Here is a 228,201-nt window from a genome sequence, read left to right on the forward strand (position 1 = left end):
GCTCCTGGCCGTCCACCAGGACGTCGTCCTGCCCATACGGGTCGCGCGGGTCCATGCCGAACGGGTTGCTGGCCTGGATGAAGCGCACGTCGGCCGCGCCCAGCCTGCCGTCCCGGCCCGGCAGCCGGTAATGCCACTGCCATTGCTGCCCCATCACCTCGAAGCGCAGCGCGTCACGCGGCGGGTCGATCAGGCGCGCATACACCGTGAGCCCCGGCGCCAGCAGCCCGACGATGCCCAGCGACGTCAGCCCGATCAGCCACCACTCCAGCTTGCGGTTACCGTGTGCCGCCGAGGCCCGGTGCCCGGCGCGGTGGCGATAGCGCACGACCGTGTAGGCGATGAACAGATGCAGCACGACGAACGCCACGCCGGTGATGGCGAACGTGAGCATCAGTGCGTCGTCCATCGCATGCCAGTTCGACGCGATGGGCGTCAGCCACCAGGGACTGGCGACGTGGAAGGCCAGTGCGCCGATGGCGATCAGCACGAGCGATATTGCGACGGCGGTCGTCATGCGGAGCTCCGGGAAAGGTTGCATCTGCCCGCCGCCGACAAGCGCGGCGGCCGCGGACCTGTTGCCGCCTGCGCGCGCTATCCGGTCGGCCGTTCCAGCTGGCGATAGACGCCGGCGGTTACGATGCCGAACACGACATGGCCCAGCAACGTCGTCCAGCCGCGCAGTTCTTCGAACCAGGTCAGGACGCCGGCGATCACATGGAAATTAAACAGATACAGCACCGCACCGAACAAGGCGCCGGTCGCCAACACCAGCGCCAGGCTGGAATCCAGGTGGAACGGTGCGACCACGGCGGCCAGCACAAAGCCGAAGAAGATGCCGAGGATGTAGTGGACCACGAGCGCGGCAACGAGCACCGGCATGCTGTAGCCCGCTCCCTGCAGCACGGAGTCGCCCAGCAGCATGGCGGCGATCAGGCGCGGCGGCCGCCACGGGTCCAGCCCCATCGCCACGTCGAAGGCGAGCTCGAGCAGCATCAGGATGCCGCCGGCGCCGAAGCCGGCGATGGCGGCGACTGCCCAATCCGGTTCGCGCGCGACCCAGCGATGCGAATGCAGCAGCGGTTTCATGCGAAGTTCCATGCTTCCCCCTGCGAATGACGAATGACGAATGATGAATGACGAAGGACGAAGGACGAAGCCGAGTGACGACAGCGAGTGACGGCAAGCGTCCCATGCCCATGCAAGGCTGCGGCCATGTCGGCGCGACCCGCTGGCATGCACGGTCCTGTTGGAGTGTAGGCCGCTATCGGCTACGCGCAAGGAGGGAATTTTTTGAGAGTTCGGGAACTTTTTTGAGCTGAGATGCTCAGTCGTGCGCGCAACACGGACAATAAAAAAGCCGCTCACGGGCGGCTGATTTTCTGCGCGGCGCGGCGTGCGCCTTGGCGTCCCCACGGGGATTCGAACCCCGGTACTCACCGTGAAAGGGTGATGTCCTAGGCCTCTAGACGATGGGGACCTTGGAACTTCCGATTTACTACGTTGTCTGTACTTGGTGGAGGTAAGCGGGATCGAACCGCTGACCTCTTGCATGCCATGCAAGCGCTCTCCCAGCTGAGCTATACCCCCTCTGGTACAAACAATTTACGACTACCTACTACTACCAGCGCTTGGCATCGCTGGCGTCCCCACGGGGATTCGAACCCCGGTACTCACCGTGAAAGGGTGATGTCCTAGGCCTCTAGACGATGGGGACCTCGGAACTACCGTACTACATTTCATCCGCACCTTGGTGGAGGTAAGCGGGATCGAACCGCTGACCTCTTGCATGCCATGCAAGCGCTCTCCCAGCTGAGCTATACCCCCGCTGGCACAGACAAAATAAAAGCCGCTCAGCGCGACTTTTGTTACCACTTGCCGCCTGGCTAAGGCGACGAGTACAACAAAACATCAACTGCTCTACTACTTTACTGCCGGTACTGCTGGCGTCCCCACGGGGATTCGAACCCCGGTACTCACCGTGAAAGGGTGATGTCCTAGGCCTCTAGACGATGGGGACCCGGAACAACTACTACAACATTCTTCGCCAAACTGGTGGAGGTAAGCGGGATCGAACCGCTGACCTCTTGCATGCCATGCAAGCGCTCTCCCAGCTGAGCTATACCCCCGTTTGCGAAGAGACAGAAGTATAGCAGCCGTTACGGAAAACGCAAATACCCTCCTGAAATAATTTCAGTAAATCTTCACAGGTACTTCGCCAGGCGCGCAGCCACGGTCGCGCGACCGAACAACTGCAGCACCGCGTCGATGGCCGGCGTCTGCAGCTGGCCCGTGACGATCAGGCGCAGCGGCATCGCCATCTGCGGCATCTTCAGGCCGTTTGCGGCCAGCACTTCCTTCATCGCCGCGGCAATGGCTTCCTTGGTCCATTCGACCGTCTGGATGCGCTCGGCGAACTGAGCCAGGGCCGGCTTGACGGCGTCCGTGAAGTGCTGCGTCATCAGCGCCTCGTCCGGCTGCGGCTGGCGGTAGAACAGCATTGCCGCGTCGGCCAGTTCGTTGACGGTATTGGTGCGCTCCTTCAGCAGCCCCAGCACGGTCGCAAGGTCGGGGGCGTTGTCGAAATCGGCGCCCGCCGCCAGCATGCGCGGCTTGGCCAACTCGGCCAGGCGGCCGTTGTCGGCCTGCTTGATCCAGTAGTTGTTCAGCCAGGCCAGCTTCTCGTTGTTGAACTGGGCCGCCGACGCCGTCAGGTGCTCCAGGTTGAACCACTCGCAGAACTGCGCCATCGAGAACACCTCGTCGTCGCCGTGGCTCCAGCCCAGGCGCGCCAGGTAGTTCAGCATGGCCTCGGGCAGGAAGCCCTGGGCCGGGTATTCCATCACGCTGACGGCGCCGTGGCGCTTGGACAGCTTCTGCCCGTCCGAGCCCAGGATCATCGGCAGGTGGCCGTATTCCGGCAGCGGCGCGCCGATCGCGCGCAGGATGTTGATCTGGCGCGGCGTGTTGTTGACGTGGTCGTCGCCGCGCAGCACGTGGGTGATGCGCATGTCCCAATCGTCCACCGCCACGCAGAAGTTGTAGGTCGGCGTGCCGTCGGTACGCGCGATGATCAGGTCGTCCAGTTCCTTGTTGGAGATCGTGATCGTGCCCTTGACGACGTCGTGCCACGTGACGTCGCCATCGAGCGGGTTCTTGAAGCGCACCACGGGCTTGCGGCCTTCAGGAATGGCGGGCAGCGTCTTGCCCTCTTCCGGACGCCAGGTGCCGTCGTAGCGCGGCTTCTCGCCGGCGGCGCGGAAGCGCTCGCGCATCGCCTCGACTTCTTCCGGCGTCGAGTAGCAATGGTAGGCGGTGCCGGCGGCCAGCATCTGCCCGATCACCTCGCGGTAGCGGTCCATGCGCTGCATCTGGTAGAACGGACCTTCGTCGTGATCGAGGCCCAGCCACTGCATGCCGTCGATGATGGCCTGCACGGCTTCGGGCGTGGAGCGTTCCAGGTCGGTGTCCTCGATGCGCAGCACGAAGGTGCCGCCGAAGTGGCGCGCATAGGCCCAGGAATACAGCGCCGTGCGGGCGCCGCCCAGGTGGAGGAAGCCGGTCGGGCTGGGAGCGAACCGGGTGCGGACGGGGGTGGCTGGTGCAGTGGTCATTTCGGTACGAAGCGATAGGGATAAAGGGCTTATTTTACCCGCAACTCGCATATACTCGAATCGACAACTTTTAAGGAGCCACGCCTTGTTCCGACGCCTCGCCATCCCACTCTGCCTGCTTGCCGCGCCAGCCTTCGCCGCCGACGATCCTACCCTGGCCCAGCGTATCGCCGCCGTCGAAAACGGCCTGCTGCCCGCTGTCTCGATCGAGGGCGCGCCGCTCAAACCGCGCGCGCTGGCCGCCGAAATGGCACGCCTGCACGTGCCCGGCGTCAGCGTCGCCGTGATCCACGCGGGCGAGATCGAATGGGCGCGCGGCTATGGTGCCGTTACGCCGGGCGGCGCACCCGTCACGCCCACGACGCTGTTCCAGGCCGCATCCATCAGCAAGCCGGTGACGGCGATGGCGGCCCTGAAGATGGTGGAGCTGGGCCAACTGGCGCTGGACCGCGACGTCAACGGCTACACCACGCTGTGGAAGCTGCCGAAGGACATGGACAACTCGCCTGTCACGCTGCGCCAGCTGCTGTCGCACACGGCCGGCACCACGGTGCATGGCTTCGCCGGCTACCCTGCCGGCGCCGCCGTGCCGACCCTGGTGCAGCTGCTGAACGGCGCCAAGCCGGCGAACTCGCGCGGCGTGCACGTGTCGACACGGCCCGGCACCAAATGGCGCTACTCGGGCGGCGGCTATCAGGTGGTGCAGTATGTGATGACGGAACGCGCCAAGCGGCCCTTCCCGCAGCTGCTGCAGGAAACGGTGCTGCGGCCCCTGGGGATGACGGACAGCAGCTTCGCCCAGCCACTGCCGGCCGCGCAACTGGCACGCGCAGCGCTGCCGCACGACGCCAACGGCAAGCCGATCCCGGGCGGGCCGCACACCTACCCGGAACTGGCCGCGACGGGGCTGTGGACGACGCCTTCCGACCTGGCGAAATTCGCGATCGAGATCAAGCGTTCGGCGGCAGGCCAGTCGAACAAGGTGCTGTCGCAATCGATGACGCAGCTGATGCTGACGCCCGTCATGCAGAACTACGGCCTGGGCCTGGGCACCATGGGCGAGGGCCAGTCGCAGGACTTCGGCCATGGCGGGTCCAATGCGGGTTACCAGAGCCTGATGACGGCCTACACGGAACGGGGCGACGGTGTCGTCGTGATGACCAACGGCGACCGCGGCGGCGAGCTGGCGGACCTGATCGTGCGCGCCGTGGCCAACCAGTACGGCTGGCCGACGCATCGCGGCACCGTGCGCGCGGCGGTCGCACCATCGGCGGCCGCGCTGGCGGCGCTGCCGGGCAAGTACGCCCTGGACGGCCTGGGCGACTTCACGATCGCGCGCGCCGGCGAAGGGCTGACAGTGGCGCTGAAGGAAGGCGCGAGCGAACCGCTGTACGCGGCGGCGGACGGCAGCTGGTTCATCACGTCGCGCGAACTCGAGCTGCGTTTCGACGGCCCCAATGGTGGTGGCCGGCTGAAGGCGGGTTCGATGGACGTGCCGTTCAGCCGGGCGAAGTAGGCCAACAGCAACGGCTACGGCCGGGCTCGTGTCTCACAATGGTGACTGACCCCGGGGTGGGACACGAACCCGGCCGTAGCGCCCGCCGGACGCTTGTTTGCCCTCGTTTGCCCCTCACTTGACCGTGACGCTGATCGTCTTGCTGAGCGCCTCGCCGTAGGACTGGTGCGCGCCGTCGGCGAACTGCATCGTCAGCCTGTACTGGCCGGGCGGCAGGATGACGTGGGCCTCGGTCTGGCCTTTGCCGAAGTGCAGGTGCTTGTCGTCGAACGGGATCGGCTGGCCCTTGCCGATGCTGTCGCGATTGATCAGCAGGTGGTGATGGCCCGCGTTCGGCACCACGGCGCCGGCCGGCTGCACCTCCATGCCGACGATCGCGAACTTCACCCTGAACGGGCTGGTCACCGTGGCGCCATCCTTCGGCTCGACGAACGATACCGACGGGCCCTGGGCCATGGCAGGTCCCATCACCAATGCGGCCAGCAGCCCGGCCGCGACGCTACGCTGCAGATTGCGCATGCACGCCTCCCTGGTTCACCTGCTCAGTTTGGGGCCCGTGTACTTCATCAGGAGGCCCTTCGGCCCCACCGCCCAGCCGACCGTGGGCGACGCGAAGCCGACCGTGTTGACGGGCAGCTTGTCCAGCACCTTCCACGTGCGGCCCGCATCCAGGCTGTAGCCGGACCCGGTCAGGCCTGCCGCCACGAAGGAATCGGCGGCGCCCGGCACGGGCACCACCACCGACATGTAACCGGCCGGCAGCACCTGCGCCGGCGTCCAGGTGGCGCCGCCATCCTCGCTGCGGGCGCCGTTCAGGGTGCCCAGGTGGCGCTCGGAATAATCGCCGCCGACCGCGAGGCCGACGTCGGCATCGCGGAAGCCCACCGAGAACACGCCCTTGGCCGGCGCACCGGCCGGAATCGGCGTGACGGCCGCTTCCCAGCTGCGGCCACGGTCCGTCGAGCGGAACACGCGCGCCTGCGCCCCGCCGCCGGTGGCGAACCAGGCTTCGTTCTCGCTCGCGACAGAGAGGCAGGTGCCGCTGGCCGCGAACGCCGCCTCGTCCGGCAGCGCCTTCAGGCCGTTGGGATCGTCGGTCGGCAGCCAGGTGGCGCCGCCGTCGCTGGTCGTCAGCACCTGGTAGGCGCCATTCACCGGGTCGCCGAACACCAGGCCGTTGTCGCGGTCCCAGAACGCGATGCAGTCCCAGAAGCCGGCAGCATCCGGGTTGGTGATCTGCAGGTTCCAGGTGGCGCCGCCGTCGGTGGTGCGGTAGATGCGCGAAGAGTCGCCGGGCCCGATGCTGAGTACCGTGGCGGTATCGGCGTCGAATGCCTGGATGTCGCGCAGGTCCAGCGTTTCCGCACCCGGCACGATGAACTTCTTCCAGGTCTTGCCGTCCACGGTGCGCAACACGGTACCCTTGGCGCCGCTGGCCCACGCCACGGTGGGACTGACGACGGACAGCCCGCGCAGCTGCGACTCGGTGCCGCTGGCCTGGCGCTGCCAGGGCTTGACGGTCTTTTCGGGCTTGGTCGCGGCGGTGTCCTGCCACGCCCCCATACTGCAGAGCGGAACTGCCAGCAAGGCAGCCAACAAGGTACGTCTTTGCAATTTCAGGGCGCGCATGACACTCCTTTTGTTTAGTCGTTCTTGATCACGATCGAAGGGAATTTGCTGCTCATGTCCTTGGCCTTTTCCGCCACCTTGATCGCCACCTTGCGCGCGATTTCCTTGTACAGCGTGGCGACCTGGCCATCGGGGTCCGCCACCACGGTGGGCTTGCCGGAATCGGTCTGCTCGCGGATCGCCATCTTCAGGGGCAGCTTGCCCAGGAAGTCGACGCCGAAGTCCGCGCACATCTTCTCGCCGCCGCCGGCGCCGAAGATCTCCTCGGTATGGCCGCAGTTCGAGCAGATGTGGGTGCTCATGTTCTCCACCACGCCCAGGATCGGGATGCCGACCTTCTCGAACATCTTCAGGCCCTTGCGCGCGTCCAGCAGGGCGATGTCCTGCGGCGTCGTGACGATCACGGCGCCCGTCACGGGCACCTTCTGCGACAGGGTCAGCTGGATGTCGCCGGTACCGGGCGGCATGTCCACGACCAGGTAGTCGAGCTCGCGCCAGTTGGTCTGGTCCAGCAGCTGCTGCAGCGCCTGCGTGACCATCGGGCCGCGCCATACCATCGGTTCGTCCGGATCGATCAGGAAGCCGATCGACGAGACCTGGATGCCGTGGCCTTCCATCGGTTCCATGGTCTTGCCGTCGTTCGACATGGGCCGGCCCGACACGCCCAGCATCATCGGCTGCGACGGGCCGTAGATGTCCGCGTCCAGCACGCCGACTGTGGCGCCTTCGGCGGCCAGCGCCAGCGCCAGGTTGACGGCCGTGGTGGATTTGCCGACGCCGCCCTTGCCGGAGGCGACGGCGATGATGTTCTTCACGTTCGGCAGCGGCTTCAGGCCGCGCTGCACGGTGTGCGCGATGATCTTGCTGGTGACGTTCAGGGCGATGCCGAGGCCAAAAGGCTGCAGCGCGGCCAGCACGGCGGCGCGGATGCCCTCGACCTGGCTGCGCGCCGGGTAGCCCAGTTCGATGTCGACGGCGATGGCGCCGTTCTCCACTTTCAGGTTGCGGACCGACCGGGTCGTAACGAAGTCCTTGCCCGTGTTCGGATCGATGACCTGGGACAGGGCGGCCTTGACGTCTTCAACTGTGATGCTCATGTATTTCTCCGTTGGTGATGCCGCAGTCTAGCGCAAAATGGACAGATAGACACGGTGCGCGGCCGCACCGCTGCGCAGCGGCCCCGGGCGCTGTTAAAATGGCAGTTTTCCTTATCTTCTTCCGCGCCGACCATGACTCGCAAGCTGTTCGTCACCACCGCCCTGCCCTATGCCAACGCCGCGTTCCACATCGGCCACATGATGGAATACATCCAGGCCGACATCTGGGTCCGCTACCAGCGCATGCAGCAGGACCGCGAGGTGCACTTCGTCGGCGCCGACGACACCCACGGCACCCCGATCATGATCGCCGCCGAGAAGGAAGGCATTACGCCGCAGGAATTCGTCGCCAAGATCGCCGCCGGCCGCGCGCAATACCTGGACGGTTTTCATATCGCCTTTGACAACTGGTATTCGACCGATTCGCCGGAGAACGTCGAGCTGTCGCAGGGCATCTACCGCCGCCTGCGCGACGTCGGCCTGATCCAGACGAAAACCGTCGACCGCTTCTTCGACCCCGTCAAGGGCATGTTCCTGGCCGACCGCAACATCAAGGGCGAGTGCCCGAAATGCGGCGCCAAGGACCAGTACGGCGACAATTGCGAGGTCTGCGGCGCGGCCTACCAGCCGACCGACCTGGTCAACCCGTACTCCGTATTCACCAGCGCGACGCCGATCCTGAAGCCGTCCGAGCAGTATTTCTTCAAGCTGTCCGACCCGCGCTGCTTCGAGTTCCTGCGCGACTGGCTCAACACGCCGGGCCGCCTGCAGCCGGAAATGGTCAACAAGGTCTCGGAATGGCTGGGCGAGTCCGGCGAAAAGCTGGCCGACTGGGACATCTCGCGCGACGCGCCCTACTTCGGCATCCCGATCCCGGACGCGCCGGGCAAGTTCTTCTACGTCTGGCTGGACGCGCCGGTCGGCTACCTGGCCTCGCTGAAGAACTACTTCGGCAAGAAGGGCATCGACTTCGAGGCGTTCCTGAACGACCCGGCCGCCGAGCAGATCCACTTCATCGGCAAGGACATCGTCTCGTTCCACCTGCTGTTCTGGCCGGCGATGCTGAAGTTCGCCGACCACCCGGTGATCGACAAGCTGAAGGTCAACGTGCACGGCCACCTGACCGTCAACAATGAAAAAATGTCCAAGTCGCGCGGCACCGGCATCTCGCCGCTGCGCTACCTGAACCTGGGCATGAATCCGGAGTGGCTGCGCTACTACATCGCCTTCAAGCTGAACTCCAAGGTGGAAGACCTGGACTTCACGGGCGAGGACTTCGTCGCCCGCGTCAACTCGGACCTGATCGGCAAGTACGTCAACATCGCCAGCCGCTGCGCCGGCTTCATCGCCAAGAAGTTCGACGGCAAGCTGGCGGACGGCCTGTCGGAAACCTCGCTGGGCTGGATCCGCCGCGCGCTGACGAACGCCGAAGGCGCCGAGCGCCAGGTGACGATCGCGGACAGCTACGAGCAGCGCGAATTCGGCCGCGCGCTGCGCGAGATCATGGAAATCGCCGACGTGACGAACCAGTACGTCGACGAGAACAAGCCATGGGTGCTGGCCAAGGATGAAACGAAACTGGCCGAGCTGCATGAAGTCTGCACGACCGCCCTGATCCTGTTCCGCCAGCTGACGATCCTGCTGTCGCCCGTGCTGCCGGGTGTGGCCGCCAATGTGCGCACGTTCCTGAACGACGAGCGCCACAGCTGGGCCGACACGACCCTGGCCGCCGCCAGCACGTCGATGCTGGGCCGCACCATCGGCGCCTACAGCCACCTGATGACGCGGGTGGACGCGAAAATGATCGACGACCTGTTCGACGCGCCGAAGCCGGCAGCCGCCCCGGCACCTGCCGTGGCCGCTCCGACCGCGGCTGCCGCGGCGCCCGCGGCACCGGAAGGCATCGAGCCGCTGGCACCTGAAATCAAGATCGACGACTTCGCCAAGGTCGACCTGCGCATCGCCCGGATCGTCAACTGCGAGCACGTGGAAGGCTCGGACAAGCTGCTGCGCCTGACTCTGGACGTGGGCGAAGGCCGCCACCGCAATGTTTTCTCGGGCATCAAGTCGATGTATCAGCCGGAAGACCTGGTCGGTAAATTGACGGTGATGGTGGCGAATCTGGCGCCCCGTAAAATGAAATTCGGGATTTCCGAAGGCATGGTATTGGCCGCCTCCAGCGCGGACGAGAAAGCCAATCCGGGTATTTATATCCTGAACCCATGGCCGGGCGCGCAACCGGGCATGCGTATCCGCTGAGGATCCCGGAATACCGATGGGCAGTCCGATCGCAGTCCGCCCCGCGGACGATGAGGATGCGACCTTGATTGCCGGCCTCACGCGCAAGGCGTGGGCCGGCAAAGTCAGTGTCACCTCTTCCGGCCATCGTGAAACCGCCGTCCTGGTCGCAGAGCACCTGCGCCAGGGCGGCGGTTTTGTTTTATTGGATGGCGCCACGCCAATTGGCTCGGTACGCTGGCTGCCGCACGATACCGAACCCGGCGTGTGGGAGATATTAAGGATGGGCGTGCTGCCGGCATACCGGGGCCAAAACCTGTCCCAGCATTTGCTGGAGGCCGTGATTCACCACGGACTGGAATCGGGAATCGACGAGTTGAGGCTGGCGGTACGGCCGGACCAGCCGAAGCTGATCGACTTTTATTCCGCCTATGAATTCGAACTGGCGCCCGAGCTGGAATATTCGCATGCCAATCCGCTGGAGCCGGCGCCGCTGGTCATGCGCCGTGTGCTGCGCGACTAAAGTTGCAGAATAGCTTGGGGTCTGTCCCCGCAGGGGACTGACCCCGGTTTTATTTGTTGGCCCGTGCATATCGCCAACTGAAGGGTGAAGGCAGTGATAAAAACCGGGGTCAGTCCCAAAGGGACAGACCCCAAGCCCCGACGCGCCATGCCAACGCCCGGCTTAACCAAGCCAACCTCTGGCACAACTGCGAGAGTCAGCGCCCTGTGATCACCACCGGCTTCGGCGGCTTCGGCGGCGCCTTGTCGCAGCCGGCCAGCAGCAACGCGGCGGATGCGACGATCAGCATCAATATACGCATGAGCTATTCTCCCGACTGAATGACAATTCACGGTAGCAGAACCACGCCACCATCGGCGCACGCCTTCAGGCCGGCCGGCGCGACGACACGATGATTCCGCCGACGATCAGCAGGAACGCCAGCCCATGATAAAGATGCGGTAATTCGCCGAGAAACGCCGACGATAAAACGGCGGCAAACAGCGGCGTCAGGTTGCTGAAGAAAGCTGCGATGGCGGGGCCGGCGCGGCGTACCCCCTCACCCCAGCACCGGAATGCCACCACGGCCGGGCCGATGGCAACATAGGCCAGCACGGCAAATAAGGTCGGCGTCCAATGGACGGTCGCCTCCGATAATGCCCATTCGCCAGCGGCAAATAAACCGGACCAGACCACGCCAAATGCGACCTGGGCCAGCAGGAAACCCGCCCAATCGGCGCGCAGGCTGGCGGGTTCATGGGTACGCGTCAACAACCAGCTATACAGTGACCAGGCGATCGTCGCCAGGATCATGAATAAATCGCCGGCCACCAGGCGCAATGCCAGCAGTTGCTGCACATCGCCGCGCGCCAATACCAGCAATACCCCGGCTATCGATAATACGGCACCGGTGATTTGGCGGCGGCTGACGCGCACACCGAAAAACAGCCGGCCCGTGAGCATCATCCAGACCGGCATCCCGGCCGCCACCAAGGTCACGTTGATCGGCGTGCTGCTTTGCAGGGCCAGATATTGCAGCGCGTTATACAAACCGACGCCCAGCAATCCCAAGACGGCATAGCGGCGCCAGTGCGGCCATAATCCGCTGTCGCGCCGGAATACTGGACCGGCCAGCGGCAGCAGAATCAGCAGTGCCAGCGCCCAGCGCAACAGGTTCAGCAGAATGGGCGGTACCAGATCGTGCACGAGGCGACCGGCGATGGCGTTGCCGGCCCACAGCAGCGGGGGCAAGGTCAACAGGAAGACGGTATGGGGCGTCAGTCGGGTATTCATTGCTGTAGAGAATAACCGATTCGACAACTCGTCGCTGCGCTGCGACAGAATTCCCTGCGGCATGCCGCAGCGCGGTAGAATACGCGTTGGCTTTCACCAATGTCCTTTTTTCCAATCGAGCTATGAAATTCCTGTTCAAGCAACACCGCGGTTACGAATCCGACCACACCCAGTTCATCAAGAGCCTGAAGGAACAGAATCCGGCCATCGAGCAAGGCCAGCGCGAAGGTCGCGCCCTGCTGTGGGACAAGGCCCCGCTGTCGCTGGACGAGCGCGCCCGCCAGCGCGAATCCGCCATCAAGCAGCAAGCCTACGTCTACCAGAACAAGCTGTAAGCTGACGCGCTGACAGAGGACGGCACGCATGCTGCCCCACGACGCGGCGGACGACCCGGCGGACCAGGCGCAAGCCGCTGCCGGCATCGCCGTCGCGCCAGGCGACGTTCCGCCTCCCCCCGTTTCCGACGAGCCGGCTGGCGCCGCGGCCCAGGCCGACGGTGCCGCTTTTGCACGCCTGTACGGCGAGCCGCTGCTGCACCTGCCGACCGACCTGTACATTCCGCCCGACGCGCTGGAAATCTTCCTGGAAGCGTTCGAGGGCCCGCTCGACCTGCTGCTGTACCTGATCCGCCGGCAGAACTTCAACATCCTCGACATTCCGATGGCGCAGGTCACCCTGCAGTACCTGAAGTATGTCGACCAGATCCGGCTGTCCAATCTGGAGCTGGCGGCCGAGTACCTGCTGATGGCGGCGATGCTGATCGAGATCAAGTCGCGCATGCTGCTGCCGCAGCGCCAGCACGATATCGAAGTGGAACTGGACGATCCCCGTGCGGAACTGGTGCGCCGCCTGCTCGAATACGAGCAGATCAAGCTGGCCGCCGTCGACCTGAACGCCCTGCCCCAGCTGGACCGCGATTTCGTCCGCACCCAGATCTTCATCGAGCAAAGCCTCGTGCCGGTGTGGCCCGACGTCAGCGCGGAAGACCTGCAGGCGGCGTGGCGCGACCTGCTCAAGCGTGCCAAGCTCAAGCAGCATCACAAGATCACCCGGGAAGAGTTGTCGGTGCGCGAGCACATGACGATGATCCTGCGCCGGCTGCAGTCGCAGCGCTTCGTCGAGTTCGCCGACCTGTTCGACGTGGCCGGTGGCGTGCCCGTGCTGGTGGTGAACTTCGTCGCCATGCTGGAGCTGGCCAAGGAAACCCTGATTGAAATTACCCAGGCCGAACCGTTCGCGCCCATTTACGTGCGCCTCGCCTATTCGCCTGCCTGACCAACCGGCATCCATAATAAAGACATGAAAATCATCTCGTCCATCGAAGAGCTGCGCGACCAGTTGCGCGGCCAACTGCGTACCGCCTTCGTGCCCACCATGGGCAACCTGCACGAGGGCCACCTGTCGCTGATGCGCATCGCGCGCCGCCACGGCGACCCCGTCGTCGCGTCGATCTTCGTCAACCGCCTGCAGTTCGGCCCGAACGAAGACTTCGACAAATACCCGCGCACCTTCCAGGCGGACGTGGAAAAGCTGGAAAAGGAAGGCGTCTACGTGCTGTTCGCGCCGACCGAGAAGGACATGTATCCGGAGCCGCAGGAATACCGCGTCCAGCCGCCGGACGGCCTGGGCAACACGCTCGAGGGCGAGTTCCGCCCCGGCTTCTTCAATGGCGTGTGCACCGTCGTGACGAAGCTGTTCTCGTGCGTGCAGCCGCGCGTGGCCGTGTTCGGCAAGAAGGACTACCAGCAGCTGATGATCGTGCGCAACATGGCACGCCAGTTCGCGCTGCCGACGGAAATCATCGGCGCCGAGACCTACCGCGCCGAAGACGGCCTGGCGCTGTCGTCGCGCAATATGTACCTGTCGGAAGCCGAACGCGCCGAAGCGCCGGCGCTGTACCAGGCGCTCAACTTCGTCGCCAACGAAATGCGCGCCGGCCACCTGGACGTCTTCCAGCTGGAGCACAAGGCCATGGACGACCTCGCCAAACGAGGCTGGAAGCCCGACTACATCAGCATCCGCAAGCGCAGCGACCTGCAGCCGCCCAACGCCGGCGACCTGGCACAAGGCGCTCCGCTGGTCGTGCTGGCCGCGGCCAAGCTGGGCACGACGCGCCTGATCGACAACCTGGAGATCTGATCGCTACAGCCGGGCTCGTGTCCCACCCCGGGGTCAGTCACCGAAGTGGGACACGAGCTGATCTGTATGGGGGAAGGACTGTCCTCTGACAGTCGAGGTCGTGTCCCGTTTTGGTGACTGACCCCGCGGTGGGACACGGGCTGGGCCGTAGGCGGGGGTCAGGCCGTGACGTTCTGCGTCCACGCCAGCGCGGACAGGTGGGCCTTGTTGACGTCCGCCGGGCTGATCTTCAGCGTGGCGGCCAGCGACGACACCAAGGTCGAGTTCAGCTCGCACGCTTCCGCCAGCGCCAGGTAGGGGCCGTAGCGCCCGCCCCGCTCCAGCAGCGCCTTGACCACTTCGTCCGACAGCTGGATCGTTTCCAGCACATCCTTCATCGGCAGGCCCAGCAGACGGTCCAGCAGCGAGAACATGCCCGCGACGAAGACGTTTTCCGCCTCGGCGCGGCCCAGGGTTTCCAGGCTCAGCAGCTCGGCCAAGCGGCCGCGCACGACGGCCGTTTCCAGCAGCACGGGCGAGTAGCCGGTCGTGCTGGCCGTGGCCAGCAGCAGGGTGAGCCAGCGGTACAGGGGCTGGTAGCCCAGCAAGGTAATGGCCTGCTTCAGCGACTGGATCTCGCGCCCCGTGCCGAAGCCGGCCGAATTGATGTAGCGCAGCAGCTTGTAGGAGAGCGCGGCGTCCCGCTTCAACACGCTTTCCAGCTTCGCCACGTCCGCATTCGCGTTGACCATCTGCATCAGTTGCAGGATGACGGTCTGCGCCGGATTGAGGCCCTTGGCTTCCGAGCCGGGGCGCGGGGTCAGGTGCAGCTTGCCGACGAAGGCGTCGATGCCCAGCGCGGCGCAGGCGTCGAAATCGGCCCACGTCGTCACCGGGCGGCCCACCATCCGCACCGAGGACTGCTTCAGCGCGGCATAGGTGCGCGCCTGCGTGGCCACGTCCGTGCCGGAGAAGCGCACCTCGACATACGAGCAGATCGTCGGCAGGCGGTTGCCGGCGCGGGCGATGTCGCAGTTGCGCAGCAGGATGCCGACGTCGCCCGCGCGCAGCGCGCGCACGGCCGCCAGCGTGTCGGGATTGGTCAGCTCGCGCGTGGCAATGGACAGCACGGTGTGCTGCGGCGGCAGGTCGTACAGCGCGTCCGTCGACAGCATCGCCGGCACGGCTTCGAGAAACAGGGTCTTGTCGCGCAGCAGCCAGCCGCGCTCGGGATCGTTGACCTGGCTGGCGACGAAGCCGACCAGGTCTTCCAGGTCCGCCTGCGTCACGGCCAGGTCCGGATTGTGCTGCCACGTGAGTTCGTAGCCGACCACCCGTTGTTGCGGGTCCAGCAACGGCTCGCGCACGAGGAAATGGGTCTGGTGCATTGCGGGGTCGGTTGCGGGGGCGGCCCGGCGGGCCACCCGCCTTGGTCAGAAGCCCAGGCTGTCCAGCAGGTCGTCGACCTGCTCCTGGTCGGCCACGATGCCTTCGGCCGTCTTGTCGATCTGCGGACCGTTCAAGAGGCCCGTGTCGAGTTCCTTCTTTAGCTGTTCCGGCGCGAAATCGATCAGCGTCTGCACCAGCTGTTTTTCCAAGTTCTGGGCGATCGACGTGACACGCTTGATCACCTGGCCCGTCAGGTCCTGGAAATCCTGCGCCATCATGATGTCCATCAGGTGGCCCTTGGTGGCGGTGGTCGCTTCCGATGCGGAGCCCAGCGCGGCAATGGTGCGCTGCGCCAGTGCGCGCCAGTCGCCTTCGCCGCCCCCGCCGTCCAGCAAGGCCTGCCAGGATGCGGAGAGTTCCTTTGCATCCCTGGCGATGCCGTCCTGCAGCGGGCCGGCCTCGTCCGTGGCGTTCAGCACCTTCTGCGCCGCGTTTTCGCTCAGGCGTGCCACGTAGTCGAGGCGGTCGCGGGCATCGGGGATATCCTCCGCTGCCTTCTCGATCAGCTTGTCCAGTCCCAGGCCACGCAGGTTTTCATGCAGCGCACGGGTCATGTGACCGATGCGCGACAGGAATTCCTCGTTCGGATCCGTCATGGCGGCCGTACTGGTGACCGCTGCCGCTGCTTGCTCGCCCATGAAATCAGGCTCCGAGCTTTTCAAAGATCTTGTTCAGTTTTTCGTCCAGCGTCGCGGCCGTGAAAGGCTTGACGACGTAGCCGTTGGCGCCGGCCTGGGCCGCCGCGATGATGTTTTCCTTTTTCGCCTCGGCGGTCACCATCAGCACCGGCAGCTTGGCCAGCGCGGGATCGGCACGGATGTTCTGCAGCATGGTCAGGCCGTCCATGTTCGGCATGTTCCAGTCGGACACGACGAAGTCGAATTGTTCGGCACGCAGCTTGGCCAGCGCCATCACGCCGTCTTCCGCTTCGTCCACGTTGGCATAACCCAGTTCTTTCAACAGATTCCGGACGATGCGGCGCATCGTCGAGAAGTCGTCAACAACTAAAAATTTCATCTTTGGATCAGCCATGAATTACTCCGTTGATTCTTTATAACGCGGTTATTAAATTTAGCTCTGAACTACCAGCAAGTTGTAGGATAGCATTATCGTTACCCGTAGGGAACAGAACACCCTGTCACTGCCGGTAAAAAACCAGAATACCGTATCAAACGCGCACTGTAATTGTCTCGATCACGCGACGCTCTTCGTTCGAGCGCCGCGCTCCCCGCCGCGGCAAACCCGTTACACGCGCAGCGAGCGCATGCCGTGCTGTGCCAGGTAGCCGAGCACCATGCCCGGCAGCGCCTGCAGTGCGCCCACTTCGTGCGTGGCGCCGACGGCGATGGCCTCGCGCGGCATGCCGAACACGACGCAGCTGGCTTCATCCTGTGCAAAATTATACGCCCCGGCCGTCTTCATCTCCAGCATACCAGCAGCGCCGTCCTTGCCCATGCCCGTCAGGATCACCCCGACAGCATTCTTGCCGGCATGCTGGGCCGCCGAGCGAAACAGCACGTCCACCGACGGCCGGTGCCGATTGACGGGTTCACCCTGGTCCAGCCTGGTCATATAGTTCGCGCCCGAGCGGGTCAGCAGCAGGTGCGAATGGCCGGGCGCGATGTACGCATGACCCGGCAGCACCCGTTCGTTGCCCGCCGCTTCCTGCACCGAGATGCGGCACAGCGAGTCGAGGCGTTTCGCGAACGAGCGCGTGAAGCCTTCCGGCATGTGCTGCGTGATCAGGATGCCTGGGCAGTCGGACGGCATCTGCATCAGGAACTCGCGGATCGCTTCGGTACCACCCGTGGACGCGCCCACGATAATCAGTTTTTCGGACGACATCAGCGGATTGCGTAATTGTGGCAGGGGTACGCCGCCTTCGGCGCCCGCTTGCGGCAGCGTGCGGGCACGGATGCGCGCCTTCGACGCGGCGCGGATCTTGTCCGCGATCAGGTCGGTGTACTCGCGCATGCCGGTCTGGATCGAGATCTTCGGCTTGGTCACGAAGTCGACCGCGCCCAGCTCCAGCGCGCGCATCGTGATCTCGGAGCCGCGCTCGGTCAGCGACGACACCATCACGACGGGCATCGGCCGCAGGCGCATCAGTTTTTCCAGGAAATCCAGGCCGTCCATTTTCGGCATCTCGACGTCCAGGGTCAGCACGTCGGGATTGGTCTGCTTGATCAGCTCGCGCGCGACCAGCGGGTCGGGCGCCGTGCCGACCACCTTCATGTCGGCCTGGCTGTTGATAATTTCGGTCATGACGCTGCGAATCAGCGCGGAGTCGTCGACCACCAGTACTTTGATTGTCATCAGTGCCAGTCTCAGAACAGCTCGATTTCGCCAGCCACCGGCTGGACTTTCAGGCGGCTCGCATACTCGATCTCGCGTTTGGCCAGCGTATCGTTATGCGATTGCATCAGTTTCTTGACGAGCACCTTGCCCGTGCGCGGGAAGAAATACACCTTGCGCGGGTAGATGTCGTTCAGGTCTTCCGCGACGACGCGGATGCGTTCGTTGCGCAGGAAGGTCTGGACGAACGCGGCATTGCGTTCGCCCACGTTCATGGCCGTGAAGCCCTTCAGCACGGCGCCGCCGCCGAAGACCTTGGCCTCCAGGTTGTCGCGCCGGGCGCCGGACTTCAGCAGGCTGTTGATCAGGATCTCCATTGCGAAGGTGCCGTAGCGGGCCGACGCGGAAACGGGGCTGTTGCTGTCGGCGCCGCCGTCCGGCAGCATGAAGTGGTTCATGCCGCCCAGGCCCGACACGCGGTCGCGGATGCAGGCGGAGACGCACGAGCCGAGCACCGTCACGATCAGCATGTCCTTGCTGGTGTAGTAGTACTCGCCCGGCAGGATCTTGGCCGCCTGGGTATCGAACGTGCGGTCGTAATAGACGTTGGTGGCGAGGTGTTCGTTTTCCATGGTGTCTTCTTATGCTCGTTGCGGCATGGCCCGGACGGCGCTCGCGCCCGTATCCAGTTCATACACCGTTTTCCCGCGCAGTTTCAGCGCATCCGACACGTACAGGAAGTTTTCGGAATGGCCCGCGAACAGCAGGGCGTCCGGTTTCATCAGGGGCACGAAGCGCGACAGGATCTTGCGCTGGGTGGCCTTGTCGAAGTAGATCATCACGTTGCGGCAGAAGATCACGTCGAACGGGCCGCGGATGTCCCATTTCTCGTCCAGCAGGTTGAGCTGGCGGTAGGTGATCAGCTGGCGCAGCTCGGGGCGGGCCCGTACCAGGCCGGCCTTGTCGCCCTTCCCCTTCAGGAAGAACTTGCGCTGTTGCTCGGGCGTGAGCTTGTCGATGCGTTCGATCGGATAGACGCCGTTGGCGGCCGTGGCCAGCACATTGGTGTCGATGTCGGTGGCGATGATGTGCACCGGCGGGGTCAAGGTGCCGAACGCCTCGCACACGGTGATCGCGATCGAATAGGGTTCCTCGCCGGTGGAGCTGGCGGAACACCAGATATTGAGCTGCTCGCCGCGGTGCTTCTTCACGTGTTCGGCCAGCAGGGGGAAGTGGTGCGATTCGCGGAAGAACGACGTCAGGTTGGTCGTCAGCGCGTTGGTGAACGCTTCCCACTCGTTGCCCAGGCGGCCCGCTTCGAGGTCGTCCAGGTATTTCACGAAGGATGAGATGCCGGTGGCGCGCAGGCGCCGCGCGAGCCGGCTGTACACCATCTCCTGTTTGCTGTCGGCCAGCGCGATGCCGGCCCGTTTGTAGATCATGCCGCGTACGCGCTCGAAGTCGCGGGCATTGAAATCAAACTCCTTGACGGTGTCCTTGGACATTATCCTTATCCTTGCGTTACCGGGAGTTCAGAATACGCGGCCGCCTCCCGGAAGCGGCCGCGCCGTTACATCAGAACTCTTCCCAGTCGTCGCCGGCAGGAGCAGTCGCCTTCTTGGCCGGCGCCGGGGCGGCGGAAGCCGCGGCCTTCGGTGCCTGCGGGCGGACCGCTACCGCGCGAGCGGCTGGCTTGGCAGCCGGCTTGGCCAGCTGCGCCTTCGGCGCCACCGCGGCGCGCGCGACCGGTGCGTGTTCCGTGCCCAGCTTGAAGATGCTGACCGCTTCGGCCAGGCGCTGCGCCTGCTCCTGCATGCTCTCGGCGGCGGCGGCGGCTTCTTCCACCAGGGCGGCGTTACGCTGGGTCATTTCGTCCATCGTCGTGATGGCCTGGTTGACTTCCTCGATGCCGTTGCTCTGTTCCTGCGTGGCGGCGGTGATCTCGCCCATGATGTCGGCGACCTGCTTGATCGACGTGACGATCAGGCCCATGGTCTGGCCGGCTTCGTCCACCAGCTTGCCGCCGGCGTCGACCTTGGTCACGGAGTCGTCGATCAGCGCCTTGATTTCCTTGGCGGCGCTGGCCGAACGCTGGGCCAGGTTACGCACTTCGGAAGCCACCACCGCGAAGCCGCGGCCCTGTTCGCCGGCGCGGGCCGCTTCGACCGCCGCGTTCAGCGCCAGGATGTTGGTCTGGAACGCGATACCGTCGATGACGCCGATGATGTCGACGATCTTGCCCGACGATTCCTTGATCGAACCCATCGTGTCGACCACTTGCGACACCACGGTACCGCCTTTTTCCGCCACCGACGATGCCGTCACGGCCAGCTGGTTGGCCTGGCGCGCGTTGTCGGCATTCTGCTTGACGGTGGACGTCAGTTCTTCCATCGAGCTGGCGGTTTCCTCCAGCGAGCTGGCCTGCGCTTCGGTACGGGCCGACAGGTCGGCGTTGCCGGAAGCGATTTCCTGCGAAGCCTGGGTGATCGTCTCGGTACCGCTGCGGACCTGGCCGACGGTGCGCACCAGGCTGTCGTTCATGTCCTTCAAGGCCTGCAGCAGTTCGCTGGTCTCGTCCTTGCCTTCCACGCGCACTTGCGAGGTCAGCTCGCCGGCGGCGACACGCTGCGCCACTTCCACGGCGCCGGCCAGCGGCACGGTGATCGAACGGGTGGTGAACAGGGCGCAGACGACGCCCACGGCGACGCCGATGGCGCCCAGCACCAGGGTCAGCACCATGACGCGGTTGTCGGCCTGCAGCGAACGTTCCTGGAACGCCTGCGTGGCCTTGTGCTGCAGGTCCACCAGATGATTCAGCGCGGTCAGCGTGCGGGTGTTCAGCGGGTCGATGCGGCCGGCGATGATCTTGGTCGCGCCTTCGGCGTTGAAGGCCAGCACCTGCGCCATCGCGTCCTTGAACGCGGCGTCCACGTCCTTGTCCAGCGCGGCCAGTTCGCCCAGCACCTTCTTCTCGTCGGCATCCAGGCCGAGCGCTTCCAGCTTGCCGCGGGCGGCTTCGTAACGCTGGCGCTGCGCCTTGACCTTCTCTTCTTCCTTCTGCATCAGTTCCACGTCGGACTGCAGTCCGATGTTGCGCATCGCGATGCCCGATTCCAGCATGGCGCTTTTCATGGCGCCGGCCTGCAGGCTCTTGGCGCTGGTCAGTTCCAGGCCTTCCATCAACTGCGCCTTGTTGCGCATGTTGAGACTGTTGGACGACAGTACCAGCGCCACCAGGATCAGCAGGATGATGCCGAACCCGAAGCCTAGTCTTGTACCGATTTTGTAATTGCGAACACTCATTTGAGTCCCCTACCCTGTGATTGATGAAGCTACGGCTCGCCTTCTGCGAGGCGCATGCCCCTGTTAATACAAAAAAATTTGGTCTGCTGCACCGCGTTTTTTGGGCGGTAATCCCTGCAATGAGGCGCGTGCCCCCGGACTTGCCCGATCGGACAATTCCGGGACAGTCCCGGAGTCGTCCTCCGGTCAGGCCGCCATCTGTTCGATCAGGCCCATCTCCGGCGACGACATCAGCTTGTTGATGTCGACCAGGATCAGCATGCGTTCGTCGATCGTGCCCAGGCCGATCATGTATTCGGACGAGAACGCGGTGCCCATTTCCGGCGCCGGCTTGATCTGGTCCGGTTCCAGCGTGGTCACGTCGGACACGCTGTCCACCACCATGCCGACCACGCGGCCGTTGATGTTCAGGATGATGACGACGGTGAACTGGTCGTACACCGGCTCGCCCAGGCGGAACTTGATGCGCATGTCGACCACCGGGATGATGATGCCGCGCAGGTTGATCACGCCCTTGATGAATTCCGGCGCGTTGGCGATGCGGGTCACCGCTTCGTAGCCGCGGATCTCCTGCACTTTCAGGATGTCGATGCCGTATTCTTCCGAACCCAGTTTGAAGGCCAGGAACTCGTGGCCTGCGATGTCGGCATTGTTTGCGTCTGCCATGGTCTTTCCTTGTTTAGCTAAGCGTATTGGTAATGGGGTCGTCGGCCAGCTGGCGCGAGGACCGGATCAGCGCCGCGACGTCCAGGATCAGGGACACGCCGCCATCGCCCAGGATGGTGGCGCCGCTGATGCCTGCAACTTTTCTGTAATTCGATTCCAGGTTCTTCACGACCACCTGCTGCTGCCCCACCAGTTCGTCGACGAACAGGCAGGCCTTGCGCCCCTCGGTTTCCAGGATCACCAGGATGCCCTCGGACGGGTCGGTGTAGCGCGGCACGATGTCGAACATCTGGTACAGCGGGATCAGGGGCAGGTATTCGCCGCGTACCTTGACCACGCGGCCCTTGCCGGTGATTTCCTTGACGTCTTCCGGCGCCGGCTGCATCGATTCGATGACGAAGCCCAGCGGCAGGATGTAGACCTCCTCGCCAACCCGGATCGACATGCCGTCCAGGATCGCCAGGGTCAGCGGCAGCGAGATCGACATCGTCGTGCCGAAGCCCTTGGCCGAGCGGATGTCCACCGAGCCGCCCAGCGCCGTGATGTTGCGCTTGACCACGTCCATGCCGACGCCGCGGCCCGACACGTCCGTGACCTGCTCGGCCGTCGAGAAGCCCGGCGCGAAGATCAGCTGCCACACGTCGGCATCGGGCATGTTGTCCGATACCGGCAGGCCGTTCTGCTTGGCCTTGGCCAGGATCTTCTCGCGGTTCAGGCCCGCGCCATCGTCCGACACCTCGATGATGATGTTGCCGCCCTGGTGCGTGGCCGACAGGAACAGCCGGCCCGCATCGGTCTTGCCCGCCGCGCGGCGCGCTTCCGGCATCTCGATACCATGGTCGATGCTGTTGCGCACCAGGTGCGTCAGCGGATCGACGATGCGCTCGATCAGGCCCTTGTCCAGTTCCGTCGCGGCGCCGTTGGTGATGAAGTCGACCTTCTTGCCCAGCTTCGTGGCCAGGTCGCGCACCATGCGCGGGAAGCGCGAGAACACGAAGTCCATCGGCATCATGCGGATCGACATCACCGCTTCCTGTAGGTCGCGGGTGTTGCGGGTGAGCTGGCTGACCGAGGCCAGCAGGCGCTGGTGCACCATCGGGTCCAGCGTGTCGACGCGCTGCTCGATCATCGCCTGCGTGATCACCAGCTCGCCCACCAGGTTGATCAGCTGGTCGACCTTTTCGATCGACACGCGGATCGACGACGACTCGGCGCCGTGCGCCGGCGCTGCCGCGACCTTTTCATCCTTGCGGGCCGGCTTTTTTCTTCCTCGGCCTTCTCGGCCGGCGGCGCATCCTTGATGCCCGCGGCGGCGCGGATCTGCTCGACCGGCTGGAAGAAACCGTAGCCGCGCGCATCGTCCGCGCCGGATTGCGCCTGCGCGCGGATCTCGTCGAGCGGCTGGAAGAAGCCATAGCCCTGCCCTTCGGCGGTGGTGCCGGAGGTGCTGGCGGTCTTGCCCACTTCCGATTTCGGCAGCGGGTCGAAGAAGCCGTAGCCCAGGTCGTCCTCGACCTTGCTGCGTTCGGCCTGCTCCAGCGCCGCCTGCTCCGGCGTCAGCACGGGCAGTTCGGTCACCGTCATCTCTTCCGTGTTCAGCACGAACGAGCAGATGGCGATGATGTCGTCCAGGCTTTCGTGCGTGGTGACGACCATCGCGTTGCGCTCGTTGTCGAGCGGCGTGACGGTGACGTGCGCCAACAGGCCCAGTTCGGCGGCCAGCGCCGTGACCTCGCGGTGCGCCATCTTCGGCAGTTCGAGACGATAGCGGCGCCCGCCGCTGTGATCGACCGTCTCCTCTTCCACCGCCGCCGTCTGGAACGCCGGCGCCACGTGGGCGATCGCCGCCAGCGGCACGTCCTGCGCCAGGTGCTGCAGCATCATGCGCACGTCGCCCACGGCATCCTGGTCCACGGCCGTGCCGAGGCGGTGGCCGTCCAGCTGCATCTTGAGCGCGTCCTTGGCCGCCAGGAAGGCGTCCACGTGCTCGCCGGTGAGCGCCATCTCGCCCTTGCGGATGCGGTCCAGCAGCGTCTCGAGGATGTGCGTCACCTCCGTCATGTCGGACAGGCCGAACGTTCCCGCGCCCCCCTTGACGGAGTGCGCGGTGCGGAAGATCGCGTTCAGATCCTCCTCCGTGGGCGCGCTGACATCGACGGCGAGCAGCAGCCTTTCCATTTCAGCCAGCAGCTCCTCGGCCTCGTCGAAGAAGACCTGGAAGAACTGGCTTATGTCGATGGTCATGGCAAGACTCCGTCAAATAAGCTCGGGGAGCACATGATCAGCCGATCACCTTCTTGACGACTTCGATCAGGCGTTGCGGGTCGAACGGCTTGACCAGCCAGCCGTTGGCGCCGGCGGCGCGGCCCTTGGCCTTCATCTCGTCGGACGACTCGGTGGTCAGCATCAGGATCGGCGTCTTGGCGTAAGCCGGCAGTTCGCGCAGGTGCGCGATCAGCTGCAGGCCGTCCATCTTCGGCATGTTCTGGTCGGTCAGCACCAGGTCCACAGTCTGCAGCTTGGCCTTTTCCAGGCCATCCTGGCCGTCGACCGCTTCCACGACCTGGTAGCCGGCGGCCTTCAGGCTGAACGCCACCATCTGGCGCAGGGAGCTGGAATCGTCAACTGCAAGAATCGTTTTAGCCATTTTTTTTATCTCACTTAAAAGAGTTCGGGCACTCGTGGCCCACTGTGTTTGGTTGATTACGTGGCGGAGCTCAGAACCTGTCTCTTATACACAGCTCGATATCGCCGCTTTCCAGGTGCTTCTGGCTGACCGCCTTGCGCAGCACGCTGCGCAGCTCCAGGCTCTGGATCGCCAGCGCCATGCTGACCTTGCCGAGCAGGTCGACGATCGCGTCGTTGTCGCTTTCCGGGTCCATCTCGGCGCCATAGGTGCCGAGCGTGGCAAGGAATTCGCGCAGGCCCGTCACGCGCTTCAGGGTACGGTCGATCAGCTGGCTCGTCATGTCCTGGAACTGCATGCTGGTAATGGCCGCGTTGACGTAGGTGCTGACCTGTTCGTTCATCGCTTCCAGCTTGGCCTTGTCCTCGGCCGACGGCGTGCCGCCGTCCAGCAGCAGGCGGATCGTGGTCTGCTGCGCGTTCACGGCGTCGTGGATCGCCATGAAGTTGCGCGACAGCTTTTCGATCGCTTCCTCCAGCAGCAGGTTGGTCTGCAGCAGGTCGGTCTCCACCTCGCTCAGGTGCTTCTTGCCGTGATCCGACACGCCCGACAGCATGCGCTTGACGTGGGAGCCGAGGATTTTTTTTCTGTTCATAACCATCTCGTCTTGGGTGCTTTATTTCGCCGCGGCGCCGGCCGCCTGGGCGGCCGCTGCGCGCGTCGCTTCCGTATCCGTGCCGACTTCCAGCCTGCCGGCGTCGCGCATCAGGTTCTCTTCCGTCTTCTTGTTCATCACGATGATGCTGATGCGCCGGTTGATCGGATTGAACGGATCCTTGCGGTCCAGGTGCGCGGCCGAGGCCAGCCCCACCACCCGGATGATCTTGCTGTCCTGCATGCCGCCCTGCACCAGCGCGCGGCGCGAGGCGTTGGCGCGGTCGGCGGACAGTTCCCAGTTACTGTAGCCCGTCTCGCTGAAATATGGCGTCGAATCCGTGTGGCCGGTAAGACCGATGCGGTTCGGCACGTCGTTTAGCACCGGCGCGATCTCTTCCAGGATATCGCGCGTGTATTGCTGCAGCTCGGCTTTACCGGCCGGGAACATCGGCCGGTTCTGCTCGTCCACGATCTGGATGCGCAGGCCTTCGCTGGTGAAGTCCAGCAGCAGCTGGTCCTTGAATTTCTGCAGCGCGGCCGAGCTCTCGATCTTGCTCTGGATGCGTTCCTTCAACGTCTGCAGGCGCTGCGTCTCTTCCTTTTCCAGCGCGGCCTTCATGGCCGACAGGTTGAACGACTTCTTGGCCGTGTCCGTGCCGCCCGCGTTGACCTGGCCGTCCTGCCGGGACAGGTCCTTGCCGCCGCCCTTGATGATGGACGAGCTGTCGCCGCTGCCGGAACCGCCCTGCATCGCTACCTTCAGCGGCGTCTTGAAGAATTCGGAAATACCGTTCAGGTCGCCCTTGCTGGTCGAGCCCAGCAGCCACATCAGCAGGAAGAACGCCATCATCGCCGTCACGAAGTCGGCATAGGCGATCTTCCACGCGCCGCCATGGTGGCCGCCCGCGTACTTCTTGATGCGCTTGACGATAATCGGCTTGGCGCCGTCATCCATGATGCCGCCCCTTTGCCATTACTTCGACTTGGCCTTCTTGATGTGGTCTTCCAGCTCGGCGAACGTCGGGCGCTCGGTCGAGTACAGCACCTTGCGGCCGAATTCCACGGCCAGGGCCGGCGCGTAGCCGTTCAGGCTGGCCAACAGCGTCACCTTTACGCATTGGAACATCTTGCTCGATTCTTCCAGCTTCTGTTCCAGCAGGCTCGACAGAGGGCCGACGAAACCATAGGCCAGCAGGATGCCCAGGAACGTACCGACCAGCGCGTGCGCGATCAGCATGCCCAGCTCGGAGGGCGGCAGCCCCACCGATTCCATCGTGTGCACCACGCCCATCACCGCGGCGACGATACCGAACGCAGGCAGGCCGTCGCCCAGCTTGGCGATCACATGGGCCGGCACGGCGCCTTCATGGTGGTGGGTTTCCAGTTCGTTGTCCATCAGGTTCTCGATCTGGAACGCGTCCATATTGCCCGACACCATCAGGCGCAGGTAGTCGGTCATGAATTCGACGATGTGATGGTCTTCCAGCACGGTCGGATACTTCGAGAACAGCGGGCTCTCCGCCGGCGATTCGATATCGCCCTCGATCGACATCAGGCCTTCCTTGCGAACCTTGGAGAGGATGTCGAACAGCAGCGACAGCAGCTCCATGTACAGTTCCTTGGTGTAGCGCGAGCCTTTCAGCAGCGTCGGCAAGGCGGCCAGGGTCGCCTTGATGGCCTTGCCGTTATTGCCAACGAAGAACGCGCCCAGCGCGCCGCCGCCGATCATCAGCAGTTCCAGCGGCTGGAACAGCGCGGCCAGGTGCCCGCCGGCCAGCGCGAAGCCGCCGAAAACGCAGAGCGTCGTGACAACGTAACCGATAATGACTAACACGCATCACCCTTCAACAAAAAATGCCGTACCGAAATAAATTCCACAAGGAACTACAATAGCGTGAGATCGCCTGCCGGGCAAGTGAAACAGGCCTAAAAACGCCATACATACAGAGGAGGCGCGCCCTCTGTGGTGAATATGGTCTTGTCGGGAATATAAGGCGGTATGGCGAACTCATAACTTACTAACAGACTGCCAACTTTCATTTCACGGCGAGCCTTTGTATATAAGGCATTCATTACCGCTGGTGACAGGTAGGCGAATACCACGTCATAGTCGCCGAAGTGGAGCTTTTCATAATCGCCCCGGATAAAGCACGCGCGCGATCCGGTGAATCGGGCGCGCAGGAACGAATATAACCAGGGCAGCGGCGCCAGTTCGATGCCGGTGCACGCGATATCGGGCCGCAGCCGGGCCAGGTGCAAGGTCATGCCGCCCAGGCCGCTGCCGACGTCGATGACGCGCAGCCCCGGCTGCCGCGGCAGCTGCGCCGCCACGGCTTCCCATACGGGCTGGCTGGACGGGAAATACGGCACCTGGGTACGGAAGGTGGACCAGTACCAGCCCAGCAGCACGATGAAGACGAGCAGGTAGACGAGCGGCGGCAGGCCCAGCGCGCTGGTCACCATCAGCGCCAGCGGGAACAGCAACTGGATCAGGCGCCACCAGGGCGCCAGGCCCAGCTTCCACGTCAGCGCGCAGGCCAGCCCGCCCTGCAGCAGCACGGCCTGGAACAAGGTCAGGCCATGCCCCAGCGCCTCGGCCAGCAACGCCAGCAGCGCGCACGGCAGCAACGCCGCGACCTGGATGAGCAGCGCACGCACGGCCGGCGGGCGCAACGCGGCATGCATAAAAGACAAAAGCCGGGGCGGCGTCATCGGCCGGCCCGGCTTGCGTGATGGTATCGGGGTGCCAAGTTCAGGCGGCGGCTTCGTCTTTGGCCTTGCGGGTCTTGCCGGCGCGCGAAGGCATGTGGCACAGGCCGCACTGGTAATCGCCGTTCAGGTCCATGCCGTTGACGATGAACTTGCCCTGGCATTTGCTGCAGGACTTCAGTTCCAGCATATTGCTGGAGAAAAAGCGCACGAGGGTCCAGGCGCGCGTCAGCGACAGCAGCGGCTCTTCGCCCGGCGCGGGCGGCATTTGTTCCAGGTACAGCTTGTAGGCCTTCATGACGGCCTGGATGCCGGAAGCGCCCGCGTGCTCGACGAGGAAGTTGTGGATATTGATGAACAGCGAACTATGGATGTTCGGCTGCCACGTCAGGAACCAGTCGGTGGAAAACGGCAGCATGCCCTTCGGCGGCGACACACCCTTCAGCTCCTTGTACAGCTTCAGCAGGCGCTCGCGCGACAGCGACACTTCCGATTCCAGCAGTTGCAGGCGGGCACCCAGGTTGATCAGCTCGATGGCCAGCTGGATTTCCTGCGCTTCGCTCACGACACTTTTCTTGCTCATCATCGGCTCCCGGAGTCCAGAACGTGCGAATTACTATACCGCTTAAGCGATTTCCTCGACGCCCTGTCCGGCCATCAGGATCGCGGCGTGCGATTGCGCCAGCGAGCGCTCTTTCGTGTGGTTCGTCAGCATGCCCAGGATGGCGCTGTCGTCGAAGCGGAAGCGGGCCAGCATCATGTTGCCGCCTGCCAGCTTCAGGATCTGGGCGTTGCTCATGCCTTCGATCAGGTCGGCGATATCGGCCGAGATACCCAGACGGAAGATGGCGGTGACCTTGTCGGCGCGGATCATCTGTTGAGCCAGCATCAGGTAGCTCAGGTTGGCATCGCGGATTTCAGCCATCATGTCGTTTGCGGTCATGTGAATCTCCTCGGGTTAGTCTGTTTGAACGCGTTTGCGTTTCCGTTGAGACACATAGTGCCGCACGGCATGATGGCCGAGAAGAGGATGACTTCTGTATTTCGGGTAGGGGAACGGCAGGACGGCCCTGTCGGCGTTTGTCTGACAAACGCAGGGCGATCATAGGGCCGCGCCAGTGTTGGCGCGGCTTTGCGGGCGGTGTATCCCGACGGAAAATAGTGCCCGTCGGAACGATAAATTCTCGCGAATCCGTTGTTTCAGTGCGGCAAATTCGCCACATCTGAACAGGGTAACGACACGGCTGAGCAGAACTTTAGGGTTCTCAGCAAAAAATTTTAAGTTTTTTTCGCTGCGGTCTAAGCCCCGAACAGAAGACCCTTTCCCGCCCATCTGGAACTGGTAACGGCAGGGTCGCGGCGAACTTTAGGGTTTTTCGCAAAAATTTTTGAAAAAACTTCAAATTCTTCCGCAACCCAGCATCCATGCGGGTTTGCGGGGCACCGACAGCGGCGGCAGCCAGCGCTGGCATTGCCTGAGTAGCATCTTTCCCATGCTACACTCGCGCTTTCATTTGAAGCTTCAAGCTTTTTTACAGGGGTGATGCCATGACGACAACCCGCAACGACTGCCTGGCGCGCGACGCGCAGGACCCGCTGGCGCCGCTGCGCGCCCGCTTCGACCTGCCGCCAGGTGTAATTTATCTCGATGGCAACTCGCTGGGCGCCCGTCCCAAGGCGGCGCTGGCGCGCGCCAGCGCAGTCATTGCCCAGGAATGGGGCAATGACCTGATCAAGAGCTGGAACACGGCCGGCTGGTTCGACCTGCCGAAACGGCTGGGCGACCGGCTGGCACCGCTGATCGGCGCCGAGGCCGGCGAAGTGGTTGTGACCGATACCACGTCCGTCAACTTGTTCAAGGCCCTGGCCGCCGCGCTGCACCTGCAGCGCCCGCATGCCGGGCGCAAGGTCATCGTCACCGAGCGCAACAACTTCCCTACCGATATCTATATGGCCGAAGGCCTGGCAGGCTGGCTGGACCGCGGCTACGAAGTGCGGCTGGTGGACGACCCGGACGCGATCGACGCGGCCGTGGACGACGACACCGCCGTGCTGATGCTGACGCACGTGAATTACCGCACCGGCCGCCAGCACGACATGGGCGCTATTTCCGCCATGGCGCGCGCACGTGGCGCGCTGACGGTCTGGGACCTGGCCCACTCGGCCGGTGCGGTGCCGGTCGCGCTGCACCGCGACGGCGCCGACTTCGCCGTCGGCTGCACCTACAAGTACCTGAACGGCGGCCCGGGCGCGCCCGCCTTCATCTGGGTGCCGCGGCGCCACCAGCACCACTTCGTGCAGCCCCTGTCCGGCTGGTGGGGCCATGCGGCGCCGTTCGCGATGGCCAGCGCCTTCGCCCCGACCGAAGGCATCGGCCGCGCGCTGTGCGGCACCCAGCCGATCGTCTCGCTGGCACTGGTCGAGTGCGGGCTGGACGTGTTTGCCGAGACCGACATGGCGGCGCTGCGCGCCAAGTCGCTGGCGCTGACGGACCTGTTCATCGAGCTGGTCGAGTCGCGCTGCGGCAGGCATCCGCTCGGGCTGGTGACGCCGCGCGAGCACGCGCGCCGCGGCAGCCAGGTCAGCTTCACCCATCCGCACGGCTACGCTGTGATGCAGGCGCTGATCGAGCGCGGCGTGATCGGCGACTACCGCGAGCCGGAAATCATGCGTTTCGGCTTCACGCCCTTGTACACGAGCTTTACCGACGTGTGGGACGCGGTGACGATCCTGCAGCAGATCCTGGACGACCAGGCGTACGATGTGACAGCGGCCCGTGGCGCCGTGACCTGAAAGCCGACGATGACCGAAACGACCAAACCCGCCGAATGGCACGGCGCCCAGCTGGATTTTTCCAAATCCATGAGCTACGGCGACTACCTGGGCCTGGAGCAGATCCTGAATGCCCAGCATCCGCTGTCGCCGAACCACAACGAGATGCTGTTCATCGTCCAGCACCAGACCAGCGAGCTGTGGATGAAGCTGATGCTGCACGAGATGCATGCCGTGCAGGCGCACCTGCGAAGCGACGACCTGCCGCCCGCCTTCAAGATGCTGGCGCGGGTGGCCCGCATCATGGACCAGCTGGTGCACGCGTGGGACGTGCTGGCGACGCTGACGCCGCCGGAGTACACGGCCATCCGGCCCTACCTGGGCGCCTCCTCCGGCTTCCAGTCGCACCAGTACCGCGAGATCGAATTTGTGCTCGGCAACAAGAATGCCAACTTGCTGAAGGTGCACGAGACGCGGCCGGAAGCGCATGGAATCCTGCAGCGCGCGCTGCACGAACCATCCGTCTACGACGAGGCGATCCGCGTGCTGGCCCGGCACGGCCTGCCGGTCTCGCAGGCACGGCTGGACGTCGACCCGACCCTGCCGACGGTGGCCGACGACTCCGTCAAGCAAGCCTGGCTGGCGGTCTATCGCGAACCCGAGCGCTACTGGGCGCTGTACGAGCTGGCCGAAAAGCTGGTGGACCTGGAGACGGCGTTCCGCTTCTGGCGCTTCCGCCACGTCACGACCGTCGAGCGCGTGATCGGCTTCAAGACGGGCACCGGCGGCACGGCCGGCGTCAGCTACCTGAAGAAGATGCTGGACGTGGTGCTGTTCCCGGAGCTGTTCGCGTTACGGACGGCCTTGTAGGCACCGGGGTCACTTTATATATAATCACGGCACCCTTTCCGACAGGATGCCGACATGAATTTCACCCACAAGACCAGGACGCTGGTCCTGCTGCCCGCGCTGGCCGCCGCCCTGCTGTGCGGCAGCGCCGAGGCGCGCAGCCGCAAGGCCCAGGGCTCGGAGCCCGGCAAGTTCGACTATTACGCGCTGGCCCTGAGCTGGTCGCCGCAGTACTGCGCCGGCAACGGCGGGCGCGACCAGCAGCAATGCGCCACCGGCCGCCAGCTGGGCTTCGTGCTGCACGGCCTGTGGCCGCAATTCGAAAAAGGCTACCCGCAGAACTGCTCGGACGAGCCGCTGCCCGAAGCGGCCCGGGCGAAATACGAAAAGATCTACCCGTCGCCCAAGCTGATCGGCCATGAGTGGTCGAAGCACGGCACCTGCTCCGGCCTGCCGGCGGAAGACTACCTCGCCCTGTCGGCCCGGCTGAAGGACAGCCTGGCGATCCCGGCGCCCTACCGCAAGCCGGCCCAGCCGGTGCGCGTGACGGCCGCCGCGTTCAAGGAAGAGTTCCGCAAGGCCAATCCGGCGCTGGCCGACGAATCGGTGCTGCCGTTCTGCACCGGCGCCGGCCGCTTCCTGCGCGAGATCCGCGCCTGCTACGACAAGGACGGCCACTCCCGCACCTGCGCGCCGGACGAATCGAAACGCGCCGCGAAAAGCTGCGGCCAGGGCTCGTTCCTGGTGCAAAGCGTGCGCTGAACGCCACCCCCGGCCGCCACTCGGCCGCGTTTGCCGGTAGAATTCTGTCCATGACAAGTTCGACACCACAGGTCAACCCGACGTTCGACCTCTCCAGCTGCGAACAGGAACCGATCCGCACGCCAGGCAGCATCCAGCCGCACGGCTTCGTGCTGGCGCTGGACGCGACTGGTCGCGTCGTGCAGGCCAGCGACAACCTGGTGCAGCATCTGGGCAAGCCGCCCGCGGCGGTACTGGGCGGCACGCTGGCCGATGCCATCGGCGCACCCGCCGCGGCCGCCCTGCAGCCGGAGCTGCAGGACGAGCGCGTGCGCGAGCGCCCCAGCTTTGCCGCCACGATCCGTCTCAGCGAGAAGGACCACTGCTGCTTCGACGTGCTGGCGCACCGCTACGATACCCTGCTGATGCTGGAGTTCGAGGCGATGACGCGGGCCGGTGCGGCCGACTTCCGCCACCTGTACCCGCTGGTGGGTGACTTCCTGCAGCAACTGAACGACAGCGATACGATCGAGCAAATGAGCCGCACGGCCGCCGACGAGATCCGCACCGTCACCGGCTTCGGCCGGGTGCTGGTGTACAAGTTCGACGAGGAAGGCCATGGCCACGTGCTGGCCGAGAGCAACGACGGCTCGCTGCCGTCCTACCTGGGCCAGCGTTTCCCGGCCAGCGACATTCCGAAGCAGGCGCGCGAGCTGTACGCCGCCAACCGCATCCGCCTGATCAGCGACGCCAACTACACGCCGGCGCGGCTGGTCCCGCCGGTCAATCCGCTGACGGGGGCACCCAACGACCTCTCGTTCGCCGCGCTGCGCAGCGTCTCGCCGATCCACCTGCAATACATGCGCAATATGGGCACGCTGGCGTCGATGTCCGTCTCGCTGATGGTCAAGGGCCGGCTGTGGGGCCTGATCTCGTGCCACAACGCGGCGGCCTGCCACATCCCGTTCGACAAGCGCACCGCCTGCGAACAGCTGGGCCAGATCCTGGCGCTGCGCATCACCAGCCGCGAGGATGCCGACGAGCTGCAGTTCCGCCTGGAGGTGCGGCGCGTGATGGTGTCGGTGCTGGCCGGGCTGACCCAGGGCGCCGACTTCATCGAGAACATGGGCAGCGTGTTTCCCGAGCTGCTGCAGTTCGCCCGCGCCGGCGGTGCCGCCGTCGCGGTCGACGATCGCATCCTGCGCTATGGCGATACGCCCGATGAAAGCCAGGTGCGCGCGCTGATCGGCTGGCTGGACCAGCACACCCATGGCGACCTGTACCACACCGACCGCCTGGTCGAGCACTACCTGCCCGCCGGCGCCTTCCTGCACTGCGCCAGCGGCCTGCTGGCGATGCCGATCTCGCGCATCCACAAGCATTACCTGTTGTGGTTCCGGCCCGAGTTCGTGCACACGGTGGACTGGGCCGGCAACCCGCACGCCAAGGAAGCGCCGCCGGACGCGCCACGGCAGCTGTCGCCGCGCACCAGCTTCGCCACCTGGCGCGAGACGATCCACGGCCGCAGCGCCCCATGGCACCCGGGCGAGATCGAGATGGCGCTGGAGTTCCGCACGGCCCTGCTGGGCATTGCCCTGGAGCGCGCCGAGCAGATGGCGGAACTGGCCGAGGAGCTGGGCCGCGCCAACAAGGAACTGGAGGCGTTCTCGTACTCGGTGTCGCACGACCTGCGCGCGCCGCTGCGCCACATCGTCGGCTTCTCCGACCTGCTGCTGGAAGCGGCCGGCAACGACACGCTCGACAAGCGCCAGCGCTTCCTGAAGAACATCAAGGAATCGGCCCGGCTGGCCGGCAAGCTGGTGGACGACCTGCTCAGCTTCTCGCAGATGGGCCGGGCCTCGCTGCGGCCCGTGCGCGTCAATATGAACGAGCTGGTGCGGTCCTGCGTCGACAAGCTGACGCTCGACACGCAGGGCCGCCACGTGCAATGGCACGTGGGCGACCTGCCGGAGATTGTCGCTGACCCGACTTTCATCCAGCTAGCGTTGTATAATCTGCTGTCGAACGCCGTAAAATTCACCAGCCAGCGCGACCCTGCCATCATCCGCGTCGACGGCCGGCGCGATGGCACCGAAACCGTGTTCGATGTCAGCGACAACGGCGTCGGTTTCAACATGGACTATGTGCACAAGCTGTTCGGCGTGTTCCAGCGCCTGCACCGGATGGAGGATTTCCAGGGCACGGGCATCGGTCTGGCCAACGTGCGCCGCATCGTCGAACGCCATGGCGGCCGCGTGTCGGCCACCTCCAGTGGCGGCCACGGCGCGACATTCACCTTTACGATTCCGAATACCTTACCGTCCGCATAGCATGTTGAAGCCTATCCTCCTCGTCGAAGACAATCCTCACGACCTCGAACTGACCCTGATCGCGCTGGAGAAAAGCCAGCTTGCCAACGAGGTGATTGTCGTGCGCGACGGCGCCGAAGCGCTCGACTACCTGTACAGCCGCGGCGAGTACGCTACCCGGCAGAAGGGTAATCCAGCCGTCGTGCTGCTGGACCTGAAGCTGCCCAAGGTGGACGGCCTGGAAGTGCTGCGCGAAATCCGCGGCGCCGACGGGCTGCGCAGCCTGCCGGTCGTGATGCTGACGTCCTCGCGCGAGGAGCAGGACCTGATCCGCAGTTACGAGCTGAACGTCAACGCCTACGTCGTCAAGCCGGTCGACTTCAAGGAATTCGTGCGCGCCATTTCCGACCTGGGCATCTTCTGGGCCGTGCTGAACGAGCCGCCACCAGGGTCGCAGCGTTACGTACGCCCGCAGAATTAACGGCGCTTGGGGACTGTCCCTTTGGGACTGTCCCCGGTTTTATTCCGCGGCCTGGGCGGACCACGGTCATAAGCTTGCTCGGATAGTCAGCCGCGGATAAAAACCAGGGTCAGTCCCCTGCGGGGCGGTCCGGCGACCCGGCAGACCCTACCCCTGAAATATTGTTGGCTTGTCGGTGATTTTCGCAATTGCCGCCCCCTCCCCCATGCGCGACGATAGCGGCTCGCCACCTCATGGGGAACCGTCATGCCCAGCCGCACCCTGCTCGCCGCCTGCCTGCTGCTGGCGGCGAGCGCCCAAGCCGCGCCGCGCCAGATCGCCATCGATGCCGCGGCACCGACCACGCCGCGCGATCGCTACACCGACCTGTCGGTCGGCGCCGACTACCCCGGCACCCTGATCCGCGCCGACAGCCTGGCCCAGCTGAAACTCGCGCGCGACGAGCTGGGCTTTCGCTACCTGCGCTTCCACGCCATCTTCCACGACGTGCTGGGCACCTACCGCGAGGTGGACGGCCAACCCGTGTACGACTGGACGAAGATCGACTACCTGTACGACCGCATGCTGGCCATCGGCATCAAGCCCTTCGTCGAACTGGGCTTCACGCCGCTGGCGATGAAAAGCTCCGATGCGGCGATCTTCTACTGGAAGGGCAATACGTCGCATCCGGTGCCGGCCAAGTGGGCCGCCCTGGTGGACGCGTTCGTGCGCCACCTGCGCGAGCGCTATGGCGAAAGGGAAGTGCGCACCTGGTTCTTCGAGGTGTGGAACGAACCGAACCTGGATGGCTTCTGGGAGAAGGCCGACCAGCAGGCCTACTTCGACCTGTACACGCTGACGGCGCGCACCATCAAGGCGATCGACCCGGCGCTGCGCGTGGGCGGCCCGTCCACGGCCGGTGCCGCGTGGGTGCCGGAGTTCCTGCGCCATGCGGACGCCAGCAAGGCGGCGGTCGATTTCGTCACCACGCATACCTACGGCGTGGACGGCGGCTTCCTGGACGAACAAGGCAAGGAGGACACCAGGCTGTCGCCCTCCCCGGACGCCATCGTCGGCGACGTGCGCAAGGTGCGCGCCGAGATCGAGGCTTCCAGCCGTCCCGGCCTGCCGCTGTATTTCACGGAGTGGAGCACTAGCTACACGCCGCGCGACCCGGTGCACGACTCCTACGTCAGCGCGTCCTACATCCTGGCCAAGCTGAAGGCCAGCGCGGGCCTGGTGCAAGGCATGAGCTACTGGACCTACAGCGACCTGTTCGAGGAGCCCGGGCCACCGACGGCGCCGTTCGAGGGCGGCTTCGGCCTGATGAACCCGCAGGGCATCCGCAAGCCGGCCTGGTTTGCCTACAAATACCTGAACCAGCTGGGCGACGCGCAACTGCCTGCGACGGACGCGCAAAGCATCGTCACCCGCACCGGCGACGGCGTGCGCGTGCTGGCCTGGGACTTCCAGCAGCCGGTGCAGGTCAAGAGCAACCGCCCGACCTACACGGCGGTGCTGCCGGCGCGGGCCAGCGCGCCGCTCAGCCTCGAGCTGTCCGGCCTGAAGCCGGGCCGGTATACGGTCGCCGTCCACCGCACCGGCTTCAAGGCCAACGATGGCCATACGGCCTGGATCGAGATGGGTGGCCCGAAGACGCTGAACGGCGCCCAGTTGAAGCAGCTGCAGGCGGCGACGACGGATGCGCCAAAGCGCTCGGCGCTGCGCGTGCCCGCGTCCGGCAAGGCCATGGTGGCCGTGCCGATGCGGGCCAACGACGTGGTGCTGGTGAAAGTGGAGGCAGTGCGCTGAAAAAAAGCCGCCGCGTGTTCACGAGCGGCGGCTCGGGCAGGCTTACTCGGAGATCTGCACGTTGCGCTGGTCGAACACCAGCCAGGACTTGCCGCGCTGGACCAGCAGCTTGGTGTTGGTCAGGTACGTTACGTAGACTGGCACGTTGGTCGCGCAGTCCTCCGTCAGCACGGTCAGCGTGGCGATCTGATTGTGGCGGTCCGTCGTCTTGTACGCCGTGTGGAACTGCTGGTTCGGGTTGAAGTAGCCCGGATACAGCGTGGCCATGTCTTCCGGTTGCGTGTACGCGCCATTGAAGCCGTGGAAGTAGCTGCACACCTTGGCATCCGCCGCGACCACCTTCAGGCGACGCGGCTGGGCCGGATCGACCTCCGGCTTGGCGACCGTCTGGTAGTTGAACTGCCAGCGGCGCTTGATGTCGCTGCTGGCGAAGTCATAGATCAGCGCGACGCGATCGGCCCGGTTGTAAGCCACCGTGCGCACCGCATTCTTCAGGAGTGGCTTGAACGTGTGCGAACCCGGCGTGATTTCGCCCTGGTAGGCGCCAGTGGCGTCCCCGGTCGCGATGGACCAGTTGCTGGTCTCGGGTGCGTAAAAATTCACCAGCCTGGCGTTGGCCACCATGGAGAAGGCCGGGTTGCCTGCCACCGTCGGATCGGGTACCCGCTCGGCCTGGCCGATACCGCTGTCCGTGTAGCCTTCGCCGGCGTCGAACGTCAGCGCGTTCTTGAAGCGGGTGGCGCGGCGCAGCTGCTGCTCCGTGAGGTCGTCGAAGTTCTTGTACACGCCGCCGGAAACGAAGATGTCGCGGCCCTTCGACACGAACACGAAGCTGTTGTTGTCGGCGTGGCTGTGGTTGAGCGAACCCAGGCGGCTGGAGCGGAAATACAGGCTGGAGCGGAGCGGATCGGACGTATTCGTGTGCATCGCGACCTGGCCCGCATCCTCGAACAGGTAGCTGGACGGCAGTTGCGGATTCTCGGCCGGGGCCACGCGGGCTTTGCTGGCCGTCATCAGGTAATGGTAGATCCGCAGCGGCAGCGTGCGGGTGGCATCGATGCCGGCACGGTAGTACCACTCGTCCACCGGATTCTGCGACACGTGCGCGAACAGACCATACGACTGCCAGGCGTAGGAGTAGTAATAGCCGCCCTGCTCCGAGCCGTCACCGAACGGCGCGCGGGTGCCACCGAAAGGATTGCTTTCGCTGATCCGCGAGCGGATACGCGGTGTTGTCGCGTAGAAGTTGTCACCGAACTTGTCCAGCGCCTGGATGTGGCTGATGTCGACGCCTGCCGTCAGCTGGTAGTCGGCCAGCAGTTGCGCGTAGCTGTTCAGCGCCATCCAGGTGTAGCCGGTGCTGTTGCCGAAGGCGCTGTCGCTGCCGCCGCGCCACGTGCCGATGGTGGTGATCACCGTGTTCCAGGTCTTTGCCAGCAACTGGCCCTCCGTTCCCGCCGGCTCGTAGCGCTCGGCGCTGCCGACCGCCCCCGTTGTGTGCATCATCACTTCCACAGCGTAAAGTGCGGCGGTCAGCAGGTGCGAGTCGTAGGGAAGGCGGTACAGGCTGTCGAGCTTCGCCATCAGCGGGTCCATCCGCGCCTTGATGCACTTGATGATCACGTCGCGTTGCGCAGGGGTCATCCGCGTATACAGCATGTCCAGTCCCAGCGACAGGCTGCGCAGCACGTCGCGGTTCCACTGGTCCTGCTTCCATTCGGTGGTGGGCCCTTCCTTGTCGGTGCGCCAGGCTGCCACCTTCAGCAGGCTGTTGATCGCTTCCTGTTGATAGCCGGCGTTGTTCGCGATAAGGCCGGCCGTGGCCAGCGTCTCGATGCGCAGCAAGACGTTATGGATGGCGTTGTTGTCGGCCGGCTCGGGGATGTCGACCGGCGTCGCGAAGCCGGCCGCCTTCGCCATATAGGCCGCATAGGAATCCTTCTGGTCGCTGACCTTCAGGGCGGCATCGATCGCGCTCCACGTCATGATCTTGCCGCTGGCATCGCGCGGCAGGATGCGCGGCCAGGGCTTGGCGAGGACGTTCGCACGCACCTGCGCGCCGCTCGCCACGTTGGGCAGCTCGGCGCCATTGAAGTCGAACGTACGGTCCTGGCTCGTGCGCACGACGCCGGTGCTCGTTCGCTCCTGCACCTTCCATGTATAGCGCCCCGGCTCCACCAGCGGCTTGGGCAGCACCAGGCGTGGCTCCCTGGTGGTGACGCTGTACTCGTAGCCCCCAGGGCCCGTCAGCGTGAAGGTCATTTCGGCGAGCTGCGAGGTGAGCGCCAGCTGGGCCCAGGTGAACAGCGGCGTTGCCGTGCGCACCGTCGTGCAGTCGCGCGGCTCGATGCGCAGGTATTTGTGGGCGGCCATGTAGTCGGTATCGGCCTGTGGCACGCAGCCGGGGGCGTAGGCTTCCGGGATGTAACCCTTGTCCAGCACGGTGCCGCGGCTCAGCGCGATGGTACGCACGTCGGTCGTCTTGGCGTCGGCGTTCGTGGCTTCGAGGCGATAGTCGAGCTTTGCGCCGCTGGTGGCGAGCGGCGTGACGGTAATGCTGTTGCCGGTAACGACCTGGCCGTTCAGGCGCACGATCGTTGCGTCGGACACTGTCCAGCTCAGCTTGACGGGCTGGCCGTCGACGACCTTCAGGTTATCGGCATCGAAGCTGACGATGGTGGGAGTAGCGTGGGCGGCGCTCATGGCGAGCGACAGCAGCATGGCAATACGGGTCTTTTGCATGGGATGGCCTCAAGATACGTACGGGGACCGTCGCTCTCTGGCGCATCGTGCGCCCCAGCCGTCGCGACGGCATGACGGGCGGCACACGGATTTTATCGTGCAAATAATGCAACAAATCTATCGAATCCTCACACCCCTCCGAAGGTAGGGTATGGCGCTGTCAGGCCGCCTTGCGCCGCCGCAGCAGGTGCCGGATGCGCGCGCTCAGCACGTCGGCGTTGTAGGGCTTCTGCAGCAAGCTGACGGAAGGATCGAGCTTGCCCTCGTGCGCCAGCACGCCCTCGGCGTAGCCGGAAGTGAACAGGATCTGCACGTCCGGCTGGCGCCGGCGCAGCAGGTCGGCCAGCTCCAGGCTGCTCATCTTGCCGGGCATGATCACGTCCGTGAACAGCAGGTCGACATGGGCGCCGCCTTCGATCATGCGGGCGGCGTGGTCGGCGTCCGGTGCCTGCAGCACCTGGTAGCCGAGCGCGGACAGCAGGCCGACGGTGGCATCGCGCACCGCTTCCTCGTCTTCCACCACCAGGATCGTCTCGACGCCGCCGAACAGCGCCGTCACCGCCGCGTCGTCGTCATGCGCCGGCGCCTGGCTGCTGCGGCGCAGGAAGATGCGCACGCTGGTGCCCTCGCCCGGGCTGCTCTTCAAGAGGATCTCGCCGCCCGACTGCTTGACGAAACCGTACGCCATCGACAGGCCCAGGCCCGTACCCTGGCCGGTCGGCTTGGTCGTGAAGAACGGCTCGAACGCGCGTTGCAGCACTTCCGGCGGCATGCCTTTGCCGGTATCGGCCACTTCGATCATCACGTAGTCGACGTCGCCCACCTCGGCCAGCTGGGGCGAGCCCTGCGGCACGTTGCGGGCGCGCAGGGTCAGCGTGCCGCCGTTCGGCATGGCGTCGCGCGCGTTGATGGCCAGGTTGAGGATGACGTTGTGCAGCTGGCTCGGATCGACGGCCGTGCTCCACAGCCGCGGGCCGATATCGGTGACGATTTCCGCCTGCGGCCCCAGCACGCGGCGCAGCATGTCCTCCATTTCCGTGAGCGCGACGGAGGGATCGATGACGACCGCCTGCAGCGGCTGGCGGCGGGCGAACGCCAGCAGGTGGGCGGCCAGCCGTGCGCCGCGCTCGACGCCGGCCAGCGCCGTGTCGATGCGGGCACGGGCATTGTCGTTGACGCCGCCGATCAGCTTCAGCAGCTGCAGGTTGCCGCCGATGATCTGCAGCACGTTGTTGAAGTCGTGCGCCACGCCGCCGGTCAGCTGGCCGATCGCTTCCATTTTCTGCGCCTGGTGCAGCGCCGCCTGGCTGACGCGCAATTCCTCCTGGCTGCGCGCCAACGACGCGAACGCCTCGTCGCGCTGGCGCCGCGCCACGCAGGCACCGCTGTGGTAACGCACCCGCGCCACCAGCTCGCGCGGGTCGGGCCACTTGACCAGGTAGTCGTTGGCGCCGGCCGCAAAGGCCTGCACCTTGATCTCGGCGTCCTGCTCGGAGGACAGCAACACGATGGGCAGGTTCTCGGTACGGGGATCGGCACGCAGGCTGCGGATCACGGCAAAGCCGTCCGTGCCCGGCATGCGCAGGTCGACCAGCACAACTGTCGCCGCGACCTCCAGCGCCAGGGCGACCGCCTTGTCGGCGCAGTGGTCATAGCAAAGTGTGATGTCGGCGTGCGACTCCAGGCTGTGCAGCAGGTAGTCCCGCGCCAGCGCTTCGTCGTCAATCAGGAGGACGGAACAGGTGTGTTGCATGGCGCTTGGGTGGTTCTGTAGGCGTGGACACGAGACTATGAACAAAGAGCAAGATTGCATTCTATCTCATACGTTTCCAGGCCGGGGCGCACGTGTTCAACCGTGCGCGGGTCGGGCGCGCAGGTGTTGCAACGAGTCCGCTGGCGGGCCGCACTGTCGGGCGGTCTTACAGTTCCTTGCGGAAAACTCAGCAAGTACTTGATTTTCCTGCTGGCGCCAGCACTGGCGCGCCGCTTGCTTGCACCAGGATCTCTACCTTGCAAGGAGACTCCCATGCTGACTACCTTACCGAAAGCACTGACGGCGCTGGCCCTGGTGTCGACCGCCCTGACCGCCGGCGCAACCGTCCAGATCGCCCCGGCCCATGTCTACACGGCGCAACTGTCGGGCGCCAGCGAGGACCCGCCGAATGCGTCGACCGCCACCGGCAGCGCCAGGGTCGGCTTCGACATCGGCACCCATACGCTGACGATCGACGTGACGTTCTCCGGCCTCCTTGGCGACAGCACGAACGCCCACCTCCACTGCTGTACCGCGCTGCCCGGCGCAGGCACCGCCGGCCCCGCTACCAGCACACCGACCCTCAGCGGTTTCCCGTCGGGCGTCAGGAGTGGCACGTACCACCACGTGTTCGACACCTCCCTGGCCAGCACGTGGAACAACGGCTTCATCAACTCGCACGGCGGCATCGCCGGGGCGGAGCAGGCACTGCTGGCCGCCTTGGACAACGGCCAGGCCTACTTCAACATCCACAGTTCGTTCGCCCCGGGCGGCGAGATCCGCGGCTTCCTGCAGCCGGTGCCCGAGCCGGGCGAGCTGGCCATGCTGGCCGTGGGGCTGCCATTCGTGCTGGTGCTGGCGCGGCGGCGGCGCGGCTGAGGGCACGCCGTCTCGTCGTGGCGGCACATCCGGAGCGGCCACGCCCGGGCCTTGCCGCCACCGTCAGCGCCGCCACGCCTCCACCTCGTCCACTCGCGCGTCACAGTGCTCGTCCCAGCGGCGCTGCTCCGTGACGGCGACATCCATGCGCAGCACCCGCGCCATGTGCGCGGCCATTGCCTGCTTGCGTTCGGGGGTATTGTCGATCAGCGGGCGCAGGCGCCACAGCGCGTCGCCATAGGGCGCCAGTTCGGGCGCGATCGCACCCATGCAATCACCTGCGTGCACGAGCATGGCCTGGGCTGCCGCGGACTCGTCCGCGTCGCCGGCCAGGATGCCGTGCTGGGTGGCGATGACGGCATTGGCCACGGCGCGCAGCACTTTCTCGCTGTCGCCGAAATGCCGGGCGATGTGGCGTTCGAGGTCGTCGCGCACGCCGTTGGCGTTGCTGTCGATGCCGGCCAGGGTGGCGCGGCCGGCATCGCCCGGGTCGGGCGGCAGTTCGATGGCCGGCGCCGCGGCGCGCAGGCGCGCGGCCTGGGCCGGCACGAGGCCGTGCCAGCTGGCGGCAAGCAAACCCAGCGCCAGGCAGCCGGCGGCCAGCTGGCGGATGCGGACGGTAGTCATGGCGCTCCCCTGTGACGTAGGAAGGCCAGCATACCGCCCGGAAATAACGGCAAGATTACTACAGATCAATGCGCCGCCGAGCTCCGACCAAAACACAACGGCCCGGCCGCTTGCGCGACCGGGCCGTCATCAGGCTGCGGAAGAGCTCAATGCAGGATTACTTCAGCAGCATCTCGTTGACGCGCTTGACGAACGCCGCCGGGTCGGTCAGGGTGCCGCCTTCGGCCAGCAGGGCCTGGTCGAACAGGATGTGCGTCCAGTCGGCGAACTTGCCGTCTTCCGCGTTCTCGTATTTCAGGCGGGTGACCAGCGGGTGGTTCGGGTTGATCTCCAGGATGGGCTTCGATTCCGGTGCGTTCTGGCCGGCCGCCTTCAGCATGCGCAGCAGGTTGCCGGACAGTTCGTGCTCGTCCGCCACCAGGCAGGCCGGCGAGTCGGTCAGGCGGAACGTGACGCGCACGTCCTTGGCCTTCTCGCCCAGCGTTTCCTTCATCTTCGCCACGAGATCCTTGTACTGGTTCTCGGTTTCCTCGTGCTCCTTCTTCTCGGCCTCGTCTTCCAGCTTGCCCAGGTCCAGGCCGCCCTTGGCGACGGAGACCAGTTCCTTGCCGTCGAATTCGGTCAGGAACGACAGCATCCACTCGTCCACGCGGTCCGTCAGCAGCAGCACCTCGACGCCCTTCTTGCGGAAGATCTCCAGGTGCGGGCTGTTCTTGGCGGCCGTGTAGCTGTCGGCGGTCACGTAGTAGATCTTCTCCTGGCCTTCCTTCATGCGGCCCACGTAGTCGGCCAGCGCTACCGTCTGGTCGGCCGAGTCGGCGTTGGTCGAGGCGAAGCGCAGCAGCTTGGCCAGGCGGTCCTTGTTCGCCATGTCCTCGCCGATGCCTTCCTTCAGCACCTGGCCGAACTCGGTCCAGAACGTGGCGTACTTGTCCTTCTTGTCCTGCTCCTCGGCGTTGGCCAGTTCCTCCAGCATGCCGATGACGCGCTTGGTCGAGCCTTCGCGGATGGCCTTGACGTCACGCGACTCCTGCAGGATCTCGCGCGACACGTTCAGCGGCAGGTCGGCCGAGTCGATCACGCCCTTCACGAAGCGCAGGTAGGTCGGCATCAGCTGCTCGGCGTCGTCCATGATGAAGACGCGCTTGACGTACAGCTTCAGGCCGCCGCGCTTGTTGCGGTCCCACAGGTCGAACGGCGCCTTGGCCGGGACGTACAGCAGCTGCGTGTATTCGCTGCGGCCCTCGACGCGGTTGTGCGTGTAGGTCAGCGGCGCGGCGAAGTCGTGCGAGACGTGCTTGTAGAACTCCTCGTACTGTTCCGGCGTGATCTCGCTCTTCGCGCGCGCCCACAATGCGCTGGCCTGGTTGATGGTTTCCAGTTCCTCCTTGGTCACCATCTCCTTCTTCTCTTCGTCCCACTCCTCTTTCGCCATCTGGATCGGCAGCGAGATGTGGTCGGAATACTTGCGGATGATCGATTTCAGCTTCCAGGCCGACAACAGTTCGTCCTCGCCTTCGCGCAGGTGCAGGATGATGCTGGTGCCGCGGTCGGTCTTCTGGATGGCCTCGACGCTGTAGTCGCCCTCGCCGGTCGATTCCCAGCGCACGGCGTCCGCCGGCTGCAGGCCGGCCCGGCGCGTCTCGACGGTGATCTTGTCGGCCACGATGAAGCCGGAGTAGAAGCCCACACCGAACTGGCCGATCAGCGCGGCGTCCTTCTGCTGGTCGCCGGACAGCTTGCCGAAGAATTCCTTGGTGCCGGACTTGGCGATGGTGCCGAGGTGCGAGATGACCTCGTCGCGGCTCATGCCGATGCCGTTGTCCGAAATGGTGATGGTGCGGGCGGCCTTGTCGAAGCTGACCTTGATCTTCAGCTCGTGGTCGTTGCCGTACAGGGCGTCGTTGTTGATCGCCTCGAAGCGCAGCTTGTCGGCGGCGTCGGATGCGTTGGAGATCAGCTCGCGGAGAAAAATTTCCTTGTTCGAGTACAGCGAGTGGATCATCAGCTGCAGGAGTTGCTTCACTTCCGCCTGGAAGCCCAAAGTTTCTTTGTTATCGGCCATTTCTACCTCAAGTATATTGTTGAGCAGGGTTTCAGGGATTGCCGGAATATCGGGTTGTCATTCTATCTTTCAAGAGTGGTTCGGCAAAATTTCGTAGACCCGAGGGGTCAGCCCAGCTCCCGCTCGAGGAAGCGCCACACCGCCGCGTCCTGCATGGCCGCGATGTTCAGGCGCATGAAGCGCGACGGCAGCTGGCTGGGCGAGAACAGGCTGCCCGGCGCCAGCAGCAGGCCCGCCGCCATCGCGCGCTCGGCCAGCACATTGGTGTCGCGCCCCGCATCGGCCCAGACGAACATGCCGGCCGGCGGCGCCAGGTCGATCGCCAGGCCCAGGCGCTCGAGCTGGCGCACCGTGCGGGCGCGCAGCCCGTCCAGCCGCGCACGCATGCGCTCGGCGTGCTTGCGGTAGCTGCCCTCGCACAGGATGCGGTGCACCACCCGCTCGCCGATATCGGACGTGGTCAGCGTCTGCAGCATCTTGCGGTCGGCCAGCCGCCGCGCCACCTCCGGCGCCGCGGCGATGAAGCCCACGCGCAGATTGGCCGCCATCGTCTTCGAGAAGCCGGACAGGTAGATCACGTGCTTGAGCTGGTCCAACGCCGCCAGCCGCGTGGCCGGTTGCACGGCGGGGCCCGGGTGCAGGTCGCAGTAGATGTCGTCCTCGACCAGCGTGATGCCGTGCCGCTCGGCGATGCGCAGCACCTGGAACGCCTTGGCGGCGGACAGCGACGTCGACGTCGGGTTGTGCAGTACTGAATTGATCACGTACAGCCTGGGCTGGTGCAGCGCCGCCAGCTCCTCCAGGCGCGCCAGGTCGGGCCCGTCCGCCAGGCGCGGCACGCCGACCACGCGCGCGCCCAACGCCGCGAACGAGGCGAACATCAGGAACCAGGCCGGATCGTCGACCAGGATGGTGTCGCCGGGGCGGGTGAACTCGCGCGCCACCATGTCCAGCGCCTGCGTCACGCCGGCCGTCGTCACGATCTGCTCCGGCGCGGCGGCGATCTCCACTTCCGCCAGCTTGAGCTGCAACTGCTGGCGCAGCGGCAGGAAACCCTGCGGCACGCCGTAGTTCAGCAGGATGTCATCCTGGCGCCGCGTAACGTGGCGCAGCGCGCCCGCGACGGCGGCCGCGTCCAGCCACTCGGCCGGCAGCACGCCCGTGCCGGGCATCTGCTGGTGCGGCAGCTGGCGGAACATATTGCGCACCAGCCAGGCCACGTCCAGGCCCTGCTCGGCCGGCTCGACGGCAGCCGGCGCCGCGGCGGGCACCGTGCCGGGGCGGGTGCGAACGAAGAAGCCGGCGCCGCGGCGCGATTCCAGGTAGCCGCGCGCGACCAGCTTGTCGTAGGCGGCGACGACGGTAAAGGCGGATACGCCATGCGCCGCCGCGAATGCGCGGATCGACGGCATGCGCCCACCGGGCCGCAGCAGCCGCTCCTCGATGCGGGCGGCAACGGTGCGCACGATCTGGTCCGTCAGCGATTCGCCGGCGTCCCGGTCCAGCAGGCTGGCAGGGAGCGCAGGGACGGTGGGGAGCCGTGTATTGGTCATGCGTCCATTACAGTTATTGATGTGAGCAGGGCAAGTGTATAGGCACTGTACTGGCCAGAAGTTCTACGATACTCCTGTCCACACTCCAGCGCCAGTCCCATGCAAACCTTGTCCACCACATCGTCCCGCGTCAGCCCGGAAACCGCCGGCATGCTGCTCGGCCTGCTGGGCGTCGCCATCTTCAGCCTGACCTTGCCGTTCACGCGGCTGGCCGTGGCCGATCTCGACCCCACTTTCGCCGCGATGGCACGTGCGGTCGTGGCCGCGCTGCTTGCCGCAGGCTGGCTGCGCTGGCAGCGCGCCCCGCTGCCGCCACGGGCCGCGCTGCCGGGCCTGGCCGCCGTGGCGGCCGGCTGCGTGATCGGCTTTCCCCTGCTGACGTCCATGGCGATGCGTACCCTGCCCGCCGCGCACGGCGCCGTGCTGGTCGGCATCCTGCCGCTGGCGACCGCCCTGTTTGCCGCGCTGCGCGGCCATGAGCGACCGTCGCCGGCGTTCTGGGCCAGCGCGCTGCTGGGTTCCAGCCTGGTGGTCGGCTTCGCGCTGCGCCAGAGCGGCGGCAGCCTGCACGCGGCCGACCTGGCGCTGTTCGCCGCCGTGCTGGCCGCCGCTTTCGGTTACGCCGAGGGCGGCCGCCTGGCGCAGACGCTGGGCGGCCAGCAGGTGATCAGCTGGGCCCTGCTGCTGGCGCTGCCCGTCGCGCTGCCGCTGACCTTGTGGCAGGCATGGGACGCCGGCGCGGCACTGGCCGCCGCGCGGCTGCCGGCCTGGCTGGGCTTCGGCTACACCTGCGTATTTTCGATGTTCCTCGGCTTCTTCTTCTGGTATCGCGGCATGGCGCTGGGCGGCGTGGCGCGGGTCGGCCAGGTGCAGCTGGTGCAGCCGTTCCTGACCCTGCTGGGCGCCGCGCTGGTGCTGGGCGAACCGCTGCGGGCGGCGCATGTGGCGTTCGCCCTGGCGGTGATCGCGGTGGTAGCGGTCGGACGCCGTACCGCCGTGCGCCGGCGGCTGTCGTAGGCCCCTGTCGTAAGCCCGTTCACTGCCATTTTTTGCTGGCGCAACGCCGAAATCCCGCAGTTAATTCGGTGGCAAGATGTGGGCACCGCTGCCGCCAGGTCGTACAATATCGGTCTTTGAAACAGCAACTTACCTTGAGATCAGTCATGTCCGTCTACGAAAAACTGAAGTCGCTCGATATCACGCTGGCGCCGCCCGCCGCCCCCGTCGCCGCTTACGTGATGTGGGTCCGCACCGGCAACCTGGTGTTCATCTCCGGCCACATCGCCAAGAAGCCGGACGGCAGCATCTGGGCCGGCCAGCTGGGCAAGGACATCGAAACGACCGAGGGTCAGCAGGCCGCGCGCGCCATCGCGATCGACCTGATGGGCACCCTGCAGGAAGCGTGCGGCGGCGACCTGAACAACGTCAAACGCATCGTCAAGGTCATGAGCCTGGTCAATTCCACGCCCGACTACACCGACCAGCACCTGGTCACGAACGGCTGCTCGGAGCTGCTGGGCGAAGTGTTCGGCGAAGCCGGCAAGCATGCCCGCTCCGCCTTCGGCGTGGCCCAGATCCCACGCGGCGCCTGCGTCGAGATCGAACTGATCGCGGAAGTTGTTTAACCTGGTCGTTCAACCTGTTAGCGGTCGGTGCCTGACCCGGCGCCGCCCGACCCGAGGCCGCCGCGCCATGCGCCGCATCCGCCATGCCACGGCGGCCTCCCGATAGTCGCCACAAGCGCGCTCGTTCCAGCCGGGCCAGCCCCGCAAATTTCTCTGAGAGAGACGTATGAAAATCGAAAACCCCAACCCGATCCAGTGGCGCTTTTCCGAGCGTGCCGCCCAGCTGCAAAGCTCCTTCATCCGCGAGATCCTGAAGATCACGCAGCAGCCCGAGATCATCTCGTTCGCGGGTGGCCTGCCGTCGCCGGCGACCTTCCCGGTCGACGTGATGAAGGCCGCCTACGACAAGGTGCTGTCCACCACCGGCAAGACCGCGCTGCAGTACGGCCCGACCGACGGCTACATGCCGCTGCGCCAGTGGATCGCCGACTCGCTGTCGGTGAACGGCGCCAGGATCGTGCCGGAGCAGGTGCTGATGGTATCGGGCTCGCAGCAGGCGCTGGACCTCTTGGGCAAGGTACTGATCGACGAAGGCAGCCGCGTGCTGGTCGAGACGCCGAGCTACCTGGGCGCGCTGCAGGCGTTTTCCGTCTACCGTCCTGAATTCAAGTCGGTGCAGACCGACGAGCACGGCCTGGTGCCCTCGTCGCTGGCGCCGGTCGCCGAAGGCGCGCGCCTGCTGTACGCGCTGCCGAACTTCCAGAACCCGACCGGCCGCACCCTGTCGGTCGAACGCCGCCTGGAACTGGTCGAGACCTGCGCCCGCCTGGGCCTGCCGCTGATCGAGGACGATCCCTACGGCGCGCTGTCGTACAAGGGCGAGCCGCTGCCGAAGATGGTGGCGATGAACCCGGAAGGCGTGATCTACATGGGCTCCTTCTCGAAAGTGCTGACGCCGGGCATCCGCCTGGGCTACGTGGTCGCGCCGCTGCCGCTGGTGCGCCGCCTGGAGCTGGCCAAGCAGGCCGCCGACCTGCACACCGCGCAGCTGACGCAGATGGTGGTGCACGAAGTGGTCAAGGACGGCTTCCTGGACCAGCACATCCCGACCATCCGCGACCTGTACGGCAACCAGTGCCAGGTGATGCTGGACGCGATGGCCGAGCACTTCCCCGCCAGCGCCACCTGGACCAAGCCGGAAGGCGGCATGTTCATCTGGGTCACGCTGCCCAAGCACATCAACGCGATGGAGCTGCTGGACGAGGCGATCAAGGAAAAGGTCGCGTTCGTGCCGGGCGCGCCGTTCTACGCCAACGAGCCGGAAACCAACACGCTGCGCTTGTCCTTCGTGACGGTGCCGCCGGAGCGCATCCGCCAGGGCATCGCGATCCTGGGCAAGCTGATCGCCGCGCGCCTGTAATTTCGCGCTTCGCTTCGCTCGAACCCTCCCGGCCTGGCGGCCCGGAGGGTTTTTTCATTTTGGCGACGATGAAACCGATGTTACTTTGAAGTCAACGACATATACTCAACAGTCACATGAACCGTCTTATTTGCGCGAATCGGCCATGGTTTTCTCCAATTATTTGTTGCTTGAAGGTATTATCTGGACAGATAGATTACCTTGGATGAAAGCCCGATGACGCCAGGCAGCACCGGTCTCTCCGCGCGCCGCGATGCCGCGGTCCTGATTGTCGACGACGCCCCGGACAGCCTGTCCGCGCTGCGCACGCAGATGGTCGAGCAGGGTTACCAGACCTTTGTCGCCAGCTCGGGCGAGCGGGCGCTGGAGCTGGCGCGGCGCGTGCATCCCGACCTGATCCTGCTCGACATCGTCATGCCCGGCATGGACGGCTTCGAGACCTGCCGCCAGCTGAAAGCGCATCCGGTGACCCAGCGCATTCCCGTCATCTTCATGAGCGCGCGCACGGCGACGGACGACGTGGTGGCCGGCTTCGACCTGGGCGCGGTGGACTATATCGGCAAGCCGCTGCGCATGCCGGAAGTGTGCGCGCGGGTGCGCACGCAGCTGTCGATCCGCGCCAGCGCCGAGACCCAGCACGAACAGGCCGAGCGCCTGCGCACGATCGTCAACAACATGGCCGAAGGCCTGTTGATCATCGAGGCGAACGGCCGCATCCAGTTCACCAACCCGGCCTGCGACCAGTACCTGGGCTATGGGCCGGAGGAGCTGGCCGGCCGCTATATCTCCGACCTGCTCAATCCCCTGGTGGCGCACGAGTACCTGGAGTATTTCTCGCGCTACGCGGCCAATCCGGAGACGGCGCACAGCCACGGCACGCGCGAAGTCATCATCCGCCACAAGCTGGGCAAATCGGTCTGCATGGACCTGACCCTGACGCCGATGTTCCTGCGCCAGCCGCTGTTCATTGGGCTCTTGCACGACATCACGCACCACAAGCTTTCCGAGGATGCGCTGCAGCGCGCCGCCATGGTGGACCCGCTGACGAAGATCGCCAACCGCCGCCACTTCGACAGCTTCCTGGAAAAGGAGTGGCAGCGCGCCACCCGCACCGGCGCGCCGCTGTCGCTGGTGGTATTGGACGTCGACCACTTCAAGCTGTACAACGATACGCTGGGCCACGCCGCCGGCGACGTCTGCCTGCAACAGGTGGCGCAGGCCATCGCCGCGCATGCACTGCGCGGCACCGACCTGGCGGCACGCTACGGCGGCGAGGAATTCGTGCTGCTGTTCGCGGAGACCGACGCCAACGCGGCCGCCGCGCTGGCCGAATCCGTGCGCGCGCACATCGAGACGTTGCAGCTGCCGCACCCGCGCTCGCCGACCTCGCCCTGGATCACGGTCAGCATCGGCGTGGCGACGATGACGCCGCGGCAGAACGACCGCATCGAGTCGCTGTTCGTGGCGGCGGACCGGGCGATGTATGCGGCCAAGGAGGAAGGGCGCAACCGGGTGCGGATAAACGCTGGGCTGCCCAGCGGCGCATCAGGCTTGGGGTCTGTCCCTGCAAGGGACTGACCCCGGTTTTCATCGTAACGCATGCGCCGCCGATAGAAACCAGGGTCAGTCCCGAAGGGACAGACCCTAAACCTGATGAGGCAAGGGCTGCTCAAGCAAACTTCAGGGTCAGTTCACTAGCGCCGCGGATAGTCGGTGATCTCGGCGATCTGCTCGTACAACGGCCGCAGCTGCCGGTACATCTTCAAATACACGCGCCGGTACAGCTGGTCATAGACGCGCGCATTGGCCGCGATCGGCTGGAACTCGCGGCCCGGGCGCGTCATCGCCGCGATCGCCGTGGCGAAGTCCGGCTGCAAGCCGATCCCCACCGCCGCCGCGATGGCCGCGCCCAGGCCTGAGGTCTCGTACACGTGCGCGCGCGCGGCCGGCAAGCCGAAGATGTCGGCGGTCAGCTGCATCGCCGCGTCGCTCTGCGAGCCGCCGCCGGCCACGCGCAGCTGCGTGATCGGCGTGCCGCTGCGCCGCTCGATCCGTTCCCTGCCCTCGCGCAGCGCATACGCCAGCCCTTCCAGGATCGCCCGGTACATGTGCGCGCGCGTGTGCACGTCGCCGAAGCCGATCATCGCGCCCTTCGCTTCCGGTCCCGGGATGCGCACGCCCGGGCTCCAGTAGGGCTGCAGCATCAGCCCCATCGAGCCGGGCGGCACGGCGTTGACCAGGTCGTCGAACAGCACTTCCGGCGCTGTGCCGCTTTCCGTCGCCAGCGCCTGCTCGCGGTCGCCGAACTGCTCCTTGAACCAGTTGACCATCCAGAAACCGCGGAAGATCTGCACCTCGGTGCTGTAAGCGCCCGGGATCGCGGCCGGGTATGGCGGAATGAACGGCGTCACCTCGACGTACTTCGTCCCCGTCGTGTTGATGGTGGCCGTGGTGCCGTAGCTGAGGCAGCCGATGTGCGGCGCCAGACAGCCGGCGCCGATCACTTCGCAGGCCTTGTCCGCCGCCGCCGCGATCACCGGCAACCCGGCCGGAATGCCGGTCAGTTGCGCCGCAGCGCCGGTGATCACGCCGATCGGCGTGCCCGGCGCCACCAGCTCCGGCAGCATGTCCGGCCGCAGCGCCAGCGCCTGCCACTTCCAGTCGCGCGCGCCGGCCCAGCGGTGGCGCTTGTAGTCGAACGGCACGTAGGCCACCTGCGAACCAGTCGAATCGGCATATTTTCCCGTCAGGCAGAAGTTCAGGTAGCCGGACAGCAGCAGGAACTTGTGGGTCTTCTGCCAAACGTCCGGCTGGTGCGCGGCGATCCAGTTGATCTCCGCCTCGCGCTGGAAGTAGGTCAGCGTGTTGTCCACGCGCGCCAGCCGGAACGCGGTGCGCCACAGCGCGCCCACGCGCGGCACGCTGTCGGTGCGCCGCTGGTCCAGCCACGTGATGGCCGGCCGCAGCGGGCGGCCGTCGGCATCGACGTTGACGACGGTGCCGCGCTGGGTGGTCACGGCCACGGCCGCGATCTGGCTGCGCAGCGCCGGCTGCTCGGCCCACAGCCGCTGGCAGGCCGCGCACACGGCCTGCCAGTAGCCCTCGGCCTTGTGCTCGGCCCAGCCGGGGTGGTCGGAATAATAGGCCTGCAGGTGCACCTGGGCCTTGGCGACCAGGTTGCCGCGCAGGTCGAACACCAGCGCGCGCACGCTCTGGGTGCCGTTGTCGATCGACAGCAGAAGGGGAGACGAATGCGGTTCAAGCATAGGCGGCGGCATCCGTGGCGGCGGCCGGCAGGCCGTAGTGGCGTTCGCACAAGGCCAGGTAGGCGGCAACCTCCGCGTTCCAGCGGGCGTCCTTCCAGCCCAGCTCCGGCTGGCAGATGGCGCGTACGCGCTCGAGCAGGTGGCGCCCGCCGCCGCGCGTCAGGATGCCGATGCGGGTGCGCCGCAAGAGCAGGTCGTCCAGGCGCTGCACGGCCTCGTGGCGCGCGGCCCAGCGCAGCTCGGCCCAAGGGGTCTGCGTGCCCGGCACCAGCGTCAACTCGCCCTCCCGCGCCGCCTCGATCAGTGCCGCCGCGTCGCGGCCATGGCGCCCCGCCAGCCGGTGCGCCTGGCCGGGCGGCAGCCGGCGGTCGTAGGGCCGCGGCACTTCAGCCAGGATCGGCACCGGCTCCAGGCTGTCCTGCCAGCCGGGCAGCAGCGGCTGCACGGCGCGCAGCGCGTCCAGCGCGATCACGCGGAACGTCGTCAGCTTGCCGCCGGTGACCGTCAGCAGGCCGTCCTCCAGCCACAGCGCGTGGTCGCGTGCCTCCTTCGACGGGTCGGCCTGTCCCGAGTCGATGACGGGGCGCACGCCGGCGAACGTGGCGATGACGTCGTCCACGCCCAGCTCCAGCGCGGGGAACTGGCAGCGCAATGCGGCCAGCAGGTAGCCCAGCTCCTGCGGCGTGATGGCGGCCTCGCGCGCCAGGTCGTCGCCATGGTCGATGTCGGTGGTACCGACCAGGGTGGCGCCCTCCCACGGGAACGCGAACACCGGGCGGCCATCCTGCGGGTGCATCAGGCTGACCGCCTGCGCCAGCGGCAGGCGCCAGGCCGGCAGCACCAGGTGGCTGCCGCGCAGGGGACGCAGGCGCATGCCGCCGGCCGCCGCGCGCAGGCCGTCGGCCCACGCACCGGTGGCGCTGATCGTCACCCGCGCCGCCACCCGGTGCGTGGTGCCGTCCAGCGCATCGCGCAGCTGAGCGCCGGTGACGTGGCCGCCGGCGCGCAGCAAGCGCTCCACGCCCAGGTAGTTGACGGCCACGCCGCCATACGAGCGGGCTTCCTGCAGCACGCGCAGTACCAGGCGCGCGTCGTCGGTCTTGGCATCGGTATAGCACATGCCACCCTGCAGCCCGGCCGTGTCCGCATTCGGCACCAGCGCCAGGAATTCGTCGCGGCCGACGTAGTGGCGGGCGCGCTGGCCCGCCATGCGGTCGTAGATCGCAAGTCCCAGCAGGAACGCGTGGCGGCCCGGCTTGCGTCCCGCGTAATCGCCGAAGGCGAAGCTTTGCGGCTCCACCAGCCCGGCCGCGTCGCGCAGCAGGGCTTCGCGCTCGCGCACCGATTCGCGCGTCAGGGCGAAGCGGCCTTCCTTCAGGTAACGCAGGCCGCCATGCACCAGCTTCGAGGAACGACTCGACGTGCCCCAGGCGAAGTCGCGCTGCTCGACCAGCAAGGCCTTCAGGCCGCGCCGCGCCGCCTCCAGCAGGATGCCGGCGCCGCTGATGCCGCCGCCCACGACCAGCACGTCCCATGGCCGCGCCAGCAGCTGGGCCAGGCCGGCGCGGCCGCCCGGCTGCCAGTGGCTGGCGGCCGTCATGCCGGCTCCGTCACGAGCTTGCCGGGATTGAGCATGCCATCCGGGTCGAAATGGCGCAGCATGGCGCGAATCGCGGCCAGTCCCTCGGCACCCTTCTCGGCCGCCAGGTAGGGCGCATGGTCGGTGCCGACGCCGTGCTGGTGGCTGATGGTGCCGCCATTGGCGACGATCGCGGCGCTGACGGCGCCCTTCAATGCGCGCCAGCGCGCCATGTCGGTGTCGAAGTCGCCCGCCAGCCGGTAGACGAAGGTGCTGTACACGCTGGCTCCCTGGGCGTACAGGTGCGACAGGTGCGTGTAGGCGTGCACCGCCTCGCCGCAGCCGGCCAGCGCCTGCGCGGCCGCCGCTTCGACGGCCTGCATCGTCGCCGTCACGCGCGGCCAGTCCACCGCCGTTTCCACCGTATCGATGGCGTAGCCGTGCTGCCAGGCCGCGTTGCGCAGGTAGACGTTGCGAAAGCGCCCCTGGCGCCACTTGTCGCCCAGCATGCGGCCGACGTGGCGGCCACGCTGCCCGCGGCAGGTCGCCAGCGCCGCCGCCAACGCCGAACGAGCCTGCGCGCGGGTGCCGCTGACGCCGATCAGCAGCATGCACTTGCCATCGCCGCAGCCTCGCACGCGCAGCCAGCGTTCCAGCAAGCCGACCAGGCGGCGGTGCCCGGCCAGCGCCAGCATCGTCACGGTCTCGGTGGGATTGGACAGGCGCAGCAGCGACAGGCCGGCGCGGGCCTGCGCCAGCGCACGGGCGGCCGCGATGCCCTCCTCCCAGCCCGGAAAAAACACCGCGTGGAAGGCTTCGTATTGCGGCGCCGGCGAGACCCGCACGGTCGCTTCGGTCACGATGCCGAGCCGGCCCTCGGAACCCAGCACGATCTCGCGCAGGTCGGTGCCGGCGGCCGATGCCGGGAAGGCCGGGATCTGCAGCGTGCCGCGCGGGGTTTCGACGGTGCCGCCGGCGAACAGCTGCTCGATGCGGCCGTAGCGCAGCGACTGCTGGCCGGAGGAGCGCGTGGCGATCCAGCCGCCCAGCGTGGAATACTCGAACGACTGCGGATAATGACCCAGCACGCAGCCGTGCGCGCGCAGCTGCGCTTCCAGGTCGGGGCCGAACACGCCGGCGCCGAAGGTGGCCAGTTGCGCCTCGCGGTCCAGGTGGACAAGATGCGCCAGGCGCGCCAGCGAAACCGTCAGCACGGGGCGTGCGGCCGGCTGCGCCGTCACGTGGCCGGCCACGCTGGTGCCGCCGCCGTAGGCGATGACGGTGACGCGCTGGGCCCGCGCCCAGTCCAGCAGGGCACGCACGTCCGCCCCGCTCTCCGGGAAGGCGACGCCGTCCGGCGCCGTGCCGATGCAGCCGTAGCGCAGGCGCAGCCAGTCGGGCAGGCTCTGGCCCAGCGCGTGGCGCACCCGCGTGGGCGCGTCCGTGTGCAGCGCGACACCGGCGGGCGGTTGCAGGCCAGCCAGGCGCGATGGCGCGAGGCTCGCGCAGGCGGCGTCGAAGGGCGCGTCCGCGAAGGGCGTTCCCGCCCCGATCCGGTCCGCCAGGAAGGCCAGCGCCCCCTCGTGCAGCGGATATGCGACGCTTTCGTCGCCCCAGCCATTCCACCTGCGCATTTCGTCGTCTCCCTGTCACGTACGGGCGCTATACTCGGCAACGCCCCTGTTATTGTCGATCTGTCGGCGATCGCCAGTCCGATCGCCCAGGATCGCAGATTACGTCCACCGTCCTTGCCGGTCTTGCGCTTTCATGACAACTGCATTGCTCGATCATGCCATCGTTTCCCCGGTCCGTCCGGCCGGTGCCGGCCGGGTGGCCGGTTCCTACCTGCAGCCGCTGCTGGAGGCGGCCGCCGCGCGTGGCGTCGGCGCCACGGACCTGGCCCTTGCCGCCGGCCTGGCGGCGGACGCCCTCGATCCACTGCCCGCCCAGCTGTCCGCCAGCGAATACGTGCGCCTGCTCGACGTGGGCGCGATGCTGGCGGCCGACCCGCACTTCGGCCTGCACGTGGGCGAGCGGGTCAAGGTGGGCACGTTTTCCGCCTACGGCCTGATCCTGCTCAGTTGCCGCGATTTCGGCCAGGCGTTCGAGCAGACCATCCGCTACGAGGCGCTGGCGCACGACCTGGGCCGCTCCAGCCTGACGGTGCAGGGCAAGCTGGCCGCCTACAGCTGGCACAGCCGCTTCCCCAGCCGCCATCGCCACCTGGCCGACAGCGTGTTTGCCGGCGTGCGCGTGTTCGGCAACTGGCTCGCGGGCGCCAGCCTGCCGGCGCCGCAGCTGTCGCTGACCCACGATGGCGGCGACCCGGCCGGCCACGACGAATACCGCCGCGTGTTCGGCAGCCTGCCCCGCTTCGGCGCGCCGGCCAACGTGGCCCACTTCGATGCGGCGCTGCTGGCCTGCCCGGTGCCGAACGCGGATGTGACCTTGTACCCGGTCCTGCAACGGCACGTGGAGCAGCTCCTGCGCCAGCGCGGCGAGGAGCCGGACGTGGTGGCGCGCGTCTACGACACCATCGTCGCCGGCCTGCCGCACGGCCAGGCGCGCCTGGCCAGCGTGGCGTGCCAGCTGCAGCTGACGCCGCGCACCCTGCAACGCAAGCTGGCCGAAGCCGGCACCAGCTACCAGCGCCTGCTGGACGAAGCCCGCTTCGCCCTGGCGCGCGACTACCTCGCCCGCCCCGGCCTGTCGCTGCTGGACATCACCTTCCTGCTCGGCTACCAGGAGCAGAGCGCGTTCAACCACGCGTTCCGCGAATGGGCCGGCGTCAACCCGGGCGCCTGGCGCGAACGCTGCGGCGCGGACACTTCGGCGACGCCGCTCAGATCCAGTCGCCCGTGACGCGCACCAGCGGCCCGACGCAGGCGCGCCGGTCCGGCGCCTGGCACATCAGGAACTGGTTGCCGGACGGGTGGAACAGGATGAAGGTATTGATGGTATGGCCTGGCTTGGTGACCTGGCCCGTGCAATCGGGCTTGCCGTTGTCCTTGACGATGCGGTTGACGGTGCGATAGAAGCCGTTGGCGTCCGGCCGGGCGGCGATCTCGAAGGTGGTCTCGGCCACCTCGGCGGCACTGGTGACCAGCGCCGTGCCGTCGGTGCGGATGCGATAGGTTTCGGTGCAGGCCGTCTCGGGCACCTCCAGGCGCCAGATGCCGATGATGGGATGGTCGGCCGCCAGCGGGGCGGCCTGGGCGCCGGCGGCGGCCAGCGCGAGCAAGAACGGTATCGATGATTTCATGGCTTTCCTTCCGCCGCGGCCTTCAGCTGGCGCAGCCCCTGCTCGAAATCCGCGCCGATCATCTCGTCCATGCTGACGAACAGTCCGACCAGCTTCGTGATGAACGGCGCGGGGCCGGACATGGTCCAGACCACATGCGTGCTTGTGCCCTGCGGCGACAGCTCGAACACGGTGCGGTTGCGCGCGGCGAACGGCTTGACGAAGTCGAGCTGGATGACGATGCGCTCTGGCGACTGGTCCTCGACGATCTCCATGCGGCCCTCGCCCACGTCGTCGTTGCCGGCCCAGGCATACACGGCGCCCTGCCCGCGCGGCGGGCCGGAGAACGTGCGGCGCATCGCGGGGTCCAGGCGCTCCCACGGCGACCAGACGGTCCACTGATGGAAGTCGTTCAGGTAGCCGGCCACGCGCGCGGGCGGCGCGGCGATGTCGATCTCGCGGCGCACCTCAAACGAGTCCGGGCGCATCAGGGCCAGGGCGACGATCGTGGTGGCGATGACTACCAGGCCGAGCAGGATTTTTTTCAGCATGTGAGCTCCCCTAGGTTTCCAGGCTTGGGGTCTGTCCCTTCGGGACTGACCCCGGTTTTCATCCGCTGCGGAGGAAAACCGGGGACAGTCCCAGAGGGACAGTCCCCAAGCATTGAAAGTCAGCGTGACACCGGCAAACTTCCACCCCTGGGGACAGGCACCGATCTGCGGGTCGCCGACCCGCAGATCGGTGCCTGTCCCTGGTGGTTCTAGCGCCGCGGTTGCAACAGCACCGGCAACACGCTCGGCGTCATCGTAAACGTGAACCGCTCCTCCACCGGCGGCGCGTCCGGGTCCAGTACCGGCGTGAACTGGCGCGCCAGCATCGACACGGCGATCTTCATTTCCGCCATCGCCAGGTAGCGCCCCGGGCAGAAGCGCGCGCCGCCGCCGAACGGGAACATCTTGCGGCCAGGATCGTCCACACCGCTCTCCCCGCTCGCCAGCCAGCGCTCCGGGCGGAACAGCTCCGGCTGCACCAGCGAATTGTCGCGCTCGAAGCTGTGGCGCAGCAGGGTGAAGACCGGCGTGCCGGCCGGGATCAGCGTGTCGTCGATGACGATGTCGGCCACCGGCTCCAGGATCATGAACGGCGCCACCGGTTTCAGGCGCATGCCCTCGCGCAGGGCGGCGTCCAGGTACGGCAGGCTGTCCAGCAGGCGGTAGTCCTGCAGCACCTTGTCCGCGCCCAGCACCGCGTCCGCCTCGCGCGCCACGGCCGCGCTGCAGTCCGGGTGGCGCACCAGGAAGTCCAGCAGCCAGCCGATCGTGTTCGACGTGGTGTCCTCGCCGGCGAACACCATCGTGATCGCATTGCCGATCACCGCTTCGTCCGTGAAGCCGGAGCCGGGTTCGTCGCGTGCCACCACCAGCGCTTCCAGCATGTTCGACGGCCTGGCGCGCAGTGCCGGATCGGCGGCGATCCTGGCACGGGCGTTGGCGATGAAGCCGGCCACGGCGTCGCTGATGCGCTGCGCGGCGGCGTCCGATTCGCGGTCCACGGCCAGGCGGAACAGGCGCCAGTACGGCACCGGCGTCGTCACACGGCGCGCGATGCGCTCGAACACCGTCTCGATATCGCGCTGCAGCGGATTGTGCTCGTTCTGCAAGGTGTCGATGTCGTGGCCCATCGCCAGGCCGATCGTCACGTCCAGGGTCCAGGCCTTCAGGTCGCGCAGTACGTCGATCCTGCGGCCCGCCTCGGTCGCGGCCACCCAGCGCAGCCGCAGCCGCTCGGTCAGCATCACCAGCGTGGGGAAGAAGTTGTGCACCACTTCCGGCGTCAGCGCGCGCATGACCAGCTTGCGCTGCTGGCGCCAGTTCTCGCCCTCGGCGCTGAACACGCCCGGCGTGATGGTCTCCTCCATCATGTCGGAGGCGCGCGACTCGCGGCGGATCAGGTCCGGCCGCTCGCGCATCAAGGCCGTCAGCGCCGGCCGGCTGGAGGTCACCACCATCGTGCGGTTCAGCACCTTGAAGCGGTACATGGGGCCCAGTTCACGCGCCCAGTTTTCCAAAGTGCGATGGAAGCGCAGGCCGTCCAGCTGGCGCATATTGCCGATGACCGGTTCGCCCTTCGGCTTGGGCAGGTCGCCCAGCCGGCGCGTGGCCGGCGGCCCTTCCGCGGCGGGCCGTACGGCCGGGTGCATGGGCAGAGGCAGGGGCAGGTGGGCGCGGTCCATCATTTGGTCTCCGGGTTCATCACGACCTGGACGTAATTGCCGAAGTCGAAGTAGCGCCGCGCGGCGGCCTGCACGTCGGCGGCGCCGAGGGCCGCGACGCGTTTGTCGTAGTCGATCGCGGCCCAGGCCGGATCGGTGCCGTACAGCGTGGCGGCCTGCAACTGGCCCATCCACCAGCCGTTCTCGCTGAGCGCGCGGCGGTGGTTGTTCAGCCAGTTCTGGCGCACCTTGGCCAGGTCGGCGGCAGCCGGACCTTCCTGCTGCAGCTTGCGGATCTCGGCAAAGGCGGCGTCGATCACCTTGTCCACGTTCTCCGGGCCGCACGGCAGGTTCAGCGAGATGCTGTAGTTCGCATACGGCAGCCTGGTGATCGCGCCGGCGGCGCCGCCGCCGTAGATGAGGCCCAGCTTCTCGCGCAGCACTTCCGTCAGTTTCAGGTTGAGCACCTCGATGGCGGCGGCCAGGCGCATCTGCTCCGGCTGCGAATAGGTGGCGTCACCGGTGAAGACGACGGAGATCGCGCTCTTGGCTTCCTTGCCGCGGCGGACCTCACGCTTGATGACGCCGCGCGCCGGCCGGATGCCCAGGTCACGGTAGGCCAGCGGGATGTCCGGCGTCGGCAGGCTGGCCACGTAGGTGGCCAGCAGCGGCTTCAATTTCGCCGGGTCGAAGCTGCCGACGAAGTAGAAGGTCCAGCCCTTGCCGCTGCCGAAGCGCTCGCGGAAGATGCGCAGCGCGCGGTCCAGGTCGACCTTGTCGAAGTCCTGCGGCCGCGCCAGGCCCGCCACGCGCGGGTTGTCGCCATACAGCGCTTCCCGGATCGTGTTGGCGAACTGCGCTTCGGGGCGCGCCTGCTGGCTTTGCGCCAGGTCGCGCTGGCGGCCGATGAAGGACTTGAACAGCGTCTCGTCGCGGCGCGGATTGAGCAGGCGCGCATGCATCATCTGCAGCATCGTCTCGACGTCGCTGTTGACGGTGCCGCCGGCCACGTTCTCGGTCAGCTCGCCCAGCGCGACCGAGACGGCCACGCTGCGCCCCGCCAGGATCTTCTGCATGTCCAGCGGCGAGTAATCCAGCACGCCCATCTGCGCCGCCAGCGCGGCGGCGTAGCGGGCGTTCTGGATATCGTCGTCGCCGTACAGGAACTGGCCGCCGTGGCGCACGGCGCTCATCAGCACCTGGTCGTTGCGGAAGTCGGTGGGCTTGAGCACCACCTTGATGCCGTTCGACAGCGTCAGCTCGGTCGTGCCCAGCACCTTGTCCTGCGTTTCGGCGACGATGCTGCCGGCCAGCGGCGGCTTGTCCAGCAGGCTGGCGGCGTAGGTCTTCTCCTCGCGCGCGGTGACGGCGGTCTTGCGCGCCGCCTCCACCGCGGCCAGCAGCTCGGCCGGCTTGGGCTGTGGCGTGGCCTTCTCGCTGCCCATCAGGACGACCAGCTTCTTGTCGTCCGGTCCCGGCAGCGCGGCGCGCGCGGCGGCGTTGGCCTCGTCCAGCGTGATACCCGGCACGAAGCGGTGCGCGTACGCATATTCGTTCTCGATGCCCGGCAGCGCTTCCCCTTCGAGGAAGTTGCGCAGGTACTCGGCCACGAACACGGCCGAATCGGATTTTTCGCGCTCGTTGTACATGCGTTCGTAGTTGCTCAGCATGCCCTTCTTGGCACGCTCCAGCTCCGCCGCCGTGAAGCCATATTGACGCGCCCGTTCGCTTTCCTGCACCAGCGCGTTGATGGCGGGGACCGGGCCGCCCTTGCCCAGCAGCGCCGAGGCGCTGAACGAGCGGTGGCCGCGCACCACCTTGCCGCGACCGCTGCCGCCCTGGATGAACGGCGGGTCGGCCTGCTGCGTCAGCTCCATCATGCGCTGGCTCAGCATCATGCCGTACAGCTTCTCGACCAGGTCGGCGCGGTAGCCGGCCAGCGTCGTGGCCTCGGCGTGCTGCTCGATGGGGTAGCGGATGTACAGCACGTCGCCGGGCGCTTCCTTGTCCGTGACGACGACCGCCTCGTCCTGCGTGCGCTCGGGGATGACCGGATACACGCGCGGGCGCGCCAGCTCCGGATTTTTCAGCTTGCCGAAATGGGCCTTGATCAGCTTTTCCGCTTCGAGCGGATCGATGTCGCCGACCGCGATGACGGCCATCAGGTCGGGCCGGTACCAGTCGCGGTAGAAGCGCTTGATGGCGTCCGGCTTGAAGGTGCGCAGCACCTCGGCCTTGCCGATCGGCAGCCGGTCGGCGTAGCGCGAACCGTTGAAGAGCTTCGGATACAGCACCTTGTTCATGCGGTCGCTGGCGCCCTTGCCGAGGCGGAGCTCCTCCAGCACGATGCCACGCTCGCTGTCAATGTCCGCGTCGTTGAACTTCAGGCCGTGCGCCCAGTCTTCCAGCACCAGGAAGCCGCGCTCCACCACTTCCTTCCTGTCGGTGGGGATCGGCAGGATGTAGACCGTCTCGTCGAAGCTCGTGTAGGCGTTCAGGTCGCGGCCGAACTTGACGCCGTTCGACTGCAGGTAGTCGATCAGTTCGTGGCGCTTGAAATGCGTGCTGCCGTTGAAGGCCATGTGCTCGGTGAAGTGGGCCAGGCCAAGCTGGTCCTCGTCCTCCAGGATCGAGCCGGCCTTGACGACCAGGCGCAGCTCCAGCTTCTTGGCAGGCTTGGCGTTCTTCTGGATGTAGTAAGTCAGGCCGTTGGGCAGCTTGCCCACCTTGACCAGCGGCGACAGCGGCAGCGGATCGCTCAAAGCGGGCGCCTCGGCGCCGCGCGCCAGCAGCGCGCAGCTGAACAGGGCGACGACGGCCGTCAGGCGCAGGGAAAGGGATTTCATGTATCGCATCATAGATTGGGACAAGGCATGACGATACACCAGAAATTATCGTTTTTGTTACAATTGCCCGGTCCGCCGGCCGGCGGACGTCAATACGTCTTCGGGGCGGGGTGCGATTCCCCACCGGCGGTAGGGTCCGAGAGGACCGAGCCCGCGAGCGAGGATGGGGCAAGCGCCCTGTCCGAGCAGACATGGTCCGATGCCATGGCCGACGGTATAGTCCGGATGAAAGAAGATGTGCGCTGTACGTGCTCCCTGGAGCGGCTTGGCCGCGCCGGGCGCGCGCCCATACGCTTGCCCTGAAGCGTTTTTCGCCACTTATGCGAGGAGCGTTTCACAATGTCAGTCAACGAAGTTCTGGAAGTACCGACCCCCACCCTGCACAGCACCGACCTGCCGGGGCGCATCGCCGCCGCGCTGGACGCCATGCGCCAGGGTATTCCCGTCATCCTGCTGGACGATTTCGACCGCGAGAACGAGGCCGACCTGATCGTCGCCGTCGACCGCCTCAGCGTCGAGACCATGGCGCTCCTGATCCGCGAATGCAGCGGCATCGTCTGCCTGTGCCTGACGGCCGAGCGCGTGCGCGAGCTGGAGTTGCCGCCGATGGCGCCGGAGAATGGCAGCCGCTATGGCACACCGTTCACCGTTTCGATCGAGGCGCGCGAGGGCGTCACCACCGGCGTCTCGGCGCAGGACCGCGTGACCACCGTGCTGGCCGCCACCCGGCCCGGCGCGCAGCCCGAGGACATCGTGCGTCCCGGGCACGTGTTCCCGCTGCGCGCCACCCCGGGCGGCGTGCTGGCGCGCGCCGGCCACACGGAAGGCTCGGTCGACCTGGCCATCATGGCGGGCCTGCAGCCGGCCGCCGTGCTGTGCGAGCTGATGAACCCGGACGGCACCATGATGCGCGGCGCCGACATCGAGCGCTTCGCCGCCCTGCACGGCATGCCGATCCTGACGATCGCCGAGATGATCGCCTGGCGCCGCCAGCACGGCTGATCAATCGGCCAGCGCCGGCGCGGCCGGCGCACGGGCCGCCGCGCGCTGCACGTGCAGGAACACCAGCAGCCACGCCAGCGCGAAGCCGGCCGCCGTGATGCCGAACACCAGCGCCAGGCGCGCCGGCCACGCATCGGCCAGGTGCAGGACGGTGCCCGCCACGGCCACGCCCACCAGCGCACCCACCTGGCGGTTGGCATTGAGCGCCGCCGCCGCGCTGTTGGCATAGGCCCTGCCGCCGGCCTGCATCACGGTGGCCGTCATGGCCGGGATGGCCAGGCCCAGCGACAGCGTCACCAGCGTGCCGCCGGCCACCACCAGGTTCGGCGTGGCCGCGCCGGCCACTCCAGTCAACAGCAGGGCCGCGCCGGCGGCGCCACCCAGGCCGAGCAGCAGCGGCCAGCGCACGCCGCGCCGCGCGATCACCCTGCCCGCCAGCAGGTTCGTTACCCCCGTCACCGCCATCATCGGCAGCAATCGCACGCCCGTTTCCAGCGCGCCGATGCCGTGGCCCTGCTGCAGGAACAGGCTGATGACGAACAGCTGGGCAAAGAAACCGAAATTGACGAGGAAGCCCATCGCCACGGCGGCGCCGAAGCCGGCGTTGCCGTACAGCGCGCGCGGCAGCATCGATGTAGTGCCGACGCGCTCACGGCGTACGGCCCAGCCGCCCAGCACCAGCAGCGCCATCCCGGCGGCCAGCACGGCCGGTGCCGTCCAGCCTTGCGCGGGTCCCTCGATCAACACGTACGCCAGCGCGGCCAGCGCGACGGCGGCGATGGCATGGCTGGACAGGGCCAGCGGACGATCCGGATGCGCCGCGCCCGGCGGCACGACCGCGAACGTCAGCGCCAGGCCGGCCAGGCCGAGCGGCACGTTGAGCCAGAAGATGCTGCGCCAGCCGAAGGCATGCACCAGCAGGCCGCCGGCCAGCGGGCCGACAGTGGCGGCGGCGCTGACCAGCGCCGACCAGATGCCGAACATGCGGGCGCGCGCGCCCTCGTCGGCCGTCGATTGGGCCAAGAGGCTCAGTGAACTGGGCATGAACAGCGCCGCACCGGCGCCTTGCAGCAGGCGCGCGGCCACCAGCAGCGTGCCGCTGGGTGCCAGCGCGCACAGCACCGAGCCAGCCACGAACACCAGCAAGCCGGCCTGGTAGGCGCGGCGCGGGCCGACGCGGTCGGCCAGCGCGCCGCCGGCCAGCAGCAGCGCGGCAAACGTGAGGGTGTAGCCGTCCACCACCCACACCAGTCCGGCCAGCGGCACGTGCAGGTCCGTTGCGATATCGGACAGCGCCGTGTTCACGGCCGTCACGTCGATCCAGGCCATCACGAAGCCCAGCGCCAGGGTCAAGAGCAGCATCGTTCCCTCCTCCTTCAAAGCCGCCAGCTTAGGAGTCTTGCAACACGGCGTAAATATGCATACCATCAGCGCTCCGATGCAAAAATGCATCAGCGGAGAGAGCATGGATTGGGACAATGCGCGCGTCTTCCTGGCCATCCACCGCGCCGGCACCCTGCGCGGCGCGGCGGCCCAGCTGAACGTCGACCAGGCCACGGTGGGCCGGCGCCTGGCCGCGCTGGAGGCGTCGCTGGGCGCCACGCTGTTCCTGCGTACGCCGTCCGGCTATGTACCGACGCCGGCCGGCGAGGCGGCGGCGCGCCCGGCGGCACTGATGGAGGAAGCGGCACTACAGCTGCAGCGCGAGATGCAGGGCAGCGACCACCGCCTGGCGGGCACGGTGCGCGTCGCCACGACGGACACGCTGGCCGTGCACTTCGTCATGGCCGCGCTGGCGCGCCTGCACGAGGTGCATCCGGACATCGCCATCGAACTGGACGTCGACACGTCGATCGCCAGCCTGACGCGGCGCGAGGCCGACCTGGCGGTACGCACCTTGCGCCCGACCGAACCGGACCTGATCTCACGCCACCTGACACGCCGCGCCGGCGCCCTGTTCGCCAGCCGCGCCTACGTCGAGCGGCGCGGCGTGCCCGATATCGACGCCGGCCTGGCCGGCCACGACCTGGTGATCTTCCACCCCTCCGTGGCGCCGCGCCAGTCGCGCGAGCTGGGCGGCGCCAGCGTGGCCGGGGCGCGCATCGTCATGCAGGTCAACACGGGGATGATGCTGCAGCAGGCCGTGCGCGCGGGACTGGGCATCGCCGAGCTGCCGATCCATATGGCCGGCGGCGATCCGGGGCTGGTGCGGATCTGGCCGGAGCGCCAGCATTGGTATGACCTGTACCTGGTCATGCATGGGGATCTGGGGCGTAGTGCAAGGGTGCGGGCGGTGGCGGAGGCGATCGTGGCAGGGGTGCCCGATTAGGGCCGGGCGGTCCCGCCCACTCACACCACGGCGGCGCTGGACGACTCGGGCCGCCGCGCCAGCAGATGCGACAGGCGTTGCAGCCCTGCCTGCAAGTGCCCGCGTTGCTTGATGCTGCCCAGCGAGATCCGGATGGCGTTCGCCGCTGCACCGTCCGTGGCGAATGCCTGCGCCGGCGTGACGGCGATGCCCTCGCTGTCGGCTGCCAGCGCGAACTGCGCCGCGGTCCAATAAGCCGGCAGCTCCAGCCATACGTGCAGGCCGTCGCCAGCGCCGCTATAGCGGCCCGCCAGGATATCGCGCGCCAGCCGGTGGCGCAGGCGCGCCTCGCTGCGCACGCCTGCCAGCAATCCATCGGCCGAACCGTCCAGGATCCACTGGGTGGCCAGCGCGGCCGTCAACGGGGCCGCCATGAGGGCGAACGATCGCAGGGCGGCCATGAAACGCTCGCGCTCGCGCGGGTCGCGGATCAGCACGAAGGCGACCCGCAAACCCGGTGTCAGGCATTTCGACAGGGTCGAGATGTAGTAGACCTGTTGCGGCGCAAACGTGGCGACAGGCGGGGGCGCGGCATCGGCCAGCAGCCAGTAGGGATCGTCCTCGACGATGCGCACATGGCAGCGCTGCGCGATGGCGGCGAGCTCCCGGCGCCGCGTTTCCGGCATCGTGACGGCGGTCGGATTCTGCAATGTCGGATTGAGGTAGACCAGGCCAGGCTCGCGCTGTCGGCACGCCTGCTCGAGCAGTTCGGGCACCATCCCGTGCCGGTCCGCCGCCACCGCGACGAGGTGGCGGCCGAATTGATCCGCCGTGGCGCGCAAGCCAGGATAAGTCATCGGCTCAGCCAGGATCGTATCGCCAGGCTTCGTCAGCGCGAGCACCGACGCGGCGAGCGCCGCCTGCGCGCCCGGGCAGACGACAAGTTGCGCCGGGTCCAACGGGCCGAACATCGGTGCCAGCCACTGGACGCCAGCCCTGCGCTCGGCGTGCCCGCCCCCGCCCAAGTGGTAAGTCATCAGCAAGTCGTTGTCCGTCCTCATCAAAACTTGCGACAGCCCCTGTTTCAGCAGATCGTCGAAGTCCACGCCATGCGGCGGTGGCGGCGTGTTCATGCCCAGGTCGAGCACCGGGGCCAGTTCCACTTTCGGCGCCGCGACATAGGTGCCGCGCGCGCCGCGCCCCTCCAGCAGGTGGCGACGGCGCGCTTCGTCATAGGCGCGGGTGATCGTCGTCAGGTCGACGTCCAGCTGAGCCGCCAATTGGCGCTGCGGCGGCAGGCGGTCGCCCGGTTTCAGCGCGCCGTCCGCCACCGCGGCCTGCAGGGCATCGGCGATCTGCAGGAACCGTGGCCCACCGTGCGCCGTCAGGCGCGGCAGCCAGGGCGGCTGATCTTGTATGGCTTCTAACTGGGACATTTTGTCCTAATGTATGGAAATTGCTTCCAGTTAGTATGCCTCAGTCGTGCTGCATCAGCCGGAAACAGGCAAAAATCATGGATTGGATTCCGATAGTCTTCGTTACGTTCAAGGTCCTCGTGCTGGGGATCGGCATGTTCTTCGCCATCAAGTGGCATTACGATCAAGGGCAGAAGGACAAGGACAAGCAGAAGCAAGCGCGCGCCGTGCTGCGCGCGGCCGGCAAGGTGGCCGTGCTGTTCCTGTTGGCGCTCCTGGGCCTGGGCCTGCTCGCCTGGTTCCTCGTCAAGAAGACCGGTCTGGACATGAGCATGCCGTGACGGCAGAGGATCGCCGCCGATCAGGCCGCCCGTAGCGCCAGCGGCACCGCCCGCGCCCACCGGTTCGACGACAGCGAGAACGTCAACGCCCGCACCTGGTGATACCAGCCGGCCGGCACATACAGCATGTCGCCCGGCTGCACGATGCATTCGACGCATGCGGCCTGGCGCGCCAGCGGGTAGCGCTCGTAGTCGGGCGCTTCCGGATCGAACGGGGAGCCGAACAGGATGGCGTTGGCCTCCCTTGGATACAGGAACTCGTCGTGATGGGGCGGCGCCAGCGTGATGCGCTTCGTGCCCCACACCTGCGCGAAGACATTGTCGTCGTAGTCGCAGTGCAGCGGCGTCACCGTGCCGGCTGGGCCGAGCCAGAAACGCGGTGGGCCCATCTTGTCGAAATACGCAGGCCAGTGGCACAGGCGGTTCAACTCGCGCAGCTCCAGGTTGCCCAGGTACGGCGGCAGCCCGGGCGTGCCTGCCGCGACCAGGTCCAGGTAGGCCAGCAGCGACATGTCCGCCATTTCCCGGTCCGGCGCGAAAGCCGTGCCCACGTAGTCACCCACCCGCGCGCGCACAGCCAGGTGGCTGTAGTGCTGGCGCAGCGCCTGCACGTCCAGCGCGGCCAGCGGCCAGTGGCGCGCACCGCCTTCCATCAGGAACGGCAGGCCCTCCTTCGCGCGAGCGCGGAAGGACTTGGCATCGAGCGGAGCGCAACGCGCAATGGCGGTAAATGGCGGCAAGGCGCGCGCCGCGGCCTTGATGGCATCGCGCATCGCGGCGATCGACCCCACACCGCGCACGGCGGCGTCACGAAGTTCGCGCGCGGCCCGGTGGGCGGCGGCGTCCAGCGCCGCGGCTTCCGACTGCTGGCGCGTGGGCGGCAGGCGGGTAGAGTGGTTCAGTTCTGGCATGGCGGCATTGTAGCCGCCGCCCTCCCGGATCGCCACCGCGCGGCCCGGATGTTAAGATCGCAACATGATCACTCATGCATCACTCTATCCCCTGCTACGGCGCATGCAACGGGCCACCGTGGTGTGGCTGACGAGTTGGTGGCGCCTGCTGCAGTTCGCCGTGCTGATCCTGTCGCAGGGGTTTACGCCGGCCAGCTACCGCAAGGACAATCGCAACCGCCTGGCCTGCCAGCTGGTGCTGGCCACCGCGCCGAATCTCTTGTGGTTCTCGATCCTGGCGGCGCTGATCAGCCTTGTCATCATCCGCATCGTCGTCGTCACCGCCTTCAGCTACGGCCTGTCGCGCTATGCGCTGGAGATGGTCGTGCGCGTGCTGGTGCTGGAACTGATCCCGCTGACGGTGGCCCTGTTCGTGGCGCTGCGGACCACCTTGCCGGCCGGCGTGGAGTTCGCCCAGAAGCGCCTGGCGGCCGCCGCGTCCGCACCCGCCGGTTCGACGGGTGGCCGCACCGCCCCCGCCGAGGCGCTGCGCACGGAGTTCTTCCCGCGCGCGGCCGCCGGCATGTTCGCCGTCTGGATGCTGGGCGCCGTCAGCTGCGTGCTGACGCTGGTGCTGACCTACCTCGTGATCTACGGCTTCACGCCCTACGGCCTGCCCGGCTATACGCGCGTGGTGGGCCAGATCTTCAATCCTTCCGTCGCGCTGATCCTGGTGCTGAAGATCGCCTTCTTCAGCTTTGCCGTCGGCCTGATTCCGCTCGCATCGTCGTACTACGATGCCGCCGCCAACCCGTTCGTGCTGCGCTTTCGCGCCACGCACGGCCTGGCCGACATGGTACGCATGTTTTCCGTGATCCTGCTGATCGAGGTCGCATCGCTGATGGGTAACTACTACTGACTATGAACGAACCGATCCCTCCACAGTCCCCCGCCCCGGCCGAACCCGCGCCGGTGCGCAACGCCGAGTTCAAGGCCGCGCTGCTGCTGGTCCTGATGGTGGCCCTGCTGGCCGGCGCCGCCATCTACCTGCTGTATGCCCGCGGCGCGTTCGAACCGACCCAGCGCCTGGTACTGACCGCCGACGATTCCGAAGGTGTCACCGTCGGCATGGACGTGACGTTTGCCGGCTTCCCTATCGGCCGCGTGCAGCGCATCGAACTCTCTCCCGAGGGCAAGGCGCGCGTGCTGGTGGACGTGCCGAAGAAGGACGCCCACTGGCTGCGCACCAGCAGCATCTTCACCCTGGAAAAAGGCATCGTCGGCGGCGCCAAGCTGCGCGCCTTCACCGGCATTCCCACCGATCCGCCATTGCCGCCGGGCGCCGAGCGCGGCCTGCTGGTGGGCGACGCGGCGGCCGAGATTCCCAAGCTGCTGGCGGCCGCGCGCGACGTGCTGGCCAACGTGACGGCGCTGACGGCGGAGGACTCGGCGCTGGGCAGCAGCCTGAAGAATGTACAGGGCGTGACGGAAAAACTGAACGGCCCGGGCGGCGCGATGGGCCTGATCGCCGGCGAGGACAAGAAGGCGCGCGAGCTGCTGGCCAATGCGAACTCGCTGATCGTGCGCGCCGACCGCCTGGTAGGCAATGCCGACAGCAAGGTGTTCGGCAAGGACGGCGTCGCCACCGACGCGCAGGCCGCCATCGTCCAGCTGAACGGCCTGCTGGCGGATGCCCGCAACAGCCTGAAGAAAATGGATGCGGTGCTGGTGGAAGCCCAGGCCGTCGGCAAGAATGCCCGCGTGGCCACGGAAGACCTGGGTGCGCTGCGCGCCGATATCGACAGCAACCTGCGCCGCATCGAGCAGCTGGTCAACGAGATCAACCGCAAGTGGCCATTCAAGCGCGAGACGGAGATCAAGCTGCCATGAAGACCACCATCATTGTCGGCGCCCTGCTCGCGCTGGCCGGCTGCGGCAGCGCCCCGCCCGTGCCGGACTGGAAGATGAACGCGCAAAGCTCGCTGCAGCGCGCTACCGATGCATACCTGGAAGGCAAGGACGCCATCGAAAAAAACGAGTTTGCGCGCGCGCGCAGCGAGATCGGCGCCACCGGCAAGGTCGATCTCGTGATTCGCGCGGAGCTGATCCGCTGCGCGCTGCGCACGGCGGCGCTCACGTTCGAGCCTTGCGCCGGGTTCGAAGCACTGCGCACGGATGCGACACCGGCCGATATTGCCTATGCCGCCTACCTGGCGGGACAGGCGCGCCCTGGCGACGCGGCGCTGCTGCCGGAGCCGCAACGTGCGGTGCTGGCCGCGGGCTCGGACCAGGCCGCGGCCGCGGCGGCGCAGGCGATCGGCGACCCGTTGTCGCGGCTCGTCGCGGCCGGAGCGCTGTTCAAGGCGAATCGGGCCACGCCGGAACTGCTGGCAATGGCGGTGGAGACGGCGTCGAACCAGGGCTGGCGCCGCTCGCTGCTGGCGTGGCTGAACGTGCAGGCGCTGCGGGCCGAGCAGGCCGGCGCGGCGGACGAGGCGGCGCGGGTGCGGCGGCGGATGGCTTTGGTGGAGGGGAAGTAGAAGCAGCTGCCCCCAAAGGGGACTGACCCTGATGCGGCTAAGTTAAGGAAAATTATCAGCCAGCCGCCGAGGTCTTTGCACCCAAACGCGGAGAGCTGGGGTCAGACCCGGCGGGTCTGACCCCGGTTTTGGGCCTGGGGTTGAGGGATACGCCTGCGGCCCAGTGAGTCTTACATCCTTAACTTGGCGGCATCAGGGACTGACCCCGAGGTTCAGTGCAATACGAGCGAACTTCAGGGTCAGTCCCCGGTGGGGACAGACCCTTTGGCGGCTTCGCGCAACTTGTCCTTCTTGCTTTTGCGCTTGCCCTTGATGCCGCCGTTGACCGTGTCGGTCGCGGCGCTGACCGGTGCGGGCGCCGTTTCGACTGGCTCGAAACCGGCCAGCGTTTCACGCGGCACGCGCACGCCCTGGCGTTTCTCGATCAGGCGGAAATGCTGCTCCGTCTCCGCGCTGACGAAGCTGACGGCCGTGCCGCTGGCGCCGGCGCGGCCGGTGCGGCCGATGCGGTGCGTGTAGTCGGCCGGCGAGCGCGGCAAATCGAAATTGACCACCACCGGCAACTGGGCGATGTCGATACCGCGCGCGGCGACGTCGGTGGCGACCAGCACGTGCAGCCGCCCGGCGCGGAAGTCCGCCAGCACTTCGGTACGGGCGCCCTGGCTGAAGTCGCCGTGGAAGGCCTCGGCGGCGATGCCGTTGCGGCGCAGCTTGTCCGCCACGTGTTCGGACGCGTATTTCGTCGCGACGAACACCAGCACCTGGCGCCAGCCATGCTGCTTGATCAGGGTCTTCAGCAACTGCAGGCGGCGCAGCGGGTCGACCGCAAAGGCGCGCTGTGCGATGTCCGGCGTGGCGCCCGCATCGGCCTGCACGTCCACCCGCACCGGGTCACGCAGCAGGCCCGTTGCCAGCGCCTGCACGGCGGGCGGGAAGGTCGCGGAGAAGAACAGGTTCTGGCGCTTTGCCGGCAACAGCGCCAGGATGCGCGCAATCTCGTCGGCAAAGCCCATGTCCAGCAGCTTGTCCGCTTCGTCCAGCACCAGCGTGGACGTGTGATCGAGCTTGATCGCGTTGTGCTCCACCAGGTCGAGCAGGCGGCCCGGCGTGGCGACGAGGATGTCGGTGCCGCCGCGCAGCGCCATCATCTGCGGATTGATCGACACGCCGCCAAAGGCGATCGTCACCTTGATCGTGGACGGCAGGTGCTGTACCAGCGCGCGGATCGCCTCGCCCACCTGGGCCGCCAGCTCGCGCGTGGGCACCAGCACGAGGCCGTGCAGGCCGCGCCGCGTGCCCTGGCGCGCCAGCAGCGCCTGCAGCATCGGCAGCGCGAACGCCGCCGTCTTGCCGGAGCCGGTCTGCGCCGCGCCCAGCACGTCGCGGCCCGCCAGCGCGGCCGGCACGGCCGCTGCCTGCACCGGCGTGGGGGTCTGGTAGCCGATGGCGGCGATGGCGTCGAGGAGGGAAGGCGCGAGGCCCAGGGAACTGAATGACATGTCTTGCTCTTTGCGGTCGATCGATAGGGCCGCAGTATAAAGCACCGGGCGCACCCAGCCGTGAATAGGGCCGGATGCGCGGTGGCGGCTACCGTCAGGCCGCGCGCAGTTGCGCCATCAGCGCGGTGGCCGCATCCGCCGATGAAGCGGGATTCTGGCCCGTGATCAGCAGGCCGTCGCGCACCACGTAGGAGCCCCAGTCGGCGCCGCGGGTGAACTTGCCGCCCTTCGCTTTCAGCTCGTCTTCGACCAGGAATGGCACGATGTCCGTCAGCTGCACCGCCGCTTCCTCGCTGTTGGTGAAGCCCGTCACCTGCTTGCCTTCCACCAGCGGGCGGCCGTCGGCAGCGCGCACGTGGCGCAGCACGCCCGGCGCATGGCACACCAGCGCGACCGGCTTGTTGGCGGCGATGAAGGACTCGATCAGCGCGATCGAATGGCGGTCTTCCGCCAGGTCCCACAGCGGGCCGTGGCCGCCCGGGTAGAACACCGTGTCGAAGTCGGCCTGCGATACGCTGTCCAGGCGCACCGTGGCTGCCAATTGCGCCTGGGCGTCCGTGTCCGCCTTGAACCGGCGCGTGGCTTCCGTCTGCGCATCCGCCTCGTCGCTTTTCGGGTCCAGCGGTGGCTGGCCGCCCTTGGGCGACGCCAGCACGATCTGTGCGCCGGCATCCTTGAAGGCGTAATACGGTGCAGCCAGTTCCTCCAGCCAGAAGCCGGTCTTGCGGCCCGTGTCGCCCAGCTGGTCGTGCGAGGTCAGAACGATCAGTACTTTCATGGTGATTCTCCTTTGGTGGTTTGTCAGTTTCAGTAAAGCGCCCAGTAGACCGGTCGTCTAGTTCCAGGGCAAAAAAAACCGCATGCCTTCATGCGGCCAGATGCAATAACTGGCGGGTGGTCGCCAACGCCGTTTCGAACGGCTGCGTGCTGCGACCGATCTTGACCAGGATGCTGGCGCCCAGCCACAACTGGTACAGCGACTGCGCAAGCGCCGTGGCGTCGCCGTCGATCGCCAGTGAGCCCTCCTCCACCCCGGCGGCAATGGCCGCCGACAACCGCGCGACGATGCCATCGGTGCCGTCTCGCAGCACGGTGCGCATGGCTTCGGACAGGTCGGCCACCTCGGCGCCCAGCTTGACGGCCAGGCACTTGCCCTGGCAGTCCTGGAACGATTGCGCCGACTGCCAGGCCTCGAAATACGCCATCACCCGCTGCGCCATCGTCCGGCCAGGCGCCGCCATGGTGCGGTCGATTTCGGCCAGGTAGTCGTCGAAGTAAGCCTGCAGCATGGCTTCGCCGAACGCGTCCTTCGAGCCGAAGTAGTGATAGAAAGAGCCCTTCGGTACGCCGGCCGCCGTCAGGATCTCGGTCAGGCCGACCGCCGAATAGCCCTTCCCCGCCATGATGCGCTGGCCCGTGGCGAGAATGTGCGTGCGGACGTCGGAAGCGGTGGTGGCGGTGTTCATGGACCGGACTTTAGCGCAAATTAGACCGGTCGTCTAGAACAATTTTCACACCGCCAGTTCGCGCATCCGCTCGTACAGGTTGGCCTTGCCTTCGAAGCCGATGCCCGGCAGCTCCGGCATCGTGATGTAGCCGTGCTCCACCTGCACGCCGTCCGGGAAGCCGCCGAACGGCTGGAACAGGTCCGGGTAGCTCTCGTTGCCGCCCAGGCCCAGGCCCGCCGCGATATTGAGCGACATCTGGTGGCCACCGTGCGGAATGCAGCGGGTGCGCGACCAGCCGTGCTGCTCCAGCATGTCCAGGGTGCGCAGGTACTCCACCAGGCCGTAGCTCAGGGCGCAGTCGAACTGCAGCCAGTCGCGGTCCGGCCGCATGCCGCCGTAGCGGATCAGGTTGCGCGCATCCTGCATCGAGAACAGGTTCTCCCCCGTCGCCATCGGGTTGGTGTAATAGCTGCGCAAGGTGGCCTGCAGCTCGAAGTCGAGTGGGTCGCCCGCTTCCTCGTACCAGAACAGGTCGTATTGCGACAGCGCCTTGGCGTAGGCGATGGCGGTATCGAGGTCGAAGCGGCCGTTGGCGTCCACCGCCAGCTTCTGGCCGTCCTGCAGCACCGACAGCACGGCGTCGATGCGGCGCAGGTCCTCGTCCAGCGAGGCGCCGCCGATCTTCTTCTTCACCACCGTGTAGCCGCGGTCGATGTAGCTGCGCATCTCGTCCTTCAACGCGTCATGGCTCTGGCCCGGGTAGTAGTAGCCGCCGGCCGCGTAGACGAACACCTTGCGTTGCGGCGTGCCGCTGCCGTAACGCTCGGCCAGCAGCTGGTACAGCGGCTTGCCGGCGATTTTCGCGGTGGCGTCCCAGATCGCCATGTCGATGGTGCCGATCGCCACGGAGCGCTCGCCGTGGCCGCCCGGCTTCTCGTTGGTGTACATGCAGTCCCAGATGCGATGCGGATCGAGGTTGCTGCCGTCGTCCGTGACCAGCGTGGCCGGATCGGCGGCCAGGATGCGCGGGATGAAGCGCTCGCGCATCAGCATGCCCTGCCCATAGCGGCCGTTCGAGTTGAAACCGTAGCCGACCACCGGCTTGCCGTCGCGGACGACGTCCGTGACGACGGCCACGAGGCTCAAGGTCATCTTCGAGAAATCGATGTAGGCGTTGCGGATGGGGGAACTGATGGGGAACGTGCGTTCCCGGATGTCGACGATCTTCATGGCTTCTCCTGATGGGATGGCGCCAGTCTACCCTTGCGCCGCACCGCTATAATTCACTTCCACTCAATCCATTCTTCAGTAAAAGTGAAAAGCGACCTGGAGTTCTTCGCGCTGCTGGCCAAGCTGGGCAGCCTGTCGGCCGCCGCCCGCGAGATGGGCGTGACGCCGCCGGCCGCCACGCGCCGCCTGATGCAGATGGAAAGCCGGCTGGGCGTGCGCCTGGCCAACCGCAGCACGCGCCGCGTCAGCCTGACCAGCGAGGGTGAGCTGTACCTGGCGCAGGCCACGCAGATCCTGGCCGACATCCGCGCACTGGAGGAATCGGTCAGCAGCCGACGGGTCGAGCCGAAGGGGCTGTTGCGCGTCAACGCCACGCTGGGCTTCGGGCGCACGACGATCGCCCCGCTGGTGTCGCGCTTCGCCCGCACCTGGCCCGAGGTGGAGGTGCAATTGCAGCTGACCGACCGTCCCGTCAACCTGGTGGAGGACGCATACGACCTGGCGATCCGCTTCGGCGAGCTGCCCGATACGCGCCTGACGGCGCGGCGCATCATCAGCAACCGCCGCTTCCTGTGCGCGGCGCCCGCCTATCTGAAGAAGCACGGCGCGCCGGCCGTGCCGGCGGACCTGGCGCGGCACGTGTGCATCCTGCACCGGCAGAACGACGAGGCGTTCGCCACCTGGCGCCTGGCCAAGGGGCGCAAGGCGGAAACGGTGAAAGTGCGAGGGCGACTGTCGTCGAACGACGGCGACGTCGTGCTGGGCTGGGCGCTGGACGGCCATGGCATCCTGCCCCGCTCCGAATGGGACGCGGCAAAATACCTGGACAGCGGACGCCTGCAGGTGGTGCTGCCGGACTACGCGCTGCCGGCCGCCGACCTGTATGCCTACTACCCCAGCCGGGCGCACCAGAGCGCCAAGGTGCGCGCCTTCATCGACTTTCTCGTCGCCGAACTGGCGGCGCCGGCTACATCCCCACGTCGCCGTACGGCCCCGCGATGACGACGACGTAGCCTTCCGGGTCGCGCAGCCAGATTTCCCGGTGCTGCGCGTTGCGGTTCTCGTGCGGCTCCTCCAGCACGGTCGCTTCGATACTGGCGGCGCGCTCCACCGCGTCGTCGAAATCGTCGGTCCAGAACCACAGCAAGGCGCCGTTGCCGACCGGCTGGTCCGGCTTGCCCAGGTGGGCGTGGTGGTGCGCGTCCCAGCGGTGCAGTTGCAGGATCATGTGGCCCTCGAACATCAATTGCTCGTAATCGGGGCCGCCATGGCCGCTCTTGCAGCCAAGGACAGTCTGGTACCAGCGGCTCGACGCTTCGACGTCGCTGACGGCGATCAGGGGTTGCGCTTGCATGGGCTTTCCTCCGTGGTCAGTCTGGGAAGCGCCAGCATAGCACCGTGGCGCTCAGCCGCGGCGCAGCGGCAACCACTGGACGACGCCCCACAGCGCTTCCGGCACGATGAAGAGCCACAGCAGCGGCGTGTCCGCGGCGGCCAGCGCCCAGGCCATCCACGCGGCGCTGCGCGCGGCACTGGCGGCCAAGCTGGAAGAGATCGACCGCCGTATCGACGGCCTGGCGGCGCTGCGCGGTGAATTGGCGCGGCGGCTGCATGAGCTGCCGGCCGAGTGGCCGCTGGCGCCGGGCGATCAGGCGGCCAGCAGCTTGCGTCCTGCCGGTTGGCGCCCTTCGGTGTCCGCATGAACGTAGATCATGCGTGCCGGCACGGACCGGTGGTTCCGAGCGAGATCAGGCGCCGGCACGCGACGCCGACTCCGCTGCCGGGCTGGAACGCGCCACGATCCAGTCGCTTAGTTCCCGCCCGAACACCCGCAGGCGCGCCGTCTCGACCTGGCGGCGCTTGTAGGCCTCATGGCTGGAAGGCCCCGTCATGCTGCGCTGGTGGCTGTCCTTGTCCATCAGCTGCACTTCATAGTCGAAGAAGAAGCCCACGTCATAATGCTGGCCCGCCGTTTCGGGCACGCCTTGCTCGGCCTGCAGGTGGATCATCTTGCGCACCGTGACCTGGATGCTGCTGAAATCCTCGCCGCTGTGCGGATTGTCGGCGCGCGTCAGGCGCCTGGCGACGGCCTGCAGTTCCGCGTCCATCTTCTGCAGCAATTCGGCCGGATAATCGTGGCTGCGCTCCAGCATGGGACGGTATTTCACGAAGATCTCCTTGGCCGCCTCCAGGTCGAGCAAGGTGTTGCGGGTGCGGTTGGGCTCGATATTGGTGATGGACAGGATGTGCGCGCGCTGCAGGGTCTCCAGCGCCAGCAGGCATTCGAAGCGGGTGTTGAAGACGAGGCGCACGCCCAGGTGGTCGTAGATGTCCTGGGCCAGGTAGGCCGGCTTTTGCAGCAGCTTGAGCAGGATGCTGTTGCGGCCCTTGTTGCGCTTGCGTTCCAGGTGGTGCAGCGGCAGGCACAGTTCGCCGTCGGACAGGAAGAAATGCCCCTCGTCGTCCTCATGGATCACCTCGTCGAGCGTGGCGAATACCTGCTCGCGGATCGTATTGAAGTGGCGCAGCTCGAGGTTGTTGTCGATATAGAAAATCGCGTGCATTACCTTGAGGATGGCGCAGGACCACATGCGCAGCTCGCTGTTTTGCTGGCCGTGATGAGAGGCATGCACCAGCAGCTCGACCGGGTCGCCGGGCACGTGGACCTCGCGCGGGATCAGCCGTTCCTGGCCCGGCTGCAGGAAAGTGCCGACGATGAAATCGACCGCTTCGCGGTGGCAGGCGCGGATGATGTCGCGCGCGGCGGGCTGATCCAGGTCATAACCGTATTCGCGCACGAATTCGCGCGCGTCGTGCAGGTTGCGCAGGGCGAGCGCCCCCAGGTCGATCGCCGAGCGACCGCTGGCCATTGCCCCCAGATAGCCCCAGTTTAACGAGAACTTGCGCTTGCTCTCGAGCGTGGGCCGAAATTCGCTCATGTCTCCTGCCTGATAACTCCGTCCCGGTAAGTATCTGACTGTTCAGTATTGAGATCAATCAATATCTGATGCTCTTTGGAGAATATCCAACGGTCTCGTCGGGCAGGCAGCGCAGGTGTAGCAAATTCGGAACAGCCTCGCCATTGCCCATCATGCAATCGGAGGCTGTCCCCGATTTTCGATGTCTCGATGGGGGATCAGCGCGCCCAGATCAGACGCAGGCCCAGGCCGATGAACACGACGCCGGCGCCCCGGTCCAGCCACGGCCCCGCCTTCGGATGCCGCTGCAGCCAGGCGCCGATGGCGCCGGAGAACCAGCCCAGCAGGCCGAACAGCACGGCCGCCTGCAGGGTGAAGACAAGGCCAAGCTGCGCCAGCTGCAGCGCCGCGCTGCCATTGGCGGGCAGCACGAACTGCGGCAGGAACGACAGGAAGAACAGGATCACCTTCGGGTTGATGGCGTTGGCGAAGCAGCCTTTCAGGAACAGCCGCGCCAGCGACTGCTCCTCGTCGCCGGCCGTGCCGATGCGGGCGGCGCCCGAGCTGCGCACGGCGTGCCAGCCCAGCCAGACCAGGTACAGGCCCCCGCCCACTTGCAGCACCGTCAGCGCGACGGGCGACGCGGCCACCAGCGCGCTGACGCCGACGACCGCCAGCAGGGTATGGCTGAGGCAACCGAACGCGCAACCCAGCCCGAACGCAATGCCCTGGCGACGCCCGCGCGACATGCCCATGCCCAGTACCATCAGGTTGTCCGGGCCGGGCGAGGCGGTGATCAGGATGGCGGCCAGCAGGAAGGCGGCGAGTTGGGCAAGGGTCAACATGGTATGAACGCAAAGTGCGCAAGTATATAGGCGGGCGCCGGCTGCGCTACACTGCCGCCATGGTCACCGCCACCTTCCGCTTCGACACCACCCTGGACACCTTCCTGCCGCGCGAGCGGCGCGGCCACACGTTCGCCGTGCCGTGCGCCCGCGCCGCCACCGTCAAGCACATGGTGGAGGCGCTGGGCGTGCCGCACACGGAAGTCGGACCTGTCACGCTCGACGGCCGCCCCGCCCCGCTGGACGAGCTGCTGGCCGATGGCGCCAGCGTCCACGTGACGGCAGTCGCGCCGCTCGTGCTGGCAAGCGCCGACGCCCGCTTCGTCGCCGATGCCCACCTCGGCGGCCTGGCGCGCTTCCTGCGCATGGCCGGCTTCGACACAATCTACGACAATGCCATCGACGACGCGGCCGTGGAGGCGGGCGCGCGCGACGACGGCCGCGTCGCCCTGACGCGCGACCGCGAGCTGCTCAAGCGCCGCGGCGTGCTGCGCGGCGCCTACGTGCGCGCGCTCAAGCCCGAGCACCAGTTGCAGGAGGTATTCCTGCGCTTCGGCCTGGCCGCCAGCATGCGCCCGTTCACGCTGTGCCTGACCTGCAACGCGCCACTGCGCACCGTGGCGAAGGCCCAGGTCGAAGCGCAACTGCCGCCCTCGGTGCGCGCCAGCCACGCACACTTCCTCACCTGTGACGTTTGCCGGGGCGTGTTCTGGCAAGGCTCGCACTGGCGCCGCATGCGCGCGCTGCTGGACGGCGTGGCGGCGCCGACGCCGTCGGCGTGTTGACGCTATAATCTTCGGTTCCGACCCATGCTTACCGAATTGCCGACTGGTCCAACGTGAATCCACTTCTCGACAAGCTGCAACCCTACCCGTTCGAAAAACTGCGCCAGCTGTTTGCCGGCGTCACGCCCAATCCGGCGCTGCGTCCCATCAGCCTGGGCATCGGCGAACCGAAACACCCGACGCCGCAATTCATCCGCCAGGCCCTGGCCGACAACCTGTCCGGGCTGGCGAACTACCCCAGCACGGTCGGCTCGGAAGCGCTGCGCGGCACCATCGCCAATTGGCTGGAACGCCGCTACGACCTGCCGGCGCTGGACCCGGCCACGCAGGTACTGCCGGTGAACGGCTCGCGCGAGGCGCTGTTCGCGTTCGCCCAGGCCGTGATCGATCCCAGCGTGGCGCACACGCCGCTGGTAGTGTGCCCGAACCCGTTCTACCAGATCTACGAAGGCGCGGCCTACCTGGCCGGCGCCGAGCCCTACTTCGTCAATTCCGACCCGGCGCGCAACTTCGCGCCCGACTTCGACACGGTGCCGGACGAGGTCTGGAAAAAAGTCCAGCTGCTCTACATCTGCAGCCCGGGCAATCCGACCGGGGCCGTGCTGACGTTGACGGACTGGGAGCACCTGTTCGCGCTGTCCGAGCGCTACGGCTTCGTCATCGCGGCCGACGAGTGCTATTCCGAGATCTACCACGGCGACGAGCCGCCGCTGGGCGCCCTGCAGGCGGCGCATACGCTGGGCCTGTCCAGCGTCGAGCGGCCGTATGCGCGGCTGGTGGTGTTCTCCAGCCTGTCCAAGCGCTCCAACGTGCCCGGCATGCGCTCCGGTTTCGTCGCTGGCGACGCCGAAGTGCTGAAAAAATTCCTGCTGTACCGCACCTACCACGGCGGCGCCATGAGCCCTGCCGTGCAGGCAGCCTCGATCGCCGCATGGAACGACGAGGCCCATGTGGCGGACAACCGCACGCAGTACCGCGCCAAGTTCACCGTCGTCACGCCGCTGTTGCAGACGGTACTGGACGTGGCGCTGCCGGACGCCGGCTTCTACCTGTGGGCCGACGTCAGCCGCACCGGGCTGACGGACGAGGAGTTTGCCCGCAGGCTGTACGAGCAATACAATGTCACGGTCCTGCCGGGCAGCTACCTGGCGCGCGACGCCCACGGCAGCAACCCGGGCCGCAACCGTATCCGCATGGCGCTGGTGGCCGAGACGGCCGAAGGCCTCGAGGCCGCGCAGCGCATCGTCCAATTCTGCAACACCCTGACCTAAGCAAAGCACAATCATGACTCAACAACTGCAGCAAATCATCGAACAGGCCTGGGACAACCGCGCCGAGATCAACCCGGGCAACGGCAGCGCCGAACTGCGCGACGCCGTCTCGCACGTGCTCGCGGGCCTGGACAACGGCACCCTGCGCGTGGCCCAGAAGGACACCGGCACCTGGGTCGTCAACCAGTGGATCAAGAAGGCCGTGCTGCTGTCGTTCCGCCTGGAGAACAACGTGGTGCTGCCATCGGACGGCACGATGCAGTTCTACGACAAGGTGCCGACCAAGTTCGCCAACTACACCGCCGAAGACTTCGCCAAGGGCGGCTTCCGCGTGGTGCCGCCGGCCGTGGCACGCCGCGGCTCCTTCATCGGCAAGAACGTCGTGCTGATGCCGTCCTACGTCAACATCGGCGCCTACGTCGACGAAGGCGCGATGGTCGATACGTGGGCGACGGTCGGTTCGTGCGCGCAGATCGGCAAGAACGTGCACCTGTCCGGCGGCGTGGGCATCGGCGGGGTGCTGGAGCCGATGCAGGCCAACCCGACCATCATCGAGGACAACTGCTTCATCGGCGCCCGTTCCGAGATCGTCGAAGGCGTCATCGTCGAGGAAAACTCCGTCATCTCGATGGGCGTGTACATCGGCCAGTCGACCAAGATCTACGACCGCAGCACCGGCGAAGTGACGTACGGCCGCGTGCCTGCGGGCTCCGTCGTCGTTTCCGGCTCGCTGCCTTCCGAGGACGGCAAGTACAGCCTGTACTGCGCGGTGATCGTCAAGCGCGTCGATGCGAAAACACGCGCCAAGACCGGCGTCAACGAGCTGCTGCGCGGCGTCTGAGTTAGCGCCTGATGCATTGGGGACTGTCCCTTCAGGGACTGTCCCCGAAGTTCGCGGCGTTTCGACAGCACGAACAGCACTTCAGGGTCAGTCCCCATGCGGGGACAGACCCGGACTCCCGGTTTTCACCACTGACAAAAAACAACGCCCATGATCGACCGCCTGTTCCAGCTGATGAAGGAGAAGAACGCGTCGGACATGTTCTTCGCGGTGAATTCGCCCGTCCACATCAAGATCAACGGCAACCTGATCCCCATCAACCAGCACAAGCTGGAGCCCGAGAACATCACCGCCCTGCTGGCCGAAATCTGCTCGCCCGAGCAGATGGCGGAGCTGGAACGCAGCAATGAACTGAACATGGGCGTGTCGGTGCCGAACCTGGGGCGCTTCCGCCTGTCGGCCTTCCGCCAGCGCGGCAGTATCTCCGCCGTGTTCCGCTTCGTACCCGCCAATATCCCCGCGCTGGGCGAACTGGGCCTGCCGCCCGTGCTGGCGGAACTGATCATGGAAAAGCGCGGCCTGCTGCTGCTGGTGGGTTCCACCGGCTCGGGCAAGTCGACCACCATCGCGTCGATGCTGGACCACCGCAACGAACTGCGCTCCGGCCATATCCTGACCCTGGAAGACCCGATCGAGTACCTGTTCAAGAACCGCAAATCGATCGTCAACCAGCGCGAGATCGGCAGCGACGCCAAGGATTTCGAGACGGCGCTGCGCAACTCACTGCGCCAGGCCCCCGACTGCATCCTGATCGGCGAGATCCGCGACCGCGAAACGATGGCCGCCGCGCTGGCGTACGCGCAGTCCGGCCACCTGGTGCTGGCCACGCTGCACGCCAACAACAGCTACAACGCGCTCAATCGCATCATCAGCTTCTACCCCATCGAGAACCGTCCCGCGCTGCTGCAGGACCTGTCCTCGACGATCAAGGCGATCGTCTCGCAACGCCTGATCCGCTCCAGCGGCGGCGGCACGCGCACGCCGGCCGTCGAGGTGATGGTCAACACGCGCTACGTCTCGGACCTGATCGAGAAAGGCGACATCGGCCAGATCAAGGAAGCGCTGGAAAACAGCCTGTCGCCCGGCTCGCAGTCGTTCGAGCAGGCGTTGTACCGCCTGGTCCAGGAAGGCAAGATCACGCAGGACGAAGCGCTGGCGAATGCCGATTCGGCCACCAACCTGCTGTGGCTCCTGAATAACGGGCCGGATTCGAAGCAGGCGCAGGCCACGCCCCCGGCGCAGCCGGAGGCCAGCAGCAGCAACGGCACCAACACGCCAGGCGCGTCGTTTACCGAATTCACGCTGGACCAGTAGCGCGGCAGCGGCAGGCATGGGCCCGCAGCACGCTATAATTGCACCCCTTATTTTCCGAACACCCCCGGCGCCCGGCGGCGCGCCCTTCCGAACATCCATGATTACTCTCTACGGCCTGTCTCTTATCCCCAACTGCGACACCGTCAAGAAAGCCCGCACCTGGCTGGCGGACCGGCAGCAGGACTTCACCTTCCACGACTTCAAGAAGCAGGGCCTGGACGCCGCCACCGTGCAGGACTGGCTGGCGCACGTGGACTGGGAAGTGCTCGTCAATAAAAAGGGCACCACCTGGCGCGGCCTGCCGGACGAGCGCAAGGCCGCCGTCGTGGATGCCGCCAGCGCCAGCGCGCTGATGCTGGAATTCCCGTCCGTGATCAAGCGCCCGGTGCTGCGCACCCCGGACAGCTGCCAGGTCGGCTTCAAGCCGGAACAGTACCAACAGATCTTCAACCTCTAAGTTCGCCATGACCGACTCCCGTACCCTCGCGCTGACCGAAAAACTTCTCCAGCGTTCTTCCGTCACGCCGGAGGACAAAGGCTGCCAGCAGCAGCTGATCCATGCGCTGGAACCGCTGGGCTTCCAATGCGAGACCATCGTTTCCGGCGACGTGACGAACCTGTGGGCCCGCCGCGGCACCGAACAGCCCGTGCTGGTGTTCGCCGGCCACACCGACGTGGTGCCGACCGGCCCTGTCGAGCAGTGGGCCTCGGAGCCCTTCTTCCCGACCATCCGCGACGGCAAGCTGTATGGCCGCGGCGCAGCCGACATGAAGACCTCGATCGCGGCATTTGTCGTCGCCTGCGAGGAGTTCGTCGCCGCCCATCCCGACCACAAGGGCTCGATCGCCTTCCTGATCACCAGCGACGAGGAAGGCCCGGCCACCGACGGCACCGTGGTCGTCTGCAACAAGCTGAAAGAACGCGGCGAGCAGCTGGACTACTGCATCGTCGGCGAGCCGACGTCGGACAAGACTCTGGGCGACATCATCAAGAACGGCCGCCGCGGCTCGCTGTCCGGCTGCCTGACGATCAAGGGCGTGCAGGGCCATATCGCCTATCCACAGCTGGCGAAGAATCCGATCCACCTGGCCGCGCCGGCGCTGGCCGACCTGGTGGCCGAGGTGTGGGACGAAGGCAATGAATACTACCTGCCCACCTCCTGGCAGATGTCCAACGTGAAGGCCGGCACCGGCGCCAACAACGTGATCCCGGGCGAGATGGTCATCGACTTCAACTTCCGCTTCTCCACCGCCAGCACGGCCGACAGCCTGAAGCAGCGCGTGCACGCGATCCTGGACCGCCACGGCCTGACGTACGACCTGAAATGGACCTTGTCCGGCCTGCCCTTCCTGACCCCGCGCGGCACGCTGTCCACGGCGCTGTGCGAGGCGATCAAGGCGGAGACGGGCGTGGAGACGGAGCTGTCGACCACGGGCGGTACCTCGGACGGGCGCTTTATCGCGCAGATCTGCCCCCAGGTGATAGAATTCGGCCCGCCCAACGCCAGCATCCACAAGATCGACGAGCACATCGAAGTGCGCTTCATCGATCCGCTGAAGAACATCTACCGCCGCACGCTGGAAAACCTGCTGCTCGGCTGACGCCGCACCCTACGAGACCACCATGGATACGACCCTGTTTACCACGCCGCGCGACCTGCTACGCTACGCCACCACCCGCTTCAATACCGAACAGCTGTTCTTCGGCCACGGCAGCGCCGAGGCGTTCGACGAGGCGGCCTACCTGGTGCTGCACACCCTGAAGCTGCCGCTGGACAAGCTGGAGCCGTTCCTGGACGCGCGCCTGCTGCCGGAGGAAGTGCAGCGCGTGCTGGCCGTGATCGAGCGCCGCGCCACCGACCGCATCCCGGCCGCCTACATCACCAACGAAGCCTGGCTGGGTACCTACAGCTTCTACGTGGACGAGCGCACCATCGTGCCGCGCTCCTTCATCGCCGAGCTGATTCCCGAGTACTTCGCGCCGTGGGTGAACAACCCGGAAGGCATCGAGAACGTGCTGGAGCTGTGCACGGGCTCCGGCTGCCTGGCCATCATGATGGCGGACGCGTTCCCGGACGCGCAGGTCGACGCGGTGGACATCTCGGCCGATGCGCTGGCCGTCGCCCAGCGCAACGTGGACACCTACAAGCTGCAGGGCCGCGTCAACCTGATCCAGTCGGACCTGTACCAGAACGTGCCGGCGAAGAAATACGACCTGATCGTCACCAATCCGCCGTACGTGAATTCCGGTTCGATGGCGCGCCTGCCCAAGGAATACCTGCACGAGCCGCAGATTGCGCTGGACGGCGGTGCCGACGGCATGGACCTGGTGCGCAGGATCGTCGCCGGCGCGGCCGAGCGCCTGACCGACGATGGCCTGTTGATCGTGGAGATCGGCAACGAGAAGGAATTCGCGGAAGCGGCCTTCGGCCACCTGGGCCTGACCTGGCTGACCACCAGCCAGGGCGACGACATGGTGTTCCTGCTGACCGCCGACCAGCTCAAGCTGTAACGACCCACCTGCCCTGGCCGAGGCCAGGGCGACAGTATGGCTTTACTGCCGACAGACGACCAACTGAAGCTCTGAAATGATCCGTTTTAACCAAGTCAGCCTGATGCGCGGCGTGAAGCCGCTGCTGGAAAACGTCGACCTGACGCTGAACCCCGGCGACAAGATCGGCCTGATCGGCGCCAACGGCGCCGGCAAATCCAGCCTGTTCGCGATGCTGCGCAACGAGCTGCACCCGGACCAGGGCGATATCGACTTCCCCGCCAAGTGGCGCATGGCCTACGTGGCGCAGGAAACCCCGCCGCTGGAGCGTGCCGCGCTCGATTACGCGATCGACGGCGACGTCAATCTGCGCCGCCTGCAGGCCGAACTGGCGCGCCTGGAAGCGCTGCCGGAATCGGAGCAGAACTCCAACGAGAACGGCATCGCCATCGGCGAGGTGTACAGCGCGCTGGCCGATGCAGACGCCTACACGGTGCAGTCACGCGGCGAGCAGCTGCTGCTGGGCCTGGGCTTCACGCTGGACCAGATGCAGCAGCCGGTGGCCAGCTTCTCGGGCGGCTGGCGCATGCGCCTGAACCTGGCGCAGGCGCTGATGTGCCCTTCCGACCTCTTGCTGCTGGACGAACCGACCAACCACCTGGACCTGGACGCGATCATCTGGCTGGAAGACTGGCTGAAACGCTACACCGGCACCTTGATCATCATCTCGCACGACCGCGATTTCCTCGACGAGATCGTCAACGTGATCGTCCACATCGACGAGCGCAAGCTGAAACGCTACTCGGGCAACTACTCCAGCTTCGAGCGCCAGCGCGCCGCGCAGATGGTGCTGATGGCCGGCGCCGCCGAGAAGCAGGCGCGCAAGAAGGCGCACCTGGAGTCCTTCATCGAGCGCTTCAAGGCCAAGGCATCGAAAGCCCGCCAGGCCCAGAGCCGCATGAAGGCGCTGGCCAAGATGGAGGAACTGGCGCCGCTGCGCGCGGCCGCCGAGTTCTCGTTCGAGTTCCGCGAGCCCGTCAGCGCACCGAATCCGCTGCTGGTGATGGAAGACGTCGATTGCGGCTACCGCAGCGAAGACCCGGTCACGTACGCGACCAGCGTCAAGACGATCGTCCATGGCGTCAATTTCAGCCTGCAGACAGGCCAGCGTATCGGCCTCTTGGGCGTGAACGGCGCCGGCAAGTCGACGCTGATCAAGACCATCGCCGGCGACCTGACGCCGCTCGAAGGCACGGCCACCACCGGCAAGGGCCTGATCATCGGCTACTTCGCCCAGCACCAGGTGGAGATGCTGCGCCATGACGAGTCGCCCTTGTGGCACCTGCAGAAGATCGCGCCGACGGTGCGCGAACAGGAGCTGCGCAACTTCCTGGGCGGCTTCAACTTCCCGGGCACGATGGTCACCAGCCCGATCGCCCCGTTCTCGGGCGGCGAGAAGGCGCGTCTGGCGCTGGCCCTGATCGTGTGGCAGCGCCCGAATCTGCTGCTGCTGGACGAACCGACCAACCACCTGGACCTGGAAACGCGCGAGGCGCTGACGGAAGCGCTGGCCCAGTTCGAGGGCACGCTGGTTGTGGTCTCGCACGATCGGCACCTGCTGCGCGCCACGACGGATCAGTTCATCATCGTCGCCGACGGCAAGCTGCAGCCGTTCGACGGCGACCTGGACGACTACAAGGACTGGCTGTTCCAGACCAAGCTGGGCAAAGGCACGGACGTGCTGCCGGCGGCGGGCAAGGACAACAAGACCGCGTATCCGTCCACCTCGCCGGTGGCGCCGCCGCCGGCAGCGGCGAACGTCGAGAAACGCGACAAGCGGCTCGAGGCGGAAGCACGCCAGCGGCTGTCCGCGCAACGCAAGCCGATCGAAAACAAGATCAAGAAGCTCGAGGAGCAGATCGCCAAGCGCAACGCCCAGAAGGCGGACGTGGATGCGCAGCTGCTCGAGCCGAGCATCTATGACGCGGCCAACAAGCCGAAGCTGAAAACGCTGCTGGCGGACCAGGCGTTCTATACCAAGGATCTGGAACAGCTGGAAGGTGAATGGCTGGCGTTGCAGGAGCAGCTCGAAGCGTTGGTGGCTTGATGCCGTCGGGGTCTGGCCCTGCACAGGGACGACCCCGAAGTCTGCCAGCATCCCGCAAACCTGGCGCCAAACTTCAGGGTCAGTCCCCAAGGGGACGGACCCTAGCGGCAGACCCTATGCGGCATGCCGCGTCCCCTCTCCCACGCGCCGGATCGCCATCAGCTTGTCGATATCGACGACGATCAGCCGCCGGTCCCCTGTTTCTCCCAATCCCAGCAGGTAATCCACGTCTTGCGCGCCCGCGCGCAGGTACGGGAACGGCTTGATCTGGCCGGGCGCCAGGCTGACGATGTCCGTCACGCCGTCCGTCACCATGCCCATCACACATGTCGACAGTTGCAGGATGATGACGTCCGTGCCCGGATCGTGCCTGGGCGGCCGCGGGCCGAAGGCGATGCGCATGTCCACGATCGGCATGATCACGCCGCGCGACACGGCCACGCCCTGGACGATCTCGCCGTCCGCCGCGAAGCGCTCCAGCGCCGTCAAAGGCCGCAGCTCGCGCACGTTGGCGTAATCGAGCGCATATTCGAGGCCGCCCAGGCGGAAAGTCAGGTACTGCCGCGGTTCGGTATGCGGACCGCCACGGTGGGCGGGCAAGGTGGGGTTCGACAATGACACGATGTTCCTCCTTCAGGCAGGGTCCGGGCCTGGCAAGGACATCCTAACCGTCGGTGCCGCTTACACGTTGACCCTGCTCAAGCCGCGCGAGCGCGCAACCGGCTTTGACAGCGGCGCCACGCGGGGTTACTGTCGGGTGTCCAGTCCACCAGGAGTTTGTCCATGACGAACAGCGCTCCCCTTGCCGGCATCCGCGTACTCGACCTGACCCGCCTGTTGCCGGGCCCCGTGGCCACCTTGCGCCTGGCCGAGATGGGCGCGGACGTGCTGAAGATCGAGGACCCGGACGGCGGCGACTACGCGCGCGCGCTCGGGCCGGTGCGCAACGAGGTGTCGCAGCTGTTCGTCGCCGTCAACCGCGGCAAACATCTGCAGCGGCTGGACCTGAAGGACGAAGCCGGACGCGCCGCGCTGCTCGATCTCGTCGCCACGGCCGACGTGCTGGTCGAAAGCTTCCGGCCCGGCGTGATGGACCGCCTCGGCCTGGGCTGGCCGGTGCTGAAGGCGCGCAATCCACGCCTCGTCATGTGCGCCATCAGCGGTTATGGCGCGAGCGGGCCGTTCGCCGGGCGCGCCGGACATGACATCAACTACATCGGCTATGCCGGCATGCTGGCGCAGAACGCCACGCCGGACGGCCGCCCCGTGCTGCCGAACCTGCAGGTGGGCGACCTGCTGGGCGGCGCGCAGGCCGCGCTGCAGGGCATCCTGGCCGCGCTGGTGGCGGTGCAGCGCGGCGGCGCCGGCAGCTTCGTGGACGTGTCGATGACGGACGCGGTGTTCGCCCACAACATCATGCCGCTGGTCGCGCACAACGACGGCACGGCCGCCGCGCCGGGACGGGGCCTGCTGACGGGCGGGGTGCCCTGCTATAACGTCTACCGCACCCGCGACGGCCGCCACATGGCGGTGGGCGCGCTGGAGCTCAAATTCTGGCAGGCCTGCTGCGCCGTGCTGGAACGGCCGGACCTGGCCGCGCGGCACTGGCAGCTGGGACAGCAAGTGGGTGGCGCCGATGCGCTGGCGGTGCGGGCGGAACTGGATGCCTCGTTCGCCAGGCGCACGCAGGCCGAGTGGACGGCGCTGTTCGACCCGGTGGACTGCTGCGTGAGCCCCGTGCTGGAGACGGCCGAGGCGCTGGCCCATCCGCTGTTCCGGGCGCGCGGCATGGTGCGTCGCGAAGATCATCCGACCGAGGGGCCGTACGTGGCGGCGGGCGCGCCGTTGCGCTTCATTCCGTGACAGGCGCCCCGGCGAGCGTCTCGGGCGTCCAGTCGAGCGAGCCGGAACTGCCGCCGCCGACGGCCGCGCGCGCGTGCGCCTGCGCGCGCAGGCTGCTGCGCACGTCCTTGGCCGGCAGGTCGTAGGGCACGCCCCGGTCCGGATCGTAAGGCAGCGCGCGCACCACGGTGTCGCCCACCAGCAGCCTGACCTTGCAGCTGGCCGCGCCACCGAGAGCCTCCCTGTCGCGCGCGGCAGCCTGCGCCTGCTCGCGCATCGAGGCCTGCTGGGCGCTCGCCTGGCGCGCCGCCAGCGACAGCTGGGCGATCTCCTGCAGCACCGGCGCCACCGCCGCGGCAATGCGCCGGTAGGCCTGCAGCTGGGCGGCATTGAGCGCCACCTCGCGCCGCTGCAGGCGCGGCGCCAGCGCCAGGTAGGTGCGCACGTCGTGGCGCCGTGTCAGCTCGGCCACGGCCTCCAGGTGGCGCCGCGCCAGGCGGCCGAAGGCTTCGGCGCGCTCGTGGCGGTCGGCGATGAGGGCGTCCAGCCGCGCCGTGTCCGGCAGCAGCGCGAACAGTGTCATCTCGTTGTGCTGGCGCGGCCCGGCGCTGTCGATGACGATGCTGCGCGCGGCGATCGCGCAGCCGCTCGCACTGCCGATGACCACTTCATCGGCCATGATCTCGCAGTTGGTGGCCTGGCCGATGCGCACCTTGGTGCCGGTGATGATGCAGCTTTGCGCGCGCCCCACGCTCACCTCTCCCGCACGGGTCTGCAGCACGGCGTTCTCCGCCACGCCGCCGACCCTGATCGCGCCCTCGACGCTGCTCGCCGCACCGCCCATCAGGTTGCGGCGCAAGGTGATCGTGCCGCCGCGCGAGACGATCCGGCCGAACACGTCGCCATGGATCGTAATGCCGGCCCCTTCGACCAGGCGGTTTTCCTGCACCTCGCCGAACTCCTCGTACTCGCCGGCCAGCTGCAGGTTGCCCGTGGTGCGCACGCTGACGCCCTCGCGGCTGACGATCTTCGGCCCGATGGCGATACGGCCGCTCTTGCGGTCGACGTTGACGAAGCCCTGCACGGCGGCGACCAGCCAGTCGGTGCCGTCCAGGTGCTCGATGACGGTGCCGGTGCCGGCCACGCCGACCAGCTCCACGTCCTTCGGCACGGGCGGTTCGATCCAGGCGCCGGACAGCTCGACACCGCGCCGGCCCGGCGTGCGCGGTACCTTGCGCAGCAGCCGTGTGCGCGCGGCCACCTGCGGGAAACGGTTCTGGAACGTATGCAGGTCGAGTTTGCCGTTGGCGAGCTCGCGCGGCGCGTTCGAGCGGCGCAGCGCCGTGGTCGCCTCGACGATGGCGGCGTCCTGGCCCGGCACGGCATCGCGCCGCCGGGCCACCACGCAGCGCAGTGGCTTGCGGCTGGCGATCCCCGCGCGCACGACGGCGGCGTCAATGCCGCAGCGCACGCCCTTGTGCCACATGTCGGCGACGAATTCTTCGAACGTCAGCATGGCCGCTTGCGGCCCTTCGGGCGTGTCGACGAACACCGGTTCGAACACATAGGTGGCTTCGCCGTGGGCGATACGGATGGATTTATACAGGGCGCGGCGGCTGGACGGGAATGGCGCGATGCTGACGGCGAAACGGATGGGCGGATCGTCGGGCTGGCCCGGCTCGGCGTCGTACAGCTGGTGCTGGAGCTGCTCGTAGTCGAGGCCGGCGAAGCAGGCGCCGGACAGTGCCTGCGTGACCGCTGCCTGGCGCTCCAGGCTGGTGCTGGCGGGGTGGAAGGCGACGCCGTCGGGGGCGACGACAAGGGCGTTGGTGGCCGCTAACGCGTCGCAGGATTGCAGATGTCCCAAGATGTGCCTCCCGACTGATGGATTATTCCGTCAGGAAAGTTTAGGGTAGTTCGGGGTGCGTGGTTTTGCTCTAAGGCAAAGCATCAAGGCTTGGGGACTGTCCCTTCGGGACTGTCCCCGGTTTTTTTCGGCGGCGTTGAGGTATCGATAAAAACCGGGGTCAGTCCCCTGATACCACCGCCGACTGGGTTACGAGCCATCACTTACCGGGGACAGACCCCAAGCAATTACCGCCGCGGGGTCAGCGAGTAGACTTCCTGGCCCGCCTCGTTGATCTGGCGGCGCAGGTCGCGCCGCTCGTCGGCCGTCATCCGGCTCATGCGGCGGTTCATCTCGGCATTGTTGGCGTTTTCCTGCATGATGCGGCGCTGCTCTTCCGCGCGTGCTTCGAACGCGCGCTGGTCGGCCGCGTCGCCCCAGCGGCTGTCGCGGAAATCGCGCCGGCTCTGCTGGTTCTGCTGGCCGCGGTCGTCGCGCCGTGGCGGGCCGTCGCCGGGATTCGCGCTGGCCGGCAGCGCACAGGTGAGCAAAACCATGGCCGCCAGCCAACCGGCGGCATGCGTACGCGTTGCCGCGCCGTCAGCCTTGCTCCGATTGTGTGCCCGCTTGCTCATGCTGTGCCCTTTTCCCTTGGTCTGGTAAGCTGTACCCGATGGACAAAGTGTATGCCCCTTTCCCGGGCAGGGTAAGAGGGTTCGGGTAAAGAATGTAACACTTTGTAATGGGTGGTCGTCCCGGCGCCTCGTCGCGCATTATGACGTTACCATAGCGACATGGTTCTGACAATTCCGACAGCCTTATGACAACCACATCCACCGAATCCGGCAACACTCCCGCAACTGGCAATGGCCACCAGGCCAAGATCATGGTAGTGGACGACGACGTCCGCCTGCGCGACCTGCTGCGCCGCTACCTGACCGAACAAGGCTTCAACGTCTTCACCGCCGAAAACGCCACGGCGATGAACAAGCTGTGGCTGCGCGAGCGCTACGACCTGCTCGTGCTGGACCTGATGCTGCCCGGCGAGGACGGCCTGTCGATCTGCCGCCGCCTGCGCGGCGCCGGCGACCAGACCCCGATCATCATGCTGACCGCCAAGGGCGAGGACGTGGACCGCATCGTCGGCCTGGAAATGGGCGCGGACGACTACCTGCCCAAGCCGTTCAACCCGCGCGAGCTGGTGGCCCGCATCGGCGCCGTGCTGCGCCGCAAGGCGCCGGACGAGATCCCGGGCGCCCCATCGGAAACCCCGCAGACCTTCGAATTCGGCCAGTTCGTGCTCGACCTGGGCACGCGCACCCTGAAGAAGAACGGCGAGACGGTGCCGCTGACCACCGGCGAGTTCTCGGTACTGAAAGTATTCGCCCGCCATGCGCGCCAGCCGCTGTCGCGCGAGAAACTGATGGAACTGGCGCGCGGCCGCGAATACGAGGTATTCGACCGCAGCCTGGACGTGCAGATCTCGCGCCTGCGCAAGCTGATCGAACCCGATCCGTCCAGCCCGCTCTACATCCAGACCGTCTGGGGCCTGGGCTACGTCTTCATCCCGGAGGGACAGCCGCGCTGAGCCCCGCATGAAGCGTCCTTCGCTCAGCCGCCTGAGGAATGGCCTCAGGAGCGGTTTGTTCTGGCGTACTTTCCTGCTGCTGGGAGTGCTGACGACCCTGTCGATGGCCTCCTGGATCGGCATGATCAGCTTCGTCCAGCGCGAGCCGCAGGCCCAGCAGCTGGCGGCCCAGGTCATCTCGGTCGTCACCATCACCCGTGCCGCGCTGACGCACTCGGCGCCCGAGTTGCGCACGGAGCTGCTGTTCGAGCTGGTCTCGAATGAAGGCATCCGCGTGTTCCTGCTGGAAGAGGACGACGAAGTCGACCCGCCACCGGACAATGCGCTGATGCCGGACATCGAAAAGCTCGTCAAGGCCAAGCTCGGCAAGGACACGCGCTTCTCGGCCCGCGTCAACGGCATGCGCGGCTTCTGGGTCAGTTTCCGCATTGACGACGACTCGTACTGGCTGATGCTGGAACGCGAGCGCATCACGGGCCTGACGGGCATCCAGTGGCTGGGCTGGGCCGGCGTCGTCTCGCTGGTCTCGCTGATCGGTGCCGCCGTGCTGTCGAGCCTGATCAATGCGCCGCTGCGCCGCCTGACGGTCGCCACCCGCGCCATCGCCCAGGGCCGGCGGCCCGACCCGCTGCCGGAGAAGGGGCCGAAGGAAATCCGGCTGGCCAACCGCAGCTTCAACCAGATGGTGGACGACCTGCAGCAGGTCGAATCGGACCGCGCGGTGCTGCTGGCAGGCATCTCGCACGACCTGCGCACGCCCCTCACCCGGATGCAGCTGGAAGTGGAGATGGCCGACCTGAGCCCGGACGCGCGCGCCGGCATGCAGTCCGATATCGCCCAGATGGACGCGATCATCGCCCAGTTCCTCGACTTCGCCAAGCCGACCGAGACGGCCACCTTCGTCAACGTGGACGTCAGTGCCATGCTGCGCGAAGTGGCGCACGAGGTGGCCCGGCTGCCGGACGTGCGCGTGGCCACCGACATCGCGCCGGACGCCCACGTGCTGGGTAACGGTACCGACCTGAAGCGGGTGATCCACAACCTGATCGAGAACGCGCGGCGCTACGGCAAGACGCCGGGCACCGACGTGGCCGAGATCGACATCCGCTGCACTGCCCGCGGCACGCATGGGTCGAAGAAAGTCGTCCTCGACGTGCAGGATCATGGCGTGGGCGTGCCGGCCGAGCGCATCGGCGAACTGCTGAGGCCGTTCACGCGGCTCGACTCGGCCCGCGGCCAGGCCAATGGCGCCGGGCTGGGCCTGGCGATCGTCGAACGGGTGCTGCAGCGCCACCGTGCACAGTTCCAATTGAGCAACCGCGAGGGCGGCGGACTGCTGATTCATATCGAAATAGACGCCTTGTAGCGATAAAAATTTTTTTTCGTCCTGTCGATTTGCCATTGCGTCGTTCGTCGTCGAAGATGAGAGCTGCACCGCGGCTCTGTTCCCTCACCCAAAGGAGACTGATGATGAACGACAACAAAATGCCCAACGTCACCCATTCGCTGACCCCGCATCTGGTCTGCCGCAACGCGGCGGACGCGATCGAGTTCTACCGCAAGGCGTTCGGCGCCGAGGAACTGACGCGCATGCCGGCGCAGGACGGCAGCGGCAAGCTGATGCACGCGATGATCCGCATCGGCGATTCCAACGTCATGCTGTGCGACGAATTTCCGCAATGGGGCAGCCTGGGGCCGCAATCGCTGAACGGCACGCCTGTCACCCTGCACTACAACGTGCCGGACGTGGACGCCGCGTTCCAGCGCGCCCTCGACGCGGGCGCGAAGACCAAGATGCCCGTCACCGACATGTTCTGGGGCGACCGCTACGGCGTGCTGACCGATCCGTTCGGCCACGACTGGTCGCTGGCCACCCACATCCGCGACGTCAGCGTGGAGGAAGCCCTGGAGGCCTCCAAGCACCAGATGTGCGATCCCGCCGCCACCCAGCAATAAGGAGAGCGCCATGCGTTTCATGATCATCGTGAAGGCCAGCGCCGATTCGGAAGCAGGCAAGATGCCATCCACCGAACTGCTCGAGGCCATGGGCAAGTACAACGAGGAACTCGTCAACGCCGGCGTGCTGCTGGCCGGCGAAGGGCTGCACCCCTCCTCGCGCGGCGCGCGCGTGCGCTTCCACGGCGGCGAGCGCACCGTCATCGACGGGCCCTTCCAGGAAACGAAAGAGCTGATTGCGGGATTCTGGCTGATTCAGGTAAAGTCGATGGACGAAGCCATCGAATGGGTCAAGCGCGCGCCCATGCTGGACGGCGACGAGATCGAGATCCGCCGCGTGTTCGAGGCGGAGGATTTCGGCGCCGAGCTGACACCCGAACTGCGCGAACAGGAGGAGCGCCTGCGCGAGCGGGTCGCCGCGGCCTGATACGAGGCCGACAAACGACAGGAGGATGGGATGCGATTCATGGTGATACGGCGTGCCGGCGGGGGCTCGGAAACCGCCGGCTTTCCATCGCCCCAGCTGGCCGGTGCGGTACCGGCCGGCCGCTGGTTGCATCCCAGCGCACGCGGCTTCCGGCTGCACTGCCGCGGCGGTACCTGGTCGATCGAGGAAGGGCCTTTCCCCGAGGACGAGCTGGTGGCCGGCTTCGCGCTGATCGACATGCCGTCGCGCGAGGCGGCGCTGGACTGGGCACGCGCCTGGCCGCGCGCGGATGGCGAAGGCGACGTGGAGCTGGAAGTACGGCTGGCCGGCTGCCCCGGCGAATGCGCCGGCTTCGACACGGGCGCCGTGCCGCATCTGACACCATGGGTCGTGCTGCTCAAGTCGGACGCGGCCGCCGAGGCGGACTTCGCGCCGCCGCCGGCGGTAATCGACCGGATGAACGCGCACAACGCGGCGGCCGTGCAGGCCGGCGTGGCGCTGGCGGGCGAAGGCCTGCGCGCCACGGCGCAAGGTGCGCGGATGCGCTTCAGGAAGGGCGCCGCGCGCCCGGCCGTCATCGACGGTCCGTTCACCGAAATCAAGGAGCTGGTCGCCGGCTACTGGCTGATCCAGACCGCCACGCGGCAGCAAGCGATCGACTGGGTGCAGGCGTATCCGTTCCCCTGCCTGCCCGACCTGACCGTCGAGCTGCGCGAACTGGCCCTGCCCGCGCACGCATGAGCGACGCCGTCCGCCGCGCCGTCGAGGCGGTGTGGCGCATCGAATCGGCCCGCATCGTGGCGGTGCTGACGCGCATGCTGCGCGACGTCGGCCTGGCGGAGGAGATGGCGCAGGAAGCGCTGGTCAGCGCGCTGGAAACATGGCCCACGGCCGGCACGCCGGACAATCCGGCCGCGTGGCTGATGACGGCCGCCAAGCACCGCGCGCTCGACTGGCTGCGCCACCGCAAGCTGGAGCAGGAGCGCGAACCGGCGCTGACCTACGAGATCGAAGGTCTGCTGCAGGACGCGGCGCCCGACCTGGACCGGGCGGTGGAAGACAAGATCGGCGATGACCTGCTGCGCCTGGTCTTCATCGCCTGCCATCCGGTGCTGCCGACCGAGGGCCGGGTCGCGCTGACGCTGCGCCTGCTGGGCGGCCTGACGACCGACGAAATCGCCCGCGCCTTCCTGGTGCCCGAACCCACCGTGGCGCAGCGCATCGTGCGCGCCAAGCGCACGCTGGCCGAGGCGCGCGTGCCGTTCGAGGTGCCGGTCGGGCACGAACTGGTGCAGCGGCTGGCTTCCGTGCTGCAGGTCGTCTACCTGATCTACAACGAGGGTTACGCGGCCAGCGCGGGCGCCGACTGGATGCGCCCTGCCCTGTGCGACGAGGCGCTGCGGCTGGGCCGCATCCTGGCCGGTCTGGCGCCGCACGAGCCCGAGGTGCATGGCCTGGTGGCGCTGATGGAAATCCAGTCCTCGCGCGCGCGCGCCCGCACCGATGCGCAGGGTGCCCCGGTGCTGCTGCTCGAACAGGATCGCGCGCGCTGGGACCAGCTGCTGATCCGGCGCGGGCTGGCGGCCCTGGAGCGGGCCGACACACTGTGCCGCGAGCGCGGCCGCGCGCTCGGCCCGTACGCGCTGCAGGCCGCCATCGCCGCCTGCCACGCCCGCGCGCGCAAGGCGGCGGACACGGACTGGCCCCGCATCGCCGCGCTGTACGACGCACTGGCCCAGCTGGCGCCATCGCCCGTGGTCGAGCTCAACCGCGCGGTCGCGCTGGCGATGGCGTTCGGGCCGCAAGCGGGCCTGGAACTGGTGGACAGCCTGGTCGACGAACCCGCGCTGCGCCACTACCACCTGCTGCCCAGCGTGCGCGGCGACCTGCTGCACAAGCTGGGCCGGCTGGACGAGGCCAGGCTGGAATTCGAACGGGCCGCCGCGCTGACGCGCAATGAGCGCGAGCGCACCTTGCTGCTGGAGCGGGCGGGAGGCAGCTCCAGTAGATCGAGGTGACGCAGTTTTTGGCGGATGGTACCCGCAGCAGCCGCTCCGCTGGGGTCTGTCCCCGCTAAGCGATAGCCCGGATCAAAGTTGGCGGCGTGACCAGGGGACTGACCCCGGTTTTCATCGCAAACCATCCGGAGCCGACAGAAATGCGGCGGAGCGGCAGCCGCCGAATAAAACCGGGGTCAGTCCCTTGCAGGGACAGACCCCGAGCCCTGCAACGTCCCTTCCTTGCGCGTGCGCACATAGCGCGGCAAGGTATCGGCCAGCTTCAGCCAGCGCACGTGGCTCTGCATGAAGATGTGGTCGCCCGGCGGCACCAGCTCCGGATCGTCCAGGCTGGCGGTGGTGATGTCCAGCTCGTCGGGCCAGCGCTCGTCCTCGAACGCCAGCTGGGTGCCGCAGTCGGCGCAGAAGCGGCGCGAGATGCCGGGGCTGGAATGGTAGGTGGCCGGCTTGCCCATCGTGTAGCGCAGGCCGGCGCGCTTGACGGAGAACCAGGCCACGGCCGGGGCGCCGGTGGCGCGGCGGCACATCGAGCAATGGCACAGCGTGCTGTTGAACGGCGTTTCCGTCACCAGGTAGCGCACCGCGCCGCAGAAGCAGCCGCCCTGCATCATGTCAATGCTCCAGTAATTTGGTCAGCAGCAGCTCGGTCGAGCCGTAGCCGTACAACGAATCGCTTTCCAGCCCTTCCGTTTCGTACGGCACCGACACTTCCCGCTCGGGCTTGGCCGGATCGTCCGCGTAAGTGGCCTGCCAGGCGCGCTTCAAGGTGTCGGAACGGCGGATGAAGACCGGCACCGGCCAGTCGTTGCGGTCGAAGCGCTCGGCATCGCCCAGCACCGGCCAGCGGCCGTTGGCCAGCGCCATGTCGCCGGTGCGGATGGCCTTGAGCGCGTCGCGTGCCGTCAGCTGCTGCACTTCGGCCAGGGTCGGCATCGCCGGCCGCTTCGGGCCGAACAGGTAGGCCAGCATGATCTTGCCCTGCGGCGACATGCGGGCGACAAGCCCGGCCGCGTACCCGCCGTTCATCAGCGGTACGGCAAACCAGCTTCCTTCATGATAAGGCTGTAACTTCATATATCCCTTTATTGGTGGAGAACGCCCCTCGCGGCGACCTCCTTTCAACGTGCGTTATTGGTCTGTTCGCACTTGCTTGCTGCGTGCCGATGGTTCCGGCAATAAAGCCTTATTACTCTACATCCTCGCCATAGCGGTATTGCGCGGCGATCGGGCCGGCCTTGAACAGCGCGTCGCGCAACGCCTTGTCCAGCTTGCTGTCGCGGCGCCGCGCCCATTCCAGCAGCATGGCCACCTGCTTGCGGGCCATGTCGCGCTGGCTGGACAGCACCAGCTTCAGTTCCGGGTCGGTGCAGGCTTCGGCCCGCTGGTTCAGCACGTCCAGCTCGCCCAGCTTGTCGATCAGGGCGGTCAGGCCACGATGCATGTCCAGCACCTGGGCGTTCAGGTTGTCGCGCGGTTCGACGACGTGTTCCTGCGTCATGACGCTCTCCGGTCGGTTGATTGCATAACGCGCATTGTCGGCTCTCGGCATACTTTCCTCAAGTGTAATGGCACGCCCGGAAGCATGGCGCACGAATTTGCAGGCGAATATGTTAAGCTTCGCCCTCGCTAGGGGTCCTGGAACACGTGTTCCGGGTGAGAGATACCCTTCGTACCTGATCTGGATAATGCCAGCGAAGGAAAGCGCAAAGTCGTGTTCACCCCTCCTCTTTGAGTGCTCCGTTCGTTGGCCGACCAACCGAAGAGCACACAATGTACAAGACCAAGATCGCTTTATCCGCCGCCGCGCTCGCCGTTGCGCAGGCCTTCCCTGCCGCCGCGCTGGCGCAGACCGACGCCCCCGTCGCCGAAGTCGTCATCACGGGCGCCCGCGCCGACGCGCCGCACGCCGCCGTGGCCGGCTTCACCGACACGCCGCTGCAGCAGACGCCCGCCTCCGTCGGCGTCATCACGCGCGAGCAGATGCAGACGCTGAACATCCGCTCCACCACCGACGCGGCGCGCTACGACGCCGGCATCAGCGACGCCTACAACGCGGTCGGCTATGCCGAGCAGTTCTCGATCCGCGGCTTCAAGCTGGACAACGCGCGCAGCTACCGCAAGGACGGCCTGGCCATTTCCGGCGACACCCAGATCCCGCTGGAGAACAAGGAAAGCATCGAAGTGCTGAAGGGCCTGGCGGGCCTGCAGGCCGGCGTGGCCGCACCCGGCGGCATCGTCAACTACGTGACCAAACGCCCCACCAACCAGACCCTGCGCTCGGCCCTGGTGGAAGTGAGCGAGCGCGGTACCGTGCTGGGCACCATCGACCTGGGCGGCCGCCTGGCCGACCGCCGCTTCGGCTACCGCGTCAACCTGGCGACCGAACGCCTGCGCTCGTATATCGAGGGCGCCGACGGCCACCGCAACTTCGTCTCCGGCGCGTTCGACTGGCAGATCACGCCGCAGGCGCTGCTGCAGATCGACGCCGACTACCAGAACAAGGCGCAGGTCTCGGCACCGGGCTTCCAGCTGATCGATGGGGTGGCGCTGCCGAACGTGGCCGCCGACACGATGCTGAACAACCAGCCATGGAGCTTCCCCGTCCGCACCGAGACCAGCAACGTCGGCGTGCGCTTCCAATACGATTTCACGCCCGAGTGGCGCGCGCTCGTCAGCGCCAACCGGCATGACTTCAAGCGCGACGACTATACGGCCTTCCCGCTCGGTTGCGGCAACGTGGCAGGCTTCTGCGCCAACGGCGACTACGACGTGTACGACTACCGCAGCCTGGGCGAGAAGAAGAAGCCGCTGGCGGCGCAGGCCATGCTGCAGGGCCGCTTCGCCACCGGCGCGCTGCGCCATGAGCTGACGGCGGGCCTGTCCTGGTTCCAGAACAAGGAGAGCTGGGGCGATTACCTGTACAACCCGGTCGGTACCAGCAATATCTACCGCCCCGTGATCCTGGCACCGGACGGCGGCAGCAGCGGCCCGGTGTCGGAACGCCGCGTCGACCGCGAAAGCTCGCTGTTCGCCCAGGATATCGTGGCCCTGACGGAGCAGCTCAAGCTGCACGCGGGTGCGCGCTACACCAAAGTGCGCCGCAGCGAGGTCGGCCTGGACGCGCAGACCGACGCCAGCTTCTGGCTGCCCAATGTGGCGCTGGTATTCAGCCCGCGCGAGAACGTGTCCGGCTACGTGTCGTATGCGCAGGGCCTCGAGCACGGCGGCATCGCCCCGATCGGCACCACCTACCCGAACCGCGCCCTCGAACCCGGCAAGTCGAAGCAGGTCGAGCTGGGCGTGAAGGCCCAGGTGCGCGGCCTCAACCTGGCGGCATCCCTGTTCCAGATCGAGAAAGGCCTGGAATATACCGACGCCAGCAACACCTACGTGCGCAATGGCCAGGCCCGTCACCGTGGCCTGGAAATGAGCGCGTCGGGCAAGCCTGCCCGTGACCTGTCCATCGGCGCTTCGCTGGCCGCGCTGCACACCGAGCAGCAAGGCACGGGCCGGAACTACGACGGCAAGCGCGTCACCAATGTGCCGGCGCTGCGCTCCACCGTGTTCGCCGAATACGCGCTGGCGCAGGTGCCGGGCCTGAAGGTGAACGGCGACTGGCAGTTCGTCGGCAAGAAAGCCTTCGATGCGGAGAACCGGACGATGGTGCCGAAGTACCACGTGGTGAACCTGGGCGCATCGTATGCGACCAAGGTGGGCGGCATGCCGCTGGTGCTGCGCGCGCAGGTACGCAATGCGCTGGACAAGTTCTACTGGCGCGACGTCACGCCGGACCTGGGCGGCTACCTGTTCCCGGGTGCCGAACGGACGTACCGCTTGTCGGCCCAGCTGGACTTCTAAGCGTAAGACCGGGCCGCTGGTTCAGCGGCCCAGCACTTCTTCCACCTGGCGCAGCCGCTGTTCCAGCGGCCCGTGGATGCGCACGTGCGGAATCGCCCGTGCCGCCAGCTCCTCGGCCAGGATCGCATTCACGGCCGCGCTCTGGTCCTCCAGTTCGCGCACCAGCCCTTCGGGCACCCACGGGATGTCCGGCGCGCACAACAAGGTGACGTCGTAGCGGCGGCTGGCTGCCAGTTCGGCCAGTCCGGCGTCGATCCGGCCGAAGTAATGGCGGCTGTAGACGAGCGTCATCAGGGGCGTCGTGTCGCAGAACAGGAAACGCCCGGCGCGCGCCGCCGCCAGGTCCTCGCGCGCCAGTTGCGTCTGCGCGATGCGCAGCTGATCCGGTTCGGCCGGCACGCGCGCGCGCGTCTCGACGAACTCGCGCAGGTATTCCGGCACCCACGGTTCACCATACCGCTCGGCCAGCGCCTGCGCCAAGGTCGTCTTGCCGGACGAGGCGCTGCCGACGATCGCCACCCGCGTTACGCTCATTTCACGCTCATTTCAGCACCATCGCGGCGCTGGCCGCGCTGTCCTGTCCCATCGAGCGGCGCCAGGCCCGCAGGCCCGCCACCGCCATCAGCACGAACATCCCGTACAGCACGGCCGTCAGCACCAGGCCCTTGTGCAGGTACAGTCCCACGTACAGCACGTCAACGATGATCCACACGTGCCAGTTCTCCAGCCGCTTGCGCGACAGCAGTACCTGGCCGACCAGGCTGCCGGCCGTCAGGAAGCCGTCCGCGAATGGCACGTCGGTATCGGTATATGACCGCAGGAACCAGGCCAGCAGGCCGAAAGCGGCCAGCCAGGCCAGCGCCGCGGCCGCCCTGCCGCGCGCCGTCAGCTGCGTGACCGGCAGGCGTTCGTGCGTGTCGTCGCCGTGCAGCCACTGGTACCAGCCCCAGATGGAAACGGTGATGAAGACCAGCTGCAGGCCCATGTCGCCATACAGCTTGGCCTGGAAGAACACGGCGCCGTACAGTCCCGAGGACAGGATCGCGAACAGCCAGGCCCAGTGGTTCTGGCGGATGTTCAGCCAGACGGTAACGACGGACAGTGCGAAGGAGAGCAGCTCCAGGGGCGTGGTGGCGAGGCCGAAAAGGGTCAGGGATTCGTTCATGGGGAGCGCTGGTGAAGAGGCAGGATTATGCCACGCCGCCCGGTCCGGCGGCAGCCGCGCGCCGTCCGGCGCCACAATTGGCTAGACTGTTGCCCCTTGATGAGGGAGGCAGCGATGGACCACGACCTTGACCGTTTTATCTCCGCCCAGGCCAGCGTGTACGGCCAGGTGCTGCGCGAGCTGTGCGACGGCCGCAAGACGAGCCACTGGATGTGGTTCATCTTCCCCCAGCTGCGCGGGCTGGGCCGCTCCGAGAGGAGCGAATTCTACGGCATCGGCTCGCTGGCCGAGGCACGCGCCTACCTGGCTGACGTGGTGCTGGGCGAGCGCCTGTACGAGTGCACCGAACTCGTCAACAGCCATGCTGGCCGGCCGATCGAAACCATCCTGGGCGCCGTCGATGCGCAGAAATTCCACTCGTCGATGACGCTGTTTTCCCGTGCCACGCACGACAATGCGCCGTTCAAGCGCGCGCTCGAGCTGTTCTTCGGCGGGCGGCCGGACGAGGCGACGCTGGAACTGTTGCAGGCGACGGCCGGGGTCAGACCCGCCGGGTCTGCGTCCAGGGTTCCTCGAGCGCCGCCAGCGGCACGGTAGACACACGGCGCGATGCATCCGCCACCGTGGCTGCCGCAGCGGACTGCCGGGGTCAGACCCGCCGGGTCTGACCCCAGGGTTGCTCGAGCGCCGCCAGCGGCACGCTGAGGAAACCCAAGGGGACCGGCACTACTCTCAGGGCGTCCCCGCCCTGAGACCGGTGCCGGTCCCCGGTGCTTCTGGCTGTGCGGGCAGCGTCACCGTGAACACGCAGCCGGTTCCCGGCCCGTCGCTGCGCACCGCCACGCTGCCGCCGTGCATCGTGACGATGTGCCGCACCAATGCCAGCCCGATGCCCAGGCCGCCCTGGGTCCGGTCCGGCGAGCGCTCGGCCTGCGTGAACAGGTCGAACACCTGCGGCAGCAATTCCGCGTCCAGCCCGATGCCGTTGTCACGCACCTCGATCGTCACGCGAGCCGGCTGGCAAACCACCGCCAACGCGATGCGGCCGCCGCGCGGCGTGTATTTCGCCGCGTTGTTGAGCAGGTTGACCAGCACCTGCACCAGACGGTGACGGTCGCCCAGCACCCAGGCGCCGTCGGCGTCCCCGGTCACGGCCAGCGCATGCGCACGCGCCTCGATCAACGGACGGGCCTGTTCGACGGCTCCGGCGATCACGTCCGCCACGGCCACCGGCTCGTTGTCCAGCTGGATCAGGCCGCGCGTGACGCGCGCCACGTCCAGCAGGTCGTCCACCAGCGACGTCATGTGCCGCACCTGGCGGCCGATCACCTCGCTCGCGCGGCGCACCGCGGCAGGTTCGGCGACGCCCGAGCGCAGCATGTCCGCCGCCGCGGAAATGGGCGCCAGCGGATTGCGCAGCTCGTGCGCCAGCATCGCCAGGAACTCGTCCTTGCGACGGTGCTGCTCCTGCAGCTCCGCCTGGGCCAGCACGGTGTCGTGGATATCGGTGTTGGTACCGATCCATTCGCGCACGCCGCCGCCAGCGTCGACGATCGGCAGGCCTTTCACCGCGGTCCAGCGGTAGCTGCCGTCGGCGCGGCGCAGCCGGTAGCGCGTCTCGAACACGGTGCGGTTGGCCACGCAATCGCGCCACAGCGCCGCCGTGGACGCGCGGTCGTCCGGATGCAGCGCGTCGAGCCAGCCGAACTCGCGCCATTCCTCGTAGGTCTGGCCCGTGAAGGCGCGCCAGGACGGCGAATCCTCCAGCACCCGCCCGTCCGGCGTATTGGTCCAGACGATTTGCGAGGTGGCCATCACCAGCGAACGAAAGCGCTCTTCGCGCAGCCGCAGCGCCGTCTCGGCGGCCACCTGTTCCGTGATGTCTTCGTGCATCAGCATCACTTCCACCACGCGGCCGGCGGCGTCCTTGATCGGATGCGCGCGCGCCGTGACCCAGCGCGTGGGTCCGTTGCCGCCCAGCGCCGCCACGTCGTAGCAGACGGCGGGGATGGCTACCGATTCGCCGGCGAAGGCACGCCGCAAGTATGGTGTGATGCCGCCGGCCAGCAGTTGCGGGTCCGTCAGGACGTTGTAGTCGGCGCTGAACACATGCGCCATCAACGCGCTGCCCGCGCGAATCTGCCACAGTTCCTCCCACGCCCGGTTGACCCGCAGCGTGCGGCCGTCCGCCGCCAGGATCTGGATGCTGACGGGCGCCTGCTCGAACAGCACCCCGTAGCGTGTTTCGGAACTGGCATCGTGGCTGGCTGTGGCGGGGAAATCGGAAGGCATGGACGGCGCTGGATGGTTGGAGGCGGCTATCATGGCACAGAACGCGCGCGCCCATGGTGCCAGGACGAAAAAAAACCGCCGGCCTTGCGGGCGGCGGTTTTGTCCGAGCGTTGCGCTTACTTCTTCGGATAGCGGATCGTCATTTCCTGCAGCAGGTTGTCGGCATGGTCGACTTCCTTCATCACCCACAGCATGTAGCGGGCGTCCAGGTGGATCGCGCGCGTGATGTCACGGTCGAAGTACCAGTCCTTCGTGATCGACTCGTAGGTCGAATCGAAGTTCAGGCCAATCAGCTCACCGCGCTTGTTGACGATGGCCGAGCCGGAGTTGCCGCCGGTCGTGTCCGCGCTGGACAGGAAGTTGACCGGCACGGTGCCCAGTACCGGGTCCTTGAACTGGCCGTAGCGCTTGGCCTTGATCGCTTCGAGCAGCTTGGCCGGCGCGTTGAACGGGTCCTTGCCGGTATGCTTCTCGGCGATGCCTTCGACCGTCGTGAACGGGCCCTTGCTGATGCCGTCACGCGGCGAGTACGGCGCCACCGTGCCGTAGGTCACGCGCAGCGTCGAGTTGGCGTCCGGGTAGACCGGCTTGCCCTGCGACTTCTTCCACGCGATCACGGCGCTCATGTACTGCGGGATCACCTTTTCCAGGTTGCCTTCGACTTCCTTGGCACGGTTTTCCAGCGCGCGGTCGATGTCGTTCAGCTTCAGCGCCAGGCGGATGAAGGCGTCGTCCGACTTGGCCAGGGTGGCCGCATCCTGCTCCAGCAGCGCCAGGCGGGTGGCCGTCTCGCCCAACTTCGTGTTGGCGTACAGCGCCGGCACGTCCGTCACCTTCGGCAGCAGCGCGTCCAGGCCCTGCGGGTGGTTGCCCAGCTTGGCGTAGCGCTGCAGGCCGGCCACGAAGCGGGCCTGGTCGACGCTGCCGACGTAGGATTGTTCCAGGCGCGTCAGGCGGGCCTTGATGAACGTCAGGTCACGGTCCTGGTAGCCCGCTTCGCGCTCGGCGTTCGGCTTCTGGCGCTCCTGGGCCAGGCGCACCAGCGTGCGCGCGCTCTTGAACAGGTCGCTGTTGGTGGCCACGTTCCAGGCGAACTGCTCCTGCTCCAGCGCCATGTCGGCGGCGATCGCCGCGTCCAGCTCGGCCAGCATGGTGCCGGACACGCCCTGCTGCTTGCCGTACCAGGCGCGGAACTCGGCATCCTGCACGTCCTTGATGGCGGCAATGTCCTTGCGCGCGAAGCCGTCCAGCAGGCCCTGCGTCTTCTTCATGCGGTTGTTGATCGACTTGACCACCGACGCGTAGCGCACCTCGTCGTTCGGCTTGCCCTTGGTGGCGGCGGCGATGGTGTCCAGGTCGGCCTGGTATTCCGCCACCTGCGCGGGATAGCTGGTCTTTTGCGCATGGCGCACTTCCGACGGCAGCTTGTAGCGGCTGGTGCGGCCTGGATAACCGGCCAGCAGGATCGGATCGCCCGCCTTCAGGCCCTCGGCCGAGACGACCAGGAAGTCCTTGGACTTGTAGGGCACGTTGTCCGGCGACGGTTCGGCCGGGCGGCCGTCCTTGCCCACGTAGGCGCGCAGGAACGAGTAGTCGCCCGTGTGGCGCGGCCATTCGTAGTTGTCGACGTCGCCGCCGTAGTTGCCGATCATGTCGGCCGGTGCATAGACCAGGCGCACGTCGCGGATCATCATCTGGCGGATGCGGTAGTACTCCAGGCCGCGGTGGAAGGCGGGCACCGAGCAGCGGTACATCTTGTCGGTCTCGCACTCGGCGATCAGGTCCTTGATGCGGCGCTCGATCTTCTCATGGCGCTCGCGGCCACCGACATTGTCCAGGCCCTGCAGCACCTTGGCACTGACGTCTTCCACCTTATCGGTGACGTAGACCAGCGTGTTCGGGCCGCCCGGCAGTTCCTCGGCACGCGTCTTGGCCAGGAAGCCGTCGACGATGTAGTTCTTCTGGGCGGTCGAGTTGCGCTGGATGGCGCCGTAGGCGCAATGATGGTTGGTGACGACGAGGCCGTCCGGCGACACGAACGATGCGGAGCAGCCGCCCAGAGAGACGATGGCGCTCATCGGGTGTTTCGACAGGTCGGCGACACGTTCGGCCGGAATCTGCATGCCGATGCGTTTCAATTCCGCCTTCAGTTGCGGCATCTGGTGTGGCTGCCACTGGCCTTCGTCCGCCACGGTGGTACCGCAGGCGGCCAGCAGCGCGGCTGGCAGTACGAGTTTTTTGAACGACAAGATGGGTCCCCTGAATGTTAAGGCCCCGGCAGTATACGTGAACCGAAGGGGACGCGGACAGTAAACCCGTGGTGACAGGCACCGAAATTGAGGTCGAAGACCTCAATTTCGGTGCCTGTCACCTGGGGTCACGGAATTACTCCGAGGCGTGCCAGCCGCCGCCCAGCGCCTGGATCAGCGCCACGGCCGTCGTCTGCCGGTCCGCCTGCACCTGCACCAGCGCGCGCCGCGCGGACAGCGCCGTGACCTGGGCATTGACGACCTCCGTGTAGCTGACCTGCCCTGCACGGTAGCGGTTGATCATCTGCTGCTCGACCTGGTCGGCCGCTTCGGAGGCGGCACGGCGCAGGTCCTGCTGCTGCGCCAGCGCGCGCGTGGCGGCCAGCTGGTCCTCGACGTCGGCAAACGCGTTCAGCACTGTTTGCCGGTACTGGGCGATGGCGACGTCGCGCGCGGCGCGGGTCTGCTCGACCCGCGCCGAGATCGCACCGGCGTTGAAAATGGCCTGCGCCGCCGAGACGCCCAGCGACCACAGGTTGTTCGACGCATTGAACAGCCCCGCCGTCTGGCTGGCGCCGTAGCCGTACGAGGCGGACAGGCTGAGCGACGGAAAGTAGGCGGCGCGGGCGATGCCGATCTGCTCGTTGGCGATGGCCACGCGGCGCTCGGCCGCGGCAACGTCGGGCCGGCGCTGCAGCAGCGCGGACGGCACGCCGACCGGCACTTCCGGTATCGCCAGCGTCCATGGCGCGGCCGGCAGCGTGAATTCGGCCGGGGCTTTTCCCAGCAGGATGGCGATGGCGTGCTCGTACAGCGCGCGCTGGCGCACCAGGGTCAGCTGCTCGGCCTGGGTATTGGCCAGTTGCGTCTGCGCCTGCAGCAGGTCGGAGCGGGCCGCGATGCCGGCGTCGAAGCGGTTCTGCGTGATCTGCAGCACGCGCTGGTAGCCCTCCACCGTCGTCTTCAGCAGCGCCAGTTGCGCGTCCGTCTGGCGCAGGCCGATGTAGTTGGCCACCAGCTCGCCCTGGGCCGAGAGCCGCGCCGACGCCAGTTCCGCGGCGCTGGCCTGGGCGCTGGCCTGCGCGCCCGTCACGCCAGCGCGCAGCCGGCCCCAGATATCCGGCTCCCAGCTGCCGCCGATATTGACGCGGTAGTTGTTGGTCGTGCGCGTCTCGCCGCCGCCCGAGCGCGTGCCGGAGGCGCCCAGGCTGACGACCGGGAACAGCGCGGCGCGCTGCTCGGCCACCACGGCGCGTGCCTGCGCGTATGACGCGACGGCGGCGGCCACGTTCTGGTTGTTGACGTCGATGCGCGCGGCCAGCTCATTCAGCGTGGCGTCGCCGAACAGGGTCCACCAGGGTCCGCGCTGGAGCGCATCGGCCGGCGCTGCCGGCACCCAGCCCTCGGCTTCCTTGAATTGCGCGGGATTGGCGGCGACGGGCGTTTCGTACTTCGGGCCGACGGCGCACCCGGTCAGGGCAATGCCGGCGGCAAGGGCGGTCAGGCGAAAAATGGTCTTCATGGGTTCACGGGCGCGGCAGCGGCACCGTCGTGCGGACGGGCCAGCTGGTGTTCGTCGGGGCTGCGCCGGCGCAGCCGGTCGAGCAGGATGTAGACGACGGGGGTCGTCAGGAGCGTCAGCAGCTGGCTGGCCACCAGGCCGCCGATGATGGCGATGCCCAGCGGCTGGCGCAGCTCGGAGCCTTCGCCGAAGCCGATCGCCAGGGGCAGCGCGCCCAGCGCGGCGGCCAGGGTCGTCATCAGGATGGGCCGGAAGCGCAGCAGGCAGGCTTCGCGCACGGCATCCACCGCGGTGAGGCCGCGGGCGCGCTCGGCGTCGAGCGCGAAGTCGATGATCAGGATGGCGTTCTTCTTGACGATGCCGATCAGCAGGAACACGCCGATCAGCGCGATGATGGAGAACTCCATGCGGAACAGCAGCAGCGCCAGCACGGCGCCGACGCCGGCCGACGGCAACGTCGACAGCACCGTCACCGGGTGTACCAGGCTTTCGTACAGGATGCCCAGCACGATGTAGATGACGACGATGGCCGCCAGGATCAGCAGGGGCTGCTGCTGGTTCGATTCCTCCGCCTGCTTGGCCTGGCCCTGGAAACTGCCGCGCACGTTGTTCGGCATGCCGATGTCGGCCTCGGCCTGCCTGACCGCATCCTGGGCGTCGCCCAGCGTATAGCCTTCGGCGAGGTTGAACGAGATCGTCGTCGCCAGTTCGCCATCCTGGTGGTTGACGGAGGTCGGCGTGGCGCTTTCGGCGAAGCCGGCGATGCCCGTCAACGGCACCATCGGGGTGGCGGCGGTGCTGAGCGCCGCGCCAGTGGAGATGTCGCGCTGGCCCTGGGCGTTGTTGGCGCCGCTGTTGGCGTTGGTCGTGGCAGCGGCTTTCGACGGCACGTACACGTCCTTCAGCGCCTCCGGGCTTTGCGCATATTCCGGTGCCACTTCCATGACCACCTTGTACTGGTTCAGCTCATCGTAGATCGTCGCCACCTGGCGCTGGCCGAAGGCGTTGTACAGGGCGTTGTCGATGTCCTTCACGGACATGCCCAGGCGCGCCGCCGTCTCCTTGTCGATCGTCACGAAGGTCTCGACGCCGTTGTCCTGCTGGTCGGTGTCGATGTCCGTCAGCGCGCCCTGTCGCTTCATCGCATCGGCCAGTTTCGTCGCCCACGCCTGCAGGTCGGCGCGGTTGTCGCTTTTCAGGGTGTATTGATATGTGGAGTTCGACGAGCGTCCGCCCATGCGCAGGTCCTGTACGGGATTGAGGAACAGCGACACCCCCGTGACCTTGGCCAGTTGCGGGCGCAGCCGGGCGATCACGGCCTGGCCGGACTCGCTGCGTTCCGACGCCGGCTTCAGGTTGACGAACATGAAGCCGCCGCCGGCGCGCGAGCCGCCCGTGAAGCCGACCACCGTGGCCACGGCCGGGTCCTTGCGGATGATGTCGACCAGCTGGCGCAACTTGCCCTGCATGGCCTGGAACGAGATGCTCTGGTCGGCGCGCAGGCCGCCGTTCAGCTGGCCCGTGTCCTGCTGCGGGAAGAAGCCCTTCGGCGCGGCGGCGAACAGATAGACGTTCAGGCCGACGACGAACGCCAGGATCAGCATGACGAGGCCAAGGCTGTGCAGCGCCCAGTCCAGCGCATGCTCGTAGACCCGTTGCAGAAACAGAAAGCCACGCTCGAAGGCGCGCGCGACGCGACCCGGCGCCTTGCGCTCGTGCTCCGCCTTCAAGAGCCACGCGCACATCATTGGCGTGGTGGTGAGCGAAATCAGCAGCGAGATCAGCACCGCGGCCGACAAGGTGACGGCGAACTCGCGGAACAGCCGGCCCACCTGGCCGCCCATGAACAGCAGCGGGATGAACACGGCCACCAGCGACAGGCTGATCGACAGCACGGTAAAGCCCACCTCGCGCGCGCCCAGCAGCGCCGCCTTGAAGCGGTCCATGCCCGCCTCGACGTGGCGCGCCGTGTTCTCCAGCACGACGATGGCGTCGTCGACGACAAAGCCGGTCGCCACCGTCAGCGCCATCAGCGACAGGTTGTTCAGCGAGAAACCCAGCACGTACATCACGCCGAAGGTGCCCAGCAGCGACACGATCGTGGCAATCGCGGGAATCACCGTCGCCCGCACATTGCGCAGGAAGGCGCTGACCACCAGTACCACCAGCACGATCGAGATGACGAGGGTCAGTTCGATCTCGCGCAGCGACGAGCGGATCGAATTGGTGCTGTCCGACGCCACCGCCAGGCGGATGTCCTGCGGCAGCTGCGCCTGCAGTTGCGGCAGCAGCGCGCGCACGCTGTCCACCGTCTCGATGACGTTGGCGTCCGGCTGGCGCCGCAGCAGCACGATCACGGCCGGGGAGCCGTTGTACAGGCCTAGCGTGTTCTTGTTCTCGGCGCCGTCCTCCACCGTCGCCACGTCGCGCAGCCGGATCGCCGCGCCGCCGCGCCAGGCGACGACGAGGTCGCGGTAGTCCGCGGCCGCCGGGCGGCCGGCCTGCGCGCCCGAGCCGGAGGCTGGCGCCGAATAGATCTGCAGGCGGCGCTCGTCGCCTTCCAGCGCGCCCTTGGGCCGGTTGGCGTTGGTGGCCTGGATGGCCGCGCGCACGTCCTCCATCGACACGCCGTAGCGGTTCAGCGCATACGGCAGCAGCTCGACCCGCACGGCCGGCAGCGAGCCGCCGCCGATTTCCACGTCGCCCACGCCCTGCACCTGCGCCAGCTTCTGCTGCACGATGTTCGACACCGCCTCGTAGATCTGGCCCGGCGTGCGCGTGGGCGACGTCAGCGCCAGGATCATCACGGGCGCGTCGGACGGATTGGCCTTGCGGTAGGTCGGATTGCTGCGCAACGTGGCCGGCAAGTCGGCGCGCGCCGCGTTGATGGCGGCCTGCACCTCGCGCGCGGCCGAGTCGATCTTGCGGTTCAGGTCGAACTGCAGGTTGATCCGGGTCGAGCCGCTGGAAGAGCTGGAGGTCATCTCGTTCACGCCGGCGATCACGCCCAGCCGTCTTTCCAGCGGCGTGGCGACGCTGCTCGCCATCGTGTCCGGACTCGCACCCGGCAGACTGGCCGAGACGGAAATGGCCGGGAAATCGACCTGCGGCAGCGGCGCCACGGGCAGCACGAAAAACGCGCCGATGCCGGCCAGCGCCAGGCCGATGGTCAAGAGCACGGTGGCGATGGGCCGCCGGACGAACGGTTCGGACAGGTTCACGCCGGCACCCCGTCACGCCGGCGGCCGAAGCGGCGGCCCAGCCGGTCGAACGCCAGGTAGATCACCGGCGTGGTGTACAGGGTCAGCACCTGGCTGACGATCAGGCCACCGAAGATGGCGAGACCGAGCGGCCGGCGCAGCTCGGCGCCCTCGCCCCAGCCCAGCATCAGCGGCACGGCGGCGAACAGCGCGGCCAGGGTCGTCATCAGGATCGGCCGGAAGCGCAGCAGTGCGGCCTGGTGGATCGCCTCACGCGGCGGGCGGCCTGCCTCGCGCTCGGCCTCGATGGCGAAGTCGATCATCATGATGGCGTTCTTTTTCACGATGCCGATCAGCAGGATGATGCCGATGATGCCGATCACGCCCAGGTCCTGGCCCGTGATCATCAGCGCCAGCAGCGCGCCGACGCCGGCCGACGGCAAGGTCGAGAGGATCGTCAGCGGGTGGATATAGCTTTCGTACAGCACGCCCAGCACGATGTAGACGCAGACGACAGCGGCCAGGATCAGCCACAGCTGGTTGCTCAACGAAGCCTGGTAGGCGCCGGCGGCGCCCAGGAACGTCAGCGTAACGGAACCGGGCAGCCCGATCTCCTCGGCGGCGGCGCGGATCTCGTCCACGGCGCGGCCCAGCGAGACGCCCGGCGCCGTGTCGAAGCCCAGGGTGGTGGCGGGATATTGCGCCACGTGCGTGATCTGCAGCGGCGCCGGCTTCTCGACGATCGTCGCCACGGCGGACAGCGGCGTCGGCTTGCCGCTGCCGGTACGGATCTGCAAGTCGCCCAGCGACTCGGGCGTGGCGAGGCTGCCCGGCGCCGCCTCCAGGATCACGCGGTACTGGTTGGTCTCCGTGAAGATGGTCGAGACGATGCGCTGGCCGAAGGCGCTGTACAGCGCGTCGTCGATGGCGGCCGCCGTGACGGACAGGCGCGACGCCGTATCGCGGTCGATCTCGACATAGGCCGCCGCGCCGGTGGCGCCGGCATCGGACGTGACGTTGCGCAGCTGCGCCTTGCGCGCCATCGCGGCCGTCAGCTTGCCGGCCCATTCGGTCACCGTGGCCGTGTCGGCGCCTTCCAGCGAGACACGGTACTGGGTTGGCCCCGTCTCCGCGTCGATGGTCAGGTCCTGGGTGGGCTGCAGGTAGATCGTCACGCCCGCCACGGCGGCCACGCGCCGGCGCAGGCGCTCCATGGTTTCAGCCTGGTCGCCGCGCTCGCGCTTCAAATTGATCAGCATGCGGCCCGTGTGCAGCATGGTGTTGTTGGCGGCGTCCACGCCGGCGAAGGAGCTGATCGACTCGACGGCCGGATCGGCCAGGATGGCCTCGGCGGCCTGCAGCTGCAGGTCGGCCATGCGGCCGTACGAGACCGCTTGCGCCGTCTCGATGCGGGCCTGCAGCTGGCCGGTGTCCTGCGTGGGAAACAGCCCTTTCGGGATCAGCAGGTACAGCAGCACCGTCAGCAGCAGCGTGCCCAGCGCCACCAGCAGGGTCAGGCCCTGGCGCGCCAGCACCCATTGCAGCGAGCGGTCGTAATGGCCGATCACGTTCTCGAAAAAACGCTGCACGCGTGCGCCGAAGCTGTTCGGGTCGTCGTTCTTGTGGCTGGTCAGCCAGCGCCCGGCCATCATCGGCACCAGGGTCAGCGAGACGACGGCGGAGATCAGGATCGTGATCGACAAGGTGATGGCGAACTCGCGGAACAGGCGACCCACCACGTCGCCCATGAACAGCAGCGGAATCAATACCGCGATCAGAGAGACGGTCAGGGAGATGATGGTGAAGCCGATCTGCCTGGCGCCTTTCAGCGCGGCCGCCATCGGCGTCTCGCCTTCCTCGATGTAGCGGGCGATGTTCTCGATCATGACGATGGCGTCGTCCACCACGAAGCCGGTGGCGATGGTCAGCGCCATCAGCGACAGGTTGTTCAGGCTGTAGCCTAGCAGGTACATCACGCCGCAGGTGCCGATCAGCGAGATCGGCACGGCCAGGCTGGCGATCACGGTGGCGCGCACGCTGTGCAGGAACAGGAAGATGACGAGCACCACCAGCACGACGGCCAGCAGCAGCTCGATCTCGACGTGTTCGACCGAGGCGCGGATGCCGGTGGTGCGGTCGCTCAGCACGTCGAGGCGCATCGCCTCCGGCAGGCCGGCCTGGAGTTCCGGCAGGCGCGCCTTGATCGCGTCGACGGTGGCGATGACGTTGGCGCCCGGCTGGCGCTGCACGTTCAGGATGATGGCCGGCTTCAGGTTGGCCCAGGCGCCCAGGCGCACGTTCTCGGCGCTATCCACCACGTTGGCCACCTCGTTCAAGCGCACCGGCGCGCCATTGCGGTAGGCGACGATCAGGTTCTTGTAGTCGTTGGCGGTCAGCAGCTGGTCGTTGGCGTTGATCGTGAACGAGCGGGTGGGACCGTCGAACGAGCCCTTGGCGCTGTTGGCGTTGGCGTTCGAGATCGCCGTGCGCAGCGTATCCAGCCCGAGGCCTTGGCTGGCCAGCGCCAGCGTATCGGCCTGGATGCGCACGGCCGGGCGCTGGCCGCCGGACAAGGTGACCAGGCCCACGCCCGTCACCTGGCTGATCTTCAGCGCCAGGCGGGTGTTGACGATGTTCTGCACTTCCGTCAGCGGCATCGTGTCGGAGGTGATGGCCAGGGTCAACACGGGCGCGTCGGCCGGGTTGACCTTGGCGTACACGGGCGGCGCCGGCAGGTCGGTCGGCAGCAGCGAGCCGCCCGCGTTGATCGCCGCCTGCACCTCCTGCTCGGCCACGTCCAGGGTCTGGCCCAGGCCGAACTGCAGGGTGATGACGGAAACGCCGGCCGCACTAGTGGAACTCATGCGCGTAAGGCCCGACATCTGGCCGAACTGGCGTTCCAGCGGCGCCGTCACGGTCTGGCCCATCACCTCGGGGCTGGCGCCGGGATACAGGGTCTGCACCTGGATCGTCGGGAAATCCACCTGCGGCAGCGCCGACAGCGGCAGGAACTTGAAGCCCACCAGGCCGGCCAGCACGATGGCCAGCATCAGGAGCGCCGTCGCGACCGGACGGCGGATGAACGGTGCCGAGGGACTCATCGCGGATGGCCCGTGCCTTGCGGGACGCCGCGCGCCGTGTTGGCGGCATCGGCAGCACTGCCCTGGCCGCTGCGGCCGCCCTCTTCGGGCATGGCGCGTTCACGCTGGCCCGCCGCCTCCCCGGTGCGGTGCGGCCGCATCTTGGCGGCGTCGCGCGCGACCGGGCCCGGCGCCACGTCCGGCGTGCCGGCCGGCGCCGTGCCGGCTTGCTCGCGCTTGCCCGACTTGCCTTCGCCGCGCCGGCCAGCGCTGGGTTTATCGCCCGGCAAGGTCACCTTGGCGCCGTCCTTCAAGCGGTCGGCACCTTCCGTGATGACCTGCTCGCCCGCCTTCAGGCCGGACACGATCCGCACCTTTTCCACCGTCGCCTGGCCGCGCTTGACGGGGCGCAGCGAGACGGTGCGGTCGCCATTCAACACGTAGACGTAGTCGCCGGTGCTGCCGTGGCGCAGCGCGGTGACGGGCACCATGACGGCGTCGCGGATCCTGCGCATCTCCAGGCGCACGTTCACGAACTGCATCGGGAACAGGGTCATCTTGCTGTTGTCGAAGCGCGCCTTGGCCATGACGGTGCCGGTCTGCGTGTCGACCTGGTTGTCCAGCGCCGAGAAGCGGCCTTCGTCCAGCACCTCGGTGCGGGTGCGGTCGTAGGCCACCGCGGGCAGCACGGCGCCCGTGTTGGCCCGGCTCATGATGTCCGGCACGCTGTCCTGCGGGATCGCGAACTCCACGTCGATGGGCGACTGCTGCGTGATGACGGCGATGCCGGTGGCGTCGCCCGAATTGACCAGGTTGCCCACGTCCACCACGCGCAGGCCGACCCGGCCCGTGATCGGCGCCACCACTTTCGTGTACCCCAGGTTCAGCCGCGCCGTGCCCTCGGCCGCGCGGTCCGTCATGACGGTGCCCTGCAGCTGCTTGACGAGGGCCGCTTGGGTATCGACTTCCTGGCGCGCGATCGAGTCCTGCGCCAGCAGCGTGCGGTAGCGCTCCAGGGTCAGGCGGGCGTTTTCCAGCTGCGCCTCGTCGCGCTGGCGCTGGCCGGTGGCCTGCAGCAGCGCCATCTCGAACTGGCGCGGATCGATCTGCGCCAGCACCTGGCCCGCCTTGACCAGCTGGCCTTCCTTGAACAGCACCTTTTGCAGGATGCCGGACACCTGCGGCCGCACCGTCGTGGTGGCGGCGGCCGTGACGGTGCCCAGCGCGTCCAGCGTGACGGGCAGGTCGGCCAGTTCCGCCGTGGCCACGCCGACCGTGGTCGCGGGGCCGCCGCGCCGGCCACCCGGTCCACCCGGTCCACCCGGTCCACCCGGCCCACCCGGCCCACCCGGCCCACCCGGCCCACCCGGGCCGCCTGGACCGGCCATCGCGCCAGGGCCCTGGGCGGGCGGGCGGTGGGTCAGGTGCCAGGCCAGCCAGCCGAGGCCTATCATCGCCAGCACGGCGATGACGGTGCCGACAAGGCGGGCGCGGTGGCTGCGGCGGGGTTGGGTGGGCGGCGTCGAGGGCGCTGCTGGCGTCATCGTGGAGGTCCTTGTCTTTACTGTGAACAACGGTATGCGAATGGTCGAATCGACTCTATCACAGCAGATTCGGCGCTTTGGGCGGCTTTGCTTACATTTACAGCTTGGAAACAGTACGTTACCGGGAGATCGCTGCCGATGGGCCCGCCGCGCGCCAGTAGCGGCGCGGTCGGGCGCGTGCTGCACAGCCGTTGCGGCTGTCAAAGTACGTTACAAAGCCGCTACAAAAATCCGGCGCACGATTGCGCATCCGGACGAGTCCGGCATTATCGGATTGACCATGGAATCGGGATTTTTCTTGTGGTCTACAGTGCAACGCTTTTTTTGCGTGCGTGCTAATCTGACCACATCCTGCTGCCCAGTTCCCCCCCGGTCGTAAGCTGGGAAGCGCCCTATTAATCCGTTCCACAAAACTACAAAAGAGCAAACGAGATGAGCAAGCAAATCGCAATTATCGGCGCCGGTTTCTCGGGTGCGGTCATCGCGCACCAACTCGCCAAGGCAGGCTACCAGGTCGAAGTGTTCGAATCGCGGTCTCACGTCGCCGGCAATTGCCATTCCCAGCGCGACGCGGAAACAAACGTGATGGTGCACGTGTATGGCCCGCATATCTTCCACACCGATAACGAGCGCGTGTGGCAGTTCATCAATGGCTTTGCCGAATTCAAGCCGTTCACCAACCGCGTGAAGGCCATTACCAACAATCGCGTCTACACGCTGCCGATCAACCTGCTGACGATCAACCAGTTCTTCGGCAAGACCTTCCGTCCCGCCGAGGCGCAGCAATTCCTGGCGTCGCTGGGCGACAAGTCGATCGAGAACCCCGTCACGTTCGAGGACCAGGCGCTGCGCTTCGTCGGCCGCGAGCTGTACGAGGCATTCTTCAAAACTTATACGGTCAAGCAATGGGGCATGCAGCCCAGCGAACTGCCGGCCAGCATCCTGAAACGCCTGCCGGTGCGCTTCAATTACGACGACAATTATTTCAGCCACAAATACCAGGGCATGCCGGCCAATGGCTACACGGAAATCGTGGAGAAAATGCTGGCGGGCGACGGTATTACCGTGCACCTGAATACGGCTTTCGATCCGGCCATGAAGGGCGATTATGCGCACGTGTTCTACAGCGGCCCGATCGACAAATGGTTCGGCCATCAGGAAGGTCGCCTGCCGTACCGCACGCTCGATTTCGAGGTGCTGCGCGAACAAGGCGATTACCAGGGTAATGCCGTCATCAATTACTGCGACAATTCCCAGCGCTATACCCGCATCACGGAGCACAAGCATTTCTCGCCGTGGGAACAGCACGACGGCACGGTTTGCTATTTCGAATACAGCCGCCAGTGCGAGCCGGACGATACGCCGTATTACCCGATCCGGATGGCGCGCGACAAGCAGCAGCTGGAAAAATACCTGAACATCGCGCAGAACGAAACCAACGTCACCTTCGTCGGCCGCCTCGGCACCTACCGCTACCTCGACATGGACGTGACGATCGACGAGGCGTTGAAGACCGCCGACAAGTTCCTCGAGTGCGCCAGCAACAAGACGGCGATGCCGGCGTTCGTTGTCAACCCGCTGGGCTGATCCAGGTCAGCGCTTCCTCGGCATACCCTCCCCCCGGCGCCGGCCGGGGTGCGAGAAACGTTTCCGGCTGACGCGGCAGCGTTACCGTGAACGTCGTGCCCTCCTGGGCGTCCGACACCACCTCGATGCGTCCGTCGTGGGCCTGCACGATCTGGCGGGCGATGAACAATCCCAACCCCAGGCTCGTGCGCTCGACCAGCGTGTCGGCCAGCGTGTCGGGTCCATCGCTGGCCATCCTGACCATCGGATCGAACAACGCGGGAACCCGGTCGGCCGGCACGGCGGGACCCTGGTTGTTGACGGCGACCGTCACGTAATCCTCGTCCGCGACCATGCGCACCGTGACCGGCGCGCCATGGGTGCCGTACTGGATCGCATTGCCCACGAGGTTGGACAAGACCTGTGCGACACGCTCCTCGTCGAAGATCGCGTCGAGATGCTCCGGTGCCGCCAGGGTGACGATCTGTTCCGGGTGGCTGGTGCGCAATTCGTCGACCACCGTGCGGCACACGCGCGCGAGGTTGGCCTGGCGCACCTTGACGGGAATGCCCGGACCCAGGTGCGTGCGGGTGAAGTCGATCAGGTCGGCGATCAGGCGGCTCATGCGCTGGCTGCTGTTGAAGATGCGATTGGCCGCCAGCACGTACTTCGGCGGGATGTCCACCGCCTGCATGATGAAGCTGGAACCGCTGACGACAGTCCCCAACGGATTACGCAGGTCGTGCCCGAGGATCGCCAGGAACATGTTCTGCGACTGCTTCACCATCTGTTCGTAGCGCGCCACCGATTCCGCCACGGCCTGGTCGACGGCCTCGTTGAAGCGAGTGACGTCCGTCATGTCGGTCGCCACGCCGGTCCGCACGGCCGACCACAACGTCAATACGCTGCTGCGCAGCGCGCGGTACTCGGAAACCAGCTGCACCACCGTGTAGCCCGACTGCAGGCGCGCTTCGGCGTGCGTCTCCGCAGCAGTGTCGCGATGGCCGCGCGCGGCCAAGCCCTTCGATTTCTCGGCCTGCTGCAGCGCCGTTTGCGCTGTCGCCAGGTCGCTGGCGAAGGCGTGCAGCATCTGGCGGGCATGGTCGCGCAGCGCCGCGTCGTCCATCGTCAGCGCCGGCGGCTCGATAGTGCGGGCGAAATCCTCCCACGCCTGCAATATCTGCTCCATATTCTCTTCGATAAAATCCGCCAGGCGTATCGGTGGGTGGTCGAGCATTGTGGCCTTTTGTCGATATCCGTTCAGCGAGGCTCGCGTCGATGGATGCATGCAGCATACGCCGATCGGGCCGCGCGGACCCGGCGGCAAAAAATAAAAACAGATATCGTTAGGCGAACCACCGATACCCGTGTATATTGAGTTCTGCACTTCGAGCGAAGTACGTAATTGTTGGCCTCTCTCCCGTCTTGCCCCTGCGGCAATTCCTGTCTGATCCCCTCGGTTTGTATGGTTTGTCTGGCGTGCGCTTTCGGGCAATGCCCATCATTTATTTATCGAGGATTTCACATGACAGTTCAAACCGGCACCGTAAAATGGTTCAACGATTCCAAAGGCTTCGGCTTCATCACGCCTGACAGCGGTGGCGCCGACCTGTTCGCCCACTTCCAGGACGTGCAGGCCGAAGGCTTCAAGAGCCTGTCGGAAAACCAGCGCGTTTCGTTCGAGCGCAGCTCGGGCCCGAAAGGCGAAAAAGCCAGCAATATCCGCCCGGTCTAAGCGACCCCGGCACATCGAAGCCCGCCTCTGGCGGGCTTTTTTTACGTCCGCAGCTTGCCGCTGGTGACCTGCCGCGCACGTTTCATCCTGTCGAGCATCGGTCGAGTCAACGCGATAATATTTATCGTAACTATTGGTTTCTTTTGGGACAGACCAACCGCGGCTCGCCGGGTGAGCCGCCCTGCCGGTCACGGTCCCGGCAAGGACTCGGGATGAATCTTCAGGAGTTAATACAGCTCAGGAGTGGTTTGTCGGAGGCGAACCGCCCCATCCGTTTGCGCCTGTCGCCGGAAGGAAACGTGCTCGACGATGCGCTGATGGTACAACGGGTCAGCGGCAACGAAACACTGTGCGGCGGCCTCGAATACCGCCTGTTGTGTGTCGCCACGCGCGCCGACCTGCCCCTCAAGCAGTTCATCGCGCTGCCGGTCGAACTGCAGTTCGTGACCGACACGGGCGAGCTGCGCGCCGTCTGCGGCATCGTGGCGCAGGCTGCCGCGGGCCAGAGCGACGGCGGGCTGGCTACCTACCAGCTGGTGATCCGCGACGCGCTGGCGCTGATGGAGCAGCGCACCAATACGCGCGTGTTCCGCAACCGTAACGAGCTGGAGATCAGCGAAGTCATCCTGGACGAGTGGCGCCACAACAATCCCATCCTGGCCAAGGTTTTCGACGCCGACTGGTCGTACGTGACGGGCCAGTATCCGCCACGCGAATTCACGATGCAGCACAACGAATCCGATGCCGCCTTCCTGCGCCGGCTGTGGAAGCGGCGCGGCATCGCCTGGCATTTCCGCCCCGGCCGGGCCAGCGCGCCAGGCAGCGACGAGACGCCGGCACACACGCTGGTGCTGTGCGACGATGGTTTCAGGTTGCCACGCAACGTCGCCGGCACGGTGCGTTACCACCGCGACAGCGGCACCGAGCAGCGCGACGTCATTAGCGCCTGGAGTCCGGTGCGCACTTGAAGCCCGGCAGCGTGACGCGGCAAAGCCGGGATTACATGCCCGCCCAGGGCCTGACGAGCCAGGCCTCCACGCGCATGGACCAGGGCGCACTGGGCAACCAGTTCGCCGTCAGCCTGGACGACTATCTGCTCGACATGCCGCACGCGGGCGCGGACGGCGACGATTACCGCGCGCTGGGCGAGCTGCGCATGAAGCGCCACGAATACGCATCGAAGTGCTTCCATGGCGAAGGCAGCGTGCGCAGCCTGTGCGTGGGCGAGTGGTTCGCGTTGTCCGGCCATGCCGAGATCGACACGCATCCGCAACAGGAGCGCGAGTTCCTCGTCACGCAGCTGGACGTGGCGGCCGAGAACAACCTGCCGAAGGCGCTCGACGAGCGTATCCGGCGCCTGTTCGCGCTCGACCGCTGGGACGACGTGGCCCGCGCCGACACGCTGCGGCAGGCCAGCGAGGAGCGCGGCATGCGCTACACCAACCGCTTTGCCTGCGTGCGCCGCACGATACCCATCGTGCCGGCGTTCGATCCGCGCACCGACCTGCCCCGCCCGCGGCTGCAAAGCGCGATCGTGGTCGGGCCTGCCGGCGAGGAAGTGCATTGCGACGCATACGGACGCGTCAAACTGCGTTTTCCCGGCACCCGGCCGGAAGACCATGCGCATGCGCAGGAAGCCGGCGCCAGCGACAGCGAGCGCGACTCGGCCTGGGTGCGCGTCGCCAGCACGTGGGCCAGCAACCAGTGGGGCACGCTGACGCTGCCACGCGTGGGCGACGAAGTCATCGTCGATTTCCTTGGCGGCGATCCCGACAAGCCGATCGTCGTCGGCCAGGTGTACGGCGGCAAGGCGCCGCCGCCCACCTTCAGCCACGCCGGCGCCCTGCCCGGCAACCGCTACCTGGCCGGCATGAAGAGCAAGGAGATACAGGGCCAACGTTACAACCAGCTGCGCCTGGACGACACGCCCGGCGAGATCAGCGCGCAACTATCGTCGCAGCACGGGCATAGCGAGCTGAACCTGGGGTGGCTGACGCATCCGCGCAGCGACGGCAAGGCCGAGGCCCGGGGCGAAGGCGCGGAACTGCGCAGCGACGGGGCCGTTGCCGTGCGCGGTGGCCAGGGCGTGCTGATCAGCGCCGACGCACGCCGGCAGGCGAGCGGCAAGCAGCTCGACCGCGCCGAACTGGTCGGCCTGATGGAAGCGCTGCAGGGCGTGCAGGCCCAACTGTCCGAACTGTCGGCAAAGCACGACGCGGACGACACGGACGACGCCGAACTGAAGCAGTTGATCGGCTACCTGAAGCAATGGGACGCCGGCAGCAACACCAACCGCGGCGCATCGGGCGGCGGCCAGCCCGTGGTGGCGCTGTCGGGGCCGGCGGGCATCGGCATCACGAGCCCGCACAACGTCGCCATCGGCGCGCAGACGAACGTCGATGTCGTCAGCGCCGGCAATACCCAGTTTTCCGTCGGCAAGAAACTGCGGGCGCGGGTGGCGGAAGGCATCAGCCTGTTCGCGCACAAGCTCGGCATCAAGCTGATCGCGGCCAGCGGCAAGCTCGACCTGCAGACCCACGGCGACGACATCGAACTGACGTCCGCCAAGCGTCTCGTCCTCAACGCGGCCGACGAGATCGTGTTGCAAGCACCCAAGGTCCGCTTCGTGGCCCAAGGAGCGCAGGTCAATCTTGGCGGCGGCGCCATCACCCAGCAAAGCAGCGGCGCGCACACGATCAAGTCGTCCCGCTTCGACCACCTGGGTCCGGGCGGCGGCAGTCCACCCGGCCTGGACCTGCCGCAGAGCGACGTCCAGACGGACGAGAGATTCGTGCTGGCCCGGCGCGGCAGCGGCCGTCCGCATGCCAACCAGCGCTACCGGATCGAGCTGGACGACGGCCGCACGATCGAAGGCGTGACCGACCAGCAGGGCCGCACCGCATTGGCACAGGACATGGCGCTGAAGATCGCGCGCCTGACGCTGTTGAAAGATTGAGAGCATGAGCGATACCGTTACTTCTCCCACGGCGGAAGCCACGCGCTTGGTCGGCACGGGCTGGGACGCGGACGGCAACGACACCGCGCAGTCGGTGCTGACCGGCACCAGCCAGAAAGTGCGGGCCTTGTGCCTGACCTCGCCCGACCTGGTGGTACCGATCCTGTTTGTGCCCGGCATCATGGGGACGCGCTTGAAAGTGAAGAACCGCGACAAGGGCTCGGCCTGGTTCCCGCCTGAAAACAAATGGGACGCTATCGTCCTGCTGTTGAAACACCTGAACAAGTCGGCCGCCGAGCGGCAGAAGCTGCTGGACCCGAACAACACCGAGGTGGACGACAACGGTCCGGCCCATCCCGACGAGTCCAGCAAGGCCCTGCTGGCAATCGCGGAAGGCAATACCGATGCCGAGCGTGCCAAGTGGCGCGGCTGGGGCCAGTTGTATGGGCTCAGCTATGGGGAAATCCTGTCCTTGCTGGAAAACACGCTCGCGCTGATCTTCGACCCGGCCAGCCAGGGCCAGCAACTGACGGCCACGTGGCGCAGCCTCGTCATGGAACGGCAGGACGCGGACAAGCTGGGAGCGCAAAAAGCGTTCGTGCCGCTGCAGGAGAACAACCTGCGCGACGCTGCGGATGTGCTTTACCCCTGTCTCTTATACACATGTGCATGGCGTGGGCTACAACTGGCTGCAGAGCAACCGCAGCTCTGGCCAACACCTGGCGCAGGAGATCGAACGCATCACCGCGCATTACCGCGGCAAGGGCAAGATCTGCGAGAAGGTCATCGTCGTTACGCACAGCATGGGCGGCCTGGTGGCGCGCGCCTGCGCGCAGGAACCGGGCATGGCCGAGCGCATCCTCGGCATCGTCCATGGCGTCATGCCGGCCATCGGTGCACCGGCCACCTACAAGCGCATCCGCGCCGGTTTCGAGGGCGCCGAGCAGGTCATCCTTGGGCGCAACGCGGCCGAATGCACGGCGGTCATGGCCAACGCGCCGGGCCCGCTGGAATTGCTGCCTACCGCCCAGTACAAAACCAAGACGCCGCAAGGCACGCGGCACTGGCTGCGCGCCAGCCATACCGTGTTGAATGGCCAGGGGCAGCAGGAGGAACAGGATGTGTTCCTTGGCGATGGCGATCCGTATGCCGATATCTATCTGAACAATGGGGCGAGCTGGTGGAAGCTGGTGAAGGAGGAGTTGATTGATCCGGCTGGGCGGAAGGAGCGGGAGAAGGCAGAGAAGCAAGGAAAAGAAGTGGTTGAGGAAAACGAAGGCATCAGCGAATTTTCGAAGTTTGCGAAAAACATGCAGCGGGCTAAGCAACTGCAGGACGACCTGCAAGATAGCTACCATCCCAATTCATTCGCGTATTACGCAGCCGACCCGAAACAGCCAGCGTGGAGCGAAGTGCATTGGAAGGGCAACAAATCGGTCGATGGAGACCTGAAAGCAGCATTATTGGATAGGGACGACTTCAACGGGACGATCGATCTGGCATTTGATTTGAACGAAAATCGCGCCGACCTGAACCGCCGTGCGCCGTCAAGCGAAAGCGAGATGCCGTCCGCGGCGTCGGCCGTCAATACCGTCGAGGTAAGGGGCAAATCCGAAATCGCGCAGACGACAAAGAACAAGTATCGGTTCAGCCTTCATAAGGCAGCTGGACCTGGGGATGGGACAGTGCCGGAGGAATCGGGCGCCGCCCCCACACCCCATGTCGTCCAGATCTTCCGACACGAAGGAAAAAGCAAAGGTCACGAAAGTTACGACCATCAAAATTCTTATAAGGCAAAGCTCGCGCAAGCGGTAACGCTTTATTCAGTCGTCAAGATTGTTTCAGAGTCTGATTGGATCCAACAGAATCTACCAAAATCATGAAATCACATCAGCGGCTTGCCATCATTCTCCCCGCAGCCTTATCGCTCATCGCATGTGCCGTTACGGCTGCGCCAAACAGGAGTGGAACCACAACCATGACTAATGAAAGTAGCACCTTTTGTGTCGGACGTTTCTTGATCGATGCCCCTGCCGGCTCCAAGCTCAGCGGAGGCAATTTCAAGTACGACTTTCTCAGGATTGAACCGGCGAAAGAGATGAGCTCCGACCAGTTTACGCAAGAAGTCGCGGCGAGAGAAGCAAAGCTGCGATCAGCAAAGCACAAGGTTGAGCCAAGCTTGTTGCGAACAGCCGCCCGGCCAAATGAGTATTCGAGGATTTTTGCGTTTTGGGAGGAGAGCTTCATCACTGCGGTGATCAATATCGACGGCTACCGCTGGGTCAACGATCGACGTTTTCTACTAAAAGACGAAGTCTCGAACGACAAGCAGGAGTTCGGGCTCAACCGGATGCAGGACGCACTGTCGAGATTACGGGTGCGCGCGGACGCAGAAATTCCGGCCGAACCGGGCTATTGCTTCAATGGCGGCTTTATCGCCAATCCGAAATGGCGCAATGAAGAAGCAGCCATCGACATCGACATCGCCGGCCACCCCGACGCCTTCGTCTCCGTCTGGATCTACCCGCTCGCCAGCCACAAGAAAGACAGGCCGCTGCTCGAACGCATGGGTGGCATCACGCAGGCACTCGGCAACCTGGCGACGGCGGTGCGCGTGCTGCGCAAGGGCGACCGGCAGATCGGGCCGTACAAGGGCCAGGAACACCTGGCATCGGCACCCAACAGCGGCGGCATGCGCGGCCATGCCTTTGTCTGGGAAACGCAGGGCGAAGGCACGCTCGATATGCCGGCGATCAAGATCGAGCTGACGACGGGACACCAGGACAGCAACGGCAATCCGCAGAAGACGACGCTGACGGACCAGCAGGCCATCAAGCTGTGGGACGATATCCTGAATTCGTTCCGCCTGCGCCCCACCGGCGGACAGGTCAAGACCGGTGCCGCCGACGGCGTGCCGCAACCTCCCCTGCCGCTCGGCGAACTCGTCGCGACAGGTAAGGCGTGCCCTCAAACGGGCTGGTGGCAGACCAGCGAACCGGGCGAAGTGGAAGGTGGCAGGCGCCAGCGTTTCGTCGCGGGGGAAGCGATGCCGGAGGCGACGCTGCTCGGCCAATCGTCCATCTGGCACCGGCTCAAGGGCGACCGTCCCAGCTACCGCAAGGCGACCGTGTGGAAGCTGGTCGGCTACGACGAACCGTCCAGCGCCGCCACCGCGCCAACCTCGCCCACGCCGCCCGCCGAAGGGCCGCGGCAGGCGTAATGTCGGACCGACAGGAAGCGCAATATGCCCAATGTGATCCGTCTCGGCGATCCGACGTCCCACGGCGGCAAGGTCGTGAGCGTCTCCGTCACGCATGTCACTGTCGATGGGATAGCGGTAGCACGGGTGGGCGACCTCTGCGTGTGCCCGATCAAGGGCCACGAGGTGTGCACCATCGCGGAAGGCAGCGCCACGCATGCCATCGACGGTGTGCCCGTCGCGTACGAGGGCCACAAGACCAGCTGCGGTGCGACGCTGATCGCCACTGCCGGCAATTTTAACGAGTCATGACGCGCAGCGCCGCTCCAGCCAGGAGACCACGAGCGGCACTCGCAGCGGCCGCGGCCCGCCAGGCGGCAGCCGGGCCGTGACGCGTAACGCCGACGGCGCGTCACGGCGAGCTGGCGTCAAATCCCGATCACGCCACCATCCTCGCGCGTGATGACGACGGTGGCCGAGCGCACGATGCCGCCGTCGGCCACCGCGATCTTGTCCGGCCACGTCATCGCCTCGATGGCGAGGTCGCGCGGCTGCTCGGTGCCGGGGTGCTGGATGTTGACGAACAGCGCGCGGCCGTCCGCCGTCAGCTGGGCGCCGCATACCTCGGCGCCGTCCGGCGCCAGCAGGAAGCGCTTGACCTGGCCCGTGCGCGTGTCCATCGCCAGCAGCATGTCGCCGCCCAGGCCCGACCAGTCGGTGCCCTTGCCGCTCCAGTCGGACGCCTTCAGGGCGTCGGCCGCGTCGGTGCCGATCCACAGGCGTTGCCAGCCGTCGAACATCACGCTGTCGGGCGAACTGAAGGCATCGCCGTTGATCGTGCCGCGGTTGTCGGGATTCGGCGTATCGGCCGTGCCCGTCCCCGCCAGCACCACCATCTCCCACGCGAAACGGGTGCCGGTCACGTCGCCGCCGGTATCGCGCATGCGGATGATATGGCCGTGCAGGTTCTTGTCGCGCGGGTTGGTCGGGCCCTTGGGCTGCGCCGCGCGCGGTGCCGCCGTGGTGCCGCCGGGCGCGGTGGCGCTGCCCCGCCCCGTGTTGTTCGACAGCGTGGCGTAGACCCAGCCGGTGGCCGGATCGGACGCGAGCCATTCGGGCCGGTCCATTTGCGTGGCGCCCAGCTTGTCCGCCGCCAGGCGCGCCCAGATCAGCACCGAGGCCTGGTCGGGGAAGCCGTTGGCAGCCGTCAGGCCGTTCTGCCCATGCACCAGCGGCAGCCACTCGCCGCTGCCGTCGGCGTTGTACTTCGCCACGTACAGCGTGCCTTCGTCCAGCAGGCCCCGGTTGGCCTTGCGATCATCCGGGTTCATCGCCTTGGCGGTGACGAACTTGTAGATGTAGTCGAAGCCCTGGTCATCGCCCATGTAGAAGGCCACGCGGCGGTCGGCGCCCACGACATGCGCCACGTTCTCGTGGGCGAAGCGGCCCAGCGCCGTGCGCTTGACCGGCTGCCAGTCCGGATCGTAGGGATCGATCTCGACGACCCAGCCGAAGCGGTTGGTCTCGTTCGGCTCCACGGCCAGGTCGAAGCGCTGGTCCAGGAAGTGCCAGGTGTAGTCGCGCGCGTAACCGGCCACGATGTTGTAGCGCGCCCAGCGCGGGTCCTCGAAGCGCGGGTCCTTCGGGTCCATCTCGCGCGTGGCGAAGTAGTTCTTGTGGCTGTCCTCCTCGCAGGTCAGGTAGGTGCCCCAGGGCGTGGCGCCGCTGCCGCAGTTGCCCAGGGTGCCGCGGGCCAGCACGCCAGTCGGGTCGGCGCTGGTCTTCATCGCCGCATGGCCGCGTGCCGGGCCGCCGATGGCGATCGGCGTGTCCGCATGGACCTTGCGCGCATAGGCCGAATCGCGCTGCACCTGCCACTGGCCGGACGCGTCGCGGTACACCTCCGCCACCGACACGCCGTGATACGCCTTCTGCTTGCGCACCACCTCCGGATTCATCGCCGTCTCGCCGGCCGGATCGAGCTTGGCCGGGTCGGTACTGGCCGTGACGCCACTGAAGCGGAAGCCGCTGATGACGTTGGCGCGCGCCGCCTCGTGGTTAATCGCCAGCAGGCCACGCTCGCTGCTCATCGAACCGAACGGCAGCGGGAAGAACGCCATGCCGTCGTGGTTGTCGCCGAACTGCAGTTCCGCTTCCGCGGCCGTCGTGTCGAAGCGGCGCGCGGCCGTCGAGCGGAATGCCGGCGCACCCAGCTTGCTGCCGATCGGGTCGCCCTGTTTCGTCAATGCACTCCAGCGGTAGCCCGGCGGGACGACCAGCTCGTTCCCCGCGATCATCGGGCTGCGCTGCACGCTGGCGAAGTTCAGCGTGTTCGCTGGCAGCGTCGGTTCGGCCGGCGGCGTCGGTGTGACCGGTGCCGTGGTGGCGGGCGCACTGTCGCCGTCACCGCCGCAGCCGAACAGTGATAGCGCTACCGTCGCCAACCCGCCAGTCAGGATCGCGCGGCGTTTGGCCTGGACGATGTCGCCAAAATAGGGGTTGCCGGAACGGTTGGTGCCGAAGTCTTCGGGTTCGAGCGGACGGGAGATCTTGCTCATGCGCGGTGGGCCTTTCCTCTGTTTGGGTAAAGGCCCGCAGTCTATTGACCTGTCATGACACGCCGATGACAGGCCCCCGGTCGCCGCGCCGCTAGCGCGACGCCTGTACCGGCGCCAGCTTGGCCACGCGCGTCGCCGCGTTGACGTTGCTCGGGTCGAGCGCCAGCGAGCGCCGGTAGCTCGTCACCGCCGCGGCCGTGTCGCCGACGTATTCCTGCGCTTCGCCCAGGCTGTCGTACAGGTTGGCGTTGTCCGGATACAGCGTGGTGCCGAACGTGAACATGGCGATGGCGTCCTGTACGTTGCCGGCCTGGCGCAGCAGCGCATAGCCCCAGTTGTTGATCTCGTAGTCCGTCAGCACGAAGGCCTTGTTCCGGCCGTGCAGCTCGGCATACAGCTCGGCCGCCTTGCCGAAGCCGCGCTGCGCCAGCGCCGCCGCGAAGCCCTCGCGGTTGGGCACCGGCCCCGGACGCGCCGGCGCGTGCTGGATCGACGCCATGTGACGCGGCACGCCGTTCTCGATCGGCGCGCGAGCCAGGAACGCACGCCCGGCGGCGTCGTTCTTCAGGGTCGCGTTGAGGAACTCCAGCACGTAGCGCGCCGTCCAGTGGTAGGCCTGCTCCACTTCCGCGCGGCTGTATTCCTGGAAGTAGCCCGGCTGCGCCAGGCGCAGCGCGGCAGAGGAGAAGTCGCCGTGCCGCATCGGGTACATGACCATCTGGCGGACGTCGGCATAGGCCACTTCATTGAGCAGGCTGAACGATGTTTCGACGCCCGCCTTGCTCAGTTCCGACACCGTCGATGGGCGGCGCTGGATGTACAGCCACGGCACGGTAATCCGGTGCGGGTCGATGCGGCGCGTCTGCTCCGGCTCGCGGGTGCCGTCCAGGCTGACGAGCGCGCGGATGCGGCTGTCGCGCTCCGCCGCGAACACGTTCGTCATGCCGCCCCAGCTCCAGCCCGCGACGGCCACCTGCGTCATGTCCGCCTGCGGCAAGCTGCGCGCATAGGACAGCAGGAACTGGATGTCGCGCATCTGCGTGTCGACGCCTTCGCTATCGGGCACCAGCATGCGCGTGCGCGCGCCCAGGTTGCGGCTGGCGATGACGATGTAGCCGTGACTCGCCAGGTACTCGCCCAGGTCGGCCGGTTCGTGGCCCGGGCCGCCCACCCCAGGCGCATAGATGACGACCGGGTACTTGCCCGCCGCCGGCGCGGCATCGCGCACGGCCCACATGCGCTGCGCCAGCATGGCCGCCGCCGGGGCGGCGCCGAGGCGGGCCTCGATTTCCTTGCGGGCCGTCGCCGCCTGGGCCGCGACCTGCGCCGGGGTGAGCTCGAACGCCTCATCGGTGGCTTCGGTGCGCACGTAGTCGCCGTAGCGTACCGGTTCCCCGCCCTTGCGTGCCGGGTACCAGACCAGGGTCTGGATCGGCCGTGAGCGTTCGCCTTGCACCGCTTTTCCCGTTACCGCATCGATCGTGCCGCGGTAGGTGCGGCTGGCGTCATATTGCTGGACGGTTTTCCAGCCGACCGCCAGGGGGCCTGGCTGCAGGTTGGCGAAGCCGGGGTCGGCGTGGGCGGTGGCGGTGAAGGCGACGAGCAGCGTGGCGGAGAGCAGGAGGCGCATGGTCGGTTCCGGAGTTGGGGATCCGGGCAGCATAACAGCTCTGCTGGTGCGGAAATCTCTCCAATTATCGCGCCGTGACGGCTCGTCCTAACTTCGGGGTCAGTCCCTAATGCCGCTGATATGTATTGGACCTGTCAACGCTTTTCGTAAAAAATCCTTTTAGCACAGCGTGCTGGTAGCAGAACGGGCGGCATTCCGACGGTTGATCAGTCTGATATGCGCGGGTTGGGTACCGCATGACAACCGATTCGTCGGGGAGCTGCCTCGCTCTAAGTTGGAGGATCAGTCCATTGCTGGCTGCCTCATAGCGGCACCGAGGGTTCTCACACCGTTGCCCATTCTGCTACCACCACGCTGTACGTTCACGATCGGCTCCGTTACGTCGTTGGCATGACGCGCGGCGTCACTTGGCCGATGGCCCAGATGAAGCCTGCCAGCTCGCGCGCCACCGCCGTGCATGCCTGTACTTTGAGTTTGCCCCTCTCGCCCATCGCGCGATAGCGCGCACAGAGCCGCTTTTGGGCGTTCCAGGCGATCTCCTGGACCTCGTCTGACGTCTTCTCGGCACGGCGCTGCAAGTGAGCTGTCTTACGGGCTGGGTACCGGTAGGTCCATGCCGACTCGATGAGCACCTTACGTACGTGCCCGTTCCCGGTCTTGGTGATGCTGCCTCGCGATTTGCTTGCCCCACTTGAGTGCTCGCTCGGCACCAGTCCCAAATAGGCCATAAATTGCGGTGCGGTGGCAAAGCGATGCAGGTCGCCGATTTCCGCCATCACGGTGGCGGCGGTGAGCAGATTGACACCCCGTAGCGCCATCAACGCTTCGATCATTGGCCAGAGTGCCGATGCCGTGGCTTCTGCTTCCAGTTGCTGATCTAGTCCGTCAACGCGCTTAGTCAGCGCCTTGACCGTATCGACGTATTCCTGGAAGACGATTTGCTGCGTCCGACTCGCAAACTTCATTTGCTCCAGCCAGCGGAAATGCGCCTGCGTCCAGTTGCTCTTGCCATCGTAGCTTTTCCCATGACGCAACAGGAAAGCGGATAACCGCTGCTTAGCCTTCAACTGCAGCGCCTTCATATCCTCGCGTGCCCGTGTCAAGTCGCGTAATCCCTCCTGCGCATCATCGGGTACCCACACTGGAGTGAGTTCACCGGCACGAAGCAGGCGAGCCAACATCATGCTGTCACGGCGATCGGTCTTGACGCGGTCACCAGCTTTCTTCGGAATCAGTGACGGTGCCACCACCAAGCACTCCAGACCCAGTCCCCTAAGCTGGCGGAAAATCCCATAGCCACAAGGGCCAGCTTCGTAACAGAACACCAGTTTCGCGCCATCCTTGCCGAGCTGCTTTACCAGCTTAGCAATCGCCTCGGATGTGTTCGGGATTTCACCCATGTAACGCAGCTCGCCTTCTGAATCGGCAACCGAAACGGCGATCGTCGCCTTGTGGGTATCGAGTCCGACATTCTTGATAAACTGTTCCATGACCTGCCTCCTCAATTTCGGCTCTGCGCCCATGGTTCTTCGGAACCTAAAGCTTAACCCGCGTTGTTTGAGGTCGGCAGGTCCAATACATGATGTCTAAGTTAAGGAAAATTATCAGCCAGCCGCAGACGTCTTTCCACCCAAAAGCGGAGAGCTGGGGTCAGACCCGGCGGGTCTGACCCCGGTTTTGGACCTGGGGTTGAGGGATACGCCTGCGGGCTAGTGAGTCTTACATCCTTAACTTAGCGGCATTAGGGTCAGTCCCTGTGCAGGGACAGACCCCAACCCAAGGGGTGCTAATCGCGGTCGGGGGCGCCCAGCGGGAAGTAGGAGCGGAACGGGCGGGCTTCCTCCACCGCGCGGGCGAACGACGGCCGCGCCAGCAGGCGGGCGCGGTAGGCCCGCAGGCACGGATACTGTTCGGCGATCGGGTGCGTCCAGTCGGCGTAAAACAGCGATGGCGCGGCCGCGCAGTCGGCCAGGGTGAAATCCTCCCCAGCCGCCCAGGTGCGCTCGGCCAGGTGCGTTTCCAGCCAGGCGTAGGCGCGCTCCAGCTTCGGCGTCGCCAAGTCCAGCGCGTCCCGCGCCTTGGCCGGATCGCGCGTCAGGGCGCCGTCCACGGCCTGCTGCATCGGCGCCATCACGTGCAGGTCGAAGAAGCGGTCCAGGAAGCGCACGTCCAGCGCCGCCAGCGGGTCGGCCGGCAGCAGGGTAACGGGGCGCGGGTGCGCCAGCTGCAGGTACTCGACGATGACGCTGGTCTCGGCCACGGTGCGCTCGCCATCGACCAGGATCGGGAATTTGCGCAGCGGCCAGCGTTGCAGCCACTCGCTGCCGTGGTCGTTGCCGTCCGGCGCGTCCGGCCCGATCCAGCGGAACGCGAACGGCTGCCCGGTTTCATACAGGGCCACCAGGGCCTTCTGCGTATACGACGAAAACGGGTGGCCGAACAGCTGCAGCATGGGTGTCTGCTCCGGGGAAGTCATTGCGGCGACGTGCACAGGCAGTGCGTCAGGGTCATGAACGGCTTCTTATGCGCCGTCATCTCGTTCAGCCAGGTCAGCTCGCGCGCGGCGTTGGTCGCCACGCCCAGCGGCATGCCGGCCGGGACCAGCGCCACGCCGGCTTCGCGCGTCAGCGCCTTTGCCACCGCCTGCGCGGCCGAGCCGCCGAAGAACTCCACCAGCTTGTCCAGCTTCGAGCCTTCCCGTTCGATGTAGACGATGCGGGTGTCGCCCGTCAGCTTGGCGCGCCGCGCGGCGGATTTGAGTGCGTCGCCAAAGCTGCCCAGTGTGTCCACCAGCCCGCGCTCTTTCGCCTGCGCGCCGGTCCAGATGCGGCCCTGCGCGACGGCGTCGATCTTCTCGACCGGCATCTTGCGCGCCTGCGCGACGCGGCGCGTGAAGTCGCCGTAGACGTGGCCGACGGCGGCCTGCAGCACCTGGCCGAAGCGCGGGTCCAGCGGCCGGGTGGGGTTGGCGGCGTCGCCCAGCCACGTGGTCGGCTGGCCGGCGCTGTGGATGCCGACCTTGTCCATCACCTTATCCACCGTCGGGAACAGCGCGAACACGCCGATCGAGCCCGTGATGGTGGTGGGATCGGCGATGACCTCGTCGGCCGCCATCGAAATCCAGTAGCCGCCGGAGGCGGCCACGTTGCCCATCGAGACGACGACGGGCTTGCCGGCCGCGCGCGTCAATTCCAGCTCGCGCCGGATCAGTTCCGAGCCGAACGCGCTGCCGCCGGGCGAATCGACCCGCAGCACGATGGCCTTGATGCTCTTGTCCTCGCGCGCCAGGCGGATCAGGTTCGACGTGGACAGGCCGCCGATCGAACCCGGCGCGGCGATGCCGTCGCCGATCTCGCCCACCGCCATGACGACCCCGATCGCGTCCCCCGTCATCGGCTGGCGCAGGCGCGCCAGGTATTCGTCGAAGCCGACCTGGCGGAACGACTTGCCTTCCGCGTCCGGCATGCCGCGCTGCAGCACCATCTCGCGGATCTGGTCGCGCGTTTTCAGGCCGTCGACCAGCCTGGCCTGCTGGGCCAGTTTGGCCAGGTCGCCGCCGACGGCTTGCAGCCCCTCCGGCAAGGTGTCGATGGCGCGCATGATCGCGCCCTTCGGCAGCTTGCGCGCCGCTTCCACTTCCTGCGTGTAGCGCGCCCACAGGTCGTTGTTCAGGTAGGCGTCGGCCTCGCGCGCCGCCTCCGACGGGCCGTTGCCGATGTAAGGCTCGGCGGAACTCTTGAAGGTGCCGACCTTGATCAGGTTGACGGTGATGCCCAGCTTGTCCAGCGCGTCGCGATAGTAGTTGCGGTACTGGCCGAAACCGTCCAGCATGACGGCGCCCATCGGGTGCAGGTACACCTCGCTGGCGTGCGCCGCCACCTGGTACTGGCGCTGGTTGTAGCTGGAACCCCACGCCACCACTTTCTTGCCGCTGGCCTGGAAGCGATCGATGCCGGCCGCGATCTCGCGCAGCATGGCCTGGCCGCCGCCCTCCATCTCGTCCATGACGAGCACGGCGCCGGCGATCTGCGGATCGCGCGCCGCCGCATCCAGTACCCGCAGCACGTCGCGCAGCTGGACGAAGCGGCGGCCATCCTCCTCGCCGAGATTGGCCAGGGCGGCCAGCTTGGCGCCGCCCGGCGTCTGCTCGACCAGCTGGCCATTCAGGTTCAGCACCAGCATGGTCTTGTTCCCCAGCGGCTTGACGCCGCCGCCGAAGATTGCCACCAGCAGCGCGATGACGATGGCCAGGAAAATCAGGTTCAGCACGGCGCGGCGGCTGGCATCGATGAAGCGCCAGACGCGGGACACGCCGCCGCGCAAATAGGATGCTACGGATCGGGACATCGAAACTCCTGCGGTAAAGATGGTATTGAACAGGACTTTAACAGGCCATGGTCGAAAATCCTATCGTGCCGCCACGGCGCCCGTGTCGCGTGGCGCCGGCGTCGAGATCAGCCACAGCCCGGCCATGACGAACAGGCCGTTGATGAGCAGTAGTTCGAGCCCCAGCCGGTAACTGCCGAACAGCGCTCCCTGCTGCCACTCCAGCAGCGCGCACAGCGCCGGCCCGGCCAGCACGACGGCCGGCACCCAGCGCTCGCGCACGGCGCGCCGCGTCAACAGGCCGAAGCCGAACAATCCCAGCAGCGGTCCATACGTGTAGCCGGCCAGTTTCAGGATCACGCCGATCATGCTGGCGCTGTCGATCCATTTGAACACCATCACCAGCACCAGGAACAGCGCGCAGAAACCCAGGTGCACGCGGTGGCGCCAGCGCTTGCGGCTCGCTTCCGGCAAGTCGCCCCTGCGCTGGATGCCCAGCAGGTCGATGCAGAACGACGACGTCAGCGCCGTGATGGCGCCGTCCGCGCTGGGGAACAGCGCGCTGACCAGCCCGACGAAGAAGATCAGCTGGACCGCGGCTGGCAGGTGCTGCATGACGATGGCCGGGAACAGCCGGTCGCCCGTCGCCGTCACGCCCGCCTCTGCCGCGTACAGGTGCAGCAGCCCGCCCAGGAACAGGAACAGGGCCAGCACGCACACGAGGATGAAGGTCAGCAGCAGCATGTTCTTCTGCGCCCCGGCCAGCGTGCGCACGGAGATATTCTTCTGCATCATCTCCTGGTCCATGCCGGTCATCGCGATGGTGATGAAGGCGCCTGCCACCACCTGCTTCCAGAAGTAGCCGGGACTGTCCACGTTCCAGTCGAACACCCGCGCCAGCCCGGCATCCTGCAGGCGCGCGAGGCTGGACGACACGTCCAGTTGCAGCGCCTGCAGCATGAACCAGGTGCAGGTCAGAAGGCCAGCCAGCATGCCGGCCGTCTGCAGCGTATCGGTCCAGACGATCGTGCGCACGCCGCCCTCGTAGGTGTACAGCAGGATCATCAGCAGGATCACCAGGTTGGTGGCCCAGAACGGCACGCCCAGGCGATCCAGGATCGTCGCCTGCAGGATGTTGACGACCAGGTACAGCCGCGCCGTCGCGCCCAGGGTGCGCGAGACGATGAAGAAGGCGGCACCGCTCTGGTAGGCCCGGCGGCCCAGGCGCACGTCCAGGTAGTGGTAGATCGACGTCAGGCGCAGGCGGTAGTACAGCGGCAGCAGCACGGCGGCGATCATGAGGTAGCCCAGCACGTAGCCCAGCGTGATCTGCAGGTAGCCGAAGCCGTCGCGGCCCACGGCCCCGGGCACGCTGATGAAGGTAACGCCGGACAAGGTGGTGCCCACCATGCCGAAAGCGACCAGGGCCCAGTGCGAGCGCTTGTTACCGATGAAGAAGCTGTCGTTGTCGGCGTTGCGCGAAGTGCGCCAGGCCACCGCCAGCAGCAGGGCGAAATAGGCGAAGATGACGAAAAACAGGAAAACGGGCGACATGTGCATCCATGGCTGGTTCGATCGGCCAGCAATATACACCCAGCCCACGCTGGTCTAGAATCGCGGGGTTCACGAACCGGAGCCGCCATGTACGACCGAGACACCAAAGCCTATGCCCGCGAGCAGGAGCAGCGCATCCTGCCCCTCGAGTACCGCGTCCATGCGCAGACCGACGGCCGCGCCGAGGGCCGCGAGGAATGCATGCGCGACTATGCCCGCGTGCTGTACTCGGCCTCGTTCCGCCGGCTGCAGGGCAAGATGCAGCTGCTGGGCGTCGATGCCAACAATTTCAACCGCAACCGCCTGACGCACAGCCTGGAAGTGGCGCAGATCGCGCGCTCGATCGCCGCCGACCTGGGGCTGGAGCGCAGCGTGGTGGCGGAGACCTGCGCCCTGGCGCACGACATCGGCAACCCGCCGTTCGGCCACTACGGCGAGCGCATCCTGAACGAACTGGGCGCCGGCTGCGGCGGTTTCGAAGGCAATGCGCAGGCGTTCCGCATCCTGCGCACGCTGGAGAAGAAGCACCATGCCTACGCGGGCCTGAACCTGACGGTGCGTTCGCTGGCCGGCATCACCAAGTATTTTTATACGCGCAGCGAAAACCCGCGCAAGTTCCTGTACGACGACGACCATGCCTTCCTGTCCGGCGCGCTGGCGCGCCACGGCCTGGCGATTCGCAAGAGCATCGACGCGCAGATCATGGACCTCTCCGACGAGATCGCATACGCCGCGCACGACCTGGAGGATGCGCTCAGCTTCGGCATCATCACCTGGGGCGAGATCCTGCACGAATTCAAGATCAGCAAGGATTACGCGGCCGCCTTCGAGCCGTTCTCGCGCATCGCCCACGGCGCCCACGAGGAGGCGCTGAAATCGGAGGCGCAGGCCAGTTCCGAGGAATACTCGATCGTGCTGCGCAAGGAGATGACGTCGCAGATCGTGCACGAGCTGTGCCGCGACATCGCCGTGGTCGAGGGCGAGCACGGGCCGGAGCTGGGCTACCGGCAGATGGGCGCGCTGGCGACCGGCCTGAAAAGCCTGCTGTGGCGGGCGATTTTGCGCAAGAAGGACGTGCAGCTGTACGAGAAACGGGGCGAGAAGATCATTCGCGGCCTGTTCGAGGTGCTGACCGATACCGCCTACAACAAGGACAACGTGCTGCTGCCGCCCGAGCTGCGCTGCCTGAAGGACAGCCGCGAGCGCCTGGTGATCGACTATATCGCCGGCATGATGGATTCCTCCGCCGCGCAGGAATACGAGAAATACTTCGGCAAGGGCAGCCTGGACGAGATCTACTGGAAGGCCCGATGAGTTTCGGAATCGCCACGGACGAGTGCCGCGCCGCCGACGCCGCCGGCTGGCTGACGCCCGCGCAGCAGGCCCTGATCCACCAACGCGACTGGCTGCGCATGCTGGCACCGCGCGCCTGCGGCGGCGCCGAACTGGCCCTGCCCGAGCTCGTGCGACTGGAGGAAACCATCGCGCAGCAGGACGGCAGCATGGGCTGGGTCGTCACTTTGTGCGCCGGCGCCGGCTGGTTCGCCGGCTTCCTGGCCCCAGGGCTGGCCCGCGCCATCCTGGCCACGCCGAACGTCTGCCTGGCCGGCAGCGGCGCGCCGACCGGCTACGCCGACCGCGACGGCGATGGCTGGCGCCTCGTGGGACGCTGGGACATCGCCAGCGGCGCGCCGATGGCCACCCATTTCACCTTGAACGCCGTGCTGCGCGAGCACGGGACGGTGCTGGCGGACGATGCGGGCAAGCCGCGCATCCGTGCCTTCGTCGTGCCGGCGCGTCACGTCACCGTCGAGCCCACCTGGCGCAGCATCGGCTTGCGCGCTTCCGCCTCGCACGCCTACCGCATCGACGGCGCCTGGGTGCCGGCCGATCATGCCTTTACGATCGATCCCGCTTGCGCCACAGCGCCGGGGCCGCTGTACCGCTTCCCGTTCATGCCGCTGGCCTACGTGACCCTGGCCGCCAACCTGCTGGGCATGGCGCGGCATTTCCTGGCGCTGGCGCGTGCGCTGCTGGCCACGCGGCGCCATCCCAGCGGCGTGGCGATGCTGGAAGCGCCGTCCGCGGCGGCACGACTGGCAGCGGCCGACGCGGCGGTCGATGCCGTGCGCACGCGCTTTTATGCGCGGCTGGACGAGGCATGGGCGGCGGCACTGGCGCACAGCGCCGTCGATGGCGCCGCGCTGCAGGCCGTGGCGCTGGCACTGGTCGAGACATGCCGCACGGCCGTGGACACGCTCTACCCCTTCTGCGGCCTGCAGGCGGCCCATGGCGACAGCGCCATCAACCGCGTCTGGCGCGACTTCCACACGGCCACCCAGCACGCGCTGCTGCTGCCTGAGGACTGACCCGCAAGCATGCGCACGCGGCGGCACGACGCGGCTATACTGGCCGGCTGAAAGGAGGCCAACCATGAAACAACACCGCTACCGCGTCACCCTGGAACACCTGACGGATGCCGCAGGCGCCCGCTCCACCCACGAGCCCTTGCAGTTCGAGGTGGGCAACCACGACGACATCATCGCCATCGTGCGGCGCATGCGCAGCCGCGGCGACTTCGACGAGCAGTCGGCCACCGCGTTTGCCGTCGGCCTGAAGCTGTTCAGCGAAGTCATGCTGGAGCAGAAGGAGCATCCGCTGTTTGCCGGCTTCCGGCCGCAGTTCCAGCAGTTCATGAAGGAGCTGAAAAAGGGGCCTGCCTTGCCGGCCGAGCCGAAGCAGCTGTAGTCAGTGAGCCGCGACGGAGCGTGTGGGGCGTGCTGCCGTCGCACGCGGATCGCGCCGGTCCAGCCGGCCCGACCAAGCCGTCAGGCCGTAGGCGCCCAGCACGACCAGGGCGCCGATCCAGCCCGTGTGCACCAGTCCCAGCTGCTCGACAATGTGCCCGCCGCCCCAGGCGCCGCCGGCGATGCCCAGGTTGAACGCGGCAATGTTCAGGCCGGAAGCGACGTCGACGGCGCGCGGTGCGTAGTGCTCGGCCTGCTGTACGACGTAGACCTGTAGTCCCGCCACGTTGCCGAACGCCACCGCGCCCCACAGCAGCACCGTCAGCACCACCAGCCAGGGGTGCGGCGCGGTGAAGGTCAGCGCCAGCAGCACCGCCGCCAGGCCCAGGAAGATGATCTTCAGCGCGCCCACCGGGCCGCGCCGGTCGGCCAGCTTGCCGCCCCAGATATTGCCCACCGCGACCGACACGCCATACACCAGCATCACCAGGCCGACCGCGCTCTCGCCGAAGCCGGCCACGCGCTGCAGGATCGGCGCCAGGTAGGTAAAGGCGATGAACGACCCGCCGTAACCGACGGCCGTCATCGCGTACACCAGCAGCAGGCGCGGCTCGCCCAGCACGCGCACCTGCTGCAGCAGCGACGCGGGAGGTGTATGACGGATGGTGGACGGCACGAACAGCAAGCTGCCGAGGAAGGCAATCACGCCCAGCGCGGACACGGCCAGGAACGTCTCGCGCCAGCCGAAATGCTGGCCGATGAAGGTACCGAGCGGCACGCCCGTCACCAGCGCGACCGTGAGGCCGGTAAACATGATGGCGATGGCGCTGGCCGCCTTCTCCTTCGGCACCAGCGACGTGGCAATGGTCGAGCCGATCGAGAAGAACACGCCGTGGGCCAGCCCGGTCAGGATGCGGGCGGCGACCAGCGACGCATAGCCCGGCGCCTGCCAGGCCAGCAGGTTGCCGACGGTGAACAGCAGCATCAGGCTCAACAACAATATCTTGCGCGGCAGCTTGCCCGTCAGGGCGGTCAGGAGGGGCGCGCCGATGGCGACGCCCAGCGCGTACAGGCTGACGAGCAGCCCGGCGGAAGGCAGGGTAACGCCGAGGTCGGCGGCGATGGTCGGCAGCAGGCCAACGATGACGAACTCCGTCGTCCCGATGGCAAAGGCACTGATCGTCAGCGCCAGCAAGGCAATAGGCATGGCAACTCCTGTTAAAGTCGAGGCCATGCAGTATCCACAGTTTCATCCTTGCGAAACAGGCCGGATGAGGCACAACATATTTGAATCTGACGCAACAATGATGAATCCGGAAGCGCTGTCCCTCCTGCTGACACGTGACATGCCCTACGGTAAGTACAAGGGTACGAAGCTGGCCGACCTGCCCGGCAACTACCTGGGCTGGCTGGCGCGCGAGGGCTTCCCGCGTGGCGAGCTGGGCGCGCTACTGGCGCTGATGTACGAGCTGGACCACAACAACCTGCGCAGCCTGCTCGACCCGCTCAGGCACCCTGCCGGTGCGCGCGGATGACCAGCTCGGGATAGCCCGTCGCCGCGTCGTGCTGGCGCCGGAACGCATGGTCCGGCAACACGGCGAGCAACAGCTCGGCGGTCGTGCGGACGATGCAGCCAGGCGCCACGTGGCCACCGCTGACGCGGCCTTCCGCATCGGCGACGCTCATGTGCAGGTGCGCGCCGTCGGGCCCGACGGACCCTGCCAGGGTCAGGATTTCCAGGTCGCCCAGCAACGCGCTTGGCCGTGGCGAGCCGGCAAACCGCAGCTGCGCGATCGACAGGCTGCCGATCCCTTGCAGCACGAACGCCGCCTGCACGGCCTGGTCGCGCAGCAGCTGTTCGATGGCGTGCCGCAGGTCGGCGCCGGGGGCGAGTCGAAGGGGCTGTACTTGCATGAATGTCCTGGATTGTCGCGCCACAAGGGGCCATAAGAATGTGAAATATTGCTACTGCTGTGTTACTTTTAGGTTGGCATTTGTCCTACAAAACACCCTCCTCGGCTCTTATAAAAAGGACCAGCCTCCGGGCCTAAGATGAGCGCTCCTTTACACGACTTGCACCAGAACGGCGCAACAGCAACGAGGCCCCGGGGCCCCGGCAGGTCGGGTAAAGGATGTGCAATGTTCATATCATACAAGGAGAGAACCATGGCATCATCCAACCAAGGCGGCAACAACCAAGGCGGCAATAAAGGAAACAACCAGAGTGGCGACACCAGCAACCGTGGTTTCGCTTCGATGGATCCGCAGCGTCAACGTGAAATCGCCAGCGAAGGTGGCCGTGCCGCACACGCCTCCGGCAACGCTCACGAGTTCACCTCCGAAGAAGCCCGCAAGGCTGGCAGCATGAGCCACAAGAACGACGGCAACCGTCAGAGCGGCTCGCAAGGCTCCGGCGGTGGCGGTGGCGGCGGCAACAATGCCGGCAGCGGCGGCGGCACCCGCGGCGGCACGCCTGAGCAGCATGCCCAGGCCGGCCGTCAAAGTCACAAAAACGACGACAAGCGCTAAGCGCGACGTCACCCCGCGCCCAGGCGCACCCGTTCCGTCAGGGAACACCGAAAGCCGCCCTCGAGGGCGGCTTTTGCCATGGCGCTCAAGCCTTCACGGGCGCCCCGCGCACCGCATACACATCCTCGACGTCCGCATACGCCCGCCGTGTCGCCGGCCGCCCGGCGATCGCCTCGAACCAGCGCCGCACATGGGGAAACGCCGCCAGGTCCTGCTGATGCGCGGCGTGCGGTACGATCCACGGATAGCACGCGATGTCAGCGATCGAATACTCGCCGGCGATCCAGTCGCGTCCGGCCAGATGCCGGTCCAGCACGCCATACAGCCGCGCCAGCTCGCGCGTATAGCGCTCGATGGCGAACGGCACCTGCTCTGGCGCGTACACGCAAAAATAACCCGCCTGCCCCGCCATCGGCCCGAGGCCAGCCATTTGCCAGAACAGCCACTGGACAGCTTCGTTGCGGGCGCGTTCACTGTTCGGCAGGCCGAATCCGCTCTTCTCGGCCAGGTACAGCAGCATGGCCCCGGATTCGAACATCGGCAGCGGCGCCCCGCCATCCGCCGGCGCGTGATCGAGCAAGGCCGGAATCTTGTTGTTGGGCGCGATGCGCAGGAAGGCCGGGTCGAACTGCTCGCCTTTGCTGAGACTGACAGGCACCAGGCGGTACGGCAAACCGGCTTCCTCCAGATACAGACGCAGCTTCTGGCCGTTCGGCGTGGGCGCGTAATACAGGTCCAGCATGGCAATCCTTTCGTGGTCGAAAGGATATTCTGGCGCGTGCGTCCGCGCCAGCCAAGAGCCAGCGCCGGGCGGCGCCGTGGAGCCAGGTCAGCGGCCCGTGAACGCCAGCCGCTTGCCCTCGCGCAGCATGCGCTCGAAGTCCGGCGCCGGCACCGGCTGGCTGAACAGGTAGCCCTGCAGCTGGTCGCAGCCCAGCTCGCGCAGGAAATTCATCTGGTCCAGCGTCTCGACGCCTTCCGCCACGATCTCCTGCCGCAGCTGCTGGGCCATCGTGACAATGGCGCGCGCGATGGCGCAGTCGTTTTCCTCGTGCGGCAGGCCGACCACGAAGGCGCGGTCGATCTTCAGGGTGCTGATGGGGAACTTCTTCAGGTAGGCCAGGCTGGAATAGCCGGTGCCGAAGTCGTCCAGCGCCAGCGCCAGGCCCATCGCGACCAGCTCGTTCATGATGGCGATGACGGTATCCGCGCCGCGCACCAGCAGGCTTTCCGTGATCTCCAGCATCAGCTGCTCGGGGTGCACCTGGTAACGCTCCAGCACGGCAGCCATCCGTTGCGGCAGGCCGCGGTCGAACTGGCGCGCCGACAGGTTCACGGCCACCGGCGGCATGATCACGTTGGCGTCGCGCCACTGGCGGATCTGGCGGCAGGCTTCGTTGACGACCCAGTTGCCCAGCTCCGTGATCAGGCCCGTTTCCTCGGCCACCGGAATGAACACGCCCGGCGACACCAGGCCGCGCACCGGATGGCGCCAGCGCAGCAGCGCCTCGGCGCCGACGATGCGGCCGCTGCGCAGGCTGACCTTGGGCTGGTAGTACAGCATCAGCTCGTTGTTGGCCAGCGCGTCGCGCAGTTCGCTCTCGATGCGCAGGTGCTCCTTGGCGCGCTGGTTCATCTCCTCGCTGAAGAACAGCAGCGCCGGCTCGACGCTGTGGCCGGCGCGGGCGGCAGCCACGTCGGCGCCGCGCAGCAGCGCGTCGGCATCGGCCGCGTCTTCCGGGTAGACGGCGATGCCCACGTGCGCGCCGACCTGCAGCGAGTGCGTGCCGACTGCGATCGGCGCCGTCAATGCCTCCACCAGCTTCTTCGCCACCAGCGCCGCGTGCTCGCGCTTCTCGATGTGCAGCAGGCCGATGGCGAACTTGCCGCCGTCCAGCCGGGCCAGCAGGTCGCCCTCGCGCAGGCGCGCGCGCAGCAACCGGGCGATCTCGATCAACAGCGCGTTGCCCACCTCGTGGCCCAGCGTGTCGGTGATGGCGCCCAGCCGGGCCACCTCGACGACCAGCAGCGCACCATGTTCGCGTGCGCGCCGTGCTTCCGCCATGGCCTGGGCCAGCAGTTGCAGCAGCAGGCCCTTGTTCGGCAGCCCTGTCAGCGCGTCGTAGTTGGCCATGCGCTGCATGCGCGCTTCCGCATCCTTGTGCGAGCTGATGTCGGAGAACAGCGAGAACGTGTGGCTGATGCGGCCGGCCGCGTCGCGCACGGCGCTGATCGTCACCGATTGCGGGAACAGCTCGCCGTTCTTGCGCTTGCCGACGATCTCGCCGCGCCAGGCACCCGCGCCCTGCATCGCCGCGCGCACCTGGGCGCGCAGGTCGGCGTCGTGTACGCCCGAGCGCAGCAGGTCGGGCGTCTGGCCCAGTGCCTCTTCCGCCGTATAGCCGGTGATGCGGGTGAAGGCGCCGTTGACGGAGACGATGCGCTCGTGCGCGTCCGTGATCAGCACGCCCTGGTCGCTGTCCTCGAGGATGCGCGCGTGCAGATTGCTCTGTTCCGGCGGCGGCGCGGCGCTGCCGGCCTGCGCCAGCCGCACGTGCACGCCGGCGGCCTCGCCGGCCGCGTCCCGTGCCACCGCCGCCATCAGCCGCACGTTGATCACGTCACCGGAACGGGTGCGGCGCCGCACGGTTTGCCCGGCGCCGCCCGGTTCCGGGAACAGCTCGGCGATATTGCCGGCCTCGTCGTCGTCCGCATACAGGAACAGCACGTGCTGCCCGATCGCCTCGGCGGCCGGGTAGCCGAACAGGCGCTCGGCGCCCGCGTCCCACGCCGTCACGTAGCCGGCCAGGTCCAGTTGCAACGACGCTTCCGGCGCGCCCAGCGCGCCCAGCGCCGCCTCCAGCTCGGCCAGCGTGCCGGCCAGGGTAGCGCCCTGCTGGGTGCGCGCGCTGCGCACCAGCGCCAGGCAGCGGTCGATGGCCGGCTCACGCATTGTCGGTGCCCGTCCTCTGCAAGGCCGCATCCTCGATCACGCTCAGCATCCACAGGTAGGCTTCCGCCGCCAGCGCATTGAAGTCGGCGGCGCTCACTTGCAGTGCGCCCAGTGCGCCGGCCAGCTCGTCGCCGGCGTCCCGTTCGGCCGCCTGCACCAGCGCCAGCAGCGTGCCCAGCTCGCCGGCGCCGTCCAGCAGAGCATCCTGCACGGCCGAGCCGAGCGCGAGCGGCGCCAGCACGTCGCGCAGCGGGCTGCCGAACAGCACGCCCAGCAGCGAGAACATGCCGGTCATGAAGGCCTGCTCCTGATGGTGCCGGTCCAGGCCCGCCGCCCGCGCCAGCAGTTCCATCAGGCGCGCCCGCACCGAGACGCGCGCCAGCAGCATTGCCGAGCGCATGTCGCCCTCACGCGCGGCGAACAGCATCAGGTTGAGCCAGCGCCGCAGCTGCTGGCGTCCCAGGATCAGGATGGCCTGGGCAAAGCTCGTCACCTTGCGCGTGCCGCCCGTCGTGCCGAGCGAATTGACCAGGCGCAGCAGGTGATAGGACAGCGTGGGATCGCGCCGCAGCAGTCCCTCGATCTCATGGGTATCGGCGTCGCGGTTGACCAATTGGACCAGCTGCAGTGCCAGCGCGCGCGAGGCGGCCTGTTGCCCTGGTGGTCGCGTGGGCGGTGCCAGCGGCCAGTCGCCCTCGACATAGCGCACGCCAGGCGGCAGCGTGCCGTCGAACGGCACGTCGGTTTGCAGCACGTGGATATCGGCCAAGGGCTGCCAGCCGGCCTGGGCCAACGCCTCGGCCGCAGCCGCCGGCGCGCCGGCCCGCAACAGGCACGGCAGCCGTGCCGGCAGTTCCGCCAGCGCCGGCGGCAACACGTCTATCGGCAGGCCGTCCGGCGCCCGCCGCACGAGCGCCGCCGGCCTGCCGCCGCGATCGGCTAGAAGGTGGAGAAACACGAAATCAGTATTCATGAGCAGGACCGCTAGGGATAAGGCGCGTTGGCCGACGATCGGGAATGGATCTGTATAGTACTCCGAAACAGTTGGCACTAGTCAACAGATTCCCTGCTCAGCCGTGCTACGCATCGGCCCTGCCTTGACCTGCCGCAAGCCGCGGCAGATGGCGGCACAACTGTTCGAACAGGCCGGGGCGGCGCATCCTTTCCAGCCACCAGTTCAGCGCCGCGCCGCCCTCGCCCGTGCGCCAGGCCAGGTGGAAGGTTTCGTCCGGCTTCGGTTCCGCTACCGCCTTTTCCACCAGCAGGCCGGCCGCGATGGCGGCGCGCGCGCACGGCTCGGGCAGGAAGCCGAAGCCCAGGCCGGCCAGCTGGTACTGGAACTTGGCGGTCATGTCCGGCACCGTCAGCGTGTCCTGCCCCAGCAGCAATCCGACGGTGCGAGGGGCCAGCCGGCGCGCCGAGTCGGCCATGACGATGGCCCGGTGCGACTGCAGTTCCTCGCGCCCCAGCGCTTGCGGCAGCGCCGCCAGCGGATGATCGGGCGCGACCGCGAATACCCAGCGCAGGGTGCCGATCGGCTGCGAGACGTAACCGCCGCCGGCGGGACCGTCGCCCGGCGCGCCGACGACCAGGTCCACGCGCCGGTCCAGCAGCGCTTCCCACGTGCCCGACAACGCTTCCTGCACCACGCGCAGGCGGGTCTGCTGTGCCACGTCGTAAAAGGCGCGGATGTCGGCGTCCAGGGCCACGCTGGCAAACATCGAGTCGTGACCCACGGCCAGTTCGGTCTCCCAGCCGGAGGCCACCCGGCGCACCCGGTGCTCCAGGTCCTGCGCCGCCTTCAACAGGTAGCGCCCTTCCTTCAACAGCTCGCGGCCGGCGCGGGTCAGCTCCACGCGCGGGCCGTTGCGCTCGAACACCTGCACGCCCAGGTCGTCTTCAAGCTTGCCGACGGTGTACGAGATCGTCGACGGTACCCGGTGCAGCTCCTTGCCGGCGGCGGAAAACGAGCCGCGCCGGTCGATGGCGTCGACGATCTGCAGGGCTTCCAGGCTCAATCGCAGCATATTCGAATTTTTCGATAACAGGTCTATAAATTTTCCGTTTTTTACCACGGACCGGACGGCCTATACTGCTTTCCATCGAGGCGACAAACAGAAAGCGAAGCCTTCGAAATTGTCGCATAAACCCAATCAAAAGGAGCACACCATGCTGCAAGTACGCAAATCCGACGAACGCGGTCTCGCCAACCACGGCTGGCTCAAGTCCCGTCACACCTTCTCGTTCGGCAGTTACTACGACGAGGAACACGTCGGCTTCGGGCCCCTGCTCGTCATCAACGAAGACCGCGTCGCGCCCGGTCAGGGCTTTGGCACCCACGGCCACCGCGACATGGAGATCATCTCCTACGTGCTGGACGGCGCACTGGAGCACAAGGACAGCATGGGCAACGGCTCGGTGCTGCATTACGGCGACGTGCAGCGCATGAGCGCAGGCACCGGCGTGCGCCACAGCGAGTTCAATCACTCGAAGACTGAGGGCGTGCACTTCCTGCAGATCTGGATCCAGCCGGGGCAGACCGGCATCGAACCCGGCTACGAGGAAAAGCACTTCACGCCGGACAGCAAAACGGGCCAGTTGCGCCTGATCGCCTCCAGCGACGGCCGCGACGGCTCCGTGCTGATCCACCAGGACGCCGCCATCTACGCGACGATCCTGAACGGGGCGGACGCCGTGACACATGCGCTGGCAGCGGGCCGCACCGCCTACGTGCACGTGATCCGCGGCAGCGTGACCGTCAACGGCACCGCGCTGGCCGGCGGCGACGCGCTCAAGCTGACCAACGAGAGCGCCGTCACGCTGGGTCAGGCCGAGGCGGCCGAGGTGCTGTTGTTCGACCTGCCATATTAATATCGCCGGCCCGGGCGTGCGCGGGAACGCCCGGGCCGATTTGACAATATTTGTTATGATGACGGATGCGGTTCGCCGCACTCCGTCGATTTTGTTTTTACCGAAAAGAGCACACCATGCAGCCCGTCGCCCCCGCCGCCCCTACCGCCGACCTGGATTACGTCACGTCCTGCGCGCTGCCGACGCCGTGGGCGCAGTTCACGCTGCACGCCTTCGTCGAGCACTCGACCGGCAAGGAGCACCTGGCGATGGTACTGGGCGATATCGGCGACGGCGCCCCCGTGCTGGCACGGGTGCACAGCGAATGCCTGACGGGCGACGTGCTGTTCTCGCAGCGCTGCGACTGCGGCGCCCAGCTGGAAGGCGCGCTGCAGCGCATCGCCGCCGAGGGCCGTGGCGTGCTGCTGTACCTGCGCCAGGAAGGCCGCGGCATCGGCCTGATCAACAAGATGCGCGCCTACCGCCTGCAAGAAGCGGGCGCCGACACGGTCCAGGCCAACGAGCAACTGGGCTTCAAGCCGGACCAGCGCAGCTACGAACTGGTCGCGCCGATGCTGCAACAGTTCGGCGTGCAAAGCCTGCGCCTGATGACGAACAACCCGCGCAAGATCGCCGCGATGGAAAAGCTGGGCGTGCCGGTGGCCGAACGGGTGCCGCTGCTGGTCAACCGCAATACGTTCAACCAGCATTACCTGAACACGAAGGCGCTCAAGCTGGGTCATATGATGACGCCGGTGGTGGCCACCGCGAACACGGACGGCGAACAGTAAGCCCACAGGTTTCTCGCTTAAAGTTGCCTTAAGCCCAAGGCCTTTACCCTGCTTTGCATGCTTGCCCTGCCGCTTGGCAAGTTTCATAAGGTACACTGTCCCGGATTCACACGAAGGGACCGCATGAAACTGCACCGGCTTGCTTCCACCTTGACGTTCCCGCTGGCGATGGCGGCCGGCGCCGCGCTGGCCGCGCCAACGCCGACGCGCGCCCCTGCCCCGGCCGCCCCCGCGCCCGCGCGCCCCGCTGCGGCACCTGCCAACGCCCCGTTGCCGCCGCCGTCTTCCGCCGCGCAGAAGCTGTATTCCGCCGCCAAGGCCGACCTGCTGCAGGTGCGCTCGCTGCTGCGCAGCGGCCGCACCCAGTCGTCGGTGGGTTCGGGCTTCCTGGTGGGCACGTCCAACCTGGTGCTGACCAACTACCACGTGGTATCGCAGTTCGCGCTCGACCCGGAAACCTATACCGGCGAGTGGGTCGACACGGCCGGGCAGCGCGGCAATATCGAGCTGCTGGCCGTCGACGTGCTGCACGACCTGGCCGTGGTGCGGGTCAACCGCTACGGCACCGGCGTGTTCAAGCTGCCGGAGGGACCGCTGAAACTGACGCAGGGCCAGTACCTGTACTCGCTGGGCAATCCGCTCGACCTGGGCTTCGCCATTTCCGAAGGCGCCTACAACGGCGTGATCGCGCGCAGCTTCTACGACCAGCTGATGTTCACCGGTCCGATCAATTCCGGCATGAGCGGCGGCCCGGCCGTCACGGCCGACGGCGAGGTGGCCGGCATCAACGTATCGAAGCGGCTGGACGGCGACCTGGTCAGCTTCCTCGTGCCGGTACGTTATGCCCAGGAGCTGCTGCGCCGCGTCGATCCGGCCGCCAAGCCGCCGCCGGACTTCACGGCCATCGTCACCCAGCAGCTGCTGGCGCATCAGAAGGCGATGGTGGACCAGCTGCTGTCCGGCCCCCTGACCTTGAAGGCCATGGGCCCATACCAGGTGCCGGTGCGCGAGTCCGAGCAGATGCGCTGCTGGGGCCAGTCGAACGCCGAGGCCGACGCGCGCGGCGAGAAGCCCTACGCCGTCGACAACACCAGCTGCTCGATGGAGTCGGCCCTGTTCGTCAGCGGCACCCTGCAGACGGGCCAGGTCGGCATCCGCCACCAGTACATGCGCAGCAAGGGGCTGGACCGCATCCGCTTCGCGCAACTGTCGTCGGCATCGTTCAAGAACGAAGCGCTGGGCAACCACAACGACAGCCGCCTGACCGGGCCCGAGTGCACCGAACAGTTCATCCGCAACAAATCGCTGCCGATGCGCGCCGTGATGTGCGTGCGCGCCTACCGCAAGTTCGCCGGCCTGTACGACTTCACGGTGCTGACGGCCAGCACGGACGACGCCCTGATGAACCTGCAGAGCCGGCTGGACGTGCGTGGCGTCTCGTACGACAACGGCCTGCGCAGCGCCAAGGCGTTCCTGCAGGCGCTGGGGCGCGAGGAAGCCCGATGACGGCGCCCTACTTCGTCGAAGTCCTGGCGCGCAACGGCGACGTGCTGTCGCGCCAGCGCTGCGACGCGCTGCCCGTGACGATCGGGCGCGGCTACGACAACGACGTCATCCTCGACGACGCGCACACGGCCCCGCACCACGCCGTGCTGGAAGCGCAGGACGACGGCGCCATCGTGCTGCGCGACCTGGGCAGCCGCAACGGCATCGTGCTGCACGGCCGGCGCCAGCAGCACGTGGCACTGGACGGCAGCACCGTCGTGCGGCTGGGCCACACGCGGCTGCGCGTGCGCGACGCCCATTTCCCGGTCCAGCAGGAAGTGACCGACACCACCATGCATGCCTGGGAAGGCGGCGTCCCGGCCGTCGCCGGCCTGGCCCTGATCGCCCTGTTCGTCGGCGTGGAACAGGCGCTGACGGAGGTCGAGTCGTTCCAGGCCATCAAATACCTGCAGACGATCGTCTCCGGCCTGGCCCTGGGGCTGGTGTGGAGCGGCGTCTGGGCGCTGGTGAACCGGCTATTCGCCGGCCATGCCCGCCTCGGACGCCACCTGTTCATCCTGGGGGGCGGCCTGATCGCGGTGGGCGCGTGGAAGGCCATGTCGGCCGTGCTGGCCTTCGCCTGGTCGGCCGAGATCTTCACCCGCTACGGCAATCTCGTCACGAACCTCATCGGTTGCGGCATGGTGTATTTCCATCTCCGCACGATCCGGCCGCAGAGCTCGCCGCGGCGCCTGCTGACCGCGTGCGCCCTGCTGCTGGGGCTGGGTTCGGGCCTGGTGCTGATGAGCAACCTCGAGTCGAGCGGCCACCTGGCCGACGAGCCCTACATGTCGGTGCTGCTGCCGCCCGAAATCCGCCAGAGTCCGGACCACGGCGTCGACGAGTTCCTGGGCGGGGCGGCGCGCCTGCGCGAAGCCGCCGACGCGGCGCGCCGGCAGCGAGTCCCGGAAAGCAACGACGAGGACAGCGACGACGACTAAAGAACGATGCCGTCCGGCAGTGGGCTGTACAATGGCACGATGACGATGGAACCTCCCGACATACTCGCCGCCCTGCGCGAGACCACCGCCAGCCGCCACGCCGTACTCGACCAGGGTATGCCGCTGGCGGCGCACGAGCCCACCCTGCGCCACTATCGCGCGCACCTGACCTTGCTGCGCCACTGGCTGGCGCCGATCGAGGCCTGGCAAGCCGGCTTTGCGGACGGGCCGCAGGACCCGGCCCTGCTGCCGCCCGCGCCCCATCTGCCGCTGCTGGACGCCGACCTGGGCGATCCGGCGCTGGTGGACACGCTGGCGGACGCCGTGCCGCTACCGGCCGCGCCATGGTTTGCCGACGACAGCGCCGCCTACCGCTGGGGCGTGGCCTACGTGCTGGAAGGCTCGCGCCTGGGTGGCGCGGTACTGTACCGGGGCCTTGACGCCCGCCTGGCCCCCCATCCGCTGCGCTACCTGCACGGCGACGGCAGCCCGCCGGGGCCGCGCTGGCAGCGTTTCCTGCGCGTGCTGCGCGAGCAGGTGCGCACGCCGGCGGCAATCGCCGCCGCCTGTGCCGGCGCGCGCGATGCCTTCGACAGCCTGATCGCCCTGCAATCGCAATTTTCGCTGACGCCGGAGGTCCCGGCACGCCAGGTGGCCGCATGACCGGCATCGGCGCGCCGCCCGGCACTGGCATCGACCTGGACAACTGCGCCGACGAACCGATCCACATTCCCGGCCAGATCCAGCCGCATGGCGCGCTGCTGGCGTTCGACCACGGCGGCGCGCTGCGTTCGTGGAGCGCCAATGCCGCCGAGCTGCTGGGCTTCGCGCCCGTGCTGAATCAGCACGTGACCCGCCTGCCGTTGGAAGGACCCGTGCTGGTCCAGCTGCGTGAATGCATCGATGAAAGCGGCGCCGACGGCTGCACCCGCACCGCCATCGAGACCACGATGGCGGGCCAGGTCTTCGACTGCATCGTGCACAGCGACGCCTTTCGCGTCATCGCCGAATTCGAGCAGCGCGACATCCGCAGCGATACCGTGGCCACCTTCGCACTGAAGGCGCACACGGCGATCGAGCGGCTGAAGCGTCAGAAAACCATCGGCGCGCTGCTGCAGCTGGCGGTGGAACAGGTGCGCGCCATCACGGGCTTCGACCGCGTGATGGCCTACCGCTTCCGCCACGACGACAGCGGCGACGTGATCGGCGAAGCGCTCGCCCCGTCGCTCAAGCCCTTCCTCGGCATGCGCTATCCTGCCAGCGACATCCCGGCGCAGGCCCGGCGCCTGTACACCATCAACACCCTGCGCCTGATCGCCGACATCGGCTACACGCCGGTGGCCCTGGTGGGCGCGCCGGGCGATCCGCCGCTGGACCTGAGCCATGCCGTGCTGCGCAGCGTCTCGCCGATCCACGTCGAGTACCTGCAGAACATGGGCGTGGCCGCGTCGATGAGCGTGTCGATCGTCGTCAACGGCCGGCTGTGGGGCCTGATCGCCTGCCACCACCAGACGCCGCTGCGGGTGCCGTATTCGATCCGCATGGCCTGCGACGTGATGGCCCAGGTGCTGGCCGCCACCGTGCAGAGCCTGGACGCGCGTGAACGCGCCGCGCTGGTCGAGCAGGCCGCCGACGTGCGCACGCACCTGATCGAGACGCTGCTGCAGGAGGACGACGTGCTGGCGGCACTGGAACGCCACGCGGCCGACCTGGCCGCGACCCTGGGCGCGGACGCCCTCGTGTTTGCCCAGCAGGGCCGCGTGCTGGTGCACGGCGGCTTGTCGCACGAGGCGGCGACGGCCATCGTGGCCTCGCTGCCGGCCGACGGCGAGGAAGTGCTGCAACGCCGCAGCCTGTCCGAATGGCCGGCGGCCGCGCATGGCGCGGTCGGCCCCTGGGTCGGCCTGCTGGGCCTGCACTTCGATCCCGCCACCGGCGGCTGGCTGCTGGCGCTGCGGCGCGAGCAGGTCGAGACGATCCGCTGGGGCGGCAAGCCGGAAAAGCTGCTGCGCACCGGACCGCTGGGGCACCGGCTGACGCCGCGCGGCTCGTTCGACGAATGGGTCGAATCCGTCACCGACAAGGCCGAGCCGTGGGATGCCGGCCGCCTGCTGGTGGCCGAGCAGCTGCTGGCCGAGATGCATCGCGCCAGCATGACGCGCCATGCCGACATGGAGCGCGCCCGCATGCAGCTGCTGGCGATGCTGGGCCACGACCTGCGCGACCCGCTGCAATCGATCACGATGGCGGCCACGGTGCTGCAGCACGGCGCCCAGCCGCAGCAACTGGGCCAGCGCATCCAGCGTTCCAGCGGTCGCATGCAGCGCCTGATCAGCCAGGTACTCGACATGAGCCGGCTCGACAGCGGCCTGGGGCTGGCGCTGCGCAAGGAAGCCACGGACCTCAGCCGCATGGTGGAAGACCTGGTCGACGAAGCCCGCCTGGCCCATCCCGGCACCTTGTACGAGACCGCGGTCACGCCGGGCGTCACGGCCCGGGTGGACGCCGACCGGATGGCGCAGGTCATCAGCAATCTGCTGAGCAATGCGCGCCATCATGGCACCGGCGGTCACCCGGTGCTGGTGGCGCTGCGCGAAGAAGCGGGCACGATCGTGATCGAGGTGCGCAATCATGGCGCGGCCATCGCCCCGGAACTGGAAGCACAGCTGTTCAATCCGTTCAAGCGGATGGCGCTGCAGAACCGCGCCAACCGCACCGGCATGGGCCTGGGCCTGTACATCGCGTTCAATATCGTGCAGGGGCACGGCGGCACGCTGAGCTACCGGCACGAGGCGCCGCACGTCGTGTTTACCGTGCGTTTCCCGGCCGCCGACGGCGCCGCATGAAGGCTGCGCCGGAAGTGCTCGCGCGCACGCTGCGCGCCACCGATGTGGCGGCGCTGCTGGCGTTCGAACTGGCCAACCGCGCCTGGTTCGAACGCCATATCGAACCGCGCGCGCCGGCTTTCTATACGCCGGCAGGGGTGGCCGCGCACGTCGACGAGTACCTCACGGGCCTGGCGAACGGCACCTGGCATCCGTTCGTGCTGGTCGACGGGGACGGCGCCATCGTCGGCCGCGCCAACCTGAAGGATATCGACCAGGCGGCCCGCTCGGCCGAGGTGGGCTACCGCGTGGCGCAGCATGCCTGCGGCCGCGGGCTGGCGACGCTGGCGTTGCGCCACCTCGTGCGCGCGGCCGCCACGCGCTGGCGCCTGGAGCGGCTGGACGCCTTCGTCTATCCCGCCAACGTCGGCTCGCACCGTGTGCTGGCGCGCTGCGGCTTCGTCGCCCTGCCGCTGGATGCCGGTGCCACCGAGCGGCGCTTCACGCTGGCCCTCACGACCACCTGAGCGGCCATTCGTCCCCCAGTTCGACCACTTCGGTGCGACCGCCGGCGCGCAGGGCGCTGAACGGCGACGTGGCGCGCCCGCCGCTGCGCGAAGTATCCAGCGCGACGCCGAAGCCGCCGAAAGCGCGGATGGCGTCTTCATCGCGCGGTGCCGTGCGCTCGCGCGGCGGGACCGGGCGTGCTTCCAGCTGCGCCAGGCGCGCCGTCAGTGTGGCGACCTGGACCTGCAGTTCGGCCAGCTCGCGGTCCTTGTGGCGCAGCGCCTCTTCATAATGTTCGCGCAGCGCGTCCGGTCCGCCCGCATGCAGCAGGTCGGCAATGCGCTCGACCAGCGCATGCAGCTGGCGCGTGGTAGCGGCGCGCGCCGCGCCCGCGCCCGCCTCTTCCTGCGCCAGCTCCTTCAGGCAGCGGTGGATCGTCGATTTCGACCCCGTGTCGCCCAGCGCCTTGCGCACCGCGTCCGCCGAAGGGTGGCGGCCCTCGGCCAGCAGGCGCTCGCGGCAGGCGCGGATGTCGGCCTTGCTCAGTCCCGTGCGTGCCATCGGGGCCGCCGTCAGGAACTGGCCTGGCCGACCAGGCCGGTATGCCGCACGCGGTGCAGCTTGGGATGCACGACGGGCACCGTCAGCATCGTGCTGCCGACGGCCATCAGCAGCAGCGCCGTGAACGTCTCGCTGGTGATGATCTGCTTGTCCAGCAGGATGTTGGCGAAGATGATCTCGATCAGGCCTTTCGACTGCAGCAGCCAGCCGATCACGGAGGCCTCGCCGCTCTTCCAGCCCAGCATGCGTCCGGCCAGGTGCGCCCCGGCCAGCTTGCCGCCGACGGAGGCCACCAGCAGCAGCGCGGCGCCAGCGAACACCGCATAGGTGCCCATGCCGCCGCCGAGGTCCCAGCGGGTGCGCAAGCCGGTGCTGAGGAAGAACACCGGCATCAGCACCAGCAGCACGTTGCGGAACAGCGCATCGAGCTGCTCCTGGCCGAACCAGTCGGCGTCCATCACGACGCCGGCCAGGAAGGCGCCGACCATGAAATGCAGCCCGGCCCAGTCGGCGCCGAATGCGCAGGCGATCAGCCATGCCAGCGCGACGTACCAGCGGTCGTCGCGGCGCAGGCGGGCCATGACGCGGCGGAACAGCACCGTCAGCACGGCGAACGCCAGGATAAAGCCCAGCTGGCGGCCAATGCGTTCCCAGTCCAGCATGATCAACGCCAGCACGCCCCAGATGGCGACGTCGTCCAGGCTGGCGTAGCGCAGGATGCGCTGGCCCATCGGCTGGCGCAGGATGTCCAGCTTTTCCAGCAGCAGCACCAATACGGGCAGCGCCGTGACGGCGCATGCCATGCCGGTGCCGAGCGTGAACTGCCAGGTGGCCGCGCTGGCGCCCATCCAGCCCGGATAGCTCATCAGCACGAGCGCGGCCGCGCAGCCGCACAGCAACGGCAGGCCCAGCGACAGCCCGGCCGTGACGGCGCTTTCGCGGCGGTACTGCCAGACTTTTTTCAGGTCGAGCTCGACGCCAGCGAGCATCACGAACAGCATCACGCCCCACTGGGCGATGCCGTTCAACGTCTTGACCACATCCGGATTGAAGACAAAGCGGTGATACTCCGGGAACGCCGCGCCCAGCACCCCCGGTCCCAGCACGATGCCCATGATGATCTGGACGATCACGAGCGGCGCGAAATACTCGGTGCGGCCCAGCCGCCACACCAGAAACGGCACCACGAAAATCAACAGCATAGCCAGCAGAAAAATCTCGGTCGTGCTCATGGGTCTCCTCGGCGGTCGTTTTTGTCATTATGTAATTACGTACCGACTGATGGTACGGCGGAACCCGACCGGATGAAAAGCTTTTCATAGCCGTTGTGGTATCGTTTCCACAGCGGCGGAGGCCATATGGAGATCTCTCGACAGCACTAACGGACGAGTTCGTGTCCAGGTTTGGTGTCTGACCCCGAGGCGAGGTGGAAATCTCTCGACAGTACTGACGGATGAGTTCGTGTCCCGGTTCGGTGCCTGACCCCGAGACGAGACACGGCCTCGGCCTTTCGAGCGGATGAGCCTGCGTCAATGGCGGGGTGTGCCCCAAGGTGGACAGGGGGCTCGGCGGTGGTGTCAGGGGTTCTTCTGCGGTTCGATGCGGTTTTGCCGGTACGCGCGCTTGACGACCGCGGTCCCGGTACGCAGCGTTTCCATGTGTTGGCATCCCGCTGTTGCGTTACGCCATCTCTTGCAGCTCGCGCGCCTTGCGATCGATGATGGCGGCGCGCTCGGCCTCGCTGGCGTTCTTGTCCAAGACGAACTGCACCTTACGGCCGGAGCTGTCGCTGAGAAAGTACACGCTTTGCGTGCCGACGAACGCCTTGATGAGCGCACGAATGCACAGCATCACGGCCGGCAACACGCCCGCGACAATGGCGAGCGACTGGAAATCCATCCTATGCGCTCCTTTCGTTCATCCAGGGCAAAGGCAATCGCGTAAAGTCTAACGCCAATCCAGAACTTCTGATCGATATCCTGTGCCGGCCAGCCCGGCGGCCAGCGGCCGCCGATGCTGAGGTAAACGGTGACCAGCCACAGCAGCGTGCCGCCGAACAGTGTGGCGGTAGCCCAGCGCCGCACGGCTTCGTCGCTCTGGCTGACGAGCATGGTGCCCGCCGGAATGGTGACCGATGCGGCAGCCGCGACCGGCTTCGGCGCCAGCACCGGGATGACCAGCCCGAGCGCCGCGGCGGCCAGGCTGGACGGGAAGAAATCGTCGGCCTCCGGATTTTTCATGATGGTGCGCATGAAGTACTCCGCCAGCCACATGGGGACGGGCAGGATATAGGTCCAGATCCGGTACCAGACGGTCATCGCGCGCACCTGACATGCCAAGACTGCCAGCCTGCGCCGCCGCCAGCCACGCCGCAACCGGTTTGCTCAATACGGCGGGCCCTTCAGCTCCACCGTGTTGCCTTCCGGGTCCTCGAGGTAGATGGATGGGCCCTCCCCTTCGGCGCCGTAGCGTGACTCGGTCGGTCCCGCCGCCACGTCGAACGACGCCAGGTGGGTGCGGATCGCCGCCTCGTCGAACGGCTCGACACGGAAGCAGAAGTGATCGACATTGCGCCCTTCCCGCCCCGGCGCCGCGCCGCCCATGCGCCCCAGCTTCTGGTCCACCGGCACCAGGTCCACCAGCGCGCTGCCGGCGCGCAGCTGCACCAGGCCGATCTCGTCCTGGCGCCGCTCGATGCCGCAGCCCAGCACCTGCGTGTAGAAGTGCAGCATGCGCTCGAGGTTCACCACGCGCAGCACGATATGGTCGATCTCGCGTATCCGGATCATCGTCTCCTCCTCAGATGCGGCCCCGGCGGAACTCCGCCAGGAATTTGCGGGCCTGTACGTCGCTCAGCACGACGATGGGATCGCCATGGTAGACATACAGGTAAGGTTCGCCGCCGAGCCGGTCGGTCAGCTTGGCATGCACGAGAAAGCGCGTGCCGACGGGATGGCCGGCTGTCATCGCACGCGGGCCCTGGACCTTCAGCCACGGGTGGTAGGCCTGCCCCACCATCGGCCGCAGGCGCACCACGCCGCCGGCGTCGAACGACTCCAGCGCCACTTCGCGGTAGGCCGACAGGTCGCGCATCGTCAATCGGGGCGCCGCACCAGCAGCGCGACCGCCTCGGCGTTGATGCCCTCCTCGCGCCCCAGGTAGCCCATCTTCTCGTTGGTCTTGGCCTTGACGTTGACCTGCCCAGGCGCCACGCCCAGGTCGGCCGCGATATGGGCCACCATCGTGGCGATGTGCGGCGCCATCTTCGGGCGCTGGGCGATGATGGTCGCATCGACGTTGCCGATGTCGTAGCCGGTTTCCCTTACGCGGCGCGCCGCCTCGCGCAGCAGCACGCGCGAATCGGCGCCGGCGAATTCGGCGGCGGTGTCGGGGAAGTGGCGGCCGATGTCGCCCAGCGCGGCGGCGCCCAGGATGGCGTCGGTGACGGCGTGCAGCAGCGCGTCCGCGTCGGAGTGGCCCAAGAGGCCCTTGTCGTGCGCGATCTCGACGCCGCCGAGGATCAGCTTGCGGCCTTCGACCAGGCGGTGGCTGTCGTAGCCCTGGCCGATACGAAATGGTAGTACGGGTTGGTTCATATGTGCTCGTGGGTCAGGTACAAGGTGGCGATGCCGACGTCGGCCGGCAAGGTCACCTTCAGGTTGCGGGGATGGCCCTCGACCAGCTGGGGCGACAAGCCCAGCATCTCGACGGCCGAGGCGTCGTCCGTGATCGCCTCGGGATCGGGCGCCTGCTCCAGCGCGCGCCGCAGCAGTTCGTACGGGAACATCTGCGGCGTCTGCGCCAGCCACAGGCCGTCACGCGGGGTCGTCTCGACGCGGCCGCTGCGGGTGCTCTTGACAGTGTCGACGACTCGCAAGGCCAGCAGGCCGCCGGCCGGGTTGGCCCCGGCCGCGTCGATCAATTTCTCGATCAGCGCCGGCGTCAGCCCGGGCCGGGCCGCGTCGTGCACCAGGATACGGTCGTCGTCGCGCGCATCCAGCGCGTGCAGGCCGTTGCGGATCGATTCCATGCGCGTGGCGCCGCCGCAGCGCAGCACCGTCACGCGCGCGCCGCAATCGGCAACGACATCGTCGATGTAACCGTCGCCCGCGCTGACGACGACGTACACGTGCGCGATCGCCGCGCAGTCGAGGAAGGCCTGCAGCGTGTGGCGCAGCATCGGCTTGCCGGCCAGCGGCAGGTATTGTTTCGGGCCGGCCGCGCCCATGCGGGCGCCGACGCCGGCGGCGGGAATCAATGCGAAGTAGCGCACGACCTCGCGCTGCGGTACGGCTGTCATTATCGGAGTGCTCTTGTCTTGATCAATATCTTCTGGATCTCGCCGCCGCACGCCTTACTCAGGCGCGCGTATTCGGCCGGCGAGTCGATCTGCGCCTGCACCGCCTCCACCTTGGCCATCTCGGCCTTGATGTAGGGCAGCCAGCCGCTGTCGATCTCGAACGCCAGTGCCGAGCGCGCCGTGCCGGCCGGCGCATACAGCGGCTTGCCCTCGAAGCGCCTGGCCAGCGCGGCGGAGACCACTTTTTCCACTTTCGGCAGGTGCGCCATGTACGCCTGCATGTGGCGCATCTCGTGCGCCAGGATCTCCTGGTAGCCGCAGGTCCCGACCGGGAATTCGCTGCCCACGTAGATCTTCACCGGTTCGTACGTCAGCTGCACCTTGATCTGCGGCGCCACGCATTCGTAGCCACTGGCCGGGTCCTGCAGCATCTGGCCGGCCAGGCCGACCTGCACACGCGATTCGGTACGCGTCAGGCCCAGCACGAACTGGTTGCGCGACGCCACGCCCTTCATCGCCGTCAGCATCTTGTACGACAGCTGGGTGTTGATCGTGTAGCCGTTCTGCTTGGACGACAGCACCGAGATCGTCTTGCTGATGGTGTCCTCGCAGCGGATCTGGAACGGTGTGCGGGCCGCGTGGGCGCTGCCGGCGCAAAGTGCCAGCAAGGCGGCCAGCGCGGCCCGCCGCGCCGTCATTTTGCCGGCGGCGTCCACTGCCCCGAGCGCAGCTTGTCGAGCCAGAACGTGCCGATGATCGTCTTCACGTCCGTGATTTCTCCGCTGCGCACCCATGCCAGCATCTCGTCCAGGGTGGCCGTGAAGCACTCGACGAATTCGCCGTCGTCCAGCTCGGCCTCGCCTGCCACCAGGCCCTTGGCCAGGTACAGCTCCAGGTGCTCGTCCGAGTAGGCGATGGCATTGTGGATCGTCGCCACGAACTGCCATTCGCGCGCCGTGTAGCCCGTCTCCTCCTTCAGCTCGCGCTTGGCGCATTCCAGGTGGTCCTCGCCCGGATCGATCTTCCCGGCCGGGAACTCGATGAAGACGCGGTCGTTCGGGTAGCGGTATTGGCGCTCCAGCAGGATACGGCCGTCGTCCAGCACGGGCAGGATCGTCACGGCGCCGGAATGGCGGATGTATTCGCGGTGCGTGGTGGCGCCGTTGGGCAAGGTCACGCGGTCTTTGTGTACTTTGAGGAAGCCGCCGTCGTAGGCCAGGCCGCCGTCCACTTTGGTTTCCTTCAGGTGCGTATCGCTCATGCACGCTCCAATCAAAAAAACAACAGTGTAGCAGCGAAAAACCCGGGACAGTCCCCTGTTTCAAGGCAAGCTTGCCTCGAAACAGGGGATTGTCCCGGGTTTTGGTGTTTCAGTGGCGCTTGCGCAGGTAGCGGACGACGAAGCCGGGGAAGGCCAGCACGACGAACAGGCAGGCGCCGATGGCGTAGAACTCCCACGTCTGCGGGAACACCGTGCCGATGCGCCCTTCCAGCAGGCGGCCGACGGACCCGACGACGAAGAACAGCACGACGAGTTCGAGCAGGCGCACGAGGAAGGGTTTGCGTGCCGCGCTGGTGCCGCCTTTCAGCGGCACCACGGCAAACAGGCGGTCATTGATGAACGGCAGGTTGGCGGCCAGCAGTGCCAGCAGGATCACCAACCAAGCCGCCGCGCCGACGTCCATGATCAGGAGATCAGCGTGGCTTTCATCGTGCGCAGGCAGGCGTCCAGCAGCGGGCCGGGCACGACGCCCAGGGCCACCACCAGCAGGGCGTTCAGGCCCAGCACGATGTTTTTATCAAGCGCGACGCTGATGCGCGCCGTGTCGGTCGGTTCGTCGAACCACATCGTCTTGACGACGCGCAGGTAGTAGAACGCGGCGACCAGCGACGCCATCACGGCGAAGATCGTCAGGCCCAGCTGACCGGTTTGCAGCACGGTCTGCAGCACCGCCAGCTTGGCGGCAAAGCCCATCATCGGCGGTACGCCGGCCAGCGAGAACATCAAGAGGGTCATGACCAGGGCGAACCACGGCGAACGCTTCGACAGGCCCTTGAAGTCGGCCAGTTCTTCCGCTTCATGACCGGCACGTGCCAGCACCATGATCAGGCCGAAGGTGCCCAGCGTGGTCAGCACGTACGTGATCGAGTAGTACATCGCGGCGCTGTAGGCGGCCGACGCGTTGCTCTGGTCCTGGCCCGTGACACCCGCCATCAGGCCCAGCAGCACGAAGCCCATCTGCGCGATCGTCGAGTAGGCCAGCATGCGCTTCAGGTTCGTCTGCGCGATGGCGGTCAGGTTGCCGATGGCCAGCGACAGCACGGCCAGGATCATCAGCATCTGCTGCCAGTCCAGTGCCAGCGGCAGCAGACCTTCCACCAGCAGGCGAATGCAGATCGCGAACGTGGCCAGCTTCGGCGCGGCGCCCAGCAGCAGGGTGACGCCGGTCGGCGAGCCCTGGTAGACGTCCGGTACCCACATGTGGAACGGCACGGCGCCCAGCTTGAAGGCCAGGCCGGCCACGACGAACACCAGGCCGAACACCAGGATCGTCGGCGTCACGGTACCGCTGGCGATCTTGGCGGCCATCGCCGACAGGTCCAGCGTGCCGGTGGCACCGTACAGCATCGACATGCCGTACAGCAGGAAGCCCGACGCCAGCGCGCCCAGCACGAAGTACTTCATCGCCGCTTCGGTCGACATCGTGTGGTCGCGGCGCAGCGCCACCAGGGCGTAGGTGGCCAGCGACATCAGTTCCAGGCCCAGGTAGATGGACAGGAAGTTGTTCGCGGCGATCATGACCATCTGGCCCAGCATCGAGAACAGCGCGAGGACGTAGAACTCGCCGCCCAGCGAACCGCCCAGCATGCCGCGGTCGGTGGTGTACTGGCGCGAGTAGACGAACGTGATGCCCACGGTCAGGTAGGTGAACAGCTTGAGCAGGTTGCCCATCGGGTCGGACACGACCATGTTGTAGAACGTGTACGTCGTGGTGCCGGCCTGGAAGTCGACGAACGTGAACCAGGCGCAGCCCACCAGTGCCAGCAGCGACAGCGCATAGGTGATGCCGCGCTTCGACTCGGACAGGAACATGTCGATCAGCAGGATCGCCGAGGTGGCGACCACCAGGAAGATCTCTGCGTAGATCGGGATCAGGTTGGGTGTATTCATGAAACTTTGGTCCTATCTGCAATCAAGGTGCGGTCAGTGCCAGCTTGCTCTGCGCGGCATGCTTCAGCAGGTCCGCCACGGAAGTCTGCATCGTGTCGGTGAACGGCGCCGGATACAGGCCCATTGCCAGCACGGCGATCGCCAGGACGCCCAGCATGAAGAACTCGCGGCCGTTGATGTCGGTCAGCTCGGCCACGTGGTGGTTCGTCACCTTGCCGAAGATGACGCGCTTGGCCATCCACAGCGAGTAGGCGGCGCCCAGGATCAGCGCGGTCGCGGCCAGGATGCCCGTGACGAAGTTGAACTGCACGGCGCCCAGGATCACCATGAACTCGCCGACGAAGCCGGAGGTCGCCGGCAGGCCGCAGTTGGCCATCGAGAACAGGATGAAGAACGCGGCGAACTTCGGCATCTTGTTGACGACGCCACCGTAGTCGGCGATCTGGCGCGAGTGGGCGCGGTCGTACAGCACGCCGATGCACAGGAACATCGCGCCGGACACGAAGCCGTGCGAGATCATCTGCATGATGGCGCCTTGCGTGCCCATGTCGTTGAACATGAAGAAGCCCAGGGTGACGAAGCCCATGTGCGCGATCGACGAGTAGGCGACCAGCTTTTTCATGTCCTTCTGGACCAGGGCCACCAGGCCCACGTAGATCACGGCGATCAGCGACAGCACGATGACGACGGGCGCCAGGTAGTGCGACGCGTCAGGCACGATCGGCAGCGAAAAACGCAGGAAACCGTAGGCGCCCAGCTTCAGCATGATCGCGGCCAGCACGGCGGAACCGCCGGTCGGCGCTTCCACGTGCACGTCCGGCAGCCAGGTGTGCACCGGGAACATCGGCACCTTGACGGCGAAGGCCATGAAGAAGGCGACGAAGATCGCGATCTGCTCCGGCATCGACAGCGGCAGCTTGTGCCACTCCAGGATGTCCCACGTGCCCGACTTGTTGTACAGGTAGATCAGGGCCACCAGGGTCAGCAGCGAGCCGAGGAAGGTGTACAGGAAGAACTTGAACGCCGCGTACACGCGGTTCGCACCGCCCCACACGCCGATGATGATGTACATCGGGATCAGGGTCGCTTCGAAGAAGAAGTAGAACAGCAGGCCGTCCAGCGCGGCGAACACGCCGATCATGAGGCCGGACAGGATCAGGAATGCGCCCATGTACTGGGCGACGCGTTCCTGGATCACTTCCCAGGCCGAGATCACGACGATGACCGTGATGAAGGCCGTCAGCGGCACGAACCACAGCGACAGGCCGTCGATGCCCAGCGAATAGAAGATGTTGAAGCGTTCGATCCACGCCGACTTCTCGACGAACTGCACGCCATGGGCGGCATTGTCGAACTGCGTGAACAGCGGGATCGTCGGCAGCAGCGAAACGATGGAACCGATCAGTGCCAGCACGCGCACCAGGCCGGCGCGCGAGTCGCGGCCGATCGCCAGGATGACGAGGCCGAACAGCACCGGCAACCAGATCGACAGGCTCAGGTAAGGAATTTGTGACTGCATCTTTTATCTCTTTTGCGTGTCGGTGTTAAGCGTGCCAGAACGGCAGGAAGTACACCAGGAAGCCCAGGATGCCGATGATCATGACGAACGCGTAGTGATAGATGTAACCGGTCTGCGCCAGTCGCGTCAGGGACGAGAACCAGCCCACCACTTTCGCGCTGCCGTTGACCAGCAGGCCATCGATCAGGGCACGGTCGCCCACCTGCCACAGGCCGTTGCCCAGCACGCGTGCGCCCTTGGCGAACACGGCCTGGTTGAAGGCGTCCATGTAGTACTTGTTGTCCAGCAGCGTGTGCAGGAACTTGAACTTGCTGTAGAACCAGGCAGGGACACGCGGGTTGATCATGTAGCAGTAGTAGGCTGCCGCGACGCCGGCCAGCGCGAGCCAGAACGGTGCCGTCATCAGGCCGTGGATCGCCATGGCCAGCGGGCCGTGGAATTCCTCGGACAGTTCGTGCATCGCCGCGTGCTTGGCGTGATCGACGAAGATGACGTTGTCGAAGAACGTACCGTGCAGCATCGGGCCGATCGCCAGGAAGCCGATGATCACCGAAGGAATCGCCAGCATCACCAGCGGGAACCAGACGACGAACGGCGACTCGTGCGGTTTCTCGCCCGGGGCCAGGCCGTGGTGGCCGTGATCGTCCTCGTCCTCTTCATGGTGCGCGTCCGAGTCGTGCGCGCCCTTCGCCAGGTCGGCGGCGTGGTCGTGATGGTCGTGGTGCGCGTGGGCCTGGCCGAAGCGCTCCTTGCCGTGGAAGACCAGGAAGTACATGCGGAACGAGTAGAACGCCGTGACGAACACGCCGGCCAGTACCGCGAAGTTGGCGAAGCCGGCACCCGCGATGTGGGTGGCGTGCACCGCCTCGATGATCGAGTCCTTCGAGTAGAAGCCGGAGAACAGCGGCGTGCCGATCAGGGCCAGGGAACCCAGCAGCGACGTGATCCACGTGATCGGCATGTACTTGCGCAGGCCGCCCATGTTGCGGATGTCCTGGTCGTGGTGCATGCCGATGATGACCGAGCCGGCACCCAGGAACAGCAGCGCCTTGAAGAACGCGTGCGTCATCAGGTGGAACACGGCGACCGAGTAGGCCGAGGCGCCCAGCGCGACGGTCATGTAGCCCAGCTGCGACAGCGTCGAGTAAGCGACGACGCGCTTGATGTCGTTCTGGATGATGCCCAAAAAGCCCATGAACAGCGCGGTGATCGAGCCGATCACCAGCACGAAGGACAGCGCGGTGTCGGACAGCTCGAACAGCGGCGACATGCGCGACACCATGAAGATGCCGGCGGTCACCATCGTCGCGGCGTGGATCAGTGCCGAGATCGGGGTCGGGCCTTCCATCGAGTCCGGCAGCCACACGTGCAGCGGGAACTGGGCCGATTTACCCATCGCGCCGATGAACAGGCAGATGCAGGCCACCGTCAGCAGCATCCAGTCCGTACCCGGCAGGGTCAGCTGGGCCAGTTGCTCGCGCTTGGCGAACACTTCCTGGTAGTCCATCGTGCCGGCATACGCCAGCAGCAGGCCGATACCGAGGATGAAGCCGAAGTCGCCCACGCGGTTGACCAGGAACGCCTTCATGTTGGCGAAGATCGCCGTCGGGCGCTTGTACCAGAAGCCGATCAGCAGGTACGACACCAGGCCCACCGCTTCCCAGCCGAAGAACAGCTGCAGGAAGTTATTGGACATCACCAGCATCAGCATCGAGAAGGTGAACAGCGAAATATACGAGAAGAAGCGGTTGTAACCTTCGTCTTCAGCCATATATCCGATGGTGTAGATGTGCACCATCAGCGAGACGAACGTGACGACGCACATCATCATCGCCGTCAGCGAGTCGATCTGGAAGCCGACGACCAGCTTGACGCCGGCCACCGTCATCCAGCGGTAGACGGTGTCGTTGAACGTGGCGCCGTCCAGCACCTGCAGCAGGGTCTGGAACGAGATCAGGAACGCGACCAGCACGCCCAGGATGGTGGCGGCCGTCGATACCTTGCGGCCGGCCACGTTGCCGAAGAACTTGGTGCCCAGCAGGCCCGCGATCGCGGAACCCGCCAGCGGCGCCAGCGGAACCGCAAGAAGAAGGTTAGGGTTAAGCCCCGTCATGATGAACCTTGTCTGTTTATTATTCGAGGGTTAAAAACTAGCCTTTGAGGCTGTCCAGGTCTTCGACGTTGATGGTGTCCAGGTTACGGAACATGACCACCAGGATCGCCAGGCCGATCGCCGATTCGGCGGCCGCGACGGTCAGGATGAAGAAGACGAAGATCTGCCCGGCCGCATCGCCCAGGTAATGGGAGAACGCGATGAAGTTCATGTTCACCGCGAGCAGCATCAGCTCGATGGCCATCAGCAGCACGATGACGTTCTTGCGGTTCAGGAAAATACCGACGATCGAGATCGCGAACAGGATCGCGCCCAGGACCAGGTAGTGTGCCAGCGATAAAGTCATGGGGCCTCCTTCGTTGCGGCGGCGACGTCGTTGCGCGTCGAGACCGCATCCATCTTGACGATCTTCAGGCGGTCGTTGCGCTTGACGCGTACGGCCTCGCCCGGATCGAAGTACTTGATGTCCTTGCGCTTGCGCAGGGTCAGCGCCACGGCGGCGATGATCGCCACCAGCAGGATCACTGCCGCGATTTCGAACGCATAGATGTACTGGGTGTAGATCAGCTTGCCCAGTTCCTTCGTGTTGCCGATGGTGCCGGCGGCGGCAGGTGCCTGCGGACCGGCCACGCCCCAGCTGCGCCACAGTACCGACGCCATCTCCAGCACGATGATGCCGCCGATGATGGAGGCGACGGGCAGGTAGTTCCAGAACCCTTCGCGCAGCTTGGTGTTGTCGATGTCGATCATCATGACGACGAACAGGAACAGCACCATCACGGCGCCCACGTACACCAGCACGAGGACGATCGCCAGGAATTCGGCCTTGAGCAGCATCCAGATGCCGCCCGCCTGGAAGAACGCCAGCACCAGGAACAGTGCCGCCGTCACGGGATTGCGCGCAGTGATGACGCGCGCCGCGGCCACGACCATGATGGTCGAGAACACGTAGAACAATACGGTTATGAAGTCCATGTAAATCCTGATCAGGTTGGTTTCGATCAGCGGTACGCCGCGTCCGCCGCCCGGTTGGCGGCGATGTCCGCTTCATAGCGGTCGCCGACAGCCAGCAGCATCTCTTTGGTGTAGTACAGATCGCCGCGCTTCTCGCCGTGGTACTCCAGCACGTGGGTTTCCACGATCGAGTCGACCGGGCAGGATTCCTCGCAGAAGCCGCAGAAGATGCACTTGGTCAGGTCGATGTCGTAGCGCGTGGTGCGGCGGGTGCCGTCGTCGCGCTGGTCCGATTCGATCGTGATCGCCATGGCCGGGCACACCGCCTCGCACAGCTTGCAGGCGATGCAGCGCTCTTCCCCGTTCGGGTAGCGGCGCAGCGCGTGCAGGCCGCGGAAGCGCGGCGACATCGGCGTCTTCTCTTCCGGGTACTGCACGGTGATCTTGCGCGAGAACATGTACTTGCCCGTCAGCGCCATCCCTTTGATCAGTTCGGACAGCAGCAGGCTGCCGAAAAAGTCTTTTACTCGTTCCATTTTGCGCTTCCCTTACTTCCAAATATTCCAGGACGTCTGCATCCAGCAGGCCACCAGCACCAGCCAGAACAGGGTCAGCGGAATGAATACCTTCCAGCCCAGACGCATGATCTGGTCGTAACGGTAACGCGGGAAGGTACCACGCACCCAGATGAATACCGAGACCAGCAGGAACGTCTTCACGAACAGCCAGAAGAAGCCGCCGAAACCGCCCCAGAATTCGAGGAACTTGAACGGTGCTTGCCAGCCGCCCAGGAACATGATCGAGGCCAGCGCGCCGATCAGGATCAGGTTGGCGTACTCGGCCAGCATGAACATCGCGTACGACATGCCCGAGTACTCGACCATGTGGCCGGCCACGATTTCCGACTCGCCCTCGACCACGTCGAACGGGTGACGGTTGCTCTCGGCCAGGCCGCAGGTCAGGTAGACCACGAACAGCGGCAGCAGCGGCAGCCAGTTCCAGGACATGAAGGACACGCCCATGTCGGCGAAGTAGCCGCGGCCCTGGCTGTTGACGATGTCGATGAAGTTCAGCGAACCGGACACCATCAGCACCACCACGAGCGCGAAGCCCATCGGGATTTCATACGAGATCATCTGCGCCGATGCACGCATCGCGCCCATGAACGAGTACTTCGAGTTGGACGACCAGCCGGCGATGATGATGCCGTAGACTTCCATAGACGTGATCGCCAGCAGCAAGAGCAGGCCGGCGTTGACGTTGGCCAGCACGGCTTCCGGACCGAACGGCACGACCGACCAGGCGGCCAGCGCCGGCATGATCGTCATGATCGGGCCGATCACGAACAGGCCGCGCACGGCCTTGGTCGGGATGACGATTTCCTTGAACAGCAGCTTCAGGGCGTCGGCGATCGGCTGCAAGAGGCCCATCGGACCCACGCGGTTCGGGCCGATACGGATCTGGATCCAGCCGATCAGCTTGCGTTCCCACAGCGTTGCGTAGGCCACCAGGCCCATCAGCGGCAGCAGCACGCACAACAGCTTGATCATCGTCCAGACGAGCGGCCACACGGGGCCCAGCAGGGCCTCGCCGTTGGTGGTGATGGTGTTGACGAATTCCAGCGCCATTTACTTGCCCTCCCCTGCTTTGGCAACGGAGATCGGGCCGAACATGTCGCCCAGCGTTGCCGTCGATGCGTGTGCCGCCGGCACGCGCACCACGTTGGCCGGCAGCGACGCGTCCACGCGCGCGGCCAGGATCGCGGAGCCGGTGCCTTGCAGCACTTGCACCATGTCGCCGTCCTTGACGCCGATCTGCTCGGCCAGCGCCTTGGAGATGTGCGCCTTCGGCGGGGCCGCGTCGGGCGTGGCCTGCAGCGGTGCCGAGCGGCGCACCAGCGCGTCGGCGAAGTGGATCGGCACGTCGGCGATACGTTCGAGCTTGTCGCCGGCGCCGAACGCCGCGGCTTTCACCGCCAGCTTGGTCGTATTCGACAGCTTGGCCGACAGGTCGGTCACGCCCTTGCCCAGCACTTCGTCGCGGATGCTTTCCGAGGTTTCGTAGTCGAAGCCCGGCAGGCCCAGGATGTTGCCCAGCACGCGCAGCACCTTCCAGGCCGGACGCGCCTCGCCCAGCGGCTTGACGGTGCCGTTGAAGCTCTGTGCCCGGCCTTCGCAGTTGACGAAGGTGCCGGACGTTTCGGCGAACGGCGCGATCGGCAGCAGCACGTCGGCGTAGTCGGCGCCGTGCTTGAAGGCGGACATGACGACGACCATCTCGGCCGCGTTCAGCGCGGCCACGGCCGCTTGCGGGTTGGCCGCATCCAGTTCCGGTTCCGCGTTCAGCAGCAGGTAGGCCTTTTTCGGCACGGAGAACGCCGGCGCGGCCTTGGCGGCGGTGGCGCCGACCAGGTAACCGCCGACGGTGTTGGCGGCTTCGGTCAGCACGCCCAGCTTGGCGCCGGTCGCGCTGGCGATCCACTGCGCGGCCGCGTGGATCGCGGAGGCTTGCGGGTGCTGCACGGCGGCGTTGCCCAGGAAGACTGCCTGATGACGAGTAGATGCGTCACCAGCGAGCAGCGCGGCGGCGATGGCCTTGGCGGCATCGTTCGCTTCGACGTTCTCGAAGCCAGCCGGTGCGCCCTCGCCTTTCGCTTGCGCGACGGCGGACACGATACCGGACAGCACGGCCAGCCAGTCCGACGGCGCGGCAACGATATTCGTCGCGACCTTGATCAGGCTGTCGTCACCGGTGGCGTTGACCAGCGCGATCTTGGCGCCGTTCTTGGCAGCCGAACGCAGGCGCGTGGCCAGCAGCGGGTGATCCTTGCGCAGGAACGAACCGATGACCAGTGCGCCCTGCAGGGTCGACACGTCGGCGATCGGCATGCCCAGCCATGGCGTGACTTCGCCGTCCAGGGCGAAATCGGTCTGGCGCAGGCGGAAGTCGACGTTCTCGAAGCCGACGCCGGAGGCCAGCTTCTTCAAGAGGGCCAGTTCCTCGACGGTCGAGTGGGCGGTCGCGTAGGCGGCGATCGCGTCGGCGCCGTGTTCGTGCTTGATGTTCTTCAGGCCGTGCGCCACGTATTCCAGCGCCGTCTGCCAATCCACTTCCTTCCACTGGCCGCCTTGCTTGAGCATCGGCTGCGTCAGGCGCTCGCTTGAGTCCAGCGCTTCGTACGAGAAGCGGTCCTTGTCGGAAATCCAGCACTCGTTGATGGCTTCGTTTTCCAGCGGCAGCACGCGCTTCACCTTGCCCTGCTTGACCTGGACGATCAGGTTGGCACCCAGGCCGTCGTGCGGCGATACGGATTTGCGGCGCGACAGTTCCCAGGTACGGGCGCTGTAGCGGAACGGCTTCGACGTCAGCGCGCCCACCGGGCACAGGTCGATCATATTGCCCGACATCTCGGAGCTGACCGCCTCGCCGACGAACGTCGTGATCTCGGAATGCTCGCCGCGGCCCAGCATGCCCAGTTCCATGACGCCGGCCACTTCCTGGCCGAAACGCACGCAACGGGTGCACTGGATGCAGCGGCTCATTTCCTGCATGTTCACCAGCGGGCCGGCATCCTTCGGCACCACCACGCGCTTGTCTTCCTCGTAGCGCGAGGTGTTGTTGCCGTAGCCCACGGCCAGATCCTGCAGCTGGCACTCGCCGCCCTGGTCGCAGATGGGGCAATCCAGCGGGTGGTTAATCAGCAGGAATTCCATGACGCTCTTCTGCGCCTGGACGGCCTTCTCGCTGTGCGAGCGCACGATCATGCCGGCCGAGACCGGGGTGGCGCAGGCGGGCAGCGGCTTCGGCGCTTTTTCCACTTCGACCAGGCACATACGGCAGTTCGCCGCGATCGACAATTTCTTGTGATAGCAGAAGTGCGGGATGTAGGTGCCCAGTTTGTTGGCAGCGTCCATCACCATCGAACCCGGTGGGACTTCTACCTTTTTGCCGTCAATTTCGATTTCAACCATGATTAGACGCTTAGTAGGCCGAGACAGGCACCAGGCAGTGCTTGTGCTCGACGTGATATTCGAATTCCTCGCGGAACTGCTTGATGAACGCCCGGACCGGCATCGCGGCCGCGTCGCCCAGCGCGCAGATCGTGCGGCCCTGGATGTTGTCGGCGATCGAGTTCAGCATGTCCAGGTCGCTCTGGCGGCCCTGGCCGTTCTCGATGCGATGGATCATCCGGTACATCCAGCCCGTGCCTTCGCGGCACGGCGTGCACTGGCCGCACGATTCCTCGTAGTAGAAGTAGGACAGGCGTTCCAGCGCCTTGACCATGCAGCGCGTCTCGTCCATGACGATGACGGCGCCCGAGCCCAGCATCGAGCCGGCCTTGGCGATCGAGTCGTAGTCCAGGTCGGTCTGCATCATGATCTCGCCGCGGATCACCGGTGCGGACGAACCGCCGGGAATCACGGCCTTGATCTTCTTGCCGCCGCGCATGCCACCGGCCAGCTCCATCAGCTTGGCGAACGGGGTGCCCAGCGGGACTTCGTAGTTGCCCGGACGCTCGACGTCGCCCGAGATCGAGAAGATCTTGGTGCCGCCGTTGTTCGGCTTGCCCAGGCCCAGGTAGTTCTCGGCGCCGATGTTCAGGATGAACGGCACGGCCGCGAAGGTTTCCGTGTTGTTGATCGTGGTCGGCTTGCCGTACAGGCCGAACGAGGCCGGGAACGGCGGCTTGAAGCGCGGCTGGCCTTTCTTGCCTTCCAGCGACTCCAGCAGCGCGGTTTCCTCGCCGCAGATGTAGGCGCCGTAGCCGTGGTGCGCGTGCAGCTGGAAGTTGAACTCGCTGCCCAGGATCTTGTCGCCCAGGTAGCCGGCCGCGCGCGCTTCTTCCAGCGCTTCCTCGAAGCGCAGGTAATCCTGGAAGATCTCGCCGTGGATGTAGTTGTAGCCCACGGTGATGCCCATCGCATAAGCGCCGATGGCCATGCCTTCGATCAGCGCATGGGGGTTGTAGCGGATGATGTCGCGGTCCTTGAACGTGCCCGGCTCGCCTTCGTCGGTATTGCAGACGAGGTATTTCTGGCCCGGGAACTGGCGCGGCATGAAGCTCCACTTCAGGCCGGTCGGGAAACCGGCGCCGCCGCGGCCGCGCAGGCCGGACGTCTTCAGGTCGGCGATGATGGTTTCCGGCGCGATCTTCTGTTCCAGGATCTTGCGCAGGGCGGAGTAACCGCCGCGCTTGACGTAGTCTTCCAGGTGCCAGTTGTCGCCGTTCAGATCCTTCAGGATCAGCGGGTTGATGTGACGGTCGTGCAGCGAGGTCATTTCTTCAGTTCCTCCACGAGGGCGTCGATCTTCTCGGTGCTCATGAACGAGCACATGCGGTGGTTATTCACCAGCATCACGGGGGCGTCGCCGCAGGCGCCCATGCACTCGCCTTCCATCAGCGTGAATTCGCCGTCTTCGGTGGTGCCGCGGTAGTCGATGCCCAGCTTCTGCTTCAGGTGCTCGCCGGCCTTCACGCCGCCCGACAGGGCGCATGGCAGGTTGGTGCACACGGTGATCTTGTGCTTGCCGACAGGCTTGAGGTTGTACATGTTGTAGAAGGTCGCGACCTCTTGCACGGCAATGGCCGGCATGCCGATGTAGTCGGCGATTTCCTTCATCGTTTCAGGCGACAGCCAACCCAGTTCCACCTGGGCGTGGGCCAGCGAGGCCATCACGGCCGACTGGCGCTGGTCGGCCGGGTACTTGGCCAACTCGCGGTCGATTTTCTTGTAGCACTGCTCGGATAACATAATTCTTTCGCCTTCTTATCGGTCGATACTGCCGAAAACGATGTCTTGCGTACCAATGATGGTCACGGCGTCGGCGATCATGTGGCCGCGCGCCATTTCATCCAGGCTCTGCAGGTGAGCGTAGTCCGGGGTACGGAACTTCAGCCGGTACGGCTTGTTGGCGCCATCGGAGACGATGTAGACGCCGAATTCGCCCTTCGGATGCTCGACGGCGGAGTACGCCTCGCCCGGCGGCACGTGGAAGCCTTCCTGGAACAGCTTGAAGTGGTGGATCAGCGATTCCATGTTCGACTTCATGTCCACGCGCGACGGCGGCGCGACCTTGCGGTTGGCCGTGATGACGGGACCCGGGTTGTTGCGCAGCCACTCGATGCACTGCTTGATGATGCGGTTCGACTGGCGCAGCTCTTCCACGCGCACCAGGTAACGGTCATAGCAGTCGCCGTTGGTGCCGATCGGGATGTCGAAGTCCATCAGGTCGTACACTTCGTACGGCTGGTTCTTGCGCAAGTCCCACTTGACGCCCGAGCCACGCAGCATCGCGCCGGTGAAGCCCATCGCCAGCGCATCTTCCGGCGACACCACGCCGATGCCGACCGTCCGCTGTTTCCAGATGCGGTTATCCGTCAGCAGCGTCTCGTATTCGTCCACGTAGCCCGGGAAGCGGGTCGTGAAGGCTTCCAGGAAGTCCAGCAGGGAACCCTGGCGGTGTTCGTTCAGCTTGTCGATTTCCTTCTTGCTGCGAATCGTCGACGGACGGTGCTGCGGCATCGCATCCGGCAGGTCGCGGTAGACGCCGCCCGGGCGGTAGTAGGCCGCGTGCATGCGCGCGCCCGACACCGCCTCGTAGCAGTCGAACAGGTCTTCGCGGTCGCGGAAGCAGTACAGGAACGGCCCCATTGCGCCGACGTCCAGCGCGTGCGCGCCCAGCCACATCAGGTGGTTCAGGATGCGGGTGATCTCGTCGAACATCACGCGGATGTACTGTGCGCGCAGCGGCACTTCCAGGCCCAGCAGCTTCTCGATGGCCAGCACGTAGCCGTGCTCGTTGCACATCATCGACACGTAGTCCAGGCGGTCCGTGTACGGCACCGACTGCAGGTAGGTCTTCTGTTCGGCCAGCTTCTCGGTGGCGCGGTGCAGCAGGCCGATGTGGGGGTCGGCACGCTGGATGACTTCGCCGTCCAGCTCAAGCACCAAACGCAGCACGCCGTGCGCTGCCGGGTGCTGCGGACCAAAGTTCAGGGTGTAATTCTTAATCTCAGCCATTTAATTCATCCCGTATTTTTCTTCGCGGATCACGCGCGGCACGTTCTCGCGCGGCTCGATCGTCACCGGCTGGTAGATTACGCGCTTCTGCTCGGCGTCGTAGCGCATCTCGACGTAGCCGGACACGGGGAAGTCCTTGCGGAATGGATGGCCGATGAAGCCGTAGTCGGTCAGGATGCGGCGCAGGTCGCTGTGACCTTCGAACAGGATGCCGTACAGGTCGAACGCCTCGCGCTCGTACCAGTTGGCGGCGCGCCAGATGTCGGTGACGCTCTGCACCAGCGGCATGTCGTCGTCCGGGCAGAACACGCGCACGCGCACGCGCCAGTTGTGCTTCACCGACAGCAGGTGCGTGACGGCCGCGAAGCGCGGGCCTTCCCACGTGCCTTCGCCGTAGGTGGAATAGTCGACGCCGCACAGGTCGATCAGCGTATCGAACCCCAGTGCGGCGTTGTCGCGCAGCGTCTGCATGACGGCGTGATAGTCGTCGGCCTTGACGACGAGGGTGATTTCACCCAGCGCGACCGTCGTAGCGACGCGCTCCCCCAGGGCGCTGGCCAGTGCGCCCTGCAATGCTTCCAGATGTGTAGTCATATTGTTGCGCGCCCCGTTTATCGTGCGATCGTGTTGGTGCGCTTGATCTTGTTTTGCAGCTGCAGGATGCCGTACAGCAGAGCCTCGGCGGTGGGAGGACAGCCCGGCACGTAGATATCGACGGGCACGATGCGGTCGCAACCGCGCACGACGGAGTACGAGTAGTGATAGTAGCCGCCGCCGTTGGCGCAGGTGCCCATCGAGATGACCCAGCGCGGCTCGGACATCTGGTCGTAGACCTTGCGCAGTGCCGGCGCCATCTTGTTGCACAGCGTGCCGGCAACGATCATCACGTCGGACTGGCGTGGCGACGGGCGGAACACGACGCCGAAGCGGTCCATGTCGTAACGGGCCGCGCCCACGTGCATCATTTCGACCGCACAGCAGGCCAGACCGAACGTCATCGGGAACATCGACCCGGTACGCGCCCAGTTGATCAGCTTGTCGGCCGAGGTGGTGATGAAACCTTCGTTTAATACGCCTTCAATAGCCATGGCTTATTCCCAATCAAGGGCACCTTTCTTCCAGATATACCAAAAACCGACAACGAATTCGGCGATGAATACCATCATCGTGACGAAGCCCTGCCAGCCCAGTTCGCGCATGGAGACGCCCCACGGGAAGAAGAATGCGGTTTCCAGGTCGAACAAAATAAACAGGATTGCGACGAGGTAGTAACGCACGTCGAATTTCATGCGCGCGTCTTCGAAGGCTTCGAAGCCGCACTCGTAGGGGGACAATTTCGCCGCGTCGGGCTTGTGCGGGCCGAGCAGGCGGCCGAGCACCTGGGGCACTACGCCGACACCGATGCCGACGAGCAGGAACAGAAGTACGGGGAAGTAATTTTCGAGGTTCACGGTAGGATCACAGCTGTTGTTGAACGATCGGCCAGGACAGTGCTGCACCAAGGTGGGTACAGCCAACGCTCGACCCCAATCAACGCTGAGACCAGGATCAAACGACACATCCTCGTAAAAAAACCAGCTGAAGGCATGAGGGCAACTCAGGCGCCTTGTGCTGGCTTCTTCTCAAATCTTTGGTGCCGACGACGAGACTCGAACTCGTACAGCTTGCGCCACTACCCCCTCAAGATAGCGTGTCTACCAATTTCACCACGTCGGCATTAAGGCCGCTATTCTACTCTTCTTTACGCACTTTGTTAATGAACTTTGTCGTAAATCAAAGCAAAAAAGCGGGATAAATCGAAGAATGCTTAGTTTTACTTCGGAATCTGGTTTGCTGGCGCGCCATTGGCGGCGCCGGCGGCCGGTGCGGCAGGTGCCGGCGCGACCGGCGCCTGCGCTGCAGGGGCTGCCGGGGCGGTCGCGTTCGGTGCCGGCGCTGCCGGCGCGGTGGCGCCAGGGATCGCGGCCGAGCCGGAGACCGGTGCCGTGATGTTCGACAGTACGCCGGTATTGCCCGTGGTGCGCTGCGTGGCCAGGGCCGACAGGCCCAGCGTGGCGGCGAAGAAGATCGCCGCCGCCACGGCCGTCGACTTCGACATGAAGTTCGACGAACCGGTGGCGCCGAACAGGCTGCCGGAAGCGCCGGAGCCGAAGGCGGCGCCCATGTCGGCGCCCTTGCCGTGTTGCAGCAGCACGAGGCCGATGATGGCCAGGGCCGACAGGACTTGTACTACGACGACCAGATTGAACAAGGTGTTCATGCTATTCCAATTCTCTCTATTGCTTGGGTGATTACTGCTGTTGAAAACTTAACCTGCCGCGTGGACGATGGCGAGGAAATCCGCCACCTTCAGCGACGCGCCGCCGATCAGGCCACCGTCGATGTCCGCCTGCGCCAGCAGATCCTTGGCATTCTCCGGCTTCATGCTGCCGCCGTACAGGATCGGCATGTTCGCCGCCGCCACCGGGTTGCGCTCGGCGACCTGCTTGCGCAGCATGCCGTGCACTTCTTGCGCCAGCGCCGGCGTGGCCGTCTTGCCGGTGCCGATGGCCCAGACGGGCTCGTACGCCAGCACGATCTTCTCGACGGCGGAGGCTTCCAGCACGTCCAGCACCGCCTGCAGTTGCGCGCATACCACAACATTGGTGCGGCCGGCCTCGCGTTCCTCCAGCGTTTCGCCCACGCAGACGACCGGCGTCAGGCCGGCGTTCAGTGCCGCCAGTACTTTCTGCGCGACGACTTCGTTGGTTTCATGATGGTACGCGCGGCGCTCGGAGTGCCCGCACAGCACGTAGCGGCAACCGAATTCCTGCAGCATCGATGCCGCCACCTCGCCCGTGTAGGCGCCGGCCGCATAGGCCGACACATCCTGCGCGCCCCAGGCGACGGGCGTGCCCGTCAGCTCGGACTGGCATTGTGCCAGATAAGGCGCCGGTGCGCAGACGCCGCAATCGGCATTCCGGGCGGCGTAGCCGGCCACGATCCCGCGTAATAATACCGAATTGGCGGCAAGGCTGCCGTTCATTTTCCAGTTGCCGATGACCAGTTTGCGTCGCATAGTACTCCGGGCGGGTTGATAAACAATAAACCCGCAATTGTAGCTTGGGCCATAAAGCCGGGTCAAACGGATGAGATGGCGACGCGCCTGTCACCTGCTGGTTTGGGGTCTGTCCCGACGGGACTGACCCCGAAGTTTGGCCGCCCAGTCTAAGGCTTGATCACCTGCAGCATGATCTTGCCGACATGCGTGGAAGACTCCATCAACGCATGCGCCGCGGCCGCCTGCTCCAGCGGGAAGCTCTCATAGATGACAGGCTTGATGCGCCCCTGCTCGAACAGCGGCCACACCTTCTCCCGCAGTTGCCGGGCAATGGCGCCCTTGAACGCCACGGAACGGGGCCGCAGGGTGGAGCCGGTGATGGTCAGCCGGCGGCGCAGCACCTGGCCCATGTCCAGCGTGCCCTTGGCGCCGCCCAGCAGCGCGATGATGGCGATGCGGCCGTCGTCGGCCAGGCAGTTGATCTCGCGCGGCAGGTAGTCGCCGCCCACCATGTCGAGGATGACATCGACGCCATTGTCGCCGGTCAGCTGCTTGACGACGGCGGCGAAGTCCTCGTGGCGGTAGTTGATGCCGCGCTCGGCGCCCAGCTGCTCGCAGGCGCGCGCCTTGTCCTCGCTGCCGGCGGTGGCGAACACGCGGTTGCCCAGCGCGCTGGCCAGCTGGATCGCCGTGACGCCGATGCCGGAGGTGCCGCCCTGCACCAGCAGCGACTCGCCCGGCCCCAGCCGGGCGCGATCGAACACATTGCTCCAGACGGTAAAGTAGTTCTCCGGCAGCGACGCGGCCTCGAGCGGCGACAGGCCATGCGGCACCGGCAGGCACTGCTCGATGGGCGCGGTCACCACCTCGGCATAGCCGCCGCCCTGCACCAGCGCGCACACCATGTCGCCGGCCTTGAAGGGCGAGTTGGCCAGGTCGCCGTCGATGATCTCGCCGGCCACTTCCAGGCCCGGCAGGTCGGAAGCGCCGGGCGGCGGCGCGTAGTTGCCCTGGCGCTGGAACACGTCGGGCCGGTTGATGCCGGCGGCATGCACGCGGATGCGCACCTCCCCGGCCTTCGGTTCCGGCATCGGCCGCTGGCACAGCTGCAAAACCTCGGGTCCGCCCGGCTTGGTGATCTCGATCGCGCGCATGGTTGTCCTTTCGATAAAGGACAAATTCTAGCGCAGGGGCGACGGTGGCGTCAGTCCGAGCGGAACTTTGGCGCGCTCGCCAGCAGCGTCGCGCCGCAGCTGGTCTTGTGGCCCTCGTAGGCGACCGCCACGCCGCCGATCTTGTGCCGCGGATTGCCTTCGGCGATGGTGCACCCGTCGTGGCCCTTGATGGGGCAAGTGCATTTGTCGCCCACGCGCGCGACGGCGATGCCGCCGACCTTGAAGTGGGTGGCGGATACGCTGACGACCTTGCCGCCGTGGGAGGTGCTGTCGCCGAGGCGGATCACGTTGGGCATGGTCAGTCCTCGTAGGCGACCAGTTGCCAGACCACGGCCACCTGGTGCCGCGGCTGCTCGCCCTTCAGTTTGTCCCAGAGCGTCGGCTTGCCGGCGACGACCGCCATCGGCATCGTCGCCCCGGCCTCGATGCGCCGGCGCGGCAGAGTGTGCGCCGCCTCCGGTTCAGCCGCCTGCCACCAGCCGGTCTGCGAGCAGGTGCGTCCCGATACCAGGCGCTCGCCCAAGGGCTTGCGCGGCGCTTGCTGTGCGCTGGCTTTCGCGGTCGTGGGCCTGACGCGGATTGTGCTGGTGATCGCGTCCCATACCGCGATGGCTTCTTCGTCGGTCAGGCTGGGTTTGACGGCGCCGGCGAGGTTGTCGGCTACGCCGGTTTGCATGCGGATGTCGGCGTAAGGCTTATAGGAGTCGCCTACTACTCCCTTGAAGTCCATGACGAAATCGTGAATGCTGCGCATGTCAGGTTGCTCGGGCGAGCGGGACAATGCTTCGTAGCCGTTCAGCCAATCGTGGATCTGGCGAGGGCCGCGGCGGAAATACACGGTCTTCAGGAGCGGATGGTTGGGGTCCTCCGCTCGCTGCTCCCGTTCCACGCGGCCTAGCTGGTATTCAAGCGTATTGGATGGATTATGGTGTACATCTGGCGGACCCACAAATATTGAAATGTGCGTATCCGGGAATTCCTTGAGGCGGAAACCAATGCGAAGGTGTTCGACTGGCTGCTCCATGCTGTTAACAGATTCGTCGACAAGAAAAGCGTGCGCCAGACAATTTCCCGGCTCCGGAGGTATCACGTGCTCTGCTCTCGGCTGCAAGCGGCGAGCAATGCTCTTAATTGTGGCCATTGCACGGTTTCGCCCATCCTCAAGGGGACGGGCATCGATGATGAATCCGTCATCGCCCCAGTGGAAGTAGCCATGCATCTCCAAGTCTCCCAGCGTGTCAAACCCATCATAGCCGACCACGATCTTCCCAGCAGGGGCCGTTAATTCTTCCTCGAAAAGAAAAAGCGGCACCCGGTTGAGGTGAATGGCCTGTGTCTTCTGAAGTTCGGTTTTGAACTTCACCGCCTCCTCGTCAACCTGTTTCGCTGCTCCAGGATAGACACTTATCCCGAGATCAACAGACCCGCTGCCCCACGCCACCGTGGCCGTAATGGGAATGTCGATCAGAAACCGTCCGAAACACACCGTCCTCGTGTTCGAAAATACAGGTTGCAGCCTGCTGCTTAGCGTTGACATTTTTGGTACCCTCTCATCGATCGCAATTTGAGTGCAACTGCTTAGCACGACAGTGCAAAATAGAACCCACATCACCGCCAACTGTTTAACAAAGATCATCATTGCTCTCCTTTGCAACGCCACTTAGCCTGCTGAGCAATCCGGACGATGCTGTAAAGAGTCGATGCGATTGCGTGCGGATGCCGGTAACTGGACTGATGCTCGTAGCCGCGCTGGCGGAAGACACCTCGCATTTTTCCGCTCTCCAGTTGCTTGTCAGCGGACCTTACCGGGACGGTCTGATCGCCGGCCGACGTCGGTGGCATCAACGTCGCGTAGATCGAATTCGGCCTAGCTGTCCCGATTCGAGGTGCGAACTGTTGATTGGGTTGATCTGGCTCCCATCTGGCAACCTCCAAAACACCTTGTCGAGAATCGCTCACAATCGGCCAGTTCTGCCACCCGGAAGGATCAGCACAATGCTTGCTGATTTCCCAGATGACCTCACCGTAACTAGTTCGATCGGTACCGACACCGTAATGAGCGAAACTGTTCGGATGGAATGTGTTGGCGATTTCTTGATGAAATATTCGCGCTTTGTCCAGGTATCGGCACGTACGTCCGAAGTTACCTCCCCCTTGGTCTGTTTGCAGTCCTGACGGGTTAATCCAACTTTCCCGGAGCAACGCAAACCACTTTCCCTTCAACTTATATATCTCAGCATATGGGTTACCGTCCTTCGGCCACGCCTCAAGCAATTGATTTCGATATATCACCTGCAACCAGCCATTACCATAGTCGTCGCTCGGCAATAGCTCCAAGGCACCGGGCGAGTTCGCCAGCACGGCTGTAACCTCGTCACCAACGTTGCCAGCAACCTTGGCGCCTATACTGCCGAACAAGTTGTTTTTCATACCCGGATCTTCGAAGCCTGCCCTCATCCGTTTATAGCCAGCAGGCGCGCCTATTGCAGGCATAACCCCGTGAACCATGCCCAGGACATCGCCCAGCGCATTGCCATAGTTGGGATGAATCAGGGCACGCCCGACAAGTCCTCCCATCGAATGGGTGACCACGATAACCTGATTGCATTCATATCCTAAATCACACAATCCTGTTATTACGTTCCTGATGCGCGCGGCAATGAATTTGGCACTGGTGCCATTTGACTGCAACCAGTTATACCCGAACGCATAGACGGGAAACCAGCAGCCATCGGCGACCTGCTTCAGCTCTTCTTCCTTGAGTGCTTGCAACGCTGGCTTCGGCGCAGCTTGCCACCGGGTTGGATCAACATCGACGACGTCGCGCCACTCAAGGCGTAGCTTCCCTTCCCGAAAAATGTTATTCAAGCGAGATTCGAGATACTGCAGTAATTCGCCATAACTGCCGAAATAGACCTCTCCCCACCCACGAGCACGCGCCTTCTGGACTGCGGTTCTTCCGTCCGACGCAGTGGCTGGGTCATCGACCAGAAGTGGCGAGCCGAGTTCTTTGCTAAGTTTGACGTTGGCGTTCCGCTCATCGCCAGACACGTCGTCTTCCCCGGATGGGTTATATATATCTACCGACGTGTGACCAGGGTCCAACGCCAACTGCCGCTCGTAAGGACTTAGGTTTGCAGCGCCGGTTGCGCTTGCAGCACCCAGATGATCCGGCCTCCATGCGATATTGTCCTTCCTCTTCAACATCGCCTGCCGCTCCGGACTCAACTTCAAATTCGACCCCATAATCCCAGGCAAAAACACAATCGGCAGCACCCGCTTCGGCAGGAACCGTGCACACTGTGGCTTCTTGTCTTCCTTGGGCGTTGCAAACCCTTCGGCCTTGCGCGCAGCCTTGACGTGCGGCTGCGCAGGCAGCGGGTGTTCGGCGGTTGTCATGTGACGGCTCCTCCGTAGAAGTTAATCGTCCAGCATTAATCGTCCAGCGCCTCGACGGTATAGCGGCCGAACGGGATCGCGCTGTCGAACCGCTCTGTCTTGCCCTGATCATCCGTGCGGCCTTCGATCGTGCGCCCATCCTCCGTCGTGATCCGATAGCGCTGGTTCTTCATCGGCTCATCGGTACCGATCCAGCGAAGCACTGCCTGCTGGTCGTGCGCGCTCTCGCTGGTAGGTGGTGGCACTTCCGGCGCCGCGCCGTCGCCCGGCCCGACGTGGGCGAACTCGGAGGACTTGATGGTGTGCACCCCGCTGCTTTGCTGGGTGATGACGCCGCCACCCAGCTCCACCTGCGCGCCCTGCGCGACGAAGCGGATCCTCGGTGCCTGCAGCACGATTTCGTCGCTTGCGGTCAGGACGATGCGTTTCGACGACGTGGCCTCGATGTCGTCCGCATGCGTCTGCAGTTCCAGCTTGCCGCTGGCGGAGATCAGCTGGATGCCGAGCCGGTGGGCGAACAGGCTGATGTTCTCGACTACCCGCGCCAGCAGCTTCTTGCCGGCCGAAAGCTGGGTGCTGCCGATGCTGACGATGTCCACGTCCGTCTGCGCGCCGAGCACGACGTTGTCGCTGGCGGTGACCGCCACACCGGCCGGGCCCGAAACGGCGACGACCGGTGCGCCGCCGTCGCCGCCCTCTCCGGTATTACTGCCGGCTGCCCATTGCCTGAGGTGCTCGCTCAACTGCCGCAAACGCTTGCCGTCCGTGTCGCCGGCATGGTGCGTGGACGACAGCCGTGCCAGCTCCCGCTGCACCACGGTCATGGCGTCCAGCAAGCCGGTCGCCTCGGCGCGGTCCAGCTGTGCGCCGCCCGCTGCCGGACTGCCGGCGGCACTGATCAGCACTCCGGCGCCGCCCCGGATCGCCACGGCGCCGTCGCTGCGTAACTCCGCGCCCTCGCCGCGCGGCTCGCCCTTGCCTGCGCTGCGGGGATGGGCCAGCCAGCCCAGGTTCAGCTGGCTGTGCCGGTGCTCGCACGCCAGCTGCGCGCTGATCTGGCCGGACGTATCGTCCAGCCGCAACTGGTTGCAGCGGCTGCCTTGCACTTCCTTGCTGACGATGCCAGCCACATTACGGTTGGCCGGCAGCGTGCCGATGTGGCTGAACGCGGCCGGCGGCATGTGGCCGTTGTAGACCTGGCCGACGACGATCGGCTTGTCCGGATCGCCGCCCAGGAAATCGACGAGCACCTCCGTACCGACGCGTGGCAGCAGCAGCGCGCCCCAGCGTTCGCCCGCCCAGCTGGACGCGACGCGGATCCAGGCCGAGTCGCGCTCGCTGTCGCTGGCGCCCGCGCCCTGGGCGTGCGCGTGATGTTCGGCGCGCGTGCCGGGAAAACGCACCTTGATCCTTCCCAGTTCGTCGCAATGGATCTCCTCACCCGGCGGCCCGACCACGAGCGCGCTTTGCAGCCGTGGCGCCGGCAGGTCCGCACGCGGGTCGAACGCGGGCACGATCGGCGTGCCGCGCCGTACGCAGCGAAAGCGATTGGCGTAGCGCGTGGCGCGCAGCACCGATGCCTCGGGCCATGGGCCGCGCGCGAACAGCCGGCGTACCCGCTCGTCGAGCTGTTTCGGCAGATTGTTCTCGGCTTCGATCGCCAGTTCCGCGACGATGAACTCGCGCTGGGCCGGCGGGTGCGTGTCGATCTCGGGATGGTCGGCCAGGGCAAACCACTCGCCCACGCGCAGAGTGCGCACGCTGCCCTCGCCCTGGAAGCATTTCGACTGGTATTCGTGGCGCTGCATGCGCAGCTCGCCCAGCGCGCGGTAATCGCCGCCGTCGCGGCCCGCGTGCGGCGCCTCCACCAGGTAGTCGTCCAGGCCGGCCGCCAGCTCGTTGCCCATCGGGCCCTGGTCGATGCAGGAGACGGCGCCGGCGTCTTGCATACGCGCCTGCTTGTAGTCCCAGCTCTGGCGCGTCACCGCGCCAGGCCTGAGCGTGCGCACGGCGCTCCAGGCCGTGATGGCGTCGCGCTGCTCGGTGCCGTCGTCGCGATGGAAGCGCACGGTGCCGGCGACATTCTCCGGCAGCGTGCCGGCGTCGTCGAACAGCACCAGCGTATGGGTCGGCGTGCTGTCGCTGCCTGGCGTGCTGGCCAGCCCGGGCCGGATGAACCAGGCGATACCGCGCCGCTTCCACAGCCGGCGCAGGAAGTCGGCGTCCGACTCGTTATGCTGCATCGTGAATTCGCGCTCGGGATAGGTGCCGGTCACGTGCGACCAGTCGACGTCGAAACACCGCGCCAGCACCGGATTGTCACGGCGCCATTCGTCCAGGATCACGCTGGCGATATCGAGTTCGCTGCGGTGGCGGAACACGCGTGTGTTGGTGCGCCAGGCCAGCAACGCCAGCGCGTCGCGCAGCACCAGCTGATACGTGGCCAGGCCGCCGTCGCTGGGGCCTGCGGTCGCCTGCGCGACGATGCCGCAGATCGCACGCAGCTCGCCGCGGTCGGTGACGAACTGCACCTCGGCCGGCAACGCGACCAGCTCCTTCAGCGGCAGGTCGGCGCGGGTGGCCACGCACAGCAGGCGGTAATCGATGCCGCCGCAGATCGTCTCGCCGCCGCAGATGCGCTGCACCAGGAGCACGTCGTCCAGTACCCCACCCTGCTGCGCCAGCCGCAGCCGGATGGGACGGTTCGCTTCCGACAGGCCGGCAATCGTCGCGGTCAGGTCGTTCAGGTTCATGCGGCATCTCCGGCGCTCGTGTCAGACCGGGCAAGTGCACGGCCGAACGATCATTATCCGAATTGATGCCAGGAAAGTTCTTGATGCGGGTCAGCGCCCGCGCCGCGCCGTGGGATCGGCGCGACAGCGTTACACGTCCAGCGGCCGCTCCACCGGCAAGCGTGCCGCCGCCTCTTCCAGCCGGCCCTGCCCGACGAGCGCATGGATCTCATGCGCCAGCGGCGTGACGTCCGTGATCCGTTCGATCCACTCGTCCACGTACAACCGTACTGCCTCGCCGGACAAGCCAATCTGGATGGCCCGGTGTGGCAATGGCTGCAACAGCAGGTCGCGCTCGGGGTCCCACTGGATGCGCACGGGCGAAGTCCGCTTCCTCTCTTGCCACTGCGCCTGGCTCATGCCCTCCTCGGGATGACTGAGGCAGGCGTGCTGCAACGCCCACGCCAAGCCGGCGCGCGTGATGTCGATGGCCAGGATGCGCTGCTGGCCGGGGTCCTTGAAACCCCAGCCGGCGCGGTACATCATCCACAGGAAGGATGGCTTGATCCACGTCATCCGCTCCAGCTTGAACGGCGGTGACACGAAGGTACCGTGCGCCAGCGCGGCGTCCGCGATCTCGTTCGAATAGGCCTGGTAGACGCGCATGGTGCTGTCGTCGTACTGCGCGCGAATCTGCCGCGCCGGCGGCGCCGTCATGCGCCGCCTCCCGTGCGCGAGCTGCGCGGCAGCGGCTTGCCCGGCTTCCACGCGGCCGACAGCGCCTGCCCTTCCTCGATCTGCTCCTCCGTCATGTGCTTGATGACGGCGGCGCGCTGCTCGGCCGCGTTGACGTTGCCGCTCGCCGCCGCCAGGTTCCACAGCATGTAGGCGATCACGTTATCCTGCGGCATGCCACCGATGCGATAGCGGTACATCAGGCCCAGCACCTGCTGCGCCTGGGCGTGGCCCTGCTCGGCAGCCAGGCGGAACCACTGCACGGCCTGGCGGTGGTCCTGGATTACCGCGTTGCCGGTGTAGTACATGGCGCCGACGACGTACTGCGCGTCCGCCTTGCCCTGCAGGCCGGCCTTGCGGTGCCAGGCCAGTGCCTGCTTGTAGTCCTGCTTGACGCCGCGGCCCATGTAGTACATCAGGCCCAGCAGGTGCTGCGCGTCCGCGTTGCCAGCCTTGGCCAGCGGCAGGATCTCCTTGTACGCGACAGCGTAGTTGCGGTTGTTGTAGGCGGTAGCGCCTTCGACGAAGCCAGCGATGGCGCTGCCATGCAGCGTCAGTGCCATGGCCATCGCCACGATCATGGTTCCCAGTTTTTTCATGTGCGAGATATTCGAATTCGTTCTTGTTCTCGATGGCGTGTCCCACGCCGGGCGCGTCGCTATTTCCAGCTGACCCGGCCCAGCCCGTCCACACTCACTTTGCGATTGAGCGGCTTGCCGTACACGGTGACGGAACCCAGGCCGGACAGGTCCAGGTTCAGGTTGGTGCGCGCGTTGACGGTGGCGTTGCCCAGGCCGGACAGGTCGATGTCGACGGAGTCCGCGTCGAACTGCTGCGCATTCAGCCCGCCCAGGCCGCCCAGCGAGGCCCGCAGCAGGCGGCTGCGCCCGCCGATCGTCACGTAGCCGGCGCCGCGCAGGTCCAGGTCGACCTCGTCGCCGTCCTTGACCCATACGTTCATGCTGCCGACTCCACCCAGGTTGGCCCGCAGTCGTCGATACCCGGCGACCAGCTTCATGCTGCCGGCGCCGTCCAGGGTCACGTCCAGGTCGTCGCCCGTGAAGCCGGAAATCTCGGAAGCTCCCAACCCCTCCGACACCAGTTCGCGCAGCCGCGGCAGTACCAGGTCGGCGCGCAGCGACGGCCGGCCCAGCCGGGCGCCCTGGATGTCCGTGTCCAGCTCCAGCGTGTCGCCCGACTGCACGCACGTTACCTTGTCGAGGTAGCGCCGGTCGCCGCTGATCTTCAGCGAAGCCACGTTGCCCTGGCGGATGCGCAGGTCGATCACGCCGTCCAGCTTGACGCGCTCGACCCGGGCGTCGACGGGACGGGTTTCGGTGCCCTCCTCGGCCCGGCCCAGTCCTGGAAACAGGCACAACAGGCTGAGGAACAGCGTGTGAATCAGCGCGACGGGGTGGATGGAATGGTTCATGGCAGCTCCTTGGGTCCGGCACAGATTATTCGATGGTCGCATCATATCCAAGCCGCTGCGTGGTGCCACGAAATTTGCGACGAACTGCAAAAAACGCGGTTCGGACGACGCCGGTGCGCGCCAGGCGGCCGTTGTCGCGCAACTCCGACCGCGCCGCGCGGGCAGCGGCTTTGCCGCGTGCGTTCGGCACCGAAACGCCGGCGCCAAAGCGTGTTTAGTAAAACTGGTTAAACTGCGACGCGATTCGGCGAATCGCTTGCCCTCGTGTTTTTCGGAATGCAATACTGCCCCGGCTGACAGAGGGGCCCGCCAGCGGCCCACATTCCAAACGAGGAGACGACATGCATCCCACCAAGAGAACCTTGATGAGCCTGGCCGTGGCCAGCGCCTGCGCCCTGGCCGCGCTGCCCGCCCATGCTCAAGTTCCAACCCAGGCCGAACCTGCAGGCGACAGCAACGTGACGGCCGGCGCCTCCGGCGCGCCCGGCAGCACCGTATCGAGCGCCGACCAGATCCCGGAAGTGAAGGTCACCGCGACGCGCTATTCGACGTCGTTGCTGAAAACCCCGCTGGCGGTGTCCGCCTTCAGCCAGGACCAGCTGACGCGCAAGGGCGCCACCAGCCTGAAGGACCTGGCCGGCGAGATCCCCAACGTCGTCATCCAGAACACGGGCCTCGACTCGGCCGTGCAGATCACCATCCGCGGCATCACGTCCACCAATTTCACGGAGACGGGCGACCCGGCGGTGGGCTTCCACGTCGACGGCATGTACTCGCCACGGCCGCAAGGCGCGCAGGCGCTGATGTTCGACGTCGACCAGGTCGAGGTGCTGCGCGGTCCGCAGGGCACGCTGTTCGGCCGCAACTCCACCGGCGGCAGCGTCAACGTGATCGCCGCCAAGCCTGACTTCTCGGGCAACTACGGCAAGGCCGACATCGACATCGGCAACTACCGCAAGAAGCAGGTCTCGCTGGTGCAGAACGTCAAGGTCAACGACAAGCTGGCCCTGCGCGGCACCTTCATGAAAGTCACGCGCGACGGCTACGCCAACCAGATGCGTGACCTGTCGGAAGCGAACGCGCCGCAACTGGGCTGGGTCCCGGACGGCAAGCCGGACGTCGACCAGCGCTTCAACAAGGTGATCGGCAAGGACAAGTACTACACCAACCAGGACCAATGGGCCGCGCGGCTGTCCGCGCTGTACAAGATCAGCGACGACCTGACCTTCAAGGCCGCCTACGAGCACTTCCAGGACAACGGCGCCGGCGGCGCGCCGTTCCGCGACTGCGACGCCTCGGCCGGCACGCGCTACGCCTGCGCCCCCGGCACCGGCAAGTGGGACCTGCTGGTCAACGTGCCGGGCGAGGTGGACATGCAGATCCGCACCTTGCGCACCGGCCTGTCGTGGACCGTCAATCCGACCACCACGTTCGACTACACGTTCCAGGTGGCGGACCAGAAGCGTTCCGAGATCACCGACGACGACATGGGCATGCAGCACGCGGCACCGTTCCAGATCAACGGCGCCTACCCCAACACGCCGGACGGCAACTGGGGTACCTGGCCGCTGACGGACTCGTTCCACCGCACGCTGTCGTCGCGCTACCTGTCCACCGTGCACGAGGCGCAGCTGAAGCAAACGCTGGGCAATGTGCAGTACGTCGCCGGCCTGTTCTGGATGCACGAACGTAACCGCATCGACTACGAGATGACCAACACGATCCAGAAGCCGTACGGCGACGTCGGCTCGGTGCTGTACCACCAGCCCAACCGCCAGGTCGATGCCAAGGCCGCGTTCGCGCAGGCCGACTGGAAGTTCATGCCCACCTGGACCGGCACCCTGGGCGCCCGCTACAGCATCGACAGCAAGGAGGACAAGGGCGGCGAAGTGTACGGCGCCAACTGGAAGGGCGACCCGGCCTACTACAATGGCCTGTACAGCCAGGGCACGCCCGGCACGCCCGGCTTCCATGTCCATAACGGCACCGACCTAACGGATGCGATGGGCGGCAGCGTCGCCGCCTACCGCCTGTACGGTGCGCCGACCTCGAACGACCACAAGGAAACCTGGCGCAAGGTGACGTGGCGCGTGGGCCTGCAGAAGCAGATGACGCCGAACCAGATGGCCTATGCCTCCGTCTCGACGGGCTACAAGGCCGGCGGCTTCGCCGACAAGACCGACAGCTGCAACTACCACAAGTGCGCCGACGGCAAGCCGGGCGTGGTGACGTTCCTGCCGTACGGTCCGGAACAGGTGACGAACTTCGAACTGGGCTACAAGGGCAAGTTCCTCGACAACCGCCTGTCGCTGTCGGCCACGGCGTTCTGGATGAAGTACAAGGACATGCAGCTGACCGGCACCTACTTCATCAACCAGATCATCCCGGACAATGGCCTGCCCTGCCCGAGCGACCAGCCCAAGTGCGACGTGTACGAAGCCTGGCGCACCATCAACGTGGGCAAGGTGGACATCCCGGGCCTGGAACTGGAATGGGACTACCGGCCATGGCGCGGCGCCCGCTTCGGCGGCGGCTTCGCGTACATCAACACCGACGTGCATGACTTCCGCGAATTCTCCGACGACTACCAGTGCGACATCCGGGTGGAACTGGGCCAGACGCCCTGCCCGCCGGCCTACACGGGCCCGGACAAGGCACTGCAGGGCCGCCGCCTGTACAACATCGACGGCAACCACCTGCCGAACACGCCGAAGTACCAGGTCAACCTGTCGTTCTCGCAGGAGTTCGCGCTGGACAACGGCTACCGCATCACGCCGTACGTGAAGGTGAACTGGCGCGACAAGGCCTACTTCGACCTGCGCAACTCGGAGTTCGACGTGGTCGGCCGCTACCAGAAAGCGTACGCCCTGACGGATGCCTCGGTGCGGCTCGACACCCCGAACGACAAGTGGCACGCCGAGCTGTACGTGCGCAACCTGGCGGACAAGCACGCCGCGCAGGCGCGGGAATCCGTGTTCGGCGGCTTCATGAAGGCGTATTACGTGGAGCCGCGCATGTTCGGGTTCCGGGTGGGCGCCGAGTACTGAACGTTGACACCGGGGACGGGCACCGGACCGCGGGCGAAGGCCCGCCGTCCGGTGCCCGTCCCCTTGGGTTTCAGCACGCATGGAAAGACCCGCGCTACCACCCCATTGCCGCCCGCAACTGCGGTACCAGGTCCGCCGCCATCGCCGCGTGCTGCGCCCGGGTCGGGTGGGCGTCCACGGCATCGCCGGGATAGTGGCGCGAGACGGCGCTGCTTACCCGCGCGTCGCCGACCCGGCGGATGGTCTCGTCGATATAAGCGCGCAAGGCCGTCTTCTTCTCGCCGTCCAGGATCGCGCCTTCCGTCAGCACGATGCGCGCGCGCGGATGGTCGCGCAACAGCGTGCGCACCAGCGCCACGTACTCGCCAACGTAAGCCGCTCGTTCCGGAATGCCCTGATTGAAGTCGTTGGTGCCGATCGCGCTGACGATCAGGTCCGGCGCATAGCGGCGCTGGTCCCAGGGCTCCGGCCGGGCCGGATCGGCGAGCGCCAGCTCGTACAGGCGCGCCAGGTTGAACTCGTCGGTGCGGCCGTTCCAGCTGCGCACCAGGCCCCGGCCGCCGTGGCAAACCAGGTGCACCTGCGCTCGCAGCGCGGCGCCCGCCAGCATGCCGTACGACAGGCGCGGATTCCACCAGACGGGCTGTTTCGGCCCGGGCGGCGAGCGCTCCAGCGCTTCGCCGCAGGTGACCGAGTCGCCCAGGAACATCAGGCGTCGCGCGGGCAATGACGGCGCCGGCGCGAACCGGCCGTCCGTCGTGAAGCCGCGCAGCGTCACCGTGCCGTGCCACGTCTCCGAGCGGTGCAGGACCTGTACCGTGTGCAGTCCGGGTTGCGCCGCATCGACCAGCACGTGGCGAGCGCCTTCAGGCGCCACGTGCAGCGTGCGTACGGTGCCGTCGACGATCACGTCCAGCCAGCTTTTCTCGCCCGTGCTGGCCGCGTCCAGCGCCAGCGTCCTGCCCTCGAAGCGCAGGAACAAGCTGACGCCCGGATAGGCGAAACGCACGGCCCCATCGGCGGTGTCGGCCATGCGGCCCATGCGCGCCACGCGAGCGTCGCCGGCGGGCACCGTCTCGGTCGCGGTCGCGGCGTCCAGGCAGGCGCCCAGACAAAAAAACGCGGCCAGGGCCGCGTTCAGTCGATGCGGTATCGGGCGCATCGCCTTCCCTTATTTGAGCAGCCGGGCGATATCGGGCCGCAGCGCGTTCCCCCAGATCCGGTAGCCCTGTTCGGACAGGTGCAGGTAGTCCGGCATGATGGCCGGCGAAATCGTGCCGTCCGCCTGCACGAACAGGGGGCCGTAGTCGCGGAACAACACGTCCTTGCCGTCGTCCAGCCGGGCCACGTCGCGATTGAGCTTCGCCACGTTCGAGCGGCGCGGATGGTCCGGCTTCGACTCCACCGGCAGCACCGCGTTCAGCAGGATCTTCGCATCGGGATAGAGCTGGCGCAGCGACGCGACGACGGAGCTGATGCCATGGAAGACCTGCTCGGGCGCCTCGCCGCACAGGCCGAAGTTGTTGGTGCCGATTAGCAGCACGACCACTTTCGGGCGCAGCTTGTCCATGCCGCCGTTCTGCAGGCGCCACAGCACGTTGCCCGTGTGATCGCCGCCGATGCCGAAGTTGGCCGCGCGGTACGAGCCGAAGTGGCTGTCCCACTCGGCTTTCGGCCACCCTTCCGTGATCGAATCGCCCAGGAACAGCACGTCCACATTGCCCTTGGCCGCCAGCGCCGTCTTGTCCCGGTTGAGCTGGTGCCAGCGCTCGATGGACATCCACGGATACTCCACACTGCGCGGCTCCACCACGTTGGCGCACTGGCGCACCTGGCCCGCTGCCGTATCGGCCCATGCCATCCCGGCGGCGCACAAGGTCACCGCCGCCAACGCCCATCCCTTCATCCGCATGCCTGTCTCCCGTTTTCTGAAAACGTTATCATAACGCGCCGCGCGGCGTCAGGCGCAGCATCGTCACACTGTGCGGCGCCAGCTTCAGGGTGAGCGGCCGGGCGGTGTCGCCCGTGTTCCGCTGCCACAGGTCTGTCCAGCGGTACGCGGCTTTTTTGAGGTCCGCCGAACGCTTCGACAGGTCGTCGGACAGCGGCTGCTTGTGCCAGTCGTAGCTGCGCTCGAGCGCCTGTTCGCCGCGGTTCAGGAACAGCACGGCCCAGTCGTCGCCGGCCAGGGGCTTGATCCACACTTCCAGCGGTCCGTCGGTGAGCATGCGCAGCGCCTGCACGCCCAACTTGTCCTGGTTGACGGCGATGACGTCCTTGTTGGTCAGCACCTTGCGCACCGCCTCGGGCATCTTGCGCAGATCGTTGCCGGAAATGAGCGGCGACGCCAGCATGGCCCACAGCGAGAAGTGCGAGCGGTCTTCCTCCGGGGTCAGGCCGTTGCCCACCTCCAGCATGTCGAGGTCGTTCCAGTGGCCGGGGCCCGCGTACTTGCGCAGCGCCAGCGACTTGTCGACGATCTTCATCACGCCGAACGTGGACCAGGAGCCCAGCGACACCTCGCAGTCCCAGCATGCGTAGATGTCGCCGGTCGTGCGCCAGGAATGCCCGACGTCGCGCGCCCAGTCCCACGGCTTGTTGTCGCCCCACTCGCAGATCGACAGCAGGATCGGCCGGCCCGCCGCGCGCAGGGCGTCGCGCATCGTCGTGTACGCGCCCTCCGCGTTCAGCCCCTTGGTGTCGCACCAGTCGTACTTGACGTAGTCGACGCCCCAGGCCGCGTAGGTACGGGCATCCTGGTACTCGTGGCCGCGGCTGCCGGGCCGGCCGCCGCAGGTGGTGGCGCCGGCATCGGAGTACAGGCCCAGTTTCAGGCCGCGCGCATGCACGTAGTCCGCCAGCGCCTTGATCCCGGATGGGAAGCGCGCCGGGTCGGCCTGGATCGTGCCGTCCTTGTCGCGCTGGCCGTGCCAGCAGTCGTCGATGTTGATGTACCGGTAGCCGGCTTCCTTCATACCCAGGGCCACCATCGCATCGGCCGTCTCGCGGATCAGCTGTTCGTTGATCTCGCAGCCGAACTTGTTCCAGCTGTTCCAGCCCATCTGGGGCGTGTCGGCCAGGCCCTCGAATTTCTGCGCGTGGGCAGCGCCGGCCGCCAGCAGCAGCGCCGTCGCCGTCAGGACCTTCGTCATTTGCGCTCCAGGCGTTTGAGCTTCGTGGCCGTTTCGCGGATCAGCGCGATGGTGCTGGCGTCGCTGTCGAACACGGAGTACAGGCCCTGCTCTTCCTGCGGCGGATCGCCCATCAGGTCGTTGCCTTCCTTCCACCAGTAGTCGGGATTGGCCGCGCGCCCGGCGCCGCCCCAGGCCCAGAAGTTGAAGCCGGCGATCGGGTCGCCCTTGGCGGCGCGCGTGGTCACCACGTCGAAGACCTCACGGTAGAAGCGGTCGCGCACGGTGGTGGCTGCCTTGATGTCGAACGAGGCGCCATCGCGGTCCATGCCGAATTCCTCCAGCACGATCGGCTTGCCGACCTTCTGCGCGTAGTCGATGTGCACGTTCAGGTAATGCCGGCTCTTTTCCAGGGCGCCGTCCCACGTGGCGGCCACGTTCTTCGAGTCGATCCAGCCCCAGTTCTTCGGCCACAGGTGATAGGTCAGGTAGTCGATGTGTTTGGTGCGGTGCGCCTGCATGAACAGGTCGCCGTCCTGCGCCGAACCGGCCAGCCCTTCGCTACCGCTGCTGACGAGGTGATTGGCATCCAGGCCGTGGATGTAGGCGGCGGTGCCCGCGATCCAGTCGATATAGACCTGTTTTTCTTCCGGCGTCGCCTTGGCATTGCCCGGACGCGGCTCGTTGGCCAGCTGCCAGGCCATCACGGTGGCGTCGTCCACATAGCGCTTGCCGGTGATCGTGTTGACGCGCTGGACGATCTTGCGGATCACGTTGCGGTATTCCTGCTGCGCCTTGTCGTTGCGGTAGAAGCGCACCGTCTTGGCCATGAAGTCCTCGTAGTCCTTGGTGACGTTCGGGTCGAGCGCCTGGCTGCCTTCGAACCAGTTCAGGTACTGCGTCATGCCGCCCGACCATTGCCAGAAGTTGTTCAGGTAGATCACCGCCGTCATGTCGCGCTTCGCCAGTTCGGCCAGCAGGTAGTCCAGGCCCGCCAGCAGGTCCTCGTCGTACTGTCCCGGCGCCGCCGTGGTAGCCGGCCGCACCGCGCTCGGCATGTCGGTTTTCTCGGACACGGCCAGCACCCTCACATTGTTGATGCCGACGGCCTTCATCGTGTCGAGCTCCTTGACGAGGCGCGCGCGGTCGCCCACCTTGCCGGCCGCGCCCAGGTAGGCGCCGTACCAGAAGTTGGCGCCGGCGATGTAGTAGCGCTGGCCGCCACGGACGAAGTGCGTCTTGTCGACCTTGACGAAGGCCGGCTTGCCGGCAGCGGCGGCTTGCGGCGGCAGTGCGTGCATCAGGAAGAGGCTGGCCGCCAGCGTGATCATTCGTTTCATGGTTGTCCCTTGTTGGTTGTTAGAGGTTGGCCGGCCAGGTCAAGCACCGTGGCTGGCAGGTTGATCGTGACGGTTTGCGGCCGCGGGTCGCCGGCATGGCGGGCCAGCAGCACCTTGTAGGCGCCGCCCGCTATTTTCCAGGTCTTGGCGTTGCCGCGGATGGTGCCGAACAGGCGCGGGTCGATCGTCAGCTCGACGTCGCGCGTGGCGCCGGGTGCCAGGTCCACCTTGTCCCAGCCGGCCAGCCGCTTCGGTGCTTCCCAGCGGGCGCGGACCGGGGCGACATACAGCTGCGGCACGTCCTTGCCCGCCAGCTGGCCCGTGTTCGCGACCTGGAAGCGCACGCGCACCTTGCCGTCGACCACGCGCGCGGCCAGGCCGCTGTAGCCGAAGCTCGTGTACGACAGGCCGTAGCCGAACGGGAACAGCGGCTGGTGACCCTTCAGGTCGAACCACTTGTAGCCCACCGCCGCACCCTCGTGGTAGTCGACCGCGAAGCGCCGGTCGGGCTGGGCGGGGTCGCCGTCCAGGCGGGGCCGCGGCAGCTGCTGTTCCGACTGCGGGAAGGTAGCGGGCAGGCGGCCGGACGGATTGACCTCGCCGAACAGCACGCGGGCGATGGCCTCGCCGCCGCGCGTGCCGGGGTACCAGGCCTCGACGACGCCGGCCACGCGGTCCAGCCACGGCATCAGCACCGGGCCGCTGTTTTCCAGCACGACGGCGGTGCGCGGATTGGCCGCGGCGACCGCGGCGATCAGTTCGTCCTGCCGGTCCGGCAGCGCCAGCGAGTTGGCATCGAGGGCCTCGCCCACCCACTGCGTGGCGAACACCAGCACCACGTCCGCGTTCGCCGCCACGCTTGCGGCACGGGCGGGTTCGGTGCCGTCGTCGTACGTCACCGAGCCGGTGCCGGCGCGCGCCTGCATCGCCTTCAGCGGCGAAGACGGGTAGTACATGACGGGACCGGGCCAGGTGGCCGGCAGCAGGCCGGGCACGGCGTTGCCACCGATCGGGTAGACCAGCGACGAGCCGCCGCCGGCCAGCACGCCCCTGTCGGCATGACCGCCGACGATGGCGATCTTCATGCCGGGCCGCAGCGGCAGCAGCCGGTCGGCGTTTTTCAGGAGCACGATGCCCTCTTCCGCATCGGCCTGGGTGACGCGGGCGTGCGCATCGAAATCGATGGCACCGCCTTCCTTGACCGGATGGTCGACGACACCCTTGGCGAACATGGTGCGCAGCACGCGCAGCGCCAGGTCGTCCAGGCGGCGCGCCGGCACATGGCCGTTCTCCACCGCTTCCGCCAGCGCGGCACCGAAGTAGTTGGACTTGTCGAATTCGCCCCCGGACTGCTGGTCCAGGCCCGCGTTGGCGGCCGGCACCGTGCTGTGGGTAGCGCCCCAGTCGGACATCACGTAGCCCTTGAAGCCCCAGTCGCGCTTGAGCACTTCGTCCAGCAGCCAGGGGCTCTCGCAGGCGTATGGCCCGTTGACGCGGTTGTAGGCGCACATGAACGAACCGGCATCGGAGTGCTCCAGCGCGATCTGGAACGCCAGCAGGTCGGACATGCGGGCGGCAGCCGGATCGATGCGGGCGTCCAGCTGGAAGCGGCCCGTCTCCTGCGCGTTCAGGGCGAAGTGCTTCAGGGTCGCGATGACATGGTTCGACTCGATGCCCTTGACCTGCGCGGCCACCATCAGCCCCGCGTGCAGCGGGTCTTCGCCGGCGTATTCGAAGTTGCGGCCGTTGCGCGGCTCGCGCAGCAGGTTGACGCCGCCCGCCAGCATCACGTTGAAGCCGGAAGCGCGCGCCTCGGCGCCGATCATGCGCCCGCCCTCGTAGGCCAGCTGGCGGTTCCACGTGGCGGCCGTCGCGATCCCGGCCGGCAGCGCGGTGCGCTCGCGCGGCGTCGTCGTGTACTGCGTCGCCACGCCGATGCCGGCATCCGTTTCGAACAGGGCCGGCAGGCCCAGGCGCGCGATGCCGGGAATGTAGCCTGCCGAGAACGGCAGCGCCGCCGCGATCTTCCTGCTCTTGCTGGCCGCGTGGTCGGCACCGAAGTAGCCGTAGGCCCAGTTCAGCTTTTCCTGTTGCGTCATGGCCTGCAGCGCCAGCGCCGCACGCCGGTCCGGATCGAGTGAACGGTCCAGCCACGGCCGCTGGGCGGGGGCGCCGCCGGCGTCGGCCACGGCAGCCAGCGCCGGCCAGGCCGCCAGCGCCAGCAGGGCGATGCGCGCCGTCGATTTCAACGGCGTCCTCATACCGCCTTGATCTCGTCGATGTACATGCCGGCATAGCGCACGCCGAAGTACAGGATGAACAGGTAGCAGGCGGCCGGCACCAGGAACGACAGCTGCAGGCCGATGGCATCGGCCAGGAAGCCCTGCACGAACGGCACGATGGCACCGCCGACGATGGCCATGCACAGGATGCCGGAGCCCTGCCCCGTCTGCGCGCCCAGCTTGTGCAGCGCCATGCTGAAGATGGTGGGGAACATGATGGAGTTGAACAGGCCGACGGCGATCAGCGCCCACATCGCGAGCGTGCCCTGCCCGAATACCGCCAGCAGCACCAGCACGATCGTGGCCGTGGCGTTGAACGCCAGCGCCTTGCCCGGGCTGACGTGGCGCATGACGGCGAAACCGACGAAGCGGCCCACCATGGCGCCACCCCAGTACCAGCTGACGTAGTTGGCGGCGGCCGCGTGCGACAGCCCGGCGATGCGGTCCTCGCCCAGGAAATTGATCAGGAAGCTGCCGATGCTCACCTCCGCGCCGACGTACAGGAAGATGCCGATGGCGCCCAGCAGCAGATGGCGCTGCTTCAGCACCGAAGTGCGGGCCTGGCCCGGCAGTTCCGGCAGGCCGTCGTCATGCGTGATCGAGGGCAGGCGCACGACGGCGAACAGCACGGCCAGCAGCAACAGCGCGCCGGCCAGCGCCAGGTAGGGTCCCTGCACGGCGGCCGCCTCGTTGGCACGGCTGGCGACGGCACCCGGCACCTGCGCCAGGATCAGCATGCCGCCCAGCGCCGGCGCGATCGTCGTGCCGAGCGAGTTGAAGGCCTGTGTCAGGGTCAGGCGGCTCGACGCCTGGGCCGGCGGCCCCAGTACCGTCACGAACGGGTTGGCTGCCACCTGCAGCACGGTGATGCCGGAAGCGAGCACGAAGAACGCGAACAGGAACAGGCCGTAGCCGCTGTTCGCCGCCGGGTAGAACAGCGCGCAGCCGGCGGCGGCGACGACCAGGCCCGTGACGGCGCCGCGCTTGTAGCCGATGCGGCGGATCAGCATCCCGGCCGGCAGCGAGACGATGAAGTAGGCACCGAAGAAGCAGAACTGCACCAGCATCGCCTGCACGTAGTTGAGCGTATAGATGCCCTTCAGGTGCGGGATCAGCACGTCGTTCAGGGAGGTCAGCAGGCCCCACATGAAGAACAGGATCGTGATGACGATCAGCGGGACCGTATGCGACTGATTTAGAGAAGGCTGCAGGGCGGCACGCGCCGGGGCCGGCGGCTGGTGCAGCCGCGCGGGGGTGGAATGATCCATGTTCGTCTCCTTGGTGGTCCGCGGGAATGCGGACCTTGTTGTGCGACGATTCTGCATGGGCGCCGCCGGGCGGGTCAAACCCTGCCGCTTTTTTAGGCGCGAGTTTAGCTTCGTTCACTAAACAAGCCGTCACTGGCCGGCGCCCGCCCATGCGGTGCCGCGCGCTGCCTCCCCGCCCATGTTTAGTAAATCGGACTAAACTTTTCGGGAAACGGCGCCGGGGGTTTGACCATGGCGCGGGCGCCATGCCAGACTGTGGGCACAATATTGGCGGCCGCCACGTCGTGGCCGACCATAACAAGATGCTGTTCGGACAACAACGGAGGAGATCCATGTGCAAGCTTCACGCAGGGGTGCGTCCATGACGGCGGCCAGCGGCGCGGTGACGATCCGCGACATCGCCCGGGTCGCGGGCGTCTCGGCCGGCACCATCTCGCGCGCCCTGAAGAACGAGCCCGGATTGACGGAGTCGACGCGCCAGATGGTGCTGAACACGGCGCGCGACCTGGGCTACGATTTCTGCAAGCTGCGCCCGAAGCGGCTGCGCCGCCTGACGTTCCTGCTGCATCGCCAGCACAACACCGCCGCCAGCAGCCCGTTCTACTCGCCCGTGCTGCATGGCGCGGAGGAAGCCTGCCGCAAGCAGGGCATCGTGCTGTCGTTCATGGCCGTCGGTCCGGCCGACGGGCTGGCCGACCAGCTGCGCATCCACGCGCCGGACGGCATCGTCTGCGCCGGCTTCTTCGAGCCCGAGCTGCTGACCGCGCTGCGCGGCACGGGCAAGCCGATCGTGTTGATCGACATGAAGCTGCGCGGCTACAGCTCCGTCAATCCGGACAATATGATGGGCGGCTACCTGGCCGCGAAACACCTGATCGAACGGGGCCGCGAACGGGTGGGCCTGATCTGCGGCTCGCTCAGCCACTACAGCATCCGCGAACGCGCGCGCGGCTACCGGCAGGCGCTGTTCGACGCGGGCATCCTGGCCGACCCGCGCCTGGAGGCGATCATGCCGGACGGCGTGGACCTGGAAACGGGCGCGTGGGAAGCGACGGAAAGCCTGCTCGCGCTGCCGAAGCCGCCGGACGCGCTGTTCTGCTACAACGACAGCGCCGCGCTGGTGGCAATGCGCTGCTGCCTGGCCAAGGGCCTGAAGGTGCCGCACGATATTTCCATCGTGGGCTTCGACGACATCTCGACAGCCGTGCTGGGGCACCGGCCGCTGACGACGCTGCGGATCAACAAGAAGGAGTTGGGAGCGATGGGCGTCGAGCTGCTGCTGAACGGCCGCCATGGCGCGATCGAAGAGCAGGTCTCGCCGGTGGAGCTGGTGGTACGCGCCAGCACCGTGTGCTAGGAGGCCCGGCACGACGATCACGACTACCGCTTTTCAATGCAGGGAACTCGATGCGACACGCGACTCGGAAGCGTGCCGCACAGGGACCGCTTACGCCTGGAAGCAGGCCATCACGTGGCGCCTGCCAGCGTCACTCATCTCTCAAACGGAAAATTCATGTTACCAGATTTCCATGCACGTGAAACCCTGTTGCGGCATATCCGCGACACCCGCAATTTCTACGATCCCCGCTCGGTGGACCCGAGCGGCGGCTTCTATCACTTCTACAAGGACGACGGCGCCGTCTACGACGCGCACACGCGCCACCTCGTCAGCAGCACGCGCTTCATCTTCAACTACGCGATGGCGTGGCGCCAGTTCGGCGAGGAGGCCGACCGCCAGCGCCTGCGCCATGGCCTGGCCTTCCTGCGCGACGTGCACCGCAACAGCGCCACCGGCGGCTATGCCTGGGAGCTGCAATGGCGGGACGGCGGCAAGACCGTCACCGACGCGACCAACCACTGCTACGGCCTGGCCTTCGTGCTGCTCGCCTACGCGCACGCGCTGATGGCGGGCGAGCTCGATGCGCGCGCGCATGTGGCCGAAACGTTCGAACTGATGGAGCGCCATTTCTGGGAGCCGGCGCACGGGCTGTACGCGGACGAGGCCAGCGCCGACTGGCAGGTCTCGGGCTACCGCGGCCAGAACGCCAACATGCATGCCTGCGAGGCGCTGATCGCCGCGTTCGAAGCAACCGGCGAGACGCGCTACCTGCACCGCGCCGAGACGCTGGCGCGCAACATCGCGCTGCGCCAGGCCGCGCTGGCGGACGACCTGGTGTGGGAGCACTATCGCGCCGACTGGTCGGTCGATCCGGACTACAACCGCCACGACAGCAGCAACATCTTCCGCCCCTGGGGCTACCAGCCGGGCCACCTGACCGAATGGGCCAAGCTGCTGCTGATCCTGGAGCGCCACCAGGCTCACCTGGCCGGACCGTCCGACTGGCTGCTGCCGCGCGCGATCCACTTCTTCGACGCGGCGCTGGACAAGGCCTGGGACCGCCAGCACGGCGGCATCCATTACGGCTTCGGGCCGGACGGCAGCATCTGCGACGGCCACAAATACTTCTGGGTGCAGGCCGAAAGCCTGGCCGCCGCCGCGCTGCTGGGCGCCCGCACCGGCGAGGCGCGCTTCTGGGACTGGTACGACCGGCTGTGGGCCTACAGCTGGGAGCATTTCGTCGACCACCAGCATGGCGCGTGGTACCGCATCCTCGCCGCCGACAACCGCAAGCTGACCGACGAGAAAAGCCCGGCCGGCAAGGTGGACTATCACACCATGGGCGCCTGCTACGAAGTGCTGAACGTGCTGGAGGACTGACCGATGGACTACCCGGAATTCGTGGCGGCCGGCGAAGCCCTGACCGACCTGATCGTTGCCGATCCGACGCAGCAGCGCTGGCTCAGCGTGACGGGCGGCTCGACGTGGAACGTGGCACGCACGATGGCGCGCCTGGGCCTGCCCAGCGCCTTCGCCGGCGCCATCAGCCGCGACGTGTTCGGCGACGCGCTGTGGCGCGCCACCGAGGCGGCCGGCCTGGATACCCGCTTCACGCAGCGCCTCGACAAGGCCCCGCTGCTGGCGGTCGTGCACCGGCTCGACCCGCCCGCCTACTTTTTTGTCGGCGACGACAGCGCCGACCTGCATTTCGACGCGGCCCGGCTGCCGGCCGGCTGGCAGGCGCACTGCCGCTGGCTGCACTTCGGCGGCATCAGCCTGGCACGCGAGCCGCTAGCCGGCAAGCTGCTCGCGCTGGCGCGCCAGGCGAAGGAGGCCGGCATCGGGATCAGTTATGACCCGAACTATCGCCAGCTGATGGACGAGCGCTACGACGCCACGCTGCAGGCGATGACGGCGCTGGCGGACGTGGTCAAGGTGTCGGAGGAAGACCTGGTGGGGCTGTTCCGCCATGCCGATACGGCGGCCGCGTTCGAACGGCTGCGCAGCTTCAACCCGGCCGCGCGCTACCTGTACACGCGCGGTGCCGAAGGCGCGTCGCTGCACATGGGTGACGAGTCCTGGCACATGCCGGCACCCGTGGTGGCGGTGGCGGACACGGTGGGCGCGGGCGACGCCAGCATCGCCGCCTTCGTCCACAGCCTGCTGCGTGAACCGGGCCGCACGCCGCTGCAGCACCTGCAATGCGCGGTGGCGGCCGGCGCCGCCGCATGCCTGGGCGCCGGGGCTACGCCGCCGACGCTGGCACAGATCGCGCAGCTGATGGCCGGTAGCGCGTGAGGCACCGGGGACAGGCTCTCTTGTGCGAGTCCACGACTCGCACAAGAGAGCCTGTCGCCTCGGGTTAACACTTATCATACCGGCATAGCCAACCGCCGGAGCCTCCATGAAACCCATCCTCGCCGCCACCCTCGCCCTGTGCGCGAGCGCCAGCCACGCCGCCCCCGCCACGACCGATGCCACCCGCCTGTACCAGGCCCACTGCGCGCAGTGCCATGGCGCCAACCTGGAAGGCGCGGCCGGCCCGAGCCTGGTGGACAAGCAGTGGCTGCACGGCCAGCCGACCCGCGCCAACCTGGTCAAGCTGATCGCCCAGGGCGTGCCGGACAAGGGCATGCCCGCGTGGTCGCAGACGCTGTCGCGCGCGCAGATCGACCAGCTGGCGGCCTATATCGAGCCTGGCGCGCGCCGGCCGGCCGCTGCGCCAAGCCAGCCAGCACCCGGCAGGGACGCCGCCCTGTCCCGCCTGACCCTGCCGAAAGGCTTCACGATCGCCGTCTACGCCGAGGGGGTCGAATCGGCCCGCTCGCTGGCCGTGTCGAGCAGCGGCATCGTCTACGTCGGCTCGCGCAAGGCCGGCAAGGTGTACGCGCTGGTGGACGCCGATCGCGACGGCGTGGCCGACAAGGTGGTGACGATCGCCACAGGCCTGAACAACCCGATCGGCGTGACCCTGCTGAACGGCGCGCTGTACGTGGCGGAGATCGGCCGCGTGATCCGCTTCGACGACATCGACCGCAGCTACGCCAACAAGCCGGCCTACAAGGTCGTCAAGGATGACCTGCCGGACGACAAATGGCACGGCGAGAAGGTCATCAAGGCGGGACCGGACGGCAAGCTGTACATCCCGGTCGGCTCGCCCTGCAATACCTGCGACAAGGAAGACCAGGCTTACTCGAAGATCTGGCGCATGAACCCCGACGGTTCGGGCTGGGAAGCCTACGCCGGCGGCATCCGCAACACGGTCGGCTTCGCGTTCCATCCGCTGACGAAGGAACTGTGGTTTACCGATAACGGCCCGGACGAGATGGGCGACAACACGCCGTCCTGCGAACTGAACGTGGCGCCGAAGAAAGGCCTGCATTTCGGCTTCCCTTACTGCCACGGCGGCGTGTTCCCCGATCCCAAGTACGGCAAGGCCGGCAGCTGCGCGGCCTACGTGCCGCCGGTGGCGAAGCTGGGACCGCACGTGGCGCCGCTGGGCCTGGCCTTCTACACCGGCACGCAGTTCCCGGCGCAGTACCGCAACCAGGTGTTCGTGGCCGAACACGGCTCCTGGAACCGCACGCAGAAGATCGGCTACAAGGTCGTCCTCGTCACGCTGCACGGCAACCAGGAAGTGACGACGACGGACTTCATCGACGGTTTCCTGCAGGGCGACGACGTCAGCGGCCGGCCGGTGGACATTGCCGTGCTGGCCGACGGTTCGATGCTGGTCTCGGACGACCATGCGGGCCGCATCTACCGCGTCACATATAACGGAAAGTAAGCTGTCGGTCGATTAACTTACTGATTCTTTATTCAATTTTCCGCACGGTCGCTCGCTTTTCTCGGCACCCACGAGCGACCGGAAATCACTTTGTTATTGCCTTAAAACAATAGAGCTGTTACTCTAACGGCTGAGCTACGGAACCAGCGGCGGCCCCAATCCCTCGCCCGCCCTGCTGCCTGCGCCCCTGCCGCGCGGGCGCTTCCAGCGCCATCCGCGCCCGATCCCAGCGCACTCGTTGCGATGCCCTACGCGTCGCCCCCAATCACGCGCCCGGGCCGCCACGGCCCCGCCCAACCGGAACTTTCGCATGCTGTCTCGCTTATCGATTCGTACCCGCCTGCTCGCCACGATGGCCATTCTTGGCCTGCTCATCGTCCTGACCGGCGCCGTGGGCCTCTACGGCATCCGCTCCGTCAACGCCTCGCTGGAAGACACCTACAGCGACCAGCTGGCATCCTCGATGGCGATTGCCGAAGCGAAGAACCACCTGAGCCGCGCGCGCCTGGTGCAGGACCGCGGCGTGTTCCACCCGGACTCGCCGGACCTGGAAAAAGTACTAACCCGTTCCGACGAATTCCTGCAGAAATCCGACGCCGCCTGGCAACGCTACCTGGCGCTGCCGCAAGGCCCGGCGGAACAGGCGCTGGCCGACGTGGTGTCGCAGGCGCGCAAGGCGCTGGTCGAACAGGGGCTGCGGCCGATGGCGGCGGCACTGCGTGCCAACGACGCCGCGCGCATCGACCAGCTGGCGATGAAGGACATGCAGAAGCTGTACACGGCATTCAGCGACAGCTCGGACAAGCTCGACGCCTACCAGCTGGAAGCATCGCGCCGGGAATTCGAGGCCAGCCAGGCGATGTACGGCACCGTGCAGACCCTCGCCATCGCCGCCATCGCCGGCGGCCTGCTGCTGATCGTGGCGGCCAGCGTCGTGCTGGTGCGCGCCATCATGCGCCCGCTGGGCGAGGCGCTGGGCCACTTCGACGCCATGTCGGCGGGCGACCTGGCGCGCAGCATCGACACCAGCCGTCATGACGAGATGGGCACGCTGCTGAAGGGCCTGGACGCGATGCAGCGCCAGTTGGCCGTGACGGTGCACGCGGTACGTTCGGGCAGCGGCGCGATCGCGGTGGCCAGCGCGGAGATCGCCGACGGCAATCTGGACCTGTCGCGCCGCACCGAGCAGCAGGCGGCCAGCCTGGAAGAGACGGCCTCTTCGCTGGAAGAGCTGACCGCGACCGTGCGGCAGAACGCCGACAACGCGCGCCAGGCCAACCAGATGGTGGGCTCGGCCTCCAGCGTGGCGCGACAGGGCGGCCAGCTGGTGGCCCAGGTGGTGGACACGATGGGCACCATCACGGACTCGTCGCGCAAGATCGTCGACATCATCGCCGTCATCGACGGGATCGCGTTCCAGACCAATATCCTGGCGCTCAATGCGGCAGTGGAGGCGGCGCGCGCCGGTGAACAAGGCCGCGGCTTCGCCGTCGTCGCCAGCGAGGTGCGCAACCTGGCGCAGCGCTCGGCCGCGGCGGCCAAGGAAATCAAGGCGCTGATCGACAGCTCGGTGGCGAACGTGGACGCCGGCTCGGCGCTGGTCGACCAGGCCGGCGCCACGATGACGCAGATCGTCACCAGCGTGGCGCAGGTGGCCGACATCATGACGGAGATCATGTCGGCCAGCAGCGAGCAAAGCGCCGGCATCGACCTGATTCACAACGCCGTCGTGCAGATGGACCAGGTCACGCAGCAGAATGCGGCGCTGGTGGAGGAAGCCGCCGCGGCGGCGGGTGCGCTGCAGGAGCAGGCGGCGGCGCTGGAGCAGACGGTCGGCGTGTTCCGGCTCGAGCGTGGCGCCGCGGACGCACAGCGGCGCACCGTGCCGGCGTCTGGCGCACGGCTGGCATTGCAGGGCTGACAGCAACGAGAACCCGAGGGATCTTCTACGCCGGCGCCTTGTTCACTTCCCCTGGCGTGCCGCAGGAGAAGCAGAACCGGGTGAACGCATTGCGCCGCGTCGCGCACGCGCCGCAGCGCTTGAACAGCCCGATGCCGCAATGCGGGCAGTAATCGAGTGCCGGGTCCTTCAGGTCCACCGGCCGCTCGCAGCCAGGGCACACGCCCTTGCCCATCCGCGTCAGCGCCGCGTCGTAGTCCAGGCTCAGGCTCTCGCGCCGCTGGTTATCCGGCAGCGCCTCGGCCGCCCGCTGGCGCTCCAGGTAACGCTGCAGCGAGAGGATGGCCTGCCGGCCGACCAGCACGGTGATCAGAATGCCGACCACGTAGCGGACGTATCCGCCATAGCTGGGCAGGTAGGGCACCAGCTCGACGAAGAAGGCGAACAGCGCGAAGAAGATGAAACCCCACACGAACGGCCACCAGGTGCCCTTGCGCTGGTGCCGCCACAGCCAGCCGGCGACCAGCAGCAGCGGCAGGGTCAGCGCCAGGCGGTAGCCGAACACGCGCAGTTCGCGCAGCTGTATTGCACGAGCATATGGCTCCTGGGCGCCAGCCTCGAGTGCGTCATGTTGCTGGATGGCCGCCGCATGCCGCTGCTGCGCGTCCAGGTGGATCTGCTCCTGCTTCTCGACAGCCGCCAGTGCCTCACGCTCGGCCGCCTTCAGTTGGTCGAGCTGGCGCGTCCTTGCCAGCAGCTCGGTATCCTGCTCCGGGCGCGCCGTCGCATGGCGCGTTGCCAGCCAGTTATCGAATGTCTCACGGGCGGTCTGGCTGTTGGCGGCGGCGACTTTGTGGCGCTGGCGCGCCTGCTCGAGCGCGTCGTCGGCTTCCTGCATGACCTGGTACGCTTCCTTCTGCGTCGCATGGGAGGCCGCGTCCTGGCGCGGATCGATGAACTGCTCCACCGTCAGCGGTTCCTCGACGAGATTGAGGTTCTCGACGACCTTGCCACCCAGCCCGATCAGAAAGCCCGCAAACGCGAACGCCACCAGCCACAAGCCACGCTGGAACCACTTTTCGGACAGCCGCATCGCTTTACTCATGTCGTTTCCTTTTCTCCAGATTTCTGCAGGCACTATTTGCGAGCGGGCAGCATAGCATCGCTTCGCGGTCCGGCCTTGCGCCGGCGCAGGCATAAAAAGGCGCTGTGCCCCGGTCCCAATGAACTTTCCGGCACGACCACGATCCTAACCTACAGTTAACTCAACCGGAGGGGAGCAACCATGGACTCCCGGCAATTCCAGGCAATGCAAGCGCAGGTGCGGCAGATGCTGGTGCAACTCACCGGCAAGCAAGTGGACGAGCTGCGCGAGATGTTCGTCCGGTGCACGTCACTGTGGACGAGGTCATTCCCCTCCAGACCGTCAACAGCTGCCACGGTCGGTTCAAGAACTGGCTGAAGCGCTTCAATGGTGTCGCCAGCAAATACCTGCCCAACTACCTGGGCTGGCGCCATGCGCTCGATGCCGAATGCGTGGCGACGCCGCAGCAGTTGCTGCGCGCGGCGCTGTTTCTCATCGTCATTTGAGCGCGAGTGTATGCCGGAAGCAAACTTCATTAGGACGAGGGCACAGCGCCATAAAAAAAGCCGCCAAGGCTTGCGCCATGGCGGCCAACAGACCCGGGATCGGGGCCCCGGGCTGTCCGGTGGTCAGCTTACGCTGCCGGCGCGGCTTCGTCCGCTGCCTTCATCGACAGCTTCAGGCGGCCGCGGTCGTCCGTTTCCAGGACCTTGACGCGCACTTGCTGGCCTTCTTTCAGGTAGTCGGCCACGGCGTTGACGCGCTCGTTGGCGATCTGCGAGATGTGCAGCAGGCCGTCCTTGCCTGGCATGACCTGCACGATGGCGCCGAAGTCCAGCAGTTTCAGGACGGTGCCGTCGTAGGTCTTGCCCACTTCGACCGATGCCGTCAGCTCTTCGATGCGGCGCTTGGCTTCCTGGCCGGCGGCGGCATCGACGGAGGCGATGGTGACCACGCCTTCGTCGCTGATGTCGATCTGCGTGCCGGTTTCCTCGGTCAGCGCGCGGATCACGGCGCCGCCCTTGCCGATCACGTCACGGATCTTTTCCGGGTTGATCTTGATGGTGATCAGGCGCGGTGCGAAGTCGGACAGTTCCGTCTTCACGTGCGGCATGGCCTTCTGCATCTCGCCCAGGATGTGCTGGCGGCCTTCCTTGGCTTGCGCCAGTGCCACCTGCATGATCTCCTTCGTGATGCCCTGGATCTTGATGTCCATCTGCAGCGCCGTGATGCCGTTGGCGGTGCCGGCGACCTTGAAGTCCATGTCGCCCAGGTGGTCTTCGTCACCCAGGATGTCGGACAGCACGGCGAACTTGCCGCCTTCCTTGATCAGGCCCATCGCGATGCCGGCGACGTGCGCCTTCATCGGCACGCCCGCGTCCATCAGCGCCAGGCAGCCGCCGCAGACGGATGCCATCGACGAGGAACCGTTCGATTCGGTGATCTCGGACACCAGGCGCACGGAGTAGCTGAACTCTTCCGGCGACGGCAGCGCGGCGACCAGCGCGCGCTTGGCCAGGCGGCCGTGGCCCACTTCGCGGCGCTTCGGCGTGCCCACGCGGCCCGTTTCGCCGGTGGCGAACGGTGGCATGTTGTAGTGCAGCATGAAGTCGTCGGTGTACTCGCCCATCAGCGCGTCGATCTTCTGCGAATCGCGCGCGGTGCCCAGGGTCGCCACGACCAGCGCCTGCGTTTCACCGCGGGTGAACAGCGCGGAACCGTGGGTACGCGGCAGCACCGAGGTGCGGATCGCGATCGGACGCACGGTGCGGGTGTCGCGGCCGTCGATGCGCGGCTCGCCGTTCAGGATCTGCGAACGCACGACCTTGGCTTCCATGTCGAACAGGATGTTGCCCACTTCGACCGAATCCGGTGCGTCGACGCCTTCGGCCTGCGCTTGCGCGGCCAGGTCGGCGATCACTTCGTCGTGCATCGAGCGCAGCGCCTGCTGGCGCGACTGCTTGTTCTTGATCTGGTAAGCCTGGTTGATCTTCGCTTCGGCGAACTGGGCGACCTTGGCGATCAGCGCTTCGTTCTTGGCCGGCGGGGTCCATTCCATTTCCGGCTTGCCGCCTTCTTCCACCAGGGCGTGGATCGCGTCGATGACGGCGCGCATCTGCTCGTGGCCGTAGACCACGCCGCCCAGCATGACTTCCTCGGACAGCTGCTTGGCTTCCGATTCGACCATCAGCACGGCCGTTTCGGTACCGGCGACGACCAGGTCCATCTCGGACGTCTTCAGCTGGGTCGTGGTCGGGTTCAGGATGTACTGGCCGTTGGCGTAACCCACGCGGGCGGCGCCGATCGGGCCGTTGAACGGCACGCCGGCCACGCACAGGGCGGCGGAGGCACCGATCATCGAAGCGATGTCAGGGTCGATCTCAGGATTTACCGACAGAACGTGGATGATGACCTGCACCTCGTTCATGTAACCTTCCGGGAACAGCGGGCGGATCGGACGGTCGATCAGGCGCGACGTCAGCGTTTCCTTCTCGGACGGACGGCCTTCGCGCTTGAAGAAGCCACCGGGGATCTTGCCCGCGGCATAGGTCTTCTCGATGTAGTCGACGGTCAGCGGGAAGAAATCCTGGCCCGGCTTGGCGTCCTTGCGTGCCACGACGGTTGCCAGTACGACGGTGTCGTCCATCGACACCATCACCGCGCCGGATGCCTGGCGAGCGATCTCGCCGGTTTCCAGGGTCACGGTGTGTTGGCCGTACTGGAAGGTTTTCGTAACTTTGTTAAACATGGGTAATCCCTTTCTATTTGCCGACAGATTTTCAGGGGCTGTCGTTCACCTCACCACAGGCCGGCCACCCGACTAGATGGCGGCAAGCCTTTTGCTCCACATATTCTCAAACTGCTTTTAGCTGCCTCATAGCAACAAAACAACGGTCCAGAATGACAAAATGCCCGCGTCAGCGAACTGGCGCAGGCATCCTGGCTTAAACCGGGTACGGCAAAAATTACTTACGCAGACCGAGCTTGGCGATCAGATCGCGGTAACGGTTGGCGTCCTTGCCTTTCAGGTAAGACAGCAGGCTCTTACGACGGTTGACCATCTTGATCAGGCCACGACGGGAGTGGTGATCCTTCGTGTGTTCCTTGAAGTGGGAGTTCAGTTCGTTGATGCGTGCGGTCAGCAGCGCAACCTGGACTTCCGGGGAACCCGTGTCGTTCTGACCACGTGCGTTGTCCGCGATGATCGCGGCTTTGTTGATGTTTTCTACAGTCATGATGAACCTTTCACATGCGATGCACGGAGTCTTGCGCGGCCCTTGCGAACCTCGCCACCCTGCACATCGTGACTTACGTTATAAATAAAATACCGGACCAGACAGGCCAGACCCGGGAGTATAACTGAAAACGGGTGGAAATTGCGCGGCTTGATCCGGGTTCTCGCTACAATCATTCAAATTTGCAGGAGTGACAATGCGACATGCGATCGTTTTCCTCTTCCTGGGCGCGCTGCTGGCCGGCTGCGCCGCCTTCGGGCCGCCGCCGCAGCCGGGCGAACCGATGGCCGCCGTGCAGGCGAAACTGGGCCGCCCTACCGCCCGCTTCCAGGTCGGGCCGGAGACCGTCGACGAGTACGGCGCCGGTTACTTCGGCCAGTACACCTGGATGGCCCGCTATGGCGCGGATGGCCGGCTGGTCAGCTTCGAGCAGGTGCTGACGGACGCGAAGTTCGCCACCGTCAAGCTGGGCGTGGACACCAGGGACACGATCCTGCGCACGTTCGGCCACCCGGCCGAGACGATGTCCCTGCCGCGACGCAACCTGGAGGTATGGAGCTACCGCTACAAGCAGTCGGGCGTGTGGGATGCGATGATGCACGTGCACTTCTCGCCGGATGGGGTGGTGCGGGAGATGATGAGCGGGCCGGATATGCTCCGCGAGAAGCGGGATTAAACCTGCAGCGTCCCGGGCTTGGGGTCTGTCCCCGCAGGGGAGCGGAGCAGGGGTTTAGAGGAGCAAAGCTCCTCGCCTGCGCAGCGGCACCGGCCTGCCAGCCGGTGCCATGACCCCGGTTCTTATCGAGGCGCATGAGCGGCCTGCGCCGGTTTCACAACAGTACGCTGACGCCGCCGACGAAAACCAGGGTCAGTCCCGAAGGGACAGACCCTAAGCCCGGACGTTGTAGCGGTGCGCTACGCCGCTAACTACGCTCGGTTTGCGGATTGACCCGCTCCTTCGAATGCAGCTTGTTCAAGCCGGCCAGGTACGCCTTGGCCGAGGCGACGACGATGTCCGGATCGGACCCCACGCCGTTGACGATGCGCCCCGCCTGCGACAGCCGCATCGTCACCTCGCCCTGCGACTGCGTGCCGGTGCTGATCGCGTTGATCGAGAACAGTACCAGTTCGGCGCCGCTCTGCGCCTGGCTTTCGATGGCGTTGACGATGGCGTCCACCGGGCCGTCGCCCGTGCCTTCGCAGGCGTGCTCGCGGCCGTCCACCGAGAACACGACACGGGCGTGCGGCAGCTCGCCCGTCTCGCTGCGCTGGGCCAGCGAGACGAAACGGTAATGCTCGCCCTCCTCGCGCTCCTCGGCCGAGACCAGCGCCATGATGTCCTCGTCGAAGATCTCGGCCTTGCGGTCGGCCAGCTCCTTGAAGCGGGCAAAGGCGGCGTTGACTTCCGTCTCCGATTCGAGCTCGATGCCCAGCTCCTGCAGCCGCTGCTTGAACGCGTTGCGGCCGGACAGCTTGCCCAGCACGATCTTGTTGGCGGTCCAGCCCACGTCCTCGGCGCGCATGATCTCGTAGGTCTCGCGCGCCTTCAGGATACCGTCCTGGTGGATGCCCGATGCGTGCGCGAACGCGTTGGCGCCCACCACCGCCTTGTTCGGCTGCACCGGGAAGCCCGTGATCTGCGACACCATTTTCGAGGCCGGCACGATCTGCGTCGTGTCGATGCCGCACTCCAGGTTGAAGTAGCCGGCGCGCGTGCGCAGCGCCATCACCACTTCCTCCAGCGCCGTGTTGCCGGCCCGCTCGCCCAGCCCGTTGATCGTGCACTCGACCTGGCGCGCACCGCCGATCATCACGCCGGCCAGGGAATTGGCCACCGCCAGCCCCAGGTCGTTGTGGCAGTGCACCGACCACACGGCCTTGTCGGCATTCGGAATGCGCTCGCGCAGGCGCCGGATCGTCGCGCCGAACAGCTCCGGCACCGCGTAGCCCACCGTGTCCGGGAAATTGATCGTCGTGGCCCCTTCCGCGATCACCGTCTCCAGCACGCGGCACAGGAAGTCCTCCTCCGAGCGGCTGCCGTCCTCCGGGGAGAATTCGATGTCATCGGTGTGCTGGCGGGCAAAGCGCACCGCCAGGCGGGCCTGCTCCAGCACCTGGGCCGGTTCCATGCGCAGCTTCATCTGCATGTGCAAGGGCGACGTGGCGATGAAGGTATGGATGCGCTTGCGCGCGGCGGGGGCCAGCGCCTCGGCGGCGCGGGCGATGTCGCGGTCGTTGGCGCGCGACAGCGAGCAGATGGTCGACTCGCGCACGGTGGCCGCGATGGCGCGGATGGCGTCGAAGTCGCCCGGCGAGGCGGCCGCGAAGCCGGCCTCGATGACGTCCACCCGCAGCCGCTCGAGCTGCCTGGCGATGCGGATTTTCTCTTCCTTCGTCATCGACGCGCCCGGCGACTGCTCGCCGTCGCGCAGGGTCGTGTCGAAGATGATCAGGCGTTCGCGGGGTATATCCATCAGATCGCTCCTTGAATGCCCGCCAGGGCAGGATTAGCGCCGTTCGCTCTCGTCCAGCGGCTCGTCGTCCACCTGCACGATGGAGACCGGCTTGCCCTTGGCGAGCCGCACGCACAGCACGAGGTAGCCGGACAGGCCGTACAGCACGAAGATCGGGAACAGCACCTTGGGCGGGTCGATCGAGATCAGCGCGAAGAACAGCGCGATCAGGAACACGGCGATGAACGGCACCGACTTCCTGAAGTTGACGTCCTTGAAGCTGTAGAACGGCACGTTGGTGACCATCGACAGGCCGGCGAACAGCGCGATCGCCCACGACACCCACGACAGGTAGATGCCCTTGACCTCGAGGTCGACCATCATCAGCACGAAGCCGGCGATCAGTGCGGCGGCCGACGGGCTGGGCAGGCCCTGGAAGTAGCGCTTGTCGACCACTTCGATATTGGTGTTGAAGCGGGCCAGGCGCAATGCGGCGCCGGCACAGTAGACGAAGGCGGCAATCCAGCCCAGCTTGCCCAGGCCGCGCAGCGACCATTCATAGATGACCAGCGCGGGGGCGGCGCCGAACGAGACCATGTCCGACAGGCTGTCGTACTGGGCGCCGAATTCGCTCTGGGTATTGGTCAGGCGGGCGACGCGGCCATCCAGGCCGTCCAGCAGCATCGCCACGAAGATGGCCCATGCCGCATGCTCGAAGCGCTGGTTCATCGCCATCACGATGGCGTAGAAACCGCAGAACAGGGCGCCCGTCGTGAAGGCGTTCGGCAACAGGTAGATGCCGCGCGAGCGCGGCCGGTTGTCGCCCGCCTTGCGGGCGAATCGGCTGAACGGTGTCCTGCGCGGCGCGCCGGTCTTGGGCCGGCGTCGGGGAAATTTTGCCATACGAATCCGTGGTCGTTGCAACGATATTGCTGCGTTATTGTTCTGGCCGGGCGGCCACGTCGTGCGGGCCGCCCGGGTGCGTGCCTATTATAGAGGAGCGCTACCAGGATCGTCGCGTGCCACGGCTTCGTTCGGGCTTACTTGAACCGCACCTTGCCGACCAGGCGCATGTCGAGCGTCGTCTCGCCCGGTTCGAAGCTCGGTTCGGCCACTTCGGCGCTGTCCTTCATCGCCATGGCGCGCATCGCCATCGGCGCCGCCGCTGCCTCGCGCCCGCCCGCATAGTTGCCGGAGCCTTCGAAGTCGACCGTGTCCAGCACCGCGTCCGTCACCGGCCGCCCCATCGCTTTCGCCACCGAGGCGATGCGCTCGTTCAGCGCCTTGTAGGTGGCGGCGATGCGCTGGTCGTCCAGCTTGCGCAGGGACGCCGGCGTCAGGCCGAAGTTGATCGAGTTCAGGGTCAGCACCTTCTGCGCGGCGGCCACCGTCTTCGGCAGGCCGGCCAGGTTGGTGGTCTTCACCTCGACGTACTGGCCCACGCGCCAGGCGGTCGGCTGGCGCGGCCGGTTCGGCGCCAGCGGCTGCACCGGGCGGTCTTCCGGATACACGGGATAGGTGTAGTAGCCCATCGTCTTCAGGCTGGCCTGCGGGTCCTGCGCCTTCAGGATGTCCAGGCCCTGCTTCATCCTGGTGTTGACGCGCGACGCGGCGGCGGCCTTGTCCTTGTCCTGTTCCTCGATCGCCAGCGTGGCGATGGCCTGGTCGTTCGGCGCCGTCACCTCGCCGTTGGCCGGGATGATGACGGTGGTGCCGGCGGTCGGCACCGATTGCGCGTGCGCCTGCACGCTGCCCAGCACGAAGGCGGCGGCCAGCAGGTTTTTCAGTACGGTCATCGAAGTTCTCCTTATCAATAGCTTCCGATGAGCGCACTGTAACCGAAATTGCTACAGCCACATGAAGCAGATGGTGAGTGTTTGTAACAGCCGTGTCATCATACTGACATCTGGCCGCTGCATCATGGCGGCCCCGACTCAACCATTACTTCCTGGAACGCATGCGTACATCGATCGCCCTGGCCACCTGCGCCACCCTTTTCACCCTGCACGCCGCCGCCGCGCCCACCGCGACGCCCCAGCAGCCGAAGCTGGTCGTCGTGATGGCCGTCGACGGCCTGCCGCAGGAACAGCTGCTGCGCTACCGCGGCCAGTTCGGCGAGGGCGGCTTCCAGCGCCTGCTGACGCAGGGCGCCATGTTCGCGGACGCGCACCAGGCGCACGGCACCACCGTCACCGCGGTCGGCCATGCCGCCATCCTGACGGGCGCCTACCCGTACCAGCACGGCATCGTCGGCAACAACTGGATCGACCGTGCCAGCGGCAAGTCGGTCTACTGCACCGAGGACCGCCGTTACCAGTACGTGGGCGAGGCCACGGAACCGTCCGACGGTACGTCGCCGGCGAAGCTGCGCGCGGACACGCTGGGCGACCAGCTGCGCTACGCCACCGGCAACCGGGCCAAGGTGGTCGCCGTCTCCGGCAAGGACCGCGGCGCCATCCTGCTGGCCGGCAAAGGCGGCACGGCGTACATGTACATGGAAGGCAGCGGCAATTTCGCCAGCAGTACCTGGTACATGCAGCAGCACCCGGCCTGGGTGCAGCGCTACCAGGCCGGCAAGCCGCAGGACCGCTACTACGGCAAGACGTGGCGGCCGATGCTGGCCGACGCCGCCTACGCCATGGACGCGGGCGACACGCCATTCGCCATCTCGTACTTCAGCGAGAGCGGCTCGCCCGACGCTTCGTACTACAAGCGCCTGAAGGAAGGCCCGTTCGTCGACGAACTGACCCTGGAATTCGCCCGCGCCGCCATCGAAGGCGAGAACCTGGGCGCCAACCCGGCCGGCGTGCCGGACCTGTTGGGCGTGAGCCTGTCGGCGCACGACTACGTCAACCACGCGCACGGCCCGGAAAGCCGCATGTCGCACGACCACCTGCAGCGGCTCGACCGCATGCTGGCGGGCTTCTTCACGTACCTGGACAAGCGCGTCGGCAGCGACAACTACCTGGTCGTGCTGACGGCCGACCATGGCTTCGCCAACAGCGCCGAGTTCTCGCAGCGCCAGCACATCGAGGCCGGTCGCGTGGACGGCAAGCCGTTGCTCAATGGCCTGCAGCGCCACCTGGACGCCACCTTCGGTGCCGGCAAGGTCGCGCTGACGGCCTCGCTGCCGAACATCTACCTGGACGAGGAAGCGCTGGCCAAGGCCGGGGTACGACGCGCCGACGTCGAACAGGCCGCCACCCGCTGGCTGCGCGCGCAGACGGGCATCGCCGACGTGTATACGCGCAGCCGTTTCGAGGAAGCCGGCGCCACCGGCACCCGCATCGACCTGCTGCTGCGCCGCGCCTGGCACCGCCATGAGTCGGGCGACCTGGTCGTCGTGCCGCGCCCCTACTGGTCGTTTGGGTCCGGCAACAGCGGCGCCACGCACGGCACGCCGTACGCTTACGACACCAGCGTGCCGCTGCTGATGATGGGCAAGCGCTGGATCGCGCCGGGCACCTACACCGGCTACGCGGAAGTGGTCGACATCGCGCCCACGCTGGCCTCCATCCTGGGCGTGCGCAAGCCGGCTGCGGCCGAGGGGCGCGTGCTGACGGAGGCGCTGACGCGCCGCTAACCACAGCGGCGCCTGCCACCATGGGCTACGCCTCCAACGCCGCAAACAACTGCGCCAGATCGTAAGGCTTGGCCAGCAGCCGCACACCCGGCAGGCTGACGCGCCGCTCGGTATGCCCGGTGGCCAGCACCACCCGTATCTCGGGGAAGCGCTCGGCCACGACTTTCGCCAGCCCGACCCCATCGAGGGTACCCGGCATGACGATGTCCGACACCACGTGCCGCACCGGGCAGCCCGCTTCCAGCCGGGCCAGCGCCTCGTCGCCGCTGGCCGCCGCCGTGACGTCGAAGCCGGCCACCGTCAGCGCTTCCACCATCGTCGCCCGCACCAGCGGGTCGTCGTCGACGAACAGGACCGGCCCCGTCGCGCCACCCGCCGTGCCGGCGCCCTCCGGCGGCACGGCGTTCTCGCCAGCGCCGCGCGGCAGCCGGATCGTCGCCGTCGTGCCGGCGCCGAGGGCGCTCTGCAAGGTGAGCGTACCGCCCGATTGGGTGGCGAAGGCGTAGGCTTGCGGCAGGCCCAGGCCGGTGCCCTTGTCCAGCGGCTTGGTCGTAAAAAAGGGCTCGAGCGCGCGCGCCAGGGTTTCCGGCGCCATGCCCGTGCCGTTGTCGCGCAGTTCGATACGCACGTACGGCCCCGGCGCCAGCCCCTGGGTGTCTTCCACCAGCTGCTCGTTGTGCATGGCCAGGTGCAGCCGGCCGCCGTCCGGCATCGCGTCGCGCGCGTTGATGACGAGGTTCAGCAACGCCAGCTCCAGCTGCAGTGGATCGATCGTCACCGGCCACAGCCCAGGCGCGACGTCCAGCTCCACCTGCACCGTGCCCGGTAACGCGCTGCGCAGCATCGGCAGCGTGCTTTCCAGCACCCGGTCGGGCTGGATCGTCTCCAGGCGTGCATCCTGCACCGTGCCGAACGCGCGCATCTGCCCCGTCAGCGTGGTGGCCCGCCCGATCGCCTTCTGGCAGGTGGCGGCGAGCGCCTGCACACGGGCGCGGTCGTCCGTCAGCCCGATCAGCTGCAGCGCGCCGGACAGGGTCTGCAGGATGTTGTTGAAGTCGTGCGCGATGCCGGCCGTCAGGCGCCCCAGCGCTTCCAGCTTCTGGCCTTGCAGCAGCGCGCGCTGCGCCCGTTCGGCCGCCGCCACCGCTGCCGCCACGCGCCGCTCCAGGTGCGCCTTGCTGTCGCGGATGCGCGCGCTGGCGTCGGCCAGCGCCGCGCTGACGGCATCGGCTTCGGCCACGCCCGAGGCGAATGGCGCGACCGGCTCGTCCCGGCCCAGCCGTTCGGCGGCGAGGCGCAGTTGTTCGATGGGGGCGGCGGTACCGCGCGCGTAGACCCGCGCCGCGCCGACGGCAAGCAGCAGCACGACCGTCACCAGCAGGCCCAGGCCGGCGGCCGCGACGAAGGCCGGGCGGCGCATCTCGGCGACCGGCACGCTCATCACGACCGTCCAGCCGGACATCGGCGCGCGGCTGTAGAACGCGAACGTGGGGGTGCCATCCAGCCGCACGCCCTGGTGCATGCCGGCCGGGCTGGCCGCGATGCTTGCGCGCAGGCCGGGGCTGACCTGGCGGCCGATGTAGCGCGAGGCGTCGCGGCTGCGCGCGATCACGCTGCCGCGCCGGTCCAGCAGCGACACCACCCAGTTGGCTGGCACACCCTGCTGCCCGAGCAATGGCGCGATGCGCTCGACGGTCATGCCCATCGACAGGTAGCAGCGCAAGGCGTCGCCGACGAAGACCGGTATCTGCAGCGCCACGTCGTAGCGCTTGCCGACCGGCGCGTGGAACAGGTCGGATACCACGGTGGCATGCGGGCCGGCCGCCTGGCGCAGCGTCATCAGATTCGAGCGTCCCTGGGCCGGCGGGCTGCCGTAGGGCTGGCGCGTGTTGAACAGCTGGCGCCCGGCCAGGTCGTGCACGACGATGGTGCCATCCGCCGGCGGCATCAGAGCGCGCGCGTGGCGGTAGACGGCCGCCAGGTCGCCGGCCTGCATCGCAGGCGAGGCGGCCAGCGTGCGCAGCACCGCTTCCTTCGTCTGCAGTTCGCGGTCGGCCAGCAGCGCCAGCGCCCGCGCCGCCTCCTGCATGCCCGCCACGTCGGCGGCACGCTGTTCTTTGTAGACGTACCAGACCGCGACCGACGCGATGGCGAAGGCCGGCACCAGGATCGACAGGATCAGCAACAGCAGACGGTTCCGGATACGCATGAGTAGAAAGCAAACGCCCGTGCGGATGCATGGGCCAGCCGGGCATTCTAGCGCAGCACTGGAAATGTTGCACAGTTGTCATGGACAAACTCGGCTGTACGCGGTTCACCGCACCCGGCAACCGGCTGGCCGCAGCGGCCGTGCCCCGGGCAGTCGACCACGCTACATTGTCATTTCATCATTTGAAGGAGCTGCCATGTTGCGCCTGATCGCCGTCGCCCTGCTGTCCGCCGTACTGCACCTGCCCACCGCCCGGGCGCAGGACAACCCCCAGGCTGTCGCCGACATCAATGCCGTCGTGCAGGCCTTCCAGGCCGCCATCGTCGCGCGCGACCAGGCCGGCCTGGAAGCGCTGTTCCTCCCGGCCGACAACAGCTGGCTGGTGGTGGCCAGCGAGGCGCGGCGGGTCGAGGGCCGGCCGCGCGTGCGCGCGTCCAACTACCGCGATTTCGCGCGCTTCGTCGGCACCACCAAGGCCAAGGTCGAGGAGCGCTTCTACAATGTGCGCATCTTCAGCAATGGCAGCATCGGCACGGTCTACTTCGATTTCGACTTCGTCGAGAACGACAAGGTAACCAATAAGGGCAGCGAGTCCTGGCACCTGGTGAAGACGGAACAGGGCTGGAAGATCAGTTCGATGGTGTTCTCGCTGGGCTGACGCGGCTACAATCTGGCGATGTCGCCTCGTTTCGAACCGGCCCGGCTGGCCGCCCTGCCCTTTCACGTGCCGCTGCTGGCCGGCGTGCCGATCTCGCTGTGCATCGCCATCCTCGGCCTGCCGGACATCGGCCACGGCCACTCGCTGAGCTATCGCACGCTGTTCTTCTGCACCTTCCTCGCATGGCTCGCGCCGACCGCCGCCTTGCAGCGGCTGCTGTGGCGGCGCGGCTGGGCCGCCTGGGCCATGACGCCGGCCATGCTGGCCGCGACCTACCTGATGTCGGCGCTGAACAACGTACTGGGGCAGACCCTGTCGATCCACCTGGGCCGCTACGACCACTACAAATGGCACGACATCCTGGCCGGCATGGACGGCTGCTGGCTGCCGCTGATCGCGTTCTGCGCGACGCACGCCGTCGTCGCCTACCACGCCGCGCTGACGGCCGAACGCGCGCGCGCCGCCGAAGCCCTGGTGGCCCAGCGCGAGGCCGAACTGCGCGCGCTGCGCTACCAGCTGCAGCCGCACTTCCTGTTCAATACCCTGAACGCCGTCTCCGCGCTGGTGACGACGGGGCGCGACCGCGATGCCAACCGCATGATCGTGCAGCTGGCGGACCTGCTGCGCGCCACCCTGGCCACCGGTCAGGCGCACGAACACGCGCTGGCGGACGAGTTGGCGCTGACGGAAAGCTACCTGGAGATCGAGAAGGCGCGCCTGGGCGAACGGCTGCGCATCGCGCTGGACGTCGGCCCCGGCATCCTCGACGCCCAAGTACCCTGCCTGCTGCTGCAGCCGCTGGTGGAGAACGCGGTCCGCCATGGCATCGCGCCGGCGGCGCAAGGTGGCGCGCTGGCCTTGAAGATCGCCGCACGCGGCGACGTGCTGCACATCGCACTGACCAATGACGTCCTGGCGGCGGACGCCGCCACCGACTCGCACCGGGTCGGCCTGCGCAACGTGGCCGAGCGGCTGGCGCGCCTGTACGGCGAGCGCCACCGCTTCCTGGCGCGGCACGAAGCAGGCCGCAGCTACACAGTGGACATCGAGCTGCCGCTGCGGCGCGACGCCGCCACCGCCACCGCCACCGCATGGATACGCGCGGCATGATGCGCGCGCTGGTGATCGACGACGAACCGCTGGCACGCAGCGGCGTGCTGGCGCGGCTGCGTGGCGTGCCGGATGTGGCAGTGATCGGTGAACATGGCGATGGCGCCAGCGCGCTGGCCGCCATCGCCGCACGGCCGCCCGACCTGCTGTTCCTCGACGTCGAGATGCCGGCGCTGGACGGCATGGCGCTGCTGGCCGCGCTGCCGGCGGCGCAACGTCCCGTCACGATCCTGCTGACGGCGTACGAGCAGTTCGCCGTGCAGGCGTTTGCGCTGAACGTGGTCGACTACCTGCTGAAGCCCGTGGACGAGGACCGCTTCGCCGAAGCGCTGCAGCGCGCGCGCCAGGCGCTGGCCATGCGCCGGCAGGTCGTGGCGACGCAGGTCGCGCCAGCGCCGTGGCTGGCGCGCTTCACGGTGCGCTACGGCAGCCGCCTGCTGTTCGTGGCGGTGGAGGACGTGGCATGGATCGAGGCCAGCGGCGACTATGCCACGCTGCACGTGGGCGAGCGCGAATACCTGGTGCGGGAGCCCTTGCACCGGCTGACCGCCCTGCTCGACCCGTCGCGCTTCCTGCGCGTACACCGCTCGGCCATCGTCCAGCTGGACCTGGTCAGCGAGCTGCGCACGCTGGGCAACCGCGACGCCATCCTGCGCCTGCGCGACGGCACTGCGCTGCGCGCCAGCCGCACCTATATCGACGCGCTGCTGGCGGCGCTGGAACGCCAGCAACGCAACCCGGCCTGATGGCCCGGCCCGTGCCGACATAAGGTCAGGCATTCAGGCCGCTCACATTTTCGCACCCAGAAGCAGAGAGCTGGGGTCAGACCCGGCGGGTCTGACCCCGGTCTTTGGCTTTGGGTCGAAATATCACGCGTTGGGGGCGAAAAAAAACGGCCCCGCAGGGCCGTTTCGTGGTGCAGGGGGCAATCGATTCTGCGATCAGTTCTTCGACTTGTCGACCATCTTGTTCTTGGCGATCCACGGCATCATCGCGCGCAGCTTGGCGCCCACTTCCTCGATCTGGTGCTCGGCCGTCAGGCGGCGGCGCGAGATCAGCGTCGGGGCGCCGGCCTTGTTCTCCAGGATGAAGGACTTGGCGTATTCGCCCGTCTGGATGTCCTTCAGGCACTGGCGCATCGCTTCCTTGGTGGCCGACGTGACCACTTTCGGACCCGTCACGTACTCGCCGTATTCGGCGTTGTTCGAGATCGAGTAGTTCATGTTGGCGATGCCGCCTTCGTAGATCAGGTCGACGATCAGCTTGAGCTCGTGCAGGCACTCGAAGTACGCCATCTCCGGCGCGTAGCCCGCTTCCACCAGCGTCTCGAAACCGGCCTTGATCAGTTCCACGGTGCCGCCGCACAGCACGGCCTGTTCGCCGAACAGGTCGGTCTCGGTCTCTTCGCGGAAGTTGGTCTCGATGATGCCGGCCTTGCCGCCGCCGTTGGCGGAAGCGTACGACAGCGCGATCTCGCGGGCGATGCCCGATTTATCCTGGTGCACGGCGATCAGGTGCGGCACGCCGCCACCCTGCTTGTAGGTGTATATGCGCACGGTGTGGCCCGGCGCCTTCGGTGCGACCATGATGACGTCCAGGTCTTCGCGCGGCACCACCTGGCCGTAGTGCACGTTGAAGCCGTGGGCGAAGGCCAGCACGGCGCCCTGCTTGGCGTTCGGCGCGACGTTCTCGTTGTAGACCTGGGCGATGTTCTCGTCCGGCAGCAGGATCATGATGACGTCGGCGGCTTTCACCGCCTCGTCCACTTCCGCGACCTTCAGGCCGGCCTGCTCCACCTTGCTCCACGAAGCGCCGCCCTTGCGCAGGCCGACGGTGACGTTGACGCCGGACTCGGACAGGTTCTGCGCGTGCGCGTGGCCCTGCGAACCGTAGCCGATGATGGCAACGTTCTTGCCTTTGATGAGGGAGAGGTCAGCGTCTTTGTCGTAGAAAACTTTCATGGTCGTTCCTAAGTATTTTGTGTGAATCGTCTATGTGTTGTTGGCGGATGCTCAGATCTTGAGGATCCGCTCGCCCCTGCCGATGCCGGAGCCGCCCGTGCGGACGGTTTCCAGGATCGAGGCGCGGTCGATGGCGTCGATGAACGCGTCCAGCTTGGACTTGGCGCCGGTCAGCTCGATCGTGTACGTCTTTTCCGTCACGTCGATGATGCGGCCGCGGAAGATGTCGGCGGTGCGCTTCATTTCCTCGCGCTCCTTGCCGACCGCCCGCACCTTGATCAGCATGAGCTCGCGCTCGATGTGCTGGCCTTCGGTCAGGTCCACCACCTTCACCACCTCGATGAGGCGGTTCAGGTGCTTGGTGATCTGCTCGATGATGTCGTCCGAGCCGCTGGTGACGATCGTCATGCGCGACAGGGTCGAGTCCTCGGTCGGCGCGACCGTCAGCGTTTCGATGTTGTAGCCGCGGGCGGAGAACAGGCCCACGACGCGGGACAGCGCGCCCGCTTCGTTTTCCAGCAATACGGAGATGATGTGTCGCATATCAGAGGTCCTCCGAGCCAAGCAGCATTTCGGAGAGGCCTTTGCCGGCCTGCACCATCGGCCAAACGTTTTCGCTCTGGTCGGTAATGAAGTTCATGAACACCAGGCGGTCCTTCATCGCGAAGGCCTCCTTCAGCGCGCCGTCGACATCGCCCGGTTTTTCGATGCGCATGCCGACGTGGCCATAGGCCTCGGCCAGCTTCTCGAAGTCCGGCAGCGAATCCATATAGGACTCGGAATAGCGCGAACCGTAGTCGAGCTGCTGCCACTGGCGCACCATGCCGAGGAAGCGGTTGTTGAGCAGGATGATCTTCGGCGTCAGGTGGTACTGCTTGCACGTGGCCAGCTCCTGGATGCACATCTGGATCGACCCTTCGCCCGTGATGCAGGCCACCGTCGCGTCGGGGTTCGCCATCTGCACGCCCATCGCATACGGCAGGCCCACGCCCATCGTGCCCAGGCCACCGGAATTGATCCAGCGGCGCGGCTTGTCGAACTTGTAGTACTGGGCCGCCCACATCTGGTGCTGGCCCACGTCGGACGTGATGAAGGCGTCGCCGTTGGTGATCTGGTAGACCTTCTCGACCACCGACTGCGGCTTGATGACCAGGTCGGAGTTGGTGTACTTCAGGCACTCGCGACCGCGCCATTCGCTGATCTGGCCCCACCATTTCGACAGGTGCGCCGCGTTGGGACGGTGATCGGCCGCCTCCAGCTGCGCCAGGAACTCGACCAGCACGTCCTTGACGTTGCCGACGATCGGGATGTCGACCTTGACGCGCTTGGAGATCGAGGACGGGTCGATGTCGACGTGAATGATCTTGCGCGGATTCGACGCGAAGTGTTTCGGGTTGCCGATCACGCGGTCGTCGAAACGGGCGCCGATCGCGATCAGCACGTCGCAGTGCTGCATCGCCATGTTTGCCTCGTAGGTGCCGTGCATGCCGGGCATGCCCACCCACTGGTCGGACGAGGCGCGCGAGCCGCCCAGGCCCATCAGCGTGTTCGTGACGGGGAAGCCGAGGCGCTCGACCAGCTTGTTCAGTTCATTGTGGGCGTTCGCCAGGATCACGCCGCCGCCCGTGTAGATCATCGGGCGCTCGGCCGACAGCAAGAGCTGCACGGCCTTGCGGATCTGGCCCGAGTGGCCCTTGTCGACCGGACGGTAGGAACGCATCTCGATATCCTTCGGATACGAGTACACGTGCTTGTGCATCGAGATGTCCTTCGGGATGTCGACCAGCACGGGGCCGGGGCGGCCGGTGCGGGCGATGTAGAAGGCCTTCTTGACGGTTTCCGCCAGGTCCTTGACGTCCTTCACGAGGAAGTTGTGCTTGACGACGGGGCGGGTGATGCCGACGGTGTCGCATTCCTGGAACGCGTCCTGGCCGATGGCATGGCTGGGCACCTGGCCGGAGATGACGACCATCGGCACCGAGTCCATGTAGGCGGTCGACAGGCCGGTGACGGCATTGGTGACGCCAGGGCCGGAGGTGACGATGGCGACGCCGACCTTCTGCGAGCTGCGCGAATAGGCGTCGGCGGCGTGGACGGCGGCCTGTTCGTGCCGCACGAGGATGTGCTGGAATTTGTCCTGCTTGAAGATCGCGTCGTAGATATAGAGGACGGCACCGCCAGGGTAGCCGAAGACGTGCTCGACGCCCTCTTCAGCCAGGCAACGCACGAGGATCTCGGCGCCTGTGATTGCTGCTTCGGTATTCATGAAACATTCCTTTCAAGGTCCATAGGAGATTGAACGGATGCTCGAGCCTGGCGAAGTAAGCGTCGCATTGCAGTCACATCAAGCGCCCCCTTCTTTCTGCGGTCACGCCGCCTCTTCCCCCAACCGTAGTGAGGTGCAAGACGGTCGCTTAACGCAACTCGTTTGGCTTGAGTTTCTGCAACGGTTCGGCTGACCTCTCGCGCTTGTGGCGCGGGTTAGAGCAAACTGCTGACAAAGAGAAAGCGGGTCGGTCGCCAGGGCGTTGTGTGCCGATAACGAGGGACCAGGGCGCTTCGTGGTGTGCAAAGCGTTCCATACGGTACTGCGTTGCACCATTTTGGTCAAGAACAATCGCGTTTTTCGCATGAAGGGCCCATTCCTGGCCGCATTCTGGTGCAAAGGATGGGCCGAAAACGTCAAAAACCTGCGGAAACACGGCTTTTTTGCTAGGATGCGCAGGTTTAAGACCTCGACGGCGACAACACGCAGCACCACCTCAATGGCAACAGACAAAGAACTCTCCGACTTTCTCGAAAGCGTCGAGCGGCGTGCGTTCAAGCAGGCGGTGTATGCGGTCCGCAGGGATGAAGTGGCCCTGGACATCGTGCAGGACGCGATGATCAAGCTCGCCGAGAAGTACGGCGACAAGCCGGCCGCCGAGTTGCCGATGCTGTTCCAGCGCATCCTGCAAAATACCATCCTCGATTTCTTCCGGCGCGAAAAAGTGCGCAACACCTGGGTCAGCCTGTTTTCCGGGCTTGGCAATTCCCAGGAGGAACATGAAGATTTTGATATACTTGAAAGCTACGAAGCCGAACACGGCAGCCAGGCGGCGGAATCGAGCGCCGATCAGGTCGAGCGCATGCAAGTACTGCAAGTCATTGAAGACGAAGTACAAAAGCTCCCCGCGCGTCAACGGGAGGCGTTCCTTATGCGTTACTGGCAGGATATGGATGTGGCAGAGACGGCGGCGGCCATGGGGTGTTCCGAAGGGAGCGTGAAAACCCATTGCTCACGGGCGACTCACACCCTCGCAGCATCGCTCAAAGCCAAGGGAATCAAATTATGAACACCGAAGACATCAATTTCGCTTACCGCGTACGGCACGCCCTGAACGAAACGCTGGACGACCTGCCGTCCGCCACCACCGACCGCCTGGCCGCCGCCCGCAAGGCGGCGCTGGCGCGCAAGAAGGCCCACGTCGAGGTGCGCGTCACGCGCACGGCCACCGCCACGGCCACCGCTGGCGGCGGCAGCGGCATGTTCGCCGACCCGGTCGCCTGGCTGAGCCGCTTCAGCGTCGTGCTGCCGCTGCTGCTGATCGTGGGCGGCATGGTCGGCGTCTACCAGTACGAACACCAGCAGTCGATCCAGGAACTGGCCGAGCTGGACGCGGCCGTGCTGTCGGATGAGCTGCCCCTGTCGGCCTACCTGGACCACGGCTTCAACGCCTATCTCGAGACGCGCGAGCAATAAGGATGGCGCGAGTTCGCGGTCGCACGTGGGTGCTGGGCGGCGCCGCCGCTGTTGCGCTCGTCATCGCCATCGGTGCCTGGGTCGGATTGCGCGGCCAGCCGGCCGGCGCGCCCGCGGGCAGCGCCGCCTCGGCGTCGTCGATCCCGCTGCTCGGCACCGACGCGGCAGAAAAACGCTGGCAGGACCTGACGCCGGCGCAGCAGCGCGCCCTCGAACCGCTGAAAAAGGGCTGGGAAGACCTGGGCCCGGTGCGCAAGCAGAAATGGCTGGAGATCGCCGGCCGTTTCGAATCGATGAAACCGGCCGAGCAGCAACGGGTGCACGCGCGCATGCGCGAATGGGTGGATCTGACGCCGGAAGAGCGCAAGGCCGTGCGCGAAAACTACGCGCGCGCGCAAAAGATCATGGGCGGCAAGAAGGCCGCGCAGTGGGAGCAGTACCTGCTGTTGCCGGAGGAAGAGAAGCGCAAGCTGGCCGATGCCGCCGCCGCCAAGAAGCCGCAGGCCGCCAGGCCGCCGACACCGAAGCAGATCCTGGCCAAGACGCCGCAGCCGATCAAGCAGCATCCGAGCGTGTTGCCGTCGGTCGTGCCGCCGCCCGTGGCGGCCCAACCCGCCCCCGTGCCGGTGCCCGTGCCCGTGCCGCCGCCTGCCCCCGTCAGCGCGCCCGCGCAGCCAGAGATCGTCTATCCGCTGGAAGGTGCCGTGACGCCGTCCGCCATCGTCACCCCGCCGGCACCCACGCCGCCGGCGCAGAACGCTCCCGCCAATGCCGGCAAATAACCTGACCGCGCCGGTCGGCGTGCCGGCCATCGGCCGCCGGCTGATCTCGATGGTGTATGAACTGCTGCTGGGCTTTGCCGTGCTGTTCCTGCCCTTCCTCGTGTTCGAGATGCTCGTCAAGGCCAGCCATGCGCCGGCCGTCGAGCACATGCGCCAGGCCCTGGCCTTCCTCGTGTTGGGCGCCTACTTCATCCATCAATGGACCCGCAAGGGCCAGACGCTGGCCATGCAGACCTGGCGTATCCGCCTGCAAATGCCGGACGGCGCGGCGGTGCCGCCGCGCGTCGCCACCTTGCGCTACCTGCTGTGCTGGTTGTGGGTACTGCCGGCCGCCGCCGTGTGCCTGGCTTTCGACCTGCACCGCTGGCAGGCCATCGGCGTGCTGGTCGCCGGCGTCGTCGCGTGGTCGCTGACGGCACTGCTGGACCGCGACCGCCAGTTCCTGCACGACCGGATCGCCGGCACGCGGCTGGTGCAGCTGCCCAAGCCGGAAAAGCGGGTCAAGGCCGCGGCCTGATCTTGCAAGCGGCTCCAGCTGCCGCCATCTGGAGCGGATGAAGCGCCCCGACGACAGCCCGACCGAACCACTCTGCCCTTTGTGCGGCCGCCCGCTGGGCACGGAAAACATCGACCGGCACCACCTGGTGCCGCGCACCTTCAAGGGCAAGACCCAGTTCCCCATCCATAAGATCTGCCACCGCAAGATCCATTCCGTGTTCACGGAACGCGAGCTGTTCAAGACGTATCACACCTGGGAATCGCTGCAGGCGCACGAGGAGATTCGTACGTTTATCGACTGGGTGGCGAAGAAGCCGCCGGGGTTTTATACATCGACGGCGACGTCGAATGCCAAGAAGCGGCGCTAGACCCATGGTGACAGGCACCTATCTGCGGGTCGGCGACCCGCAGATAGGTGCCTGTCACCGCCGGGTTTCTCTACATTTCTAGAACCGCTCGAAGCCCTGCAGATAGCGCCACTCGCCCACCGCCAGCCCGGCCATCGACAGCCGACCGATGCGCAGGCGCTTCAGCGCGACCGGGGTCAGGCCCACGGCCTTGCACATCCTGTCGATCTGGCTCGGCTTCGGGCCCTTGACGGCAAAGCGCAGCCGGCCTTCGTTCTGCCAGCTCACTTTCGTCGCGCCCTGGTTCAGCTGGGCCAGGCCGTTGTCAAAGATCGCGCCGCGCACGTCGACGATGATCTCCTGCTCCACCTTGTCGCCCTCCTCCACCAGTTTGCGCGCCACCCGGTGGTCCTGGGTGAACACGAACAGGCCGCTCGCTGCGTACTCCAGCGGCAGCGCCTGGGTCAGGTTGTGCACATGGCGCTTCAGGAAACGCTCCTTGGCCGCCTGCGCATTGCGCGCCTCCGGCAGCAGGCAGGAGAACGGGTCGGCGCCGGCCGGCTTGTGCAGCAGGATCGTGACGGGCGCGATTTCCAGCAAAGTCGCATCCGGCGCCAGCGCGACTGCCTGCGCAGGCGTGACGCGGGCACCTGGTTCCTCGACGACGACGCCGTCCACCTGGACGTAGCCGCCTTCGATGTACAGCTCGGCCTCGCGGCGCGAACACGGCACCATGTCCGCCACCCGTTTCGAGAGGCGGATCGTATCGGTATCGCTCATGGTCAGTTCTTGAAGTAAGTGGTGAAAACGTCGGCCACGGTTTGCAGCTGCGCGCGCGTGACGTCCAGGTGCGTGACGAGACGCAGCCGCGGCGCCATCGACACGCGGATGCGCGCGGTGGCCAGCGCTTCGGCCAGCCCGGCGCAATGCTCGGGCGGCACGTCGACGTAGAAGATGTTGGTTTGCGGCGTGCTGACGGCCAGGCCGTCGATGCGCGCCAGCGCGCCGGCCAGGAACGCGGCGTTGGCGTGGTCCTCGGCCAGGCGCTGCACGTTGTGTTCCAGCGCGTACAGGCCGGCGGCGGCGATGACGCCGGCCTGGCGCATGCCGCCGCCCAGCATCTTGCGCCAGCGCTTGCCTTCCTCGATGAATGCGCGCGAGCCGCACAGCACGGAGCCGACCGGCGCGCCCAGGCCCTTCGACAGGCAGACGGAGACGCTGTCGAAACCGGCCACCGCGTCGCGCAGGCTGATGCCCTGCTGGACGGCGGCATTGCAGATGCGGGCGCCGTCCAGGTGCGTGGCCAGGCCGCGTTCGTGCGCCAGCGCCGTCGCGGCAGCGACGTATTCGCGCGGCAGCACGCGGCCGCCGATGGTGTTTTCCAGCGCCAGCAGCCTGGTGCGGGCGAAGTGGATATCGCGCGGCTTGATCTGTGCGGCGATGTCGGCCAGCGCCAGCGAGCCGTCCGGGCCGTTGGCGATGGGCTGCGGCTGGATGCTTCCCAGTACCGCCGCGCCGCCGCCCTCGTAGCGGAAGGTGTGCGCTTCCTGGCCCACCAGGTATTCGTCGCCGCGGCCGCAATGGGCCAGCAGCGCGATCAGGTTCGTTTGCGTGCCGGATGGCGCGAACAGCGCGGCCTCGAAGCCGAGCAGCTCGGCAGCAAGCTCCTGCAGGCGGTTGACGGTCGGGTCGTCGCCATACACATCGTCGCCGACCGGTGCCGCGGCCATCGCCGCGCGCATCGCGGCGCAAGGCTGCGTGACCGTGTCGCTGCGCAGGTCGATCCAGCTCATTGCGCGCTTTCGGCCAGCTGTTCGGCGTAGAAGCGGTGGCCCAGCTCTTCCAGGCCGACCGTGTGCAGCACTTCCTGCAGGCGCTCCGTCGGACGGCGGCGCGGCAGGTTCTTGTACGTCGCGATGATCAGTTCATTCTTCATCGAGTGCTCCCAACCGACCAGTTCCGTCACGTTGACCTGATAGCCGTGCGCCTCCAGCTGCAGGCAGCGCAGCACGTTGGTGACCTGGCTGCCGAATTCGCGCGTGTGGATCGGGTGGCGCCAGATTTCCGTCAGCGCGCTCCTGCCCAGGTCACGGCCCTTGTTCTTGCGCAGCACCGAGGCCACTTCGGCCTGGCAGCACGGCACCAGCACCATGTGCTTGGCGCGCTTCTTCAGCGCGAAGTCGATGGCATCGTCGGTGGCCGTGTTACAGGCGTGCAGCGCGGTGACGATGTCGATTTGCTCGGGCAGTTCGGACGACGTGGTCGATTCGGCCACCGACAGCGGCAGGAACGACATGCCGGCAAAGCCGAACTTCGCGGCCAGCTCGCGCGAACGCTGCACCAGCTCCTCGCGCGTTTCGATGCCGTAGATATGTGAGCCGTCGTCCAGCCCCTTGAAGAACAGGTCGTACAGGATGAAGCCCAGGTAGGACTTGCCGGCGCCATGGTCGACCAGCGACACGGCGCCCTTCTCGGCGCGCACGTCCTGCAGCAGCGGCTCGATGAACTGGTACAGGTGATAGACCTGTTTCAGCTTGCGCCGGCTGTCCTGGTTCAGCTTGCCGTCGCGCGTCAGGATGTGCAGCTCCTGCAGCAGCGCGACCGACTGGCCCGGCTTGATTTCCGGGATGTCGGTCACGGTGCTCGGCAGCGGTGCGGCGGCAGACTTGTTATTGCGCTTCATCGATCCAAGCCTGCTGGATGGCCTCGAGGATCTTCTCGCCGCCGCGCTTGTGGTCGTCGTCGAAGCCTTCCAGCGTGACGACCCAGTTGTGCAGGTCCGTGAAGCGGATGGACGTCGGGTCCAGGTTCGGGTACTTGTCGTACAGCGCCTCGGCGATCGCC

At 66.6% G+C, this 228,201-nt stretch carries 202 protein-coding genes, 7 tRNA genes, 4 pseudogenes and 2 riboswitches (2 of these 215 only partly in view); of the genes and pseudogenes, 79 read left to right on the plus strand and 134 right to left on the minus strand.

The window, feature by feature from the left end:
- From E7V67_017485 to gltX, 9 genes are all read right to left on the minus strand, one after another.
- Nucleotides 1-517, minus strand: partial view of a cytochrome c oxidase subunit II gene (locus tag E7V67_017485; GenBank protein ID WUR11494.1) — the beginning only. It extends 584 nt beyond the left edge of the window; only the first 517 of its 1,101 coding nucleotides appear in the window; the start codon lies at nt 515-517; its stop codon lies off the left edge, out of view.
- 77 nt (nt 518-594) lie between these two features.
- Nucleotides 595-1,089: a hypothetical protein gene (locus E7V67_017490; protein ID WUR11495.1), complete on the minus strand. Its 495-nt coding sequence runs from the start codon at nt 1,087-1,089 to the stop codon at nt 595-597.
- 315 nt (nt 1,090-1,404) lie between these two features.
- Nucleotides 1,405-1,480 (minus strand) — tRNA-Glu (locus E7V67_017495).
- Between the two features lie 34 nt (nt 1,481-1,514).
- Nucleotides 1,515-1,590: transfer RNA gene (locus tag E7V67_017500), tRNA-Ala, on the minus strand.
- Between the two features lie 51 nt (nt 1,591-1,641).
- A tRNA-Glu gene (locus tag E7V67_017505) sits at nt 1,642-1,717 on the minus strand.
- Nucleotides 1,718-1,751: 34 nt separating this feature from the next.
- Nucleotides 1,752-1,827: transfer RNA gene (locus E7V67_017510), tRNA-Ala, on the minus strand.
- Nucleotides 1,828-1,944: 117 nt separating this feature from the next.
- A tRNA-Glu gene (locus E7V67_017515) sits at nt 1,945-2,020 on the minus strand.
- 33 nt (nt 2,021-2,053) lie between these two features.
- Nucleotides 2,054-2,129 (minus strand) — tRNA-Ala (locus E7V67_017520).
- A gap of 75 nt (nt 2,130-2,204) precedes the next feature.
- Nucleotides 2,205-3,614 carry a glutamate--tRNA ligase gene (gltX, locus tag E7V67_017525; protein WUR11496.1) on the minus strand — a complete coding sequence of 470 codons (1,410 nt, stop codon included), beginning with the start codon at nt 3,612-3,614 and terminating at the stop codon, nt 2,205-2,207.
- An 85-nt stretch (nt 3,615-3,699) separates the two neighbouring features.
- On the opposite strand from gltX, the gene E7V67_017530 reads away from it, so the two are divergent.
- The gene (locus tag E7V67_017530; GenBank protein ID WUR11497.1) at nt 3,700-5,130 is read left to right on the plus strand and encodes a serine hydrolase domain-containing protein; all 1,431 of its coding nucleotides are present in this window, start codon (nt 3,700-3,702) and stop codon (nt 5,128-5,130) included.
- 114 nt (nt 5,131-5,244) lie between these two features.
- Here the strand turns inward: E7V67_017530 and E7V67_017535 are convergent, their stop codons facing one another.
- From E7V67_017535 to apbC, 3 genes are read right to left on the minus strand one after another with little or no spacing between them, the layout of a single operon-like run.
- Complete coding sequence (locus E7V67_017535; GenBank protein ID WUR11498.1) at nt 5,245-5,649, minus strand: DUF4399 domain-containing protein; 405 nt, start codon at nt 5,647-5,649, stop codon at nt 5,245-5,247.
- A gap of 15 nt (nt 5,650-5,664) precedes the next feature.
- Entirely contained in the window at nt 5,665-6,759 is a 1,095-nt protein-coding gene (locus E7V67_017540) for a hypothetical protein (protein WUR11499.1), read from the minus strand.
- 14 nt (nt 6,760-6,773) lie between these two features.
- Nucleotides 6,774-7,856 carry an iron-sulfur cluster carrier protein ApbC gene (apbC, locus tag E7V67_017545; GenBank protein WUR11500.1) on the minus strand — a complete coding sequence of 361 codons (1,083 nt, stop codon included), beginning with the start codon at nt 7,854-7,856 and terminating at the stop codon, nt 6,774-6,776.
- A 132-nt stretch (nt 7,857-7,988) separates the two neighbouring features.
- Here apbC and metG point away from each other — a divergent pair, with 132 nt between their 5' ends.
- Nucleotides 7,989-10,115, plus strand: coding sequence for a methionine--tRNA ligase (metG, locus tag E7V67_017550; protein ID WUR11501.1), 2,127 nt, complete (start codon nt 7,989-7,991; stop codon nt 10,113-10,115).
- A 16-nt stretch (nt 10,116-10,131) separates the two neighbouring features.
- Nucleotides 10,132-10,617 (plus strand): GNAT family N-acetyltransferase, encoded by a 486-nt coding sequence (locus tag E7V67_017555; protein ID WUR11502.1) that lies wholly within the window; start codon nt 10,132-10,134, stop codon nt 10,615-10,617.
- A gap of 366 nt (nt 10,618-10,983) precedes the next feature.
- Here E7V67_017555 and E7V67_017560 read toward each other — a convergent pair whose 3' ends face one another.
- Nucleotides 10,984-11,889: a DMT family transporter gene (locus E7V67_017560; protein ID WUR16306.1), complete on the minus strand. Its 906-nt coding sequence runs from the start codon at nt 11,887-11,889 to the stop codon at nt 10,984-10,986.
- A 122-nt stretch (nt 11,890-12,011) separates the two neighbouring features.
- Here E7V67_017560 and E7V67_017565 point away from each other — a divergent pair, with 122 nt between their 5' ends.
- The 3 genes and pseudogenes from E7V67_017565 to panC all read left to right on the plus strand — a co-directional run bounded on the left by E7V67_017565 (nt 12,012) and on the right by panC (nt 14,028).
- The gene (locus E7V67_017565) at nt 12,012-12,224 is read left to right on the plus strand and encodes a DUF3460 family protein (protein WUR11503.1); all 213 of its coding nucleotides are present in this window, start codon (nt 12,012-12,014) and stop codon (nt 12,222-12,224) included.
- 157 nt (nt 12,225-12,381) lie between these two features.
- A pseudogene (locus tag E7V67_017570) lies at nt 12,382-13,164 on the plus strand (ScpA family protein).
- Nucleotides 13,165-13,188: 24 nt separating this feature from the next.
- Nucleotides 13,189-14,028, plus strand: coding sequence for a pantoate--beta-alanine ligase (gene panC, locus E7V67_017575; GenBank protein WUR11504.1), 840 nt, complete (start codon nt 13,189-13,191; stop codon nt 14,026-14,028).
- 158 nt (nt 14,029-14,186) lie between these two features.
- Here panC and E7V67_017580 read toward each other — a convergent pair whose 3' ends face one another.
- The 16 genes and pseudogenes from E7V67_017580 to flhD all read right to left on the minus strand — a co-directional run bounded on the left by E7V67_017580 (nt 14,187) and on the right by flhD (nt 28,655).
- Nucleotides 14,187-15,395 (minus strand): HDOD domain-containing protein, encoded by a 1,209-nt coding sequence (locus E7V67_017580; protein ID WUR11505.1) that lies wholly within the window; start codon nt 15,393-15,395, stop codon nt 14,187-14,189.
- Nucleotides 15,396-15,440: 45 nt separating this feature from the next.
- Entirely contained in the window at nt 15,441-16,094 is a 654-nt protein-coding gene (cheZ, locus tag E7V67_017585; protein ID WUR11506.1) for a protein phosphatase CheZ, read from the minus strand.
- Between the two features lie 4 nt (nt 16,095-16,098).
- Nucleotides 16,099-16,488: a chemotaxis response regulator CheY gene (cheY, locus tag E7V67_017590; GenBank protein WUR11507.1), complete on the minus strand. Its 390-nt coding sequence runs from the start codon at nt 16,486-16,488 to the stop codon at nt 16,099-16,101.
- A 213-nt stretch (nt 16,489-16,701) separates the two neighbouring features.
- On the minus strand, nt 16,702-17,772 hold the full coding sequence (locus E7V67_017595) for a chemotaxis response regulator protein-glutamate methylesterase (GenBank protein WUR11508.1): 1,071 nt from the start codon (nt 17,770-17,772) through the stop codon (nt 16,702-16,704).
- An 11-nt stretch (nt 17,773-17,783) separates the two neighbouring features.
- On the minus strand, nt 17,784-18,383 hold the full coding sequence (gene cheD / locus E7V67_017600; GenBank protein WUR11509.1) for a chemoreceptor glutamine deamidase CheD: 600 nt from the start codon (nt 18,381-18,383) through the stop codon (nt 17,784-17,786).
- 9 nt (nt 18,384-18,392) lie between these two features.
- On the minus strand, nt 18,393-19,256 hold the full coding sequence (locus tag E7V67_017605) for a CheR family methyltransferase (GenBank protein WUR11510.1): 864 nt from the start codon (nt 19,254-19,256) through the stop codon (nt 18,393-18,395).
- A 70-nt stretch (nt 19,257-19,326) separates the two neighbouring features.
- Nucleotides 19,327-21,054 (minus strand): methyl-accepting chemotaxis protein, encoded by a 1,728-nt coding sequence (locus E7V67_017610; protein WUR11511.1) that lies wholly within the window; start codon nt 21,052-21,054, stop codon nt 19,327-19,329.
- 186 nt (nt 21,055-21,240) lie between these two features.
- Nucleotides 21,241-21,720: a chemotaxis protein CheW gene (locus E7V67_017615; protein ID WUR11512.1), complete on the minus strand. Its 480-nt coding sequence runs from the start codon at nt 21,718-21,720 to the stop codon at nt 21,241-21,243.
- A gap of 13 nt (nt 21,721-21,733) precedes the next feature.
- Nucleotides 21,734-23,964: pseudogene (gene cheA / locus E7V67_017620) on the minus strand (chemotaxis protein CheA).
- Between the two features lie 37 nt (nt 23,965-24,001).
- Nucleotides 24,002-24,367, minus strand: coding sequence for a response regulator (locus tag E7V67_017625; protein WUR11513.1), 366 nt, complete (start codon nt 24,365-24,367; stop codon nt 24,002-24,004).
- A 70-nt stretch (nt 24,368-24,437) separates the two neighbouring features.
- On the minus strand, nt 24,438-25,001 hold the full coding sequence (locus tag E7V67_017630; protein ID WUR11514.1) for a chemotaxis protein: 564 nt from the start codon (nt 24,999-25,001) through the stop codon (nt 24,438-24,440).
- 21 nt (nt 25,002-25,022) lie between these two features.
- A complete protein-coding gene (motB, locus tag E7V67_017635; GenBank protein ID WUR16307.1) occupies nt 25,023-25,961 on the minus strand; it encodes a flagellar motor protein MotB in 939 nt (312 codons plus the stop codon).
- Nucleotides 25,962-25,976: 15 nt separating this feature from the next.
- Nucleotides 25,977-26,837: a flagellar motor stator protein MotA gene (gene motA / locus E7V67_017640; GenBank protein WUR11515.1), complete on the minus strand. Its 861-nt coding sequence runs from the start codon at nt 26,835-26,837 to the stop codon at nt 25,977-25,979.
- Between the two features lie 92 nt (nt 26,838-26,929).
- Entirely contained in the window at nt 26,930-27,688 is a 759-nt protein-coding gene (locus tag E7V67_017645) for a class I SAM-dependent methyltransferase (protein ID WUR11516.1), read from the minus strand.
- Between the two features lie 67 nt (nt 27,689-27,755).
- The gene (gene flhC / locus E7V67_017650) at nt 27,756-28,295 is read right to left on the minus strand and encodes a flagellar transcriptional regulator FlhC (protein ID WUR11517.1); all 540 of its coding nucleotides are present in this window, start codon (nt 28,293-28,295) and stop codon (nt 27,756-27,758) included.
- A 42-nt stretch (nt 28,296-28,337) separates the two neighbouring features.
- Nucleotides 28,338-28,655 carry a flagellar transcriptional regulator FlhD gene (gene flhD, locus E7V67_017655; GenBank protein WUR11518.1) on the minus strand — a complete coding sequence of 106 codons (318 nt, stop codon included), beginning with the start codon at nt 28,653-28,655 and terminating at the stop codon, nt 28,338-28,340.
- 605 nt (nt 28,656-29,260) lie between these two features.
- On the opposite strand from flhD, the gene kynU reads away from it, so the two are divergent.
- The 6 genes from kynU (at nt 29,261) to E7V67_017685 (ending at nt 36,655) form a co-directional block, all read left to right on the plus strand.
- Nucleotides 29,261-30,505, plus strand: coding sequence for a kynureninase (gene kynU, locus E7V67_017660; protein WUR11519.1), 1,245 nt, complete (start codon nt 29,261-29,263; stop codon nt 30,503-30,505).
- A gap of 9 nt (nt 30,506-30,514) precedes the next feature.
- A complete protein-coding gene (kynA, locus tag E7V67_017665) occupies nt 30,515-31,354 on the plus strand; it encodes a tryptophan 2,3-dioxygenase (protein WUR11520.1) in 840 nt (279 codons plus the stop codon).
- A 54-nt stretch (nt 31,355-31,408) separates the two neighbouring features.
- Nucleotides 31,409-32,095 carry a ribonuclease T2 gene (locus tag E7V67_017670; protein WUR11521.1) on the plus strand — a complete coding sequence of 229 codons (687 nt, stop codon included), beginning with the start codon at nt 31,409-31,411 and terminating at the stop codon, nt 32,093-32,095.
- A gap of 50 nt (nt 32,096-32,145) precedes the next feature.
- Nucleotides 32,146-34,404 (plus strand): ATP-binding protein, encoded by a 2,259-nt coding sequence (locus tag E7V67_017675; GenBank protein ID WUR11522.1) that lies wholly within the window; start codon nt 32,146-32,148, stop codon nt 34,402-34,404.
- A 1-nt stretch (nt 34,405) separates the two neighbouring features.
- Nucleotides 34,406-34,864: a response regulator gene (locus E7V67_017680; GenBank protein WUR11523.1), complete on the plus strand. Its 459-nt coding sequence runs from the start codon at nt 34,406-34,408 to the stop codon at nt 34,862-34,864.
- A gap of 246 nt (nt 34,865-35,110) precedes the next feature.
- Nucleotides 35,111-36,655: a beta-xylosidase gene (locus E7V67_017685; GenBank protein ID WUR11524.1), complete on the plus strand. Its 1,545-nt coding sequence runs from the start codon at nt 35,111-35,113 to the stop codon at nt 36,653-36,655.
- A 42-nt stretch (nt 36,656-36,697) separates the two neighbouring features.
- Here E7V67_017685 and E7V67_017690 read toward each other — a convergent pair whose 3' ends face one another.
- The gene (locus E7V67_017690; GenBank protein ID WUR11525.1) at nt 36,698-39,397 is read right to left on the minus strand and encodes a heparinase II/III family protein; all 2,700 of its coding nucleotides are present in this window, start codon (nt 39,395-39,397) and stop codon (nt 36,698-36,700) included.
- Between the two features lie 160 nt (nt 39,398-39,557).
- Nucleotides 39,558-41,150 (minus strand): response regulator, encoded by a 1,593-nt coding sequence (locus E7V67_017695; protein ID WUR11526.1) that lies wholly within the window; start codon nt 41,148-41,150, stop codon nt 39,558-39,560.
- A gap of 273 nt (nt 41,151-41,423) precedes the next feature.
- Between E7V67_017695 and E7V67_017700 the strand changes: the two genes are divergently transcribed.
- On the plus strand, nt 41,424-42,029 hold the full coding sequence (locus E7V67_017700) for a CHRD domain-containing protein (GenBank protein ID WUR11527.1): 606 nt from the start codon (nt 41,424-41,426) through the stop codon (nt 42,027-42,029).
- A gap of 63 nt (nt 42,030-42,092) precedes the next feature.
- Here the strand turns inward: E7V67_017700 and E7V67_017705 are convergent, their stop codons facing one another.
- The 3 genes from E7V67_017705 to E7V67_017715 form a co-directional block, all read right to left on the minus strand.
- The gene (locus E7V67_017705) at nt 42,093-42,656 is read right to left on the minus strand and encodes a hypothetical protein (GenBank protein ID WUR11528.1); all 564 of its coding nucleotides are present in this window, start codon (nt 42,654-42,656) and stop codon (nt 42,093-42,095) included.
- A 157-nt stretch (nt 42,657-42,813) separates the two neighbouring features.
- On the minus strand, nt 42,814-44,721 hold the full coding sequence (htpG, locus tag E7V67_017710) for a molecular chaperone HtpG (protein ID WUR11529.1): 1,908 nt from the start codon (nt 44,719-44,721) through the stop codon (nt 42,814-42,816).
- Nucleotides 44,722-44,828: 107 nt separating this feature from the next.
- Entirely contained in the window at nt 44,829-46,274 is a 1,446-nt protein-coding gene (locus E7V67_017715) for a PLP-dependent aminotransferase family protein (protein WUR11530.1), read from the minus strand.
- A gap of 99 nt (nt 46,275-46,373) precedes the next feature.
- On the opposite strand from E7V67_017715, the gene E7V67_017720 reads away from it, so the two are divergent.
- The 4 genes from E7V67_017720 (at nt 46,374) to E7V67_017735 (ending at nt 50,837) form a co-directional block, all read left to right on the plus strand.
- Nucleotides 46,374-47,291 carry a DMT family transporter gene (locus E7V67_017720; GenBank protein ID WUR11531.1) on the plus strand — a complete coding sequence of 306 codons (918 nt, stop codon included), beginning with the start codon at nt 46,374-46,376 and terminating at the stop codon, nt 47,289-47,291.
- Nucleotides 47,292-47,437: 146 nt separating this feature from the next.
- A complete protein-coding gene (locus E7V67_017725) occupies nt 47,438-47,899 on the plus strand; it encodes a RidA family protein (GenBank protein ID WUR11532.1) in 462 nt (153 codons plus the stop codon).
- A 166-nt stretch (nt 47,900-48,065) separates the two neighbouring features.
- Nucleotides 48,066-49,259, plus strand: coding sequence for a PLP-dependent aminotransferase family protein (locus E7V67_017730; protein WUR11533.1), 1,194 nt, complete (start codon nt 48,066-48,068; stop codon nt 49,257-49,259).
- Between the two features lie 216 nt (nt 49,260-49,475).
- Nucleotides 49,476-50,837, plus strand: coding sequence for a diguanylate cyclase (locus E7V67_017735; GenBank protein ID WUR11534.1), 1,362 nt, complete (start codon nt 49,476-49,478; stop codon nt 50,835-50,837).
- Between the two features lie 116 nt (nt 50,838-50,953).
- Here E7V67_017735 and E7V67_017740 read toward each other — a convergent pair whose 3' ends face one another.
- Genes E7V67_017740 through E7V67_017750 form a run of 3 tightly spaced genes read right to left on the minus strand, consistent with a single transcriptional unit; the run spans nt 50,954 to nt 55,738 of the window.
- Nucleotides 50,954-52,525 (minus strand): FGGY-family carbohydrate kinase, encoded by a 1,572-nt coding sequence (locus E7V67_017740; GenBank protein ID WUR11535.1) that lies wholly within the window; start codon nt 52,523-52,525, stop codon nt 50,954-50,956.
- A complete protein-coding gene (locus E7V67_017745; GenBank protein ID WUR11536.1) occupies nt 52,518-54,125 on the minus strand; it encodes a glycerol-3-phosphate dehydrogenase/oxidase in 1,608 nt (535 codons plus the stop codon). The genes E7V67_017740 and E7V67_017745 overlap by 8 nt, the downstream gene beginning before the upstream one ends.
- Nucleotides 54,122-55,738: an FAD-binding oxidoreductase gene (locus tag E7V67_017750; protein ID WUR11537.1), complete on the minus strand. Its 1,617-nt coding sequence runs from the start codon at nt 55,736-55,738 to the stop codon at nt 54,122-54,124. The genes E7V67_017745 and E7V67_017750 overlap by 4 nt, the downstream gene beginning before the upstream one ends.
- 133 nt (nt 55,739-55,871) lie before the next feature.
- On the opposite strand from E7V67_017750, the gene E7V67_017755 reads away from it, so the two are divergent.
- A complete protein-coding gene (locus E7V67_017755) occupies nt 55,872-56,966 on the plus strand; it encodes an AraC family transcriptional regulator (protein WUR11538.1) in 1,095 nt (364 codons plus the stop codon).
- On the opposite strand, the gene E7V67_017760 is transcribed toward E7V67_017755, so the two are convergent.
- From E7V67_017760 to E7V67_017775, 4 genes are all read right to left on the minus strand, one after another.
- Nucleotides 56,947-57,366, minus strand: coding sequence for a hypothetical protein (locus E7V67_017760; protein ID WUR11539.1), 420 nt, complete (start codon nt 57,364-57,366; stop codon nt 56,947-56,949). The two genes, E7V67_017755 and E7V67_017760, sit on opposite strands and share 20 nt — an antisense overlap.
- On the minus strand, nt 57,363-57,896 hold the full coding sequence (locus E7V67_017765) for an SRPBCC family protein (protein ID WUR11540.1): 534 nt from the start codon (nt 57,894-57,896) through the stop codon (nt 57,363-57,365). The genes E7V67_017760 and E7V67_017765 overlap by 4 nt, the downstream gene beginning before the upstream one ends.
- A 209-nt stretch (nt 57,897-58,105) precedes the next feature.
- Entirely contained in the window at nt 58,106-59,581 is a 1,476-nt protein-coding gene (locus E7V67_017770; GenBank protein ID WUR11541.1) for a cytochrome P450, read from the minus strand.
- Entirely contained in the window at nt 59,578-62,403 is a 2,826-nt protein-coding gene (locus tag E7V67_017775) for an insulinase family protein (protein ID WUR11542.1), read from the minus strand. Before E7V67_017775 ends, E7V67_017770 begins: the two co-directional genes overlap by 4 nt.
- A 92-nt stretch (nt 62,404-62,495) precedes the next feature.
- A riboswitch (FMN riboswitch) is annotated at nt 62,496-62,644 on the plus strand.
- A gap of 98 nt (nt 62,645-62,742) precedes the next feature.
- Between E7V67_017775 and ribB the strand changes: the two genes are divergently transcribed.
- A complete protein-coding gene (ribB, locus tag E7V67_017780; protein WUR11543.1) occupies nt 62,743-63,405 on the plus strand; it encodes a 3,4-dihydroxy-2-butanone-4-phosphate synthase in 663 nt (220 codons plus the stop codon).
- Here ribB and E7V67_017785 read toward each other — a convergent pair whose 3' ends face one another.
- Nucleotides 63,406-64,767, minus strand: coding sequence for an MFS transporter (locus tag E7V67_017785; protein ID WUR11544.1), 1,362 nt, complete (start codon nt 64,765-64,767; stop codon nt 63,406-63,408). It lies immediately after the preceding gene.
- 103 nt (nt 64,768-64,870) lie between these two features.
- On the opposite strand from E7V67_017785, the gene E7V67_017790 reads away from it, so the two are divergent.
- Nucleotides 64,871-65,734, plus strand: coding sequence for a LysR family transcriptional regulator (locus E7V67_017790; GenBank protein ID WUR11545.1), 864 nt, complete (start codon nt 64,871-64,873; stop codon nt 65,732-65,734).
- A gap of 20 nt (nt 65,735-65,754) precedes the next feature.
- Here the strand turns inward: E7V67_017790 and E7V67_017795 are convergent, their stop codons facing one another.
- Entirely contained in the window at nt 65,755-67,149 is a 1,395-nt protein-coding gene (locus E7V67_017795; GenBank protein ID WUR11546.1) for a PLP-dependent aminotransferase family protein, read from the minus strand.
- A gap of 77 nt (nt 67,150-67,226) precedes the next feature.
- Between E7V67_017795 and E7V67_017800 the strand changes: the two genes are divergently transcribed.
- A complete protein-coding gene (locus E7V67_017800; protein WUR11547.1) occupies nt 67,227-67,469 on the plus strand; it encodes a hypothetical protein in 243 nt (80 codons plus the stop codon).
- 20 nt (nt 67,470-67,489) lie between these two features.
- Here E7V67_017800 and E7V67_017805 read toward each other — a convergent pair whose 3' ends face one another.
- Complete coding sequence (locus E7V67_017805) at nt 67,490-68,380, minus strand: cupin-like domain-containing protein (protein WUR11548.1); 891 nt, start codon at nt 68,378-68,380, stop codon at nt 67,490-67,492.
- A gap of 103 nt (nt 68,381-68,483) precedes the next feature.
- Between E7V67_017805 and E7V67_017810 the strand changes: the two genes are divergently transcribed.
- Genes E7V67_017810 through E7V67_017820 form a run of 3 tightly spaced genes read left to right on the plus strand, consistent with a single transcriptional unit; the run spans nt 68,484 to nt 70,899 of the window.
- Complete coding sequence (locus tag E7V67_017810) at nt 68,484-69,278, plus strand: ABC transporter permease (GenBank protein ID WUR11549.1); 795 nt, start codon at nt 68,484-68,486, stop codon at nt 69,276-69,278.
- Between the two features lie 2 nt (nt 69,279-69,280).
- Complete coding sequence (locus E7V67_017815; GenBank protein WUR11550.1) at nt 69,281-70,249, plus strand: MlaD family protein; 969 nt, start codon at nt 69,281-69,283, stop codon at nt 70,247-70,249.
- Complete coding sequence (locus tag E7V67_017820; GenBank protein ID WUR11551.1) at nt 70,246-70,899, plus strand: hypothetical protein; 654 nt, start codon at nt 70,246-70,248, stop codon at nt 70,897-70,899. Before E7V67_017815 ends, E7V67_017820 begins: the two co-directional genes overlap by 4 nt.
- Nucleotides 70,900-71,138: 239 nt before the next feature.
- Here E7V67_017820 and E7V67_017825 read toward each other — a convergent pair whose 3' ends face one another.
- The 4 genes from E7V67_017825 to E7V67_017840 all read right to left on the minus strand — a co-directional run bounded on the left by E7V67_017825 (nt 71,139) and on the right by E7V67_017840 (nt 75,076).
- Nucleotides 71,139-72,398 carry a DEAD/DEAH box helicase gene (locus tag E7V67_017825; GenBank protein WUR11552.1) on the minus strand — a complete coding sequence of 420 codons (1,260 nt, stop codon included), beginning with the start codon at nt 72,396-72,398 and terminating at the stop codon, nt 71,139-71,141.
- 94 nt (nt 72,399-72,492) lie between these two features.
- Complete coding sequence (locus E7V67_017830) at nt 72,493-73,176, minus strand: type 1 glutamine amidotransferase domain-containing protein (GenBank protein ID WUR11553.1); 684 nt, start codon at nt 73,174-73,176, stop codon at nt 72,493-72,495.
- Nucleotides 73,177-73,264: 88 nt separating this feature from the next.
- On the minus strand, nt 73,265-73,864 hold the full coding sequence (locus E7V67_017835) for a TetR/AcrR family transcriptional regulator (GenBank protein ID WUR11554.1): 600 nt from the start codon (nt 73,862-73,864) through the stop codon (nt 73,265-73,267).
- A gap of 45 nt (nt 73,865-73,909) precedes the next feature.
- Nucleotides 73,910-75,076 carry a mandelate racemase/muconate lactonizing enzyme family protein gene (locus tag E7V67_017840; protein WUR11555.1) on the minus strand — a complete coding sequence of 389 codons (1,167 nt, stop codon included), beginning with the start codon at nt 75,074-75,076 and terminating at the stop codon, nt 73,910-73,912.
- Nucleotides 75,077-75,160: 84 nt separating this feature from the next.
- Between E7V67_017840 and E7V67_017845 the strand changes: the two genes are divergently transcribed.
- A complete protein-coding gene (locus E7V67_017845) occupies nt 75,161-76,078 on the plus strand; it encodes a LysR family transcriptional regulator (GenBank protein WUR11556.1) in 918 nt (305 codons plus the stop codon).
- Here E7V67_017845 and E7V67_017850 read toward each other — a convergent pair.
- Nucleotides 76,044-76,430 (minus strand): VOC family protein, encoded by a 387-nt coding sequence (locus E7V67_017850; GenBank protein ID WUR11557.1) that lies wholly within the window; start codon nt 76,428-76,430, stop codon nt 76,044-76,046. The two genes, E7V67_017845 and E7V67_017850, sit on opposite strands and share 35 nt — an antisense overlap.
- 106 nt (nt 76,431-76,536) lie before the next feature.
- Between E7V67_017850 and E7V67_017855 the strand changes: the two genes are divergently transcribed.
- Nucleotides 76,537-76,779, plus strand: a complete 243-nt coding sequence (locus E7V67_017855) for a hypothetical protein (GenBank protein ID WUR11558.1) — start codon at nt 76,537-76,539, stop codon at nt 76,777-76,779.
- A 45-nt stretch (nt 76,780-76,824) separates the two neighbouring features.
- Here the strand turns inward: E7V67_017855 and E7V67_017860 are convergent, their stop codons facing one another.
- Together E7V67_017860 and E7V67_017865 are read right to left on the minus strand one after the other, a co-directional pair.
- A complete protein-coding gene (locus E7V67_017860; GenBank protein WUR11559.1) occupies nt 76,825-78,015 on the minus strand; it encodes a TIGR04552 family protein in 1,191 nt (396 codons plus the stop codon).
- A gap of 197 nt (nt 78,016-78,212) precedes the next feature.
- Entirely contained in the window at nt 78,213-78,839 is a 627-nt protein-coding gene (locus tag E7V67_017865; protein ID WUR11560.1) for a LysE family translocator, read from the minus strand.
- Nucleotides 78,840-78,898: 59 nt separating this feature from the next.
- On the opposite strand from E7V67_017865, the gene E7V67_017870 reads away from it, so the two are divergent.
- The 8 genes from E7V67_017870 to E7V67_017905 all read left to right on the plus strand — a co-directional run bounded on the left by E7V67_017870 (nt 78,899) and on the right by E7V67_017905 (nt 87,647).
- Nucleotides 78,899-79,624 carry a Mut7-C RNAse domain-containing protein gene (locus tag E7V67_017870; protein ID WUR16308.1) on the plus strand — a complete coding sequence of 242 codons (726 nt, stop codon included), beginning with the start codon at nt 78,899-78,901 and terminating at the stop codon, nt 79,622-79,624.
- A gap of 53 nt (nt 79,625-79,677) precedes the next feature.
- On the plus strand, nt 79,678-80,895 hold the full coding sequence (dapC, locus tag E7V67_017875; GenBank protein WUR11561.1) for a succinyldiaminopimelate transaminase: 1,218 nt from the start codon (nt 79,678-79,680) through the stop codon (nt 80,893-80,895).
- A 13-nt stretch (nt 80,896-80,908) separates the two neighbouring features.
- Nucleotides 80,909-81,736 (plus strand): 2,3,4,5-tetrahydropyridine-2,6-dicarboxylate N-succinyltransferase, encoded by an 828-nt coding sequence (dapD, locus tag E7V67_017880; protein WUR11562.1) that lies wholly within the window; start codon nt 80,909-80,911, stop codon nt 81,734-81,736.
- Between the two features lie 150 nt (nt 81,737-81,886).
- On the plus strand, nt 81,887-83,050 hold the full coding sequence (locus E7V67_017885; protein ID WUR11563.1) for a PilT/PilU family type 4a pilus ATPase: 1,164 nt from the start codon (nt 81,887-81,889) through the stop codon (nt 83,048-83,050).
- A 97-nt stretch (nt 83,051-83,147) separates the two neighbouring features.
- Nucleotides 83,148-83,507, plus strand: coding sequence for an ArsC family reductase (locus E7V67_017890; GenBank protein WUR11564.1), 360 nt, complete (start codon nt 83,148-83,150; stop codon nt 83,505-83,507).
- Between the two features lie 7 nt (nt 83,508-83,514).
- Nucleotides 83,515-84,651: a succinyl-diaminopimelate desuccinylase gene (dapE, locus tag E7V67_017895; protein WUR11565.1), complete on the plus strand. Its 1,137-nt coding sequence runs from the start codon at nt 83,515-83,517 to the stop codon at nt 84,649-84,651.
- 22 nt (nt 84,652-84,673) lie between these two features.
- Nucleotides 84,674-85,561 (plus strand): 50S ribosomal protein L3 N(5)-glutamine methyltransferase, encoded by an 888-nt coding sequence (gene prmB, locus E7V67_017900; GenBank protein ID WUR11566.1) that lies wholly within the window; start codon nt 84,674-84,676, stop codon nt 85,559-85,561.
- A 76-nt stretch (nt 85,562-85,637) separates the two neighbouring features.
- Nucleotides 85,638-87,647, plus strand: coding sequence for an ATP-binding cassette domain-containing protein (locus tag E7V67_017905; protein ID WUR11567.1), 2,010 nt, complete (start codon nt 85,638-85,640; stop codon nt 87,645-87,647).
- 114 nt (nt 87,648-87,761) lie between these two features.
- On the opposite strand, the gene E7V67_017910 is transcribed toward E7V67_017905, so the two are convergent.
- Nucleotides 87,762-88,268 carry a chemotaxis protein CheW gene (locus E7V67_017910; GenBank protein ID WUR11568.1) on the minus strand — a complete coding sequence of 169 codons (507 nt, stop codon included), beginning with the start codon at nt 88,266-88,268 and terminating at the stop codon, nt 87,762-87,764.
- A gap of 162 nt (nt 88,269-88,430) precedes the next feature.
- On the opposite strand from E7V67_017910, the gene E7V67_017915 reads away from it, so the two are divergent.
- Entirely contained in the window at nt 88,431-89,510 is a 1,080-nt protein-coding gene (locus tag E7V67_017915) for a CaiB/BaiF CoA-transferase family protein (GenBank protein ID WUR11569.1), read from the plus strand.
- Here E7V67_017915 and E7V67_017920 read toward each other — a convergent pair.
- Together E7V67_017920 and E7V67_017925 are read right to left on the minus strand one after the other, a co-directional pair.
- A complete protein-coding gene (locus E7V67_017920) occupies nt 89,500-91,356 on the minus strand; it encodes a flagellar assembly protein A (GenBank protein WUR11570.1) in 1,857 nt (618 codons plus the stop codon). The genes E7V67_017915 and E7V67_017920 overlap by 11 nt on opposite strands.
- A 227-nt stretch (nt 91,357-91,583) precedes the next feature.
- The gene (locus E7V67_017925) at nt 91,584-91,892 is read right to left on the minus strand and encodes a hypothetical protein (protein ID WUR11571.1); all 309 of its coding nucleotides are present in this window, start codon (nt 91,890-91,892) and stop codon (nt 91,584-91,586) included.
- Between the two features lie 263 nt (nt 91,893-92,155).
- On the opposite strand from E7V67_017925, the gene ompR reads away from it, so the two are divergent.
- The 6 genes from ompR to E7V67_017955 all read left to right on the plus strand — a co-directional run bounded on the left by ompR (nt 92,156) and on the right by E7V67_017955 (nt 97,324).
- Nucleotides 92,156-92,923, plus strand: a complete 768-nt coding sequence (gene ompR, locus E7V67_017930; GenBank protein ID WUR11572.1) for a two-component system response regulator OmpR — start codon at nt 92,156-92,158, stop codon at nt 92,921-92,923.
- Nucleotides 92,924-92,930: 7 nt separating this feature from the next.
- Entirely contained in the window at nt 92,931-94,289 is a 1,359-nt protein-coding gene (locus E7V67_017935) for an ATP-binding protein (protein ID WUR11573.1), read from the plus strand.
- Nucleotides 94,290-94,393: 104 nt separating this feature from the next.
- Nucleotides 94,394-94,879, plus strand: coding sequence for a VOC family protein (locus E7V67_017940; GenBank protein WUR11574.1), 486 nt, complete (start codon nt 94,394-94,396; stop codon nt 94,877-94,879).
- A 10-nt stretch (nt 94,880-94,889) separates the two neighbouring features.
- Nucleotides 94,890-95,306 carry a YciI family protein gene (locus tag E7V67_017945; GenBank protein ID WUR11575.1) on the plus strand — a complete coding sequence of 139 codons (417 nt, stop codon included), beginning with the start codon at nt 94,890-94,892 and terminating at the stop codon, nt 95,304-95,306.
- A 30-nt stretch (nt 95,307-95,336) separates the two neighbouring features.
- The gene (locus E7V67_017950; GenBank protein WUR11576.1) at nt 95,337-96,047 is read left to right on the plus strand and encodes a YciI family protein; all 711 of its coding nucleotides are present in this window, start codon (nt 95,337-95,339) and stop codon (nt 96,045-96,047) included.
- The gene (locus tag E7V67_017955) at nt 96,044-97,324 is read left to right on the plus strand and encodes an RNA polymerase sigma factor (GenBank protein WUR11577.1); all 1,281 of its coding nucleotides are present in this window, start codon (nt 96,044-96,046) and stop codon (nt 97,322-97,324) included. Before E7V67_017950 ends, E7V67_017955 begins: the two co-directional genes overlap by 4 nt.
- A gap of 176 nt (nt 97,325-97,500) precedes the next feature.
- Here E7V67_017955 and E7V67_017960 read toward each other — a convergent pair whose 3' ends face one another.
- The 3 genes from E7V67_017960 to E7V67_017970 form a co-directional block, all read right to left on the minus strand.
- Nucleotides 97,501-97,935, minus strand: coding sequence for a GFA family protein (locus E7V67_017960; GenBank protein WUR11578.1), 435 nt, complete (start codon nt 97,933-97,935; stop codon nt 97,501-97,503).
- 1 nt (nt 97,936) lies between these two features.
- Nucleotides 97,937-98,398: an Imm26 family immunity protein gene (locus tag E7V67_017965; protein ID WUR11579.1), complete on the minus strand. Its 462-nt coding sequence runs from the start codon at nt 98,396-98,398 to the stop codon at nt 97,937-97,939.
- Between the two features lie 112 nt (nt 98,399-98,510).
- Entirely contained in the window at nt 98,511-98,822 is a 312-nt protein-coding gene (locus E7V67_017970) for a hypothetical protein (GenBank protein ID WUR11580.1), read from the minus strand.
- Between the two features lie 120 nt (nt 98,823-98,942).
- Nucleotides 98,943-99,041, plus strand: a riboswitch (TPP riboswitch).
- Nucleotides 99,042-99,094: 53 nt separating this feature from the next.
- Here E7V67_017970 and E7V67_017975 point away from each other — a divergent pair.
- Nucleotides 99,095-101,182, plus strand: coding sequence for a TonB-dependent siderophore receptor (locus E7V67_017975; protein ID WUR11581.1), 2,088 nt, complete (start codon nt 99,095-99,097; stop codon nt 101,180-101,182).
- Between the two features lie 21 nt (nt 101,183-101,203).
- Here E7V67_017975 and E7V67_017980 read toward each other — a convergent pair whose 3' ends face one another.
- Both E7V67_017980 and pnuC read right to left on the minus strand, forming a co-directional pair.
- Nucleotides 101,204-101,716 (minus strand): ATP-binding protein, encoded by a 513-nt coding sequence (locus E7V67_017980; protein WUR11582.1) that lies wholly within the window; start codon nt 101,714-101,716, stop codon nt 101,204-101,206.
- Nucleotides 101,717-101,723: 7 nt separating this feature from the next.
- Nucleotides 101,724-102,347 carry a nicotinamide riboside transporter PnuC gene (pnuC, locus tag E7V67_017985; protein ID WUR11583.1) on the minus strand — a complete coding sequence of 208 codons (624 nt, stop codon included), beginning with the start codon at nt 102,345-102,347 and terminating at the stop codon, nt 101,724-101,726.
- A 114-nt stretch (nt 102,348-102,461) separates the two neighbouring features.
- Here pnuC and E7V67_017990 point away from each other — a divergent pair, with 114 nt between their 5' ends.
- Nucleotides 102,462-102,944 carry a DUF1810 domain-containing protein gene (locus tag E7V67_017990; protein ID WUR11584.1) on the plus strand — a complete coding sequence of 161 codons (483 nt, stop codon included), beginning with the start codon at nt 102,462-102,464 and terminating at the stop codon, nt 102,942-102,944.
- Nucleotides 102,945-103,079: 135 nt separating this feature from the next.
- Here the strand turns inward: E7V67_017990 and E7V67_017995 are convergent, their stop codons facing one another.
- From E7V67_017995 to E7V67_018020, 6 genes are all read right to left on the minus strand, one after another.
- Nucleotides 103,080-104,639: a PAS domain S-box protein gene (locus E7V67_017995; GenBank protein WUR11585.1), complete on the minus strand. Its 1,560-nt coding sequence runs from the start codon at nt 104,637-104,639 to the stop codon at nt 103,080-103,082.
- Between the two features lie 116 nt (nt 104,640-104,755).
- Nucleotides 104,756-106,888, minus strand: a complete 2,133-nt coding sequence (locus E7V67_018000; GenBank protein WUR11586.1) for a S46 family peptidase — start codon at nt 106,886-106,888, stop codon at nt 104,756-104,758.
- 136 nt (nt 106,889-107,024) lie between these two features.
- Nucleotides 107,025-108,410, minus strand: a complete 1,386-nt coding sequence (locus E7V67_018005) for an efflux transporter outer membrane subunit (protein ID WUR11587.1) — start codon at nt 108,408-108,410, stop codon at nt 107,025-107,027.
- Nucleotides 108,407-111,631: an efflux RND transporter permease subunit gene (locus E7V67_018010; GenBank protein ID WUR11588.1), complete on the minus strand. Its 3,225-nt coding sequence runs from the start codon at nt 111,629-111,631 to the stop codon at nt 108,407-108,409. The genes E7V67_018005 and E7V67_018010 overlap by 4 nt, the downstream gene beginning before the upstream one ends.
- Nucleotides 111,628-114,711, minus strand: coding sequence for an efflux RND transporter permease subunit (locus E7V67_018015; GenBank protein ID WUR11589.1), 3,084 nt, complete (start codon nt 114,709-114,711; stop codon nt 111,628-111,630). The genes E7V67_018010 and E7V67_018015 overlap by 4 nt, the downstream gene beginning before the upstream one ends.
- Nucleotides 114,708-116,234, minus strand: a complete 1,527-nt coding sequence (locus E7V67_018020) for an efflux RND transporter periplasmic adaptor subunit (protein ID WUR11590.1) — start codon at nt 116,232-116,234, stop codon at nt 114,708-114,710. Before E7V67_018020 ends, E7V67_018015 begins: the two co-directional genes overlap by 4 nt.
- Before the next feature lie 432 nt (nt 116,235-116,666).
- On the opposite strand from E7V67_018020, the gene glf reads away from it, so the two are divergent.
- Entirely contained in the window at nt 116,667-117,821 is a 1,155-nt protein-coding gene (gene glf / locus E7V67_018025; GenBank protein WUR11591.1) for a UDP-galactopyranose mutase, read from the plus strand.
- Here glf and E7V67_018030 read toward each other — a convergent pair.
- On the minus strand, nt 117,805-119,037 hold the full coding sequence (locus tag E7V67_018030; protein WUR11592.1) for a sensor histidine kinase: 1,233 nt from the start codon (nt 119,035-119,037) through the stop codon (nt 117,805-117,807). The genes glf and E7V67_018030 overlap by 17 nt on opposite strands.
- A gap of 288 nt (nt 119,038-119,325) precedes the next feature.
- Here E7V67_018030 and E7V67_018035 point away from each other — a divergent pair, with 288 nt between their 5' ends.
- The 6 genes and pseudogenes from E7V67_018035 (at nt 119,326) to E7V67_018060 (ending at nt 126,002) form a co-directional block, all read left to right on the plus strand.
- Nucleotides 119,326-119,535, plus strand: a complete 210-nt coding sequence (locus E7V67_018035) for a cold-shock protein (GenBank protein WUR11593.1) — start codon at nt 119,326-119,328, stop codon at nt 119,533-119,535.
- Between the two features lie 317 nt (nt 119,536-119,852).
- A pseudogene (locus tag E7V67_018040) lies at nt 119,853-121,675 on the plus strand (type VI secretion system Vgr family protein).
- A gap of 18 nt (nt 121,676-121,693) precedes the next feature.
- On the plus strand, nt 121,694-122,491 hold the full coding sequence (locus tag E7V67_018045; protein ID WUR16309.1) for a DUF2345 domain-containing protein: 798 nt from the start codon (nt 121,694-121,696) through the stop codon (nt 122,489-122,491).
- A gap of 674 nt (nt 122,492-123,165) precedes the next feature.
- The gene (locus E7V67_018050; GenBank protein ID WUR11594.1) at nt 123,166-124,374 is read left to right on the plus strand and encodes an alpha/beta hydrolase; all 1,209 of its coding nucleotides are present in this window, start codon (nt 123,166-123,168) and stop codon (nt 124,372-124,374) included.
- A 95-nt stretch (nt 124,375-124,469) separates the two neighbouring features.
- Nucleotides 124,470-125,711: a T6SS immunity protein Tli4 family protein gene (locus E7V67_018055; GenBank protein WUR11595.1), complete on the plus strand. Its 1,242-nt coding sequence runs from the start codon at nt 124,470-124,472 to the stop codon at nt 125,709-125,711.
- Nucleotides 125,712-125,735: 24 nt separating this feature from the next.
- The gene (locus tag E7V67_018060; protein WUR11596.1) at nt 125,736-126,002 is read left to right on the plus strand and encodes a PAAR domain-containing protein; all 267 of its coding nucleotides are present in this window, start codon (nt 125,736-125,738) and stop codon (nt 126,000-126,002) included.
- A 116-nt stretch (nt 126,003-126,118) separates the two neighbouring features.
- On the opposite strand, the gene E7V67_018065 is transcribed toward E7V67_018060, so the two are convergent.
- The 6 genes from E7V67_018065 to E7V67_018090 all read right to left on the minus strand — a co-directional run bounded on the left by E7V67_018065 (nt 126,119) and on the right by E7V67_018090 (nt 135,758).
- Nucleotides 126,119-128,248, minus strand: a complete 2,130-nt coding sequence (locus E7V67_018065) for a PhoX family phosphatase (GenBank protein ID WUR11597.1) — start codon at nt 128,246-128,248, stop codon at nt 126,119-126,121.
- A 91-nt stretch (nt 128,249-128,339) separates the two neighbouring features.
- On the minus strand, nt 128,340-129,878 hold the full coding sequence (locus tag E7V67_018070; GenBank protein WUR11598.1) for a dienelactone hydrolase family protein: 1,539 nt from the start codon (nt 129,876-129,878) through the stop codon (nt 128,340-128,342).
- Nucleotides 129,879-130,255: 377 nt separating this feature from the next.
- Nucleotides 130,256-131,368: an IS110 family transposase gene (locus E7V67_018075; protein ID WUR11599.1), complete on the minus strand. Its 1,113-nt coding sequence runs from the start codon at nt 131,366-131,368 to the stop codon at nt 130,256-130,258.
- A gap of 296 nt (nt 131,369-131,664) precedes the next feature.
- On the minus strand, nt 131,665-132,330 hold the full coding sequence (locus E7V67_018080) for a glutathione S-transferase family protein (GenBank protein WUR11600.1): 666 nt from the start codon (nt 132,328-132,330) through the stop codon (nt 131,665-131,667).
- A 20-nt stretch (nt 132,331-132,350) separates the two neighbouring features.
- A complete protein-coding gene (gene sppA / locus E7V67_018085; protein ID WUR11601.1) occupies nt 132,351-134,225 on the minus strand; it encodes a signal peptide peptidase SppA in 1,875 nt (624 codons plus the stop codon).
- Nucleotides 134,226-134,285: 60 nt separating this feature from the next.
- A complete protein-coding gene (locus E7V67_018090) occupies nt 134,286-135,758 on the minus strand; it encodes a sodium:solute symporter (protein ID WUR11602.1) in 1,473 nt (490 codons plus the stop codon).
- A gap of 87 nt (nt 135,759-135,845) precedes the next feature.
- Between E7V67_018090 and dgt the strand changes: the two genes are divergently transcribed.
- The 3 genes from dgt (at nt 135,846) to E7V67_018105 (ending at nt 138,506) form a co-directional block, all read left to right on the plus strand.
- Entirely contained in the window at nt 135,846-137,072 is a 1,227-nt protein-coding gene (gene dgt, locus E7V67_018095) for a dNTP triphosphohydrolase (protein ID WUR11603.1), read from the plus strand.
- Nucleotides 137,069-138,127, plus strand: coding sequence for an acyl-CoA dehydrogenase (locus tag E7V67_018100; protein ID WUR11604.1), 1,059 nt, complete (start codon nt 137,069-137,071; stop codon nt 138,125-138,127). The genes dgt and E7V67_018100 overlap by 4 nt, the downstream gene beginning before the upstream one ends.
- Before the next feature lie 64 nt (nt 138,128-138,191).
- On the plus strand, nt 138,192-138,506 hold the full coding sequence (locus E7V67_018105; GenBank protein ID WUR11605.1) for a DUF3861 domain-containing protein: 315 nt from the start codon (nt 138,192-138,194) through the stop codon (nt 138,504-138,506).
- Here E7V67_018105 and E7V67_018110 read toward each other — a convergent pair whose 3' ends face one another.
- Entirely contained in the window at nt 138,507-139,712 is a 1,206-nt protein-coding gene (locus tag E7V67_018110) for an MFS transporter (GenBank protein ID WUR11606.1), read from the minus strand.
- A gap of 100 nt (nt 139,713-139,812) precedes the next feature.
- On the opposite strand from E7V67_018110, the gene E7V67_018115 reads away from it, so the two are divergent.
- A complete protein-coding gene (locus E7V67_018115; protein ID WUR16310.1) occupies nt 139,813-140,040 on the plus strand; it encodes a DUF3820 family protein in 228 nt (75 codons plus the stop codon).
- Here E7V67_018115 and E7V67_018120 read toward each other — a convergent pair.
- Nucleotides 140,012-140,419, minus strand: a complete 408-nt coding sequence (locus E7V67_018120) for a DNA-binding protein (protein WUR11607.1) — start codon at nt 140,417-140,419, stop codon at nt 140,012-140,014. The two genes, E7V67_018115 and E7V67_018120, sit on opposite strands and share 29 nt — an antisense overlap.
- A 252-nt stretch (nt 140,420-140,671) precedes the next feature.
- Between E7V67_018120 and E7V67_018125 the strand changes: the two genes are divergently transcribed.
- Nucleotides 140,672-141,034, plus strand: a complete 363-nt coding sequence (locus tag E7V67_018125; protein WUR11608.1) for a KGG domain-containing protein — start codon at nt 140,672-140,674, stop codon at nt 141,032-141,034.
- An 85-nt stretch (nt 141,035-141,119) separates the two neighbouring features.
- Here the strand turns inward: E7V67_018125 and E7V67_018130 are convergent, their stop codons facing one another.
- The 4 genes from E7V67_018130 to E7V67_018145 form a co-directional block, all read right to left on the minus strand.
- On the minus strand, nt 141,120-141,776 hold the full coding sequence (locus E7V67_018130; GenBank protein WUR11609.1) for a glutathione S-transferase N-terminal domain-containing protein: 657 nt from the start codon (nt 141,774-141,776) through the stop codon (nt 141,120-141,122).
- Between the two features lie 87 nt (nt 141,777-141,863).
- Complete coding sequence (locus E7V67_018135) at nt 141,864-143,987, minus strand: EAL domain-containing protein (protein ID WUR11610.1); 2,124 nt, start codon at nt 143,985-143,987, stop codon at nt 141,864-141,866.
- Nucleotides 143,980-144,960 carry an HDOD domain-containing protein gene (locus E7V67_018140; protein ID WUR11611.1) on the minus strand — a complete coding sequence of 327 codons (981 nt, stop codon included), beginning with the start codon at nt 144,958-144,960 and terminating at the stop codon, nt 143,980-143,982. Before E7V67_018140 ends, E7V67_018135 begins: the two co-directional genes overlap by 8 nt.
- A gap of 106 nt (nt 144,961-145,066) precedes the next feature.
- On the minus strand, nt 145,067-146,014 hold the full coding sequence (locus E7V67_018145) for a LysR substrate-binding domain-containing protein (GenBank protein ID WUR11612.1): 948 nt from the start codon (nt 146,012-146,014) through the stop codon (nt 145,067-145,069).
- Nucleotides 146,015-146,156: 142 nt separating this feature from the next.
- Between E7V67_018145 and E7V67_018150 the strand changes: the two genes are divergently transcribed.
- The 7 genes from E7V67_018150 (at nt 146,157) to E7V67_018180 (ending at nt 153,466) form a co-directional block, all read left to right on the plus strand.
- Nucleotides 146,157-146,858 (plus strand): pirin family protein, encoded by a 702-nt coding sequence (locus E7V67_018150; protein ID WUR11613.1) that lies wholly within the window; start codon nt 146,157-146,159, stop codon nt 146,856-146,858.
- A 116-nt stretch (nt 146,859-146,974) separates the two neighbouring features.
- Nucleotides 146,975-147,628, plus strand: a complete 654-nt coding sequence (ribA, locus tag E7V67_018155) for a GTP cyclohydrolase II (protein ID WUR11614.1) — start codon at nt 146,975-146,977, stop codon at nt 147,626-147,628.
- A gap of 123 nt (nt 147,629-147,751) precedes the next feature.
- Nucleotides 147,752-149,134 carry a serine protease gene (locus tag E7V67_018160; protein ID WUR11615.1) on the plus strand — a complete coding sequence of 461 codons (1,383 nt, stop codon included), beginning with the start codon at nt 147,752-147,754 and terminating at the stop codon, nt 149,132-149,134.
- Complete coding sequence (locus E7V67_018165; GenBank protein ID WUR11616.1) at nt 149,131-150,114, plus strand: FHA domain-containing protein; 984 nt, start codon at nt 149,131-149,133, stop codon at nt 150,112-150,114. Before E7V67_018160 ends, E7V67_018165 begins: the two co-directional genes overlap by 4 nt.
- Nucleotides 150,115-150,159: 45 nt before the next feature.
- Nucleotides 150,160-150,777, plus strand: coding sequence for a biliverdin-producing heme oxygenase (locus tag E7V67_018170; GenBank protein WUR11617.1), 618 nt, complete (start codon nt 150,160-150,162; stop codon nt 150,775-150,777).
- Nucleotides 150,774-152,960: a GAF domain-containing protein gene (locus E7V67_018175; protein WUR11618.1), complete on the plus strand. Its 2,187-nt coding sequence runs from the start codon at nt 150,774-150,776 to the stop codon at nt 152,958-152,960. The genes E7V67_018170 and E7V67_018175 overlap by 4 nt, the downstream gene beginning before the upstream one ends.
- Nucleotides 152,957-153,466, plus strand: coding sequence for a GNAT family N-acetyltransferase (locus E7V67_018180; GenBank protein ID WUR11619.1), 510 nt, complete (start codon nt 152,957-152,959; stop codon nt 153,464-153,466). Before E7V67_018175 ends, E7V67_018180 begins: the two co-directional genes overlap by 4 nt.
- On the opposite strand, the gene E7V67_018185 is transcribed toward E7V67_018180, so the two are convergent.
- The 36 genes from E7V67_018185 to E7V67_018360 all read right to left on the minus strand — a co-directional run bounded on the left by E7V67_018185 (nt 153,453) and on the right by E7V67_018360 (nt 185,600).
- Nucleotides 153,453-154,007 carry a DNA-binding protein gene (locus E7V67_018185; GenBank protein WUR11620.1) on the minus strand — a complete coding sequence of 185 codons (555 nt, stop codon included), beginning with the start codon at nt 154,005-154,007 and terminating at the stop codon, nt 153,453-153,455. The genes E7V67_018180 and E7V67_018185 overlap by 14 nt on opposite strands.
- Nucleotides 154,008-154,018: 11 nt before the next feature.
- Nucleotides 154,019-155,239, minus strand: a complete 1,221-nt coding sequence (locus E7V67_018190; GenBank protein ID WUR11621.1) for a cation:proton antiporter — start codon at nt 155,237-155,239, stop codon at nt 154,019-154,021.
- A gap of 448 nt (nt 155,240-155,687) precedes the next feature.
- A complete protein-coding gene (locus E7V67_018195) occupies nt 155,688-155,906 on the minus strand; it encodes a hypothetical protein (protein WUR11622.1) in 219 nt (72 codons plus the stop codon).
- Nucleotides 155,858-156,325, minus strand: coding sequence for a hypothetical protein (locus tag E7V67_018200; GenBank protein WUR11623.1), 468 nt, complete (start codon nt 156,323-156,325; stop codon nt 155,858-155,860). The genes E7V67_018195 and E7V67_018200 overlap by 49 nt, the downstream gene beginning before the upstream one ends.
- Before the next feature lie 66 nt (nt 156,326-156,391).
- Nucleotides 156,392-156,796, minus strand: coding sequence for a VOC family protein (locus E7V67_018205; protein ID WUR11624.1), 405 nt, complete (start codon nt 156,794-156,796; stop codon nt 156,392-156,394).
- Nucleotides 156,797-156,806: 10 nt separating this feature from the next.
- Nucleotides 156,807-157,100, minus strand: coding sequence for a hypothetical protein (locus tag E7V67_018210; protein WUR11625.1), 294 nt, complete (start codon nt 157,098-157,100; stop codon nt 156,807-156,809).
- 2 nt (nt 157,101-157,102) lie between these two features.
- Complete coding sequence (gene ispF, locus E7V67_018215) at nt 157,103-157,603, minus strand: 2-C-methyl-D-erythritol 2,4-cyclodiphosphate synthase (protein WUR11626.1); 501 nt, start codon at nt 157,601-157,603, stop codon at nt 157,103-157,105.
- On the minus strand, nt 157,600-158,307 hold the full coding sequence (gene ispD, locus E7V67_018220) for a 2-C-methyl-D-erythritol 4-phosphate cytidylyltransferase (protein WUR11627.1): 708 nt from the start codon (nt 158,305-158,307) through the stop codon (nt 157,600-157,602). Before ispD ends, ispF begins: the two co-directional genes overlap by 4 nt.
- Complete coding sequence (locus tag E7V67_018225; protein ID WUR11628.1) at nt 158,307-159,005, minus strand: hypothetical protein; 699 nt, start codon at nt 159,003-159,005, stop codon at nt 158,307-158,309. Before E7V67_018225 ends, ispD begins: the two co-directional genes overlap by 1 nt.
- Nucleotides 159,002-159,568, minus strand: a complete 567-nt coding sequence (locus tag E7V67_018230; GenBank protein ID WUR11629.1) for an NUDIX hydrolase — start codon at nt 159,566-159,568, stop codon at nt 159,002-159,004. Before E7V67_018230 ends, E7V67_018225 begins: the two co-directional genes overlap by 4 nt.
- Nucleotides 159,569-159,677: 109 nt before the next feature.
- Nucleotides 159,678-159,992 (minus strand): DUF2818 family protein, encoded by a 315-nt coding sequence (locus tag E7V67_018235; GenBank protein ID WUR11630.1) that lies wholly within the window; start codon nt 159,990-159,992, stop codon nt 159,678-159,680.
- A gap of 2 nt (nt 159,993-159,994) precedes the next feature.
- Nucleotides 159,995-161,479 (minus strand): NADH-quinone oxidoreductase subunit NuoN, encoded by a 1,485-nt coding sequence (gene nuoN / locus E7V67_018240; GenBank protein ID WUR11631.1) that lies wholly within the window; start codon nt 161,477-161,479, stop codon nt 159,995-159,997.
- A gap of 22 nt (nt 161,480-161,501) precedes the next feature.
- The gene (locus tag E7V67_018245; protein ID WUR11632.1) at nt 161,502-162,998 is read right to left on the minus strand and encodes an NADH-quinone oxidoreductase subunit M; all 1,497 of its coding nucleotides are present in this window, start codon (nt 162,996-162,998) and stop codon (nt 161,502-161,504) included.
- A 25-nt stretch (nt 162,999-163,023) separates the two neighbouring features.
- A complete protein-coding gene (gene nuoL, locus E7V67_018250) occupies nt 163,024-165,111 on the minus strand; it encodes an NADH-quinone oxidoreductase subunit L (protein WUR11633.1) in 2,088 nt (695 codons plus the stop codon).
- 37 nt (nt 165,112-165,148) lie between these two features.
- Nucleotides 165,149-165,457, minus strand: a complete 309-nt coding sequence (gene nuoK, locus E7V67_018255) for an NADH-quinone oxidoreductase subunit NuoK (GenBank protein ID WUR11634.1) — start codon at nt 165,455-165,457, stop codon at nt 165,149-165,151.
- Nucleotides 165,454-166,086 carry an NADH-quinone oxidoreductase subunit J gene (locus tag E7V67_018260; GenBank protein ID WUR11635.1) on the minus strand — a complete coding sequence of 211 codons (633 nt, stop codon included), beginning with the start codon at nt 166,084-166,086 and terminating at the stop codon, nt 165,454-165,456. The genes nuoK and E7V67_018260 overlap by 4 nt, the downstream gene beginning before the upstream one ends.
- Nucleotides 166,087-166,112: 26 nt before the next feature.
- Nucleotides 166,113-166,601: an NADH-quinone oxidoreductase subunit NuoI gene (nuoI, locus tag E7V67_018265; protein ID WUR11636.1), complete on the minus strand. Its 489-nt coding sequence runs from the start codon at nt 166,599-166,601 to the stop codon at nt 166,113-166,115.
- Between the two features lie 12 nt (nt 166,602-166,613).
- Entirely contained in the window at nt 166,614-167,693 is a 1,080-nt protein-coding gene (nuoH, locus tag E7V67_018270; protein ID WUR11637.1) for an NADH-quinone oxidoreductase subunit NuoH, read from the minus strand.
- Nucleotides 167,694-170,036: an NADH-quinone oxidoreductase subunit NuoG gene (gene nuoG / locus E7V67_018275; protein ID WUR11638.1), complete on the minus strand. Its 2,343-nt coding sequence runs from the start codon at nt 170,034-170,036 to the stop codon at nt 167,694-167,696.
- A 10-nt stretch (nt 170,037-170,046) separates the two neighbouring features.
- Nucleotides 170,047-171,345, minus strand: a complete 1,299-nt coding sequence (gene nuoF / locus E7V67_018280; protein ID WUR11639.1) for an NADH-quinone oxidoreductase subunit NuoF — start codon at nt 171,343-171,345, stop codon at nt 170,047-170,049.
- Nucleotides 171,342-171,818 carry an NADH-quinone oxidoreductase subunit NuoE gene (nuoE, locus tag E7V67_018285; GenBank protein ID WUR11640.1) on the minus strand — a complete coding sequence of 159 codons (477 nt, stop codon included), beginning with the start codon at nt 171,816-171,818 and terminating at the stop codon, nt 171,342-171,344. The genes nuoF and nuoE overlap by 4 nt, the downstream gene beginning before the upstream one ends.
- A 15-nt stretch (nt 171,819-171,833) precedes the next feature.
- Nucleotides 171,834-173,087, minus strand: a complete 1,254-nt coding sequence (locus E7V67_018290) for an NADH-quinone oxidoreductase subunit D (protein ID WUR11641.1) — start codon at nt 173,085-173,087, stop codon at nt 171,834-171,836.
- The gene (locus E7V67_018295; GenBank protein ID WUR11642.1) at nt 173,088-173,681 is read right to left on the minus strand and encodes an NADH-quinone oxidoreductase subunit C; all 594 of its coding nucleotides are present in this window, start codon (nt 173,679-173,681) and stop codon (nt 173,088-173,090) included. It lies immediately after the preceding gene.
- A gap of 17 nt (nt 173,682-173,698) precedes the next feature.
- Nucleotides 173,699-174,175 (minus strand): NADH-quinone oxidoreductase subunit B family protein, encoded by a 477-nt coding sequence (locus E7V67_018300; protein ID WUR11643.1) that lies wholly within the window; start codon nt 174,173-174,175, stop codon nt 173,699-173,701.
- A 3-nt stretch (nt 174,176-174,178) separates the two neighbouring features.
- Nucleotides 174,179-174,538 (minus strand): NADH-quinone oxidoreductase subunit A, encoded by a 360-nt coding sequence (locus E7V67_018305; GenBank protein ID WUR11644.1) that lies wholly within the window; start codon nt 174,536-174,538, stop codon nt 174,179-174,181.
- A 180-nt stretch (nt 174,539-174,718) separates the two neighbouring features.
- Nucleotides 174,719-174,803: transfer RNA gene (locus E7V67_018310), tRNA-Leu, on the minus strand.
- Nucleotides 174,804-174,900: 97 nt separating this feature from the next.
- Entirely contained in the window at nt 174,901-175,347 is a 447-nt protein-coding gene (gene secG / locus E7V67_018315) for a preprotein translocase subunit SecG (protein ID WUR11645.1), read from the minus strand.
- A 48-nt stretch (nt 175,348-175,395) separates the two neighbouring features.
- Entirely contained in the window at nt 175,396-176,145 is a 750-nt protein-coding gene (gene tpiA / locus E7V67_018320; protein WUR11646.1) for a triose-phosphate isomerase, read from the minus strand.
- Nucleotides 176,146-176,294: 149 nt separating this feature from the next.
- Nucleotides 176,295-177,281: an NAD(P)H-quinone oxidoreductase gene (locus E7V67_018325; protein ID WUR11647.1), complete on the minus strand. Its 987-nt coding sequence runs from the start codon at nt 177,279-177,281 to the stop codon at nt 176,295-176,297.
- Nucleotides 177,282-177,331: 50 nt separating this feature from the next.
- Nucleotides 177,332-177,598, minus strand: a complete 267-nt coding sequence (locus tag E7V67_018330; GenBank protein ID WUR11648.1) for a PAAR domain-containing protein — start codon at nt 177,596-177,598, stop codon at nt 177,332-177,334.
- A gap of 2 nt (nt 177,599-177,600) precedes the next feature.
- Nucleotides 177,601-178,941: a T6SS immunity protein Tli4 family protein gene (locus E7V67_018335; GenBank protein WUR11649.1), complete on the minus strand. Its 1,341-nt coding sequence runs from the start codon at nt 178,939-178,941 to the stop codon at nt 177,601-177,603.
- Nucleotides 178,938-180,701 (minus strand): hypothetical protein, encoded by a 1,764-nt coding sequence (locus E7V67_018340; protein WUR11650.1) that lies wholly within the window; start codon nt 180,699-180,701, stop codon nt 178,938-178,940. Before E7V67_018340 ends, E7V67_018335 begins: the two co-directional genes overlap by 4 nt.
- A 35-nt stretch (nt 180,702-180,736) precedes the next feature.
- Complete coding sequence (locus tag E7V67_018345) at nt 180,737-183,454, minus strand: type VI secretion system Vgr family protein (protein WUR11651.1); 2,718 nt, start codon at nt 183,452-183,454, stop codon at nt 180,737-180,739.
- Between the two features lie 129 nt (nt 183,455-183,583).
- A complete protein-coding gene (locus E7V67_018350; protein WUR11652.1) occupies nt 183,584-184,150 on the minus strand; it encodes a DUF4291 domain-containing protein in 567 nt (188 codons plus the stop codon).
- Nucleotides 184,147-184,767 carry a tetratricopeptide repeat protein gene (locus tag E7V67_018355; GenBank protein ID WUR11653.1) on the minus strand — a complete coding sequence of 207 codons (621 nt, stop codon included), beginning with the start codon at nt 184,765-184,767 and terminating at the stop codon, nt 184,147-184,149. The genes E7V67_018350 and E7V67_018355 overlap by 4 nt, the downstream gene beginning before the upstream one ends.
- Before the next feature lie 59 nt (nt 184,768-184,826).
- Nucleotides 184,827-185,600 (minus strand): DUF2807 domain-containing protein, encoded by a 774-nt coding sequence (locus E7V67_018360; GenBank protein ID WUR11654.1) that lies wholly within the window; start codon nt 185,598-185,600, stop codon nt 184,827-184,829.
- Nucleotides 185,601-185,941: 341 nt separating this feature from the next.
- Between E7V67_018360 and E7V67_018365 the strand changes: the two genes are divergently transcribed.
- Nucleotides 185,942-188,647 (plus strand): TonB-dependent receptor, encoded by a 2,706-nt coding sequence (locus tag E7V67_018365; protein WUR11655.1) that lies wholly within the window; start codon nt 185,942-185,944, stop codon nt 188,645-188,647.
- 94 nt (nt 188,648-188,741) lie between these two features.
- Here the strand turns inward: E7V67_018365 and axe2C are convergent, their stop codons facing one another.
- Genes axe2C through E7V67_018395 form a run of 6 tightly spaced genes read right to left on the minus strand, consistent with a single transcriptional unit; the run spans nt 188,742 to nt 196,668 of the window.
- Complete coding sequence (gene axe2C / locus E7V67_018370) at nt 188,742-189,809, minus strand: bifunctional acetylxylan esterase/glucomannan deacetylase AxeC2 (GenBank protein ID WUR11656.1); 1,068 nt, start codon at nt 189,807-189,809, stop codon at nt 188,742-188,744.
- 9 nt (nt 189,810-189,818) lie between these two features.
- A complete protein-coding gene (locus tag E7V67_018375; protein WUR11657.1) occupies nt 189,819-190,559 on the minus strand; it encodes a GDSL-type esterase/lipase family protein in 741 nt (246 codons plus the stop codon).
- A 28-nt stretch (nt 190,560-190,587) separates the two neighbouring features.
- Nucleotides 190,588-191,799: a glycoside hydrolase family 27 protein gene (locus tag E7V67_018380; protein WUR11658.1), complete on the minus strand. Its 1,212-nt coding sequence runs from the start codon at nt 191,797-191,799 to the stop codon at nt 190,588-190,590.
- Nucleotides 191,796-193,118: a cellulase family glycosylhydrolase gene (locus E7V67_018385; GenBank protein WUR11659.1), complete on the minus strand. Its 1,323-nt coding sequence runs from the start codon at nt 193,116-193,118 to the stop codon at nt 191,796-191,798. The genes E7V67_018380 and E7V67_018385 overlap by 4 nt, the downstream gene beginning before the upstream one ends.
- Nucleotides 193,115-195,379 (minus strand): glycoside hydrolase family 3 C-terminal domain-containing protein, encoded by a 2,265-nt coding sequence (locus tag E7V67_018390; GenBank protein ID WUR11660.1) that lies wholly within the window; start codon nt 195,377-195,379, stop codon nt 193,115-193,117. Before E7V67_018390 ends, E7V67_018385 begins: the two co-directional genes overlap by 4 nt.
- Nucleotides 195,376-196,668, minus strand: a complete 1,293-nt coding sequence (locus tag E7V67_018395) for a sugar MFS transporter (protein WUR11661.1) — start codon at nt 196,666-196,668, stop codon at nt 195,376-195,378. The genes E7V67_018390 and E7V67_018395 overlap by 4 nt, the downstream gene beginning before the upstream one ends.
- A gap of 361 nt (nt 196,669-197,029) precedes the next feature.
- Between E7V67_018395 and E7V67_018400 the strand changes: the two genes are divergently transcribed.
- The 5 genes from E7V67_018400 to E7V67_018420 all read left to right on the plus strand — a co-directional run bounded on the left by E7V67_018400 (nt 197,030) and on the right by E7V67_018420 (nt 203,715).
- Nucleotides 197,030-198,025, plus strand: a complete 996-nt coding sequence (locus E7V67_018400; protein WUR11662.1) for a LacI family DNA-binding transcriptional regulator — start codon at nt 197,030-197,032, stop codon at nt 198,023-198,025.
- Between the two features lie 156 nt (nt 198,026-198,181).
- A complete protein-coding gene (locus tag E7V67_018405; GenBank protein WUR11663.1) occupies nt 198,182-199,387 on the plus strand; it encodes an AGE family epimerase/isomerase in 1,206 nt (401 codons plus the stop codon).
- A 3-nt stretch (nt 199,388-199,390) separates the two neighbouring features.
- Nucleotides 199,391-200,305, plus strand: coding sequence for a carbohydrate kinase (locus E7V67_018410; GenBank protein ID WUR11664.1), 915 nt, complete (start codon nt 199,391-199,393; stop codon nt 200,303-200,305).
- A gap of 106 nt (nt 200,306-200,411) precedes the next feature.
- Entirely contained in the window at nt 200,412-201,794 is a 1,383-nt protein-coding gene (locus tag E7V67_018415; GenBank protein WUR11665.1) for a PQQ-dependent sugar dehydrogenase, read from the plus strand.
- Nucleotides 201,795-202,104: 310 nt separating this feature from the next.
- Nucleotides 202,105-203,715: a methyl-accepting chemotaxis protein gene (locus tag E7V67_018420; protein ID WUR11666.1), complete on the plus strand. Its 1,611-nt coding sequence runs from the start codon at nt 202,105-202,107 to the stop codon at nt 203,713-203,715.
- Between the two features lie 25 nt (nt 203,716-203,740).
- Here E7V67_018420 and E7V67_018425 read toward each other — a convergent pair whose 3' ends face one another.
- The gene (locus E7V67_018425; GenBank protein ID WUR11667.1) at nt 203,741-204,799 is read right to left on the minus strand and encodes a serine endopeptidase; all 1,059 of its coding nucleotides are present in this window, start codon (nt 204,797-204,799) and stop codon (nt 203,741-203,743) included.
- Between the two features lie 311 nt (nt 204,800-205,110).
- Between E7V67_018425 and E7V67_018430 the strand changes: the two are divergent.
- Nucleotides 205,111-205,284, plus strand: a pseudogene (locus E7V67_018430) (IS1595 family transposase).
- A 128-nt stretch (nt 205,285-205,412) separates the two neighbouring features.
- Here E7V67_018430 and pnp read toward each other — a convergent pair.
- Both pnp and rpsO read right to left on the minus strand, forming a co-directional pair.
- Complete coding sequence (gene pnp / locus E7V67_018435; GenBank protein WUR11668.1) at nt 205,413-207,527, minus strand: polyribonucleotide nucleotidyltransferase; 2,115 nt, start codon at nt 207,525-207,527, stop codon at nt 205,413-205,415.
- 217 nt (nt 207,528-207,744) lie between these two features.
- Complete coding sequence (gene rpsO, locus E7V67_018440) at nt 207,745-208,014, minus strand: 30S ribosomal protein S15 (GenBank protein ID WUR11669.1); 270 nt, start codon at nt 208,012-208,014, stop codon at nt 207,745-207,747.
- 196 nt (nt 208,015-208,210) lie between these two features.
- Here rpsO and E7V67_018445 point away from each other — a divergent pair, with 196 nt between their 5' ends.
- Nucleotides 208,211-208,690, plus strand: coding sequence for a hypothetical protein (locus tag E7V67_018445; GenBank protein WUR11670.1), 480 nt, complete (start codon nt 208,211-208,213; stop codon nt 208,688-208,690).
- A 247-nt stretch (nt 208,691-208,937) separates the two neighbouring features.
- On the opposite strand, the gene E7V67_018450 is transcribed toward E7V67_018445, so the two are convergent.
- The 3 genes from E7V67_018450 to E7V67_018460 form a co-directional block, all read right to left on the minus strand.
- A complete protein-coding gene (locus E7V67_018450) occupies nt 208,938-210,488 on the minus strand; it encodes a 2-isopropylmalate synthase (GenBank protein WUR11671.1) in 1,551 nt (516 codons plus the stop codon).
- A gap of 33 nt (nt 210,489-210,521) precedes the next feature.
- Nucleotides 210,522-211,370 (minus strand): CDP-diacylglycerol--serine O-phosphatidyltransferase, encoded by an 849-nt coding sequence (gene pssA, locus E7V67_018455; protein WUR11672.1) that lies wholly within the window; start codon nt 211,368-211,370, stop codon nt 210,522-210,524.
- A 137-nt stretch (nt 211,371-211,507) separates the two neighbouring features.
- Nucleotides 211,508-212,263 (minus strand): SIMPL domain-containing protein, encoded by a 756-nt coding sequence (locus tag E7V67_018460; GenBank protein ID WUR11673.1) that lies wholly within the window; start codon nt 212,261-212,263, stop codon nt 211,508-211,510.
- Nucleotides 212,264-212,424: 161 nt separating this feature from the next.
- Between E7V67_018460 and E7V67_018465 the strand changes: the two genes are divergently transcribed.
- Complete coding sequence (locus tag E7V67_018465) at nt 212,425-214,050, plus strand: alkaline phosphatase family protein (protein ID WUR11674.1); 1,626 nt, start codon at nt 212,425-212,427, stop codon at nt 214,048-214,050.
- Between the two features lie 25 nt (nt 214,051-214,075).
- On the opposite strand, the gene E7V67_018470 is transcribed toward E7V67_018465, so the two are convergent.
- Nucleotides 214,076-216,259: an ATP-binding protein gene (locus tag E7V67_018470; protein WUR11675.1), complete on the minus strand. Its 2,184-nt coding sequence runs from the start codon at nt 216,257-216,259 to the stop codon at nt 214,076-214,078.
- Nucleotides 216,260-216,455: 196 nt separating this feature from the next.
- Between E7V67_018470 and E7V67_018475 the strand changes: the two genes are divergently transcribed.
- From E7V67_018475 to E7V67_018485, 3 genes are read left to right on the plus strand one after another with little or no spacing between them, the layout of a single operon-like run.
- Nucleotides 216,456-216,917 carry a nuclear transport factor 2 family protein gene (locus E7V67_018475; GenBank protein WUR11676.1) on the plus strand — a complete coding sequence of 154 codons (462 nt, stop codon included), beginning with the start codon at nt 216,456-216,458 and terminating at the stop codon, nt 216,915-216,917.
- An 18-nt stretch (nt 216,918-216,935) separates the two neighbouring features.
- Entirely contained in the window at nt 216,936-218,027 is a 1,092-nt protein-coding gene (locus tag E7V67_018480; protein WUR11677.1) for a histidine kinase, read from the plus strand.
- A complete protein-coding gene (locus E7V67_018485) occupies nt 218,024-218,773 on the plus strand; it encodes a LytTR family DNA-binding domain-containing protein (protein WUR11678.1) in 750 nt (249 codons plus the stop codon). The genes E7V67_018480 and E7V67_018485 overlap by 4 nt, the downstream gene beginning before the upstream one ends.
- 195 nt (nt 218,774-218,968) lie before the next feature.
- On the opposite strand, the gene ilvC is transcribed toward E7V67_018485, so the two are convergent.
- From ilvC to E7V67_018500, 3 genes are read right to left on the minus strand one after another with little or no spacing between them, the layout of a single operon-like run.
- On the minus strand, nt 218,969-219,988 hold the full coding sequence (gene ilvC / locus E7V67_018490; protein ID WUR11679.1) for a ketol-acid reductoisomerase: 1,020 nt from the start codon (nt 219,986-219,988) through the stop codon (nt 218,969-218,971).
- 51 nt (nt 219,989-220,039) lie between these two features.
- Complete coding sequence (gene ilvN, locus E7V67_018495; protein ID WUR11680.1) at nt 220,040-220,531, minus strand: acetolactate synthase small subunit; 492 nt, start codon at nt 220,529-220,531, stop codon at nt 220,040-220,042.
- Between the two features lies 1 nt (nt 220,532).
- Entirely contained in the window at nt 220,533-222,254 is a 1,722-nt protein-coding gene (locus E7V67_018500; GenBank protein ID WUR11681.1) for an acetolactate synthase 3 catalytic subunit, read from the minus strand.
- A 499-nt stretch (nt 222,255-222,753) separates the two neighbouring features.
- Between E7V67_018500 and E7V67_018505 the strand changes: the two genes are divergently transcribed.
- Genes E7V67_018505 through E7V67_018525 form a run of 5 tightly spaced genes read left to right on the plus strand, consistent with a single transcriptional unit; the run spans nt 222,754 to nt 225,378 of the window.
- Nucleotides 222,754-223,323, plus strand: coding sequence for an RNA polymerase sigma factor (locus E7V67_018505; protein ID WUR16311.1), 570 nt, complete (start codon nt 222,754-222,756; stop codon nt 223,321-223,323).
- Nucleotides 223,320-223,730, plus strand: coding sequence for a DUF3619 family protein (locus E7V67_018510; protein WUR11682.1), 411 nt, complete (start codon nt 223,320-223,322; stop codon nt 223,728-223,730). Before E7V67_018505 ends, E7V67_018510 begins: the two co-directional genes overlap by 4 nt.
- 2 nt (nt 223,731-223,732) lie before the next feature.
- The gene (locus E7V67_018515; GenBank protein ID WUR11683.1) at nt 223,733-224,512 is read left to right on the plus strand and encodes a DUF3106 domain-containing protein; all 780 of its coding nucleotides are present in this window, start codon (nt 223,733-223,735) and stop codon (nt 224,510-224,512) included.
- Nucleotides 224,499-225,029, plus strand: coding sequence for an RDD family protein (locus E7V67_018520; protein ID WUR11684.1), 531 nt, complete (start codon nt 224,499-224,501; stop codon nt 225,027-225,029). The genes E7V67_018515 and E7V67_018520 overlap by 14 nt, the downstream gene beginning before the upstream one ends.
- A 37-nt stretch (nt 225,030-225,066) precedes the next feature.
- Nucleotides 225,067-225,378 (plus strand): HNH endonuclease signature motif containing protein, encoded by a 312-nt coding sequence (locus E7V67_018525; protein ID WUR11685.1) that lies wholly within the window; start codon nt 225,067-225,069, stop codon nt 225,376-225,378.
- A gap of 78 nt (nt 225,379-225,456) precedes the next feature.
- Here E7V67_018525 and E7V67_018530 read toward each other — a convergent pair whose 3' ends face one another.
- The 4 genes in view from E7V67_018530 to iscX are tightly spaced (at most 2 nt apart) and all read right to left on the minus strand, a layout consistent with a single transcriptional unit that may run on beyond the window.
- Nucleotides 225,457-226,137, minus strand: a complete 681-nt coding sequence (locus tag E7V67_018530) for an RNA pseudouridine synthase (protein ID WUR11686.1) — start codon at nt 226,135-226,137, stop codon at nt 225,457-225,459.
- Nucleotides 226,138-226,139: 2 nt separating this feature from the next.
- Nucleotides 226,140-227,150, minus strand: coding sequence for a low-specificity L-threonine aldolase (gene ltaE / locus E7V67_018535; protein WUR11687.1), 1,011 nt, complete (start codon nt 227,148-227,150; stop codon nt 226,140-226,142).
- Nucleotides 227,147-228,040, minus strand: a complete 894-nt coding sequence (locus E7V67_018540; protein ID WUR11688.1) for an SAM-dependent methyltransferase — start codon at nt 228,038-228,040, stop codon at nt 227,147-227,149. Before E7V67_018540 ends, ltaE begins: the two co-directional genes overlap by 4 nt.
- Nucleotides 228,027-228,201 carry the 3' portion of a Fe-S cluster assembly protein IscX gene (iscX, locus tag E7V67_018545; GenBank protein WUR11689.1) on the minus strand. 20 nt of this gene lie beyond the right edge of the window, so the window shows 175 of its 195 coding nt (coding positions 21-195); its start codon lies beyond the right edge, outside the window; its stop codon occupies nt 228,027-228,029. The genes E7V67_018540 and iscX overlap by 14 nt, the downstream gene beginning before the upstream one ends.

The sequence above is a fragment of the [Empedobacter] haloabium genome, from assembly GCA_008011715.2.
GTDB lineage: Bacteria > Pseudomonadota > Gammaproteobacteria > Burkholderiales > Burkholderiaceae_D > Rugamonas > Rugamonas haloabia.

Excerpts from the sequence above, each read along its gene's own strand:
- ltaE (WUR11687.1), bottom strand. The coding sequence starts at position 227,150 with ATGAGCTGGATCGACCTGCGCAGCGACACGGTCACGCAGCCTTGCGCC.
- dapE (WUR11565.1), top strand. The coding sequence starts at position 83,515 with ATGACCGACTCCCGTACCCTCGCGCTGACCGAAAAACTTCTCCAGCGT.
- gltX (WUR11496.1), bottom strand. The coding sequence starts at position 3,614 with ATGACCACTGCACCAGCCACCCCCGTCCGCACCCGGTTCGCTCCCAGC.
- E7V67_017700 (WUR11527.1), top strand. The coding sequence starts at position 41,424 with ATGCTGACTACCTTACCGAAAGCACTGACGGCGCTGGCCCTGGTGTCG.
- E7V67_018505 (WUR16311.1), top strand. The coding sequence starts at position 222,754 with ATGGCAACAGACAAAGAACTCTCCGACTTTCTCGAAAGCGTCGAGCGG.
- nuoG (WUR11638.1), bottom strand. The coding sequence starts at position 170,036 with ATGGTTGAAATCGAAATTGACGGCAAAAAGGTAGAAGTCCCACCGGGT.
- E7V67_017915 (WUR11569.1), top strand. The coding sequence starts at position 88,431 with ATGACGAACAGCGCTCCCCTTGCCGGCATCCGCGTACTCGACCTGACC.
- prmB (WUR11566.1), top strand. The coding sequence starts at position 84,674 with ATGGATACGACCCTGTTTACCACGCCGCGCGACCTGCTACGCTACGCC.
- E7V67_018225 (WUR11628.1), bottom strand. The coding sequence starts at position 159,005 with ATGACGGCGCGGCGGGCCGCGCTGGCCGCCTTGCTGGCACTTTGCGCC.
- E7V67_018335 (WUR11649.1), bottom strand. The coding sequence starts at position 178,941 with ATGATGATCTTTGTTAAACAGTTGGCGGTGATGTGGGTTCTATTTTGC.
- kynU (WUR11519.1), top strand. The coding sequence starts at position 29,261 with ATGACGACAACCCGCAACGACTGCCTGGCGCGCGACGCGCAGGACCCG.
- E7V67_018420 (WUR11666.1), top strand. The coding sequence starts at position 202,105 with ATGCTGTCTCGCTTATCGATTCGTACCCGCCTGCTCGCCACGATGGCC.
- ispF (WUR11626.1), bottom strand. The coding sequence starts at position 157,603 with ATGAACCAACCCGTACTACCATTTCGTATCGGCCAGGGCTACGACAGC.
- E7V67_017755 (WUR11538.1), top strand. The coding sequence starts at position 55,872 with ATGACAACTGCATTGCTCGATCATGCCATCGTTTCCCCGGTCCGTCCG.
- E7V67_017685 (WUR11524.1), top strand. The coding sequence starts at position 35,111 with ATGCCCAGCCGCACCCTGCTCGCCGCCTGCCTGCTGCTGGCGGCGAGC.
- E7V67_018135 (WUR11610.1), bottom strand. The coding sequence starts at position 143,987 with ATGCGTGAGCCGGCCATCGACCGCTGCCTGGCGCTGGTGCGCAGCGCG.
- E7V67_017800 (WUR11547.1), top strand. The coding sequence starts at position 67,227 with ATGGATTGGATTCCGATAGTCTTCGTTACGTTCAAGGTCCTCGTGCTG.
- E7V67_018075 (WUR11599.1), bottom strand. The coding sequence starts at position 131,368 with ATGGAACAGTTTATCAAGAATGTCGGACTCGATACCCACAAGGCGACG.
- E7V67_017925 (WUR11571.1), bottom strand. The coding sequence starts at position 91,892 with ATGGTTTTGCTCACCTGTGCGCTGCCGGCCAGCGCGAATCCCGGCGAC.
- E7V67_018450 (WUR11671.1), bottom strand. The coding sequence starts at position 210,488 with ATGGATATACCCCGCGAACGCCTGATCATCTTCGACACGACCCTGCGC.
- E7V67_017565 (WUR11503.1), top strand. The coding sequence starts at position 12,012 with ATGAAATTCCTGTTCAAGCAACACCGCGGTTACGAATCCGACCACACC.
- axe2C (WUR11656.1), bottom strand. The coding sequence starts at position 189,809 with ATGCGCCCGATACCGCATCGACTGAACGCGGCCCTGGCCGCGTTTTTT.
- dgt (WUR11603.1), top strand. The coding sequence starts at position 135,846 with ATGTACGACCGAGACACCAAAGCCTATGCCCGCGAGCAGGAGCAGCGC.
- E7V67_018245 (WUR11632.1), bottom strand. The coding sequence starts at position 162,998 with ATGCAGTCACAAATTCCTTACCTGAGCCTGTCGATCTGGTTGCCGGTG.
- dapD (WUR11562.1), top strand. The coding sequence starts at position 80,909 with ATGACTCAACAACTGCAGCAAATCATCGAACAGGCCTGGGACAACCGC.
- E7V67_018485 (WUR11678.1), top strand. The coding sequence starts at position 218,024 with ATGATGCGCGCGCTGGTGATCGACGACGAACCGCTGGCACGCAGCGGC.
- E7V67_017535 (WUR11498.1), bottom strand. The coding sequence starts at position 5,649 with ATGCGCAATCTGCAGCGTAGCGTCGCGGCCGGGCTGCTGGCCGCATTG.
- E7V67_017790 (WUR11545.1), top strand. The coding sequence starts at position 64,871 with ATGGATTGGGACAATGCGCGCGTCTTCCTGGCCATCCACCGCGCCGGC.
- E7V67_017890 (WUR11564.1), top strand. The coding sequence starts at position 83,148 with ATGATTACTCTCTACGGCCTGTCTCTTATCCCCAACTGCGACACCGTC.
- E7V67_018405 (WUR11663.1), top strand. The coding sequence starts at position 198,182 with ATGTTACCAGATTTCCATGCACGTGAAACCCTGTTGCGGCATATCCGC.
- glf (WUR11591.1), top strand. The coding sequence starts at position 116,667 with ATGAGCAAGCAAATCGCAATTATCGGCGCCGGTTTCTCGGGTGCGGTC.
- pssA (WUR11672.1), bottom strand. The coding sequence starts at position 211,370 with ATGGCAAAATTTCCCCGACGCCGGCCCAAGACCGGCGCGCCGCGCAGG.
- E7V67_018210 (WUR11625.1), bottom strand. The coding sequence starts at position 157,100 with ATGCGCGACCTGTCGGCCTACCGCGAAGTGGCGCTGGAGTCGTTCGAC.
- E7V67_017720 (WUR11531.1), top strand. The coding sequence starts at position 46,374 with ATGCAAACCTTGTCCACCACATCGTCCCGCGTCAGCCCGGAAACCGCC.
- E7V67_018080 (WUR11600.1), bottom strand. The coding sequence starts at position 132,330 with ATGCTGCAGCTGTTCGGCCACCCGTTTTCGTCGTATACGCAGAAGGCC.
- E7V67_017965 (WUR11579.1), bottom strand. The coding sequence starts at position 98,398 with ATGAAGTTACAGCCTTATCATGAAGGAAGCTGGTTTGCCGTACCGCTG.
- E7V67_018205 (WUR11624.1), bottom strand. The coding sequence starts at position 156,796 with ATGATCCGGATACGCGAGATCGACCATATCGTGCTGCGCGTGGTGAAC.
- E7V67_018105 (WUR11605.1), top strand. The coding sequence starts at position 138,192 with ATGAAACAACACCGCTACCGCGTCACCCTGGAACACCTGACGGATGCC.
- E7V67_017705 (WUR11528.1), bottom strand. The coding sequence starts at position 42,656 with ATGACTACCGTCCGCATCCGCCAGCTGGCCGCCGGCTGCCTGGCGCTG.
- E7V67_017605 (WUR11510.1), bottom strand. The coding sequence starts at position 19,256 with ATGTCCAAGGACACCGTCAAGGAGTTTGATTTCAATGCCCGCGACTTC.
- E7V67_017490 (WUR11495.1), bottom strand. The coding sequence starts at position 1,089 with ATGAAACCGCTGCTGCATTCGCATCGCTGGGTCGCGCGCGAACCGGAT.
- flhD (WUR11518.1), bottom strand. The coding sequence starts at position 28,655 with ATGACCGCAAACGACATGATGGCTGAAATCCGCGATGCCAACCTGAGC.
- E7V67_018045 (WUR16309.1), top strand. The coding sequence starts at position 121,694 with ATGGAAGCGCTGCAGGGCGTGCAGGCCCAACTGTCCGAACTGTCGGCA.
- E7V67_018180 (WUR11619.1), top strand. The coding sequence starts at position 152,957 with ATGAAGGCTGCGCCGGAAGTGCTCGCGCGCACGCTGCGCGCCACCGAT.
- E7V67_018415 (WUR11665.1), top strand. The coding sequence starts at position 200,412 with ATGAAACCCATCCTCGCCGCCACCCTCGCCCTGTGCGCGAGCGCCAGC.
- ompR (WUR11572.1), top strand. The coding sequence starts at position 92,156 with ATGACAACCACATCCACCGAATCCGGCAACACTCCCGCAACTGGCAAT.
- E7V67_018410 (WUR11664.1), top strand. The coding sequence starts at position 199,391 with ATGGACTACCCGGAATTCGTGGCGGCCGGCGAAGCCCTGACCGACCTG.
- E7V67_018030 (WUR11592.1), bottom strand. The coding sequence starts at position 119,037 with ATGCTCGACCACCCACCGATACGCCTGGCGGATTTTATCGAAGAGAAT.
- nuoE (WUR11640.1), bottom strand. The coding sequence starts at position 171,818 with ATGTTATCCGAGCAGTGCTACAAGAAAATCGACCGCGAGTTGGCCAAG.
- E7V67_018035 (WUR11593.1), top strand. The coding sequence starts at position 119,326 with ATGACAGTTCAAACCGGCACCGTAAAATGGTTCAACGATTCCAAAGGC.
- E7V67_017745 (WUR11536.1), bottom strand. The coding sequence starts at position 54,125 with ATGACGGCCGCCAGCCACTGGCAGCCGGGCGGCCGCGCCGGCCTGGCC.
- E7V67_017860 (WUR11559.1), bottom strand. The coding sequence starts at position 78,015 with ATGAGCGAATTTCGGCCCACGCTCGAGAGCAAGCGCAAGTTCTCGTTA.
- E7V67_018165 (WUR11616.1), top strand. The coding sequence starts at position 149,131 with ATGACGGCGCCCTACTTCGTCGAAGTCCTGGCGCGCAACGGCGACGTG.
- E7V67_017595 (WUR11508.1), bottom strand. The coding sequence starts at position 17,772 with ATGACAATCAAAGTACTGGTGGTCGACGACTCCGCGCTGATTCGCAGC.
- E7V67_017645 (WUR11516.1), bottom strand. The coding sequence starts at position 27,688 with ATGCATGCCGCGTTGCGCCCGCCGGCCGTGCGTGCGCTGCTCATCCAG.
- E7V67_017690 (WUR11525.1), bottom strand. The coding sequence starts at position 39,397 with ATGCAAAAGACCCGTATTGCCATGCTGCTGTCGCTCGCCATGAGCGCC.
- ilvC (WUR11679.1), bottom strand. The coding sequence starts at position 219,988 with ATGAAAGTTTTCTACGACAAAGACGCTGACCTCTCCCTCATCAAAGGC.
- E7V67_018510 (WUR11682.1), top strand. The coding sequence starts at position 223,320 with ATGAACACCGAAGACATCAATTTCGCTTACCGCGTACGGCACGCCCTG.
- E7V67_018195 (WUR11622.1), bottom strand. The coding sequence starts at position 155,906 with ATGGATTTCCAGTCGCTCGCCATTGTCGCGGGCGTGTTGCCGGCCGTG.
- E7V67_018070 (WUR11598.1), bottom strand. The coding sequence starts at position 129,878 with ATGCGCCTCCTGCTCTCCGCCACGCTGCTCGTCGCCTTCACCGCCACC.
- E7V67_017775 (WUR11542.1), bottom strand. The coding sequence starts at position 62,403 with ATGAAATCCCTTTCCCTGCGCCTGACGGCCGTCGTCGCCCTGTTCAGC.
- E7V67_018355 (WUR11653.1), bottom strand. The coding sequence starts at position 184,767 with ATGAAAAAACTGGGAACCATGATCGTGGCGATGGCCATGGCACTGACG.
- E7V67_018290 (WUR11641.1), bottom strand. The coding sequence starts at position 173,087 with ATGGCTGAGATTAAGAATTACACCCTGAACTTTGGTCCGCAGCACCCG.
- E7V67_017680 (WUR11523.1), top strand. The coding sequence starts at position 34,406 with ATGTTGAAGCCTATCCTCCTCGTCGAAGACAATCCTCACGACCTCGAA.
- E7V67_018100 (WUR11604.1), top strand. The coding sequence starts at position 137,069 with ATGAGTTTCGGAATCGCCACGGACGAGTGCCGCGCCGCCGACGCCGCC.
- E7V67_018345 (WUR11651.1), bottom strand. The coding sequence starts at position 183,454 with ATGAACCTGAACGACCTGACCGCGACGATTGCCGGCCTGTCGGAAGCG.
- E7V67_018375 (WUR11657.1), bottom strand. The coding sequence starts at position 190,559 with ATGCGGATGAAGGGATGGGCGTTGGCGGCGGTGACCTTGTGCGCCGCC.
- E7V67_017960 (WUR11578.1), bottom strand. The coding sequence starts at position 97,935 with ATGATGCAGGGCGGCTGCTTCTGCGGCGCGGTGCGCTACCTGGTGACG.
- E7V67_018260 (WUR11635.1), bottom strand. The coding sequence starts at position 166,086 with ATGGACTTCATAACCGTATTGTTCTACGTGTTCTCGACCATCATGGTC.
- E7V67_018140 (WUR11611.1), bottom strand. The coding sequence starts at position 144,960 with ATGAATACTGATTTCGTGTTTCTCCACCTTCTAGCCGATCGCGGCGGC.
- E7V67_018200 (WUR11623.1), bottom strand. The coding sequence starts at position 156,325 with ATGACCGTCTGGTACCGGATCTGGACCTATATCCTGCCCGTCCCCATG.
- E7V67_017725 (WUR11532.1), top strand. The coding sequence starts at position 47,438 with ATGTCCGTCTACGAAAAACTGAAGTCGCTCGATATCACGCTGGCGCCG.
- E7V67_017540 (WUR11499.1), bottom strand. The coding sequence starts at position 6,759 with ATGCGCGCCCTGAAATTGCAAAGACGTACCTTGTTGGCTGCCTTGCTG.
- E7V67_018475 (WUR11676.1), top strand. The coding sequence starts at position 216,456 with ATGTTGCGCCTGATCGCCGTCGCCCTGCTGTCCGCCGTACTGCACCTG.
- E7V67_017850 (WUR11557.1), bottom strand. The coding sequence starts at position 76,430 with ATGCAAGCGCAACCCCTGATCGCCGTCAGCGACGTCGAAGCGTCGAGC.
- E7V67_018190 (WUR11621.1), bottom strand. The coding sequence starts at position 155,239 with ATGAGCACGACCGAGATTTTTCTGCTGGCTATGCTGTTGATTTTCGTG.
- E7V67_018520 (WUR11684.1), top strand. The coding sequence starts at position 224,499 with ATGCCGGCAAATAACCTGACCGCGCCGGTCGGCGTGCCGGCCATCGGC.
- E7V67_018325 (WUR11647.1), bottom strand. The coding sequence starts at position 177,281 with ATGCGCGCGATCGAGATCACCAAGCCGGGCGGACCCGAGGTTTTGCAG.
- E7V67_018340 (WUR11650.1), bottom strand. The coding sequence starts at position 180,701 with ATGACAACCGCCGAACACCCGCTGCCTGCGCAGCCGCACGTCAAGGCT.
- sppA (WUR11601.1), bottom strand. The coding sequence starts at position 134,225 with ATGTCCCGATCCGTAGCATCCTATTTGCGCGGCGGCGTGTCCCGCGTC.
- nuoN (WUR11631.1), bottom strand. The coding sequence starts at position 161,479 with ATGAATACACCCAACCTGATCCCGATCTACGCAGAGATCTTCCTGGTG.
- E7V67_017750 (WUR11537.1), bottom strand. The coding sequence starts at position 55,738 with ATGCGCAGGTGGAATGGCTGGGGCGACGAAAGCGTCGCATATCCGCTG.
- E7V67_017885 (WUR11563.1), top strand. The coding sequence starts at position 81,887 with ATGATCGACCGCCTGTTCCAGCTGATGAAGGAGAAGAACGCGTCGGAC.
- ispD (WUR11627.1), bottom strand. The coding sequence starts at position 158,307 with ATGACAGCCGTACCGCAGCGCGAGGTCGTGCGCTACTTCGCATTGATT.
- E7V67_017695 (WUR11526.1), bottom strand. The coding sequence starts at position 41,150 with ATGCAACACACCTGTTCCGTCCTCCTGATTGACGACGAAGCGCTGGCG.
- E7V67_018300 (WUR11643.1), bottom strand. The coding sequence starts at position 174,175 with ATGGCTATTGAAGGCGTATTAAACGAAGGTTTCATCACCACCTCGGCC.
- E7V67_018130 (WUR11609.1), bottom strand. The coding sequence starts at position 141,776 with ATGCTGGACCTGTATTACGCGCCCACGCCGAACGGCCAGAAGCTGCGT.
- E7V67_017630 (WUR11514.1), bottom strand. The coding sequence starts at position 25,001 with ATGAACAGAAAAAAAATCCTCGGCTCCCACGTCAAGCGCATGCTGTCG.
- E7V67_018120 (WUR11607.1), bottom strand. The coding sequence starts at position 140,419 with ATGCAAGTACAGCCCCTTCGACTCGCCCCCGGCGCCGACCTGCGGCAC.
- E7V67_017715 (WUR11530.1), bottom strand. The coding sequence starts at position 46,274 with ATGACCAATACACGGCTCCCCACCGTCCCTGCGCTCCCTGCCAGCCTG.
- E7V67_018390 (WUR11660.1), bottom strand. The coding sequence starts at position 195,379 with ATGAGGACGCCGTTGAAATCGACGGCGCGCATCGCCCTGCTGGCGCTG.
- E7V67_018185 (WUR11620.1), bottom strand. The coding sequence starts at position 154,007 with ATGGCACGCACGGGACTGAGCAAGGCCGACATCCGCGCCTGCCGCGAG.
- E7V67_018230 (WUR11629.1), bottom strand. The coding sequence starts at position 159,568 with ATGAGCGATACGCACCTGAAGGAAACCAAAGTGGACGGCGGCCTGGCC.
- E7V67_017955 (WUR11577.1), top strand. The coding sequence starts at position 96,044 with ATGAGCGACGCCGTCCGCCGCGCCGTCGAGGCGGTGTGGCGCATCGAA.
- E7V67_018515 (WUR11683.1), top strand. The coding sequence starts at position 223,733 with ATGGCGCGAGTTCGCGGTCGCACGTGGGTGCTGGGCGGCGCCGCCGCT.
- E7V67_018540 (WUR11688.1), bottom strand. The coding sequence starts at position 228,040 with ATGAAGCGCAATAACAAGTCTGCCGCCGCACCGCTGCCGAGCACCGTG.
- E7V67_017950 (WUR11576.1), top strand. The coding sequence starts at position 95,337 with ATGCGATTCATGGTGATACGGCGTGCCGGCGGGGGCTCGGAAACCGCC.
- ilvN (WUR11680.1), bottom strand. The coding sequence starts at position 220,531 with ATGCGACACATCATCTCCGTATTGCTGGAAAACGAAGCGGGCGCGCTG.
- E7V67_017765 (WUR11540.1), bottom strand. The coding sequence starts at position 57,896 with ATGCTGAAAAAAATCCTGCTCGGCCTGGTAGTCATCGCCACCACGATC.
- apbC (WUR11500.1), bottom strand. The coding sequence starts at position 7,856 with ATGAGCATCACAGTTGAAGACGTCAAGGCCGCCCTGTCCCAGGTCATC.
- E7V67_017785 (WUR11544.1), bottom strand. The coding sequence starts at position 64,767 with ATGCTGCTCTTGACCCTGGCGCTGGGCTTCGTGATGGCCTGGATCGAC.
- E7V67_018500 (WUR11681.1), bottom strand. The coding sequence starts at position 222,254 with ATGAATACCGAAGCAGCAATCACAGGCGCCGAGATCCTCGTGCGTTGC.
- E7V67_017810 (WUR11549.1), top strand. The coding sequence starts at position 68,484 with ATGCAACGGGCCACCGTGGTGTGGCTGACGAGTTGGTGGCGCCTGCTG.
- E7V67_018090 (WUR11602.1), bottom strand. The coding sequence starts at position 135,758 with ATGTCGCCCGTTTTCCTGTTTTTCGTCATCTTCGCCTATTTCGCCCTG.
- E7V67_017940 (WUR11574.1), top strand. The coding sequence starts at position 94,394 with ATGAACGACAACAAAATGCCCAACGTCACCCATTCGCTGACCCCGCAT.
- cheD (WUR11509.1), bottom strand. The coding sequence starts at position 18,383 with ATGGAAAACGAACACCTCGCCACCAACGTCTATTACGACCGCACGTTC.
- E7V67_018175 (WUR11618.1), top strand. The coding sequence starts at position 150,774 with ATGACCGGCATCGGCGCGCCGCCCGGCACTGGCATCGACCTGGACAAC.
- E7V67_017840 (WUR11555.1), bottom strand. The coding sequence starts at position 75,076 with ATGAAGATCGTCGACATCCGGGAACGCACGTTCCCCATCAGTTCCCCC.
- pnuC (WUR11583.1), bottom strand. The coding sequence starts at position 102,347 with ATGAACGAATCCCTGACCCTTTTCGGCCTCGCCACCACGCCCCTGGAG.
- E7V67_017835 (WUR11554.1), bottom strand. The coding sequence starts at position 73,864 with ATGAACACCGCCACCACCGCTTCCGACGTCCGCACGCACATTCTCGCC.
- nuoL (WUR11633.1), bottom strand. The coding sequence starts at position 165,111 with ATGACGGGGCTTAACCCTAACCTTCTTCTTGCGGTTCCGCTGGCGCCG.
- E7V67_018480 (WUR11677.1), top strand. The coding sequence starts at position 216,936 with ATGTCGCCTCGTTTCGAACCGGCCCGGCTGGCCGCCCTGCCCTTTCAC.
- flhC (WUR11517.1), bottom strand. The coding sequence starts at position 28,295 with ATGAGCAAGAAAAGTGTCGTGAGCGAAGCGCAGGAAATCCAGCTGGCC.
- E7V67_017555 (WUR11502.1), top strand. The coding sequence starts at position 10,132 with ATGGGCAGTCCGATCGCAGTCCGCCCCGCGGACGATGAGGATGCGACC.
- E7V67_017990 (WUR11584.1), top strand. The coding sequence starts at position 102,462 with ATGGACCACGACCTTGACCGTTTTATCTCCGCCCAGGCCAGCGTGTAC.
- E7V67_017760 (WUR11539.1), bottom strand. The coding sequence starts at position 57,366 with ATGAAATCATCGATACCGTTCTTGCTCGCGCTGGCCGCCGCCGGCGCC.
- E7V67_017625 (WUR11513.1), bottom strand. The coding sequence starts at position 24,367 with ATGGCTAAAACGATTCTTGCAGTTGACGATTCCAGCTCCCTGCGCCAG.
- E7V67_018465 (WUR11674.1), top strand. The coding sequence starts at position 212,425 with ATGCGTACATCGATCGCCCTGGCCACCTGCGCCACCCTTTTCACCCTG.
- E7V67_018065 (WUR11597.1), bottom strand. The coding sequence starts at position 128,248 with ATGAGCAAGATCTCCCGTCCGCTCGAACCCGAAGACTTCGGCACCAAC.
- E7V67_018365 (WUR11655.1), top strand. The coding sequence starts at position 185,942 with ATGCATCCCACCAAGAGAACCTTGATGAGCCTGGCCGTGGCCAGCGCC.
- ribA (WUR11614.1), top strand. The coding sequence starts at position 146,975 with ATGCAGCCCGTCGCCCCCGCCGCCCCTACCGCCGACCTGGATTACGTC.
- E7V67_017805 (WUR11548.1), bottom strand. The coding sequence starts at position 68,380 with ATGCCAGAACTGAACCACTCTACCCGCCTGCCGCCCACGCGCCAGCAG.
- E7V67_018115 (WUR16310.1), top strand. The coding sequence starts at position 139,813 with ATGAATCCGGAAGCGCTGTCCCTCCTGCTGACACGTGACATGCCCTAC.
- nuoI (WUR11636.1), bottom strand. The coding sequence starts at position 166,601 with ATGGAACGAGTAAAAGACTTTTTCGGCAGCCTGCTGCTGTCCGAACTG.
- E7V67_017995 (WUR11585.1), bottom strand. The coding sequence starts at position 104,639 with ATGCCTTCCGATTTCCCCGCCACAGCCAGCCACGATGCCAGTTCCGAA.
- E7V67_018005 (WUR11587.1), bottom strand. The coding sequence starts at position 108,410 with ATGAAGACCATTTTTCGCCTGACCGCCCTTGCCGCCGGCATTGCCCTG.
- E7V67_017830 (WUR11553.1), bottom strand. The coding sequence starts at position 73,176 with ATGAAAGTACTGATCGTTCTGACCTCGCACGACCAGCTGGGCGACACG.
- E7V67_017980 (WUR11582.1), bottom strand. The coding sequence starts at position 101,716 with ATGAGCGTAACGCGGGTGGCGATCGTCGGCAGCGCCTCGTCCGGCAAG.
- ribB (WUR11543.1), top strand. The coding sequence starts at position 62,743 with ATGTCAGTCAACGAAGTTCTGGAAGTACCGACCCCCACCCTGCACAGC.
- E7V67_018425 (WUR11667.1), bottom strand. The coding sequence starts at position 204,799 with ATGAGTAAAGCGATGCGGCTGTCCGAAAAGTGGTTCCAGCGTGGCTTG.
- rpsO (WUR11669.1), bottom strand. The coding sequence starts at position 208,014 with ATGACTGTAGAAAACATCAACAAAGCCGCGATCATCGCGGACAACGCA.
- panC (WUR11504.1), top strand. The coding sequence starts at position 13,189 with ATGAAAATCATCTCGTCCATCGAAGAGCTGCGCGACCAGTTGCGCGGC.
- E7V67_018360 (WUR11654.1), bottom strand. The coding sequence starts at position 185,600 with ATGAACCATTCCATCCACCCCGTCGCGCTGATTCACACGCTGTTCCTC.
- E7V67_018380 (WUR11658.1), bottom strand. The coding sequence starts at position 191,799 with ATGACGAAGGTCCTGACGGCGACGGCGCTGCTGCTGGCGGCCGGCGCT.
- E7V67_018235 (WUR11630.1), bottom strand. The coding sequence starts at position 159,992 with ATGGACGTCGGCGCGGCGGCTTGGTTGGTGATCCTGCTGGCACTGCTG.
- E7V67_018400 (WUR11662.1), top strand. The coding sequence starts at position 197,030 with ATGACGGCGGCCAGCGGCGCGGTGACGATCCGCGACATCGCCCGGGTC.
- cheZ (WUR11506.1), bottom strand. The coding sequence starts at position 16,094 with ATGGGCGAGCAAGCAGCGGCAGCGGTCACCAGTACGGCCGCCATGACG.
- E7V67_017935 (WUR11573.1), top strand. The coding sequence starts at position 92,931 with ATGAAGCGTCCTTCGCTCAGCCGCCTGAGGAATGGCCTCAGGAGCGGT.
- E7V67_017815 (WUR11550.1), top strand. The coding sequence starts at position 69,281 with ATGAACGAACCGATCCCTCCACAGTCCCCCGCCCCGGCCGAACCCGCG.
- E7V67_017865 (WUR11560.1), bottom strand. The coding sequence starts at position 78,839 with ATGTTGACCCTTGCCCAACTCGCCGCCTTCCTGCTGGCCGCCATCCTG.
- E7V67_017610 (WUR11511.1), bottom strand. The coding sequence starts at position 21,054 with ATGAGTGTTCGCAATTACAAAATCGGTACAAGACTAGGCTTCGGGTTC.
- cheY (WUR11507.1), bottom strand. The coding sequence starts at position 16,488 with ATGGCTGATCCAAAGATGAAATTTTTAGTTGTTGACGACTTCTCGACG.
- E7V67_017905 (WUR11567.1), top strand. The coding sequence starts at position 85,638 with ATGATCCGTTTTAACCAAGTCAGCCTGATGCGCGGCGTGAAGCCGCTG.
- E7V67_018395 (WUR11661.1), bottom strand. The coding sequence starts at position 196,668 with ATGGATCATTCCACCCCCGCGCGGCTGCACCAGCCGCCGGCCCCGGCG.
- E7V67_018385 (WUR11659.1), bottom strand. The coding sequence starts at position 193,118 with ATGAAACGAATGATCACGCTGGCGGCCAGCCTCTTCCTGATGCACGCA.
- E7V67_018525 (WUR11685.1), top strand. The coding sequence starts at position 225,067 with ATGAAGCGCCCCGACGACAGCCCGACCGAACCACTCTGCCCTTTGTGC.
- E7V67_017670 (WUR11521.1), top strand. The coding sequence starts at position 31,409 with ATGAATTTCACCCACAAGACCAGGACGCTGGTCCTGCTGCCCGCGCTG.
- E7V67_018160 (WUR11615.1), top strand. The coding sequence starts at position 147,752 with ATGAAACTGCACCGGCTTGCTTCCACCTTGACGTTCCCGCTGGCGATG.
- htpG (WUR11529.1), bottom strand. The coding sequence starts at position 44,721 with ATGGCCGATAACAAAGAAACTTTGGGCTTCCAGGCGGAAGTGAAGCAA.
- E7V67_018055 (WUR11595.1), top strand. The coding sequence starts at position 124,470 with ATGACTAATGAAAGTAGCACCTTTTGTGTCGGACGTTTCTTGATCGAT.
- E7V67_018460 (WUR11673.1), bottom strand. The coding sequence starts at position 212,263 with ATGACCGTACTGAAAAACCTGCTGGCCGCCGCCTTCGTGCTGGGCAGC.
- E7V67_017945 (WUR11575.1), top strand. The coding sequence starts at position 94,890 with ATGCGTTTCATGATCATCGTGAAGGCCAGCGCCGATTCGGAAGCAGGC.
- E7V67_018015 (WUR11589.1), bottom strand. The coding sequence starts at position 114,711 with ATGAGTCCCTCGGCACCGTTCATCCGCCGTCCGGTCGCGACGGCGCTC.
- nuoH (WUR11637.1), bottom strand. The coding sequence starts at position 167,693 with ATGGCGCTGGAATTCGTCAACACCATCACCACCAACGGCGAGGCCCTG.
- tpiA (WUR11646.1), bottom strand. The coding sequence starts at position 176,145 with ATGCGACGCAAACTGGTCATCGGCAACTGGAAAATGAACGGCAGCCTT.
- E7V67_017975 (WUR11581.1), top strand. The coding sequence starts at position 99,095 with ATGTACAAGACCAAGATCGCTTTATCCGCCGCCGCGCTCGCCGTTGCG.
- E7V67_017740 (WUR11535.1), bottom strand. The coding sequence starts at position 52,525 with ATGCTTGAACCGCATTCGTCTCCCCTTCTGCTGTCGATCGACAACGGC.
- E7V67_018530 (WUR11686.1), bottom strand. The coding sequence starts at position 226,137 with ATGAGCGATACCGATACGATCCGCCTCTCGAAACGGGTGGCGGACATG.
- pnp (WUR11668.1), bottom strand. The coding sequence starts at position 207,527 with ATGTTTAACAAAGTTACGAAAACCTTCCAGTACGGCCAACACACCGTG.
- E7V67_018170 (WUR11617.1), top strand. The coding sequence starts at position 150,160 with ATGGAACCTCCCGACATACTCGCCGCCCTGCGCGAGACCACCGCCAGC.
- kynA (WUR11520.1), top strand. The coding sequence starts at position 30,515 with ATGACCGAAACGACCAAACCCGCCGAATGGCACGGCGCCCAGCTGGAT.
- E7V67_017560 (WUR16306.1), bottom strand. The coding sequence starts at position 11,889 with ATGAATACCCGACTGACGCCCCATACCGTCTTCCTGTTGACCTTGCCC.
- secG (WUR11645.1), bottom strand. The coding sequence starts at position 175,347 with ATGAACACCTTGTTCAATCTGGTCGTCGTAGTACAAGTCCTGTCGGCC.
- E7V67_018020 (WUR11590.1), bottom strand. The coding sequence starts at position 116,234 with ATGACGCCAGCAGCGCCCTCGACGCCGCCCACCCAACCCCGCCGCAGC.
- E7V67_017855 (WUR11558.1), top strand. The coding sequence starts at position 76,537 with ATGAAGAGCCACAGCAGCGGCGTGTCCGCGGCGGCCAGCGCCCAGGCC.
- E7V67_018350 (WUR11652.1), bottom strand. The coding sequence starts at position 184,150 with ATGACGGCGCCGCCGGCGCGGCAGATTCGCGCGCAGTACGACGACAGC.
- E7V67_018145 (WUR11612.1), bottom strand. The coding sequence starts at position 146,014 with ATGCTGCGATTGAGCCTGGAAGCCCTGCAGATCGTCGACGCCATCGAC.
- E7V67_017970 (WUR11580.1), bottom strand. The coding sequence starts at position 98,822 with ATGACGCAGGAACACGTCGTCGAACCGCGCGACAACCTGAACGCCCAG.
- E7V67_018110 (WUR11606.1), bottom strand. The coding sequence starts at position 139,712 with ATGCCTATTGCCTTGCTGGCGCTGACGATCAGTGCCTTTGCCATCGGG.
- E7V67_017580 (WUR11505.1), bottom strand. The coding sequence starts at position 15,395 with ATGCACCAGACCCATTTCCTCGTGCGCGAGCCGTTGCTGGACCCGCAA.
- metG (WUR11501.1), top strand. The coding sequence starts at position 7,989 with ATGACTCGCAAGCTGTTCGTCACCACCGCCCTGCCCTATGCCAACGCC.
- nuoK (WUR11634.1), bottom strand. The coding sequence starts at position 165,457 with ATGACTTTATCGCTGGCACACTACCTGGTCCTGGGCGCGATCCTGTTC.
- E7V67_018150 (WUR11613.1), top strand. The coding sequence starts at position 146,157 with ATGCTGCAAGTACGCAAATCCGACGAACGCGGTCTCGCCAACCACGGC.
- E7V67_018060 (WUR11596.1), top strand. The coding sequence starts at position 125,736 with ATGCCCAATGTGATCCGTCTCGGCGATCCGACGTCCCACGGCGGCAAG.
- E7V67_017730 (WUR11533.1), top strand. The coding sequence starts at position 48,066 with ATGAAAATCGAAAACCCCAACCCGATCCAGTGGCGCTTTTCCGAGCGT.
- E7V67_017675 (WUR11522.1), top strand. The coding sequence starts at position 32,146 with ATGACAAGTTCGACACCACAGGTCAACCCGACGTTCGACCTCTCCAGC.
- E7V67_017820 (WUR11551.1), top strand. The coding sequence starts at position 70,246 with ATGAAGACCACCATCATTGTCGGCGCCCTGCTCGCGCTGGCCGGCTGC.
- E7V67_018445 (WUR11670.1), top strand. The coding sequence starts at position 208,211 with ATGCGACATGCGATCGTTTTCCTCTTCCTGGGCGCGCTGCTGGCCGGC.
- E7V67_018470 (WUR11675.1), bottom strand. The coding sequence starts at position 216,259 with ATGCGTATCCGGAACCGTCTGCTGTTGCTGATCCTGTCGATCCTGGTG.
- E7V67_017615 (WUR11512.1), bottom strand. The coding sequence starts at position 21,720 with ATGGCAGACGCAAACAATGCCGACATCGCAGGCCACGAGTTCCTGGCC.
- E7V67_018125 (WUR11608.1), top strand. The coding sequence starts at position 140,672 with ATGGCATCATCCAACCAAGGCGGCAACAACCAAGGCGGCAATAAAGGA.
- E7V67_018330 (WUR11648.1), bottom strand. The coding sequence starts at position 177,598 with ATGCCCAACGTGATCCGCCTCGGCGACAGCACCTCCCACGGCGGCAAG.
- E7V67_017870 (WUR16308.1), top strand. The coding sequence starts at position 78,899 with ATGGTCACCGCCACCTTCCGCTTCGACACCACCCTGGACACCTTCCTG.
- E7V67_017795 (WUR11546.1), bottom strand. The coding sequence starts at position 67,149 with ATGTCCCAGTTAGAAGCCATACAAGATCAGCCGCCCTGGCTGCCGCGC.
- E7V67_018295 (WUR11642.1), bottom strand. The coding sequence starts at position 173,681 with ATGACTACACATCTGGAAGCATTGCAGGGCGCACTGGCCAGCGCCCTG.
- E7V67_017825 (WUR11552.1), bottom strand. The coding sequence starts at position 72,398 with ATGTCATTCAGTTCCCTGGGCCTCGCGCCTTCCCTCCTCGACGCCATC.
- E7V67_017735 (WUR11534.1), top strand. The coding sequence starts at position 49,476 with ATGACGCCAGGCAGCACCGGTCTCTCCGCGCGCCGCGATGCCGCGGTC.
- E7V67_017770 (WUR11541.1), bottom strand. The coding sequence starts at position 59,581 with ATGATGGACCGCGCCCACCTGCCCCTGCCTCTGCCCATGCACCCGGCC.
- nuoF (WUR11639.1), bottom strand. The coding sequence starts at position 171,345 with ATGACCTCGCTGCACGACCGTCACATCAACCCGCTGATCCTGAAGGAT.